The sequence below is a fragment of the Streptomyces sp. NPDC094448 genome (assembly GCF_044763775.1).
GTDB lineage: Bacteria > Actinomycetota > Actinomycetes > Streptomycetales > Streptomycetaceae > Streptomyces.
The window spans coordinates 110532-334143 of sequence record NZ_JBIWGU010000005.1 but is presented as its reverse complement, the minus strand read 5'-3'; the positions used below and the strand labels follow the sequence as shown (position 1 = coordinate 334143).

General features: G+C 72.2%; 207 protein-coding genes, 1 tRNA gene, 4 pseudogenes, 1 CRISPR repeat array and 1 riboswitch (1 of these 214 running past the window's edge). Of the genes and pseudogenes, 112 read left to right on the top strand and 100 right to left on the bottom strand.

Annotation, left to right across the window (positions count from 1 at the left end):
- The 3 genes from ACIQ9E_RS12490 to ACIQ9E_RS12480 form a co-directional block, all read left to right on the top strand.
- Positions 1–1141: the 3' portion of a lipid-transfer protein gene (locus tag ACIQ9E_RS12490; RefSeq protein WP_403706031.1), read on the top strand. The gene continues 8 nt to the left of window position 1, outside the view; the window shows 1141 of its 1149 coding nt (coding positions 9–1149); its start codon lies off the left edge, out of view; its stop codon occupies positions 1139–1141.
- 3 nt (positions 1142–1144) lie between these two features.
- Entirely contained in the window at positions 1145–1582 is a 438-nt protein-coding gene (locus ACIQ9E_RS12485; RefSeq protein WP_403706028.1) for a Zn-ribbon domain-containing OB-fold protein, read from the top strand.
- A gap of 68 nt (positions 1583–1650) precedes the next feature.
- Positions 1651–2445 carry an enoyl-CoA hydratase/isomerase family protein gene (locus ACIQ9E_RS12480; protein ID WP_403706243.1) on the top strand — a complete coding sequence of 265 codons (795 nt, stop codon included), beginning with the start codon at positions 1651–1653 and terminating at the stop codon, positions 2443–2445.
- A gap of 21 nt (positions 2446–2466) precedes the next feature.
- On the opposite strand, the gene ACIQ9E_RS12475 is transcribed toward ACIQ9E_RS12480, so the two are convergent.
- Positions 2467–3690 carry a serine hydrolase domain-containing protein gene (locus ACIQ9E_RS12475; protein ID WP_403706025.1) on the bottom strand — a complete coding sequence of 408 codons (1224 nt, stop codon included), beginning with the start codon at positions 3688–3690 and terminating at the stop codon, positions 2467–2469.
- Positions 3691–4123: 433 nt separating this feature from the next.
- Positions 4124–6571, bottom strand: a complete 2448-nt coding sequence (locus ACIQ9E_RS12470; protein ID WP_403706023.1) for a PQQ-binding-like beta-propeller repeat protein — start codon at positions 6569–6571, stop codon at positions 4124–4126.
- Between the two features lie 599 nt (positions 6572–7170).
- Between ACIQ9E_RS12470 and ACIQ9E_RS12465 the strand changes: the two genes are divergently transcribed.
- Positions 7171–7818 (top strand): TetR family transcriptional regulator, encoded by a 648-nt coding sequence (locus tag ACIQ9E_RS12465; RefSeq protein ID WP_366255924.1) that lies wholly within the window; start codon positions 7171–7173, stop codon positions 7816–7818.
- Between the two features lie 437 nt (positions 7819–8255).
- On the opposite strand, the gene ACIQ9E_RS12460 is transcribed toward ACIQ9E_RS12465, so the two are convergent.
- Together ACIQ9E_RS12460 and ACIQ9E_RS12455 are read right to left on the bottom strand one after the other, a co-directional pair.
- A complete protein-coding gene (locus ACIQ9E_RS12460) occupies positions 8256–8993 on the bottom strand; it encodes a L,D-transpeptidase (protein ID WP_403706018.1) in 738 nt (245 codons plus the stop codon).
- Between the two features lie 281 nt (positions 8994–9274).
- A complete protein-coding gene (locus tag ACIQ9E_RS12455) occupies positions 9275–13570 on the bottom strand; it encodes a SpaA isopeptide-forming pilin-related protein (RefSeq protein WP_403706015.1) in 4296 nt (1431 codons plus the stop codon).
- Positions 13571–14040: 470 nt separating this feature from the next.
- On the opposite strand from ACIQ9E_RS12455, the gene ACIQ9E_RS12450 reads away from it, so the two are divergent.
- Both ACIQ9E_RS12450 and ACIQ9E_RS12445 read left to right on the top strand, forming a co-directional pair.
- Positions 14041–15045 carry a phosphotransferase family protein gene (locus ACIQ9E_RS12450; protein WP_403706012.1) on the top strand — a complete coding sequence of 335 codons (1005 nt, stop codon included), beginning with the start codon at positions 14041–14043 and terminating at the stop codon, positions 15043–15045.
- A 125-nt stretch (positions 15046–15170) separates the two neighbouring features.
- Complete coding sequence (locus tag ACIQ9E_RS12445) at positions 15171–15512, top strand: DUF5713 family protein (protein ID WP_403706009.1); 342 nt, start codon at positions 15171–15173, stop codon at positions 15510–15512.
- Between the two features lie 37 nt (positions 15513–15549).
- On the opposite strand, the gene ACIQ9E_RS12440 is transcribed toward ACIQ9E_RS12445, so the two are convergent.
- On the bottom strand, positions 15550–16947 hold the full coding sequence (locus tag ACIQ9E_RS12440; RefSeq protein ID WP_403706006.1) for an acyl-CoA dehydrogenase family protein: 1398 nt from the start codon (positions 16945–16947) through the stop codon (positions 15550–15552).
- A 127-nt stretch (positions 16948–17074) separates the two neighbouring features.
- Here ACIQ9E_RS12440 and ACIQ9E_RS12435 point away from each other — a divergent pair, with 127 nt between their 5' ends.
- Positions 17075–18331: a thiolase C-terminal domain-containing protein gene (locus ACIQ9E_RS12435; protein ID WP_403706003.1), complete on the top strand. Its 1257-nt coding sequence runs from the start codon at positions 17075–17077 to the stop codon at positions 18329–18331.
- A 112-nt stretch (positions 18332–18443) separates the two neighbouring features.
- Positions 18444–19151 carry a pyridoxal 5'-phosphate synthase gene (locus ACIQ9E_RS12430; RefSeq protein WP_403706000.1) on the top strand — a complete coding sequence of 236 codons (708 nt, stop codon included), beginning with the start codon at positions 18444–18446 and terminating at the stop codon, positions 19149–19151.
- Between the two features lie 150 nt (positions 19152–19301).
- Here the strand turns inward: ACIQ9E_RS12430 and ACIQ9E_RS12425 are convergent, their stop codons facing one another.
- Positions 19302–19727, bottom strand: coding sequence for a Zn-ribbon domain-containing OB-fold protein (locus ACIQ9E_RS12425; RefSeq protein WP_403705997.1), 426 nt, complete (start codon positions 19725–19727; stop codon positions 19302–19304).
- Positions 19728–19900: 173 nt separating this feature from the next.
- Between ACIQ9E_RS12425 and ACIQ9E_RS12420 the strand changes: the two genes are divergently transcribed.
- Positions 19901–21181 (top strand): flavin-containing monooxygenase, encoded by a 1281-nt coding sequence (locus tag ACIQ9E_RS12420; protein ID WP_403705994.1) that lies wholly within the window; start codon positions 19901–19903, stop codon positions 21179–21181.
- A gap of 130 nt (positions 21182–21311) precedes the next feature.
- On the opposite strand, the gene ACIQ9E_RS12415 is transcribed toward ACIQ9E_RS12420, so the two are convergent.
- On the bottom strand, positions 21312–21443 hold the full coding sequence (locus tag ACIQ9E_RS12415; protein ID WP_403705991.1) for a hypothetical protein: 132 nt from the start codon (positions 21441–21443) through the stop codon (positions 21312–21314).
- Between the two features lie 662 nt (positions 21444–22105).
- Between ACIQ9E_RS12415 and ACIQ9E_RS12410 the strand changes: the two genes are divergently transcribed.
- The 6 genes from ACIQ9E_RS12410 to ACIQ9E_RS12385 all read left to right on the top strand — a co-directional run bounded on the left by ACIQ9E_RS12410 (position 22106) and on the right by ACIQ9E_RS12385 (position 27478).
- Complete coding sequence (locus ACIQ9E_RS12410) at positions 22106–24346, top strand: acetate--CoA ligase family protein (RefSeq protein WP_403705988.1); 2241 nt, start codon at positions 22106–22108, stop codon at positions 24344–24346.
- Positions 24343–25134, top strand: coding sequence for an enoyl-CoA hydratase/isomerase family protein (locus tag ACIQ9E_RS12405; protein WP_403705985.1), 792 nt, complete (start codon positions 24343–24345; stop codon positions 25132–25134). Before ACIQ9E_RS12410 ends, ACIQ9E_RS12405 begins: the two co-directional genes overlap by 4 nt.
- Before the next feature lie 70 nt (positions 25135–25204).
- Positions 25205–25444, top strand: a complete 240-nt coding sequence (locus ACIQ9E_RS12400; RefSeq protein ID WP_403705982.1) for a CopG family transcriptional regulator — start codon at positions 25205–25207, stop codon at positions 25442–25444.
- A 233-nt stretch (positions 25445–25677) separates the two neighbouring features.
- Positions 25678–26139: a hypothetical protein gene (locus ACIQ9E_RS12395; RefSeq protein ID WP_403705979.1), complete on the top strand. Its 462-nt coding sequence runs from the start codon at positions 25678–25680 to the stop codon at positions 26137–26139.
- Positions 26140–26260: 121 nt separating this feature from the next.
- Entirely contained in the window at positions 26261–26902 is a 642-nt protein-coding gene (locus ACIQ9E_RS12390; RefSeq protein WP_403705976.1) for a flavin reductase family protein, read from the top strand.
- 57 nt (positions 26903–26959) lie between these two features.
- Complete coding sequence (locus ACIQ9E_RS12385) at positions 26960–27478, top strand: FBP domain-containing protein (protein WP_403705973.1); 519 nt, start codon at positions 26960–26962, stop codon at positions 27476–27478.
- 37 nt (positions 27479–27515) lie between these two features.
- On the opposite strand, the gene ACIQ9E_RS12380 is transcribed toward ACIQ9E_RS12385, so the two are convergent.
- A complete protein-coding gene (locus tag ACIQ9E_RS12380) occupies positions 27516–27908 on the bottom strand; it encodes a RidA family protein (protein ID WP_403705970.1) in 393 nt (130 codons plus the stop codon).
- 221 nt (positions 27909–28129) lie between these two features.
- On the bottom strand, positions 28130–29395 hold the full coding sequence (locus ACIQ9E_RS12375) for an MFS transporter (RefSeq protein ID WP_403705967.1): 1266 nt from the start codon (positions 29393–29395) through the stop codon (positions 28130–28132).
- Between the two features lie 128 nt (positions 29396–29523).
- Between ACIQ9E_RS12375 and ACIQ9E_RS12370 the strand changes: the two genes are divergently transcribed.
- Positions 29524–30513: a GlxA family transcriptional regulator gene (locus ACIQ9E_RS12370; RefSeq protein WP_403705964.1), complete on the top strand. Its 990-nt coding sequence runs from the start codon at positions 29524–29526 to the stop codon at positions 30511–30513.
- A 69-nt stretch (positions 30514–30582) separates the two neighbouring features.
- Here ACIQ9E_RS12370 and ACIQ9E_RS12365 read toward each other — a convergent pair whose 3' ends face one another.
- Genes ACIQ9E_RS12365 through ACIQ9E_RS12350 form a run of 4 tightly spaced genes read right to left on the bottom strand, consistent with a single transcriptional unit; the run spans position 30583 to position 35378 of the window.
- Positions 30583–32121, bottom strand: coding sequence for an oxidoreductase (locus ACIQ9E_RS12365; protein ID WP_403705961.1), 1539 nt, complete (start codon positions 32119–32121; stop codon positions 30583–30585).
- A gap of 60 nt (positions 32122–32181) precedes the next feature.
- Positions 32182–33225, bottom strand: coding sequence for a Zn-dependent alcohol dehydrogenase (locus ACIQ9E_RS12360; RefSeq protein WP_403705958.1), 1044 nt, complete (start codon positions 33223–33225; stop codon positions 32182–32184).
- Between the two features lie 7 nt (positions 33226–33232).
- Positions 33233–34453: an acyl-CoA dehydrogenase family protein gene (locus ACIQ9E_RS12355; RefSeq protein ID WP_403705955.1), complete on the bottom strand. Its 1221-nt coding sequence runs from the start codon at positions 34451–34453 to the stop codon at positions 33233–33235.
- A gap of 19 nt (positions 34454–34472) precedes the next feature.
- Positions 34473–35378 carry an SDR family oxidoreductase gene (locus ACIQ9E_RS12350; protein ID WP_403705952.1) on the bottom strand — a complete coding sequence of 302 codons (906 nt, stop codon included), beginning with the start codon at positions 35376–35378 and terminating at the stop codon, positions 34473–34475.
- 133 nt (positions 35379–35511) lie between these two features.
- Between ACIQ9E_RS12350 and ACIQ9E_RS12345 the strand changes: the two genes are divergently transcribed.
- Positions 35512–36438 carry a cyclase family protein gene (locus ACIQ9E_RS12345; RefSeq protein ID WP_403705949.1) on the top strand — a complete coding sequence of 309 codons (927 nt, stop codon included), beginning with the start codon at positions 35512–35514 and terminating at the stop codon, positions 36436–36438.
- Positions 36439–36823: 385 nt separating this feature from the next.
- On the opposite strand, the pseudogene ACIQ9E_RS12340 reads toward ACIQ9E_RS12345, so the two are convergent.
- The 3 genes and pseudogenes from ACIQ9E_RS12340 to ACIQ9E_RS12330 all read right to left on the bottom strand — a co-directional run.
- Positions 36824–37228 (bottom strand): annotated as a pseudogene (locus tag ACIQ9E_RS12340) (ATP-binding protein); the annotation flags it as partial.
- A gap of 400 nt (positions 37229–37628) precedes the next feature.
- Positions 37629–38702, bottom strand: a complete 1074-nt coding sequence (locus tag ACIQ9E_RS12335; protein WP_403706241.1) for an acyl-CoA dehydrogenase family protein — start codon at positions 38700–38702, stop codon at positions 37629–37631.
- A gap of 1 nt (position 38703) precedes the next feature.
- Positions 38704–39840 (bottom strand): acyl-CoA dehydrogenase family protein, encoded by a 1137-nt coding sequence (locus ACIQ9E_RS12330; protein WP_403705946.1) that lies wholly within the window; start codon positions 39838–39840, stop codon positions 38704–38706.
- A gap of 175 nt (positions 39841–40015) precedes the next feature.
- Between ACIQ9E_RS12330 and ACIQ9E_RS12325 the strand changes: the two genes are divergently transcribed.
- From ACIQ9E_RS12325 to ACIQ9E_RS12315, 3 genes are all read left to right on the top strand, one after another.
- Positions 40016–41551, top strand: a complete 1536-nt coding sequence (locus ACIQ9E_RS12325; protein WP_403705943.1) for a class I adenylate-forming enzyme family protein — start codon at positions 40016–40018, stop codon at positions 41549–41551.
- 161 nt (positions 41552–41712) lie between these two features.
- Positions 41713–42018 carry a hypothetical protein gene (locus tag ACIQ9E_RS12320; RefSeq protein ID WP_403705940.1) on the top strand — a complete coding sequence of 102 codons (306 nt, stop codon included), beginning with the start codon at positions 41713–41715 and terminating at the stop codon, positions 42016–42018.
- Positions 42019–42409: 391 nt separating this feature from the next.
- Positions 42410–43915, top strand: a complete 1506-nt coding sequence (locus ACIQ9E_RS12315) for an MFS transporter (protein ID WP_403705937.1) — start codon at positions 42410–42412, stop codon at positions 43913–43915.
- A gap of 85 nt (positions 43916–44000) precedes the next feature.
- On the opposite strand, the gene ACIQ9E_RS12310 is transcribed toward ACIQ9E_RS12315, so the two are convergent.
- The 4 genes from ACIQ9E_RS12310 to ACIQ9E_RS12295 form a co-directional block, all read right to left on the bottom strand.
- Complete coding sequence (locus ACIQ9E_RS12310) at positions 44001–45176, bottom strand: UDP-N-acetylglucosamine--N-acetylmuramyl-(pentapeptide) pyrophosphoryl-undecaprenol N-acetylglucosamine transferase (RefSeq protein ID WP_403705934.1); 1176 nt, start codon at positions 45174–45176, stop codon at positions 44001–44003.
- Between the two features lie 141 nt (positions 45177–45317).
- Positions 45318–45527, bottom strand: a complete 210-nt coding sequence (locus tag ACIQ9E_RS12305) for a DUF397 domain-containing protein (RefSeq protein ID WP_403705931.1) — start codon at positions 45525–45527, stop codon at positions 45318–45320.
- Positions 45528–45541: 14 nt separating this feature from the next.
- Complete coding sequence (locus tag ACIQ9E_RS12300; protein ID WP_403705928.1) at positions 45542–45757, bottom strand: DUF397 domain-containing protein; 216 nt, start codon at positions 45755–45757, stop codon at positions 45542–45544.
- On the bottom strand, positions 45754–46590 hold the full coding sequence (locus ACIQ9E_RS12295) for a helix-turn-helix domain-containing protein (protein WP_403705918.1): 837 nt from the start codon (positions 46588–46590) through the stop codon (positions 45754–45756). The genes ACIQ9E_RS12300 and ACIQ9E_RS12295 overlap by 4 nt, the downstream gene beginning before the upstream one ends.
- 108 nt (positions 46591–46698) lie before the next feature.
- On the opposite strand from ACIQ9E_RS12295, the gene ACIQ9E_RS12290 reads away from it, so the two are divergent.
- The 4 genes from ACIQ9E_RS12290 (at position 46699) to ACIQ9E_RS12275 (ending at position 47598) form a co-directional block, all read left to right on the top strand.
- Positions 46699–46917 (top strand): hypothetical protein, encoded by a 219-nt coding sequence (locus ACIQ9E_RS12290; RefSeq protein WP_403705913.1) that lies wholly within the window; start codon positions 46699–46701, stop codon positions 46915–46917.
- Positions 46907–47149, top strand: coding sequence for a hypothetical protein (locus ACIQ9E_RS12285; RefSeq protein WP_403705910.1), 243 nt, complete (start codon positions 46907–46909; stop codon positions 47147–47149). Before ACIQ9E_RS12290 ends, ACIQ9E_RS12285 begins: the two co-directional genes overlap by 11 nt.
- Positions 47146–47298, top strand: coding sequence for a hypothetical protein (locus ACIQ9E_RS12280; protein ID WP_366255981.1), 153 nt, complete (start codon positions 47146–47148; stop codon positions 47296–47298). Before ACIQ9E_RS12285 ends, ACIQ9E_RS12280 begins: the two co-directional genes overlap by 4 nt.
- Before the next feature lie 63 nt (positions 47299–47361).
- Positions 47362–47598: a hypothetical protein gene (locus ACIQ9E_RS12275; RefSeq protein WP_366255983.1), complete on the top strand. Its 237-nt coding sequence runs from the start codon at positions 47362–47364 to the stop codon at positions 47596–47598.
- Here ACIQ9E_RS12275 and ACIQ9E_RS12270 read toward each other — a convergent pair.
- Positions 47579–48094, bottom strand: a complete 516-nt coding sequence (locus ACIQ9E_RS12270) for an EF-hand domain-containing protein (protein ID WP_366255984.1) — start codon at positions 48092–48094, stop codon at positions 47579–47581. The two genes, ACIQ9E_RS12275 and ACIQ9E_RS12270, sit on opposite strands and share 20 nt — an antisense overlap.
- Before the next feature lie 313 nt (positions 48095–48407).
- On the opposite strand from ACIQ9E_RS12270, the gene ACIQ9E_RS12265 reads away from it, so the two are divergent.
- Both ACIQ9E_RS12265 and ACIQ9E_RS12260 read left to right on the top strand, forming a co-directional pair.
- Positions 48408–48989, top strand: a complete 582-nt coding sequence (locus tag ACIQ9E_RS12265; protein ID WP_403705906.1) for a sigma-70 family RNA polymerase sigma factor — start codon at positions 48408–48410, stop codon at positions 48987–48989.
- 209 nt (positions 48990–49198) lie between these two features.
- Positions 49199–50356: a maleylpyruvate isomerase N-terminal domain-containing protein gene (locus tag ACIQ9E_RS12260; protein ID WP_403705903.1), complete on the top strand. Its 1158-nt coding sequence runs from the start codon at positions 49199–49201 to the stop codon at positions 50354–50356.
- Positions 50357–50420: 64 nt separating this feature from the next.
- On the opposite strand, the gene purU is transcribed toward ACIQ9E_RS12260, so the two are convergent.
- Together purU and ACIQ9E_RS12250 are read right to left on the bottom strand one after the other, a co-directional pair.
- Positions 50421–51272 (bottom strand): formyltetrahydrofolate deformylase, encoded by an 852-nt coding sequence (gene purU, locus ACIQ9E_RS12255; protein WP_403705900.1) that lies wholly within the window; start codon positions 51270–51272, stop codon positions 50421–50423.
- 336 nt (positions 51273–51608) lie between these two features.
- Positions 51609–52055: a hypothetical protein gene (locus tag ACIQ9E_RS12250; RefSeq protein ID WP_403706239.1), complete on the bottom strand. Its 447-nt coding sequence runs from the start codon at positions 52053–52055 to the stop codon at positions 51609–51611.
- Between the two features lie 180 nt (positions 52056–52235).
- On the opposite strand from ACIQ9E_RS12250, the gene ACIQ9E_RS12245 reads away from it, so the two are divergent.
- Entirely contained in the window at positions 52236–53642 is a 1407-nt protein-coding gene (locus ACIQ9E_RS12245; protein ID WP_403705898.1) for an ABC transporter substrate-binding protein, read from the top strand.
- Between the two features lie 26 nt (positions 53643–53668).
- On the opposite strand, the gene ACIQ9E_RS12240 is transcribed toward ACIQ9E_RS12245, so the two are convergent.
- Complete coding sequence (locus tag ACIQ9E_RS12240; RefSeq protein WP_403705895.1) at positions 53669–54859, bottom strand: hypothetical protein; 1191 nt, start codon at positions 54857–54859, stop codon at positions 53669–53671.
- 481 nt (positions 54860–55340) lie between these two features.
- Positions 55341–56723: a transcriptional regulator gene (locus ACIQ9E_RS12235; RefSeq protein WP_403705892.1), complete on the bottom strand. Its 1383-nt coding sequence runs from the start codon at positions 56721–56723 to the stop codon at positions 55341–55343.
- A 452-nt stretch (positions 56724–57175) separates the two neighbouring features.
- Here ACIQ9E_RS12235 and ACIQ9E_RS12230 point away from each other — a divergent pair, with 452 nt between their 5' ends.
- The 5 genes from ACIQ9E_RS12230 to ACIQ9E_RS12210 all read left to right on the top strand — a co-directional run bounded on the left by ACIQ9E_RS12230 (position 57176) and on the right by ACIQ9E_RS12210 (position 62925).
- On the top strand, positions 57176–57850 hold the full coding sequence (locus ACIQ9E_RS12230; RefSeq protein WP_403705889.1) for a bifunctional DNA primase/polymerase: 675 nt from the start codon (positions 57176–57178) through the stop codon (positions 57848–57850).
- A gap of 379 nt (positions 57851–58229) precedes the next feature.
- Positions 58230–59063 (top strand): ABC transporter ATP-binding protein, encoded by an 834-nt coding sequence (locus tag ACIQ9E_RS12225; protein WP_403705886.1) that lies wholly within the window; start codon positions 58230–58232, stop codon positions 59061–59063.
- Entirely contained in the window at positions 59060–60733 is a 1674-nt protein-coding gene (locus tag ACIQ9E_RS12220; protein ID WP_403705883.1) for a transporter, read from the top strand. The genes ACIQ9E_RS12225 and ACIQ9E_RS12220 overlap by 4 nt, the downstream gene beginning before the upstream one ends.
- Before the next feature lie 229 nt (positions 60734–60962).
- Positions 60963–62075 carry a hypothetical protein gene (locus tag ACIQ9E_RS12215; RefSeq protein WP_403705880.1) on the top strand — a complete coding sequence of 371 codons (1113 nt, stop codon included), beginning with the start codon at positions 60963–60965 and terminating at the stop codon, positions 62073–62075.
- A gap of 406 nt (positions 62076–62481) precedes the next feature.
- On the top strand, positions 62482–62925 hold the full coding sequence (locus ACIQ9E_RS12210) for a subtilase-type protease inhibitor (RefSeq protein WP_403705877.1): 444 nt from the start codon (positions 62482–62484) through the stop codon (positions 62923–62925).
- A 71-nt stretch (positions 62926–62996) separates the two neighbouring features.
- Here ACIQ9E_RS12210 and ACIQ9E_RS12205 read toward each other — a convergent pair whose 3' ends face one another.
- Both ACIQ9E_RS12205 and ACIQ9E_RS12200 read right to left on the bottom strand, forming a co-directional pair.
- Positions 62997–63875, bottom strand: a complete 879-nt coding sequence (locus tag ACIQ9E_RS12205; RefSeq protein WP_403705874.1) for an alpha/beta fold hydrolase — start codon at positions 63873–63875, stop codon at positions 62997–62999.
- A gap of 906 nt (positions 63876–64781) precedes the next feature.
- Positions 64782–65474 carry a metal-dependent transcriptional regulator gene (locus ACIQ9E_RS12200; protein WP_006348597.1) on the bottom strand — a complete coding sequence of 231 codons (693 nt, stop codon included), beginning with the start codon at positions 65472–65474 and terminating at the stop codon, positions 64782–64784.
- A 413-nt stretch (positions 65475–65887) separates the two neighbouring features.
- Between ACIQ9E_RS12200 and ACIQ9E_RS12195 the strand changes: the two genes are divergently transcribed.
- From ACIQ9E_RS12195 to ACIQ9E_RS12185, 3 genes are all read left to right on the top strand, one after another.
- A complete protein-coding gene (locus ACIQ9E_RS12195) occupies positions 65888–66646 on the top strand; it encodes an SIS domain-containing protein (RefSeq protein WP_006348596.1) in 759 nt (252 codons plus the stop codon).
- Positions 66647–66895: 249 nt separating this feature from the next.
- On the top strand, positions 66896–67315 hold the full coding sequence (locus tag ACIQ9E_RS12190) for a hypothetical protein (protein ID WP_403705871.1): 420 nt from the start codon (positions 66896–66898) through the stop codon (positions 67313–67315).
- Positions 67312–67833 carry a winged helix-turn-helix domain-containing protein gene (locus tag ACIQ9E_RS12185; protein ID WP_403705869.1) on the top strand — a complete coding sequence of 174 codons (522 nt, stop codon included), beginning with the start codon at positions 67312–67314 and terminating at the stop codon, positions 67831–67833. Before ACIQ9E_RS12190 ends, ACIQ9E_RS12185 begins: the two co-directional genes overlap by 4 nt.
- A 350-nt stretch (positions 67834–68183) precedes the next feature.
- Here the strand turns inward: ACIQ9E_RS12185 and pdxH are convergent, their stop codons facing one another.
- Positions 68184–68843, bottom strand: coding sequence for a pyridoxamine 5'-phosphate oxidase (gene pdxH / locus ACIQ9E_RS12180; protein ID WP_403706237.1), 660 nt, complete (start codon positions 68841–68843; stop codon positions 68184–68186).
- 352 nt (positions 68844–69195) lie between these two features.
- Here pdxH and ACIQ9E_RS12175 point away from each other — a divergent pair, with 352 nt between their 5' ends.
- The 3 genes from ACIQ9E_RS12175 to ACIQ9E_RS12165 all read left to right on the top strand — a co-directional run bounded on the left by ACIQ9E_RS12175 (position 69196) and on the right by ACIQ9E_RS12165 (position 71003).
- Complete coding sequence (locus ACIQ9E_RS12175; protein ID WP_403705866.1) at positions 69196–70302, top strand: citrate synthase 2; 1107 nt, start codon at positions 69196–69198, stop codon at positions 70300–70302.
- A gap of 66 nt (positions 70303–70368) precedes the next feature.
- Entirely contained in the window at positions 70369–70605 is a 237-nt protein-coding gene (locus ACIQ9E_RS12170) for a FitA-like ribbon-helix-helix domain-containing protein (protein ID WP_366256009.1), read from the top strand.
- 2 nt (positions 70606–70607) lie between these two features.
- Positions 70608–71003, top strand: a complete 396-nt coding sequence (locus ACIQ9E_RS12165) for a type II toxin-antitoxin system VapC family toxin (RefSeq protein ID WP_403706235.1) — start codon at positions 70608–70610, stop codon at positions 71001–71003.
- Positions 71004–71024: 21 nt separating this feature from the next.
- On the opposite strand, the gene ACIQ9E_RS12160 is transcribed toward ACIQ9E_RS12165, so the two are convergent.
- On the bottom strand, positions 71025–72095 hold the full coding sequence (locus ACIQ9E_RS12160; protein WP_403706233.1) for an EamA family transporter: 1071 nt from the start codon (positions 72093–72095) through the stop codon (positions 71025–71027).
- Positions 72096–72268: 173 nt separating this feature from the next.
- On the opposite strand from ACIQ9E_RS12160, the gene ACIQ9E_RS12155 reads away from it, so the two are divergent.
- Positions 72269–73159, top strand: coding sequence for a LysR family transcriptional regulator (locus tag ACIQ9E_RS12155; protein WP_403705863.1), 891 nt, complete (start codon positions 72269–72271; stop codon positions 73157–73159).
- Positions 73160–73244: 85 nt separating this feature from the next.
- Here ACIQ9E_RS12155 and ACIQ9E_RS12150 read toward each other — a convergent pair whose 3' ends face one another.
- Positions 73245–76115, bottom strand: coding sequence for an FAD-binding and (Fe-S)-binding domain-containing protein (locus ACIQ9E_RS12150; protein ID WP_403706231.1), 2871 nt, complete (start codon positions 76113–76115; stop codon positions 73245–73247).
- A gap of 398 nt (positions 76116–76513) precedes the next feature.
- On the opposite strand from ACIQ9E_RS12150, the gene ACIQ9E_RS12145 reads away from it, so the two are divergent.
- Positions 76514–77128, top strand: coding sequence for a GTP-binding protein (locus tag ACIQ9E_RS12145; RefSeq protein WP_403705860.1), 615 nt, complete (start codon positions 76514–76516; stop codon positions 77126–77128).
- 192 nt (positions 77129–77320) lie between these two features.
- Entirely contained in the window at positions 77321–78439 is a 1119-nt protein-coding gene (serC, locus tag ACIQ9E_RS12140; protein ID WP_403705858.1) for a phosphoserine transaminase, read from the top strand.
- Between the two features lie 127 nt (positions 78440–78566).
- Here serC and ACIQ9E_RS12135 read toward each other — a convergent pair whose 3' ends face one another.
- On the bottom strand, positions 78567–79454 hold the full coding sequence (locus tag ACIQ9E_RS12135; protein ID WP_403705855.1) for an ABC transporter permease: 888 nt from the start codon (positions 79452–79454) through the stop codon (positions 78567–78569).
- Positions 79451–80485, bottom strand: coding sequence for an ATP-binding cassette domain-containing protein (locus ACIQ9E_RS12130; RefSeq protein WP_403706230.1), 1035 nt, complete (start codon positions 80483–80485; stop codon positions 79451–79453). The genes ACIQ9E_RS12135 and ACIQ9E_RS12130 overlap by 4 nt, the downstream gene beginning before the upstream one ends.
- Before the next feature lie 227 nt (positions 80486–80712).
- Here ACIQ9E_RS12130 and ACIQ9E_RS12125 point away from each other — a divergent pair, with 227 nt between their 5' ends.
- Positions 80713–81543 (top strand): TetR/AcrR family transcriptional regulator, encoded by an 831-nt coding sequence (locus ACIQ9E_RS12125; RefSeq protein WP_403705852.1) that lies wholly within the window; start codon positions 80713–80715, stop codon positions 81541–81543.
- Between the two features lie 50 nt (positions 81544–81593).
- Here ACIQ9E_RS12125 and ACIQ9E_RS12120 read toward each other — a convergent pair whose 3' ends face one another.
- Both ACIQ9E_RS12120 and ACIQ9E_RS12115 read right to left on the bottom strand, forming a co-directional pair.
- Positions 81594–82682 carry a WD40 repeat domain-containing protein gene (locus tag ACIQ9E_RS12120; RefSeq protein WP_403705849.1) on the bottom strand — a complete coding sequence of 363 codons (1089 nt, stop codon included), beginning with the start codon at positions 82680–82682 and terminating at the stop codon, positions 81594–81596.
- Between the two features lie 85 nt (positions 82683–82767).
- Positions 82768–83646: an N-acyl homoserine lactonase family protein gene (locus ACIQ9E_RS12115; protein ID WP_403705846.1), complete on the bottom strand. Its 879-nt coding sequence runs from the start codon at positions 83644–83646 to the stop codon at positions 82768–82770.
- 30 nt (positions 83647–83676) lie between these two features.
- Between ACIQ9E_RS12115 and ACIQ9E_RS12110 the strand changes: the two genes are divergently transcribed.
- Positions 83677–84216 (top strand): ATP-binding protein, encoded by a 540-nt coding sequence (locus ACIQ9E_RS12110; RefSeq protein ID WP_403705843.1) that lies wholly within the window; start codon positions 83677–83679, stop codon positions 84214–84216.
- 122 nt (positions 84217–84338) lie between these two features.
- Positions 84339–85400 carry an alpha/beta fold hydrolase gene (locus tag ACIQ9E_RS12105; RefSeq protein ID WP_403705840.1) on the top strand — a complete coding sequence of 354 codons (1062 nt, stop codon included), beginning with the start codon at positions 84339–84341 and terminating at the stop codon, positions 85398–85400.
- Positions 85401–85465: 65 nt separating this feature from the next.
- Here ACIQ9E_RS12105 and ACIQ9E_RS12100 read toward each other — a convergent pair whose 3' ends face one another.
- Entirely contained in the window at positions 85466–87007 is a 1542-nt protein-coding gene (locus ACIQ9E_RS12100; RefSeq protein ID WP_403705837.1) for a DUF6056 family protein, read from the bottom strand.
- A gap of 2 nt (positions 87008–87009) precedes the next feature.
- Positions 87010–88038, bottom strand: a complete 1029-nt coding sequence (locus ACIQ9E_RS12095; protein WP_403705834.1) for a glycosyltransferase family 2 protein — start codon at positions 88036–88038, stop codon at positions 87010–87012.
- A 319-nt stretch (positions 88039–88357) separates the two neighbouring features.
- Here ACIQ9E_RS12095 and ACIQ9E_RS12090 point away from each other — a divergent pair, with 319 nt between their 5' ends.
- A complete protein-coding gene (locus tag ACIQ9E_RS12090) occupies positions 88358–89356 on the top strand; it encodes an aldo/keto reductase (protein ID WP_403705831.1) in 999 nt (332 codons plus the stop codon).
- A gap of 174 nt (positions 89357–89530) precedes the next feature.
- Here ACIQ9E_RS12090 and thpR read toward each other — a convergent pair whose 3' ends face one another.
- From thpR to ACIQ9E_RS12075, 3 genes are all read right to left on the bottom strand, one after another.
- On the bottom strand, positions 89531–90109 hold the full coding sequence (thpR, locus tag ACIQ9E_RS12085) for an RNA 2',3'-cyclic phosphodiesterase (protein ID WP_403705828.1): 579 nt from the start codon (positions 90107–90109) through the stop codon (positions 89531–89533).
- A gap of 100 nt (positions 90110–90209) precedes the next feature.
- Complete coding sequence (locus tag ACIQ9E_RS12080) at positions 90210–90467, bottom strand: DUF397 domain-containing protein (protein WP_403705826.1); 258 nt, start codon at positions 90465–90467, stop codon at positions 90210–90212.
- A 4-nt stretch (positions 90468–90471) separates the two neighbouring features.
- Positions 90472–91335 carry a helix-turn-helix domain-containing protein gene (locus ACIQ9E_RS12075; RefSeq protein ID WP_403705823.1) on the bottom strand — a complete coding sequence of 288 codons (864 nt, stop codon included), beginning with the start codon at positions 91333–91335 and terminating at the stop codon, positions 90472–90474.
- A gap of 339 nt (positions 91336–91674) precedes the next feature.
- On the opposite strand from ACIQ9E_RS12075, the gene ACIQ9E_RS12070 reads away from it, so the two are divergent.
- Genes ACIQ9E_RS12070 through ACIQ9E_RS12060 form a run of 3 tightly spaced genes read left to right on the top strand, consistent with a single transcriptional unit; the run spans position 91675 to position 93409 of the window.
- Positions 91675–92121 (top strand): hypothetical protein, encoded by a 447-nt coding sequence (locus tag ACIQ9E_RS12070; protein ID WP_403705820.1) that lies wholly within the window; start codon positions 91675–91677, stop codon positions 92119–92121.
- Complete coding sequence (locus ACIQ9E_RS12065; RefSeq protein WP_366256032.1) at positions 92118–92255, top strand: hypothetical protein; 138 nt, start codon at positions 92118–92120, stop codon at positions 92253–92255. The genes ACIQ9E_RS12070 and ACIQ9E_RS12065 overlap by 4 nt, the downstream gene beginning before the upstream one ends.
- A gap of 35 nt (positions 92256–92290) precedes the next feature.
- Positions 92291–93409 (top strand): hypothetical protein, encoded by a 1119-nt coding sequence (locus tag ACIQ9E_RS12060; protein WP_403705817.1) that lies wholly within the window; start codon positions 92291–92293, stop codon positions 93407–93409.
- A gap of 31 nt (positions 93410–93440) precedes the next feature.
- Here ACIQ9E_RS12060 and ACIQ9E_RS12055 read toward each other — a convergent pair whose 3' ends face one another.
- Together ACIQ9E_RS12055 and ACIQ9E_RS12050 are read right to left on the bottom strand one after the other, a co-directional pair.
- Positions 93441–94781: an MFS transporter gene (locus ACIQ9E_RS12055; RefSeq protein WP_403705814.1), complete on the bottom strand. Its 1341-nt coding sequence runs from the start codon at positions 94779–94781 to the stop codon at positions 93441–93443.
- A gap of 24 nt (positions 94782–94805) precedes the next feature.
- Positions 94806–95270 (bottom strand): MarR family winged helix-turn-helix transcriptional regulator, encoded by a 465-nt coding sequence (locus ACIQ9E_RS12050; protein ID WP_403705811.1) that lies wholly within the window; start codon positions 95268–95270, stop codon positions 94806–94808.
- Between the two features lie 150 nt (positions 95271–95420).
- Here ACIQ9E_RS12050 and ACIQ9E_RS12045 point away from each other — a divergent pair, with 150 nt between their 5' ends.
- The gene (locus ACIQ9E_RS12045) at positions 95421–95612 is read left to right on the top strand and encodes a ribbon-helix-helix protein, CopG family (protein WP_403705808.1); all 192 of its coding nucleotides are present in this window, start codon (positions 95421–95423) and stop codon (positions 95610–95612) included.
- 26 nt (positions 95613–95638) lie between these two features.
- On the opposite strand, the gene ACIQ9E_RS12040 is transcribed toward ACIQ9E_RS12045, so the two are convergent.
- Entirely contained in the window at positions 95639–97336 is a 1698-nt protein-coding gene (locus ACIQ9E_RS12040) for a DEAD/DEAH box helicase (RefSeq protein WP_403705805.1), read from the bottom strand.
- A 363-nt stretch (positions 97337–97699) separates the two neighbouring features.
- Between ACIQ9E_RS12040 and ACIQ9E_RS12035 the strand changes: the two genes are divergently transcribed.
- From ACIQ9E_RS12035 to ACIQ9E_RS12025, 3 genes are read left to right on the top strand one after another with little or no spacing between them, the layout of a single operon-like run.
- Positions 97700–97981 carry a hypothetical protein gene (locus ACIQ9E_RS12035; RefSeq protein ID WP_403705803.1) on the top strand — a complete coding sequence of 94 codons (282 nt, stop codon included), beginning with the start codon at positions 97700–97702 and terminating at the stop codon, positions 97979–97981.
- Positions 97982–98027: 46 nt separating this feature from the next.
- On the top strand, positions 98028–98975 hold the full coding sequence (locus ACIQ9E_RS12030; RefSeq protein WP_403705800.1) for an NAD(P)-dependent oxidoreductase: 948 nt from the start codon (positions 98028–98030) through the stop codon (positions 98973–98975).
- A 60-nt stretch (positions 98976–99035) separates the two neighbouring features.
- Positions 99036–99908 carry a hypothetical protein gene (locus ACIQ9E_RS12025; protein ID WP_403705797.1) on the top strand — a complete coding sequence of 291 codons (873 nt, stop codon included), beginning with the start codon at positions 99036–99038 and terminating at the stop codon, positions 99906–99908.
- Positions 99909–100008: 100 nt separating this feature from the next.
- On the opposite strand, the gene ACIQ9E_RS12020 is transcribed toward ACIQ9E_RS12025, so the two are convergent.
- Entirely contained in the window at positions 100009–101463 is a 1455-nt protein-coding gene (locus ACIQ9E_RS12020; protein WP_403705794.1) for an NCS2 family permease, read from the bottom strand.
- A gap of 286 nt (positions 101464–101749) precedes the next feature.
- On the opposite strand from ACIQ9E_RS12020, the gene ACIQ9E_RS12015 reads away from it, so the two are divergent.
- Both ACIQ9E_RS12015 and ACIQ9E_RS12010 read left to right on the top strand, forming a co-directional pair.
- Positions 101750–102028: a DUF2530 domain-containing protein gene (locus ACIQ9E_RS12015; RefSeq protein WP_403705791.1), complete on the top strand. Its 279-nt coding sequence runs from the start codon at positions 101750–101752 to the stop codon at positions 102026–102028.
- A gap of 231 nt (positions 102029–102259) precedes the next feature.
- Positions 102260–104968 (top strand): cation-translocating P-type ATPase, encoded by a 2709-nt coding sequence (locus ACIQ9E_RS12010; RefSeq protein ID WP_403705788.1) that lies wholly within the window; start codon positions 102260–102262, stop codon positions 104966–104968.
- A gap of 135 nt (positions 104969–105103) precedes the next feature.
- On the opposite strand, the gene ACIQ9E_RS12005 is transcribed toward ACIQ9E_RS12010, so the two are convergent.
- From ACIQ9E_RS12005 to ACIQ9E_RS11995, 3 genes are all read right to left on the bottom strand, one after another.
- Positions 105104–105892, bottom strand: coding sequence for a hypothetical protein (locus ACIQ9E_RS12005; protein WP_403705785.1), 789 nt, complete (start codon positions 105890–105892; stop codon positions 105104–105106).
- A gap of 302 nt (positions 105893–106194) precedes the next feature.
- Positions 106195–109413, bottom strand: a complete 3219-nt coding sequence (locus ACIQ9E_RS12000; RefSeq protein WP_403705782.1) for a sacsin N-terminal ATP-binding-like domain-containing protein — start codon at positions 109411–109413, stop codon at positions 106195–106197.
- 464 nt (positions 109414–109877) lie between these two features.
- The gene (locus ACIQ9E_RS11995) at positions 109878–110786 is read right to left on the bottom strand and encodes a DUF3027 domain-containing protein (protein WP_403705779.1); all 909 of its coding nucleotides are present in this window, start codon (positions 110784–110786) and stop codon (positions 109878–109880) included.
- A 306-nt stretch (positions 110787–111092) separates the two neighbouring features.
- On the opposite strand from ACIQ9E_RS11995, the gene ACIQ9E_RS11990 reads away from it, so the two are divergent.
- The 4 genes from ACIQ9E_RS11990 (at position 111093) to ACIQ9E_RS11975 (ending at position 114627) form a co-directional block, all read left to right on the top strand.
- Positions 111093–112469: an MFS transporter gene (locus tag ACIQ9E_RS11990; RefSeq protein WP_403705776.1), complete on the top strand. Its 1377-nt coding sequence runs from the start codon at positions 111093–111095 to the stop codon at positions 112467–112469.
- 81 nt (positions 112470–112550) lie between these two features.
- Positions 112551–113021 (top strand): DUF2771 family protein, encoded by a 471-nt coding sequence (locus ACIQ9E_RS11985; RefSeq protein ID WP_130585092.1) that lies wholly within the window; start codon positions 112551–112553, stop codon positions 113019–113021.
- Between the two features lie 48 nt (positions 113022–113069).
- Positions 113070–113762, top strand: coding sequence for a futalosine hydrolase (locus ACIQ9E_RS11980; RefSeq protein ID WP_403705773.1), 693 nt, complete (start codon positions 113070–113072; stop codon positions 113760–113762).
- Between the two features lies 1 nt (position 113763).
- Complete coding sequence (locus tag ACIQ9E_RS11975; RefSeq protein ID WP_403705770.1) at positions 113764–114627, top strand: 1,4-dihydroxy-6-naphthoate synthase; 864 nt, start codon at positions 113764–113766, stop codon at positions 114625–114627.
- A 233-nt stretch (positions 114628–114860) separates the two neighbouring features.
- Here the strand turns inward: ACIQ9E_RS11975 and ACIQ9E_RS11970 are convergent, their stop codons facing one another.
- On the bottom strand, positions 114861–115244 hold the full coding sequence (locus tag ACIQ9E_RS11970) for a cold-shock protein (RefSeq protein ID WP_006348560.1): 384 nt from the start codon (positions 115242–115244) through the stop codon (positions 114861–114863).
- Positions 115245–115471: 227 nt separating this feature from the next.
- Between ACIQ9E_RS11970 and ACIQ9E_RS11965 the strand changes: the two genes are divergently transcribed.
- Complete coding sequence (locus ACIQ9E_RS11965) at positions 115472–115711, top strand: hypothetical protein (RefSeq protein ID WP_403705767.1); 240 nt, start codon at positions 115472–115474, stop codon at positions 115709–115711.
- 96 nt (positions 115712–115807) lie between these two features.
- Here the strand turns inward: ACIQ9E_RS11965 and ACIQ9E_RS11960 are convergent, their stop codons facing one another.
- Both ACIQ9E_RS11960 and ACIQ9E_RS11955 read right to left on the bottom strand, forming a co-directional pair.
- Complete coding sequence (locus tag ACIQ9E_RS11960) at positions 115808–116479, bottom strand: HAD family hydrolase (RefSeq protein ID WP_403705764.1); 672 nt, start codon at positions 116477–116479, stop codon at positions 115808–115810.
- Positions 116480–116539: 60 nt separating this feature from the next.
- Complete coding sequence (locus ACIQ9E_RS11955) at positions 116540–117580, bottom strand: hypothetical protein (RefSeq protein WP_403705761.1); 1041 nt, start codon at positions 117578–117580, stop codon at positions 116540–116542.
- A 114-nt stretch (positions 117581–117694) separates the two neighbouring features.
- Between ACIQ9E_RS11955 and ACIQ9E_RS11950 the strand changes: the two genes are divergently transcribed.
- Together ACIQ9E_RS11950 and ACIQ9E_RS11945 are read left to right on the top strand one after the other, a co-directional pair.
- On the top strand, positions 117695–120325 hold the full coding sequence (locus ACIQ9E_RS11950) for a helicase-associated domain-containing protein (RefSeq protein ID WP_403705758.1): 2631 nt from the start codon (positions 117695–117697) through the stop codon (positions 120323–120325).
- A gap of 137 nt (positions 120326–120462) precedes the next feature.
- A complete protein-coding gene (locus tag ACIQ9E_RS11945) occupies positions 120463–122109 on the top strand; it encodes a DNA repair helicase XPB (protein ID WP_403705755.1) in 1647 nt (548 codons plus the stop codon).
- Between the two features lie 228 nt (positions 122110–122337).
- On the opposite strand, the gene ACIQ9E_RS11940 is transcribed toward ACIQ9E_RS11945, so the two are convergent.
- Positions 122338–122532, bottom strand: coding sequence for a hypothetical protein (locus ACIQ9E_RS11940; RefSeq protein ID WP_366256071.1), 195 nt, complete (start codon positions 122530–122532; stop codon positions 122338–122340).
- 573 nt (positions 122533–123105) lie between these two features.
- Between ACIQ9E_RS11940 and ACIQ9E_RS11935 the strand changes: the two genes are divergently transcribed.
- Both ACIQ9E_RS11935 and ACIQ9E_RS11930 read left to right on the top strand, forming a co-directional pair.
- Complete coding sequence (locus ACIQ9E_RS11935) at positions 123106–125139, top strand: HelD family protein (protein ID WP_403706228.1); 2034 nt, start codon at positions 123106–123108, stop codon at positions 125137–125139.
- A gap of 221 nt (positions 125140–125360) precedes the next feature.
- Entirely contained in the window at positions 125361–126200 is an 840-nt protein-coding gene (locus ACIQ9E_RS11930; protein ID WP_403705752.1) for a calcium-binding protein, read from the top strand.
- A gap of 302 nt (positions 126201–126502) precedes the next feature.
- On the opposite strand, the gene ACIQ9E_RS11925 is transcribed toward ACIQ9E_RS11930, so the two are convergent.
- Positions 126503–127201, bottom strand: coding sequence for a copper homeostasis protein CutC (locus tag ACIQ9E_RS11925; RefSeq protein ID WP_403705749.1), 699 nt, complete (start codon positions 127199–127201; stop codon positions 126503–126505).
- 294 nt (positions 127202–127495) lie between these two features.
- Here ACIQ9E_RS11925 and ACIQ9E_RS11920 point away from each other — a divergent pair, with 294 nt between their 5' ends.
- The gene (locus ACIQ9E_RS11920; RefSeq protein WP_403705746.1) at positions 127496–129772 is read left to right on the top strand and encodes a heavy metal translocating P-type ATPase; all 2277 of its coding nucleotides are present in this window, start codon (positions 127496–127498) and stop codon (positions 129770–129772) included.
- A 97-nt stretch (positions 129773–129869) separates the two neighbouring features.
- Here ACIQ9E_RS11920 and ACIQ9E_RS11915 read toward each other — a convergent pair whose 3' ends face one another.
- Both ACIQ9E_RS11915 and ACIQ9E_RS11910 read right to left on the bottom strand, forming a co-directional pair.
- Entirely contained in the window at positions 129870–130187 is a 318-nt protein-coding gene (locus tag ACIQ9E_RS11915) for a DUF6479 family protein (RefSeq protein ID WP_403705743.1), read from the bottom strand.
- Positions 130188–130431: 244 nt separating this feature from the next.
- Positions 130432–131106 carry a maleylpyruvate isomerase family mycothiol-dependent enzyme gene (locus ACIQ9E_RS11910; RefSeq protein WP_403705740.1) on the bottom strand — a complete coding sequence of 225 codons (675 nt, stop codon included), beginning with the start codon at positions 131104–131106 and terminating at the stop codon, positions 130432–130434.
- 68 nt (positions 131107–131174) lie between these two features.
- Between ACIQ9E_RS11910 and ACIQ9E_RS11905 the strand changes: the two genes are divergently transcribed.
- The 3 genes from ACIQ9E_RS11905 (at position 131175) to ACIQ9E_RS11895 (ending at position 134122) form a co-directional block, all read left to right on the top strand.
- Entirely contained in the window at positions 131175–131873 is a 699-nt protein-coding gene (locus ACIQ9E_RS11905; protein ID WP_403705737.1) for a hypothetical protein, read from the top strand.
- A gap of 251 nt (positions 131874–132124) precedes the next feature.
- On the top strand, positions 132125–133354 hold the full coding sequence (locus tag ACIQ9E_RS11900; RefSeq protein WP_403705735.1) for a Cmx/CmrA family chloramphenicol efflux MFS transporter: 1230 nt from the start codon (positions 132125–132127) through the stop codon (positions 133352–133354).
- Positions 133355–133519: 165 nt separating this feature from the next.
- The gene (locus ACIQ9E_RS11895; protein WP_403705732.1) at positions 133520–134122 is read left to right on the top strand and encodes a Uma2 family endonuclease; all 603 of its coding nucleotides are present in this window, start codon (positions 133520–133522) and stop codon (positions 134120–134122) included.
- On the opposite strand, the gene ACIQ9E_RS11890 is transcribed toward ACIQ9E_RS11895, so the two are convergent.
- Positions 134105–134398 (bottom strand): DUF4031 domain-containing protein, encoded by a 294-nt coding sequence (locus tag ACIQ9E_RS11890; RefSeq protein WP_403705729.1) that lies wholly within the window; start codon positions 134396–134398, stop codon positions 134105–134107. The genes ACIQ9E_RS11895 and ACIQ9E_RS11890 overlap by 18 nt on opposite strands.
- A complete protein-coding gene (locus tag ACIQ9E_RS11885) occupies positions 134398–134847 on the bottom strand; it encodes a hypothetical protein (RefSeq protein ID WP_403705726.1) in 450 nt (149 codons plus the stop codon). Before ACIQ9E_RS11885 ends, ACIQ9E_RS11890 begins: the two co-directional genes overlap by 1 nt.
- Positions 134848–135065: 218 nt before the next feature.
- Between ACIQ9E_RS11885 and ACIQ9E_RS11880 the strand changes: the two genes are divergently transcribed.
- From ACIQ9E_RS11880 to ACIQ9E_RS11865, 4 genes are all read left to right on the top strand, one after another.
- Complete coding sequence (locus ACIQ9E_RS11880) at positions 135066–136004, top strand: MurR/RpiR family transcriptional regulator (protein WP_403705723.1); 939 nt, start codon at positions 135066–135068, stop codon at positions 136002–136004.
- 8 nt (positions 136005–136012) lie between these two features.
- Positions 136013–136954, top strand: coding sequence for an N-acetylmuramic acid 6-phosphate etherase (murQ, locus tag ACIQ9E_RS11875; RefSeq protein WP_403705720.1), 942 nt, complete (start codon positions 136013–136015; stop codon positions 136952–136954).
- 209 nt (positions 136955–137163) lie between these two features.
- Entirely contained in the window at positions 137164–137811 is a 648-nt protein-coding gene (locus tag ACIQ9E_RS11870; protein ID WP_403705717.1) for a DUF6000 family protein, read from the top strand.
- A gap of 94 nt (positions 137812–137905) precedes the next feature.
- The gene (locus ACIQ9E_RS11865; RefSeq protein WP_403705714.1) at positions 137906–138064 is read left to right on the top strand and encodes a hypothetical protein; all 159 of its coding nucleotides are present in this window, start codon (positions 137906–137908) and stop codon (positions 138062–138064) included.
- 96 nt (positions 138065–138160) lie between these two features.
- Here ACIQ9E_RS11865 and ACIQ9E_RS11860 read toward each other — a convergent pair whose 3' ends face one another.
- From ACIQ9E_RS11860 to ACIQ9E_RS11825, 8 genes are all read right to left on the bottom strand, one after another.
- Positions 138161–138586 carry a hypothetical protein gene (locus tag ACIQ9E_RS11860; RefSeq protein ID WP_403706226.1) on the bottom strand — a complete coding sequence of 142 codons (426 nt, stop codon included), beginning with the start codon at positions 138584–138586 and terminating at the stop codon, positions 138161–138163.
- A 54-nt stretch (positions 138587–138640) separates the two neighbouring features.
- On the bottom strand, positions 138641–139081 hold the full coding sequence (locus tag ACIQ9E_RS11855) for a hypothetical protein (RefSeq protein WP_403705711.1): 441 nt from the start codon (positions 139079–139081) through the stop codon (positions 138641–138643).
- An 89-nt stretch (positions 139082–139170) separates the two neighbouring features.
- Complete coding sequence (locus tag ACIQ9E_RS11850; protein ID WP_403705708.1) at positions 139171–140019, bottom strand: helix-turn-helix domain-containing protein; 849 nt, start codon at positions 140017–140019, stop codon at positions 139171–139173.
- Positions 140020–140030: 11 nt separating this feature from the next.
- Entirely contained in the window at positions 140031–140543 is a 513-nt protein-coding gene (locus ACIQ9E_RS11845) for a DUF6879 family protein (RefSeq protein WP_403705706.1), read from the bottom strand.
- Entirely contained in the window at positions 140524–140787 is a 264-nt protein-coding gene (locus ACIQ9E_RS11840; protein ID WP_403705703.1) for a hypothetical protein, read from the bottom strand. Before ACIQ9E_RS11840 ends, ACIQ9E_RS11845 begins: the two co-directional genes overlap by 20 nt.
- Positions 140788–140912: 125 nt before the next feature.
- Complete coding sequence (locus tag ACIQ9E_RS11835) at positions 140913–141656, bottom strand: hypothetical protein (protein WP_403705699.1); 744 nt, start codon at positions 141654–141656, stop codon at positions 140913–140915.
- 239 nt (positions 141657–141895) lie between these two features.
- Entirely contained in the window at positions 141896–142189 is a 294-nt protein-coding gene (locus ACIQ9E_RS11830; RefSeq protein ID WP_403705696.1) for a DUF397 domain-containing protein, read from the bottom strand.
- Positions 142165–143013: a helix-turn-helix domain-containing protein gene (locus ACIQ9E_RS11825; RefSeq protein ID WP_403705693.1), complete on the bottom strand. Its 849-nt coding sequence runs from the start codon at positions 143011–143013 to the stop codon at positions 142165–142167. Before ACIQ9E_RS11825 ends, ACIQ9E_RS11830 begins: the two co-directional genes overlap by 25 nt.
- 179 nt (positions 143014–143192) lie before the next feature.
- Here ACIQ9E_RS11825 and ACIQ9E_RS11820 point away from each other — a divergent pair, with 179 nt between their 5' ends.
- The 3 genes from ACIQ9E_RS11820 (at position 143193) to ACIQ9E_RS11810 (ending at position 144061) form a co-directional block, all read left to right on the top strand.
- Positions 143193–143450: a hypothetical protein gene (locus tag ACIQ9E_RS11820; protein WP_403705690.1), complete on the top strand. Its 258-nt coding sequence runs from the start codon at positions 143193–143195 to the stop codon at positions 143448–143450.
- Positions 143447–143698: a hypothetical protein gene (locus ACIQ9E_RS11815; protein WP_403705687.1), complete on the top strand. Its 252-nt coding sequence runs from the start codon at positions 143447–143449 to the stop codon at positions 143696–143698. The genes ACIQ9E_RS11820 and ACIQ9E_RS11815 overlap by 4 nt, the downstream gene beginning before the upstream one ends.
- Positions 143699–143863: 165 nt before the next feature.
- Positions 143864–144061, top strand: coding sequence for a hypothetical protein (locus tag ACIQ9E_RS11810; protein WP_403705684.1), 198 nt, complete (start codon positions 143864–143866; stop codon positions 144059–144061).
- Positions 144062–144064: 3 nt separating this feature from the next.
- On the opposite strand, the gene ACIQ9E_RS11805 is transcribed toward ACIQ9E_RS11810, so the two are convergent.
- Positions 144065–144997, bottom strand: a complete 933-nt coding sequence (locus ACIQ9E_RS11805) for an SIS domain-containing protein (protein WP_403705681.1) — start codon at positions 144995–144997, stop codon at positions 144065–144067.
- Positions 144998–145418: 421 nt separating this feature from the next.
- On the opposite strand from ACIQ9E_RS11805, the gene ACIQ9E_RS11800 reads away from it, so the two are divergent.
- The 3 genes from ACIQ9E_RS11800 to otsB all read left to right on the top strand — a co-directional run bounded on the left by ACIQ9E_RS11800 (position 145419) and on the right by otsB (position 147978).
- Entirely contained in the window at positions 145419–146657 is a 1239-nt protein-coding gene (locus tag ACIQ9E_RS11800; RefSeq protein ID WP_403706224.1) for an ABC transporter substrate-binding protein, read from the top strand.
- A 150-nt stretch (positions 146658–146807) separates the two neighbouring features.
- A complete protein-coding gene (locus ACIQ9E_RS11795; protein WP_403705678.1) occupies positions 146808–147083 on the top strand; it encodes a DUF3263 domain-containing protein in 276 nt (91 codons plus the stop codon).
- Between the two features lie 10 nt (positions 147084–147093).
- Positions 147094–147978, top strand: coding sequence for a trehalose-phosphatase (gene otsB / locus ACIQ9E_RS11790; protein WP_403705675.1), 885 nt, complete (start codon positions 147094–147096; stop codon positions 147976–147978).
- Between the two features lie 25 nt (positions 147979–148003).
- On the opposite strand, the gene ACIQ9E_RS11785 is transcribed toward otsB, so the two are convergent.
- The 3 genes from ACIQ9E_RS11785 to ACIQ9E_RS11775 all read right to left on the bottom strand — a co-directional run bounded on the left by ACIQ9E_RS11785 (position 148004) and on the right by ACIQ9E_RS11775 (position 151089).
- Positions 148004–149458 (bottom strand): trehalose-6-phosphate synthase, encoded by a 1455-nt coding sequence (locus ACIQ9E_RS11785; RefSeq protein ID WP_403705672.1) that lies wholly within the window; start codon positions 149456–149458, stop codon positions 148004–148006.
- Positions 149459–149488: 30 nt separating this feature from the next.
- Complete coding sequence (locus tag ACIQ9E_RS11780; RefSeq protein ID WP_403705669.1) at positions 149489–149932, bottom strand: hypothetical protein; 444 nt, start codon at positions 149930–149932, stop codon at positions 149489–149491.
- 206 nt (positions 149933–150138) lie between these two features.
- Positions 150139–151089 (bottom strand): glucosyl-3-phosphoglycerate synthase, encoded by a 951-nt coding sequence (locus tag ACIQ9E_RS11775; RefSeq protein ID WP_403705666.1) that lies wholly within the window; start codon positions 151087–151089, stop codon positions 150139–150141.
- Between the two features lie 221 nt (positions 151090–151310).
- Positions 151311–151490: riboswitch (SAM riboswitch) on the top strand.
- Between the two features lie 17 nt (positions 151491–151507).
- Here ACIQ9E_RS11775 and thrC point away from each other — a divergent pair.
- From thrC to groL, 4 genes are all read left to right on the top strand, one after another.
- Positions 151508–152821 carry a threonine synthase gene (gene thrC, locus ACIQ9E_RS11770; protein WP_403705662.1) on the top strand — a complete coding sequence of 438 codons (1314 nt, stop codon included), beginning with the start codon at positions 151508–151510 and terminating at the stop codon, positions 152819–152821.
- A gap of 137 nt (positions 152822–152958) precedes the next feature.
- Positions 152959–153234, top strand: a complete 276-nt coding sequence (locus tag ACIQ9E_RS11765; protein ID WP_006348515.1) for a MoaD/ThiS family protein — start codon at positions 152959–152961, stop codon at positions 153232–153234.
- A 469-nt stretch (positions 153235–153703) separates the two neighbouring features.
- Entirely contained in the window at positions 153704–153907 is a 204-nt protein-coding gene (locus ACIQ9E_RS11760; RefSeq protein WP_006348514.1) for a cold-shock protein, read from the top strand.
- A 357-nt stretch (positions 153908–154264) separates the two neighbouring features.
- Complete coding sequence (gene groL / locus ACIQ9E_RS11755; RefSeq protein ID WP_366256124.1) at positions 154265–155887, top strand: chaperonin GroEL; 1623 nt, start codon at positions 154265–154267, stop codon at positions 155885–155887.
- 141 nt (positions 155888–156028) lie between these two features.
- Here groL and ACIQ9E_RS11750 read toward each other — a convergent pair whose 3' ends face one another.
- Positions 156029–157693, bottom strand: a complete 1665-nt coding sequence (locus tag ACIQ9E_RS11750; protein WP_403705656.1) for a hypothetical protein — start codon at positions 157691–157693, stop codon at positions 156029–156031.
- The gene (locus tag ACIQ9E_RS11745; protein WP_403705653.1) at positions 157683–159344 is read right to left on the bottom strand and encodes a hypothetical protein; all 1662 of its coding nucleotides are present in this window, start codon (positions 159342–159344) and stop codon (positions 157683–157685) included. Before ACIQ9E_RS11745 ends, ACIQ9E_RS11750 begins: the two co-directional genes overlap by 11 nt.
- Before the next feature lie 326 nt (positions 159345–159670).
- Between ACIQ9E_RS11745 and ACIQ9E_RS11740 the strand changes: the two genes are divergently transcribed.
- The 6 genes from ACIQ9E_RS11740 to ACIQ9E_RS11715 all read left to right on the top strand — a co-directional run bounded on the left by ACIQ9E_RS11740 (position 159671) and on the right by ACIQ9E_RS11715 (position 167276).
- Positions 159671–161245: an alpha/beta hydrolase gene (locus ACIQ9E_RS11740; RefSeq protein ID WP_403705650.1), complete on the top strand. Its 1575-nt coding sequence runs from the start codon at positions 159671–159673 to the stop codon at positions 161243–161245.
- A gap of 204 nt (positions 161246–161449) precedes the next feature.
- Complete coding sequence (locus tag ACIQ9E_RS11735) at positions 161450–162988, top strand: alpha/beta hydrolase (RefSeq protein WP_403705647.1); 1539 nt, start codon at positions 161450–161452, stop codon at positions 162986–162988.
- Between the two features lie 140 nt (positions 162989–163128).
- Positions 163129–163572: a RidA family protein gene (locus ACIQ9E_RS11730; protein WP_403705645.1), complete on the top strand. Its 444-nt coding sequence runs from the start codon at positions 163129–163131 to the stop codon at positions 163570–163572.
- A gap of 201 nt (positions 163573–163773) precedes the next feature.
- Positions 163774–164847 (top strand): Clp protease N-terminal domain-containing protein, encoded by a 1074-nt coding sequence (locus tag ACIQ9E_RS11725; RefSeq protein WP_403705641.1) that lies wholly within the window; start codon positions 163774–163776, stop codon positions 164845–164847.
- Between the two features lie 25 nt (positions 164848–164872).
- Positions 164873–165505, top strand: coding sequence for a gamma subclass chorismate mutase AroQ (gene aroQ, locus ACIQ9E_RS11720; protein ID WP_403705639.1), 633 nt, complete (start codon positions 164873–164875; stop codon positions 165503–165505).
- Between the two features lie 331 nt (positions 165506–165836).
- Positions 165837–167276, top strand: a complete 1440-nt coding sequence (locus ACIQ9E_RS11715; protein WP_403705637.1) for an aldehyde dehydrogenase family protein — start codon at positions 165837–165839, stop codon at positions 167274–167276.
- 204 nt (positions 167277–167480) lie between these two features.
- Here ACIQ9E_RS11715 and ACIQ9E_RS11710 read toward each other — a convergent pair whose 3' ends face one another.
- From ACIQ9E_RS11710 to ACIQ9E_RS11690, 5 genes are all read right to left on the bottom strand, one after another.
- Positions 167481–168875 carry a PTS transporter subunit EIIC gene (locus ACIQ9E_RS11710; protein WP_403705634.1) on the bottom strand — a complete coding sequence of 465 codons (1395 nt, stop codon included), beginning with the start codon at positions 168873–168875 and terminating at the stop codon, positions 167481–167483.
- Complete coding sequence (locus ACIQ9E_RS11705) at positions 168872–169120, bottom strand: hypothetical protein (RefSeq protein ID WP_403705631.1); 249 nt, start codon at positions 169118–169120, stop codon at positions 168872–168874. The genes ACIQ9E_RS11710 and ACIQ9E_RS11705 overlap by 4 nt, the downstream gene beginning before the upstream one ends.
- A 274-nt stretch (positions 169121–169394) precedes the next feature.
- Entirely contained in the window at positions 169395–169547 is a 153-nt protein-coding gene (locus ACIQ9E_RS11700; protein WP_403705629.1) for a hypothetical protein, read from the bottom strand.
- Positions 169537–169968, bottom strand: a complete 432-nt coding sequence (locus ACIQ9E_RS11695; protein WP_403705627.1) for an ATP-binding protein — start codon at positions 169966–169968, stop codon at positions 169537–169539. Before ACIQ9E_RS11695 ends, ACIQ9E_RS11700 begins: the two co-directional genes overlap by 11 nt.
- 182 nt (positions 169969–170150) lie before the next feature.
- Complete coding sequence (locus ACIQ9E_RS11690) at positions 170151–170879, bottom strand: GntR family transcriptional regulator (protein ID WP_403705624.1); 729 nt, start codon at positions 170877–170879, stop codon at positions 170151–170153.
- Positions 170880–170959: 80 nt separating this feature from the next.
- On the opposite strand from ACIQ9E_RS11690, the gene ACIQ9E_RS11685 reads away from it, so the two are divergent.
- Positions 170960–171793 (top strand): class I SAM-dependent methyltransferase, encoded by an 834-nt coding sequence (locus tag ACIQ9E_RS11685; RefSeq protein WP_403705621.1) that lies wholly within the window; start codon positions 170960–170962, stop codon positions 171791–171793.
- 54 nt (positions 171794–171847) lie between these two features.
- Positions 171848–172405: pseudogene (locus ACIQ9E_RS11680) on the top strand (DUF6879 family protein); the annotation flags it as partial.
- A 120-nt stretch (positions 172406–172525) separates the two neighbouring features.
- Here the strand turns inward: ACIQ9E_RS11680 and ACIQ9E_RS11675 are convergent.
- Positions 172526–173644, bottom strand: coding sequence for a methyltransferase domain-containing protein (locus tag ACIQ9E_RS11675; RefSeq protein WP_403705618.1), 1119 nt, complete (start codon positions 173642–173644; stop codon positions 172526–172528).
- Positions 173645–173991: 347 nt separating this feature from the next.
- Complete coding sequence (locus tag ACIQ9E_RS11670; RefSeq protein ID WP_403705615.1) at positions 173992–174423, bottom strand: GNAT family N-acetyltransferase; 432 nt, start codon at positions 174421–174423, stop codon at positions 173992–173994.
- 314 nt (positions 174424–174737) lie between these two features.
- On the opposite strand from ACIQ9E_RS11670, the gene ACIQ9E_RS11665 reads away from it, so the two are divergent.
- From ACIQ9E_RS11665 to ACIQ9E_RS11650, 4 genes are all read left to right on the top strand, one after another.
- Positions 174738–175676, top strand: a complete 939-nt coding sequence (locus ACIQ9E_RS11665; RefSeq protein WP_403705612.1) for an ROK family protein — start codon at positions 174738–174740, stop codon at positions 175674–175676.
- On the top strand, positions 175676–176872 hold the full coding sequence (gene nagA, locus ACIQ9E_RS11660; RefSeq protein WP_403705609.1) for an N-acetylglucosamine-6-phosphate deacetylase: 1197 nt from the start codon (positions 175676–175678) through the stop codon (positions 176870–176872). The genes ACIQ9E_RS11665 and nagA overlap by 1 nt, the downstream gene beginning before the upstream one ends.
- A gap of 166 nt (positions 176873–177038) precedes the next feature.
- A complete protein-coding gene (locus ACIQ9E_RS11655; RefSeq protein ID WP_403706222.1) occupies positions 177039–177965 on the top strand; it encodes a 1-phosphofructokinase family hexose kinase in 927 nt (308 codons plus the stop codon).
- A 32-nt stretch (positions 177966–177997) separates the two neighbouring features.
- The gene (locus tag ACIQ9E_RS11650) at positions 177998–178852 is read left to right on the top strand and encodes a ketose-bisphosphate aldolase (RefSeq protein WP_403705606.1); all 855 of its coding nucleotides are present in this window, start codon (positions 177998–178000) and stop codon (positions 178850–178852) included.
- Between the two features lie 8 nt (positions 178853–178860).
- On the opposite strand, the gene ACIQ9E_RS11645 is transcribed toward ACIQ9E_RS11650, so the two are convergent.
- Together ACIQ9E_RS11645 and cdgB are read right to left on the bottom strand one after the other, a co-directional pair.
- The gene (locus ACIQ9E_RS11645) at positions 178861–179895 is read right to left on the bottom strand and encodes a CBM35 domain-containing protein (protein WP_403705603.1); all 1035 of its coding nucleotides are present in this window, start codon (positions 179893–179895) and stop codon (positions 178861–178863) included.
- Positions 179896–180254: 359 nt separating this feature from the next.
- Positions 180255–181940 (bottom strand): diguanylate cyclase CdgB, encoded by a 1686-nt coding sequence (gene cdgB, locus ACIQ9E_RS11640; RefSeq protein WP_403705600.1) that lies wholly within the window; start codon positions 181938–181940, stop codon positions 180255–180257.
- A 708-nt stretch (positions 181941–182648) separates the two neighbouring features.
- Between cdgB and ACIQ9E_RS11635 the strand changes: the two genes are divergently transcribed.
- Entirely contained in the window at positions 182649–183227 is a 579-nt protein-coding gene (locus tag ACIQ9E_RS11635; protein WP_403706220.1) for a flavin reductase family protein, read from the top strand.
- Positions 183228–183295: 68 nt separating this feature from the next.
- On the opposite strand, the gene arfB is transcribed toward ACIQ9E_RS11635, so the two are convergent.
- Entirely contained in the window at positions 183296–183724 is a 429-nt protein-coding gene (gene arfB / locus ACIQ9E_RS11630) for an alternative ribosome rescue aminoacyl-tRNA hydrolase ArfB (protein ID WP_403705597.1), read from the bottom strand.
- A gap of 304 nt (positions 183725–184028) precedes the next feature.
- Between arfB and ACIQ9E_RS11625 the strand changes: the two genes are divergently transcribed.
- Complete coding sequence (locus ACIQ9E_RS11625; protein WP_403705595.1) at positions 184029–184604, top strand: TerD family protein; 576 nt, start codon at positions 184029–184031, stop codon at positions 184602–184604.
- A 235-nt stretch (positions 184605–184839) separates the two neighbouring features.
- Here the strand turns inward: ACIQ9E_RS11625 and ACIQ9E_RS11620 are convergent, their stop codons facing one another.
- From ACIQ9E_RS11620 to ACIQ9E_RS11610, 3 genes are all read right to left on the bottom strand, one after another.
- On the bottom strand, positions 184840–186252 hold the full coding sequence (locus ACIQ9E_RS11620; protein ID WP_403705592.1) for a M1 family metallopeptidase: 1413 nt from the start codon (positions 186250–186252) through the stop codon (positions 184840–184842).
- 311 nt (positions 186253–186563) lie between these two features.
- Positions 186564–186794: a type II toxin-antitoxin system VapB family antitoxin gene (locus tag ACIQ9E_RS11615; protein ID WP_403705589.1), complete on the bottom strand. Its 231-nt coding sequence runs from the start codon at positions 186792–186794 to the stop codon at positions 186564–186566.
- A 95-nt stretch (positions 186795–186889) separates the two neighbouring features.
- Positions 186890–187447 carry a heme-binding protein gene (locus tag ACIQ9E_RS11610; RefSeq protein ID WP_403705586.1) on the bottom strand — a complete coding sequence of 186 codons (558 nt, stop codon included), beginning with the start codon at positions 187445–187447 and terminating at the stop codon, positions 186890–186892.
- Positions 187448–187687: 240 nt separating this feature from the next.
- Between ACIQ9E_RS11610 and ACIQ9E_RS11605 the strand changes: the two genes are divergently transcribed.
- Both ACIQ9E_RS11605 and ACIQ9E_RS11600 read left to right on the top strand, forming a co-directional pair.
- Entirely contained in the window at positions 187688–189004 is a 1317-nt protein-coding gene (locus ACIQ9E_RS11605) for a sensor histidine kinase (protein WP_403705583.1), read from the top strand.
- On the top strand, positions 189001–189636 hold the full coding sequence (locus ACIQ9E_RS11600; protein WP_403705580.1) for a response regulator: 636 nt from the start codon (positions 189001–189003) through the stop codon (positions 189634–189636). The genes ACIQ9E_RS11605 and ACIQ9E_RS11600 overlap by 4 nt, the downstream gene beginning before the upstream one ends.
- Positions 189637–189719: 83 nt before the next feature.
- Here ACIQ9E_RS11600 and ACIQ9E_RS11595 read toward each other — a convergent pair whose 3' ends face one another.
- Positions 189720–190193 (bottom strand): carboxymuconolactone decarboxylase family protein, encoded by a 474-nt coding sequence (locus ACIQ9E_RS11595; protein ID WP_403705577.1) that lies wholly within the window; start codon positions 190191–190193, stop codon positions 189720–189722.
- A 148-nt stretch (positions 190194–190341) separates the two neighbouring features.
- Between ACIQ9E_RS11595 and ACIQ9E_RS11590 the strand changes: the two genes are divergently transcribed.
- Complete coding sequence (locus ACIQ9E_RS11590; protein ID WP_403705574.1) at positions 190342–190749, top strand: Rid family hydrolase; 408 nt, start codon at positions 190342–190344, stop codon at positions 190747–190749.
- A 110-nt stretch (positions 190750–190859) separates the two neighbouring features.
- Positions 190860–191468, top strand: coding sequence for a GNAT family N-acetyltransferase (locus tag ACIQ9E_RS11585; RefSeq protein WP_403705571.1), 609 nt, complete (start codon positions 190860–190862; stop codon positions 191466–191468).
- On the opposite strand, the gene ACIQ9E_RS11580 is transcribed toward ACIQ9E_RS11585, so the two are convergent.
- Entirely contained in the window at positions 191363–192892 is a 1530-nt protein-coding gene (locus tag ACIQ9E_RS11580) for an alpha/beta fold hydrolase (RefSeq protein ID WP_403705568.1), read from the bottom strand. The two genes, ACIQ9E_RS11585 and ACIQ9E_RS11580, sit on opposite strands and share 106 nt — an antisense overlap.
- 321 nt (positions 192893–193213) lie before the next feature.
- On the opposite strand from ACIQ9E_RS11580, the gene ACIQ9E_RS11575 reads away from it, so the two are divergent.
- The 3 genes and pseudogenes from ACIQ9E_RS11575 to ACIQ9E_RS11565 all read left to right on the top strand — a co-directional run bounded on the left by ACIQ9E_RS11575 (position 193214) and on the right by ACIQ9E_RS11565 (position 195038).
- Complete coding sequence (locus tag ACIQ9E_RS11575; RefSeq protein WP_403705565.1) at positions 193214–193729, top strand: SRPBCC family protein; 516 nt, start codon at positions 193214–193216, stop codon at positions 193727–193729.
- Between the two features lie 146 nt (positions 193730–193875).
- Positions 193876–194379, top strand: a complete 504-nt coding sequence (locus ACIQ9E_RS11570; protein ID WP_403705562.1) for a hypothetical protein — start codon at positions 193876–193878, stop codon at positions 194377–194379.
- Positions 194380–194496: 117 nt separating this feature from the next.
- Positions 194497–195038, top strand: a pseudogene (locus ACIQ9E_RS11565) (NAD(P)-binding protein).
- A 95-nt stretch (positions 195039–195133) separates the two neighbouring features.
- On the opposite strand, the gene ACIQ9E_RS11560 reads toward ACIQ9E_RS11565, so the two are convergent.
- Together ACIQ9E_RS11560 and ACIQ9E_RS11555 are read right to left on the bottom strand one after the other, a co-directional pair.
- Entirely contained in the window at positions 195134–195613 is a 480-nt protein-coding gene (locus tag ACIQ9E_RS11560; RefSeq protein ID WP_403705560.1) for a GNAT family N-acetyltransferase, read from the bottom strand.
- Positions 195614–195656: 43 nt separating this feature from the next.
- Positions 195657–196595, bottom strand: coding sequence for an aminoglycoside phosphotransferase family protein (locus tag ACIQ9E_RS11555; RefSeq protein ID WP_403705557.1), 939 nt, complete (start codon positions 196593–196595; stop codon positions 195657–195659).
- Positions 196596–196667: 72 nt separating this feature from the next.
- On the opposite strand from ACIQ9E_RS11555, the gene ACIQ9E_RS11550 reads away from it, so the two are divergent.
- The gene (locus ACIQ9E_RS11550; protein ID WP_403705554.1) at positions 196668–198077 is read left to right on the top strand and encodes an NAD(P)/FAD-dependent oxidoreductase; all 1410 of its coding nucleotides are present in this window, start codon (positions 196668–196670) and stop codon (positions 198075–198077) included.
- 178 nt (positions 198078–198255) lie between these two features.
- Here ACIQ9E_RS11550 and ACIQ9E_RS11545 read toward each other — a convergent pair whose 3' ends face one another.
- From ACIQ9E_RS11545 to ACIQ9E_RS11535, 3 genes are all read right to left on the bottom strand, one after another.
- A complete protein-coding gene (locus ACIQ9E_RS11545) occupies positions 198256–198975 on the bottom strand; it encodes an NDP-sugar synthase (RefSeq protein WP_403706218.1) in 720 nt (239 codons plus the stop codon).
- Positions 198976–199051: 76 nt separating this feature from the next.
- The gene (locus tag ACIQ9E_RS11540; RefSeq protein ID WP_403705551.1) at positions 199052–199474 is read right to left on the bottom strand and encodes a hypothetical protein; all 423 of its coding nucleotides are present in this window, start codon (positions 199472–199474) and stop codon (positions 199052–199054) included.
- Between the two features lie 179 nt (positions 199475–199653).
- On the bottom strand, positions 199654–200790 hold the full coding sequence (locus ACIQ9E_RS11535; protein WP_403705548.1) for an ABC transporter ATP-binding protein: 1137 nt from the start codon (positions 200788–200790) through the stop codon (positions 199654–199656).
- A gap of 249 nt (positions 200791–201039) precedes the next feature.
- On the opposite strand from ACIQ9E_RS11535, the gene ACIQ9E_RS11530 reads away from it, so the two are divergent.
- Positions 201040–201113 (top strand) — tRNA-Thr (locus ACIQ9E_RS11530).
- Positions 201114–201176: 63 nt separating this feature from the next.
- Positions 201177–201449: direct repeats of the CRISPR family, unit length 29 nt; unit sequence GGGACCACTCCCGCGTGCGCGGGGACCAC.
- A 162-nt stretch (positions 201450–201611) separates the two neighbouring features.
- Here ACIQ9E_RS11530 and ACIQ9E_RS11525 read toward each other — a convergent pair.
- Positions 201612–201710: pseudogene (locus ACIQ9E_RS11525) on the bottom strand (haloacid dehalogenase); the annotation flags it as partial.
- 96 nt (positions 201711–201806) lie between these two features.
- Here ACIQ9E_RS11525 and ACIQ9E_RS11520 point away from each other — a divergent pair.
- Both ACIQ9E_RS11520 and ACIQ9E_RS11515 read left to right on the top strand, forming a co-directional pair.
- On the top strand, positions 201807–202580 hold the full coding sequence (locus ACIQ9E_RS11520; protein WP_403705545.1) for an XRE family transcriptional regulator: 774 nt from the start codon (positions 201807–201809) through the stop codon (positions 202578–202580).
- Positions 202567–203034: an NUDIX hydrolase gene (locus ACIQ9E_RS11515; protein ID WP_403705543.1), complete on the top strand. Its 468-nt coding sequence runs from the start codon at positions 202567–202569 to the stop codon at positions 203032–203034. Before ACIQ9E_RS11520 ends, ACIQ9E_RS11515 begins: the two co-directional genes overlap by 14 nt.
- Here ACIQ9E_RS11515 and ACIQ9E_RS11510 read toward each other — a convergent pair.
- On the bottom strand, positions 203022–203585 hold the full coding sequence (locus ACIQ9E_RS11510; protein WP_403705541.1) for an HD domain-containing protein: 564 nt from the start codon (positions 203583–203585) through the stop codon (positions 203022–203024). The genes ACIQ9E_RS11515 and ACIQ9E_RS11510 overlap by 13 nt on opposite strands.
- Before the next feature lie 363 nt (positions 203586–203948).
- Between ACIQ9E_RS11510 and ACIQ9E_RS11505 the strand changes: the two genes are divergently transcribed.
- Entirely contained in the window at positions 203949–206714 is a 2766-nt protein-coding gene (locus ACIQ9E_RS11505) for a DUF6923 family protein (RefSeq protein WP_403705539.1), read from the top strand.
- A gap of 157 nt (positions 206715–206871) precedes the next feature.
- Here the strand turns inward: ACIQ9E_RS11505 and ACIQ9E_RS11500 are convergent, their stop codons facing one another.
- Complete coding sequence (locus tag ACIQ9E_RS11500; RefSeq protein WP_403705536.1) at positions 206872–207549, bottom strand: L,D-transpeptidase; 678 nt, start codon at positions 207547–207549, stop codon at positions 206872–206874.
- A 628-nt stretch (positions 207550–208177) separates the two neighbouring features.
- Here ACIQ9E_RS11500 and ACIQ9E_RS11495 point away from each other — a divergent pair.
- The 4 genes from ACIQ9E_RS11495 to ACIQ9E_RS11480 all read left to right on the top strand — a co-directional run bounded on the left by ACIQ9E_RS11495 (position 208178) and on the right by ACIQ9E_RS11480 (position 213077).
- Positions 208178–208906 (top strand): carbonic anhydrase, encoded by a 729-nt coding sequence (locus tag ACIQ9E_RS11495; protein WP_403705534.1) that lies wholly within the window; start codon positions 208178–208180, stop codon positions 208904–208906.
- 303 nt (positions 208907–209209) lie between these two features.
- Positions 209210–209752 carry a SigE family RNA polymerase sigma factor gene (locus ACIQ9E_RS11490; RefSeq protein ID WP_403706216.1) on the top strand — a complete coding sequence of 181 codons (543 nt, stop codon included), beginning with the start codon at positions 209210–209212 and terminating at the stop codon, positions 209750–209752.
- Entirely contained in the window at positions 209736–210671 is a 936-nt protein-coding gene (locus tag ACIQ9E_RS11485) for a hypothetical protein (RefSeq protein WP_403705532.1), read from the top strand. The genes ACIQ9E_RS11490 and ACIQ9E_RS11485 overlap by 17 nt, the downstream gene beginning before the upstream one ends.
- A 138-nt stretch (positions 210672–210809) precedes the next feature.
- Entirely contained in the window at positions 210810–213077 is a 2268-nt protein-coding gene (locus ACIQ9E_RS11480) for a transglycosylase domain-containing protein (RefSeq protein WP_403705529.1), read from the top strand.
- Positions 213078–213198: 121 nt separating this feature from the next.
- Here the strand turns inward: ACIQ9E_RS11480 and ACIQ9E_RS11475 are convergent, their stop codons facing one another.
- Positions 213199–214563: a hypothetical protein gene (locus ACIQ9E_RS11475; RefSeq protein WP_403705526.1), complete on the bottom strand. Its 1365-nt coding sequence runs from the start codon at positions 214561–214563 to the stop codon at positions 213199–213201.
- Positions 214564–214709: 146 nt separating this feature from the next.
- Between ACIQ9E_RS11475 and ACIQ9E_RS11470 the strand changes: the two genes are divergently transcribed.
- A complete protein-coding gene (locus tag ACIQ9E_RS11470) occupies positions 214710–215696 on the top strand; it encodes an NADPH:quinone reductase (protein WP_403705523.1) in 987 nt (328 codons plus the stop codon).
- A 112-nt stretch (positions 215697–215808) separates the two neighbouring features.
- Here the strand turns inward: ACIQ9E_RS11470 and ACIQ9E_RS11465 are convergent, their stop codons facing one another.
- The 7 genes from ACIQ9E_RS11465 to ACIQ9E_RS11435 form a co-directional block, all read right to left on the bottom strand.
- Positions 215809–217449, bottom strand: coding sequence for a DoxX family membrane protein (locus tag ACIQ9E_RS11465; RefSeq protein WP_403705520.1), 1641 nt, complete (start codon positions 217447–217449; stop codon positions 215809–215811).
- Positions 217450–217647: 198 nt separating this feature from the next.
- Complete coding sequence (gene rlmB, locus ACIQ9E_RS11460; RefSeq protein ID WP_403705517.1) at positions 217648–218598, bottom strand: 23S rRNA (guanosine(2251)-2'-O)-methyltransferase RlmB; 951 nt, start codon at positions 218596–218598, stop codon at positions 217648–217650.
- Positions 218599–218698: 100 nt separating this feature from the next.
- Positions 218699–220099: a cysteine--tRNA ligase gene (gene cysS, locus ACIQ9E_RS11455; RefSeq protein ID WP_403705515.1), complete on the bottom strand. Its 1401-nt coding sequence runs from the start codon at positions 220097–220099 to the stop codon at positions 218699–218701.
- A gap of 140 nt (positions 220100–220239) precedes the next feature.
- Positions 220240–220644 carry a PPOX class F420-dependent oxidoreductase gene (locus tag ACIQ9E_RS11450; RefSeq protein WP_403705512.1) on the bottom strand — a complete coding sequence of 135 codons (405 nt, stop codon included), beginning with the start codon at positions 220642–220644 and terminating at the stop codon, positions 220240–220242.
- Positions 220645–220802: 158 nt separating this feature from the next.
- Entirely contained in the window at positions 220803–221390 is a 588-nt protein-coding gene (ispF, locus tag ACIQ9E_RS11445) for a 2-C-methyl-D-erythritol 2,4-cyclodiphosphate synthase (RefSeq protein ID WP_403705510.1), read from the bottom strand.
- Positions 221380–222126, bottom strand: a complete 747-nt coding sequence (gene ispD / locus ACIQ9E_RS11440) for a 2-C-methyl-D-erythritol 4-phosphate cytidylyltransferase (RefSeq protein WP_403705507.1) — start codon at positions 222124–222126, stop codon at positions 221380–221382. The genes ispF and ispD overlap by 11 nt, the downstream gene beginning before the upstream one ends.
- A 391-nt stretch (positions 222127–222517) precedes the next feature.
- Entirely contained in the window at positions 222518–223000 is a 483-nt protein-coding gene (locus ACIQ9E_RS11435; protein WP_003953493.1) for a CarD family transcriptional regulator, read from the bottom strand.
- Positions 223001–223612 lie beyond the last annotated feature (612 nt).

Here is a 223612-nt window from a genome sequence, read left to right as displayed (position 1 = left end):
TCTCAAGGACGCGACGGCGATCGCCGGTATCGGCCGTACCGCCTTCGCGAAGCAGTTGCCCGAGTCCGAGCGGACCCTCGCCTGCCGGGCGATCGTCGCCGCCCTCGACGACGCCGGTATCGCCGCCTCCGAGGTGGACGCCTTCGCCTCGTACACCATGGAGGAGACCGACGAGGTCGAGATCGCCAAGGCGATCGGCGCCGGAGACGCCACCTTCTTCTCCAAGGTCGGCTACGGCGGCGGCGGTTCCTGTGCGACCCTCGCCCATCTCGCCGCGGCCATCGCCACCGGGCAGGCGAGCGTGGGCGTCGCCTGGCGGTCCCGCAAACGCGGCAGCGGCCCCCGCCCCTGGCGGAACACCGCCGTCCAGCTCCCCACCCCCGGCCAGTGGACCCGTCCCTTCGGGCTGCTCCGCCCCGCCGACGAGATCGGTATGCTCGCCCGCCGGTATATGCACGAGTACGGCGCCACCCGCGACCACTTCTTCAACGTCGCCCTCGCCTGCCGCAACCGGGCCAACCAGAACCCCGCCGCGATGATGTACGACCGCCCGCTGACCCGCGATATGTATATGACCTCGCGGTGGATCAGCGAGCCGCTCTGCCTCTTCGACAACTGTCTGGAGACCGACGGCGCCCTCGCCTGCGTCGTGGTCTCCGCCGAACGCGCCCGCGACTGCCGGCAGCAGCCCGTCTATCTCCACTCCGTCGCCCAGGGCCTGCCCGCCCAGCACCACGGGATGGTCAACTACTGGAACGACGACCCGCTCACCGGCCCCGCCTGGACCGCCGCCCGCCAGTTGTGGAAGACCGCCGACTTCGGCCCCGACGACGTCGACGTCGCCCAGATCTACGACGCCTTCACCCCCCTGATCCCGCTCTCCCTGGAGGGCTACGGCTTCTGCGGCCGCGGCGAGGGCGCGGCCTTCACCGAGGGCGGGGCGCTGGAGATCGGCGGCAGGCTGCCGCTCAACACGGCGGGCGGCGGCCTCTCGGAGGCGTACGTCCACGGATTCAACCTGATCACCGAGGGGGTGCGGCAACTGCGCGGCACCTCCACCGCCCAGGTGCCGTCCGCCTCGACCTGCCTGGTCACGGCGGGCGAGGGCGTGCCCACTTCGGCCGTACTGCTGAGGAGCTGACCGATGAGCCTGCTGAGTCCGGTCGTCGACGGCGACGGCGCGCCCTTCTGGGAGTACGCGTCCCGCGGCGAACTGCGGGTCCAGACCTGCGACGGCTGCGCCGAGCCGCGATTCCCGCCCCGGCCCTGCTGCCCGCACTGCCAGTCCTTCGGCTCCGCGTGGCGGCCGGTGAGCGGGCGGGGCCGGATCTGGTCGTACGTCGTACCGCATCCACCGCTGCTGCCCGGCTACGCGGAGTTCGCCCCGTACAACGCCGTCCTCGTCGAACTCGCCGACGCGCCCCGGATCCGGCTCGTGGGCAATGTGGTGGCGGCCGCCGACGCGCCGCTGGACTCCGTCGACCCGGCGAGGCTGCGGATCGGCGCGGGCGTACGGGTGGTGTTCGCGCCCCCGGACGAGCAGGAGCTGCGGCTGCCGCGCTGGCTGCTGGAACGGCCGTGACGGGCCCTCCCGGAGAGACCGCCGGGGCCGGGGGGACGGCCCCTCCCGGAGAAGCGCCCGCGGCCGGGGTGCGGATCGACCGGAGCGCGGTCGCGGCGACCGGGGTCGCGGTCGTCGTCCTCGACCGGCCCGACCGGCTCAACGCCCTCGACCTGCCCGCCGCCGCCGCGCTCGCCGCGGCCTGGCGCGCCTTCCGCCACGACGGTTCCGTCCGGGCCGTCGTCCTCACCGGCTCCGGCACCCGGGCCTTCTGCACCGGGATCGACCGCTCGGTCCGGGTGCCGCAGCCCACGTCCCCGTACAGCATCGACGATCCGCTGCTCACGATCGGCCCCAAGGCCAACGACCTGTGGAAACCGGTCGTCGCCGCCGTCGAGGGCATGGCCTGCGGCGGGGCGTTCTATCTGCTCGGGGAGTGCGAATTCCTGATCGCCTCCCGCGAGGCGTCGTTCTTCGACCCGCATACGGCGTACGGCATGGTCAGCGCGTACGAGTCGGTGCTGCTGGCCCAGCGGATGCCGTACGGGGAGGCGGCCCGGCTGGCGCTGACCGGCACGGCGGAACGGCTGTCGGCGGTCCGGGCGTACGAGACGGGGCTGGTCTCCGAGCTGACGGAGCCCGGCGGGGCGCGGGCCGCCGCGCTGCGGGTCGCGGCGGCCATCGCGGCCCAGCCGCCGCTCGCGGTCCAGGGCACGGTACGGGCGGTCTGGTCCGCCCGGGAGGCCGCGCGGTCCCATGCCCTGGCCCTGGCACCGCATCTCATCGCCCTGGGGAATCTGCCCCCGGAAGAGCAGGCACGGCTCTTCGCGGGGCGGAAGGACGGGCGGCAGGACGGGGCACCCCCGGACCATCGGCTGCGCTGAGGTGCCGGGGCGCGGCCCGGGTCAGCGGCGGGCCGCGTACTCCCAGAAGCCGCGCATCAGCGGGGGTGCGCTCGGGCCGGTCAGCGCGGTGGTGGTGAGCAGTACGGCGAGCGTGCCGGTCGACGGCACGAGATGGGCGGAGGTGCCGGTGCCGCCGATCCACCCGTACCGGCCGGGAATGTTCCACGGCGCGGACGGTTCCACGTCGACCGAACCGCCGAAGCCCCAGCCCTGCCCGTCCAGGAACACCGCCCCGGCCTTGCGCTGGTCGGCGGTCAGATGGTCGGTGGTCATCAGGCCGACGGACTCCGGCGCCAGGATCCGGCGGCCGTCCGGGCCGGCGCCGCGGGCGAGCAGCATGGCCAGGAAGGCGCGCAGGTCTCCGGCGGTGCCGACCAGACCACCGGCGCCGGAGGCGAACGCGGGCTCCCGGCTCCACATCCCGTCGGGGGCGTCCCAGAGGGAGAGCCCGCCGCCCTGCTCCGGTTCGCCGCCGCCCGGAACACCGCCGTCGCCCGTTCCGTCGTCGCCCGGTTCGCCCGGCCGGTAGAGCGCGGTGAAGCGGTCGAGCTTCCCCGCCGGGACGCTGAACGCGGTGTCGGCCATCCCCAGCGGTTCGAAGAGCCGCTCGGCGAGGAACTCCGCGAACGGCTGCCCGGTCACCCGGGCGATCAGCACGCCCTGGATATCGGAGGTGGTGTTGTAGAGGAACTGCTCGCCGGGCTGGTGGAGCAGGGGGATCCGGGCCAGGGCCGCCAGCCAGGTGTCGGGGGCGGGGATGCCCGCCGGTTCGGGCGGGGTCTGCGGCAGCCCGTCGACGAGCGCCCGGACGGCGGGCAGGCCGAAGTCCGCGGGGTATCCCCAGCCCGCGCGGGCGGTGAGCAGATCGCAGACGGTGATGGGCCGGACGGCGGGAAGGACGTCGCCGACGGGCCCGTCCGGGGTCCGTACCACCATCGGCGCGGCCAGTTCGGGCAGCCAGCGGGCCACCGGATCGCGCAGCGCGATCCGCCCCTCGTCGACAAGGAGCATCACGGCGGCGGCGGTGACCGGTTTGGTGAGGGACGCGATCCGGAAGATGCTGTCGGGGGCGATATCGTCCGGCCCGCCGAGGGTGCGGCTGCCCGTGGCGGCGATCTCGGCGGTGTCGCCGCGGGCGACGAGCCCCACGGCCCCGGTCGCCCGCCCCCGGCGCACCCCCTCCGCCAGCAGGGCCCGCAGTCCGGTCTCCGGTGCCTCGGTCATCACGGTCTTCCTCTCGCCGTCGCGGTCGCCGCGGTGGTGGTCGTGGCCGCGGCGGTACGGGAAGGTGGACTCCCGCGGGCGCGGATCCTCATCGGAGGAAGCCTGCAGGGTACGGCACCCGGCCGGGCCGGGCCCGCGCTCGGCACCGTACCGCCGGATCGGGTACGGGCTCACGCGGCGCGGCGGGGACGGCCGTGATCGGCCGGGGCAGGTACCGGAGCGGCCGGGGTGCCGCCACGGTCGCCGACCGCCGCACCCGGTACCGGCTCGCGCCGCGCGCCCCGGCACGGCCGAACGGACAAGGACCCGCACGCCGCCGCACCCCCGGGCGGGCCCGGCACAGCCCCACGCTCCCGGGGAGTGCGGCCACCGCCGCTCGGGCAACCGCTCCGGACGGCACGGGCCGCGGAGAGTCCCGCCCTCCCGGACGCGGTCAGCGGCGGCCCGTCGCCGTGCCCTTCACCGCGTCCAGCGCGTACACGCAGCGGTCCTTGCTGCACGCGTACACGACACCGTCCCTGACCACCGGGGAGCCGGTGATCTCCCCGCCCGTCGCCAGCTTCCACCGCAGCTGGCCGCCCGTCGCGTCGAGCGTGTACAGCACATGGTCCGCGGAGCCGAAGTGGACCCGGCCGTCGGCGGCGACGGGCGCGCCGACGACCTCGCCGCCCGCCGCGAACCGCCACAGCGGGGTCCCGGCGACGGCGTCCAGGGTGTAGAGCGCGCTGCCGCTGCCGACATGGACGTTGCCGCCGGTGACCAGGACCGGTTCGGTGGACTGGCGGGCCTCGGTGGCGATCCGCCAGCGGTCCTTGCCCGTGGTCGCGTCGAGGGCGTACACCGTGCCCAGATAGTCCGCGAGATAGACGCCGCCGCCCGCGACCGCGGGCCCCGCGGCGAAGGCGGGCGGGGAGAGGAAGACCGCGGGTGCCTCGAAGTGCCAGCGGACCCGGCCGGTGGCGATATCGAGGGCGATGACGCGGGTACCGGCGGAGACATAGACGAAGCCGTCGGCCGCCGGGTGGACCCGGACCGGGACATTGCCGCAGGACGCCGCGTCGCCGACGGGATAGGACCAGCGTTCGGTGCCGGTACGGGCCTCCAGCGCCCGCAGCCGCGCCTCCTTCCAGACGTACACCGTGTCCCCGGCGATGACCGGACCGCCCTCGACGGTCTCGAACTCGGACTGCGCGCCGGTCAGCTCCCACAGCTTGTCGCCGCCCGACGCCTCCCAGGCCTGGACGCCGCCGCCACGGGTCCCGGTGAGGACCGTGCCGCGGTCGGCCTGGAGGGAGTAGACCCAGGAATCGGTGGACAGCCGCCACCGCTCCCGGCCGTCCGCGGCGTCGAGGGCATAGAGGCTGGGGCCGTCGGAAGCGTGGATCCGGCCCGCTTCGAGCGCCATCGACCAGGCGACGTCACGGGTCTTGAACTGGCGGCGGCCGGTCCCGGTGTCGAGGGCATGGACCTCGAAGGACGTGACGTAGAGCAGACCGCCGTCGACGATCGGGGTGCCCCAGACGTCGTTGGACATCCGGAACCGCCAGGGCCGCCAGCGGCCGGTGCCGTCGGGCAGCAGGGACGGCGACGAAGGGGCCGGCGGGGCCGGGGGCAGCGCGGGGGCCGGAGCCGTACCGCCCGTCTGTCCGGCCGGACGGCGGACCCAGCCGGTACCGGGCGGCGAGCCGGGGAGCGGACCCATGGCGTCCGCCACCCTGAGGCCGGGGCCGATCGGAGCGGCCACCCCCGGCAGCTGTACGGAGGCGGCGGCAGCGACCGGCGCGGCGCCGCCCGTACGGGGGTCGTCCGACGGTCTGCGGGCCCAGCCCGGATTACCGCGCGGCGGCTGCGCGGGCTGCGGCGGCACCAGTTGCGGACCGGCGTGCCGTCCCCCGTGCCGGGGCCCGCCCTGCGGCCCGTGGCCGGGGGGCGCGGACGGCGGCGGGCCGGGCGGCCGCGGCGGGGCCGCCGCGGGGAGCTGCGCCGTCCGGCCGCCGCGCCGGTCCTCGATCATGGCGACCGTCCGCGGGGGCAGCCACGCGGACGCCGTACCGCTGTCGTCGCCGCCGGAGGCGAAGAGATGGGGTGCGAGCAGGGCCTGGAGATCCTCGGGCGAGGGGCGGCCCGTCGCGTCCATGCCCATACAGGACTCGATGAGGGGCCGCAGCTCGGCGGGCAGACCCTCCAGATCGGGGCCCTCGCGCAGCAGCATGAACACGGTCTCGACCGGGTTGGCGCCGTGGAAGGGCGCATGCCCGGTGGCCGCGAAGACCAGGGTGGAACCCAGCGAGAAGACATCGCTGGCCCCGGTCACGCTGCGGGAGTCCCTGGCCTGTTCGGGCGACATATAGGCGGGCGTGCCGACGGCGACGTTCGTCATGGTCAGCCGGGTGTTGGAGACCCCCGACGCGATCCCGAAGTCGATCACCCGGGGACCGTCCTCGACGACGAGGACGTTCGACGGTTTGAGATCGCGGTGGACGAGCCCGGCGCCGTGGATGGACTGGAGGGCCTCCGCGATGCCCGCGGCCAGCCAGCGCACGCCCCGGGCGGGCAGCGGCCCGCACTCGTTCACTATCTCTTCCAGCGAAGGCGCCGGAACATAGGCCGTGGCCAGCCAGGGCACCGCGGCCCGCGGATCGGCATCGACGACGGCCGCCGTGTAGAAGCCGCTGACGGCCCGCGCGGCCTCCACCTCACGGGTGAAGCGGACCCGGAAGAGCTGGTCCTCGGCGAGTTCGGTACGGACGGTCTTGATGGCCACCCGGCGGCCCGACGCCGACCGGGCGAGATAGACCAGTCCCATGCCACCGGCACCGAGCCGGCCCAGCACCTCGAACGGACCGATCCGTCTCGGGTCGTGCTGAGTAAGCTGCTCCATCCCTGCCACCTCCCCGTACGGGCCCCGGCTCCATCGGGCCCGTCCTCACCAGCCCTGCACGGCGTCTCACCGCCGAGCCCCGCAGCGGTCGCGCACACCGATTCTTCCTGTCGGAGGCGGCGGTGGCGAACCCGGGGGCGGATCGGGGTGTCTCGCCCGGATCAGGGCAGGTCGGGCATGCCGGAACCGCTCCGTCCCGCATCCCCGTACCCCTCCCGGTCCGGCCCGTACCGCTTCCGCCGTGCGATTCCCCGCACTTTCCCCGCCCCACCGCACCCTGATTGTCGGTGAGTACCACGATTCGTCCAGGATATGCATCACACCACCCCGACCGGATCAGTCCGGATCACGCCCCACCGGAACCGGCGGACGGCACGACCGCCCTCCCCCGATCCTTGACGCAGAAATAGGAAAAAGGGATGAGGGGACACCCGGAAGACGGCGGGTCAAAGCTCCCACCAGGGCCGACTTCACTCGAACGCATATTCCCCGGCCGGTCGTCCGCCCGCCCGGCCCCGGCTGCCCGGTCCTCCGGCCGGGCACACCCCATTTGCAGTCGGCCGAATCGCGCGCCGATCACCCGTCGGTAAGCTGACGGCATGACAGGACAAGTACGCACTGTCGACGGCCGAGTGGCCGGACGACGCGGCCAGGCCACGCGGCAGAAGCTGCTCGACTGCCTCGGCGAGATGCTCAGCTCATCGCCGTACCGGGACGTCAAGGTCATCGACGTCGCCCGGAAAGCGGGAACCTCCCCCGCCACCTTCTACCAGTACTTCCCCGACGTCGAGGGCGCCGTCCTCGAAATCGCCGAGGAGATGGCCAAAGAAGGCGCCGCCCTCACCGGCCTCGTCGCCGGACGCTCCTGGGTCGGCAAGGCCGCCTGGCAGACCTCCGAGGAACTCGTCGACGGCTTCCTCGACTTCTGGCGCCGCCACGACGCGATCCTCCGCGTCGTCGACCTCGGGGCCGCGGAAGGCGACAAACGGTTCTACAAGATCCGTATGAAGATCCTCAACTCGGTCACCAACTCCCTCACGGACGCCGTGAAGGAACTCCAGGCCAAGGGCCGCGTCGACAAGGACGTCAACCCCGCGGCGGTCTCCGGCTCCCTGGTGGCCATGCTGGCGGCGGTCGCATCGCACCAGAAGGGCTTCACCACCTGGGGCGTCAAGCAGGCCGAACTCCGCCCGAACCTCGCGCTCCTCGTCCACCTCGGCATCACCGGCAAGAAGCCCCTCAAATAGGGGCTCGGTTCGCCTCCGGGGCGCTTGGGGGCACCGCCCACGCCCCTTGGGGCGCAGGGGGAGGTCTTCTTCGGTCGATCCTGCTCGACCGCTCGTTCCCCGCGGCCTCCGCGCGTTCTCCTCCCGGAATCCCCCTACGCCTTCGGCGTGGGAGGTGCCCCCAGCCACGCTCCTCCGGCTCACCCGCCGGTCCTCGGGGACGGGCGGGCCGTCAGCAGGGGCCGCTTTCGCCCCTCGGGCACAGCCACCGGAACGCCTCCGCTGCGGCACGGCACTGCACTGCACGGCACACCCGACGCCTCCGCACAGCGGGTATCGCGGGCGTCGCGAGGCCCCCGGCCGCTCCCCTCGGCCCCCTTCGCGCCTGCGTCCCGTCGGATCGCGTCGGGAACCCGCCCTGATCGCGTCCGGGTTCCGCCCGGATCGCGTCCGGGTCCTCAGCCCTCGGTGCCCGGCTTCACACCCCATATGTAGAGCGCGTCGTCGATGTCCAGCAGATCCCACAGCTCCGCCGCGTCCGCCAGCTTCAGATTGACGCAGCCCGCCGAGCCCCCGCCGTCGTAGAGGTTGTCGAGCCGGCCGTGCAGCGCCTGCCCTCCGTCGAAGAACTGGGCGTACGGCATGGGCGCGTCGTCGTAGATGGTGGAGACGTGGTCGCGGCTGCGCCAGTAGATCGTGTGCCAGCCGCGCCGGGTCTCCTCGGTGTCCCGGCCGGTGCGGATCGGCACCGGATCGAAGACGACGGTCCGTCCGCGCTGGACCCACAGCAACTGCCGGTCGAGGTCGATGCAGGTCACGCGGTAGTCGCGGACCGGGCAGTTGCCCGCGGCGTTCGGATTGGCCCGCGCCTTGACGGCGACCATCGTGCGGTACGTCATCAGATTCGCGTAGCCGTCGGTGGGAACGATGTCGTTCGCGGCCTGGAAGTTCCGGATGGCCACGCAGTCGCCGGCCGACTGCACGCCGTCCACGGGCCGCTTCAGATACTCCTCCAGAGCCCGCTGGTACGGCCCCGTACCAGCCGTGCAACCCCCGGCCCCGGCGGGTGCCGCAGCCGCCCGCGGGGTGCTGCCGGGCCCTCCCAGGGCGATCGTCCCGGCCAGCAGCGCCACCGCGGCGGCACCGGCTATGCCCGTACGCTTGCCGCCGCGGTCCCCTGTCGTCTTCCGTCGCATGCGGAACTCCGTCCTGGTGCGTTCCCCCTGTGCCCCCAGACCACTGTTATCAGCGGTTGCCCGCCCGCGCCTCGGACGGGCGTCCGAAGAGGTGAGGCGCGGGGCCACGACGCGCTGTGTGCCGCAGCGCCGAGGCGGCGGTCCCGGCCGCACATACGAGGACGCGGACGCCCCGGTGGTGTCCGGTGCGTCCGCGTCCCCGTTCCGCTCGGTCTTCAGTTGTCTGTCTTCAGTTGTCTGTCTTCAGTGGTGTGTCCAGTTGTGTGGTGCGGCGGCGGTGGCTACTTCTTGCCGCCCTTGCCCTTGCCGGGTTCGCCGCGCTTGTTGGCGACCTCGACCTGGACCGGCTGGTCGGCGTTCTCCGCCGTGATGGTGAACGGCCCCTTCACGGGGTTGTCCGGCAGGACGTACCCCTCGGGCACATCCGTCTCCAGCAGGTAGTACGTTCCGAGCGCCAGCTCGTCGAACGTGCAGTTGCCCTCGTTGTCCGTGGCGCAGCCGGGGCCGACCATGGTGTCGGGCGGGGTGCCGTTGAGCGCCCTGGTCTGGAGACCGGCGACGCCGTTGGTCTCCTCCCACAGCTCGAACACCGCGCCCGCGAGGGGCTTGCCGTTCTTGGCGTCGGTCTTGTGGAGGTCGATCTCGCCGGTCACCGGAGGGGTCTTGGTGTTCTCGGCGGTGACCGTGACACCCTCCGGAATCTCACCCTCGGTGAGAACGACCGGGAAGACCGGGTCGGCCGGAAGGTCGTAACCCGCCGGAGCCGCGGTCTCGCGCCAGTAGTACGTACCCGGGACGACATCCCGACTGCACCGCCCATTGGCACCGGTCGTGCAGTCCGGCGCCAGCCGCGTGTCCGGGTTCCCACCCGTGGTCTGGAGACCGGGGATCCCGTTCGTCTCCTGCCAGAACTGGAACACCGCACCCGCCAGCGGGTCACCCGTCTCCGAGTCGACCTTCACCACCGTCACCGGCGCCTCACCGGGCGGAGTCTTCACGTTGGCAGCGGTGACGGTCACACCCTGCGGGGCGTTGCCGGCCGTCAGCGTGAGCGGGAAGACCGGGTTGGCCGGGAGGTCGTAGCCGGGCGGGGCCGCGGTCTCCTGCCAGTAGTACTGGCCGACCTCGACGGTCTCGGTGCACGTACCGTTCGCGGGCGTCGTGCAGGGAGCACCGATCTCGGTGTCCGGGTTCGCACCCGTGGTCTGGAGACCGGGGATTCCGTTGGTCTCCTGCCAGAGCTGGAACACCGCACCCGCCAGCGGATCACCCGTCTCCGAGTCCTCCTTGACCACGGACACATCACCCGTCACCGGAGCTGTCTTGGTGTTCTCGGCCGTGACCGTGACACCCTCCGGAATCTCGCCCTCGGTGAGGACGACCGGGAAGACCGGGTCGGCCGGAAGGTCGTAACCCGCCGGAGCCGCGGTCTCGCGCCAGTAGTACGTACCCGGGACGACATCCCGGCTGCACCGGCCATTGGCACCGGTCGTGCAGTCCGGCGCCAGCCGCGTGTCCGGGTTCCCACCCGTGGTCTGGAGACCGGGGATCCCGTTCGTCTCCTGCCAGAACTGGAACACCGCACCCGCCAGCGGGTCGCCCGTCTCCGAGTCGACCTTCACCACCGTCACCGGCGCCTCACCGGGCGGAGTCTTCACGTTGGCCGCCGTCACCGTCACACCGGCGGGAGCGTTCTGCTCCGTCAGCGTCACCGGGAACACCGGGTCGAGGGGAAGGTCGTAACCCGGCGGAGCCGAAGTCTCCTGCCAGTAGTACTGGCCGACCTCGACCGTCTCCGTGCACGTACCGTTCGCGGGCGTCGTACACGGACCACCGATCTCGGTGTCCGGGTTGATACCGACCGTCTGGAGACCGGGAACCCCGTTCGTCTCCTGCCAGAGCTGGAACACCGCACCGGCCAGCGGATCACCCGTCTCCGAGTCCTCCTTGACCACGGACACATCACCCGTCACCGGAGCCGTCTTGATGTTCTCGGCCGTGACCGTGACACCCTCGGCGGCGTTCTCCTCGGTCAGGACCAGCGGTCCGAAGACCGGGTCGGCGGGGAGGTCGTAGCCGGGCGGGGCCGCGGTCTCCTGCCAGTAGTACTCGCCGACCTCGACCGTCTCGGTGCAGGTGCCGTTCGCGGGCGTCGTGCACGGGCTGCCGACCGTGGTGTCCGGGTTGATGCCGATGGTCTGGAGACCGGGTACCCCGTTCGTCTCCTCCCACAGCTGGAACACCGCGCCCGCCAGCGGAGCGCCGGTCTCGGAGTCCTCCTTGACCACCGAGACGTCACCGCGGGCCGGGGGCACCGGGGTCTTGACGTTCTCCGCCGTCACCGAGACCCCGCCGGGGATGTCGGCGTCGGTGAGGGTGAGCGGGAAGACCGTTTCGGCCGGGAGGTCGTAGCCGGGCGGGGCCGTGATCTCGACCCAGTAGTACGTGCCGGCGACGACGTCACGGCTGCACTGTCCGTCCGTGCCGGTCGTGCAGTCCGGGTCGACCTTGGTGTCCGGGTCGGCGCCCGAGGTCTGGAGACCGGCGATCCCGTTGGTCTCCTGCCAGAACTGGAAGACGGCGCCCGCGAGCGGCGCGTCCGTCTCCGAGTCCACCTTGACGACGGTCACCGGGCCCTCGCCCGGCGGTACCGGGGTCTTGGTGTTGGCGACGGTCACGCTCACGCCGACCTGGGCGTTCTCCTCGGTGAGGACGAGCGGGAAGATGGTCTCGGCGGGCAGGTCGTAGCCCGGGGGCGCGGAGATCTCACGCCAGTAGTAGGTGCCCGTGGGCACGATCCGGGAGCATTCGCCGACCACGTCGGTGGTGCAGTCCGGCGGGAGCTGGGTGTCCGGGTCCGGCCCGCTGACCTGGAGGCCGGTGATGCCGTTGGTCTCCTGCCACAGCTCGAAGATCGCACCGGGCAGTGCGGCCTGCGTCTCGGCGTCGACCTTCTCGACGGCCACCTCGCCCGTGACCGGGGTCTTGCTGTTGTCGGCCGTGACCGTGACACCTGCCGGGATGTCGTCGGCGGTGAGGACGACCGGGAAGACCGGGTCGGCGGGGAGGTCGTAGCCGGGCGGGGCGGCGGTCTCCTGCCAGTAGTACGTACCGGGGTCGACGGTCTCGGAGCACGAGCCGTCGGCGCCGGTCACACAGGGCGAACCGATCTTGGAGTCGGGCGAGGGCCCGGACGTCTGGAGACCGGCGACGCCGTTCGTCTCCTCCCACAGCTGGAAGGTGGCCCCGGCGAGCGGGGCGCCCGTGGTCGCGTCCTGCTTCACGACCTTCACCGGCGCGGTCGGGACCACGACGGAGCAGTCCGGCAGATCCCCGTTGAAGGGGTACGCGTGGAACTCCTGGCCACCGCCCCCGCCGGGGGCACCGTGTGTGATGCTGCCGGTGGCGAAGAAGCGGCCGTTGATACCGGGCAGGGTGACCGTCGTACCCGACGACTGGTTGCCGACCAGGACGCTGCCCTGGAACTGGCCGGTGCCCTTGAGGGTGACCGTGGAGGCGTCGGGGAAGTTCCACAGCAGCCGCTCGCGCAGCTGGTTCAGCGGATCCGTGTCGAACGGGCTGCCGCTGTAGGTGTTGATGGTGCGGTTCGCGCCCAGCACGTTCACCAGGATCGTGGCGTTCGCGGGGATGTTGTTGAAGACGAGCCCCTGCTGCCCGCCGGTCGCGCCCTGCATGTCGAAGTCGACGTTGAAGACCTGGAGCGCGGAGGTCCCGTCACCCGTGAAGGTGGTCTGGCCGCCGCTGTTGACCGCGGTCCCGGTGGCCGGGCGGTTGGCGCCGGTCTCGGTTCGCGCGTAGCACTGGCTGGACGCGGTCAGTTCGTCGCGCAGGGCCGTGTAGGGGGCCGCCGCGTTCGGGTCCTGGATGAGGGTGCCCGTGACCGTGCCGGTCAGGGTGCCCGCGTACCGCACATTGCCGCCGTCGGCGAGCAACCGCTCCCCGGCCGCGACGGTGACATCGGCACCGGTGGTGAGGAAGTCCGTACCGTCGTCCGGGGGGACCCGGGAGCCGACGCCGACGATGCCGACGTTGTAGATCGCGCTGGCGCCGGCGGCCTTGTCCTGGTCGAAGCTGCCGAGGACGACGACCTTGCCCTCGGCCTCCGCCGCGCCGCCGCGGACACTGAAGTTCCCGCCCGCGAAGATGTTGATGTTGTTGTCCCGGCCCGTGATGGGGCCGTTGTTCAGCGGGGGGTAGGGATTCGGGCACGGCGGGGTGCCCGGGATACAGGGGCCGAGCCCCCCGGGGAGCGGGGCGCGCCGGAGCTGGGCCTTGTGGGGCTTGAAGGCGCGGGCCTTGTTCTTCGCGGCCTTGCTCCCGCCCCGACTCCTGTCGTCGGCCTTGCCCCGGCTCCGACTCCTGTCGTCGGGCTTGGTTCCGTCCCGGTCGGGGGCCGCCGTGGCGGCGACGCGCTCCTGCTGGGAGGACGGCGGGGCCGGGGCGGCCCAGACCGTGCCCTGCCCCAGCACAAGCGCGGGTGCGGTCGCCGCGAGGACCGCACAGGCCATGCCTGTCGTCCGGGAGCGTTGTCGCAGCCGCGCGAGAACTGCTCGCATCACATCGACTTCTCTCGTTAGGTGAGGTGATCCCGAGCCGGGAATCCCCGGGCCAGGCTGCTCAGAGGGGTCGTGCGGGCGCGGTAGACACTCCCCGGGCGTCGCCCGGAAAGATCGGACTATCACCCGGGGGTGGTAGCGCGTTTGGACCCCCTGGCCGTAGCGGGGACCGGCCGCGGGAGGCGGGCGGACGGGCCTGGCGGCGGGGGCCGGGGCCGGACGGGCGGACGGGATCTGATCGGGTGCACGGATCGGACCGGGCCGGGCCGCCGAGGCACTGGGCCACTGGGCCGCCGGGCCGGGCCTGACCACCGCGCCGCCGGGCCGCCGGGCCGCCGGGCCGCCGGGCACAACCGAAATGCGCTGGCGCACAGGCGGGTACGAAGGCAGGCTCGCGCGTGGATGCGGTGGCCGTGGAGGTCCCCCGTTCCGCGACCGCCATCCTCCCCCGACCAGGAACGGCACGCCCCATGCACCAGCCCGCGACGCTCGGCGCCGACGCCGTACGCGCTCTGCTCCATCTGGAAGACACCCCCGTCCGGCGGATGGCGGAGGGAGGTGAACACGCGACCTGGTTCATCGGCCAGGACCGGGTGCTGCGGCTCGCGACCGACGAGGACGTGACCCTGCGTCAGCGGCGGGAGGTCGCGTTGCGGGACGCGCTGCGCGGACGGCTTCCGGTGCCGGTGCCGGAGAGCCTGGCGAGCGGCGAATGGGCGCCCGGGCTCTCCTACACCCTGGACCGACGGCTCCCGGGCCGGTCGGCGGAGGAGCGGCAGGTGTCCGGTGCGGGAGAGCTGGACCTCTCGGGGATGCTGGCGGCCCTGCGGTCGTACGGGCACGGGCACCCGGGGCCCGGGGACCCGGACGGTGCGGGGGCGGGGGACGGGGGCGGGTCCGGCGCCGGTGCGGGGGCGGGGGACGGGAACAGGGCCGGGGACGGTACAGCAGCGGCCGGGGGCGAATTCCGAGCCGGTACGGGGCCTGCCGCCCTGCCCCGGGAGCCCGTACGGGACCCGGCCGGACTCCGGGAGGAGGCCCTGCGCGCGGTCGGCCGGGCGACCGTGGATCCGGCCCTGGACCCCGGGCTCGTCCCGCGGCGGCTCGCCGCCCCGCCGCCGCCCGCCGCGCCGGACACGGCCGTACTCCTCCACAACGACCTCAAGGGCGAGCATCTGCTGATCGGGGACGACGGCGGGATCACCGGGGTCCTCGACTGGACGGACGCGGCGCTGGGCGATCCGGCCGAGGACATCGCAGGACTTGCGATCTCCATCGGCGCCCCGGCCGCCGTCCGGGCCGCCGCACTCGCCTCGTACGGGCCCGAGGTCTGTCTCCGCGGACTCTGGCTGGCCCGCTGCGACACCCTGGTCCGGCTGGCCGAACGGGTCCGCGGCTCCGCCGGCGGCAGCCCGCTGCCCCTGCTGCGGACCCAGCGCCGCCGCGCCTGGCAGCTCACCCCACTTGACCTGTAGGAACGTTGCGGTTCAGCTCCGTTGTCAGTGGCGTGATGCACCATCGGAACATCATCGGGAACACCGGCAGGGCGACAGCAGAGCACCAGCAGAGTCACCACCGGGACAGCGAAGGGACGGCAGGCATGGCGATCACGAACGAGAAGGTGGCCGGATACGCCTTCCTGGAGAAGCTCTTCGGCAGCACGTACTACCCGCAGGACCTGATCGCCGAGGGCCGGACGATCCTGCTGGACCTCTGCGAGCGCATCGAGCGGCAGCGCCCGGCGGACCTCGCGGCGCTGTACGCGCTCACGGCGGTGGCCACCGAGCGGTTCAACGAGCTGGACGGGAAGATGCGGGACGCGGGCAGCGAAATCGAGACCGTGGCCCGGGACGAGATAGCCGTGGACTTCCACTTCGTGGCGAAGGCGTACGGCTTCCCCGAGGCCGACATCGAGGAGCTGGTGGCGGAGCGCGACTGGTAGCCGCCCGGCAGTCGGCCGACCGGCCGGAGGGGGCTCCTCAGGGGCTCCTCAGCGGCTGGTCCACCGTATCCGCCGGGCACGCCGCGCCCCTGCCGTCCCCGGGAGAGAACAGGCCCGCCCGTTCCGCCGCACGGGCCCGCAGCCGGTGGACCGGTCCGAACAGCAGCTCGTCGGCCGCCGCCCGTTTGAAGAAGAGGTGAGCGTCGTGTTCCCAGGTGAAGCCGGTCCCGCCGTGCAGTTGTACGGTCTCCGACGCGACCGTGCGCAGCGTCTCCAGCGCCTGTGCGAGCGCCAACCCCGCATCGTCGTCCGCATGGTGTGCGGCCCAGGAGGCGGCCGAGCGGGCCGCGCGGACTTGGACATACAGATCGGCGAGCCGGTGTTTGACCACCTGGAAGGAGCCGATGGGCCGCCCGAACTGCTCCCGCAGCCAGACGTGTTCGACCGTGCGCCGCAGTGCGCTCTCCGCCGCTCCGACGGCCTCGGCGGCGACGATCACGGCCGCCCGGACGCCCGTTGCCGCGAGCGCGGCGGCCACCGGGCCGCCGTCCTCGGCGGTGTCGGGGGCGCCCAGGAGTGCGGCGGGGCAGTCGCGCAGCTCCAGCCGGGCCTGGGGGCGGGTCTCGTCCAGGGTGGTGCGGCGGGTCCGGGTCAGACCCGGTGCGTCCGCCGGGACCAGGAAGAGGAGGGTACGGCTGCGGGGATAGCCGCCGGTGTGCGCGGCGACCAGGAGCAGTCCGGCGCTGTGGCCGTCGAGGACCTGGTCGGCCTCTCCGTAGAGCAGCCAGCCGCCGGGGGCCGATCCCGCGCTCCGGGCCTGTATCCCGCCGGCGCGTCCGCCGCCCGCCCAGCCCGCGGAGGGGGTGCCGGGTCCGGGGTCGGCGACCAGACCGAGGGCAGTGGACAGGGCCCCGCCGGGGACGGCGAGGGCACAGGTCAGTGAGCCGTCGGCGATGTCCGGCAGGAGGGCGGCGCGCTGCCCGGGGGTGCCGAGCGCGGTGACGAGGGGGGCGGCGAGCCCGGCGGTGGCGAGCAGCGGGGACGGCAGCAGGACCCGTCCCGTCTCCTCGGCGGCGAGGGCGAGTTCCGGCAGTCCGCACCCGGCGCCCCCGTACTCCTCTGCGAGGGCGAGGCCCGGCAGCCCGAGCTGCCCGGAGAGTTCGGCCCAGAGCCCGGAGTCGTAGCCTTCGGGGGTTCCGACGGCATCGCGGTTCCGCGGCCCGGTCGCGCGCTTCCCGAGCAGCTCGCGCAGGGTGCGCCGGATCCCGGTGTGCAGGGCGGCGGTCTCGTCCGCGCTATGGACGGAGCCGTCCGTACCGGGGTCGCGCCCCGGGCCCCCGGCGACCGGCGGGACACCCGGCGGTGCGGGAACACAGTCCCCGGCCACCGGCGTACTCGCGCTCTCGGCGCCACCGGCGACTGCATCCCTGTCCATCGAATCCCCCTCATCTGACGGCCCGTCATACTAAGACCGGCCACCGCGGATGGACACCCCCCGAGCCCCTCCCGCGCCGGAATCCGCACCCTCCCCCAGACCCCAAACCTGATGTACCGTCAGATTCATGGTTGCCACGACGACCACGACCACAACCACAATCCCGACCCCGACCCCGACCACAATCGCCACCGGCGCCCGGCCCCGCCAACGGCCGGCCCGGCGGACCGCCGTCGCCGGAGTCGCCCTTGCGGACTGCGGCCGGAGCAGTCCGCACCAGGGCGCCACCCCGTACGCCCTGCACGCCCAGGCCGCTCGCCGGGCGCTCGCCGACTCCGGGCTGGACCGCTCCGTGATCGACGGCTTCGGCTCCGCCGGGCTCGGTACGCTCGCCCCCGTCGAGGTCGCGGAGTATCTGGGCCTGCGGCCGCGCTGGGTGGACTCGACCTCCGTGGGCGGGGCGACCTGGGAGGTGATGGCCGCCCATGCCGCCGACGCCATCGCGGCCGGGCACGCCAACGCCGTTCTCCTGGTCTACGGCTCCACCGCGCGCACCGACATCAGGGCCGGACGCCGGACCGCCGGGCTCGCCTTGGGCAACCGGGGGCCGCTCCAGTTCGAAGCGCCGTACGGGCACACCCTGATCTCCAAGTACGCGATGGCGGCCCGGCGCCATATGCACCACTACGGGACCACGGCGGAACAGTTGGCCGCCGTCGCCGTCCAGGCCAGGGCGCATGCCGCCCGCAACCCTGACGCCATGTTCCGTACCCCCCTCACCGTGGACGACGTCCTCGGCGGGCCGATGATCGCCGATCCGTTCACCAGACTGCACTGCTGCATCCGCAGCGACGGCGGCTGCGCGGTGCTGCTGGTCGCGGAGGAGTACCTGGCCGACAGTGCCAAGGCCCCGGTGTGGATCCTCGGCACGGGCGAGTACGTCTCGCACACCACGATGTCCGAGTGGGAGGACTTCACCGTCTCCCCGGCCGCCGTCTCCGGCCGGCTCGCCTTCGCACGGGCGGGGCTGTCCCCGGCGGAGATGGACCTCGCCGCAATCTACGACGCGTTCACCTATATGACGCTGGTGACCCTGGAGGATCTGGGGTTCTGCGCCAAGGGCGAGGGCGGCGCGTTCGTCGAGAACGGGCGGATCGGCCCGGACGGCGAACTGCCCGTGAACACCGACGGCGGAGGGCTCTCCGCCTGCCATCCGGGGATGCGCGGACTGTTCCTGCTGGTGGAGGCGGTACGCCAACTCCGCGGCGAGGCAGGTCTGCACCAGGCCCGGGGGCGGGACGGCGGCGTCCCGCGCCTGGCGGTGGCGTCCGCGACCGGTGGCTGGTTCTGCTCGTCGGCCACGGTGGTCCTGGGGCGCGACTGACCGGCCGCCGTCCGTCCCCCCGCCCCCCGCCGCCGTGCTCCAACCGGCACCCGCCACGGGCCACGGGCCACCCAACCGGCCCCACCCCATTCCGCCTGGGACGATCACCCCCATGGACATGTCTGCCCAGGACCCCGTACCGACTCCGCAGAATCCTCAGGATGCCTTCCGCGCACTGCTGCACGCCCAGCGCGTCTGGGAGCACCCCCTGCCCGGCTTCGATCCGGAGGCAGCCCCCGGCGAACCGCTGCCGCTGTTCCACCGGTGGTTCGCGGAGGCGGTGGCGGCGGGGCAGCCCGAACCGCACACCATGTCGCTGGCGACCGTCACCGGCGACGGCGGACCGGACGTACGGATCGTGATGCTGCACGACGCCGACCGGCGCGGCTGGCACTTCGCCTCCCACGCCACCAGCGCGAAGGGCCGTCAACTCGCCGCCCGCCCGGAAGCGGCCATCGGCTTCTACTGGCCGGTGCAGGGACGCCAGATCCGGCTGCGCGGCCGGGTCGGCGCGCTGGGCGCCGGGGAGAGCCTGGCCGATCTCCACGCCCGTTCGACGGGCGCCCTGGCCGCGGCCCTCACCGGCCGCCAGAGCGAACCCCTGCCGGACCTCGCCACCCTGGCCGCTGCCTCGGGTGCCGCCTGGGACCGCGCCCGTACGGAACCGGACGCTCCCGTCCCTACCTGGACCCGGTACATCCTGGAACCGGACGAGGCGGAGTTCTTCCAGGGCGCCGCGGACCGCCGCCATATCCGGCTCGTCTACCGCAGGCCCCGGGGCTCGGCGGCGGGCTGGGCCAGGGAGCTGCTCTGGCCGTGAGACCCGTAACAGCGGTACGGGAGCGGACCGGCGCACCCCGGGCGCCGATCCGCCCCGGCGGGACCGCGTCACCTCACGCGAGCCCGCTGTGCCTCAACCCGCGCGGCCCTCGCGGATCGCGCCGAGCGCGGCGAGCGGTGGCGGTACGGCTCAGAGGCCCTGCCCGGCCGGGCGGAAGACCGGCACCGCCACGCCCCCTCCGTCGGGCTCCGCCGCCTCCTCGCGAAACACCACCTCAAGCGGCATCCCGATGCCCAGCCGCTCCTCGGGGCACTCCACCACCTCGGTCATCAGCCGGGGCCCCTCCTCCAGTTCGACGACCGCGGCGGTGTACGGCACCCGGCGGTCGAAGGGCGGAAGGTCGTTGCGGTGGACGACGGACCAGGTGTAGAGGGTGGCGCGGCCGGTGACGGGCTCCCACTCCCCGTCCTCGCTCCAGCAGTACGGGCAGAACTCCCGCGGATAGTGGTGCGCCCGGCCGCAGGCGCGGCAGCGGCGGACGAGGAGGGTGCCCGAGGCGGCCGCGGCCCAGTAGGGGCGCGTGAAGTCGTCGATGTCGGGGGTGGCTGCGGTCACCGGACGCGATCCTTCCTCGTAACGGCTCTGACGATACGTCAGTTCAGCCCGCCCGGCCCGGATGCGCAAGAGGAGTCACCGGCGGCCGCCGCCGGTACCGCGTGATCAATTCGCAATGGATTCCCGTCTGGACCGAGACCCATCCGGTGACCACGCGATTACGCTCACGTGTTATGGACATCGACCGCACCCACGACATGCCCGTCTATGTCATCGGGGGCGGTCCGGCCGGACTGGCGACCGCCGCCGCGCTGCGGGAAGAAGGCGTCCGCGCGGTGGTGCTGGAGAGGGCCCCCGCGGTCGGCGCGTCCTGGCGCGGCCACTACGAGCGGCTCAGACTGCACACCACCCGCCGCAAGTCGGCGCTGCCGGGGCTGCCGATGCCGCGGTCCTTCGGCCGCTGGGTCTCCCGCGACGACGTCGTCCGCTATCTGGAGAAGTACGCGGAGTTCCATGAACTCGACGTGGTGACGGGGGTGGAGGTCACCCGGGTCGAAGCCGTACCGGCCGCCGCCCCCTCCGGCCCCGCGCCGGACACCGGAACTGCACCCGCACCCGCATCCGCATCCGCCTCCGCACGCACACCCACTTCCACATCCGGTTCCACATCCGGTTCCACGAAGAGGCGGAGGCGGCAGCCCGCGCCGGCCGCGTGGCTGCTGCACGCGACCGGCGGACGGCGGCTCACCGGCCGCGCGGTCGTCGTCGCCACCGGCTACAGCCACACCCCCCGGCTGCCCGACTGGCCCGGCAGCCCGTCCTTCACCCGGCCGCTGCTGCACGCCCGCGAATACCGCGACCCCACCCCGTACCAGGGCATGGACGTCCTGATCGTGGGGGTCGGCAACACGGGCGCGGAGATCGCGGTGGATCTTGCCGAAGGCGGTGCGGCGCGGGTACGGCTCGCGGTCCGCACGCCCCCGCACATCGTGCGCCGCAGCACCCTGGGCTGGAGCGCGCAGCACAGCGCGATCGCGGTGCGGCGGCTGCCGGTCTTCCTGGTGGACCGGCTCGCCCGCGCCCAGGCGGCGGTGGCCGTACCGGACCTCTCGGCCTATGGGCTGCCGCGGCCCGCGAAGGGCCTGTACACACGGCTCGGGGAGGGTGCGCTGCCGGTGCAGGACACGGGGCTGGTCCGGGCCGTGCAGCGCGGGGCGGTGGAACCGGTCGCGGCGGTGGAGTCCTTCGACGGGGACACCGTGGTGCTCGCGGACGGCGAGAAGCTGTCGCCGGACGCGGTGATCGCCGCGACGGGGTACGAGCGCGGGCTCGGCGGGATGCTCGGTCATCTCGGCGTGCTCGACGACCGGGGACGGCCGCGCACCCGGGGGCGCCACTGCCCGGCCGGGGCACCCGGCCTGTACTTCACCGGGTTCACCAATCCGCTGACCGGGATGCTGCGGGAGATCTCCCTCGACGCCGGGCGGATCGCGAAGGCGATCGCCCGTCACTGACCCCGGCGCCGGGGTGGGGTGAGAGCGTCCGGCGCCGGCCGCGTCCGGCCCCGGTTCACTTTCACCGTTCTTTACCTTCTTGACTCTTCACGTTTCCGCACCGCTCCAGAGGCGCGGACAACCGCCCCGGTCAGCGGGTGAGACCAGGCTCCCAGTCGGGGTCGAAGGCGATGACGCCCGGCTCCCAGTCGGGGTCCACGACGCCCGTACGGGAGCCGTTCACGCCGATTCCGGCCAGCGCGAACCCTGTCTGTCCCTTCACGATCCTCATAGTGATACCTCCGGATTTCTCGCAGGGGTGTGACCATGCGCCATCCGACGGCCCCCACCCCGTTGTGCCCAGCCAGCGCATCGTACGTGAGTTCGGCTCATCACCTCTCCTTTATTACGTGCAGCTCAGCGCGTCGGTGAGGGCATAGAACGGGGGCGCGCGCCACCGAATTAGACCGGGGCCACCCCGGGTCGCGGCGGCACCCGAACGGGGCACGGCGGACGGTTGCGGGCGGGCCCGGGACGGCGGTACGGGAGGCTAGTTCAGGCCATCTCGTCAGAACCGGACCAATGTTGCGACACGCGTGCGGTACAGGGGCCGAATGGATGGCGGGGCGGCCGTCGGGCCGGACGGAGGAGTCCGAATACCGGCGTCTGAAGCGGAAACGAAAGGGTAAAGAAATGGCAAGGGCCAAGACGGAGCCGTAGCACCGCCCTTTCTTCGCAGACCTGTTTCTGACATGGCGTCAGGTCTGTAAGCTGACTATGTGTCAGCTTTGGGATCGGCAGAGACGAGACGGAAGCAAGCGCGTTCGCACGTCCGGTGGCACCCGCGCCGGGCCGTGAGCGCGCGCACTGGACCCGGCACCCACCGGCGACGAGAGCCGGACCGACGATCGGCCCGATGAAACGAGCAGGGAGCGGAGTTCACCGATGCTTGGATCCACTCACGGCACCCTCACCTCCGGACTCCGTGCGCGCGTCGTCGCCTGCGGGGAGCACCCCTCGCAACGCCCGGCCGGCGTCCACGACGCCGCGTCCGTCGCGGCGTCCGCCGGGGACACGGACGTCAGCGGCCGCCCCCTGTATGCGCCCGTGCCCGACCTCGACCGCTTCTTCCGTCCGTCGTCGGTGGCCGTCGTCGGGGCGTCCGACGCGGAAGGCCGCCCGAACACCGGCATCACCCGGCAGCTCGTGGCCTGGGCCGGGCGGATGGGTGCCCGGCTCCATCCCGTGCACCCCTCGCGTACCGAGGTCTTCGGCATCCCCTGCGTACCGCGGATCGGGGACGTGGCGGAGCCTGTCGACCTCGCGGTCCTGCTGGTCGGTGATCCGCTGCCGCTCGTCGGCGAACTGGCCCGGGCCGAGGTGAAGTTCGCCGTGGCTTTCGCCGCCGGATATGCGGAGACGGGCGAGGACGGCGCGGCGGCTCAGGCACGGCTGACCGCCGCGGTGGAGCGCGCGGGGATCCGGCTGCTGGGGCCGAACACCAATCTCAACGCCTTCGAGGAGTTCCGCGACGACCTCGACGGGCCCGCCATCGCCCTGATCACCCAGTCCGGCCACCAGGGGCGCCCGGTCTTCACCCTTCAGGAGCTGGGGATCCGGCTCTCCCACTGGGCGCCGACGGGCAACGAGGCGGATCTGGAGACGGCGGACTTCATCTCGTACTTCGCGGAGCGGCCCGAGGTGGGCGCGATCGCCTGCTATGTGGAGGGCCTGAAGGACGGCCGGGCGTTCCTCCTCGCGGCCGACCGGGCGGCACGGCGCGGGGTGCCGGTGGTCGCGGTCAAGGTGGGGCGGACGGAGACCGGGGCCCGGACGGCCGCTTCGCATACGGGCAAGCTGACCGGCGCGGACCGGGTCGTCGACTCCGCGATGCGGCAGTACGGGGTGATCAGGGTCGACGGACTCGACGAGTTGCAGGACACATCGGCGCTGCTGGCCCGGGCGCGTCCGCCGCTCGCCGACGGAGTGGTGGTGTATTCGATCTCCGGCGGTACCGGGGCGCACTTCGCGGACCTCGCCGTCGCGGCCGGGCTGACGCTGCCCCGGCTCTCCGCCGTCAAGCAGACCGAGCTGCATCAGTGGATCCCGGACGATCTGAACGTGGCCAATCCTGTGGACAACGGCGGTCATCCGGTGGGCGACTGGCGCGGCCGGAAGATCATCGACGCGATTCTGGCGGATCCCGCGGTCGGGGTGCTGATCTGTCCGATCACGGGCCCGTTCCCGCCGATGAGCGACCGGCTGGCCCGGGATCTGGTGGCTGCGGCGGAGCAGACCGAGAAGCTGGTGTGCGTGGTGTGGGGCTCCCCCGTGGGCACGGAGGCCGCCTATCGGGAGACGCTGCTCGGATCGTCGCGCGTGGCCACCTTCCGTACCTTCGGGAACTGCATCACGGCGGTCCGCGCGTATCTGGACCACCACCGGTTCACCGCCGGATACCTCTCCCCGTTCGACGAGGCGCCCCGCAGCCATTCGCCGTCGTTCCGCAAGGCGCAGGCGCTGCTGAAGCCGGGCACCCGGCTCAGCGAGCACGGCGCCAAACAACTGCTCCGGGCGTACGGGATACGGGTGCCGCGCGAGCAGTTGGTGACCAGCGCGGCGGCGGCCGTCCGGGCGGCCGGACAGGTGGGGTATCCGGTGGTGATGAAGGCTTCCGGAAGCCTGCTCGCCCATAAGACGGAGCTGGGCCTGGTGAAGATCGGGCTGACCTCGGCCAGCCAGGTCAGGGACGCCTACCGGGAGCTGACCGAGATCGCCCGGTGCGAGGGCACGGACCTGGACGGGATCCTGGTCTGCCAGATGGTCGAGCGCGGTGCGGAGATGGTCGTGGGCGTCACCCAGGACGCCCTCTTCGGTCCGACGGTCACCGTGGGTCTCGGCGGGATCCTGGTGGAGGTGCTCCGGGACACCGCGGTCCGCGTCCCGCCGTTCGGCGAGGTCCAGGCCCGCACGATGCTCGACGAACTCCGCGGCCGGGCCCTGCTGGACGGGGTCCGCGGCGGTCCCCCGCTGGATGTGGACGCCCTGGTGGAGGTGATCCTGCGGGTGCAGCGGATGGCGCTGGAGCTGGGCGGCGAACTGTCCGAGCTGGACATCAACCCCTTGGTGGTCCTGCCGCGCGGCCAGGGCGCGGTGGCGCTGGACGCGCTGGCGGTCTGCCGGTGACCGGGGACGAGGTGCGGCACCGGGTGGTGAACGGGGTGTCGTGGCTGACCCTCGACCGGCCCGAGGCGCTGAACGCCCTGACCCCGGGCGGGCGGGAGCGCCTGGTCTCCCTGCTCTCGGAGGCCTCGGCCGATCCGGCGGTCCGTGCGGTCGTGATCACCGCGACGGGCAGCGCGTTCTGCGCGGGCGCGGACCTGCGCGCCGCCCCGGACGGCCGGGAGCGGGTGGCGGGCGATATCGCGCGCCTGATCCGCCGGGGCGCGCAGCGTCTCATCACGTCCGTCCTCGACTGCGAGAAGCCGGTGATCGCCGCGGTCAACGGCACGGCGGCGGGCCTGGGCGTACATCTGGCCCTGGCCTGCGATCTGGTGATCGCCGCGGAGGAGGCCCGCTTCATCGAGGTCTTCACCCGCCGGGGCCTGGTCCCGGACGGCGGCGGCGCCTATCTGCTGCCGCGCCTGATCGGCCCGCAGCGGGCGAAGGAGCTGATGTTCTTCGGCGACGCGCTGTCGGCGCGGGACGCCGAACGATGGGGTCTGGTCAACCGGGTCGTCCCGGCACCGGAGTTGGAGAAGACGGCCCACGCCTGGTCCGCCCGCCTGGCGACCGGCCCGACCCGGGCGCTGTCCCTGACGAAGCACCTGGTGAACGCGGCCCTGGACACGGACCGCACAACGGCGCTCGCCGCGGAGGCGGCGGCGGTGGAGCTGGCGATGACGACGCACGACGCGAACGAGGGGGTGGCAAGCTTCCGGGAGCGCAGAGGCGCGCGCTTCGAGGGCCGTTGACAACCGCCCGAGCGGGGCGGCCCCTCGGTTCCCCACCCCGGCCGGACCGCTCCCGGGCAGGATGGGATGCGTGAATGAACCCACCGCCACGCATCCGATCACCGTGTCACTCGATGCCGCCCGAGCCAGCCGCGGCTCCTCCGAGTTCTCGGCCGCCGGCCGCCGGGCCGAGCGGGAGAGCCTGGATCAACTCATCGAAGCCGCCGAGGCCGAGCACGGGCCCGTCACCGGCGAGGAGGTCCGGTCCCTGCGCGAGCAGCTCGCCGCGGCTCGGGCGCCGGGCCGCGGTCGGCCCCTCAGGAGCCGGTAGCCGAAACCAGGAAGCCCCGGAGCCACGGGGCGAGCCGGGTACGTGAGGCCCCGGCCGGGCCGGAGGACGGGGCGGCCCCGTGATCCGCCTCGCCGTGCACCGGCCCGCCCGGGACCGGCCCGTCACCGGTCGCCGCCCCAGCCGCCACCTGGTCACGGCAGGTCGTCCCGGTGCACCATCGAGGGGCCCGGTTGACCGTTCCTGCGCCACCTCAGACAAACAGGAGTTCTGAGATGCGTTACAGCCGCCGCCGGCTCGTCGCCTCCGAGACCGCCGCCGCCTCGGCCGCCGCCGCGTCCGCCGCCGAAACCGCCGCGCGCCGCGCGGCCGCGCTCGCCGATGCCATCCGTACCGAGTGCGACACCATCGACATTGCCACCACGGACCCCGCCGTCCGCTCCGCGCTCACCCGTATCCGCGGCGCGCTCGACGGCACGCCCACGGACACGCTCGACCTCGCCGCCCACCTCCATGACGGCGGCACCGTCACCCTCGTCTACGACGGCGGCCGGGCCGCCTCCGACGGCCCGGCCGAACCCGGCTACCGCGCCACCGCGACGGCGATCGACGGGAGCACAACGGCCTGGTCCCGCGGTGCCGGCATCGACGAGGCCCTGCTGCAGCTGCGCCGTTATCCGCAGGACTACTGGCCGGACGAGGACTGGGACGGCTTTGTCTCCGACCCGGGCTTCTGACCACGGAATCCGCCGGACCCCCGGAACTCCCGAACCCCGGAACCCCGGAAGCAGCGGGAACCCCGGACCCTGACACCACCAGCCACTTCCTATCTGACGATCCGTCAGCTTGAATGGAGAGATGATGGGACACGCGGGCATGGCCGCCGCAGCCGTCCGGTTTCTGCGGTCCGTGGGAGCGGCGTCCACGAAGCAGCCGCCCGAGGCGTCGGAGCCGTACGACCCACACCCCCGCGCCGAGCTGCGGGCCGTACGCGAGGACGAGCGCGCACCCGTCGAAAGCGGGGAGTTCCGCCGTGTCATGGGGCGGTTCGCCAGCGGGGTGACCGTGATCACCGCACCGGACCCCGACGGGCCGGCAGGGACCGCCGGGCCCGCGGGCTTCGCCTGCCAGTCGTTCTCGTCGTTGTCGCTGGACCCGCCGCTGGTGGTGTTCATGGTCGCGCGGACCTCGACGACCTGGCCCCGGATCGCCCGCGCCGGGGTCTTCTGCGTCAATGTGCTGAGCGAGGGGCAGGGGGAGCTGTGCCGGGGCTTCGCCGTACGCGGGGGCGACAAGTTCGCCGGGGTGCCGCACCGGCCCGCGCCGGTCGGCGGGGCGCCGCTGCTGGAGGGGGTGGCCGCCTGGGTGGACTGCGTGGTGCATGCCGTGCACACGGGCGGTGACCATCTGATCGTCGTCGGCCGGGTCCGGGCGCTCGGCGCGGACGGCGACGGGGATCCGCTGATCTTCCACGAGGGGCAGTTCCGGCGCCTGGAGTAGGACGGACCGGGGGAAATCCGGATGCCCGGCGGGCCGCGGGTCGGTTACCGTCGAAGGATGGACCCGCTCACCGACCAACAGATCCGCGACTCCTTCGTGAACTGCACGAAGGGCGAGGCCAAGCGGCTCCGGCTCCCCACGGACTTCGGCGAGACCCCCTGGCAGGACCTCGACTTCCTGGGATGGATCGACCCGGGCGCGCCGCAGCGGGCATATCTCGTCGCCCCCGGCCGGGACGGCAGCCCGCTCGGGCTGAGCCTGCGCGTCCCGGCGACGGCCAACGGCAGCGCGTTCAAGTCGAGCATCTGCAATATCTGCCTGACCGGGCATGCGTCGTCAGGTGTGTCCCTGCTGGTCGCGCCGCTGGCGGGCCCCCGGGGCCGCGAGGGCAGCACGGTCGGCAGCTACTTCTGCGCCGACCTCGCATGCTCCCTCTACATCCGGGGCAAGCGGCAGCCGAAGCTCCGCACCCGGCAGCACGAGGAGAGCCTGACCCCGGACGAGAAGGCGGCCAGGCTGCTGGGCAATCTCCGCGCCTTCACGGAGAAGGTCACCGCGGACGCCGCGGTCGGCTGACGCGCGGCCGGGCGCGGCTTCCGTGCCGGAGGAAGACCTATTCCGGGATGTACGCCACCGCGTCGATCTCCACGAGCGCGCCCGGGCGGGCGTGCCCCGAGGTGGAGACGACCGTGACGGCTGTGCGGTGGTCGCCCCACACCGTCCGCGACGCCTCGTATCCCACTCGTGCGTCGATCCCGTCGACGAGGTAGATGTTGAGTTTGGCGACGTGCTCGGGGCCGGTGCCCGCGGCCGCGAGCACGGTCAGCACGTTCCGCATGGCCTGAGCGGATTGCGCTTCGATGCCGTCGAGCAGGTTTCCGGCGCTGTCGGTGCCGAGCTGGCCGCCGACATGGACCGTCCGGCCCGCGGGGATGATCACCCCTTGGGTGAAGGCGGGGTTGCTGTGCAGCTCTTCGGGGTCGAGGTGTGTCGTCTTCGCGGTCATGGACTTCTCCCCTGAGGTGCCGGTTCTGATGTGCAGGCAGTCGGGTTCGCCTGCGCCCGTGGACCCACCCTGACACCCGTTGCGGTCAGGATCGGTCCGCAACTCTGCCCGGCGCGGTCCGGTCCGTTCGAGCGCGACAGGCGGTGACGCGCACGGTACGTCGAGCGGGTGCCCGCCGACCGCGTCACCGGGCTGCCCGCCCGAACAGAACCCCGGCCTTGTCACACCGCCGCGGCCTTCGCCGGCGTCCGGCGGATCACCAGCGCCATCAGGGCCGCGACCGCGCACAGCGCGCCCGAAGCGTACCAGACGATGTCGTACGAGCCGAAGGCATCCCGCGCCACTCCCCCCACGAAGGCGACGACGGCCGCGCCCACCTGGTGGGAGGCGAGGACCCAGCCGAAGACGATGGCACTGTCGTCGCCGTAGTACTGGCGGCACAGGGCGATCGTCGGCGGGACGGTGGCCACCCAGTCCAGTCCGTAGAAGACGATGAAGAAGATCATCGGCGGCCGGATATCGGGCGCGAGCAGCATCGGCAGGAACATCAGACTGATGCCCCGCAGCGCGTAGTAGACGGCGAGCAGCCTACGGGTGTCGAAGCGGTCGGTCAGCCAGCCGGAGCAGACCGCACCGATGATGTCGAAGACACCGACGAGCGCGAGCAGGGACGCGGCGGCGGTAACCGCCATGCCGTGGTCGTGGGCGGCCGGGACGAAGTGGGTCTTCATCAGGCCGTTGGTGGTGGCGCCACAGATCGCGAAGGTGCCGACGAGCAGCCAGAAGGGTCCGGTACGGGACGCTTCGAGCAGTACCGTCACGGCCCGCCGGGCGGCGCCCTTCGCCGGGGGCGGCTTGGGGGTGAACTCCTGCGCACCGTAGGCGGCGATTCCGGCGTCGGCCGGGTGGTCGCGCAGGAACAGCCAGACAAAAGGGACGACGGTGAGGGCGGCGAGAGCGACGGTGACCGCGGCGGGCCGCCAGCCGCGCTCCTCCACCAGCCAGGAGAGGAGGGGGAGGAAGACGAGCTGTCCGGAGGCGCCCGCGGCGGTGAGCAGGCCGGTGACGAGTCCGCGGCGGCGGACGAACCAGCGGTCGGTGACGGTGGCGGCGAAGGCGAGGGCCATCGAGCCGGAGCCGAGGCCGACGAGGACGCCCCAGAAGAGGACGAGCTGCCAGGCGGCGGTCATCACGACGGTCAGGGCCGAGCCGAGGGCGATCACGGTCAGGGCGGCGGCGACGACCCGCCGGATGCCGAAGCGGTCCATCAGGGCGGCGGCGAACGGCGCGGTCAGCCCGTACAGCGCGAGATTGACCGAGACGGCGAAGCCGATCGTGCCGCGGGACCAGCCGAACTCGTCGTGCAGCGGGTCGAAGAGCAGGCCGGGCAGAGAGGCGAAGCCCGCGGCGCCGATGATCGTCACAAAGGTGACGGCGGCGACGGACCAGGCGCGGTGCACCCGGCGGCGGCCGGGCGCGGGGGGCACGGCCGGAGGCGGGGCCGGGGCCGGGGAAGGGACGGGTCTACGGCTCACATCGGTCACGGCCACCAGCTTCCGGCCAGTCCGGTTGCCCAGCGAGTGGCCCGAGGGACATGGTTCGCTAGGATCGGGCCATGTCTGCTGACCGGAGCCGTACGCCGCACCGGGTGGTGGTCCTTGCCCTGCCGGACGTCATCCCGTTCGAACTGGGCATCCCGCACCGGATCTTCGGCCGCACCCTCGACGCCTCGGGTGAGGCGCTGTACACGGTCGTGACCTGCACGCCCGTCCCCGGACCTGTCCCGGCCAACGCGGACTTCACCCTCCATGTGGAGCGGGGTCCGGAGGAGTTGGAGCGCGCCGACACGGTGATCGTCCCGGCGGCGTACCACCTTGCGGAGGTCTATGAGCACGGCAGGCTCCCGGACCGGCTGGCGGACGTCTTCGCCCGGATCCGGCCGGGCACCCGGGTCGCGTCCATCTGCACGGGCAGCTACTTCCTGGCCGCCGCGGGGCTCCTCGACGGCCGTCCCGCGACAACGCACTGGGGGTGGACGGACCACTTCCAGCGGCTGTTCCCGACGGTGCGGGTCGACCGGGACGTGCTGTACGTGGACGACGGCGATGTCCTGACCTCGGCCGGGGTCGCGGCGGGCCTGGACCTCTGTCTCCATATGGTCCGCCGGGACCACGGCACGGCCGTCGCCAACGACACCGCACGCCGCAATGTGGTCCCGCCGCACCGCGCCGGCGGCCAGGCGCAGTACGTGACCCGCCCGGTCCCCGACGCCACGGCCCCCACGACGGCGGCGGCCCGCGCCTGGGCCCTGACCCGCCTCCACGAACCGCTCCAACTCCGCGACCTCGCCGAACGCGAGTCGATGAGCGTCCGCACCTTCACCCGCCGCTTCCGCGAGGAGGTCGGCGTCAGCCCGGTCCAGTGGCTGACCGCCCAGCGAGTGGAACGCGCCCGCCAGCTGCTGGAGTCGACGGAACTCTCCATGGACCGGGTGGCACGGGACTCGGGCTTCGCCACGGCCCAGTCGATGCGGGCGCATGTGCAGACGGTGCTGGGCGTCTCCCCGACGGCGTACCGCAGAACATTTCGCGGCCGGACCCCCTGAGGACCGTCCGGGCGCTGCCCTGGCGCCCAGGGCGGCGGTCCCGTTCCACCGGGCGCCGGGCCTCCCGGGTCAGTTCTTCTGGAGCGCGCGGCTCACCCCCGCGATGACGGCCGTCGTCAGCAGCCAGCCGCAGGCGATCAGCGCGTACGCCAGCCCCTGGAGACCGCCGTCCTGCCAGTACCAGGCCGAACGCTGGCCCAGCCCGCCGATCGGGATCAACAGGTCGAGGGTGTAGACGAGCGGCTGGAACGGCGTGCCTTCGCCGCGTTTGGCCGGGGTGGGGGAGTGGGCCCCGAAGACCACAGAGCCCAGCAGGGTCAGCGCGAGCAGCCAGACCCCGGCGAGCCAGGGGCGGTAGCCGTAGCCGACGGTCGCGTCGAGGAGATACCCGCCGGCCCGCGCAAGCGGGGAGAACGTCGAGCGCCGGTGGCGCTGTTTCGCAAGGAGCACCCGGCGGGCGTCGCCGTCGTGCCCGCCCTTGCGGTACCAGCCCGCCAGCTCCTCGTAGGGCTGCGGACGGTATCCCGGGCTGCGCCGTACCCAGGCCACCCGCTGCTGCACCGCCTTCTCGTGGTCCCCCGCCGCGTCCTCCGCCACGGCGCCGTAGGCGAATCCGTCCAGCAGCACCACGTCCGGCCAGCTCCGTTCGCTGTCGCGGAGGTACGAGACCTGGGCGCCCCGCAGGTCGACCGGGGCGGACGGCGGCCTGGCGAGCGTGAAGTCGAAGTCGACGGCCTGCATCCGCTGGGCGACCAGCGACGGTCCCCCGCCTCCGGGCGGCCCGTTCAGGACGGCGTCCTCGAAGGTCAGATCGTCCGAGACCCGGGCACCCCGCAGCCGCACGGTCCCCTCCGCGGTGAAACCGCCCGAGAAGTCGAGCGTGGAGGCCGTGGCGTTGTCCAGGGCCAGCACCACCCCGCGCCGCCCGGCGTCCCCCAGCACGGCACCGCGCATATGCAGCCCGCCCGGCAACTGCGCCCCCATGAGCCGGATCTCCCCGCGCGCGGTGAATCCGTCGAGGCAGTAAAGGCCGCCTTCGGCGACCAGCCCGCCCGCGGAGACCGCCCACTCCCCGGGCGCCGAGATCTCCGCCCCGCCCAGGTTCACCACCCCGCTCACCCGGGCGTTGATCAGCGACAGAGCGGTCACCCTGCGGTGCAGCGCCGAGGCCGCCCCCGCCTCCAGCCGTGAGTGCCGCAGGTCCAGCCGCCCCTCCACACGGATCATCCCGGCCTCCAGACCGGGCATGCGACTGCCCCTGATCGCCAGCGAATGCGTCGACGCGCCGGAGAGGTCCAGCCCCTCGTCGAACCAGCAGTCTTCGAGGATCAGGGCATGCGCGATCTGCGCGCCGCTCAGCAGCACGGGCCCCGATATCCGGGCACCGGCCAGCCTCAGACACGGCACGGCACCGGCCCGCCCGGTGTTCGCGTCCAGCAGCAGCGCCACGATCACCGAGGCCCGGACGGTCCGCTCCCCGCCCCACCCCCCGCCCCCGGCGATCCCGTCGCCCCCGGGCGCCCCCGGGCGCAGGTCCACCGGACGCCCCTCGGGAAACGCGTCCCACACCAGGCGCTCCGGCGGCGTCAACTCGTCGTATGAAAACACCAGTGCAGCGTAGTAATCCCTCCCCCCGGCCCACCCGACGGTCCACCCCGCACCGCCCCCTCAGAACGTCAGCACCACCCTCGCCCCCTCCCCCACGCCCGCCATCGCGTTCGTGAAGTCCTCCACCGGGCGGGTCTCCGAGCCCAGTTCGTCGAGGAGCAGGTCGCCGCTCGCGTACAGGGCCGCGTAGAGCGCGATGTCGTGCTGCGGGCGCGCGGTGCCGTAGCGGCAGCCCAGGATGGACTTGTCCAGGAACATCGCGGCCGGGACGAACGTCGCCTCCGCCGACGGGGGTGTCATGCCCAGCAGGATCGCCTGGCCCCCGCGGTCGAGAAGGTCGACCGCGGTGCGGATCAGAGGTGGGCGGCCCACGCATTCGAAGACGTGGTCCGCGCCCGTCGGGAGGATGTCGCGGACGGCTTCGGCGGACGGCAGGAAGTGGGTGGCGCCGAAGCGCAGCGCCAGGGGTTCCTTCGCCGGGTCGGTGTCGATCGCGACGATCCGGGAGGCGCCCGCCAGGCGCGCGCCCTGGAGGACGTTGAGGCCGATTCCGCCGGTGCCGATGACGACGACCGTGTCCCCGCGGCGCGTCCTCGCCCGGTTCAGTACGGCTCCGACTCCCGTCAGCACCGCGCAGCCCAGGACGGCCGCCGAGGTCAGCGGGAGGTCGCGGGGGATCCGTACGGCCTGGACGGCCGTGACGATCGTGCGCTCGGCGAACGCCGAGTTCGCGGCGAACTGGTACAGCCGCTCGCCCCGGCGCGAGAAGGGCCGGTCCGGGCGGCCGATCGCCGTCCGGCAGAGGGTGGGGCGGCCGCGGTCGCAGTCCGCGCAGGCGCCGCAGTTGCGGAGGGTGGAGAGCGCCACATGGTCCCCGGGGGCCACATGCCGCACCCCTTCCCCGACCGCTTCCACCACGCCCGCGCCCTCGTGGCCGAGGACCACCGGCACCGGGAAGGGGATCGTGCCGTCGATCACCGACAGGTCGCTGTGGCAGAGCCCGGCCGCGGCGATCGCCACCAGGACTTCGCCCGGCCCCGGGTCCCGTACCTCCAGATCGTCCACCGGCTCCGGCCGCCGGCCGTCGAAGACGACTCCCCGCATGGGCAGTTCACCCCTTCGGTTCCTTCGGGAGGCCGAGCACCCGCTCGGCGATGACCGTGCGCTGGATCTCGTCCGAGCCGCCGTAGATCGTGTCGGCCCGGCTGAACAGGAACATCCTCTGGTCGGGGGAGAGTTCGTACGGCGCGTCCGCACACCACTCCCCCGGTCCGGCCGTCGCCGCCGCGCCCCGTACGGCCATCGCCAGCTCGCCCAGCGTGCGATGCCAGTTGCCCCAGAGGAGTTTCGTCACGCTCGGCGCCCCGGGATCGCCCCCCGGCTCCGGTTCCGCGAGGGCGTTCCAGCGCAGGGCCCGCAGCCCCGCCCACTGCCGGACGAGCCGCTCGCGGATGACGGGATCGTCCGCCGCGCCCGTCGCCACCGCGGTACGGACGACCTCCCGCAGCTCCGCTTCGAAGCCGATCTGCTGGGCGAGGACGGCCACCCCCCGCTCGTCGGCCAGGAGGGCCATCGCGACGGTCCAGCCGTTGCCCTCACCCCCGACGACCTGCCCGGCCCCGACCGCCGCCCCGTCGAAGAACACCTCGTTGAACTCGCTGGTGCCGGTGAGCTGCCGGATCGGCCGGACCTCGATCCGGCCCGGCTGGTCCATCGGCACCAGCAGCAGCGAAAGCCCCCGGTGCCGCCGGGAACCCGGCTCGGTGCGGGCGAGGACGAAGCACCAGTCGGCCTCCCGGGCCAGCGACGTCCACACCTTCTGGCCGGTGATCCGGTAGCCGCTGCCGTCCCGGACCGCGCTGGTACGGACGGCCGCGAGGTCCGAGCCCGCGCCGGGTTCGCTGTAGCCCTGGCACCACAGCGCCTCGCCCCGGGCGACCGGCGGCAGAAACCGGTCCTGCTGCTCCCGTGTCCCGTACCGGATCACCGTCGGCGCCAGCAGGTTCTCCCCGATATGCCCGACCCGGCCGGGCGCCCCGGACCGCGCGTACTCCTCCGCCCACACCACCTGGAGATCCCGGCCGACGGACCGGTTGCCCCAGCGCGCTTCGGGCCAGCCCAGCCCGATCCACCCGCCGCTCCCCAGTGCGCGCTCCCACTCCCGGCGTACCGCGACACCTTCGTGCTCCCGCCCGGGGCCGCCGCCCGCGCTCCGGTGGGCCGCGGTGAGGTGCCCGGCCAGCCAGGCCCGTACCTCCGCCCGGAAGACCCCATCGGCGGAGCGTGCAGAGGCTGCCTCGGCCGTCTCGTCTGCCTTGTCTGCCTTGTCCACGCTATGCGCCTCCCCCGGCTCAGGTGTTGGGGCGTTCGCCGGCCTTCGCCGCCCGCGTCATCTCCGTGAGCGCGGCCAGCATCGGCATCGGATCGGTGCCGACCGTGCCGGGCAGGAAACCGGCGATCTTCTCCGGGGTCCAGCCGCCCTCCGCGTATCCGGCGCGCAGCTCACGCGGCTGCGCCCAGACCGCGATCTTGGGTCCGGCGATCGTGTAGACCTGTCCGGTGATCTCCCGGGCCCGGTCGGAGAGCAGATAGACCACCAGGGCGGCGACGTCCTCGGGCTCCCCGATCTCCGTCAGCTCCATCGGCACCCCGGCGGACATCCGGGTCCGGGCGACCGGCGCGACGGCGTTCGCGGTGACGCCGTACCGGTGCAGTCCGAGTGCGGCGCTGCGGACCAGCGAGATGATCCCGCCCTTCGCCGCCGCGTAGTTGGCCTGGGCGACCGAGCCCTGGTGGTTTCCGCTGGTGAAGCCGATAAGAGTGCCGGAACCCTGTTTCCGCAGGACGGCGGAGGCGGCGCGGAAGACGGTGAAGGTGCCCTTGAGGTGGGTGGCGACGACGGGGTCCCACTCCTCCTCCGTCATATTGAAGAGCATGCGTTCGCGGAGGATTCCGGCGACGCAGACGGCGCCGTCGATCCGTCCGTACGCGGCGAGCGCGGTGTCCACGAGCCGCTGTCCGCCCGCCATGGTGGAGATGTCGTCGGCGACGGCGACCGCGCTGCCGCCCGCGGCTTCGATCTCCTTCACCACGGTGTCGGCGACCTCGGAGGCGGGTTCGGCGCCGTCGACGGACACGCCGTAGTCGTTGACGACGACCTTCGCGCCCTCGGCCGCCGCGGTGAGGGCGACCGCCCGGCCGATGCCCCGGCCCGCGCCCGTGACGGCGACGACCTTGCCTGCCAAGAAGTTCCCCACGCCCGGCCCCTTCCCACGGTTTCTGACGGACCGTTAGATTCTAGGCGGGTCCGGACGCCCCGCACAGCCCCTGGACCGCAACCGCGGGCCGGGCTCGCCGGACTGCCGGACGTCCCGAGGAGGTCGGTGCGCGATGCCGCTGCCGCGCGAGTTCCACGAGGTCGCCGAACGCGTGAACAACTGGGGCCGCTGGGGGGACGACGACGAGATCGGCACCCTCAACCTGGTGACCGACGGGGTGGTACGGGCCGCGGCCGGCACCGTCCGCTCCGGCCGGCGCATCGCGCTCGCGCTCCCGCTGCACCGGGACGGCCTCCAGACCGGTCTGGTCCCCGGCCGGACCAACCCCTGCCACACCATGCTCCAGATCAACTACGAGATGTTCGGCCCGGGTACGGTCGCCACCAGCGACGACACCGTGACCATGGCGCTCCAGGCGGCCACCCACTGGGACGCGCTGACCCATGTCTCGCACAGCGGCACGCTCTACAACGGCCGTCCGGCGAGCACGATCACCCCGCACGGCAGATCGCGGTTCAGCGGCATCGACAAGATCCCGTACGTGGTCTCGCGCGGGGTGCTGCTGGACGTGGCCCGCGCCAAGGGGGTCGAGCGGCTCGGCGGCACGCACGCGGTCACGCCCGAGGATCTCGACGAGGCCGCGGAGTTCGGCGGGGTGACCGTCGGCGCGGGTGATGTGGTGCTCGTACGGACCGGCCAGATGCGCCTGTTGGCGGCTGGGGACAAACACGCCTACGGGTTTCCGTCGCCGGGGCTCTCCGTCCGTACGCCGGAGTGGTTCCACGCCCGGGATGTGGCCGCCGTGGCGACGGACACGCTGTCCTTCGAGATCGTCCCGCCGGAGATCGACGATCTGTGGCTGCCGGTGCACGCGCTCCATCTGGTCGAGATGGGCCTGCTCCAGGGCCAGAACTGGGATCTGGAAAAGTTGTCCACAGCCTGTGGAGAAGAACGCCGGTACGCGTTCCTGCTCTCGGCCATGCCGGAACCGTTCGTCGGTGGCACGGGGACACCGGTCGCCCCGGTCGCGGTCTTCTGAACCGCCGCCGGACCGGTCGTGCCGAACGCCGGAGCCGCCGGACCGGGTCCGGTGAACCGCTGGTTCCGGCCTTCAAGGCGGCCGGGCCGCCGGATCCCGCCGCCCCTCAGCGGCGGACGGCCGCCAGTTCGACCGGCGTACCGGTACGGACGGCCCCGCCGCGCGTGCCGTCCCGCGCCCCTCCGGCGCCGGGCCCCGGTTCCCGTACCGCCACCGTCCCCGGCTGCCGGACGGCGACCGTGCCCGGGTTCCGTACCACCACGGTCCCCGTACCGCGGGACGCCTCCCGCGTCCCCGCCGTCGCGCTCTCGCGCGCGGTGCCGCCGATCGGGCCGGAGCAGGTACCGCGGGCGCCGCGCGTGTCGTCCGGATACGCCGCCCCGGCGGGCACGCCCCGGTCGATCTCGCACCAGATCGACTTGCCGTTGCCCTCCTGGGACCAGCCCCAGCGGTCGGCCAGACCGTCGACGAGTTCCAGGCCGCGCCCGTTGGTCTCGTCGTCCTCCGCGGTACGCCGCCGGGGCGGCCGGGCGCAGCGGTCGGCGACCTCGACCCGGACCGTGCCCGCCTCCTCCTTGCCGAAGCCGAAGAGCATCCGCAGTACGGCGGGGCAGCCCGTGTGGACGACCGCGTTGGTCACCAGCTCCGAGATCAGCAGGATCAGCGTGTCCGCCAGCGGCTCGTCGTGCTCTATCCCGGAGCCGACGAGCCGGGACCGCGCCCATCTACGGGCCCGTCCCACCTCCGCGGGATCGGGACCGACCTCCAACTGAACCTGGAGCACCTGCACCGCTCACACCATCCGAACCGGCGGACACAACGCCTCGCGCCTCGACTGGGTCTTTCCCGGCAGGGTCACTGCCTGTGACTCCCGTGCGGGACAGCATGGTTGACGTACAGTCACCGCAACAAGCGCTTCGGGCATATTCCAGCACGAAGGAGTACTCGGGGTGAATGCTGTGCGACACCTGCCGCGGCGAGTCGAACAGGGGCCCGCGGCCCGCTCACCCGTGGTGTGAGCGGCGCGCATTTCCGGGCACGGGGACACCGCAGGGGCGTCACCGCGGCCGTCGTGCCTCGGTACGACTCGCATTTCAGGGAGCGTACCGGAGTGAGCGGCCGACGACGGCCCGTGACGAGTCATCCGAAGGACACAACCCGATATCGACGCAACGTGACACGCCATGGTGCTATAGCGACGGGTGCGCCGCCCGGGCCCCGGCGGACACGGCCAAGGCGCGGGCCGCGGTCTCCTGGGCCTCGGCGGCGAGGGGCCGGGCACGGGCCCGCAGCCAGGCGCGTTTGAGGTGGAGATGGATGTCCGCCTCCCAGGTGAAGCCCATACCGCCGTGGATCTGGACGCAGTCGCGGGCGTTGGCGACGGCTGCGTCGTCGGCGAGGAGTTTGGCCCCGGCGGTCTCGGCCGGATCGCCGGAGACGGCCGCGGCGTAGACGGCGGCCCGGGCGAGTTCGGTACGGACCAGCATGTCCGCGCAGAGGTGTTTGACCGCCTGGAAGGATCCCACCGGACGGCCGAACTGCTCACGCTCCCGGGCGTACCGGACGGCCAGTTCGGTGACGCGGCCCGCCGTGCCGAGCTGCTCGGCGGCGGTGAGGAGGGCGGCCGAAGGGTCCCAGGGGCCGGGGGCGGCCGGTCCGGGGGCGGCCGGTGCCGGGACGCGGTGCAGGGGAGTGAGCGGATCGGCGGACCGCAGGGGTACGGCTCCGGGGAGCCCGGACCGCAGGGGTACGGCTCCGGAGGCCCCGGCGTCCGGGAGTACGGCCCCGCCCCTCACGCCGGGCCCCGCGCCGGGCCCGCCGCCCGCCGTGACCCCGCCCCCCGTCCCGTACCCCTCCACCACACCCGCCTCCACCACATCCGCCTCCACCACATCCGCCTCCGCCAGCCACGCCACCAGCCCGCCGTCCACCCGCGTGACCACCGTCTCCCCCGTCGCCGCGCCCGCGACCCGGCCCGCCGCCAGATGCGTGGCGACCAGCGGCCCGGGGACGAGCGCCCGCCCCAGCTCCTCGAAGACGAGGACGGCCTCCGGCGCCCCGAGGCCCACACCCCCGGCGTCCTCCGGCAGTCGCAGCGCGAACACCCCGGCCTCTGCGAGCGCGGCCCACACCACCCGGTCGAGCCGCGGGGGCTCAGCGCCGTCGGCCATCGCCCGCAGGGCCTTCGGCGGGCAGACCCGGTCGAGGAGTCCACGGGTGGCGGACCGCAGCGCCCGCTGGTCCTCGGTGAGCCGGAACCGCATCTCAGGCACCGCCCTTCGGCAGGCCGAGCAGCCGCTCGGCGATGATGTTCCGCTGGATCTGGGAGGTCCCGGCGGCGATCGTGTACGAGAGGGACGACAGCCGGTCCACCGCCCACTCCCGCCCGAGGTCGAGCGCGTCGGGCCCGAGGACCTCGGCGGCGGTCTCGTACAGCTCCTGCCGGGCTCCCGAGTAGCGGAGCTTGAAGACGGAGCCGCCGGGGCCGGGGGCCGCGCCGCCGGTCCTGGCCTCGCTGACATTCCACTGGACCAGCCGCCACAGCGCGGTGAACTCCGCGTGCAGCCCGCCCAGCCTGCGCCGGAGGACCGGATCGTCCCAGCGGCCGGTCTGCCGGGCCGCGGCGGCGAGGGCGGCGAGGGTACGGCGGCAGGCGACGACCTCCCCGGCGAAGGCGGTGCCGCGTTCGAAGGAGAGGGTGACCATGGTGACCCGCCAGCCGTCGTTCTCGGCGCCGACCCGGTGGGCGGCCGGGACCCGTACCTCGTCGAGGAAGACCTCGGCGAACTCGGCCGTTCCCGCCAGTGTGCGCAGCGGCCGGACGGTGATCCCGGGCGCGTCCATGGGCAGCGCCAGCCAGCTGATGCCCCGGTGCCGGGGGGCGGCGGGGTCGGTGCGGACGAGGAGTTCGCACCAGTCGGCGACCTCGGCGTGCGAGGTCCAGATCTTGGAGCCGGTGACCACGTATGCGTCGCCGTCGCGGACGGCCCGGGTGCGCAGGGCGGCGAGATCGGATCCGGCGCCGGGTTCGCTGAAGCCCTGGCACCAGATCTCGTCGCCGCGCAGGATCGGGCCGAGCCACCGTTCGCGCTGTTCGGGGGTGCCTTCGGCGGCGATGGTGGGCCCGGCGTGGAGGAGGCCGACGAAGTTGGCGCCGACGTAGGGCGCGCCGGCGAGTTCGGTCTCCTCCAGGAAGACCAGCCGGAGGCCGGGGTCCGCGTCCCAGTGGAGCCGGCCGTACCCGGCGTCGTACAGCATGCGCTGCCAGTGGGTGTCGTACGCGCGGCGGCCGGGCCAGTCGTCCGGTGAGGGCTTCGGGGGGAGCCGGGGCAGGGCGGTGGCCAGCCAGCTCCGCAGGGCCGTGCGGAACGCCGCTTCCTCTTCCGTCGGGCCGAAGTCCATGGAGCCCGGTCACCCCGCCTTCGCCGCACCTGATCTGACATGCCATCAGATACTTATCGGCCCCAGGCTAAGCCCCGCCCCCGACCGCCCACAAGCGGTCGCACGCCTACCCCCCTGACCCTATCTGACGTACCGTCAGTTCACTTCTCCCGGCCCCGAACGGAGGCGTACGGCCATGGAGTCCACACGTACGGAACCGGGGCAGCCGGCCGAGGGGAGCACCGCCCACGCGCTCGGCGCCGCCCGCACCCTCTGGGAGCTGATCGACCGCCGCGCCGCGCTCACCCCCGGCCGCCGGGCCCTCCTCCAGGGCGACCGCGTCCTCACCTTCGGCGGGCTGCGGGACGCCGCCGAACGGACCGCGGCCGGACTGCACGGACTGGGGGTCCGCCCCGGCACCGTCGTCGCCTGGCAGCTCCCCACCACGGTCGAGACCGTCGTCCTGACCGCCGCCCTGGCCCGGATCGGCGCCGTACAGTCCCCGGTCATCCCCTTCTACCGGGACCGCGAGGCCGGTTTCGCGCTCCGCGCCTGCCGCGCCGAGTACTTCGCCGTGCCCGGAGAATGGCGTGGTTTCGACCATACGGCGATGGCGGTACGGCTCGGCGCCCGCGGTGTGTTCGAGGCGTACGGAACCCTTCCGCAGGGCGATCCGGCCGTCCTGCCCCCGCCGCCCGCCGACGGCACGGCGGTCCGGTGGATCTACTGGACCTCGGGCACCACCTCCGACCCCAAGGGCGTCCGCCACACCGACCGCTCCCTGATCGCCGCCGGATCCTGTCTCGCCCACGCGCTCCGGCTCACCCCGGACGACATCGGCTCCATCGCCTTCCCCTTCGCCCATATCGGCGGCGCGGACTATCTGGTGATGCTGCTGCTGTACGGGTTCCCCGCCGTCCTCTTCGAGAAGTTCGCGCTGCCCGACGCGCTGCCCGAGTACCGCCGTCACGGCGTCACCACCGCCGGCGGCTCCACCGCCTTCTACGCGATGTTCCTGGCGGAACAGCGGAAGCTGCCGCCCGGCGAGAAGCTGATCCCCACCCTGCGGCTGCTCGCGGGCGGGGGCGCGCCGAAACCGCCCGAGCTGTACCACGCGGTCGTCCGCGAACTGGGCTGCGCGCTCACCCACGGCTACGGCATGACCGAAGTCCCCATGATCACGATGGGGTCCCCGGACGACTCCCCCGAGCATCTGGCGACCACCGAGGGACGGCCGCCGGAGGGCATGGAGATCCGGATCGTCGACGGGGAGGTACGGCTCCGCGGCGAGGCGGTCTGCCGGGGCTATCTCGACCCGGCGCACAGCGCCGAAGCCTTCGACCCCGACGGCTTCCTCCGCACCGGCGACCTCGGACACCTCACCCCCACCGGGCATCTCGTCCTCACCGGCCGCCGCAAGGACATGATCATCCGCAAGGGCGAGAACATCTCGGCGAAGGAGGTGGAGGATCTGCTCCACACCCATCCCGCCGTCGCGGACGCGGCGGTGATCGGACTGCCGGACGAGGAGCGGGGGGAACGGGTCTGCGCGGTCCTGGAACAGCGGCCGGGTACGGCTCCGCCGACCCTGTCCGAGGTGACCGCCTTCCTCACGGGCCTCGGCCTGGCCCCGTACAAAATCCCCGAACAGGTGGAGGTCGTCGACGCGCTGCCGCGGAACGAGACGCTGCGGAAGGTGCTCAAGTACCGGCTGCGGGAGCGGTTCGGCTGAAGGGGGCGCGACCAGGCCCGCGGTCACGCCCGGACGGAATGTCAACATTTCCCGCACGGATCGTCATGTCACCCCGCTGGTCCGCCCGTAGATTCTCCTGATCCGCCCGAGCGTCTCTCCGGAGAGCGAGCCGGCATCCCCGCACACGCAAGGAGACGCACGTGAATCGCAGGAGGTCGCGGGGGATATCGGCCGCCGTGGCGACGCTGGCCGTCCTGGGGCTGGTGGCCGCCGGGACCGGATCGGCCGCCGCGGCCGGTGAGCCGGACGGGACCGCCGTGAGCGCCGTGAGCGCCGTGGACGCTGTGAGTGCCGTGGACGCTGTGAGTGCCGTGGACGCTGTGAGTGCCGTGGACGCCGTGCAGCGTGACGCCGAGACCGTGCCGGACGGGAGCCCGGGAAATTTCGGCTACCCGGACCACGAGATCGGGTACCTGATCCTCCGGCAGGCCCCGAGCCGGGCATGATCCCGGCCGGGTGGCTTCGGCCCACGGGGGCGTCGAAACCACCCGGCCGGTGCACGCCGCCGCGCCCCCGCGGTACCCGTCGGCGGGCACCGCGGTCTCCCGCAGACGGCACCGCCCGCTGCGACCGTCGGCGTCGGCAGCGCGAACGCCCCCACCATCCCGCCCGCGCGCACCGGCCTCGCCGACCGCTCCGACCGCTCCGGCCGCTCCGGCCGCCGCATCGTGGCGCACCGGACGGGAACCGGCCCGGGGCGCCGGACGGAACGGCCTAAAACACTGGGCCTTTCGGGCTACGCACCGCGCCACGCTCTGCTCCCGCCCCGGTCCCGCCGGGCAGTCTGCACCCGTCGGACGGACTCACCGGGACACCGGGGCAGAGGGGCGGAGCAGGGTGGCGGACACGGACAGGGACACGGTCGACGGAGCCGGTCGCGAACCCGGGCGCGGACGGCGGTGGACCATGCTGTCCGTCCTCTGCCTCAGCCTGCTGATGGTGGCGCTGGACGCCACCATCCTCAATGTCGCCCTGCCCTCCCTGATCGACGATCTCGAACCCGACGCCCTCCAGCAGCTGTGGATCATCGACGTCTACGGGCTGATCCTCGGCGGCCTCCTGATCACCACCGCCGGAATCGGGGACCGCTACGGCCGCAAACGCCTCTTCCTCGCGGGCGTCACCCTCTTCGGCCTGGCGTCCGTGCTCGCCGCCACCTCCGACAGCTCGGCCCAGCTCATCGCCGGACGGGTGCTGCTGGCCATCGGCGGCGCGATGGTGATGCCCTCCACGCTCTCCCTGATCCGCAATATCTTCCACGACCCCCGGGAACGCACCCTCGCGATCGGTGTGTGGGCGGCGGTCGCGGGCGCGGGCGCGGCGATCGGGCCGCTGGTCGGCGGGGTGCTGGTGGAGGAGTACGGCTGGTCCGCGGCGTTCTGGGTGAACATCCCGGTGGTCGCGCTGACCCTGGCGGCCGGGATGTGGCTGCTGCCCGAGTTCAAGGATCCGGGGCACGGACGTCTCGACTGGGTGGGCGCGCTGCTGTCGGTCGCCGGGATCATCGCCCTGGCCTGGGGTATCAAGCACCTCGCGAAGAGCGGCTTGGACGTTTCCGGGGTGCTGGTGCTCCTCGCGGGCCTGGGCCTGCTCGCCCTCTTCGCCCGCCGCCAGCTCACGCAGTCCGATCCGCTGCTGGACGTACGGCTGTTCCGCAGCCGCCCCTTCACCGCGGCGGCGGTCGCCACGCTGCTGGCGATGATGGCGATCGGCGCCGCGCTGTTCCTGCTGTCGCTCTGGTTGCAGTACGTCCACGGCTACTCGCCGTCCCAGGCCGGTCTCCGCACCCTGCCCGCGGCCCTCGCCGCCCTCGCCGGTTCCCTCACCGCGCCCTGGATGATGCGGCACGCGGGGGTACGGACGGCGATGGCCACGGGCCTGGCGTTCATGGTGGCGGGCTTCCTGGTGCTGGCGCTCTCCCCGGTGCCGACGCCCTATCCGTACATCGCCGTCGTCTTCGCCGCCCTGGGGATCGGGGACGGCCTCGCCATCACCACAGCCGCGGCGGTCCTGGTCTCCGCGGTCCCCGCCGAACGGGCGGGCCAGGCGGGCGCGGTCTCCGAGACCTCGTACGAACTCGGCGTCGGCCTGGGCGTCGCCCTCCTCGGCTCCGTCCACGCGGCGGTGTACGCGAGCCACATGGCGGGCCGCCCGTCCGCCGCCCGGGAGTCGATCGGCCAGGCGGCGGAGCTGAACGACCCGACCGTCCTCGCCGCCGCCCGCACCGCGTTCGACTCGGCGCTGACGACGACGGCGTGGGTGTCGGTGGGCTTTGTGGCGGCGGGGACGGTGCTGGTGGCATGGCTGGTCCCGAAGGACTTCACCGCGACATCAGCGCATTGAGGCCGGGGCGTTCAACGACTGCGCCGTGGTGATCGAGGCGGGCACCGCCCTGCATCTCGGGAGGCGCCGCACCTGAAGGCGCCGATCAGACGGACGCCGCGGACAGCAGCACGTCCACCAGCCTGTCCGCCGCATCAGGTCGCCCATGCGTCCGGGCCCGCTCGGCCATCCCCGCCCGCAGGGCAGGGTCGGCCAGGAGCGGGCCCACCGCCTCTTGCAGAGACCGGCCGGTGGCCTCGCCGAGCAGAGCCAGCGCGGCCCCCGCGTCGGCGAGGTGCCGGGCGTTGTGGGCCTGCTCGTTCCCGGCCGACGTGGCGAGGGGGACGAACACGGCCGGCTTGCCGAGTGCCGTCAGCTCCGCCAGGGTCCCCGCCCCGCTCCGGGAGATCACGACGTCGGCCAGCGCCAGAACGTCCGGCAGTTCCGCCCCGACGAACCCGGTGACGTGGTATCGGCCGGCGAGCACCGGGTCCAGTGCGCCGACCGCCGCCCGGAGTCCTTCCACGTTCGCAGGGCCGCACTGGTGGACCACGTTCGCATGTGCCAGCAGCCAGGGCAGCGCATCACGAACGACATTGTTGATCTGCTGGGCGCCCTGGGCCCCACCGGTGACGTACACGGTCGGCAGATGCCGGTCGAAGCCGTACAGGCTCAGCGCTTCTACTGCCTTGTCCGCGTGCCCGCCCAGTACTTCCGGCCGTACCGGGTTGCCGGTGACGACCGCACGCTCACGTACCTCGGCGGGCAGCAGTGACAGCGAGGACTCCGAGGACACCGCGATCCGCGTTGCCGAACTCGCGAGCTTCCGGTTGGCCAGCCCGAGCCGGACGGTCTGCTCGTGCAGGACCAGGGGAACACGGCACAGCCGCGCGGCCAGCCCGGCCGGGACCGCGACGTACCCGCCCGTCGCCAGGGCCACATCCGGCTGGAAGTCCGAGACGATCGACCGGGCCTGAGCCACACCGAGCGGCACCCGCGCCATGTCCTTCATGTTCGCGGCGGACAGCATCTTGAGCGGATTCGACGAGCGGCGGATCTTCCCCGTGGCCACCGTCTTGAACGCGATCCCCTCCGCCGGGGCGACACGCCCTTCGAGACCGTCCGCAGTCCCGATCCACAGCACATCCAGCGTGCTGCCCGCATCTGCGAGACGACGTTGCAGGGCACGGATCGCCGTCAAGGCCGGGTAGGTGTGACCGCCGGTGCCTCCGCCCGTCACGAGCAGCCGGAACGAACGCGGGAGCACGGAGGAGGTAGTCACCCCACGCACCCTACTGGCTGCCCAGCCGCTCGCCCCGCCGCCCGGGAGTCGATCGGCCAGGCGGCGGAGCTGGACGACCCGGCCGTCCTGTCGACGGCGCGCACCGCGTTCGACTCGGCGCTGACGACGACGGCGTGGGTGTCAGTGGGTGCCGAACCCGCAGGTCCTGACGCCCGCGACGAGCCCCGCGAAGGCGGATACGGAGACCAGGAGCACGGGGCCATCGGTGTGCTTGCTGTCCCGGAGGGGGACGGTGCCGGTGGCGGACGCGTACTGAGGGGCCCATTCGACGCAGGTGCCGCCGTTGTTGCTGTACGAGGACTTGGTCCAGTCGAGGCAGTCGTACGTCACGGTGGTTCCTCTCGTCAGTTGGTGCCCAGGCCTCCGGCCTTGACGCCCGACACGAAGGCGGCGAATGCGCGTGCCGGGACGCTCAGGACGGGGCCGGTGGGGTTCTTGGAGTCGCGCACGGGAACGACGCCGTGGGATATGGCGAGGTTGGCGGCCACCTCGACGCATGCGCCGCCGTTGTCGCTGTACGAGGACGTGAACCAGCGGGGGGATTCGATCGTCGGGGTCACGGGGAGCCCTTTCGTAGCTCGTGGATCATGGCGACGGATTCCGCCTGGGAGGCGGAGACAGCCTGTAGCTGATGGTAGGCCGTCAACTGCGGTACGACCGATGGGATATGGCGATCGAAGTGCCCCTGGGTCTGGGACTCGGCGTAGGCCATCAGGGACCGGTCGGCCATCGTCAGAAGATAGAGCGGCAGATTGACCGGCCTCCGCTCCCCTATCTCGAAGGGGGCGATCTGGAGGATGGTGTTCGGCTCCTCGGCAAACTCGACCAGACGGTCGAGCTGAGCCCTCATGACCTGCCGTCCTCCTACCCGCCGGCGCACACAGCTCTCGTCCAGTACCGCGATCACCATGGGCGGCCGGGGACGGGCTACGGCGTGCTGGCGCTCGGCCAGGATGGCGACTCGTTCCTCCGCCAGTTCCGGCGTGATGGAGCCTCGCTGCACAGCACTGTCCACCAGCACTCGCGCATACTCGGGCGTCTGCAACAGGCCCGGGATGATGCCCGTTTCGAATACCCGGATCTCCACCGCTTGGGCCTCGTGGCCCACGTACTCTGGAAAACCTTCCAGCAGTACGCCGTTTCGCATCTCTCTCAACGAGCGTTCGAACGATTCGGATGTTCCTTCGAGACCGAAGGCCACATCGAGACCCCGCGAGAACCGGAGAGTCGGTGGCTTACGACCAGTTTCCGTCGCCGAGATGTGTTTGCTGGAGTACTCCGTCCGATCGGCCAGCTCCTCCTGCGTCCAGCCACGAGCCTCCCGCATGCTGCGTAAACGCGCACCGAAGGCCGCCTGAGGACTCCTGCCAGGGTTCAGTTCCTTGCGATTCATAAGGCAACGCACCTGCCCCTTCCTTCATTTGAGGCACGTTGAAGGAGGACCAACTCTAGGCAAACCTGAAGCTCCTTGTAGTGGAAACGCTACAGAAAGGAGCGACCCATGCCCGCTGCCCACGTCGTCACCCCCGCCCCCGCCCCCCAATCCCAACTCGACGCCCTGATCAGAGCGGGCGGGTTCTGGGGGCTGGCGCCCGACTGGGTTCCCCGGGGCGGATACGCCTGCGACCGCGGCACCCTCGTCGCCGCCCTCGCGGCCCTCCGGCGGCTCGCGCAGAACGAGGCGATCCGGCTGCGGAGGGGGCGGGCCCATGTCCACTGAGGCAAGTGCAACGCCCTGGCGGCCGGAGATCGGCGGGACGGCCAGGGACACCGTGCGCAACAAGGTGGGACGGGTCATGGACCGGACGCACACGCGCTACTGGCTGCGGCCCCTCGGCGGCGGCATCGAGTGGGACGTGCCCGCGGCCGATCTGCGGCCCGTGACCGCCTCCGAACTCCTCAGCACCGCCGTCACCGAGGCCAACGAGCGCAGCAAGGGGGCGACGGTGTGACCGCGACCGTCTGCGCGCGCTGCCGCGAGCTGGAGGACGAGGAGCTGGAGGCCAGGGGGACCGGGGACCAGTCCCGCGCGGCCGACTGCCGCGTACTGCGCCGCCGCCACGAGGAAGCCGGCCACCCGACCGCGCCTCCCGAGTCCTGACCCGCCCGGAAACACCAGCACCCGGCGGACCGCCCCAACGGTCCACCGGGCCCGGAGGTGACCATGACACGCGACGCCCTCGTCGCAAAAACGCCGCGGCCCTTCGACGCCGTCTGCGTCCGCTGCAAGGCCGAAACCTGCGCCCCGACCGAGGTCGGTTCGGTGGAGCGGGCGAGCGGTCCGCCGGTGGTCCTCTACGCCTGCCCCCGCTGCGTCATCGGCCACGGCGCGGGCCCCACTCCCGGCGAGGACATCAGCCCACCGAGCGCCCCGGCAGGGGCTACGGGTGCTCCGGAGTGACGTAGTACGCCGCGAACGCCTTCAGCGCGTCGTCCTCGCGGACGCGGCCGTCGCCGTCCGGGTCGAGGGCGCGGGACGCCTCCGCGGCGAGGGCGGGGGATACGCCCAGGACGGTCAGGACCCGCGCCGCCGCGGCGGTCGTCACGCCCTGGCCGTCGGTGTCCGCGACGGCGATGACCGCGTGGAGGAACGGGCGGGCGATCTCCGCGAAGCGCTCCGGGTTGTCCCGGAGGCGCTTGACCGCCCCGGTGACGAACTCCTGGCGGCTGACGCGCTGGTCGCCGTCGACGTCGGCGATTCCGGCCATGCCCTGCCAGAAGGCCTCCGCACCGCTGTAGAGCGCCTGGCCCTTGTCGCAGCGGGGAGTCGTGGAGAACTCGGCGAGCAGCCTCGCGGCCGCCCCGCTGAAGTCCTCACGGTCGATGAAGCCGTTGCCGTCCTGATCGAATGCGGCGAACCGAGACGCGATCTTGCGCTCGTACTCTGCGCTGTCCATGCGGGGAGCGTAAGGCCCCGAGCGGCTGACGCGTGCAACTACCCGCCAATTGACACCGCGCGAACGGAAAACCAACCGCCGGTGACCGGCCGATGAGCCCCCGCCGCTCCCCCGCCACCCGCGGTGACCTGCGGTGACGCTCGCACCTCCACGCTCCCCATACCACCTCGACCCGCCCCTGGGGGCGCACTTGGCGCAAAGGGGCGTACACGACCCGGTGCGCGCATTAGATTCGGGGGAGGGGTAGGCGTAAGCACCACGACGGCGGAACGACACAGAGGGACAGGGCGGACAGGGTTGGGGGCCGGAACCGATGGCTAAGGACACGCAGCTGCGCTGGGACCGCCGGATGCAGCAGCGGCTGGCCCGGGGCGAGGCCGCTGCGCTCGGTGAGCTGTACGACAAGTTCGCCTCCCTCGTGCACAGCCTGGCGCACCGGGTGCTCGACGACGACGAGGCGGCCGACCAGGTCACCCGGGACGTCTTCGGCTATCTCTGGGAGCACCCCGACGCCTACGACCCGCGGCACGGTTCAATGCGCTCCTGGGTCGCCCGGGTCACCAACCGGCACGCCGTGGACCGGCTGCGACGCACCGGAGCCGCCGCGCTGGCCCGCGGCGCCGACGGCACCACGGAGCAGTTGGAGCAGCGGGTGCTGAGGGCCGCCGCCGAGGCCCGCGCCGACTACATACGCACCTCGATGCCGGCCCCGCTGCGCCAGGCGCTGGAGCTGGCCTACTTCGAACGGCGGGACTACCGCCAGACCGCCGCCGACCTCGGGGTGACCGAGGACGAGGCCCGGCGCAGGCTCCGGCTCGGGCTGCAACTGCTGTCGACCGCCCACAGCCGCCCGGTGGACGGCGGCGTACCGCCCGGTCACGGACGCTCCCTGTGAACGGGCCGGCGGCAGGGGAAGGGGACGACGAACCCGAGGAGGTCCGAGGGGCGCCGCGAACGCCCGGCTCACGGCCGGCCGGTACCGGCCACCGGCCCCCGCCGGGGCCGTCCGCGGTGCCCCGCCCGGCGACGAGCCCGGGAGAGAGTCCGAAGCCGTGCGACCCCGCGCACGGCACCCTGCCAGCCGACCATCCGGCCGAGGCCGATATGCCCCGTACACCAGACCGACCGATCCACTCCACGGACGGAGGAGACAACACCGAAGGGCCGTTCACCCACAGCGTCCTGAAGTCCCTGCTCGGCGCCTGGGCGCTGGCCGCCTGCTCCGCCGAGGAGACCGCTGCCGTCGACGCGCACCTGAGCCGATGCGCGCCCTGCGAGGACGAGGCACGGCGGCTGCGCGGCGCGGTCGAGCTGCTGCACACCGAACGGGATCTCGACCTGCCGGCGTCGCTGCGGTTCCGGGTGCTGGAGAACTGCCTGGTCCGCCGGCCGCCCCGGATCCCGGTGCCGGACTGGGCCGCTCCGTACGATGCGGAGACGGCCCGGCTCGACGCCCTGCTCCGGGACATCGGCGGCCGGGACTGGGACGTCCCGGTCCCGCTGCGCTGGTTCGACGGCCGGCGCGCGGTCGAGGAGTGGACGACCGTCAGCCGGGTGATAGGGCATCTGACGAGCGTCGACGGTCTGGTGGCCAGTGCCCTCGGGCTCGACGATCCGATCGGGCGGGAGGCGCCGAGGGGCCCGGCGGAGCGGACGGAGAAGTTCTGGCGGGCCGAATCGGGGCCCCGGGGCCGGTCCGTCCACCCGCCGTGGCGGGAGCAGAGCCACACCCTGATCCGTACGGTCTCCTTCGCCGGTCCCGGCGCCGCCGATCTGTCGGTGTCGTACGGGGACTTCTCCCTCCCGCTGCGGGACTCGCTGATCGACCGGGCCTTCGAATGCTGGATCCACGCCGACGACATCGCGGGCGCGGTGGCCTATCCGTACGATCCGCCGCGCGGCCCGCATCTGAACCGGATGATCGACCTGGCGGCCAGGCTGCTGCCCGCGGCGCTCGCCGGACGGCGGCGGGCCGGTCTGGCCGGGCCCGTACGGCAGCTCGTCATGGCGGGTGCGCCGGGCCGCTCCGTCCATCTGGAGGTGGAGGGCGCGGGCGGCGGCAACTGGTACATCGCGCTGGACTCCCCGGCCGCGCTCGGCTCACCCGACCACACGGTGGCGCAAGTGGCGCTGGACGCGGTGGAGTTCTGCAAACTCGTCGCCGGTCATGTGCCGCCGGAGGATGCAGCGGCGGGCCAGGACGGGGACCGGGAGGCGATCCGGGACCTGCTGTTCGCGGCCGCGTCACTGAGCAGGCTCTGACCTCGCCGCCGCCGGAACGCGACCGGCGGCGGCGAGGTCAGGGCCGAGGCTCAGGACTCAGGACTCAGGCGAAGACGACGGTACGGTGCCCGTTCAGGAGGATCCGGTGCTCGGCGTGCCACTTCACCGCGCGCGCCAGCGCCTGGCACTCCACATCCCGGCCCACCGCGACGAGCTGGTCCGGGGTGACCTCGTGGCCGACCCGCTCCACTTCCTGCTCGATGATCGGGCCCTCGTCGAGATCGGCCGTCACATAGTGCGCGGTCGCGCCGATCAGCTTCACTCCGCGGGCATGCGCCTGGTGGTAGGGCTTGGCGCCCTTGAAACTCGGCAGGAAGGAGTGGTGGATATTGATGATCCGGCCGCTGAGCTGCTTGCACAGATCGTCGGAGAGCACCTGCATATAGCGGGCGAGGACCACCAGCTCGACATCCTGCTCCCGGACCAGCTCCAGCAGCTCGGCCTCGGCCTCGGACTTGTTGTCGCGGGTCACCGGGATATGGCGGAAGGGGACTCCGTACGAGCCGACCAGCTCTTCGAAGTCTCGGTGGTTGGAGACGACCGCGGCGATCTCCACCGGCAGCGCGCCGATCCGCGAGCGGAAGAGGAGGTCATTGAGGCAGTGACCGAATTTGCTGACCATCAGGACGACCCGCATCGGCTCGTCGGCCCGGTGGATCTGCCAGTCCATCTGGAAGGAGTCGCCGACGGCGGTGAAGCTGGCCCGCAGCTTGTCCACGGTCACCGGCTGCTCGGCCGAGAACTGGACCCGCATGAAGAACAGACCGGTGTCCTGGTCACCGAACTGGCGGCTGTCCTCGATATTGCAGCCGGTGATGAAGAGGTAACTCGATACAGCGTGCACAATGCCCTGTTTGTCCGGGCAGGACAGCGTCAGTACGTACTGTTCGGTCATCCTCGTAGGGTGCCACACCGGCACCCCGCGACGCGGGTATCGTCCGCAGAACGGACGCGGGGCACGGGCCCCGGGGGCTAGGTCCTGTCCGGGCGATCTTCGAGGATCAGCCCGCGGCTCCCCCAGCCCTGCGGCTGGGTGGTGCCCCCGGATGCGGTGCATCGCAAGGCGGAGGTCCACGGCTCGTACGCATGGGGGCACCCCCGCGCCCGGAGGGCTGCGGGGGAGTACTTGCGTGGTCCGACAACGCAGCGTGGGGGTACCACCCGGGCCGCCAGGCCCAGGGGGAGTGCCGTAGCTGTCGTCGCGGGCCCGACAAGATCGCCCGGACAGGGCCTAGGCGGACCGGGTCATGATCCGCAGTACGTCCAGCGACCTCGGCGGGGCGTCCGGGTCCTCGGCGTCGTTCTCCGCGAGCCGTACATGCGCCTCGCGCGCCGCCCGTACCGCGTCCGGCCAGCCCGGATGCTCCAGATACGCGGACACCGGAGCATCCGCCCCGACCTGGTGCATGATCCGCAGCACCCGCAGCACCGCGGCATCCACCAGCGCGGCCTCGGCAGCATCCCGGAAGATCGTCCCGATGTACTTCTCGGCGGACCAGTTGTCCAGCCACGTGTCCTCGACCAGCCGGTAGACGGCGTCGGTCACATCGCCGTAGCCCTCCCTCCCCGCAAGCCAGGTCTCCTGGTGGAAGGCGGGGTCGGAGAGCATGTGCAGCGCCGAGCGCACATTGAGGCGCCAACGCCACCAGGGCATGTCAGTGAGCGGCATACCGCCCATGGTGGAGGAGCGGCGTACGCGACGGGAAGGGGGATTCGAGGCGGACTGCACGCCGACGATCGTACGTTCCCGCCTCGCGCACCCCGCCCTCCCCCCGGTGCACGCTGTTCATCCGTCCGCCACCTTCCCGCCGACAACCCACACTCCGCCGTTACCGCGGTGGCGGAAACGTGATGACCCATGACGGACAGCAGGCGCCACTCCCCCGCCGCCGGAGCCACCTCCGATACCGCCCCCGGTACCGCCTCCGGAATCACCGCCGGAACCACCGCCGGTCCGGAAGCCGCCGGGACCGGCTCCCCGGCACCATCGGCCCGCACACGCCGCGCACTCCGCACACCCCGCGCCCGCAGCGGGCCGGCCGCCGCCGCGGCCCTCGCCGGGACCCTGCTCCTCTCCGGCTGCGGCGCCCTCCCCGGCCTCGGAGGCGATCCCGACCGGATCACCGTGATGACCTTCGCCCCCGAGGGCACCGACGCCACGAACATGCCCGGCATGCCCGCCATGGCCGAGGCGTACGCCCGCTGGACCAACGCCACCGGCGGTATCGACGGCCACGAACTGCGGGTCATCACCTGCAACGAGGGCGACACCCGGCGCGGCGCGGCCGACTGCGCCCGGCGGGCGGCCCGCGAGAAGGTCGACGCGGTCGTGGGCTCGTACAGCCAGCACGGCAATGCCTTCCTGGCCCCGCTCCAGGTCGCCTCCATCCCCTACATCGGCGGCTACGGCATCTCCGACGAGGAGTTCTCCTCCGTCGTCTCCTACCCCGTCAACGCCGGACAGGCCGCGCTCCTGGCCGGACAGGGCGTCCAGCTCGCCGACGAATGCCGCCGGGTCGCAATCGTCCGGCCGGACACCGCCGCGGGCGACTCCCTGCCGCAGCTCCTCGGCGCCGGACTCGCCCACGGCGGCCGGCCCGCCCCCAGCGATATCCTCGCCCCCGACAACGCCACCGGCTACGCCCGGGAGGCCGCCCGCGCCCGGGACCGGGCGGGCGCCGGAGCCGAAGGCAGCTCCGACGAGCGGCCCGGCTGTGTCACGGCGGCCCTCGGCGAACGCACCGAGACCTTCGTCGACTCCTACCGCCGGCTTCCCGACGACGGCCGCGAGATCAGGTTCTCTTCCGTGAGCGGCAGCGTCGACCAGCCCCTGATCAACCGCACAGGCGGACGCCAGGGGCCCTACGAGGGCGCGTTCGTCACCGGCTGGTACCCCGGCACGGACGATCCCCGCTGGAACCTCATGAAGAAGGTCATCGACGAACACGCCTTCGGTGACGACCGGATCGACCCGGCCGACGCGGGCGTCCAGACCACGTGGATCGCCTACTCGGTCCTCGCCGCCACCATCCGGGCCGTCAACTCCGACACGGTCGACTCACGGCGCATCATCCAGGCCCTCGACACCGGCACCGAAGTCACCACTGGAGGCCTCACCCCCACCCTGAGCTGGCGCTTCGCCGCCCTGACCGGCTTCTCGGGCTATCCGCGCGCCGCGAACCGCTCGGTCACCTTCCAGGTCGTACGCGCCGGACGCCTCGTCTCCCAGGGCAAGGGCATCGACGACATCGGCAAGATCCTCTAGCCACCGGCTCCCCCGGCTCCCACCGCTCAGAGCTGTTCGGCGCGGCGCTCGGTCAGCTCGTGCTCCTCCGCGATCGCGTTCCACACCCCCGCCGCCTGCCGCTTCGCCGCGGTGGCATCGGCACTGGCCCGGTTCCCCTCCACCGCCCGGCGGGTGGTCCGGGCCCGGCCGTCCCGGCAGCCCCGCTCGCCCTGGACCTGCTCGGCCCAGGACGCGTAGTGGTCGTCCGCGGCCGCCGACGACTGCCACGCCCTGATCAGGGCGGCACTCAGCTCACCGCCGCGCGGCAGCCGGTCGACACCGAGCGACTGGAGCCGGGCCACCAGCGTCCGGCGCTGCTCGGCCGCGCCCCGCAGATCGGTGGCCGCCCGCCCCAGCTCCTGGCACCGCCGGATATTCGCCACCGAACGCACCACGGCGTCCCGGCTGTTGTTGCTGTCGGCCAGCAGCCTGTCCAGCGCCTCCGCCTGGGTACGGGCGGGGCCGTCGGGCCGGTCCTCCTCGTCCTCGGCGGAGGCGCTCGCGCTCGGCTTCGGCGGCGGGGGCGGGAGCGCGGCAGCGGACCGCGTGGGAGCGGAGGTGCCGGGGGCGGCGGCGACGGAGGGCGGCGCGTCGTCGGTGCCCGTATCGTCCCCGCCGTAGATCGCGGCGCTCAGCCCGAGCCCCAGCACCGCACAGGCGACGACCACGGCCCCCATCACCGCGAGCTGCGAGGCCTTCTGCCGCTCCGCCTCCCGCTTCTCCCGGGCGCGCGCCGCCCGGGGGCTCTCGGGGCGGTCGCCGTCCTGCCGGAAGAGACTCTCGAACGGGTCCGGCGCTGCCTCCGGCGGGGGTACGGGCGGGAGCAACCGGGTCTCGTCGTGGTCGCGTTCCCGGGGTACGGGCGGGATGAACCGGGTCGCGTCGTCCGCACCCTCGGGCGGTACGGGCGGGATGAACCGCGTCGCGTCGTCCGCACCCTCCGGCGGCACCGGCGGGATGAACCGCGTCGCGTCGTCCGCACCCTCGGACGGTACGGGCGGGATAAACCGGGTCGCGTCGTCCGCGCCGTCCGGCGGCACCGGCGCGAGATTCATGGTGGCGTCTTCCTGCGGTACGGGCGCCGGGCCCCAGGGGTCGCCCCACGGCTGCCCGGGAGCGGGCGTGTCGGGTATCCAGGAACCACCGGGGCGGCCGCCGCCCTGCCCTTCCCCGTGCCCCTGTCCGCTGTGCGTCACCGGAACCTCCATCCAAAGCGCGCCGCGCTCTCCAACCGCCCCAAACTACCGGGTCGCCTCCCCCTGGGGGTTGCTCCCCGGGGGGACTCGGGGTGCGGCACCTGTGGTGTGCGGGCCCCCGGTGCCTCGGGGTTGCGGAGAGCGCCGTGCCGGACGGGGTCCGTGTCCGGCCGCGGGCCGTGCGTGGCTGATCGCGCAGTTCCTCCCCCTACGCCTGGCGGCGTGGGAGGTACCCCCACCTACGCCCGGCGGCGTGGGAGGTACCCCCACCTACGCCTGGCGGCGTGGGAGGTACCCCCACCTATGCCTTCGGCAATGGAGGGACCCCCAGCGCCCCTGAGTCGCCCCTGCTGAGCGCAGCTCCACGCGGGTTGGATCCTCCTCCCGACGCGCGACTTCACATGGGGCCCCGCGGGAAACGGCACCCCCGGGGCCCCCGGGCCCGAGGAACCCCAGCGGGAGGCGACCCCACGGGAGTCGGCTACGCCGCCTGGAGTTCCAGGCGCGCCCCGAACTCCCGTACCGGCGCCTCGTCCGCGTACGGCTCCAGCCGCTGCTGGAGGTCGTCCAGATACTCCGTGCCCCGGCTGGACCGCAGCGTGCCGAGGAGTTCCAGGGCGCGGGTGCCGCTGTGGCAGGCCTGTTCCACCTCGCGCTGCTGGACCTGCGCGGTGGCGAGGAGGGCGTAGCCGATGGCGCGGCGCCGGGCCCGGGTCTCGGGGTGTCCTTCGAGCGCGCCCGCCGCGTGGTGTGCGGCGGCTTCGGACTGGCCCAGATCGCGGTAGCAGTGGGCGAGTTCGTCGGAGAGGTAGGCCTCGTCGAAGTGGCCGATCCACACGGGGTCGTCACCGCATTCGGGTTCGGCGCGCTCCAGGGCGGCGATCGCCTTGCCCGCGACGGCCTGGCAGGTGCGGGCGTCGCCGAGGAGGGCGTGCCCGCGGGCTTCGGCGGCGTGGAACATGGCCTGGGCGCGGGGGGTGACCTGGCCGCGGGCGCCTTCCTGTGCGGCCCGCGCGAGTTGGGCGATCTCGCGGGGGTTGCCCAGTTGGGCGGCGAGGTGGCTCATGGACGCGGCGAGGACGTATCCGCCGTAGCCGCGGTCGTCGGCGGCCTGGGCGAGGCGGAGGGCCTGGATGTAGTAGCGCTGGGCGAGTCCGGGCTGCCCGGTGTCGACCGCCATGTATCCGGCGAGTTCGGTGAGGCGGGCGACGGCGGCGAAGAGTTCGCGGCCGACGGATTCGCGGTAGGAGCCGGAGAGCAGTCCGGAGACGACGGAGTTGAGGTAGTGGACGACGACGGGCCGGATGTGCCCGCTGCCGAAGCGGTGGTCGAGGTCGGTGAGGGCGTGGGTCATGGCGCGTACGGCTTCGACGTCGGCGCTGCCGACCCGCGCGCCCGCGCTCCGGGCGACCTGTGCGTCGGCGCCGGTGATCAGCCAGTCGCGGCTGGGTTCGACGAGGGCGGACGCGGCGACCGAGGCACCGGAGAGGAAATCGCGGCGGCCGACGTCGCTCCGCCACAGCTCGCAGACCTGCTCGATGGCGCCGAGGACGGTCGGGGAGAACTGGAGTCCGACGCCGGACGCGAGGTTCTTGCCGTTGGCCATACCGATCTCGTCGATCGTGACCGTGCGGCCGAGTTTGCGGCCGAGTGCTTCGGCGATGATCCCGGGTGCCCGTCCGCGCGGCTGCTGGCCGCGCAGCCAGCGCGCCACGGACGTCTTGTCGTAGCGCAGGTCGAGCCCGCGTTCCGCGCCGACCATGTTGACGCGGCGCGCGAGCCCGGCATTGGAGCACCCGGCTTCCTGAATCAGCGCCTGCAGCCGTTCGTTGGGCTGGCGGGCGACAAGTGGCCTGGCTGCCATTGGATGTAACCCCCTGAGGGCCGCGGGTGATCGGACGTGCTGGTCCGCAACGCCTTGATCACTGCCCGGCGGATATACGGAGAATGCAGACTTGGGAGTGCTTATGAGAGTTGGTCGAGTTGGTCGGGTTTCTCCAGATGCTGGAGGCATCTGGAGATCCGTACGTCCAGAATTCCGGAAGTCCCCCCGAAAGATGCCCCCGGCGGTACCGGACCGGACCGGACTGAAGCACTCCGATTTCGCGCGCCCCGACACGGCAACCGGACCTCCCTGCCCGGTGGGACACGCTCTCCCGCACAGCCTTCCCCTTCCATGGTGATACCCGATTCCCTGACCGATGTGTGTACGCGCCCCCGCATGTGCATCCATGCGCCCCATATGCGGGATCATGATCCCGGGGGCGGCCCGTAGGGGGCCCGTAACCCCCGGTGACCACGGGAGTTGAGAGGGTCGTGGAAGAGACCATCGGAGTCGCAGAAGCAGCGCAGATCCCCCAGCAGCGGGGGGAGCAGTTGGTGGACCACGCTGTGCGGTATGCGGAGGAACGGCACTGGGACGTGTTCCCCGGGACCTGGCTGGAGGCGGCCGACGGCAGGGAGTTCTGCTCGTGCGGCGACGCCGCCTGCGCGGTCCCGGGCGCCCATGCCGTACGCGCGGACTGGACGCATCAGGCCACGGGCAGCGCGGCGGGGGCCCGCCGGCTGTGGGGCAAGCATCCCAAGGCGTCCGTCCTGCTGCCCACGGGCCGGACGTTCGACGTCCTCGACGTCCCCGAATCGGCCGGGTTCCTGGCGCTGGCCCGGCTGGAGCGGATGGAGCTGCCGCTGGGCCCGGTCGCTTCCACCCCCGACCGCCGGACGCTCTTCTTCGTCCTGCCGGGCGGTGCGGCCAAGGCGCCCGCGCTGATCCGCGATCTGGGCTGGGCGCCCAGCTCCCTGGACCTCGTCCCGCGCGGCCAGGGTCACTATGTGGCCGCCCCGCCGACCCGGATCGGCGGTATGGGCCCGGTGCAGTGGGTGCGGCGCCCCACCGCGGAGAACCGCTGGCTGCCCGATACGGAGGAGCTGATCAGCCCGCTCGCGTACGCCTGCGGACGTGAAGCCGCGGCTGCCCGCGCCCGCCGGTAGCGCCCGCCGGTAGGGCCGTACCCGCTCCGGAGACCGCCGGTGCGGCCTCCCGCGACCGGCGAGCAGGAACCCGTCCCCCCGGTGCCCCACCGCCGGGGACCGGACCGCTGCCCACTCCCGGCCGCACCCGGTCCCTCCCAGCCGCACCCGGCCGCATCCGCCCCCTCCCGACCGCGGTCGGCCGCACCCGCCTCCGAAACCCACTCCCACCTGCGATGCTTCCCGGTCCATCGCCGACTGTGCCGCGACCCTCCCCCCGAAGAATCGTTTCTTCTGCTGTTTAGGCTGGCCCCGTACCGACGCGGCACCGCGGCCGTCCGGCGTTCCCGCCGCCCGGCCCCGTACGCGTACGACCTCGGGGACCCGAAGGAGCACGACCATGCCGGAGCAGCGGACCACGGCCACGGACCGGCCCGTGGCGGCGGACGAGGGAGCACCGCCCGCCGTGCGGGTGGAAGGACTGTGGAAACGGTTCGGCGAGCAGATCGCCGTCTCCGGTGTCGATCTCGTCCTGCCCGCCGGGCGGTTCATCGGACTGGTCGGCCCCAACGGCGCCGGAAAGACCACGACGCTGTCGATGATGACCGGACTGCTCCGCCCCGACCAGGGCCGGATCGACATCGCGGGCCACGACGTCTGGGCCGATCCGGTCGCCGTGAAATCGCGGATCGGCGTGCTGCCCGAGGGGCTGCGGATGTTCGAGCGGCTGTCGGGGCGCGAACTGCTGGCCTACAGCGGCCGGCTCCGCGGACTCCCCGGCGACCAGGTCGACCGGCGCGCCACGCAACTCCTCGACGTCCTGGGCCTGGCGGGCTCCCAGCACAAGCTGGTCGTCGACTACTCGACCGGTATGCGGAAGAAGATCGGCCTGGCCTCCGCGCTGCTGCACAACCCCGAGGTCCTCTTCCTCGACGAGCCTTTCGAGGGCGTCGACCCGGTCTCCGCTCAGACCATCCGGGGCGTACTGGAGCGGTACACCGCGTCCGGCGCCACCGTCGTCTTCTCCAGCCATGTGATGGAGCTGGTGGAGTCGCTGTGCGACTGGGTCGCGGTGATGGCGCAGGGCCGGATCCGGGCCCAGGGCCCCCTGGCGGAGGTCCGCGGCGACGCCCCGAGCCTCCAGAGCGCCTTCCTGGAGCTGGTCGGCGCGCAGGGCGCGGACGCGGGCGAGTCCCTGGACTGGCTGGGCGGCGGAACCGGGACCGCCCGATGACCGCGGCGGGCACCGCGGCCGGTGCCGCGCCGGTCGCCGGCCGCCCGGCGGGCGGAGCCGTACCGCGCGAACTGTCCACGGGCGCGCTGGCCGCCGTCTTCGTACGGCTGAAGCTGTCGCTGCTCCGCAACGGGCTGCGCCGGTCGGCCGCGCGCAAGACGGTCTTCGTGATCTCGCTGGTGCTGGCGGGGCTGTTCGCCGTACTCCAACTGCTCGGCTTCGTCGCGATGCGCGGCTCCGGGAACGTGGTGATCGCCGGGGTGCTGTACGCGGGCGTGCTGGCGCTGGGCTGGGCGGTGATGCCGCTCTTCTTCCCCAGCGGTGACGAGACCCTCGACCCGACCCGGCTGGTGATGCTGCCGCTGCGGCCCGGTCCGCTGGTGACGGCGCTGACGGCCGCGTCCCTGGTGGGCACCGGGCCGCTGTTCACCTTCTGTGTGCTGCTGGGCGCCGGGATCGCGGTCGCCCAGAGCTGGGCGGCGGCCGCGGTGGCCGTGGTCGCCGTACCGCTGGCGCTGCTGGGCTGCATCGCCCTGGCCCGGTCGGTCGCCGCGGCCAATATCCGGCTGCTGACCTCCCGCAAGGGCCGTGATCTGGCCCTGCTCAGCGGGCTGCTGATCGCGGTCGGCCTCCAGGCGGTCAATCTGGGCTTCCAGGAGCTGAGCCGCTCCGAGGAGGGGCTGGGCGCGCTGGCACCCGTGTCCGACGTCGTCCGCTGGGTGCCGATCGCCTCCGCGATCGCCTCGGTCGACGCCACGAGCGACGGCGCGTACGGTACGGCTGCGGCGCAGCTCGCGCTCTCCGCCGCCGCCCTCGGCGGGTTGCTGTGGTGGTGGCGCCGGATCCTCACCGGGCTGATGACCGCGCCCGACGGCTCCACGATCGCGGCGGCGTCCGAACGCGAAGTGGGTCGCGGGGCCAACGGGCTGAACCGTTTCCTCCCCGAGGGGCGTACGGGTGCCGTGATGCAGCGCGCCCTGCGCTATCTGTGGCGCGATCCGAAGACCAAGGCCGGTCTGGTGTCGGCGCTGGCGATCGGTGCGATCATCCCGCTGGTCAATGTGGTCCAGGGCACCGGCTCGGTGTACTTCGCGGCCTTCGCGACCAGCATGCTCGGCATGCAGATGTACAACCAGTTCGGGCAGGACACCTCGGCGTTCTGGATGGTCCTCCAGACGATGTCCACGACCCGGGACGCCTACGAGGAGCTGCGGGCCCGCGCTCTCGCGCTGCTGCTGATCGCCCTGCCGTACACGGTGCTGGTCACGGTGGGAATCGCGTTCGCGGTCGGCGACCTGGACGGGCTGGTGCCCGCGCTGGGCCTCTCGCTGGCGGTGCTCGGCGCGATGCTGGGCACCGGCGCCTACGGCTCGGCCCGCTATCCGTACTCGATTCCGCAGGACAGCGCGTACAAGAACGTCGGGGCCGGTCAGTCGTCGCTGGCGTGGATGTCGATCGCGGGCGGTGCCATCGTCTCGGCGGTGCTGTGCTCGCCACTGATCGTCGCGGTCGTGATGATGAAGGACTCGGCCGCGCGGGGCGATATGTGGCTGCTGCTGCCCGCGGGGGCGCTGTACGGGGCGCTGCTGGCCTGGGCGGGGCTGAGGCTGGCGGCGCCGCTGACGGCCCGGCGGGGGCCGGAGATCCTGGCGGCGGTCAGCAAGGGCTGAACCGGTCTCCGTACCGCCGCGGGACACCGCGTCACCGCATCCGCCCGGACTCCGGCGGCCCGAACCGGCCGCGGGGCTCCGGGCGGAGCCGTACCCCGGAGCCGTCCCGGGGCGGCGCGGGCACGCCCCGGGACGGCATCCCGGTCGGCGCGGCGCCCGTACCCGCGCCGACCTGCGAAGACAGACATACGGGGCGGGGCCGTCGGTGGGGTGCCGTAAGTTGCTGGGTATGTCAACGCCGCCGCCGCATCCGCAGTCCCCGCAGCACGACCCCCAAGGGGGGTACGGGCAGACCGGTCCCGGACCGTACGGGGATCCGTACGCCCAGCAGCCCGCGCAGCCTCCGTACCACGACCCGTACGGCGGGCAGCAGTATCCGCCGCAGGGACAGCCGGGGTACGGGGCCCCACCGCCGCCCGGATACGGGGCGCCCGATCCCCAGCAGCCCCCGCCCGGCTACGGCGCCGGGCAGCCCTACGGCTATCCGCAGCAGGGACAGCCCGGCGCCGGGCCGGACCAGACCGGTCCCATACCCCCGGCCCCGGCCTTCGGCGGGCCGCCGGGCCACCAGGCACCCGGCGGCTGGGGCGCTCCGCAGCCGCCGCCGGCCCCGAAGGGAAACCGGACGGGCCGGATGATCCTGCTGGCCACCGGCGTCGTCACCGGTCTGCTGGTGCTGTCCTGGCTGGGGAACACCGTCTTCAGCGGCGATGGCGACGGCAAAAAGGACAACAAGGGCTCGGAATCCGCGTCGAGTACGGGCGGTTCCGGTACGGACCCCGACTCGGGTACGGACCCGGGCACCGACGCGGACGGCTTCCCCGAGGCCCGGTACAAGCTGGTGCTGCCGCCCACCCTGGTCGCCCAGAAGTACAAGTTCACCGACGATATGTCCGAACTGGGCGAGAAGGCCGTGCAGGCCCGGGACCCGCTGGTGAAGAACCCCAAGGCGATCGTCGGCCAGTACACCGCGGTCGGCGGTCCGCAGAACGGCGCACTCGTCGTCTCCGGGATGTACGCACAGATCAAGCAGCCGGACATCTCCCGCAAGGCGATGCTGCGGGGCAGCGCCTCCGAGCAGAACTCCCGGCTCGCCGTCCCGCCCAAGGACTTCACACCGGCCGGCTCCGACACCACGATCAGCTGCCAGGTCATCGTGGCCACCAGCGCCGGTACCAAGCTCACGATGCCGGTCTGCGCCTGGGTGGACGGCAACACGGGCGCGACGGTCGGTCTGATCGACGGCAAGTCGGCCGGTATCAAGCCCGAGGCGGTCGATCTGGCGCAGGCCGCCGAGACGACGGCGAAGGTCCGTACGGAGATGCGCCGGCCGATCGGCTGACCCTCACGCCCTTTCCGTCCCGGAGCATTGGGCTTCGGTCCATGGCATACGGGCCGGGACGTGCGGGGCCGGGACGTACGGGCCGGTTCGAACGAGGGCCCGCGGGGGCCGCGCGGCGGCGGTTTCCCGTCGAAGCGGGTTGGCTGAAGGAACGTACCGCCTGAGCATCCACGCAGCTCAGGCGGTTCTTTCCGTGCTGCCCCATGGAGATCGTCCGGATGGTGGAACGTGTCCGCTCGGCGGCCGCACCCCGCGCGAGCTGCCCGAACGACCATTCGGTCACCCCTTTCGGGGGACGCCCGACCGGAAACCGGCGCCGGACATGCGCTCACCCTGCGCTTACGCGAGACTCCCGTCCGCAGTCGCACCACCCTCAATGCGACCTCGAAGCGAAGGAGTTCTCTCCATGCGTCCTCTGTCTCCGCGGACCCTGTTCGTCTCGGCCGCCGCCCTGATGCTGGGCGTCGCCGGAACCGCCATGAGCACGGCGGCCGCCCAGCCGGCCGCCGGGGCGCCCGCCCTGTACGCGCCGTCCGCCCTCGTTCTGACCGTGGGGCAGGGCGAGACCCGGGCCGGAACCACGGCCGAGCGCGCGGTGACCCTGTCCTGCGCCCCGCGCGCCACCGGAACCCACCCGGCGGCGGCCGGCGCCTGCCGCGAACTGCGCTCCGTCGGCGGCGACTTCCGCGCCCTGCCGTCGAAACTGCCGCAGACCCTGTGCACCCGGGAGTGGGCGCCGGTGACGGTCACGGCCGACGGCGTCTGGGAGGGCCGCCGGGTCGCCTGGTCCGGCACGTACAACAACGCCTGCGAGATGGCGGCGACGCTCGGGGTCGTCTTCGAGTTCTGAGCCCGCGCGCACGGGGGTGTACGGCGCACGACGAGGGGCGGCCCGACACCGGGCCGCCCCTTCCCGCGCCGTCACGCCTCCGGCGCGGGGGCGGTCTCCGTCACCTCGGCGAGGAAGGGGGCGATCGCGGCGTACCAGGCGTCGGGGCGGTCGTAGTGGAGGAGGTGGCCCGCGTCGGGCACCTCGGCATAGCGGCCGCGGGGCAGGACGCGGACCATCTCCTGGGCCTCGGCCCGGCCCAGGTCTCCGTCCGGGCCGCGGACGACGAGCGCGGGGCAGCGGACCCGGGCCAGCTCGTCCCAGTGGGCCTCGTGGACGATGGACTCGCGGAGCTTCAGCATCTGCCGCCGGGAGAACACCGGCCGCCAGCCGTCCGCGCGCTCGGCCATCACCTCGGCGTAGAAGTCGCCGCGCGCCGGATGCGGGCGCTCCACCCACGGATCGTCCTCACCGAACCACTTCCGTACGTCCGCGAGGGTGGCGAACGGCACCGGCCAGGCCCGGAGCCAGGCCTCCCAGACCCGCTGGGACGCGGCGCCGGGCGGGGCGGCCCGCATATCGCAGACGATCAGCGCCCGCACCAGATCGGGCCGTTCGGCGGCGAGCTGCCAGGCGGTGAGGGCGCCCGTGGAGTGGCCGATCAGGACCGCGGGGCCCAGGTCCAGCTGTTCGACGGCAGCCGCCGCGTCGACGACGAGGGACTCGGGGGTGAAGGGCCCGGCGGCGGGCTTGTCGCTGCGGCCGTGGCCGCGCTGGTCGAGGGCGACCGCCCGGTACCGGCCGGAGAGCCGGCGCGCGGCGGCCGCCCAGTGGGAGGCGCGGCCCGTCAGACCGTGGAGCAGCAGCACTCCGGGGGCGCGGACGTCGGCCCGGGGCTTGGGCGGGTCCGCGTACTCCCAGGCAGCCAGACGGGCACCCGCAGTTCCGGTCACGTCTATGCGCCGCACCATGGGCCCGGCACCCCCTTCTGTCACCCGTTCGCCGATATGCTCAGCCTATCGAAGGTTTCGAACCTACGTTCGAATACCGGGCCCTGCCCAGCCGGCGGCGGGCAACACCCCACCTTCGAGTGACCGAAGGCCAGGATTGGCCGCGTCCGGCCCGGGGAGATCTTTTGCGGGAGGCGGGCCGCTCGGGGAAGACGGTCCGACGGGAATGACCTTGAGAGCTCGGGGCTCCGGGTCATGACAGGGGAGGAAGGGCCCCGGCATCCGAGGATGCCGGGGCCCGCCGCTTGAACGGCGCGGACGGCCCGGACCCGGCAGACGGCCCGGACTCGAATCACGGCCCGGACCCGACACACCCGGACTCGAATCGCGGCCCGGACCGCGCGGACCGCGCGGACAGCGCGGACAGCGCGAACAGCGCGAACAGCGCGGACTGTCCGGGGCGCCGCAGGAGCGGCACGGGAGTGCCGGCGGAAGCACGGACGGGAGGTGCGGGACGTGCGAGGGGCGCATCGGCCTGATCCCTCCACGGCGACGGGCACGGCGGCGAGTCAGCGGTGGACCACCGCACAGGAGCCACCCGAAGGGCGGCCACCGGACGGTGAGTCATATGCCTCATGCACAGCGTGACATGCGATCCGCCCGGCCGTCGCCGTTCCGGACGAAATCGTCCGCGGGCAGGGGGCGAGGAGGGAGCGGACCCGGCTCCCCCGCTGCGCCGCGGAGGCGGCCCAACGCCGGGAAACCCGAGTACCCGAGTACCCGAGTACCGGAGCACGGGCCGGGCCCCGGGAAATCGGAGCGCGGGCCGGGCTCCGGGGGATCAGAGCACGGACCGGGCCGGGAGAGCCGAGAGAAGGGAGCGCGGGCCGGGCCCCGGGGTAAGAGCACGGACCGGGCCCGGGGAGATCAGCGCTTGGCGACGAAAACGTGGGAGGCGACATCGGAGTCCAGCTCCGCCGCCTCGCCTCCGCTGCCGACCAGGACGCCGCCGGCGGATTCGGTGACGCTCACCACCGAACCGGGCTGCACACCCGCGCGGCGCAGCGTGTACATCAGCTGGGCGTCGGTCTGGATGGGCTCGCCGATCCGGCGGACGACGACGGTCTTGCCGTCCGAGCCCGGGTCCAGCTCGGCGAGGGAGACCATCCCGGCATCCAGGAACGGGTCGGCCTCGGCCTTCTCGCCCAGCTCTTCCAGGCCGGGGATGGGGTTTCCGTACGGCGACTCCGTCGGGTGGCGCAGCAGCTCCAGCACGCGCCGCTCCACGGCTTCGCTCATCACATGCTCCCAGCGGCAGGCCTCGGCGTGGACCTGCTCCCATTCGAGGCCGATCACATCGACGAGCAGACATTCCGCGAGGCGGTGCTTCCGCATCACCCGGGTCGCCAGCCGGCGGCCCTCTTCGGTCAGCTCCAGATGGCGGTCCCCGGCGACCGTCACCAACCCGTCCCGCTCCATCCGGGCGACGGTCTGGCTGACCGTCGGCCCGCTCTGGTCGAGCCGCTCGGCAATACGGGCGCGCATAGGAACCACACCTTCCTCTTCCAGCTCGAGGATGGTGCGGAGGTACATCTCCGTGGTGTCGATCAAACCGGACATACGTGCCCCTCGAAGAATCGTGCGGTGCGGCCCCGGACTCAATTCTTACGCATCCCGCCGACAACCGTGCCGCGCCGGTGAAAGCCGGTGCCGGAACGGGCTCCCGGAGCGTCTCCGCGAGCACCTCGGAAGGTGCCGCGGGATCCGCCCCGGGCGGCCTTCGCCGCGCAAAACCGGGCGAACCCGAAAGCGCGCCCGGAGCACCGACACGAAACCCTCGCGAAAACCGCACACGACCACCGTACGAGTGTCGGGTGACCGTATTGACACGGGAATGGTCCAGACCGCACCGTGATCGGCGGCCCCGGGCATTCCCCGGCGCTTTCCCCGGTGCCGGGACACCCGGACGCGCGGCTGCCGCGCTCCGCCCCCGCCACTGAATTTCCCGGACTTTCTCCCGAAAGGGCTCGGCGATGAGCGAGAGCAAGCTGGCCGGTCGATTCTTCGACGCGGCGATCGAACTACTGGCACGCGTGCGGAACGAGGAGTCGGAGAGCATCGCCGCGGCCGGTGCGGCGATCGCCGACACCGTTGCCGACGGCGGCCGGCTCTTCGCCTTCGGTGCCGGGCATTCCTCCCTCGCCGCCCAGGACGTGGTGTACCGGGCGGGCGGCTTCGCCGTGATGAACCTGCTCGCCGTGCCGGGCGTCGTCGGCGTGGACGTGATCCCCGCGACCCTCGGCTCCGCGCTGGAGCGGGTCGAGGGCCTGGCCGGGGCGGTACTGGACACCAGCCCGGCCCGGTCCGGCGACGTGCTGGTGATCATCTCCCTTTCCGGGCGGAACGCGCTGCCGGTGGAGATGGCGATGAACGCCCGCGCGCTGGGGCTGAAGGTCATCGGGGTCACCTCCGTCGCGTACGCGGAGGAGACCAGGTCCCGGCATGTGTCGGGCACGTTCCTCAAGGACCACTGCGACGTCGTCCTGGACTCGAAGATCGCCATCGGGGACACGGTCCTCACCCACGAGGGCGTGGAGGCCCCGTTCGCCCCCGCGTCCACGGTGGTCACCAGCGCCCTGATGCAGGCGATGATGGCCGCGGCGGCGGAGAACCTCGCCGACCGGGGGGTGGAGCCGCCGCTGCTGCGGTCGGGGAACGTGGACGGCGGCCACGAGTGGAACGGCCGGGTGATGACGGACAACCGGGACCGGATCTTCTACCGCCACGGCTGAGCCGGGCGGCGGCCCCGGGAGGGAGCCGTGGTGTCCGTGGGGCCCGTCGGGTGGTCGTCGGCAGCGACGACCACCCGACGGGCCCTTCCCGTTCCCCGGCTCCGGCCGTGCTCTGTCGGCTCTGTCGGGCCCCGCCGGGCTCTGTCGGGCTCTATCGGGCTCTGTCCACAGGCGAGGAAAGTACTTGCCGGTTTGGAAAGTACGTGCGAACGTGGAAACACGGACGGACGCATGAGGGGGCGGAGCCGTATGAGTACGCATGACGAGGCGCAGGCGGCGTTGGGGCGGGCGGCGCGGGTGGAGACCGCGGCCCTGCGGAACAGCGGTTGGTATGCGCGCTATCTCTGGGTCTTCGCGGCGGGACAGCTCGTCCTGGTCCCGATGTCCCTGCTCTGGCAGGGCACCACCGCCGCGCTGGTCTTCGCTCTGTTCGTGTTCGCCCTGGTGGGCGGGTTGAGTGTGTACGCGGCACGGCAGCGCGTGATCCGCCGGGGTTTCGGCCCGCTGCACGGCGGGGTGATAGGGAGCTGGGGCGCGCTCTTCGCGGTCGCGGTCGGCCTCGGGACGTCTTCGTTCGAGGACAGCGTGCCGTTCGCCGTGGTCGCCGCGCTGGCCTGTGCACTGCCGGCGGCGCTCGCGGCGATAGGCGAGGGAAGGCGGACGGCGTGACGGAGCAGCACCCGCAGCCCCCGCAGCCGGGGAAGCCCGGAGCATCCGAGCAGACCGAGCAGACCGAGCAGACCGGGGAGCCCGGGGAGCCCGGGGAGCCCGGGGCATCCGGGGAGTCCGGGGAGTCCGGGTCGGCCCAGCGGATACCGATACCGGGCGGGCATCCCCGGCATGCGCTGTCGCCGCTGCTGAACGCGCCCGTCCGGCTCTCCGTCGTCGCCGCGCTGGCGCCCGTCCACCGGGCGGAGTTCGGCTTCGTGCGCGATCTCGTGGAAGTGACGGATTCAGCCCTCTCCAAGCAGGTCGCCGGATTGGAGGAGGCGGGTCTGGTTGCGGTCGACAAGGGACGGGTGGGGCGGCGCCCGCGGACCTGGCTGTCGCTGACGGAAGAGGGCCGGGAGGTGTACGGACGCCATCTCGCGGCGCTGCGCGCGATCGCCGACGGCCTCGGGGCGCCCGCCCCGCCCCCGCCCTGGGCCGAAATTAAATCGCTGGACCCGGCCGACGGGGCTTCCTAGTGTGTGGCTCACACGAGAGAGGAGGTGGTTCGGCGAATGTATGCATACCGGACGCGTGAGGTGACTGCGGGCTGACGCCTGCCAGTCGCACTCTGTGCCACTCGGCAGGCCACCTGCCGTAATTCAAGCAGTCACCGACCCGCGGGCTCGCCGGTACGTCCGGCCGGCCCCTCCGCAAGGAGGGACCCGAGCCCGCGGGTTTCTGCGTTGCTCTCCGGCCGGATCCCGCGCTCTCGGGAGCAGGACCGGGCCACGCGCCCCGGCAGGACCGTGCAACGGCGCGCGGCAGGACCGTGCAACGGCGCCGCCCGACAGCTCCGCCTCCTCCCCCGCGAAATCCGCCCGGCCGGTCAGGGGGCGAGGCGTTCGATACGCCAGTGGACCTCGGCGGCGCCGCCCTCCGCGTCCTCGGCGCGCTCCTTCTCGTAGACGTACCGCAGCCGGTCGTGGAGCCGGTTCTCGTGGCCCTGCCAGAATTCGACCGTGTCCGGGACGACCCTGATCCCGCCCCACTCCGGCGGCACGGGCACCTGCTGGCCCTCGGGGTAGCGGGCGGACAGTTCGGCGTAGACGTCGAGCAGTTCCTCCCGTGAGCCGATCACGGACGACTGGGCGCTCGCCCAGGCACCGAGCTGCGAACCGTGCGGGCGGCTGCGGAAGTAGACGGCCGTCTCGTCGCGGCCGATCCGGGCCGCGGTGCCGGTCACGACGATCTGGCGGGCGATGGGATGCCAGGGGAAGAGCAGCGAAACCGAGGGATTGGCGGCGATCTCGCGGCCCTTGCGGGAGCCGTAGTTGGTGAAGAAGACAAAGCCCCGGGCGTCGTACTCCTTCAGCAGTACGGTCCGGGACGACGGCCGGCCGAAGGTACTGGCCGTGCCGACGACCATCGCGTTCGGCTCCTGGAGCCCGGCGACGGCGGCGTCGTGGAACCAGGCGGCGAACTGCTCCATGGGCGTCGGGGCCAGTTCGGACTCCCGCAGCGGCGTCGAGCGGTACTGCTCGCGCATCACGGCGGGATCGGGGGCGGCGGGATCGCGATCGGTCACATGTCCATCCTGCCGCAGCGAGCCGCTCGGGGGACCGGCGGCCGGTACCGCAAAAACTCCCGTGTATGGCCCATGCATACGGGGTGGAGTCTGCCCGGCACCCAGTGCCGCCAATCCTGTTCGCCGGACCGGCGGACTGTGCGAGTCATCACGCTGACCCCGGCCCCGACCTGCGGATATCGTGTCGCCTCCCATCGAACGGGCTTCGCGAGGATGGCGACCCGGCGTACGGGGCATTACCGGAATGAACGACTGATCCCGTCGTACGCGCCGCCTCCGTCATCGGCGCGTCCTGTACGTGAGGAGCCGCCCGATGTCCGACTTCGTACCCGGTCTCGAAGGAGTCGTCGCGTTCGAGACGGAGATCGCCGAACCCGACAAGGAAGGCGGGGCGCTGCGCTACCGCGGTGTCGACATCGAGGACCTCGTCGGACACGTCTCCTTCGGCAAGGTGTGGGGGCTGCTGGTCGACGGTGCGTTCGAGCCGGGGCTGCCGGCCGCCGAACCGTTCCCGATCCCGGTGCACTCCGGGGACATCCGGGTCGACGTCCAGTCCGCGCTGGCGATGCTGGCGCCCGTCTGGGGCCTGCGCCCGCTGCTGGACATCGACGAGCGGCAGGCCCGCGACGATCTCGCGCGGGCCGCCGTGATGGCCCTGTCGTACGTGGCGCAGAGCGCCCGCGGCCAGGGGCTGCCGATGGTTCCGCAGCGCGAGATCGACAAGGCGCGGTCCGTGGTCGAGCGGTTCATGGTCCGCTGGCGCGGGGAGCCGGACCCGCGGCATGTGAAGGCGGTCGACGCGTACTGGACCTCGGCGGCCGAGCACGGCATGAACGCGTCCACATTCACCGCCCGGGTCATCGCCTCCACCGGCGCGGACGTGGCGGCCGCGCTCTCCGGCGCGGTCGGGGCGATGTCCGGCCCGCTGCACGGCGGAGCGCCCTCCCGGGTCCTCGGCATGATCGAGGAGATCGAACGGACCGGCGACGCGACGGCCTATGTGAAGCAGGCACTCGACAAGGGCGAGCGGCTGATGGGCTTCGGCCACCGGGTGTACCGCGCGGAGGACCCGCGCGCGAGGGTCCTGCGCCGTACGGCGAAGGAACTGGCCGCACCGCGCTTCGAGGTCGCGGAGGCCCTGGAGCGGGCGGCCCTGGAAGAGCTGCACAACCGCCGCCCGGACCGGGTGCTGGCGACGAACGTCGAGTTCTGGGCGGCGATCGTCCTGGACTTCGCGGAGGTCCCGGCGCATATGTTCACGTCCATGTTCACCTGCGCCCGCACGGCGGGCTGGTCGGCCCACATCCTGGAACAGAAGCGCACGGGCCGCCTGGTCCGCCCCTCCGCCCGCTACACGGGCCCCACGGCCCGCGCCCCGCAGGCGGTGACGGGGTACGGGGACCTGGCGCCCCCGGAGTAGGCGCCGACGCCCGGGGCCCGACCCACGATGGGACCAGAATGCCAGCATTGGGACTACAATGATGTCATGGCTACGGTTCACATTCGCGATGTACCGGATGACACGCTCACCACGCTGAAGGTTCGTGCGGCCCGGCGGGGTCAGTCGCTCCAGGCCTATCTGCTCGGGCTGATCAGAGATGAGGCCGAGCTGCTGACTCCCGCCGAGGCCGCGGAGGAGGCTCGTGCGATCGCCGCGGGTGGCCGCGTCACGATCGACGACATCGCCGAGGTCATGGCCGAGGTGCGCGAGGCCCGCGCGTGAGCATGCTGGTCCTCGACACGTCTGCCCTCGTCTCGTTCCTGGTCGGTCAGGACGATCCGGCCGACCGGGTCCGACATACCACCGCGGGCCACAGACTCGCCGCTCCGCACGCCGTAGACCTTGAGTGCGCATCCGTCCTCCGCGGGCTGACCCGCGGAAAGAAGCTCTCGGACGCACAGGCCGAGCAGGCCCTGGAGGTGCTGGGCCGGATGGCCCTACGGCGGTACGACCACACACCGCTGCTTCCTCGCATCTGGCAGCTGCGCCACAACATGTGGCCGTACGACGCGTCCTTCATCGCCCTGGCCGAGCAGCTCGGTGCCGACCTCGTCACAGCCGACGCCAAGCTGACGGGTGCTCCCGGCCTCAAGTGCACCATCAGGAATCTCCGCGCCTGACGACCCCACAGCCGTGCGCCGTCATGGAGCCGAGGGCTCCCCTTCGGCAGCGCCCTCCTTCTCTGCGTTCCGGCCGGCGCGCTTCGTCCGCTTCGTCCGTTCTGCTCTGCCCGCCTGGGTCCGGACCGCTCCGACGCTCGCGGCGATCACCAGGGCGATGGCGAGGGCATCGGTCACCGAGAGCGCCTGCCGCAGCACGAGGAACCCGGCGAGGCAGGCCACGGCCGGCTCCAGGCTCATCATCACCGCGAAGGTGGAGGCCGGAAGGCGGCGCAGGGCGAGGAGTTCGAGGGTGTACGGGAGGACCGAGGACATCAGCGCGACGGCCAGCCCCAGCCCGATGACGACGGGGTCGGCGAGCAGGGTGCCCGCGCCCGCGATCCCGAACGGCAGGCTCAGCACGGCCGCGACACCGAAGGCCAGCGCCAGCCCGTCGGCCTGCGGGAAGCGGCGGCCGGTGCGGGCGCTGAAGACGATGTACGCGGCCCACATCGCTCCGGCGCCGAGCGCATACGCGGCACCGACCGGGTCGAGCCCGCCGACCCCGCCGCCGAGCCCCGGGAACATCCCGCTGAGCAGGAGCACCCCGGCGAGCGCGAGCCCGGCCCAGACCAGGTTCACCAGCCGACGGGAGACGATCACGGAGAGGGCGAGCGGTCCGAGGACCTCCAGGGTGACGGCCGGACCCAGCGGGATCCGGTCGACGGCCTGGTAGAAGAGGATGTTCATGCCTCCCATGGCGAGGCCGAAGGCGATGACGGTGCCCCAGTCCGCGCGGGAGTGGCCGCGCAGCCTCGGACGGCAGACGGCGAGCATCACCAGCGCGGCGAGGACCAGCCGGAGGGTGACGACACCCGTCGGCCCCACCTCGTCCATCAGCAGTACGGCGACGGCCGCCCCGAACTGCACGGACAGCGCGCCCGCGACGACGAGCCCGACGGGCCCCAGCTGCCCCCGTCCGGCGCGCCTCGACCGGTGCGCGGCGGACGGCTCCCCGCCCGGACCCGGACCGGTCCCGGGACTCGTCGCCGGACCGGCACCCGTACCGGAATCGGGACCCGGCGCAGGGCCGGCACCCGGACCCGTACCGATACCGGATCCCGCGCCCCTACCGGAATGCGGACCGGCGGCGGTGATGCCCACCCCGGTCCCGGCCCCGGCCCCGCTCCCGCCCGCGCTCTCCACAGCTCTGTCCACGGATCCACGCTAATGGCCGATAGGCATCCCGTGAAATGCCTCATGCGCTGCGGTTATGCTCCGGATGCATGAGCATTGAGCTGCGCCATCTCCGCTGCTTCCTGGCCATCGCCGAGGAGTCGAGCATGACCAGGGCCGCGGCGCGCCTGCGGATCACCCAGCCCGCGGTGTCCCGTTCGCTGGCGACGCTGGAACGGCATCTGGGCGTCCGGCTCGTGGACCGTTCGACGCACCATGTGACGCTGACCCCCGAGGGCCGGGCCTTCCGGGAGCGGGCGGCGTCCGCGGTCGGTGCCTTCGACGACGCGGTCGACTCCGCGGGCCGGCCGGTCCGCCCGCTGCGGCTGGGGCACGCCTGGGCGGCGCTCGGCCCGTACACCACCCCGCTGCTGCGCCGCTGGAAGCGCGAGCAGCCCGAGGTGCCGCTGGAGCTGCTCAGGATCGACGACCGTTCGGCGGGCCTGCTGCGGGGTTCGGTCGATGTGGCGGTGGTACGCGGACCGGTCACCGAACCGGGTCTGGTGGTGACGCCGCTGTTCAGCGAGCCGCGGGTGGCCGCGGTCACCGCCGACGGCCCCCTGGCCGCCCTGGCCCGGCTGACCCTGGCGGATCTGGCGGCGGCGCCGCTGCTGGTGAACTCGGTGTCCGGGGTCACGGTCCCCGAGCTGTGGCCGCCGGACGCCCGCCCCACGACGACCATCACGGTCACCAACACCGACGACTGGCTGGCGTCGATCGCGGCGGGCCGGGGGGTGGGAGTGTCGGTGGCGTCGACGGCGGAGATCCACCCGCATCCGGACGTGGTCTACCGGCCTCTGCCCGAGCTGCCCCCGGTGCCGGTCCATCTCACCCACCACACCCCGCCGTCCCATCCGGCGGTCCCGGCGCTGGTCGCCTTGGCGGTGGCGGTCACGGGCGGCGGAAAGCCGGAAAGCAGAGCCGTAGCAGGGAAGCCGTAGAGCGGGAACCGTCCGGGCCCGCGGCTCAAGGGCCCAAGGGCATCAGGGGGCCCAAGGGCGTCAGGGGCTCAGGTGCGTCAGGGGCTCAGGCGCCGGTTCGGAGGCCGTCCGCCAGCACCTCCGCCAGATGCCGCGCCCTGCGGCCCGTCAGCTGCGCCAGCTGGGTCCGGCAGGAGTAGCCGTCGGCCACCAGCAGGGCATCCGGCGGCGCGGCGGCCACCGAGGGCAGGAGCCGGTCCTCGGCGCAGGCCACCGACACCTCGTAGTGACCCTTCTCGAAGCCGAAGCTGCCCGCGAGCCCGCAGCAGCCGCCCGCGAGTTCGCCGTGGAGCCCGGCGCGGGCGCGCAGGGACCGGTCGGCGGCCGGGTCGAGAACCGCGTGGTGGTGGCAGTGCGTCTGGCCGGCCGCCGGGCGGTCGAGGTGCGGCGGGGCCCAGTCGGGGGCGTACTCGGCCAGGGTGCCCGCGAAGGTGCGGACGGAGGCGGCGAGCCGGGCCGCCCTCGGGTCGTCGGGGAGCAGTTCGGGCAGATCGGTGCTGAGGGCCGCGGCGCAGCTCGGTTCGAGGACGACGAGGGGTGCCGTACCGAGCACCGTATCGAGCAGGGGTTCCATGGTGCCGAGGGTGCGGCGGAGTACGGCGCGGGCCCGGGTGAGCTGTCCGGTGGTCAGGTACGTCAGCCCGCAGCAGACCCGGCCGGGCGGCAGGACGAGTCCGAACCCGGCGGCCTCCAGGACCGTCACGGCGGCCCGGCCGGCCTCCGGTGACAGATATTCGGTGAAGGTGTCGGGCCAGAGCACAGCCGCCGTCTTCGACCCACCGCCGGGCCCGTCCCCGGACCCGTCCCCGGACCCGTCCGCGGCCTCGCCGCCGAGACGGCCGCGCGCCCATCGGGTGAAGGGGACGGGCGCCAGGGCGGGCAGGGCCCGTTCGGGGGTGATTCCGGCGGCCAGTTTCGCCAGGGACGCGAGCGGCGGGATCCGGGCGAGGGCGTTGAGCGCGGGGGCGAGCGGGGCGGCCGCGCGCAGCCATCCGGGGAGCCGGCCCAGGGTGTAGTGGGTACGGGGCCGGATCCGGCCCGTGTAGTGGTGGTGGAGGAACTCGGCCTTGTAGGTGGCCATGTCGACGCCGACGGGGCAGTCGCTGCGGCAGCCCTTGCAGGAGAGGCAGAGGTCGAGCGCGTCCGCGACCTCCCGGGACCGCCAGCCGTCCCGGACGACTTCCCCGGCGAGCATCTCGTGGAGCAGTCGGGCGCGGCCGCGGGTGGAGTGGGCCTCTTCCCCGGTGGCCCGGTAGGAGGGGCACATCACACCGGGCCCGGGGCCGGTGTCGCGGCATTTGGCGACGCCGACGCAGCGGCGGACGGCGGCCCGGAAGTCACCGCCGTCCTCCGGATAGCCGAAGACGACGTCGACGGGTTCGCGGGGCAGGACGGCGAAGCGGAGGTCCTCGTCGAGGGGCGCGGGCCGGACCAGGGTGCCCGGGTTGAGGCCGCCCGCCGGATCCCAGACGTCCTTGAAGCGGGTGAAGAGGCCGACGAGTTCGGGGCCGTACATCTTCGGCAGGAGTTCGGCGCGGGCCCGTCCGTCGCCGTGTTCGCCGGAGAGCGAACCGCCGTGGGCGACGACGAGCGCGGCCAGATCCTCGGAGAAGGCCCGGAAGGCCCGTACCCCCGCAGCGGTGATCAGGTCGAAGGAGATCCGGACATGGACACAGCCCTCGCCGAAGTGGCCGAAGGGCGCGCCGCGCAGCCCGTAGGAGTCGAGCAGGGCGCGGAAGTCGCGCAGATAGGCGCCGAGTGCGGCGGGCGGTACGGCGCAGTCCTCCCAGCCGGGCCAGGCCTCGCCGCCGCCGGGCAGCCGGGTCGCGGTCCCGGCCGCGTCCTCCCGGATCCGCCACAGTGCCCGCATCGCGGCGGGTTCGGAGACGACGGCCGCGTCGAGCGCGCCCGCCGCCCTGACGAGGTGTTCGGCGCGGGCCCCGGCCTCGGCCGGGGTTCCGCCGCCGGTCTCGGCGAACAGCCAGGCCCGGCCGCGCGGCAGCCCGTTCCGCCGGGACGGCGGTACGAGGTCGTCGGCCATGCCCTCGACGGTGAGCGGGTGGTACGGGAGGAGTGCGGGGGCGGCGTCGGCGGCCGCGGTCTCGTCGGCGTACCCGAGGACGGCGAGGGCGCGGGCGGCGGGCTCCTCGACCAGCCCGACCAGGGCTTCGGTGACGATGCCGAGGGTGCCCTCGCTGCCGCAGAAGGCGCGGGCCAGGTCGGCGCCGTTCTCGGGGAGCAGTGCGTCGAGGGCGTATCCGGAGATCCTGCGGGGCAGTCCGGACGGATAGCCGGTACGGAGGAGGGCGAGGTTGCCGTCGATCAGTTCGCGGGCGGCGGTGAGCAGGGGTCCCGGTGGATCGGGCCAGCCGCGGGCGAGCCGGAGGGCCGTACCGCCGTAGGTGAGGACGGCGAGTTCGCGGACATGGTCGGCGGTGGTGCCCCAGGCCACCGAGTGCGCACCGCAGGCGTTGTTGGCGATCATTCCGCCGAGGGTGCAGCGGGCGTGGGTGGAGGGGTCGGGGCCGAAGGTGAGGCCGTGGGGGCGGACGGCGGCGCGGAGGGCGTCGAGTACGGTGCCGGGCTGGACGAGTGCGGTACGCGATCCGGGGTCGACGTCCAGGACGGCGTTCATCCGGCGGGTGAAGTCGAGGACGATCCCGGTGCCGGTGGCCTGTCCGGCGATGGAGGTGCCCGCGCCGCGGGGGACGACCGGGACGCCGTACGCCCGGCAGATCTCCAGGGTGGCGGCGATGTCGTCCGGGTGGCGGGGGGTGACGGTGCCGAGGGGGACGCGGCGGTAGTTGGAGGCGTCCATGGCGGTGAGGGCGCGGGCGGTGGCGGAGAAGTCGGCGGCACCGGGCGGCAGGGCGGCGGCCAGCGCGGACTCCAGATCCGCGAGGTCCGAAGGGTCCATGCGCTCCGAGAGGTCCATGCGCTCCGTGCGCTCCGCAGGGCCGGTGAGATCCGTGGGGTCCGCGGGGTCCTTGCGGCGCCGCTGTGCTTCCGTTCCGGCCGGGGTCTCCGTACCGCCCCGGGGGTCGTTCTCCGGTCCGCCGCCGCCCCCGGTCCGCTGTTCCGCCATGGCTCCAGCATGCCCGCGTCGCGCACGTCACACCGGGGGGAAACCCGGGGAAACGTCCCAGGTGAGGCCATTAGGGTCCTTGGACTCTTGGCAAACCCTTGACTTGGCGCCCAAAGTGATCGCCAACTCTCCTATAGTGACGACCACTTGATCAGGAACCTTCGGCTCCAGTTCTGCCCCCGCCACCCCTCGGAAGGCAAACACTCGATGACCGGCACCGCTCCCCGCCGATGACCCGCGCCCCGCGCACGGTCGCTCCGGAGGACACACCGGCGGACTCCCTGAGGACCGCCGAGAACGCGCTGAAGATCGTCGTCGTCGGCGGCTTCGGAGTCGGCAAGACGACCATGGTCCGCTCCGTCAGCGAGATCCGTCCGCTGCACACGGAGGAGACGATGAGCCCGGCGGGCATGCTCCTGGACGATCCCAGCCGGGTCTCCGCCCGTAAGAGCGCCACGACGGTGGCGTTCGACTTCGGGCGGATCACCATCGACGAACGCGCCGTCCTCTATCTCTTCGGCGCCCCCGGCCAGGAGCGTTTCTGGTTCCTGTGGGAGCGGATGCTCTCGGGGACCATCGGCGCCGTCGTCCTCGTCGACACCCGCCGGCTGCCCGAAGCCTGGTACGCGCTGGACCGGCTGGAGCACCACGGGGTCCCGTTCATCGTCGCGGTCAACGACTTCGGCGGGCCGTTCCACACGGACGCCCAGATCCGGCACGCGCTCACCCTGGACGCGGATGTGCCGATGGTGGAGTTCGACGCCCGGGACCACTCGTCCAGCAAGTTCGTCCTGATCGCCCTCGTAGAACATCTTTACGATCTCGCGCTGCACCGGAAGACCTGACCGGAGCCCCGGGCCGTCCGCGGCCGGACCCCCGCCGGTCCTCAGGCCTGCCCCCGGACCTCCCCGGCCGTCCCCGGTCCTCCCCGGTCGTTCGTCCCCCGGCCGCCCCCGGGGCGTCCGCCCGTCGGGCGGGCCGTCTCAAGCGCCGGACCGGGCCGCGCCCGACCGGCCGTACCCGATACGCTCCGATACGTGGCTGAGATCCAGATTCCCGCTGACATCAAGCCCGCCGACGGCCGTTTCGGCGCGGGCCCGTCCAAAGTGCGGACGGAGGCGCTCGACGCCCTCGCCGCCACCGGCACATCCCTCCTCGGTACCTCCCACCGCCAGGCCCCGGTCAAGAACCTGGTCGGCGAGGTCCGCCGGGGCGTAAGCGACCTCTTCTCGCTCCCCGAGGGCTACGAGGTGATCCTGGGCAACGGCGGGTCCACCGCTTTCTGGGACATCGCGACGCACGGTCTGATCGAGAACAAGTCGCAGCATCTGTCGTTCGGCGAGTTCTCGTCCAAGTTCGCCAAGGCCGCCAAGCTGGCGCCGTGGCTGGCCGAGCCGAGCATCGTCGCCTCCGAGCCGGGCACCCACCCGGAGCCGGTGGCCGAGGCCGGGGTCGACGTCTACGCGCTGACCCACAACGAGACCTCGACCGGTGTCGCCGCTCCGATCCGCCGGGTTCCGGGCGTCGACGAGGGTGCCCTGGTCCTGGTGGACGCCACCTCCGGCGCGGGCGGTCTGCCCGTCGACATCACCGAGTCGGACGTCTACTACTTCGCCCCGCAGAAGTCCTTCGCCGCCGACGGCGGTCTGTGGATCGGCGTCTTCTCCCCGGCCGCCCTGGAGCGCGCGGCCCGGGTGCACGCGTCGGGGCGTCATGTGCCGGAGTTCTTCAGCCTGCCGACCGCGATCGACAATTCGCTCAAGAACCAGACGTACAACACCCCGGCACTGTCCACGCTGTTCCTGCTGAACGAGCAGCTCAAGTGGCTGAACGAGCAGGGCGGTCTGGACTTCGCGACCGGTCGCACCGCGGCCTCCGCGCAGGCGCTGTACGGCTGGGCGGAGGCGTCCAAGTACGCCGACCCGTTCGTCGTCGACCCGGCGAAGCGCTCGCAGGTCATCGGCACGATCGACTTCGCGGACGAGATCGACGCGGCCGCGGTCGCCAAGGTGCTGCGGGCCAACGGGATCGTGGACACCGAGCCGTACCGCAAGCTGGGGCGCAACCAGCTCCGGGTGGCGATGTTCCCGGCGATCGACCCGTCGGACGTCGCGGCGCTGACGGCCTGCGTGGACTATGTGATCGAACGCCTCTGACGGACGGGCTTCACCGGCAGGGCTTCACCGGCAGGGCTTTACGGGTACGGGGAAGGGCCCGGCGGAATCGTCCGCCGGGCCCTTCCCCGTATGCCCGCTTGCCCCTGGTCCCCCGCTTTCCCCGACTTCACCGGCTGAGCTGCTGGAAGCGGCGCACCGCCAGCGGCAGGAAGATCGCCGTCAGGGCCAGTGGCCACACCACCGCCATCAGCAACGCGTTCTCCTGGATCCAGCTCCCGTCGCTGGCGACCGGATTGCCGAACAGCTCACGGGTCGCCCCGGCCGTGGAGGAGATCGGGTTCCAGGCCGCGACCGTACCCAGCCAGCCGGGCATCGACGAGGTGGGGACGAAGATGCTGGAGACCATCGTCAGCGGGAACGCCACGGCGTAGAGACCGCCGGCCGCCTCCGCGTTCGGGACGATGAGCCCGAGCCACACACCGATCCAGATCAGCGAGAACCGCAGCAGGACCAGCAGCCCGAACGCGCCCAGCGTGCCGAGGAAGCCGCCGTCGGAGCGCCAGCCGATGAGCACCGCGGTCGCGGCGAGGATCGCCAGTTCGGCGACGGCGACGAGGATGTCGGTCACCCCGCGGCCGGAGACCACGGCCGACGGCGCCATCGGCATCGAGCGGAACCGGTCGATGACGCCCTTGGTGGAGTCGGCGACCACGGTCATCGCGGTGCCCATGAAGCCGAAGGCCATGGTCATCACGAACATGCCGGGCATCAGATAGTCGCGGTAGTCGCCGCCGGGCGACTTCATCGCGCCGCCGAAGACATAGGCGTACAGCAGGACGGAGAGGATCGGGAAGCCGAGCTGCCAGACGATGTTGATCGGCTGGCGCTGGTAGTGGGTGAGTCCGCGGCGCACCACGTTCCAGCAGTCGGCGACCGCCCAGTAGAGACGGCGTTCACGGCCGTCGGCGTGGACGGTCAGGACCACCGGGCCGGGACCGGCCGGGGCCGGGGTCTGCTCACGGGTGCTCACGTCCCGTACAGCGGTGTCGCTCATGCCGCCACCTCTTCCTTCTGCTTCCGGTCCTGCTTCTCGTTCTGCTGCGGGTCGTCGTCGTTCCGGGCGCTCTCGGTGCGGTGGCCGGTGAGCCGGAGGAACACGTCGTCGAGGCTCGGCCTGCGCAGACCGATGTCCTCGACCGCGACACCCTGATCCTGGAGGGTGCGGGCGACCTCGGTCAGCGCGGCGACCCGGTCGGCGACGACCGCGTGCACCCGCAGTTCGTCGCCGTCCACCTCCGGGGTGCCGGCGGCGACCCGGGCCACGGCCTGCACGGCCGCGTGCAGCTCGCTGCGGTCCGCGACGACGACCTCGACCCGGTCGCCGCCCGCGGTGCTCTTCAGCCCGTCCGGGGTGTCGTCGGCGATCGCCCGGCCGCCGTCGATCACCGTGATCCGGGAGGCGAGCTTGTCGGCCTCCTCCAGATACTGCGTGGTCAGCAGGACGGTGGTGCCCTCCGCGACCAGGCCCCGCACGGTCTCCCACACCTCGCCGCGGCCGCGCGGGTCGAGGCCGGTCGTCGGCTCGTCGAGGAAGAGCACCTCCGGGCGGAGGATCATCGACGCCGCGAGGTCGAGCCTGCGGCGCATTCCGCCGCTGTAGGTCCCCGCGCCCTTGTCGGCGGCCGCCGCGAGGTCGAACTGCTCCAGCAGCTCGGCCGCGCGCAGGCTCGCCCGGCGCCCGCCGAGGTGGAAGAGCCGGCCGAACATCTCCAGGTTCTGGCGGCCGGTCATCACCTCGTCCACGGCCGCGTACTGGCCGGTGAGCCCGATCCGGCGGCGGACACCGCGCGGATCGCGCACCACGTCCACCCCCGCGACCTCGGCATGCCCTGCGTCGAACTTCAGCAGCGTCGCCAGCGACCGGACCGCGGTGGTCTTGCCGGCGCCGTTGGGGCCGAGAACGCCGTGGACGGTGCCCCGGCGCACGGTCAGGTCGAGGCCGTCGAGAGCGCGCTTCTCCCCGTACCTCTTGTGCAGGCCCTCCGCGCGGACCGCGTACTCACCGCGGCCCCCGGATGCGTTCACACTCACGTTTCCTCCATCGCTGTCACCGGACTGCCATCACCGCACTACGGGCCGCAGCGGCTCGCTCCACCACAACCGCGTACAGTGTACCCATAAAAAGGGTACACCGTACGCGGTTTAATTTCGGCGGCCTGCCGCGGTTACCCGGAACCGGGCGGGGACAGGCTTCGGACGGGCTCGGGGCAGGCCCCGGGCAGGGTCCGGAGCTGGAGGAATAAGGTGAGGTCATGACGACCGAGACGACCGGCAGCGGCGATATCGCCCGCACCCTGGAGCTGATGTGGGGCCTGGGCGAACGTCCCACCAGGGGCCCCAAGCCGGGGCTCACGCTCGACGCGATCGTGGACAAGGGGATCGCGGTCGCCGACGCGGAGGGCCTGGCCGCCGTCTCCATGCGCCGGATCGCGAATGAGCTGGGCACCGGCACCATGTCGCTCTACCGGTACGTCCCCGGCAAGGCCGAGCTGCTCGACCTGATGCTGGACAAGGTCAGCGACCCCGGGGACTGGGAGACCGGCCCCGACGAGGAGGAGCCGGGCTGGCGGGAGGCGCTGGAGGAGATGGCCCGCGGCTATCTCACGCTCTACCAGGAGCATCCCTGGCTGCTCCGGATCAACCAGGCGCGGACCGTACTGGGGCCCAGCACCGTCCGGAGTCTCGACGTGGCGCTCTACACCCTGCGGGGCATGCTGCTGACCGACCCCGAGAAGATCTCGGTGATCATCTCCGTGCAGAGCCTGGTGTCGGGCGTCGCCAGAATGATCGCCGACGCGGAGGAGGCGGCCGAGCAGACCGGTCTCAGCCATGCCGACTTCTGGGGCGCCCAGGAGCCGTTCCTCGACGCGGCGATGGAGAGCGGCAGATTTCCGCTGGTCGCCGGGTTGCGTGAGGACACGTTCACCCAGGAGTTCGACCATCTCGCCTTCGGCGTCCGGCATCTGCTGGCCGGTCTGGACGCCCTGATGCGCGAACGCGAGGCCGCGGGCTGGCAGATCCCCGACCCGGCTACCACCCCCCGCCCGCCCTCCGTCCTGGACAAGGGCCAGGGCCAGGGATAGGGATAGGGAACGGGCTGGGGAACGGGCCGGGGGCAGGGGGCTGCGGGACCTCAGGCACCCCGGCGGAACAGGCGCTTCAGCAACAGCAGGGCCGCGAGGGCGCCCGCGCCGACGACCACCGCGGTCGTGAGGTCCACGGAGCTGTCACCGTCTCCCGAAGCCGAACCATCGCCGCCACTGCCGTCCGACGATGCCTTGCCGCCGCCCGGCGCGGGCCCCGCGCCCTGGCCCGCGTCCTTGAGGTCGACCCGCCGCACCTCGGCGCCCGCGCCCTCCGAGCTGAACATCAGCGCTCTGCCGTCCGCGGTGTACGACACGCCTTCCGACTGGCCCTGGATGGGTGCCCTGACCCGGTCGTCGGAGCCGAGCCGCCCCTCCGGCTTCCACTCGAAGCCGCGGGCCGAGAAGTACGAACGGAGCACCAGCCGCTTCCCGTCGGGGGAGAACGCACCGTCCGTCACCCACGGCACCTCCCCGATCCGCCGGAAGACATTGGTGCCGGAGCTGCTCAGCTTCGCCGGGGCTTCGTACAGCCCGCCGCCGTCCTCGTTCTTCGAGGCGATGTAGACCCGGCCGGTCTTCGGGTGGACCATCAGCGCCTCGGCGTCCCGCGGCCCGTCCTCGTACTTCACGGTGTACTGGGTGGCGCGCACGGTGGTGTCCCCCAACTGCGCGGGCTCGGGGAAGCTGTAGATCCACACGTGCTTCCAGGTGCCGTTCCGGTTGTCGCCGATATCGCCGACGTACACCCGTCCGTCGGCGCCGACGGAGATCGCCTCCATATCGCGGGGGGTCCCGACGCCCGTCATGGTCACCGTCGCCACGGTCTTCCCGGTGCGCGAGTCGACGGCGAAGACCCGCGGCCGGTCCTGGTCGTTGTGCGTCCAGTAGATCCCCGGGTGGGCCCGGCTCGCCGCCAGCCCGCTGGACTCGGTGATGCGGTCGTCCTGGAACGAGAAGTTCGAGTCGGGCCCGTCGGCGGCGGCCGGGGCGGCGGCCGCCAGGGCGAGCGCGGGAGCCAGCGCGAGGGCAGCGGCAACGGCGGCACCGGAGACCGCGGAAACGGCGGAAACGGCGGACGTGACGGCGGACGTGACGGCGGAGGAGACGGCGGAGGAGACGTACGGGAACGAACGCATGGCACCAGCCTGCCATCCCGGCCGTAAAGCATCCGTGACCTGTGGACAACTCCCGCCCGACACCCCCCATCTGTGGACAACCCCATCACCCACCGGCGGCGCCGGGCCGGGCCGGTCCCCCGCCGGCACACCGCACCGACGCGTCATGGGCGAAGACCACCCGGCGCGGACCGAACTCCTCGACCCGGTCCAGCCACGCCGGATACGGCGGCAGCGGGGGCGCGGCACCGTCGGCGGCGGCCGTCCGGGCCAGCAGGGCGGCACCGTAATCGGACGCGGTGTCGTACGCCTGCCCGGCCAGCAGCACCGGTCCGTCGTCCGTCTCCACCAGCAGCGACTGATGGCCGTCGGTGTGTCCGGGGGTGGGCAGCACCCGCACCCCGGGCCAGAGCAGGTGCTCGCCGTCGATCTCCTCGTACACCGCCCCCGGGAAGTCGATCAGCGCGCCGACGGTGTAGCCGCCCGCTCGTGCGGCGGCGAGTTCGGTGCGCTGGACGACGACCGGCACCCCGGGGAGGAGCGGATTGCCGCCGCAGTGGTCGAAGTGCAGATGGCAGTTGACGATCAGCGCGAGATCACCGGCCCGGACCCCGGCCGCCGCGAGGGCCCCGGTCAGCGGGCGGCGGCGGGGCCGGTAGTGCGCCTCGGTCTCCGGATCGGCCGCGCCGATGCCGGAGTCGAAGAGCAGCAGTCCGCGGGGGTGGCGGACGAGGTACGCCAGGGCGGGTTCGACCCGGGGGTACGGCAGCCCGGCTTCGGCCGCGGGCCGGATGAAGTACCCGAGGTCGAGCCGGGTGACGGTGATCGCGTCCGCTGCCGTCCCCTCGGCGCCCTCGAACCCCGTTCCGGCCCCGGGTTCCCGCCCGTGGTCGTATGTGCCGTGATGGTCACGGTCAACCCGTTCGTCTGCCGTTCCCTCCCTGGGGGGTGGCGGGGCCTGGCGGTTGCTCGAAGGAGGCTGCATGCCCCCATCCTCCGCACTTAGGCTGCCCGCATGCCTGAGACCGGGATTGAGGCCAAGGTTCCGACTCTGACCGAGATGGCTGATGCGCTGGGCCTGTTGGCGCGTCCGCATGGTCCGGACGGCCGTTTCATCACCTGGGCGTTCAACTGTGGTGCCGATCCCGCGTTCCGGGAGATCCGCCCGTGCCGGAAGATCGCGGCAGAGATCGCCCTCCAGTGGAGGCGGTCCGAAGAGATGGCCCGTGCTGCCGAGTCAATCGTCGCCGAACTGATGGCCAACACGATGCAGCACGTCCCCATGGCCCACGACATCGGCTCCGTTGCCCTCGTGGAGGCGTCCAACGGGTCACTGGTCGTATTGGTCCATGATCGGTCCCGAGCACGCCCCGCCCGGCGTCTGGACGACGACGAGGAGCGCGGGCGGGGAATCGAGCTGGTGCAATCGCTGTGCCGGTCGTTCGGCGGCCGGCTGGAGGTGATCCGGGACATGGACGGGCGCGGAAAGTGCCTGGAGGCGTGGCTCGGCCCGGTCCTGCCCTGGCCGGACCGGGGAAACCTGCCCCGATACTGACGTCTGCCCCCGGACATCGGGGCCGATGCTCCGGGCGAGGCAACCTCTGCCGCCTCCAGCCCCTTCTTGCTGGTATCCCCCACCGTTCGGTGGCGGCTGAAAGCAGCAATTCAGGAGCGCAGTTGAGCAGTCGGAGAAGATTCCTCGGTTCGGTGGCGGCGGGTGCGGGGGCACTCACCGCCGTGGGCGCATCGGGCGCGCACGCCGCCGCCGCGCCGCGGGCCACCGGACCGGACGGGGAGCCCGAGTACGAGGTTCCGCTCGGTATCGCCATGGAGGGCTACCGGACCGCGTGGCCGGTGCGGTTCCTGCCCCTGGTGAACCAGGGCGAGACGGTGAACATGGCGTATCTCGACATCGCCCCGGCCACCGGTTCCGTGCCCACCGGCCGGACCGTGCTCCTGATGCACGGCAAGAACTTCGACGGCGGCGCCTGGGAGCCCACCGCGCGTTCCCTCGCCGCCGCCGGGCACCGGGTCGTCGTTCCGGACCAGGTCGGCTTCGGGCGTTCGTCGAAGCCCGCCCTCGACTACTCCTTCGAGCTGCTGGCCGGGAACACGGTCGCCCTGCTGGACCGGCTCGGCGTGGACCGGGCGGATGTGGTCGGGCACTCCATGGGCGGCATGCTGGGCGTACGGTTCGCCCTGGCGCACCCGGACCGGATCCGGAAGCTGGTGCTGGCAAATCCGGTCGGTCTGGAGGACTACCGGGAGCTGGTCCCGGCGCTGAGCACGGAGCGCCTCTTCGCCGACGAACTGGCGAACACGAACCTCGCCGCGATCCGCGGTTTCTACCGCTCCTACGTCGTCGAGTGGCGCAGGCTCTACGAGCGGAATGTGGAGCTGCGGTACCGCGTCACGCTCGGCGGCGAGTACCCGCGCTGGGCGCTGGCCTCCGCGCGGACGTACCAGATGGCCTACCACCAGCCCGTCGTCCAGGATCTGCCGAAGCTGCGGCTGCCGGTGCTGCTGGTCATCGGACAGGAGGACCGGGCGGCGGTCGGCAAGTCGTACGCGACCCCCGAGAACCGGGCGAAGCTCGGCAACTTCCCCGTCCTGGGGCGGGCCGCCGCCGCAGCGATCCCGGGCTCGCGGCTGCTGGAACTTCCCGGCACCGGGCATCTGCCGCACCTGGAGGCCCGGGGCAGGTTCGAGCGGGAGGTGCTCGGCTTCCTCGCGGAGTGACCGGCCGCGCAGCCGAAAGGGGGCGGGGAGACACTCCCCGCCCCCACCCGTGCAGTCTGTCGGCGTCAGTCGCCCTGGAAGGTCCGCGCGTACGTGACCCGGTCCAGCTTGTAGTAGTCGGCGACGCACTGCGCGGGCCAGGCCCGCTTCCCGTTCTGGCTGTACGGCTCCAGCATCCGGGAGATCTTCGTCGGGGTGTACGGCATCACCTTCTCGCCGCGGGCCGCGCCATCGCGCAGATACGCGTCCTGGCGGTCCCATTTCACCGCCCGCGCCCGCATATCGTCACCGAGCTTCAGCACCCCGGAGCCCAGGGAGCCCACGGTCACCGCGCAGACCGCGGCGGCGAGCGCCACGGCGAGGGTCCCGGTCCGCCGGGGGGCCGTCATGTCCGTCACGGCCGTACTCGCCGTGAACCGCAGGCTCAGCCGGCGGCCCAGGAACGCGCCCGCCGCGACCAGCAGGAACGCCCACAGCAGCAGATAGTCGTTCCAGGTCCGCTCGGTGGTGACGACCTTGGCGCCGAAGACCGGATAGGTGATGACCGTGCAGAGATAGCCGGCGATCAGGAACGCCGCCGCGCCCAGGCCCAGCAGGACCCCGGGGCGGACCGGGCGCAGGACCCGCGGCGCTTCCGGGTCGCGCCGGGCCAGCAGCCCGATCACCACGCCCGCGGCGACCGCCCCGGCGTACTGCCAGGTCGTCACGACGGTGCCGAGGATCTCGGCGAAGCCCTTCGCCGAACCCCACAGCGATTCCGGCGCCAGCATCGACACGTTCTCCGCGCCGAAGCGGCTGCGGCGGTTCCGGGAGCCCGGGGAGGTCACCAGGATGATCGTCCCGATGGCGATACCGCCCATGCCCGCCAGCGCCCAGATCCGCGCCGGGCGGCGGTAGCGTTCGACGAGGAGCAGTCCGGCGAAGAGGACGACGCCGGAGAGCACGACGAGCGCGACGACCGACGCCTCCTCGGAGAGGGTGCCCATGAAGACGCCCGCGAGAACGACTACCACCAGGGCGGCGATCCGCCCGCCGCGGCCGCGCGCCCGCAGCAGCGGGACCGCGGCGGCCGCCGCGAGCACCGGGGCGAGGGTGTGCGAGACGGAGGCGGCGGGCCAGTAGAAGGTCTTGTACGTGTTCGGGGTGGCGAACAGGAAGACCGCGGTGATCATCCCGGCGGCCAGCAGCGGCACCCCGGTCGGCACCCGGGTCCCGGTCCGGCGCAGCAGCGTCGCCACCACGGCCCAGAGCAGCAGGATCATCAGGGCGCCGCTGATCGGCCCGTACCACTGGTGTCCGGCGACGGGGAACTTCGTATAGGCGCCGACGAGGATGCCGTTGGCGACCCGGCCGTTGTCGGTGAAATAGAAGGTGTGGACGAGGCCCCACATTCCGTCCTCGCGGACGTCGGGGATGAAGCACCACTCGTCGGCGCCGGGCCGGACATGGCGTCCGAACCACATGGCGAGCGCGAGCAGCCCGAGGGGCAGCGCGGCGAGGGCGAGCGGCCAGTACTCCGCCCACCCCTTCTTCTTGCCGGGTCCGCCGGGCTCCGGCGCGGGCGTGCCGTCGGGCGGCGGGGCGGGGAGGTCGGTGCTGGTGGCCAAGGTCAGGGCTGCCTCTCGCGCAGCCCGGCGGCGGCCGTGGCCTTGGGGGTGGTGGGCATGGTGGTCTCGTCCGTCTCCCGGATCACGTAATGGGGCCTGCGCTTGGACTCGTGGTAGATCCGTCCCACATACTCGCCGATCACGCCGAGGGTGGCGATCTGGATGCCGCCGAGCCCGGCCATCGCGGCGATCAGGGTGGCGTAGCCGGGGGTGTCGACACCGCTGACGAGGACGTTGACGACGATCCACACGGCGTAGGCGAGGGCGGAGAGCACCAGCCAGAGACCGGTGTGGATGGCGAGGCGCAGCGGGCGGCTGTTGAAGGACAGCAGGCCGTCGATGCCGTAGTTGATCAGTCTGCGCCCGCCCCATTTGGACGATCCGGCGGCGCGTTCGACGTTCTCGTAGGTGAAGGTGACGGTGTCGAAGCCGATCCACGAGAACAGGCCCTTGGAGAAGCGGTTGCTCTCGGGGAGCGTCAGCAGGGCGTTGACGGCCCGGCGGGACAGCAGCCGGAAGTCCCCGGCGCCGTCGATGACTTCGACGTCCATCGCCCGGCGCACCAGCTTGTAGTAGGCCTGGCTGACGGTGGCCCGGATCAACCCTTCGCCGGTGCGGTCGCGTTGGGCGATCACCTGGTCATAACCGTGGCTGTGCAGCTCCAGCATCCGGGGGATCAGCTCCGGCGGGTGCTGGAGGTCGGCGTCCATGATGACGACGGCGTCGCCCCGGGTCATGCGCAGTCCGGCCAGCATCGCGGACTCCTTGCCGAAGTTGCGGCTGAAGGAGGTGTAGCGGGCCCGGACGTCCGTCTCGGCGAGCCTTCTGAGTCGCTCGCGGGTGCCGTCGGTGCTGCCGTCGTCGACGTAGCAGATCTCGTACGCGTCGCGGCCGGCCGCGGTCCCGTCGCCGGGACGCCCGAGGTCCTCGGGGAGGAGAGCGGCGTCCAGTGTTTCGACGAGCGTGGTGTGGAAGGTCTCGATCACCTCGTTCTCGTTGAAACACGGAACGACGATGGAGATCTTGGGCATCGGAAAACGGCTTCTCTCGTCGGCTGTCAGGCAGTCAGAGCGTCTCCGCGGAGTTTCGGTTGGCTCCGGTTTTCTGTGACGCCAGTCACAGTCGTACAGCACGGGCGCTCAGGATCGCGAGATTCGCCCCATTTCGTCAACCCGAGAACCACCCGTGCGTGCAACGGTGGGACGTGATGGCAGGTCACGGCGGCGCGGCCGGGCCGACCGGATCGGTGGACCCCTGCCCCCCGGCGACTGCCCGGGACCGGGCTCCGTATCCCCGTCACCGGGGGATATCCCGGTGTGGAGCGCGCTCCGGCGGACTATGAATGAACCCATGGAGTACACGCAGCTCGGACGCACGGGTCTCAAGGTCAGCAGGATCGTCCTGGGGACGATGAACTTCGGCCCCTACACCCCGGAGGCCGACAGCCATACGATCATGGACGCGGCGCTGGACGCGGGCGTCAACTTCTTCGACACGGCCAACACCTACGGCGGCCCGGGTGACCGGGGCCGGACCGAGACGATCATCGGGAAGTGGCTCGCTCAGGGCGGCGGGCGGCGGGACAAGGTCGTCCTGGCCACCAAGGTGTACGGCGCCGTGCACAACGAGGACGGCCCGGTCTGGCCCAACCACGAAAAGCTCTCCGCCTACGGCATCCGCCGCGCGGTCGAGGCGAGCCTGAAGCGCCTCGGCACCGACCACATCGACCTCTACCAGTTCCACCACATCGACCGCGCCACCCCGGTCGACGAGATCTGGCAGGCCGTCGACACCCTGATCCAGCAGGGCAAGATCCTCTACGCGGGTTCGTCGAACTTCCCCGGCTGGAAGATCGCGCAGATGAACGAGGCTGCGGCCCGCCGCAGCTCGTACGGCCTGGTCAGCGAGCAGTGCCTCTACAACCTCTTCGAGCGGCGTTCGGAGCTGGAGGTGATCCCCGCGGCGCAGGAGTACGGCCTCGGCGTCATCCCGTGGTCCCCGCTCCAGGGCGGGCTCCTCGGCGGACTGCTCCGCAAGGAGCGCGAGGGGCAGCTCTCCGCCCGCTACACCGGCCACGGCGCGTCACTGCTGGCGCGGCCGGGGGTACGGGAGCAGATCGCGGCCTACGAGGACCTGCTCGACAAGCACGGTCTGGAGCCGGGCGAGGTGGCCCTGGCCTGGCTGCTGACCCGCCCGGGGGTCACCGGGCCGATCGTTGGCCCGCGCTCGGGCGAGCAGCTCGAAAGCGCCCTGCGGGCGGTGGAGCTGCGTCTGAGCGACGAGCTGCTGACGGCGCTGGACGAGATCTTCCCGCCGGTGGGCGGGGCGCCGGAGGCGTACGCCTGGTAGCCGCGTGCCGGGACGGGTGCCGTACGCCGTGGGCGGCGGCACCCGTGACACCGTCTCGGTGGCTACCCTCCGACGACGGAAGCCACCGCGATGATCGCGAACATGAACACGAGCGCACCGGCCATGATCCGGTTCCTGGTCTTGGTCTTCACCCCACGAGACTAACCCGGCGTCTCATTTTCCCAGTGGCCAGGTGGCGAGGGTCTCGTACCAGGAGTCCTCGCCCCGGCTCGGCGGATGGCTGCGGACCAGCGAGAACTCCGCCACGCTCCAGGGCGTCCCGGTAAAGCCGTCCAGTCCGGCGGCGTACACCGCGAGCGGGTCGGCGGGCGGGGCGCCGCGCCGGGTCCTGGCCAGGGTCAGGTGGGGCGTGTAGTGCCGCCGCTCCTCCATGGCGACCCCGGCCCGGCGGGCGGCGGCCTCGGCCCGCTCGGCGAGCCGCCGCAGAGCGGCCATGTCGTCGTGTTCCGCGGCGGCCCCGGCCCAGAGGATCCCCTGCCCGAAGTGCCCGCCACCGCTGATCGCCATCCCGAACGGCGTACTGCGGCGGGCACCGCGCCGGAGCCGTTCCCTCAGCTCGGGTACGAGCCCCTCGTCCACCTCCCCGAAGAAGGCGAGGGTGTAGTGCCACCCGGCCGGCCGGGTCCACCGCAGGGCATCGGCCCCGGGATCCGCCGCCCGCAGCCGCGCGACGGCAGCCGACAGCTCTTCGAACTGGAGCGGCGGCGGAACGACGGCGGTGAAGAGTCTCATGGGGCCTGATGCTGCCAAAGGGTCCGGGGTGGGTAAGGACATGCGGGGACCCCGCGCGGCTGTTACGCGCGGGGTCCCCTTGCGGTGCCGGTACGGGCGGCTATGCCTTGGCGTACCCGACGAAGGCGGCCCAGGCGGCGGGGGTGACGGTGAGGGCGGGGCCGTTGGACTGCTTGGAGTCGCGGACACCGACGCGGGTGGCGAGGTCGGCGACCTCGACGCAACTGTTGCCGTTGTTGCCGCTGTAGGAGGACTTGAACCAGGCGACCTCAAGGCAATTGTTGCCATTGCCGCCGCTGTAGGAGGACTTGAACCACGCACCCTCGGGGGCGAGGTCAAGGGACTTGGTGTACGTCATCGTTCTAAATCTCTCGGGATAGTTGGTGCAGAAGGTTCGGCGTCTCCCCGACCGGGAGCGCGCCGTCCCGCAGGGCATCGAACCTGCGGGAAAATGACCAGATCGTGGTGTCCTTGTCGCTGATGCTCGACCCGCCGTCCACGATGTCCATCTGAACCACAGTGGGCAACGGCCCCTCGAACTCCAGCATCGTGAAGTCGTGGAAGCAGCGGTACGTCGTGGCGTGCATCGGCAGGATCTGCACGCTGACGTTGTCCAGTGCGGCGAACCGTGCGATTTCCTCGTACTGTTCGACCATCACGTCACGCCCACCGACCTGTCGCCGGAGTGCTGCCTCATCCATGATGACCCGGATCTCGGCTGGGTTCTCACGCGTCAGCACCTCCTTGCGCTCCATACGGAGCGCTACCCCACGCTCAAGGAATTCCGTCGTCAGTTCATCGACGAGCTTGAAACCCTTGAAGAGCGCGCGGGTGTACGCCTCGGTCTGGAGTAGCCCGAAAACCAAGTCCGGCTGCCACGCCCTTATGGCCTTGGCGCCATCCTCCAGACCTACGTACATGGCCATACCGGACGGCATCGTGCTCCGATACGCCGACCACCAGCCCCGGTTGAGGCTGTCCCGGTGGATGTCCACCAGAAACTCGACATCCTCTTCTTCGATGATGTTGTACCGCTCCAGGAGCAGACGGAGGTCCGACTGCTTGGGAAGTGCCGTCAGCCCCTCTTCCACTCGGTAGAGCTTCGACTCCGAGAACGCGAGCCCTTCCACCGCCTGTGCGCGGGTGTAGCCAGCGTTCTTCCGCAGTTGTCGTAGTTCCCAGCCGAGCTGCATACGGCGCACGGTGGGGCCGGTCTTTGCTGCCACGCTCCTGCCTTCCGGTCGACGGGTCCACCAAATCGCGCCCCGTGCCGACCATCGACATGTTGATGCCCACCAACTCGCGGACCATGCCCAGCGGATCGAAGCGCGTGCCCAGAGTCTGGCATCTCCTGTAGATCATCCACAGGTGTTTCCTCAGACGGTCCACATATGCCAATTCTCTGAAATTTTCACGACTGCTTGCAGTCCAACTCTGGCATGGACGACGCTAGTTACACCACGGAGACGGCGAGAACACGCACCGTCACTCCTGGCGCGAGGCACCCCCCTGTGCGCATCTCCCCCGGAGTGCCCCGCACCCTCCCCTCAGAACGGAGCACGCCCGTGCGCCCCTCCACGCCCAGATCCGCCCGGCCCTACCTCACCGGAACCGCCGCGCTCGTCGCGCAGCACCTCACCCGGCGTCGTACCGCCCTCAACCACGCCGTGTTCCTGCGGCCGCTGTCGACCCGGGTGCCGCGCGTCATCGGCTACGTACGCACCACGCCCGGGACGGACCCGGAACCCGTCTTCGCCCGGCTCCGCGACTACGCGCGGCGGCAGGACTGGCATATGGGGCACGAGCTGTACGACACCACCCGGGACACCCCTCAGGAGTCCATCGGCTGGCTGCGGGCCCGGCGGCTGCTGCACGAGGGGTTCGCGGACGGGGTCGTCGTCGCCGACCGGTCCCATATCAGCGACGACGACCGCGCCTATCTGGACGAGATCGAATTCATCGGGGAGCGCCAGTGCTTCACCGCCCTCCTCGTCCCGGAGGCGGAGCTGTGACGCGGCCGAAGCCCCGGCAGCGGCAACGGCGGCGGCGCGGCGGGCCGGGCTTACGCCACTTCTGCGGCCAGGTCCTCTACGTCGTCTGCGTCGGCGCCCTCATGGCGGCCCTGGCCCTGGCCGGTGGCCGGTGAGCAACACCCGTACCCCCACCGAGGGAGAACGTCCCGTGCACACCCGTATCTCCGCGGCCGGACAGGCCGTGACCGTCACCAGTGTCACCCCGGCAGTCTGCAAGTGGGCGGCCCGCTACTTCGGCGTCTCCTGGGACGCGACCTGCTCCGACGGAACGTCCTGCCTCGGGGCGGCCCACGGGCCCCTCGTCGACGCCGATGTCGACGCGGGAGCCCTCTCCCAGCTCACCCGGTACATCCTCGACCACCCCTACCGGACCGCCGCGCACGCCGGGGCGGCCATGCTCTACCGGTACGACGAGGACGGCACGGTCTCCGCCGCGCAGCCGGGTCTCGACCTCGCCTGCCACTACCAGTCCCACACCCGGCAACTGCATCTGGTCGGCGGGGAGGAGGAGGTCGTGGCGGCGGCCGGCGCGCGGTTCGCGCGGGAGATGGTGCGGGCCGGGCTCCAGCGGGACGGCTGGCAGATCCTGTGCGCGGCCGCCGCCGTACGGGACGGCGAGGCGGTCCTGATCCCCGGGCCGGGCGGGGCGGGCAAAACCGCCTGCGCCCTGCTGCTGGCCGGTGCCGGGTGGCGGCTGCTCGCCCATGACCGGGTGTTCGTACGGGCGGAGGAGGGCCGGGTGCGGCTGCTGCCGTGGCCCGGTGCCGTATCCGTCGGGCTCGGGCTGCTCGACGCGCTGGGGATGTACGAGGGAGTGCGGGCCCGGTTCCTCGGCGGCGGCCGGTTGCACCCCGCCCAGCGTCGGGAGGTGACCGAGGCCCTCAGCCGGGGCTCCCGGGCGCCCGTGCGGTACGGCACCCGGGAGTTGAAGGCGCGGTTCTTCCCCGACCAGCTCCGCTCCTGGCTGGGGGTGGAGACCGCGGTCGAGGGCTGGGCGACGAGCGTCGTGTTCCCGAAAGTCGCGCTGGACGAGGTGCCGGGGGTGCTGGGGGCCGGGCGCGGGCTGTCCCGGGACGATTTCGTCACGGCCCTGACCGAGGACCGCTATCCCGACGTCCTCGGACTGCTCGGCCATGACCCGGACGGCCCGGCCCGCCGGGAGACGCTCCGGAGCGTCCTCGCGGGGCTGCCCTCGTACGACATCCGCCTCGGACCGGGCACCTCGGCCAACACCCGGCTGCTGACGGAGGTGACCGGGACGCCCTGACCGCGATGTCCCGCCCGGTCCGGCGCGCGGGTCACCCCGCCCGGGCCGGGCTCTCCTTCCGTACCGCCGGGCCCTGCTGCTTGGGGACCAGGGCCAGATGCGGGTGGCCCCGGCGCAGGTCGAGCTTGAGGCGTACCCCCGCAGCGCGGGTGAGCATCAGCCCCACACCGATCGCGGCCAGCAGCGACACCGCGCCGCCCGCCGCGAAGCCGATCCGGGGGCCGTAGACATCGGTGATCCAGCCGACGAGCGGCGCGCCCAGCGGCGTACCGCCGACGAAGACCATCATGAACAGGCTCATCACCCGGCCGCGGACGGCGGGGTCGGTGGCCATCTGGATGCTGGAGTTGGCCGTCACGTTCACCGTGAGGCCGAACATGCCGATGGGGACGAGGAGCACCGCGAACAGCCAGAACGACGGGGCGAACGCGGCGACGACTTCCAGGGCGCCGAAGAGGACCGCGGCGCCCACGAGTATGGACAGCTTCGACACCCCGCGGCGGGCCGCGAGCAGCGCGCCCACCAGGGAGCCGACCGCCATCAGGGTGTTGAGCAGGCCGTACGTCTCGGCGCCGGAGTCGTACACGTCGTGGACGAACGCGGTGAGCCAGATCGGGAAGTTGAAGCCGAAGGTGCCGATGAAGCCGACGAGCACGATCGGCCAGATCAGTTCGGGGTGGGAGGAGACATAGCGCAGGCCCTCCCGCAACTGCCCCTTCGCCCGCGGGGTGCGGTGGGACGGGTGCAGTTCGGAGGTGCGCATCAGCAGCAGGCTGGCGATGGTGGCGAGGAAGGACAGGCCGTTGAAGAGGAAGGCGTAGCCGGTGCCGACGGCGGTGATCAGCACACCGGCGACGGCGGGGCCGACGAGCCGGGCGGACTGGAAGTTGGCGCCGTTGAGGCTGACCGCGTTGGCGAGCTGGTCAGGACCGACCATCTCGTTGACGAAGGTCTGCCGGGCCGGATTGTCGACGACGGTGACGAGGCCGAGCAGGAACGCGGTCAGATAGACGTGCCAGACCTGGACCTGTCCGGTGAGGGTGAGGACGGCGAGCCCGAGGCCGGTCGCGGCCATCGCGGACTGGGTGAACAGCAGCAGCGCCCGCTTCGGCAGCCGGTCGGCGAGGACTCCGCCGTACAGACCGAAGAGGAGCATCGGGAGGAACTGGAGCGCGACCGTGATGCCGACGGCGGACGCCGAGCCGGTGAGGGTGAGCACCAGCCAGTCCTGGGCGATGCGCTGCATCCAGGTACCGGTGTTGGAGACGACCTGGCCGATCGCGTAGAGCCGGTAGTTCCGGATCTTCAGCGAGCTGAACATGGTGGTAGGAGCGGGTGCGGGTGCGGAGTCTGCTCCGGGTCCCGTACTCAAAAGGGTTCGCCTCCTCGGCCTCGGTTACAGGTGGGCGAGCTTCTCCAGGACGGGGGCGGCCGCGCGCAGCTTCTGCCACTCGTCTTCGTCGAGACCCTCGGCAAGCTCCGTCAGCCAGGCGTTCCGCTTGCTGCGGCTCTCTTCGAGCATGGCCTCGGCCTGCTCGGTCTGGCTGACGACCTTCTGCCTCCGGTCGTCGGGGTGCGGCTCCAGCCGGACCAGTCCCTTGGCCTCCAGCAGCGCGACGATCCGGGTCATGGACGGCGGCTGTACGTGCTCCCGCCGCGCCAGCTCCCCGGGGGTGGCCGAGCCGCAGCGGGCGAGGGTGCCGAGCACCGACATCTCGGTGGGGCTCAGCGACTCGTCGACTCGCTGGTGCTTGAGCCGTCGGCCCAGCCGCATCACGGCCGAGCGCAGCGCGTTCACCGCGGCCTGGTCGGCGTCGCCGCCGTGCGGGGCCCCGGTGTCACCATGGGACAGGTCTGACATGTTTGTTAGCATAACTCATTACTCTGTCTAAATACCAGTCGGGCGGCAGAGGCACTTGCGGTGGTGCGGGGCAAGCCCTCATCACCCGTACGAGTGATCAGCGCGTGAAAAGTGACGCCGGGGCGGCGGCCGTGGGGCAACCCTGGCGGCATGAACGGTGGGAAATCAGCTGTCCTGAGCCTGCGCATAGACGCGGACCTGCTGGAACGCATCCGCGGGCACGCGGCCAAACGCGGAATGAGCGTCCAGGACTATGTCGTCCGGACGCTCATTCGCGATGACTTCGACGAGCGGTTCAAGGTGGCGGTGGAGGAGACGGAGGAGTTCTACGGGCGGGCCTGAACCCCTCCCCTGCGCCGCCGGGGCCGTCAGCCCGCGGTTCCGCGGCGTCCGCCACCGCCGCGGCGGCGCTCGCCGCCACGGGCGGACGGGGCGCCCGGAGCCGTACCGGAACCGCGCGAGGACCGTCCGGAACCGGAACCGGAACCGGAAGCGGAAGTGGAAGCCGCTCCGGAACCGGAACCGCGGCCACCGCGACCGCCCGCCCCCGAAGCCGTACCCGACCGGCCGGAACCGGAAGCCGTACCGGAACCACGGCCACCGCGGCCGCCCGCGGCGGAGGACGCACCGGAACCGCGCGAGGACCGGCCGGAACCGTCGCCCTCGCCCCCGGCGGCACCCTGCGGGCGCCGGCGCCGCGAACGCTCGCCGGACTCGCCACCGCCGCCCTGACGGCCCCGACGGGCCGCCTTCGGCTGCGTGGGCAGGGGCACCTCTATGGTCACCGCGACACCCGAGGGCTCCCTGGCACCGGTGACGTTGGCCAGTTCGGCGTCGGTGGAGGTGACGGCGGCCGTACGGGGGCGGATGCCCGCGTGCGACATGAGCCGGGTGAACTCGCGCTTCTGCTCGGGCAGCACCAGCGTGACCACCCGGCCGGAGCCACCGGCCCGCGCGGTGCGCCCGCCGCGGTGGAGGTAGTCCTTGTGGTCGGTGGGCGGATCGACGTTCACGACCAGGTCGAGATCGTCGATATGAATGCCGCGGGCCGCGACGTTCGTCGCCACGAGCGCGGTGACCTGGCCGTTCTTGAACTGGTCCAGGGTGCGGGTGCGCTGCGGCTGGGAGCGGCCGCCGTGCAGCGCGGACGCGCGGACACCGACGGACAGCAGCCGCTTGGTGAGCCGGTCGGCGGCCCGCTTGGTGTCGATGAAGAGGATCACCCGGCCGTCACGGGCCGCGATCCGGGCGGTGACGGCCTTCTTGTCGGTCTCGTCCTGGAGGTGGAGGACGTGGTGCTCCATGGTGGTCACGGCGCCCGCCGACGGGTCCACCGAATGCACGACGGGGTCGGTGAGGAACTGCTGCACCAGCTTGTCGATGTTCCGGTCCAGGGTGGCCGAGAACAGCATCCGCTGCCCGTCCGTCCGCACCTTCCGGATCAGCTTGGTGATCTGCGGCAGGAAGCCCATGTCGGTCATCTGGTCGGCCTCGTCGAGGACCGTGATCCGGACATCGCCGAGGACGCAGTCACCGCGCTCGACGAGGTCGTTGAGGCGGCCGGGGGTCGCCACGACGACCTCGGCGCCGCGCCGCAGCGTACCGGCCTGCTTGTTGACGGACAGCCCGCCGACGACGGTCGCCAGCCGGAGGTTCACGGACGTCGCGTACGGCGTGAGGGCGTCCGTCACCTGCTGGGCCAGCTCCCGGGTGGGGACCAGGACCAGCGCGAGGGGCGCCTTGGGCTCGGCGCGCAGCCCGGCCGTACGGGCGAGCAGCGCAAGACCGAACGCCAGGGTCTTCCCGGAGCCGGTCCGCCCCCGGCCCAGCAGGTCACGCCCGGCCAGCGAATTGGGCAGGGTGGCGCCCTGAATGGGGAAGGGCGAGGTGACGCCCTGCGCGGCGAGCGTCTTGAGGAGCGCCTCGGGCATATCGAGAGCGGCGAAGTCGTCGACGGCCGGCAACGGCGGCGTCACCGACTCGGGCAGCTTGAAATCCTTGGGCGCCGCCACGGCGGGCGGGCCCGAAGGGGCACGACGATTCGACTTCTGGGGCCTGCGGGACATGCGGTGTCCGCCTTCCTGCTTCCTGGGCACGATGTCCCGGCACAACGCGGAACGGGGTCCGCACCACGACGGTGCGGACCCCGTTGAGCGGAATACGCGTCCGGTGATCGGACTCAAGAGGCCAAGGCCCCGTCCGGAGCTGCCGGAGACAAGCGAAGCGCCTGAGGAAGATGTGGATCTCGCATTATCTGCCAGGCGCACGGGTTCATGGTTGCTACAACTACAGCCAAGGAACCCTAGCACATCCGCTCCGCACGGACCGGCGGGGGGCGACGGCCCGGACAGCACCTCAATGCGGCAAAAGCGGCCCGGGAGCGACCACAGGCGCCTACCTTGGGGCGCGGGCAGGAGAAGGGCAGGACAGTGCCTGAGGCAAACATCCGTATCCCCGGAGAAGCAGCGGACCGGCTCACCGCGGCGGCCGCGACCGAGGGGCTGTCGCTGCGCGCCTATCTGATCCGCCTCGCGGGGACTCTGCCGCTCCCGGCCGGGCGTGCCGAACCGGCAAAACCGACCGCGCGGAGCGGCAACCGCCTGTCTCCGGCGGAGATACAGGAACTGGACGGCGAGCTGGACCGGCGTCTCGCGCGGGCGACCGCCCCAAGGGGCGATACGACGGGGTGGACGGAGAGTGGTCCGCCATAGCAGAGTTACGCCTGCCACCGCCACGTTCCGTATCCGGGGGATCACTATGACGGCCGTCGGCACATCCGGAACGATTCCGGGCACGGTCTTCGTCGCCCTGCCCGACCTCCCCGGCAACACCGGGGCGTTCGGGCTGCTCCGCGACGCGTTCGCCGAGGTCCGGGTGGCGAGCCGGCGGGACCGGGCGATCACCGAACTGACCGCCCTCGGCCCCGGGGTGTCCGCGGCCGTCGTGGGCGTCAAGGAGCGCATAAGCGCCGGGGTCCTCGATGCGCTCCCGGGGCTGCGGGTGCTGGGCTCGGTGGGCACCGGGACCGATCATCTGGACCTGACCGCGCTGCGGGAGCGCGGAGTCCGGGTGGTGACCACGCCCGGCGCGAACGCGGTCTCCGTGGCCGAGCACACCATGATGATGGTCCTGGCCCTCGCCAAGCGCACGCTGCCCGGGCACCAGGCGGCCCTGACCGGTGAGGACCGGGCCGGGATGCCCGAGCCTCCGGTCGAACTGCGCGGGCGGCGCGCGGGTGTGCTGGGCGCCGGGGCGACGGCCCGGGCGCTGCTGCCCCTGCTGCGGGCCTTCGGCATGGAGCCCCTGGTGTGGACCCGTACCCCCGGCGACCATCCCGATCTGCCGACGGCTCCGCTGGAGGAGGTGTTCCGCCGCAGCGACGTTCTGAGCATCCACCTCCCCCTGGCCGAGGGCACCCGCGGACTCGTCGGCCCCCGGCTGCTCGGGCTGCTCCCGCCGGGGGCCTTGGTCGTCAACACGGCCCGCAAGGAGATCTTCGACCTCGCGGCCCTCCCGGACACCGTCGCCGCCCGTCCCGATCTGCGTTTCGCCGTCGACGACTTCGGACTCGCCGCCGACGGCACGGCCACGGCCCTGGGCGGCTCCGCGCTGCTGAGCCCGCACACCGCGGGAGTCACCGCGGAGTCGCTGGCCGCCATGCAGGAGAGCGCGGTCCGGCAGACGATCGACGTGCTGCGGGGCTGACCGCTCCGAGGACCCGGCCCCTTGGTCCCCGACGACCTCAGACAGCACAGGAGAAGGTGCATGTCCTGGTTAGAAATCGGCAATACGATACTCGGCGCGGTCGGCTTCACCATCACCGTCGTCACGCTGGTGAAGGTGCAGTCGGTGCATCGCGCCCAGACGGAGGAACGGGCTCTGCTCCGCAGGCTGTACGGCACGGAGTCGCTGGCCGACCACCTCAGATCGGCTGCCGGATTCCTCCGGCAGGGCGAGCAGGACGCCCGCAACCTCGCCGAGGAACTGGTGCGGATGTGCGGCCGAATAGAAGGGATCAGCCGGGCCTTGGACTCGATGAACCGCCTGCGCGGGGCTGCTGCCGGAGAGCAACGGATGGTCCGGCTGGTGGAGCGCGGCTACTACACGCCGCCCTTCTACAACCGGGTCGTCAACGACGCCGAGAACAACGCCGACTTCCTCATGTACCGCAATCTCCAGGTCTCCGCCGTCGACCTGCTCCAGTCCATGGAGCGGGCCGCGAAGCGCGGGGTCCACATCCGCATCCTGGCGATCTCCTCGGCCTCCAGCGACAGCGTCCTCGAACAGGCGTCGCTGGTCCTGCCCTGGCCGCAGGTACCGCCGGACACTCTGCGGCGCCAGCTGGCCGAATCGGAGGAGCGGATCCGGACCGTAGTGTCGGGCTGGCCGGTCCGGGTCCGCCGCAACTTCGAGTACCGCGGCTATGTCATCACCCCGAACATGCACTTCGCCCGCATGGACGGCACGGTCCTGCAAGGCTTCGTCGGCACGCTCTCCCCCGCCCAGCCCGATCAGCTGGAGGACCGCGGCTATCTGGAGCTGCCACGGGACCGCGAGCCGGGGGCGACGCTCTCCCGGCACTTCGAGGAACTGTGGGCGCAAAGCGCTGGACAGATCGTGGCCGGCGGCGACACCTGAGCCGGGCCCGTACCCGCACCCGGGCGGCCCAGGGGGTACGCAGACGGCAGGGCCGCCCCGGACGGTCCGGGCGACCCTGCCGTTCTGTTCGTGCTCGTCGCTACTTCGCCAGGCCCAGTGCCGGCATCGCGTAGTAGAAGACGAAGACCGCCGACACCACGTACATCGCGATCGGCACCTCACGGCCGCGGCCCGACGCCAGGCGCAGGACGCTGAAGGCGATGAAGCCGATGCCGATGCCGTTGGTGATGGAGTAGGTGAAGGGCATCATCACCATGGCCAGGAACGCGGGGACGGAGACCGTGAAGTCGCTCCAGTCGATGTCCCGGATGGAGCCCGCCAGGATCAGGAAGCCGACCGCGAGGAGGGCGGGGGTGGCCGCCTGGGAGGGGACCATCGTCGCCAGCGGGGTGAAGAACAGCGCCAGCGTGAACAGACCGCCGGTGACCACCGACGCCAGGCCCGTACGGGCGCCCTCGCCGACGCCCGCCGTGGACTCCACGAAACAGGTCGTGGCCGAGGACGACGTCGCGCCACCGGCGGCGACCGCGATGCCGTCGACGAACAGGACCTTGTTGATACCCGGCAGATTGCCGTCCTTGTCGAGGAGCTTGGCCTCGTCACCGACGCCGAGGATCGTGCCCATGGCGTCGAAGAAGCAGGACAGCAGCACCGTGAAGACGAACAGGGTGCCGGTGAGCAGTCCGACCTTCTCGAAACCGCCGAACAGGCTGACCTCCCCGACCAGGCCGAAGTCGGGGGTGGAGACCGGGCTGCCGGGCCACTTCGGGGTGGTCAGACCCCAGCTCGGGACCTTGGCCACCGCCTCGATGACCATGGCGACGATCGTCATCACGACGATGGAGATCAGGATCGCGCCCGGCACCTTGCGGATGATCAGCACCAGGGTCAGCAGCGCGCCGAGGACGAAGACCAGGACCGGCCAGCCGTCGAGGTGGCCGCCGGTGCCCAGGGTCAGCGGGACGGTCGTCATGGCGGCGTCCGGGATCCGGGAGACGAAGCCCGCGTCCACCAGGCCGATCAGCATGATGAACAGGCCGATACCGATCGCGATGCCCTTGCGCAGACTGCGCGGCACGGCGCTCATCACCCGTTCCCGCAGTCCGGTCGCGACCAGCAGCATCACCACGAAGCCGGCCAGGACGACCATGCCCATCGCGTCGGCCCACGACATCTTGGGCGCGAGCTGGAGCGCGACGACCGTGTTCACGCCGAGACCGGCGGCAAGCGCGATCGGGACATTGCCGATCACACCCATGAGAAGGGTGGAGAAGGCCGCGGTCAGCACGGTGGCGGTGACGAGCTGGCCGCCCTCGAGCTGATGGCCGTACATGTCCTTCGCGCTGCCCAGGATGATCGGGTTAAGCACGATGATGTAGGCCATCGCGAAGAAGGTGGCGAACCCTCCGCGGATCTCGCGGGGCACGGACGAACCGCGCTCGGAGATGCGGAAGTACCGGTCGAGGCCGCTGACGGGCCCCTTCGGCGGGGTGCCGGGGGTTCCGGGGGTGGCGGCGGGAGCCGAGGGGGTCATGCGGTCCTCAACAAGCGGAATCGGGGGAACCAGGGAACCAGGGCGAATCGGGGAATTCACTCCGGTGCGGATCTTCAGCCTGACTGCTTTTGGAGATTCATACGAAGAGAACCGGCCAGAAGCAAACCGTTTCAGTATGAACATATAAGGGCGATAGCGCTATCTCCGCGCGTAGACCGCGTGTGCCGCGAGGCGGCTCGGGGTTCCCGCGGGGGCGGCCACAGGGGCTGCTCGGGGCCGGGCGGGGCCGGGCAGGGCGTCCGGAGGGCGCACCTACACTGATCGCATGGCGAAGTGGACACCCAGGCACGAGGCACCGGAGCCCCTGGAGGGGCCCGTCGTCGCCACCATCACCGGCGGCACGATCATCTGGTTCGTCCTCTTCCTGGTGCAGATCCCCTTCTACAGCTGGTTCGCCGACCGCGATCTGATGTGGTGGGTCTGGACCTGCCTGGCCGGTGGCGGGCTCGGGCTGATCGGCATCTGGTACGTCCGCAGGCGCGATGCCGCACTGAAGCGGGCGGCGGCGGACGCGCAGGACGAGGCTCCGCGCGAAGACGCGTAGCCGCGGGGGCGGGGGCTTCGGGGTCCGTGTGTCCGAGCGGCCCGGCGGCTCCCGGCGGCTCCCGGCGGCTCCCGGCGGCTCCCGGCGGCTCCCGGCAAGCGGACGCCGTAGCCGTCCGGACGGTGCCGTAGAGGCTGTGGGGCGAAGGTTCCGCCGACGGGCGCGACACCCGCGAACGGGGTTATCCACAGCGGGAGGCGGGCCCGCGCCCACGGCCGTACCGTACGAACCATGACCCAGTCGGCGAGGATCGAACCGGACGAGCACGGACCCGACCACGACCACGACCACGGCCCCAGCCGCCCCAGCCGCCCCAGCGGCAGAGACGGCACAGGCGACCGGCGGCCCGCCGACCACCCGGCCATCGACGCCGGATCCGAACTCGACCCCGTGCATCCCGTGCGGCCACCCGCACCCGCGCCCGCCGCCGGGCTCAGCTCCGCTCAGGTCGCGGAGCGCATCGCGCGCGGCGAGGTCAACGACGTCCCGGTCCGGTCCTCCCGCTCCACCGCCGACATCATCCGGGGCAATGTCTTCACCCGGTTCAACGCGATCATCGGTGTGCTCTGGGCGATCATGCTGATCGTCGCGCCCATCCAGGACAGCCTCTTCGGCTTCGTCATCATCGCCAACACCGGCATCGGCATCATCCAGGAGCTGCGGGCCAAGAAGACACTCGACGGGCTCGCCGTGATCGGAGAAGCGAAGCCGACCGTACGCCGCGACGGCAAACCGGCCGAGATCTCCACCTCCGAGATCGTCCTCGGGGACCTCGTCGAACTCGGCCCCGGGGACAAGGTCGTCGTGGACGGCAAGGTCGTCGAGGCCGACAGCCTGGAGATCGACGAGTCGCTGCTCACCGGCGAGGCCGACCCCGTGCTCAAACGCCCCGGCGACCCCGTGATGTCCGGGAGCTTCGTGGTCGCGGGCGGCGGCGCGTTCACCGCGACCAAGGTGGGCCGGGAGGCGTACGCCGCTCAGCTCGCCGAGGAGGCGTCCCGCTTCACCCTGGTCCACTCCGAGCTGCGCAGCGGCATCAGCACCATCCTCAAGTACGTCACCTGGATGATGGTCCCCACCGCGATCGGGCTGATCATCAGCCAGCTCGTCGTCAAGAACGCCGATCTCAAGGACTCCATCGCCCGGACCGTCGGCGGCATCGTGCCGATGATCCCCGAGGGGCTGGTGCTGCTGACCTCCGTCGCCTTCGCCATCGGGGTCATCCGGCTGGGCCGCAAACAGTGCCTGGTGCAGGAGCTGCCCGCCATCGAGGGCCTCGCCCGGGTCGACGTCGTCTGCCTCGACAAGACGGGCACACTGACGGAGGGCGGTATGGACGTCGCGGAGGTACGCCCGCTGGGCGGAGCGGACCCCGCTTACGTGGCCCGGGTGCTGGGCGCGATCGGCACGGCCGACCCCCGGCCCAACGCCTCCCAGAAGGCCATCGCGGAGGCGTACCCGGATGCTCCGGGGTGGCGGATCCTCGACGCGCTGCCCTTCTCCTCGGCACGCAAGTACAGCGGAGCGCGGTTCGCGGAAGGGCCGGTAGGCGCGGAAGGCGCAGAAGGGCCGGGTGGACCGGACGGGTCCGGTGGGTCCGGTGGACCGGACGGGTCCGGTGGGTCCGGTGGACCGGACGGGTCCGGCGGGCCGGGTTCCGAGGGGCCGAGCGGACCGGGAGGCTTGAGCGGACCGGGCGGTCCGGGGGGCGCGGACGGTCCGGGAAGCTCGGGGGGCGCGGACGGTTCCGCCTGGCTGCTGGGTGCGCCCGATGTGCTCCTCACCCCCGGTGACCCCGTCCTCGGCGAGATCGACCAGCTCAACGAGCAGGGGCTGCGGGTGCTGCTGCTCGCCCGTGCCGGCTCCCTGGAGGACCCGGCGGGAGCCCGCGCCACCGCGCTCGTCGTCCTCGAACAGCGGCTCCGGCCCGATGCTTCCGACACCCTCGCCTACTTCGCCGACCAGGACGTCACGGCCAAGGTGATCTCCGGCGACAACGCGGTCTCCGTCGGCGCGGTCGCCGCCAAACTGGGCCTGCCCGGCGCCGAGCACACGGTGGACGCCCGCACCCTGCCGACCGAGCGCAACGCCATGGCCGAGGCGCTGGAGTCGGGCGCCGTCTTCGGCCGGGTCAGCCCGCAGCAGAAGCGCGATATGGTCGGCGCCCTCCAGTCCCGGGGGCATACGGTCGCCATGACCGGCGACGGAGTCAACGACGTCCTCGCCCTCAAGGACGCGGACATCGGCGTCTCCATGGGATCCGGCTCCGAGGCGACCCGCGCGGTCGCCCAGATCGTGCTGCTGAACAACAGCTTCTCGACCCTGCCGTCGGTGGTCGCCGAGGGCCGCCGCGTCATCGGCAACATCACCCGCGTCGCGACCCTCTTCCTCACCAAAACGGTCTACTCGGTGCTGCTGGCGATCCTGGTCGTCATCAGCCAGGTGGAGTACCCCTTCCTCCCCCGCCATCTCACCCTGCTCGCCACCCTCACCATCGGCGTTCCCGCCTTCTTCCTGGCCCTGGCGCCCAACAAGGAGCGGGCGCAGCCGCACTTCGTCCGGCGCGTGATGCGGTACGCGATCCCCTCCGGGATCATCGCGGCGGCAGCCACCTTCACCACCTACCTCCTGGCCCGCTCCTACTACAGCGGTACGGACGCGCTGGACGCGGAGACCAGCGCGGCAACGCTCACGCTGTTCCTCGTCGCGCTCTGGGTGCTGGCGATCGTCGCCCGCCCGTACACCTGGTGGCGGATCGCGCTGGTCGCCACGATGGGGCTGGGGTTCCTGATCGTGCTGGTGGTGCCGTGGCTACAGGAGTTCTTCGCGCTGAGGCTGGTGGGAACGGCCATGCCGTGGACGGCGGTGGGCATCGCGGCCGCCGCGGGGCTGCTGCTGGAGGTGGCCTGGCGGGTGGTGGACCGCAGAGTGCCGGCGTAGGGCCGGGGCCCGGGGGCGGCTTCTGTTGCGGGCCGGGCGGACCGGGGCGGGGGCCGGGCCGGGGTGGGGCGGTGCGGGCCGGGGAGCCGGGGCGGGCCCGCGTCCAGCGGTCGGGCGCGGGCCCGGTCCCCGCGGCTACGCCTCCCCGACCCACCCGCCCCGCAGCAGGGGCAGATCGTCGCCCCACGCGTCGAACACCGGCCCGTGGCCCCAGGCCCGGGCATGCGGTTCGACTCCGGTGACCAGCCGCCGTATCGCCGCCGGACCCTGCGGGCCCAGCACCTCGCCCAGCAGCGGCAGCAGCCGCTCCGCCGACCACTCCGGGCGGCTGAGCGGATGGTGCCGCAGCTCCCAGGCCAGGTATTTGTTGTAGGGCCGCACCCGGTTATGGGCCGCGAAAACATAGCTGAGGAAGTACGGCACGGCCTCGGCCGCGTCCAGCCCGGCCGCCAGCGGCTGGCCGTCCCGGTCCCCTTTCAGGGAGCGGTAGGCACTGCTGAGGAAGGCGTCGAGCTGCTCCGGCGCGAGGGCGGTGCTCTCGTCCGGTCCGAGGGTCCCCTTCGCGGCGACGAGATCACCGATCAGCCCGTCGGCCGTGTCCATCTCGACCCTGGCATGCGCGAACGCGTACCGGTTCCACTCGGTCCCGGAGCCCGGCAGCGCATGCACCCGGAACTCCGCCAGCGGCAGCACCATCACATTGATCAGAACGTCCGGCCGGATCAGCGCGGCGGGCAGCGTGTCGCTTCGCGCGGCATCCTCGACCACGAGATACACGTCATAGCCCGAGTGCGCGGTCGCCAACTCCTCCCGGGTCCGCGACCCGGTGAGAACGAGCCCGAGCACCCGGCGGTCCCTGCGGACCCTGTTGAGCAGCGCGGCGTACTCCTCGGCAGCCGCGGCGGCTGAGGCGAGAGCGGTCACCCGGCCACCCCATCACGCCGGAGCGCGGGTTCCAACCCACCGTCACCCACCAAACACACGTGCGCGTGGCTCGGGGGGTTTCCCGGGGGTTCCCGTCTCCCCTATGGCCCGAGGCCGCCGGGCCCCGGGCCCCGGGGGAGGAGCCGTTGCCCGCAGGGTGCGGGCAGCTCCCTGAAAGGCCCTGCGCAGACCAAGGGCGAAGGGGCCGTGAGGGGGCGCGAGGAACTGCGCGACCAGCCACCCACGGCCTGCGGCCGGACACGCAACCGAAGCCACCAACGGCGCGCCCCGCCCCCGCCCCCTCAAGCGGGAGGCGCCGCTCCGTCGAACCAGCGGTCGCGGGCCAGTTCCTCCGTGCGGGACGAGTCCTCCAGCAGCGCCGCAACCTCGAAGCGGCGCGGCCACTGGCCCGCCGCCCACGCCAGGCCCGCCGCCACGCCCTCCAGTGTCGCCGCGTGGATCACCCCGTCCGGCGTACGCCGCCAGTCCAGTTCCACACCGCCCGCGACCAGCTCCTCGTGCTCGACGTACGTCCGCGGTGTCGCCGGGCCCAGCAGCACCCGTACCGCCTCCGGTACGTCGTGCTCCTCGCCTTCCGTCGTCACCTCGGCGGACAGCGTCTCGCTGAGCCGCCGTACCTGGAACAGTTCCGCCAGCTCCGCGGCGCGCTCCGGGCGCACCGGGAGCAGCGGCAGTCCGCCGGTCAGCGGGATCAGGTCCGGTACGTCCGCGACGACCGCGTCCGCCGCGTCCACGACCCGCACCTCGCCGTCGACGACCGCCCGCAGCTCGTCCGGGAGCGTCACCTGCTCGGGGTCCAGATCGGCCAGCGCGGAGTACAGGCCGTGGAGCTGTGCCGCGCGCACCGGGAGGTCCGGGTCGGCCAGCCGGCCCAGGAGTTCCGCGCCACCGCCGGGCTCGTCGACGAGGGCCGCGACCGAGGTCCGTACCCCGAGGGCGCGCAGCACCTGCGCATCGTCGAAGCCGGTCGCGTCGACCGCCTCGTACAGCCCGGCCAGCAGGGGGTCGCCGCCCGCGGCGCGCAGTCCCGCCGGGCGCCGGCCGTCGAGCACCGGATGGTCGCGGAGCCACCAGGCGGTGTAGGGCCGTACGGTCTCGGTCGTCCCGTCGGGCAGCAGTACCCGGACCGGCTGGGTGAGCGCGTCCCGCAGCGGCGGCCGGGCGAGCAGCGCCAGGGCCTGCGGCCAGCAGTCGTCGTCGACCAGGTCCAGATCGCGTACGGCCACGATCTCGGTGGCCACCGGCGGGACCGGGGTCTCCGGCAGCCGGTCGAGGACGTCCTCGCACCAGACGTCGACGGCGTCCAGCAAACCGGCGTCGTCCGGTTCGGCCCAGTCCCCGTCGCGGGGCTCCAGTTCGTCCGGGTCGAGGACCACGTCCGTGGCCCGTACCAGGGTGAAGTTCGCCAGCACCCCGCAGGCGGCGAGGGGCTGCTCGCCCCACCGGTCGGCGAGTTCGGTGTCGACGCAGGCGAGCGCGTCCTCCCGCATCACGGCCGCGAAGGGGCTGCCGGGGAGCACCAGCTCGCCCGCGGGGGCGGTCTCGCCGTCCTCGTCGGGCAGGGCGAGGGCGCCCAGCCAGGGTTCGTCGCCGGGCTCCAGCTCCGCGTCCCGGACGAGTGCGAGGACGGTGTCGGCGAGTTCGTCGGCGTCGAGGGCGTCCGCCGCGTTGTCGTCCCAGATCTCGCCCGCTTCCAGGGAGCCCGCGACGGCGGCCCGTACCTGCGGGGTGGTCAGTACGGCGCGCGGGGAGGCGGGCAGTGCGCCGAGCTTCTCCAGCAGCGGGTGCGCGGCGTCCGCGTGGGCGACCTTGAGCCCGAGACGGGCGAGGCGGTCCCGGGTGTCGGGGGCGGCGTCCGGGAGGGGGAGGAGCACCTGCCGGGGTCCGATGACGGTACGCCCGTCGGAGAGCGGCACCGGAAGACCCGTCAGCCGGTCGGGGTCGACGCCCGCGAGGCTGTCGTACAGCCGCCACCACCAGCCCGGCTCCCGCTCCAGTCCCGCGAGCCGGTCGATGGCCTCCGTCAGCGGCACCCGGGCCACACCGACGGTCCGCAGCTCCACCCGCCGTTCGAGTCCAGCGGGCAGCAGGGTGGGCAGGACGTCGGACAGTACGCGTACGGTGTCGGCGCCCGCGCCCTCCAGCACCTCGGCCTCCACGGGCCGCAGCGCACCCGGCCGGTCGGTCTCCGGCAGCCCCGTCTCCTCGCCCTCCGGCGCTTCCGGGCGCGGCGCGGCGGGCTCCAGGAACGCGGTACGCGGCAGCAGCTTCAGGATCTCCGCCCGCAGCGAACCGTCCAGCTCGCCCTTGCCGAGCGGGCCGGGCACCAGGTCGATCGTGCCCGTGGACACCGGCTCCCAGGTGCCGAGCAGTTCGGCGTACGCCTGCGCGGCCCGCTCGACGAGGAAGTCCGTCAGCGGTCCGGGCGCGGGGTGGCGGCGGGCGGTGTCCAGCGGCAGGGAGGCGATGAGCAGTGCGGGTACGCCGAGGGGCTCGTCCGTCGGCGTCGGCGCGTGCACCACGGGTTCGGTCGCCGGGCGTACGGGGGCGCCGTCGCCGTCCACCGGTACGGCCCAGGTCACCGACCAGTAGGGGCGCAGCCGCTCCTCGACCGGACGGTCTTTCAGGAGTGCGGGGTCGGTGGCGCCGTGGTGGCTGACGGTCCGCCAGCGGCGGGTGCCGTGTCCGGAGTCCCCGGAGCCACCTGAATGATCCGTGTCCTCGATGCGGACGTACGGCCCGTCGGCGGCGCGGGTCAGGGTCCGTACCCCGTCCGGGGTGTCGATCACGATCTCGGCGAGGCCGGTGAGGGTGAGGAGGAGGGCGTCGTCGACGGTACGGAGGAGCTGCCCGACGAGGTCGGCGGCCGCGCCGTCGCGGAGCGGGAGGACGACGACGGTGTCGTAGCCGTCGGGTGCGGTGCCCTCGGCGGGCAGCGGCAGCCGGAGCGTCGGTACGTGACCGTCGCGGCGCTTCAGCTCTTCGGCGAGGGCGGTATTCCGGTCCGCCGTCTCCTCCGCGAGCGCCCGGGCCTCCGCGAGGGACCAGCGGACACCGCCGTGCCGCCCGAGGACGGCGGGCTCGTCGCTGACCGCGAGCACCGCGGCGAACCCGACGCCGAACCGTCCGACGGTGCCGCTGTCGTGGGCCTCGTCCCGTTTGGCGGAGGCGCGGAGGGTGCTGAGGGATTCGACTCCGGCGGCGTCCAGGGGGGCGCCCGTGTTGGCCGCGGCGAGCGTGTTCTCGCGGAGTGTCAGCCGGAGCCGGCCGGGGGTGCGGGCGCGGGCCGCGGCGTCGGCGGCGTTCTGCGCCAGCTCGACGACGAGGCGGTCGCGGTAGCCGCCGAGGACGAGGTCCTCCTCCGCGTTGGCGTCCTCCCGGAACCGCGCGGGCACGGCGGCCCAGGCGTCGAGGACTCCGCGCCGCAGACGTGCGGTGCCGAAGGGGTCGGGGGTGCCGGGCGCCGCTTCGCTCACGCTGCTCACGGTGTGACTCCGCATCTGTCGTCGGTGCGCCGAAGGTACCGTGGCGCCTCCCGCGCCGGGCCTCGGGCCCCGGGGTCCCGGGGTCCCGGGGTCCCGGGGTCCCGGGGTCCCGTTTCCCGCGCCGGGCCCCGGGCCCCGGGGCGGGGGCGGGATGCGCCGTTGGTGGCTTCGGTAGCGTGTCCGGCCGCGGCCGGCGAGTGGCTTGTCGCGCAGTTCCCCGCGCCCCTTCATGGTGTCCCCGCCCCTGCTTGGTACATCCCCTCCGGTGGTCGAGTCCCGTCACTCCGTGGGGTAGGCGCGGGGTAACCCGGCCCGACCACCGGAGGGGCGGCAGCCCCAAGAAGGGGCGCTGGGGGTCCCCCCATTGCCGAAGGCATAGGGGGCGGAACTGCGCGAAGCCACCCACCGGGCCGCGGCCGGACATGCAGCACAAGCCACCAACGGCGCGCCCCGCCCCCGAGGCCCCACAGCGGGAGGCGTTAGGCGTGGCCCAGGTCCGCGTCCTCCGGCGCCGGCTCCTCGTCGCGCAGCGAGAACACGTCCGGTGCGACGGAGTCCAGCACCGGCGGCGCCGGCTGCGGAGGCTTCGGCATGACCGCGGCCTCGGAGTGGCCCCCGCAGCCGTACGACAGGGACACGACGCGCCCGTCCGCCGGGGAGAACTCGTTCGCGCAGATCCCGAACGCCTGGGACAGGGAGCCCGTGATCGGCACCAGGAACCCGCAGGAGACACAGGACGCGGGGGCCGCCTGGGCCATCGGGGTCTTCGCGCCGAAGGACTCGTCCCAGCGGTCGGCCGCGGTGTGGAGCCCGTAGCGCGACAGGACCCGGGCCCGCCGCATGCCCAGCTCCTCCGCGAGGGAGGCGATCGCGCCGCGCCCGTTGGGGAAGGTGTCGGCGGGGCGCCGGTCGGTCAGCTCGGCGTCCTCGTCCTCGACGCGTTCGGCGAGGTCGGGGGAGGTCCCGGCGAGGACGGAGTTCGGCGGCGGGGCGTCCTCACCGGAGTAGCCGGGCTCCAGCCGCAGATCGTCGGCTTCGGTGGGCAGCAGATCGCCGGGGCCGAGGTCGCCGGGGCGCAGCCGTTCGCTCCAGGGCACCCATTCGGGTGCCAGCAGGGCGTCGGGTCCGGGCAGCAGCACGCTCTCGTCGAGGGTGACGACCTTCGCGCGGGAGGCGCGGGCGACCGTCACGGCCCAGCGCCAGCCCCGGTAGCCGGGCTCCTTGCATTCGAAGAAGTGCGTGACGACCCGGTCCCCGTCGGCGACGAGGGACACGTGCTCGCCCACTACCCCTGGGGCAGCGGTCTCTTCGGCGGCCGCCCTGGCAAGTTCCACCGCCTCGGCGCACAGACGGTCGGGGGTACGGCTTCTCGTCGTCGCAGCACTCACAGGTCTCGTTCTCTCCTACGCCGTCTCACGGGGTGCGCCGGCCGTTGCGCAGGGCGGACACGAGCAGCGGGCGGAGCGGACCAGGGGGCCGCATCGACGTCCGCGCCCGGACCGGTCCGTCACGGGCACACCTCCCGCCATCCATTCTGCGGGATGCCGAAGAGGCGCGCGGCCGAGAACATTCGCCGGTGGCGCGCTACGCACGCTACCTCTTCCGCCGCCGCCCGCCCACCTGCGCGCCCCAACCGGGAGCTAACAACCGCGCATCACCCGCCGTCGGCGACCGCCTTCAGGCAGTATGGCGTGGTGGCCGCAGCCAGTTCGTCGGAGGACGGTTCCGCAGCGCGCAGGGCATTCGGGTCGCTCGGCCGGGCGTGCCGCGCGGTGGCGCGTGCGCTGCATCTGCCGTTCACGGGTACGGCGCGGTCGATCCGCCGGGCGACCCATGCGAACGGGGCGGGCGAGTCGGGCCTCGGCAGGCTGATCGAACTGCACGCGGTCAACGGCGCGGGCGATGTGATGATCACGGTGGCGCTGGCGTCGACGGTGTTCTTCTCGGTGCCGACGGACGAGGCGCGCGGCCGGGTGACGCTCTATCTGGCGATCACTCTGGCGCCGTTCGCGCTGCTGGCGCCGGTGATCGGTCCGCTGCTGGACCGGATTCCGCACGGCCGCCGGGCGGCGATGGCGACGGCGATGCTGACGCGTGCGGTGCTGGCGGTGTCGATGTCGGCGGCGGTGGTGACGGGCTCGCTGGAGCTGTATCCGGCGGCGCTGGGGGTGCTGGTGGCGTCCAAGGCGTACGGGGTGGTCCGCAGCGCGGTCGTACCGCGGCTGCTGCCGTCCGGGTTCTCGCTGGTGAAGGCGAATTCCCGGGTGACGCTCGCCGGGCTCCTCGCGACCGGGATCGCGGCGCCGATCGGGGCGGGGCTGCACCGGATCGGTCCGGCGTGGACGCTGTACGGGGCGTGTGCGCTGTTCCTGCTGGGGACGTTCTGGGCGCTGAGGCTGCCGCCCAAGGTGGACTCCGCGAAGGGTGAGACGAATGTTCGGGTGCTGACCCACGGCGGGAAGCGGCCGAGTCTGCGGTCGGTCGGCCCGGCGGTGATCCACGGCCTCCAGGCGAATGCGTCGCTGCGCTGTCTCTCCGGGTTCCTGATCTTCTTCCTGGCGTTTCTGCTGCGGGAGCATCCGCTGGCGGGCCAGAGCGCGGCGGTTTCGCTGGCGACAGTGGGGATCGCCGCGGGCGTGGGCAATGCGGCGGGTACGGCGGTGGGCGCATGGCTGAAAGCCCGCGGCCCTGAGGTGATCATCGCGACGGTGCTGGGTCTGGTGATCACCGCGGCGGTGCTGGCGGCGGTGTTCTTCGGCGCGGGCGTGGTCGCGGTCCTCGGCGCCACGGCGGGCTTCTGCCAGGCGCTGGCGAAGCTGTCCCTGGACGCGCTGATCCAGCGGGACGTCCCGGAGTCGGTACGGACGTCGGCCTTCGCCCGTTCGGAGACGCTGCTCCAGATGGCGTGGGTGGTCGGTGGCGCGATCGGGATCGTGCTGCCGCTGAACGGGGTGCTGGGGATGGCGGTGGCGGCGGCGATTGTGACGACGGGTGCGACGGCGTCGGTCCGCGGCCTCCTGGCGGCGTCCCGCCGCGGCCCCCATCCGGGCAGCCGCCCGCGCGTGGCCTGAGGGCTGTCCCGAGAAGGCCCGCGACCCGCCCCGGAGGGGGCCCCGCGTGGACGGGAAGGCGGGGACAGATAGCCTTCGGGCATGACCGTTGCGTTCTTGTCCGGGACCCGCCGCCGGGCCACCGCCGCCGTCGCCATCGTCGGCGCCGGGCTCCTGACCCTCTCCGCCTGCGAAAAGCCGACCCCGGTCGCGACCCTGACGATCGGGTCGGAGTCGGTCAACACGGAGGCAGCCTGCTACAACGACGGCAAGCCGCTGGCCAAGGACGTCTACGACGCGTGCATGAAGGAGACCGGTAAGACCCTTGAGGTCGATCCGGATCTGCCGCTGCGCATCGGCGTGGACCCGGCGATCGCCGAGAACGGCTGGGTGCTCGGTGTCGAGGGCTCGCTGTCCAACGAGGCGGAGGAGTCCAAGAAGACGTACCAGTCCGTCAACAGCCGGGCCTTCTTCCCGCCGGGCGGCCAGGACAAGCTGCGTCTCCAGATCGTCGAGGTGAAGGACCAGCAGCCCGTCGGCGTCTGGCAGTTCCAGCTGAAGAAGCAGGGCTGAGGCCGGGGCGCCGCGCGGTGACGGCGGCCGGAACCGGAGGCCGGTGAGGTGCGGGTACTGGTCGTGACCGCGGTCGCGCCGGAGGCGGAGGCCGTCGGCGCGGCGGACAGCGGTGCGGAGGTGCTGGTCGGCGGGGTGGGCCCGGCCGCGGTCGCCGCGCGTACGGCCGTGGCGCTGGCCGCCGGGCCGGACCGGCGCGGCCCGTACGACCTGGTGGTCTCCGCGGGCATCGGCGGCGGTTTCGCCCCGTACGCCCCCATCGGCTCCCTTGTCGTCGCGGAGACGATCGTCGCCGCCGATCTGGGTGCCGGGCTGCCCGACGGCGGCTGGCTGGCCGTCGACGAGCTGGGTTTCGGCCGGGCCGGGCACCGCCCGCCGCCGGAGCTGGCGCAGGCCGCCGCGGAGCTGACGGGCGCGCTGTACGCGCCGGTGCTGACGGTGTCCACGGTGACCGGTTCCGCCGTCCGGACCGCGGAGCTGACCGGACGTCATCCGCGGGCGGGCGCCGAGGCGATGGAGGGCTTCGGGGTCGCCGAGGCCGCGGAGCTGCACGGGCTGCCGGTGCTGGAGATCCGCGCGATCTCGAACGTGGTGGGTCCGCGGGACCGGGACGCCTGGCGGATCAGAGACGCGCTGACGGCGCTGACGGAGGGTTTCCGCAGGCTGCGCCCTCTCTTCGAGCGGCCCGAGCCGCAGCGGCCCGTACCGCGGCCGGCCCTGTCGCCGTCGAAGGAGACCTGAGATGGACATCGCGTACTCCCCCTGCCCGAACGACACTTTCGTCTTCGACGCCTGGGCGCACGGCCGGGTCCCGGGCGCGCCGCCGCTGGATGTCACCTTCGCGGATATCGACATCACCAACGGTATGGCGGAACGCGGCGAGGGCACGGTCCTGAAGGTGTCGTACGCGGTGCTGCCATGGGTGCTGGACGAGTACGCGCTGCTGCCCTGCGGCGGGGCCCTGGGCCGGGGCTGCGGGCCTCTGGTGCTCACCCGCGACACCGCGGGCGGCGGTACGGCGAAGCCGGAGGAGTTGGCGGGGCGCACGGTCGCGGTGCCGTCGGAGCGGTCGACGGCGTATCTGCTGTTCCGGCTCTGGGCGGCGGACCGGGTGCCGGGCGGAGTGGGCGAGGTCGTGGTGCTGCCGTTCCACGAGATCATGCCCGCGGTCCGGGACGGTGCGGTGGACGCGGGTCTGGTGATCCACGAGGCGCGGTTCACCTACCAGGACTACGGGCTGGTGAAGCTGGCCGATATGGGCGAACACTGGGAGGAGACGACCGGGCTGCCGATCCCGCTGGGCGCGATCGTCGCCAAACGGTCGCTGGGCGCGGAGACGCTGGGGCGGCTCGCGGATGCGGCGCGGGCGTCGGTACGGATGGCCTGGGACGATCCGGAGGCGTCCCGCCCCTATGTCCGGGAGCACGCCCAGGAGATGGATCCGTCGGTCGCGGACCGGCATATCGGGCTTTATGTCAACGAGTTCACGGCCGATCTGGGGCCGGACGGCTATGCGGCGGTACGCGGGCTGCTGACCCGCGCGGCGGCGGAGGGGCTCGTACCGCCGATCGCGCCGGGTGCGCTGGACTTCCCCGCGGCCGGGTAGCCGTACGGCCGCACGGCAGGGCCGCCCCGCAGCCGTACGAGTCCGTACGGTCGGCAGCCCGGCAGCCCCGGCACGGCCCGGAGACCGGGGCGCACGGAGGCGTACGGGCGCGAAAAGGCCGAGAGGCTCTGTCACCGCCTCTCGGCCCTGTGCGCCGGGCTCATCCGAACGGGCGAGCGCCCTGCGCCGTACGGCCGCGTGCACCGGGAAGGCCGGGACGCGCCCCGCGCGGCTCAGACGTCGAGCTGGTCCGCCACCGCCCGCAGCATGCCCGCGATCTTGGCGCCGTGCGCCTTCTCCGGGTAGCGGCCGCGCTCCAGCTGCTGGGTGACGTTCTCCAGGAGGGTGGTCAGGTCCTGGACGATCGACGCCAGCTCGTCGGGCTTGCGGCGCTGGGCGGCGGCCACCGAGGGCGTGGGGTCGAGGATCACGACGGAAAGCGCCTGGTCACCGCGTTGACCTGCGACGACGCCGAATTCCACCCGCTGGCCCGGCTTGAGCACATCGACACCGTCGGGCAGCACTGACGAGTGAACGAAGACGTCGCCGCCGTCGTCGCGGGAGAGAAAGCCGAAGCCCTTCTCGCTGTTGAACCATTTGACCTTGCCGGTAGGCACGTCTGTCCTCGTCCTTGTACTCGTCGGGGCGATTCATCGGGCGCTCATGCGCCGGAGAAACTCAGAAACGTCAGAAAGTTCAGAAGATTAACGAAATCAGTGAAAACGGTCCGGATAGCAGTGCGGGCGGGTCCTCCGACCCGCACCACACCCAAGGCTAATGGTCCAGGGGCTGGTGACAAGACGTTGCCGAACGGTTCGTCCCCGAAGGGAACTACCCTGGCCGGATGACTGCTACTCCTTCCGCGCCGGGCGACGGACTGGTCCGGGCCGGCGCGATCGTCTTCGTCGTCGGCGCGGTCGCCACTCTCATCACGTTCGCTCCGCTGTTCCTGGGGACGGATCCGTTTCCGCCGATCGCCTATGCGGTGTGCATGCTGATGGGCGTCGGATTCATGATCTCGGGCGCCGGGGTGCTGCGTTCGATCGCGGCCCAGCGGCGGACGGCCAAAGCCGTGACGCAGTGATGCGGTGAGGCGGTGACGGAAGCCGTGCCGGTGCCCAAGGCATGACGACAGGACGGCGGGAGGGCGTGACGAGGCGATAGCGGCGCCGGAGCGGCGCTATCCGCCCGCGGTCAGGGACGGCGTGGTCCGGCGCAGCCAGGCGGGGAATTCCGTGAGGTCGTCGAGGACCACGTCGGCTCCGGCGGCCCGCAGTTCGGCGGCGTCGCAGGGGCCGGTGGGCACGCTCACGGCCAGCGCCCCGGCGGTGTGCGCTCCCCGGACATCACCGGTGTGATCACCGACGTACACCCCGGCGCCGTACTCCCGCAGCGCCTCCGCCTTTCCTTCGGCCCACAGCCAGCCGATCACCGCGTCCGGGGTGATGCCGAGCCGGTCGAGGTGGAGCCTGGCGTTGGGCTCGTGCTTGGCGGTGACGACGATCGCCCGGCCGCCGCACTCCTGGACGGCGCGCACCGCTTCACGGGCGCCGGGCAGGGCCCGGGTGGGGCCGATCGCGTACTCCGGATAGATCTCGCGGTAGCGGTCGCCCATGGCCTGAATCCGATCATCGGGAAACCAGTGCGCCAGCTCCTGCTCCAGGGGCGGTCCGAGCCGGGTGACGGCGAGATCGGCGTCGATCCACACCCCGGTCTCCTCGGCGAGCCTGCGGTACGTCGCACGGATCCCGGCCCGTGAGTCGATCAGCGTCATATCGAGATCGAATCCGACGGTGAAGGCGGGCTGAGGGGCCACCGGGTCGTTCCCGGGCTCGGCTGCGGGCGCGTTCATGGCCCCATTCTGCCCATGATTGCCCCGTACACGCTTCTCTGTGCGCACAGGTGGCCCCCCTCACACCTGCCGCGCCCGCCAGATCAGATACAGCGCGGACGCCACCGCCGCGCCCCGCAGCACCCAGGGGCCCGTCTCCAGGAAGGCGTCGCGCATCGCCTCGTCCGGGAGGGGGGTGCCCCAGCGGCCCGTGGAGCGGCCCCACAGCCAGGTGCAGCCCGCCGCCACCGCCGCGCCGGGGAGGACGAAGACCGCGACCTTGGTATGGGACGGGCCGAGTTTGCGGGAGGCGTAGGCGATCAGCCAGCCCGCCGCGAACGCGATCCAGGTGCCGAAGACGGCGCCGCCGATCAGCAGCAGGGCGGCCAGCAGCAGGAGCGGGCTGCCGAGACCGGCCGCGACGGCCGTGGCGGCCGCCTTCTCCGGGTCCTTCGCGCGGCGGGCGAGCAGCCGCGGCAGCAGACCGGGCGGCGGGGCGGACTCCTCCCCCGGCTCCTCGTCGGCGTCCTTTCCGGCCCCGGGTTCGTCCTCGTCGTCGCGCGGCGGATGCAGTATTTCGGGGACCTCGACGCCGCCGGTGAATCCGCCGACCCGCTCCCCCGCCCCGTACGGCCGCGGCTGCACGGTCCACCAGTCGCCGTCGCCGCCGATACCGTCGAGGTCGGGGCCCGAACCCCGGGACGAGCCCAGTTCGTCGAGGCCCGCGAGGTGCGGCGGCAGGCCCGGCGGGGACGCGGGCGGCGGGGGGACCGCCGGGGCCGCGCGGTCCTTGCGGGGGCGCGGGATCAGCTTCCTGACCCGTGGCGCGGGGAGCGGCAGCCGGTCCGGAGCCGCGGATTCCAGCGGTACGGGGCGGGGGGCGGCGGGCTCCGGCGACCCGCCCGCCTTCTCGACGAGTTCATCGGGTGTGCCCAGCCGGCCCAGGATCCGCCGAACGGACGCGGGGCTGTCCGACGGCGCCTTGGCCCGCTCCCGTTCGATCCGCCCGCGCACCGAAGCCACCAGCTCCATCCGCTCCCCGGAGGAGAGTTGGCGCTGCTGGGCGAGGTCGCCGACCCGGCTCAGATAGTCGTAGACGAGCTGTTCGCTCTCGATCCCCACGGACGGATTCCCCTCGCACGCTCCCCGGACCCGGACCGCTCCGGACGGCCCCGGTTCCGATCCCGGCAACGACGGTAGCGCGGCGGGGGGACGTCAGCGACTACCGTGGGGCGGATGGGGACGAAGCCCGAGGAACCGCGCGGCGCGCACCAGGACGGACCGAGCGGCACCGAGCCTCAGGGCGCGGGCCGGGAGGAACGGGCGCGCGGCGTGCCGCGCACGCTCGCCGAGGCGTTGCGCGCCGGGGGTGACGAGGAGCTGGCCGCCCTGCTCCGGGCCCGCCCCGATCTGCTGAATCCGGTACCGGGTGATCTCACCCAGCTCGCCACCCGTGCGGGCACCCGGGCCTCCGTCGTCAGGGCCCTGGAGCGGCTGGACCGGTTCGCCCTCCAGACCGCCGAGGCCCTGGCGGTGGCGCCCGATCCGGCGCCGTACGACACCCTGCTCACCCTGCTGACCGGCGACAACGGTGGTGACGACAGCGGTGGGAACGTCGTCGCCGCCGCGCTGCCGGGCGCGGTCGCCGCACTGCGGACCCGGGCCCTGGTGTGGGGCGGGGACGACCGGCTGCGGCTGGTGCGTACCGCGCGCGAACTGCTGGCGCCCTCCCCCGCCCGGCCCTCCCCGACCGGTCTGGGCCCGACCGTCGCGGAGGCCACGGCCGGTATGTCCCCGGGCCGGATCCAGGAGATCGTCGCGGCGGTGGGCCTGCCGTCGACGCACGATCCGGTGTCCGCCGTGGCATCGCTGACCGCCCTGTTCACCGATCGCGACCGGATGGCCGCCCTGCTGGACACGGCACCGCCGGAGGCCTCGGCGGTGCTGGACCGGCTGGTGTGGGGGCCGCCGTACGGGGAGGTCACCGCCGACCCGGCACCACCGGTCCGCTGGCTGCGGGACCGCGGGCTGCTGCTCCCCGCCTCACCGCGCACGGTCGTCCTGCCGCGCGAGGCGGCCCTGCATCTGCGGGCGGGCCGGACCCATCGCGTACCCGAGCCGCAGCCGCCGCGGCTGGAGGCCGCCGCTTCGGTGCTCGCCGCCCGTCCACAGGTTGTGGACGGCGCCGCGGCGGCGCAGGCGCTGACCGCGCTGTCGACCGTCGAGGACCTGCTCCTGGACTGGCACGAGGGCGGCCCGCCGGTGCTGCGCGCGGGCGGTCTGGCCGTACGCGATCTGAAGCGCGCTGCGGTCGCGCTGGACACGGACGAGCCGACGGCCGCGTTCTGGCTGGAGCTGGCGTACGCGGCGGGCCTGCTGGCCGCGGACGGCGAGGCGGACGAGGCGTACGCCCCGACACCCGCGTACGACTCCTGGCTGGAGCTGCCCGCCGCCGAACGCTGGGCCCGGCTCGCGGACGCCTGGCTGACCGCGACCCGGACCGCCGGGCTCGTCGGTTCCCTCGATGCCAAGGGCCGGGCGCTCTCCGCCCTGGGCCCCGGACTCGACCGGTCCGCGGCGCCGGAGGTACGCCGCCGGGTCCTCGCGCTCATGGGCGAACTGCCGCCCGCGACCGCACCCACCCCGGAGAGCCTGCTGGCCCGCCTGCACTGGGAACGCCCGCTGCGGGGGCCCGATGGCGCTTCGTACGGCGCCACCCCGGCGACGGGGTCGTACGGTGCCGCCGCGGCGGGCGGTACGTCCGGGACCCTGGCGACCGATCTGCGGAGCCGGCTCGCCGTCTGGGCCCTCACCGAGGCCGAATCCCTGGGCATCACCGGCCGCGGGGCGCTCTCCGCCCACGGCCGCGTCCTCCTCGGCACGGATACCGCCGCCGCGACGGACCGGACCGGCCGGCTGCGGGCCGCCGCCGACGCCCTCGCGCCGATGCTGCCCGTACCACTCGACCACGTACTCCTCCAGGCCGATCTGACCGCCGTCGCCCCCGGCCCCCTCCAGCGGGAACTCGCCGAAACCCTCGCCGTCCTCGCCGACGTCGAATCGAAGGGCGGGGCGACCGTGTACCGCTTCACCCCCGGATCGGTCCGGCGGGCCCTGGACGCCGGACGGACCGCGGCCGAACTCCACTCCTTCCTCGCCCTGCACTCCCGCACCCCGGTGCCGCAGCCGCTGAGCTATCTCGTCGACGACGTCGCCCGCCGCCACGGGCATCTGCGGGTCGGCGGAGCCTCCTCGTACCTCCGCTGCGACGACGAGGCACTCCTCGACGAGATCACGGCCGACCGCCGGTCGGAAGGGCTCAGGCTCCGCCGGATCGCCCCGACCGTGGTGTCGTCCCTCGCCGATCCGTCGACGCTGCTCGCCGGGCTGCGGTCGATGGGCTACGCCCCGGCCGCCGAATCCGCCGAGGGCGATGTGCTGATCGCCCGCGCCCACGCCCGCCGGACCCCGCCCCGCACTCCCCCGGCCCCGCAGCCCGAAGGCCCGCCGTCGCCGGACGCGACCCTGCTGGGCGCGGCGGTACGGGCGATCCGGGCGGGCGATCTGGCCGCGACGGTCGCCACGAAGCCCGTCCCGGCCGCGGAAGGCACCCGCACTCCGGCCGCCCCCGGCGCCCTCCCGCGCACCACGGCCGCCGAAACCCTGGCCACGGTCCAGGCCGCCGTGATGACCGGCTCCGCCGTGTGGATCGGCTATGTCAACGCGGAGGGCACGGCCAGCCAGCGGGTGATCGCCCCGGTCCGGGTCGAGGGCGGCTTCGTCACCGCCTACGACCACACCGCCGACGAGGTCCGCACCTACCCCCTGCACCGGATCACGGGCGTCGCGGAACTGGCGGACGACTGAGCGGCCGGGCCCGTCCCCGCTCGGGGACGGGCCCGGCCCGCCCGCTGAGCCCCCTCGCCGCCCGCCGATACGGCAGACTGGAAGTTTGGCTGCCCGGATCCGGGGAGCAGCCGTCTGCCGGAAGGGATGCACGCCAGGTGAACGGGCCGCTGATCGTACAAAGCGATAAAACTCTCCTGCTGGAGGTCGACCACGAGCGGGCCGACGCCTGCCGTCGTGCCATCGCGCCCTTCGCCGAGCTGGAGCGGGCGCCCGAGCACATCCACACGTACCGGATCACCCCGCTCGGGCTGTGGAACGCCCGCGCCGCCGGGCACGATGCCGAGCAGGTGGTGGACGCCCTCGTCGAGTACAGCCGGTATCCGGTGCCGCACGCGCTGCTGGTGGACGTGGCCGAGACCATGGCCCGCTACGGGCGGCTGACCCTCAGCAAGCACCCCGTGCACGGGCTGGTGCTCACCAGCACCGACCGGCCGGTGCTGGAGGAGATCCTGCGGTCGAAGAAGGTGCAGCCGCTGGTGGGCGCGCGGATCGACGCGGACACGGTGGCCGTGCACCCCTCCGAGCGGGGCCAGATCAAACAGACCCTGCTGAAGCTGGGCTGGCCGGCCGAGGACCTCGCCGGGTACGTGGACGGCGAGGCGCACCCGATCGACCTCGACGAGTCGGGCTGGGCGCTGCGGCCGTACCAGAAGCAGGCGGTCGAAGGCTTCTGGCACGGCGGGTCGGGCGTCGTGGTGCTGCCGTGCGGTGCGGGCAAGACGCTCGTCGGCGCCGGGGCGATGGCCCGCGCCAAGGCGACCACGCTGATCCTGGTCACCAACACGGTCTCCGCCCGGCAGTGGAAGCACGAGCTGGTGAAGCGGACGTCCCTGACCGAGGACGAGATCGGCGAGTACAGCGGGACGAAGAAGGAGATCCGTCCGGTCACCATCGCCACCTACCAGGTGCTGACGACCAAGCGGAAGGGCATCTACCCGCATCTGGAGCTGTTCGACTCCCGGGACTGGGGGCTGATCCTCTACGACGAGGTGCATCTGCTGCCCGCCCCCGTCTTCAAGTTCACCGCCGATCTCCAGGCCCGGCGGCGGCTCGGGCTGACCGCGACGCTGGTCCGGGAGGACGGCCGGGAGTCGGACGTCTTCTCGCTGATCGGGCCGAAGCGGTTCGACGCCCCCTGGAAGGAGATCGAAGCGCAGGGCTATATCGCCCCGGCGGACTGTGTGGAGGTACGGGTCAATCTGACCGACTCGGAACGGCTCGCCTACGCCACCGCCGAGACCGAGGAGAAGTACCGCTTCTGCGCCACCACCGCGACCAAGCGGAAGGTGACGGAGGCGCTGGTGGCCAAGCACCGCGGGGAACAGACCCTGGTCATCGGGCAGTACATCGACCAGCTCGACGAGCTGGGCGAGCATCTGGACGCGCCCGTCATCAAGGGCGAGACGTCGAACGCCCAGCGCGAGAAGCTCTTCGAGGCCTTCCGGCAGGGCGAGATCTCGGTACTGGTGGTGTCGAAGGTGGCGAACTTCTCCATCGACCTGCCGGAGGCGACCGTCGCCATCCAGGTATCGGGCACCTTCGGCTCCCGTCAGGAGGAGGCCCAGCGGCTGGGGCGGGTGCTGCGGCCCAAGGCGGACGGCCACGAGGCCCGCTTCTACTCGGTCGTCGCCCGCGACACGATCGACCAGGACTTCGCCGCGCACCGGCAGCGGTTCCTGGCCGAGCAGGGGTACGCGTACCGGATCGTGGACGCGGACGAGTTGCTGAGCGGCGAGCGGTAGGCCGTACGGCGCGGTGCGATACGTACCAGGGGCGGTGCGGAACCGCCGCGGTGCGGGCCCGGTTCCGGTGCAGGGCCGTGCGAGAGGTGCGAGAGGCGCCGGTGCGATGGGCGCCGGGTGCCGGGTGCCGGGTGTGGGAGGCGCCGGTGCGAGAGGTGCGGGACGGGTTCCGTGCGGCGTGTGCTGCGGTACGGCTCCGGGGGCTGCGGCTGCGGCTGCGGACGGGCGTCAGCGGCGGCGGACCCCGGCCGCCTCCGCGTCGTAGTCGCCCGTGACCGCGACGCTGAACAGCGCGGAGGCGAACACCTTCACCGCGTGGAACGCGCCGCCGGTGCGGTGCGCGGCATGCGCACCGGCCGTGGCGGACGCCTTGCCGCGGGGGCCGGGGAGCTGGACCGAGGGGGTGAGAGTCGTTGTCGTCATGTGTTCCATGATGTGGTTCCACCCCAGGTCAGCGCATCGGCCGCACGTTGGAACCCGGCCGGCTCCCGCCTACGACTCCAGGCATAAGGGGCCCCTCGGAAGGACAGCACCTGCGGAGGAGAACCAGCTCCCCCGCGTCATACTTCAGTCGATCCCCCTCCTCCTCCAGGAGGGCACCCGGCCCTGAGCCGCCCCTCGGGCCGCGGGCCCGGAGAAAGGGTTCGCCGTCCGCGGGGCCGCGCACTAGACTGCCGCGTCTGCCCGCCTCCGCCCCAGGAGCGCCGCCGCCCGGACGGAAACCGGCCGGTGTCCCGCGTACCCGGCCCGACCAGGCGTCCTCCGCCCGTGACCCGGTGCCCGTACGCCCGTCTGCCCGTCCGTCCGCGGCCTTCCGCCGCGTCCGCCGCAGCCCTGTGGAGGCCTGTCGTGCCCGCGCCCGTCCCCCCTTCCGTACCGGACTCCGCACCCCTGACCGGGCCGGGTGCCGGATCGGGGTCCCCCGCTCCGGCCGGTGACGACGCCCTCGTCCGCGAGAAGGCCCATCTCGCCGCCTCGCGCTCGGCCCTGAGGACGATGCGCGCGGAGGTGGAGGCGCTCGACATCGCGGACGTGACGGCGAACTGGGTCAACAAGCAGGCGCTGGAGGCCCGTACCGAACAGCGGATCAGGGAGCTGGCGGATCTCGCGCACACCCCGCTCTTCTTCGGGCGGCTCGACTACGGCGGCGGTGCCCACGAGGGCCACCACTTCTACATCGGCCGCCGCCATGTGCACGATGCGGTGGGCGAGCCCATGGTCCTGGACTGGCGGGCGCCCGTGTCGCAGCCCTTCTACCAGGCGTCCCGCACCGCCCCGCTCGGCGTCGACCTGCGGCGGCGCTTCGGTTACACGGGCGGTGAGCTGACCGCGTACGAGGACGAGCGGCTGACCGGCCCCACCGGTCCGGACGCGGCGCCGCGCACCAGCCGGCTGCTCCAGGAGGAGATCGAACGGCCGCGCGTGGGCCCGATGCGGGACATCGTCGCCACCATCCAGCCCGAGCAGGACGAGATCGTCCGCTCCGGTCTGGGCGGTACGGTCTGCGTCCAGGGCGGCCCCGGCACCGGGAAAACGGCGGTCGGTCTGCACCGGGTGGCGTATCTGCTGTACGCGCACCGCGAGCGGCTGGCCCGTACCGGCACCCTCGTCATCGGCCCCAACCGCTCCTTCCTCCACTACATCGAGCAGGTACTGCCCGCCCTCGGCGAACTGGAGGTGGCCCAGGCGACGGTGGCCGATCTGGTCGCCCACGTCGAGGTGCGTTCGGTGGACTCGCCGGCCGCGGCGCTGGTGAAGGGCGACGCCAGGATGGCCGAGGTGCTGCGGCGGGCGCTGCGCTCGTACGTCACCCCGCCCACCGGACCCGTGGTCGTCGAGCGCGGCTCGCGGCGCTGGCGGATCCCGGCGTACGAACTGGCCGGGATCGTCACCGAACTACAGGAGCGCGAGATCCGTTACGGGGCCGCGGGCGAGGCCCTGCCGCAGCGCATCGCGCATGCCGTCCTGGTCCGGATGGAGGAGGCGGGCGAGGCCCCCGACGACCGGGTGCAGGACGCGGTGGCCCGGCATCACGCGGTGAAGGCGGCGGTGAAGGCGGTCTGGCCGCGGGTCGATCCGGCGCGGCTGGTGCTGCGGCTGCTGTCCGAACCGGAGTTCCTCGCCACCCATGCCGAGGGGCTGCTCGGGGCGGAGGAGCAGCGGGCGATCGTCTGGGCGAAGCCCGCGCGGGGCGTGAAGTCCGCGAAATGGTCGGCCGCGGACGCCGTGCTCATCGACGAGGCGCAGGACCTGGTGCAGCGTACGCCCTCCCTCGGGCATGTCGTCCTGGACGAGGCGCAGGATCTGTCGCCGATGCAGTACCGGGCGGTGGGGCGGCGCTGTTCGACGGGGTCCGCGACGGTGCTGGGCGATCTGGCGCAGGGGACGACGCCCTGGGCGACGGCGGGCTGGCGGGAGGCGCTGGAGCATCTGGGGAAGCCCGATGCAGTGGTGGAGGAGCTGACGGCCGGTTTCCGGGTGCCGCGCGAGGTGATCTCGTACGCCTCCCGGCTGCTGCCCCATATGTCACCCGGGCTGAGGGAGGTGTCGTCGGTCCGTGAGGCGCCGGGGTCGCTGGAGGTGCACCGGGTTCCGGGCGGGGCGGAGGACGAGACGGGGGGCAGCGCGCAGGGTGCTGCGGAGGGCCCGTTGGACGCGGCGGTGGTCGGCGCCTGCCGTACCGCCCTGTTGTGGGAGGGGTCCATCGGCCTGATCGCCGCGGATGTACGGATCCCGGCGCTGGCCGCGGCGCTGACGGCGGGCGGACTGCCGTTCCTCGACCCCGGCCGCGAGACGACGGCCGAGTCCCGGCTCACGCTGGTGCCCGCGTCGCTGGCGAAGGGTCTGGAGTACGACTACGTGGTCCTCGACGAACCGGCGGCCGTCGTCGACGGCGAGCCGGACGAGCGGACCGGTCTGCGTCGGCTGTACGTGGTGCTGACCCGGGCGGTCTCCGGGCTGACCGTGGTGCACCGGCGGCCGCTGCCCCACCAGTTGACGGCGCCACTGCCCCGGCAAAGCACCCTCTGAGCTGCGCGGAAGCCCTGGCCGCCAACCCTCGGCAGAGCAGTGAAGCCAGCCCGTCGGCCATTGCCGTGTAAAACCTGTTCACAGAGCCCGAGTTGAATGCAACCATTTACATCACTCGGGGGTCCCTACTCTCGGAACACAGACTCGGGCTCCGTGGGGGAGCCGTGTGCGCCGACGCGCGCCCTCGGCCACCACGCCCTGGAATTGAAACTGGGGAACACATGCGCACACGTGCAACCATCGCCGCCGTCACCAGCGCACTGGCACTGGCCGGGCTCGTCACCCCGGCCGCCGTCGCCGACGACGCCCCGCGCCGGGACTCGTCCCGTCCGGTCCTGGAGAAGTTCCAGCAGTCCGAGAAGCCCGCCGCCCGCTCCTCGAAGGCGGTCGCCCCGGTCATCAGCAACGTGGTGGTCAACGGCGGCAAGCCGTTCGTCGTCGGCATCGCGGACAAGCCGATCCGCGCGGTCTTCAACGTGAAGTCCCCCGGCGGCATCGGTGACGCGTCCAGCGAGATCTGGCACGGCACCACCTACAACGAGAACACGCCCTACATCCCGATGGACGGCGTCAAGGGCTGCGTGGGCACCTGGGTCAACTGCACCGCCGACTTCCTGGTCATGCCCTCCATCGACCTGAGCAACGCCCGTGCGGGCAAGTGGAACATCGGCGTCACCGTGATCGACGCCGCAGGCGTGAGCTACGCGGTCAACGAGAAGGCCGGCAGCGTCACCATCCTGAGGGAGTCCCGTCTGACCACCGACGCCACGCCCGAGGGTGTGAAGAAGGGCAAGCCCCTGACGGTCAACGGCAGCCTGCGGATCGTCAACTGGAACGCCCAGAACTTCGGCGCCTACGCCAACCACACCGTGCACCTGGAGTTCATGAAGAAGGGCGCGAAGGCCTACAGCCGCGTCAAGACGCTGAAGACCGACAAGTCGGGCAACGTCAAGACGACGGTCACCGCCTCGGCCGACGGCTACTGGCGCTACGTCTACCCGGGTGTCGCCTCGGTGATCGCCCCGAAGACGTCCGTCGCGGACTTCATCGACGTCCGCTGACGCCAGTCGGCGCTCCGCCGCGTCGCGGCCGCTTTCCGGTGGTACGCCACCGGGAGGCGGCCGTTCGCACGCCCGCCGCCCGCCGCCCGCCGCCCGCCGCCACAACCTAAGGGCTGTCATCACCGGCCGGCCGGTCCCGCCGGTCCCACTGATCCCCCTGCGCGGGCGCCACACGACGACCGGCCCCACCGATCCCCCTGCGGGGCGACACTCGACGACCGGTCCGCCGGAGCCCCCTGCGCGGGCCGGCCGCGCAGGGGGCCGACCCGCAGCGGGCCGAGCCTGCCGGGGTCGGGGGCCGGTCAGGAGTCGACGGCCGTGCGCCACTCCCGTACCGCATCCGCACTGACCGGTCCCGTCCAGCCGTGCGGACGGGCCGCGCCGCCGATATGGAAGGCGTCGAGCCCCGCGGCGCGCAGCGCGGGCACATGGTCGAGGCGGAGACCGCCGCCGACCAGGAGGTGCTGTTCGTACCCCGGCTCGGTCCGGCGACCGGCCTCGGCGATCAGGGTGTCCAGCCCCGCGTCGACGCCCGCGGCGGAACCCGCGGTCAGATAGGTGTCAAGGCCGGGCAGGTCCGCGAGCTGCTTCCGCAGCGCGTCCCGGTCCGCCGCCCGGTCGATCGCCCGGTGGAAGGTCCACGAGCAGCCGGAGATCACGGCCAGCAGCCGCTCCACGGTCACCAGGTCCGGCCGGCCCTCGGCGTCGAGGAAACCGAGGACGAACTCGTCGGCCCCTTCTTCGCGCAGCCCGGCCGCGGCCGCGACCAGCGCCTCCACATCCGCCGGGGTACCGGCCGAGAATCCGTCGGCGTGCCGCAGCATCACCCGTAGCGGAATATCGACCGCGGCCCTGATGGCGGCGAACGTCTCCCGGGGCGGAGTCAGTCCGTCCGCCGCCATATCGGTGACCAGTTCGAGCCGGTCAGCTCCGCCGGACTGGGCTGCGACCGCGTCCGCGGCATCCAGAGCGATCACCTCCAGAAGCGCACGGTTGCTCATGTGACCCCAATCCTCCTGGTAATGGCGGTGACGGCTGGACCCCGAACAGGTCTAGTCCAATAGCTCAGCCTAGTCCGCGGCCCGGCGGGGCGCATCAGCGGGCGGATGAGAGAACGATGTGGGACGTACGGATCAGGACAGTCGGGCGCCAGGGTGCTGTCAGCGGGCGGTGAGGGCGCGGGCGGAGCCGCGATTCCGGGCCGCACCCCTTGCGTTTGATACCCAGGGGGGGTATACATAGAGCCAGAAGGGATACCCTGTAGGGGTATCAAGGTGTCGGACAGGGAGGAAGTCATGGCGCACACGGCCACCCACCCCCAAGAGGTGGAACTCGCGATCGGCGGCATGACCTGCGCCTCCTGCGCGGCGCGCATCGAGAAGAAGCTCAACCGCATGGACGGAGTCGAGGCGACCGTCAACTACGCCACCGAGAAGGCGAAGGTCACCTTCAGCGACGACATCTCGGTCCAGGACCTGATCGGCACGGTCGAGGCGACCGGCTACACCGCCGCCCCGCCCAAGCCGAAGCAGCAGTCCGCCCCCGCGTCCGACGGCGGCACGGGCGGCGGCGCGGGCGCCGAGGAGGAGGACGACCCGGAGCTGAAGACGCTGCGCGAGCGGCTGGTCACAGCCGTCGTCCTGGCCGTGCCGGTGATCGCGATGGCGATGATCCCGGCGCTCCAGTTCCAGTACTGGCAGTGGCTCTCGCTCACGCTCGCCGCCCCGGTCGTCGTCTACGCGGGCTGGCCCTTCCACCGGGCCGCCTGGAAGAACGCCCGCCACGGCGCCGCCACCATGGACACCCTGATCTCGGTCGGCACCATCGCCGCGTTCCTCTGGTCCCTCTACGCGCTCTTCTGGGGCCACGCCGGAATGCCGGGCATGACCCACCCCTTCGAGCTGACCATCGAACGCGGCGACGGCTCCTCCAATATCTATCTGGAGGCCGCGGCCGGAGTCACCGCGTTCATCCTCGCCGGGCGCTACTTCGAGGCCCGTTCCAAGCGCAAGGCAGGCGCCGCGCTGCGGGCCCTGATGGAGCTGGGCGCCAAGGAGGTCACCGTCCTGCGGGACGGCGAGGAGGTCCGCGTACCCACCGCGGAGCTGAAGGTCGGCGACCGCTTCCTGGTCCGCCCCGGCGAGAAGATCGCCACCGACGGAATCGTGGTCGAGGGTTCGTCCGCCGTGGACGCGTCCATGCTGACCGGCGAGTCCGTGCCCGTCGAGGTCGCTCCCGGCGACGGTGTCACCGGGGCCACTCTCAACGCCGGCGGCCGGCTGGTCGTCGAGGCGACCCGGATCGGCTCCGACACCCAGCTCGCCCGGATGGCCAAGCTCGTCGAGGACGCGCAGACCGGCAAGGCGGCGGCCCAGCGGCTCGCCGACCGGATCTCCGGGGTGTTCGTGCCGATCGTGATCCTGCTGGCCATCGGCACCCTGATCACCTGGCTGGCGCTGGGCGAGGGCTGGACGGCGGCGTTCACCGCGGCCGTAGCCGTACTGATCATCGCCTGCCCCTGCGCCCTGGGCCTGGCCACACCGACCGCCCTGATGGTCGGTACGGGCCGCGGCGCCCAGCTCGGCATCCTGATCAAGGGGCCCGAGGTCCTGGAGACCACCCGCAAGGTCGACACCGTCGTCCTGGACAAGACCGGAACCGTCACCACCGGCAAGATGACGCTGCTCGCCGTGCACACCGCGGACTCGACGGACGAGGACGAGGTGCTGAGGCTGGCCGGTGCGCTGGAGAACGCCTCCGAGCACCCGATCGCCCAGGCCGTCGCCACCGGCGCGGTCCAGCAGGTCGGCGCCCTCCCGGCGCTGGAGGACTTCGCCAATATCCCCGGGCTCGGCGTCCAGGGCATCGTCGAGGGACACGCGGTGCTCGTGGGCCGCGAGAAGCTGCTGGCCGAATGGGAGATCCGGCTCCCCGACGAGCTGAAGCGGGCGAAGGACACCGCGGAGGCGTCCGGCCGGACGGCCATCGCGGTCGCCTGGGACGGCGAGGCGAGGGCGGTGCTGGAGGTCGCCGACGCGGTGAAGGAGACCAGCGCCGAGGCCATCACCAAGCTGCGGGCCCTGGGGCTCACCCCGATCCTGCTGACCGGTGACAACGAGGCCGTCGCGAAGGCGGTGGCGGCGGAGGTCGGCATCGACGAGGTCATCGCGGAGGTCATGCCCGAGGACAAGGTCGACGTGGTCAAGCGGCTCCAGGCCGAGGGCCGGAGCGTGGCCATGGTCGGCGACGGGGTCAACGACGCCGCCGCGCTGGCCCAGGCCGATCTGGGCCTGGCGATGGGCACGGGCACGGACGCGGCCATCGAGGCCAGTGACCTGACCCTGGTCCGCGGCGATCTGCGGGCGGCGGCCGACGCGATCCGGCTGGCCCGCCGGACGCTGGGCACGATCCGGTCCAACCTCTTCTGGGCCTTCGCCTACAACGTGGCGGCGCTGCCGCTGGCCGCGCTGGGGCTGCTGAGCCCGATGATCGCGGGCGCGGCGATGGCGTTCTCGTCGGTCTTCGTGGTCGGCAACAGCCTGCGGCTGAGGCGTTTCAAGGCCGCGGCCTGACGGGGCCGCCGAGAGGGAAGGTGGTACGGGAGGGGCCCCGGGCGCATGAAGCGTCCGGGGCCCCTCCCGTACCGGCGCCGGCTGTCCGGGGCGGGGCTCAGCCGCCGAGACCGCCGCTGCCGAAGGATCCGCTGTGGGTGTTCCGCCCGTGCTGGGGCCGGTCCTCCCGCCCCTTGCCCGTGCTGTGGCTGCTGTGGGTCCGCAGGTTGTACGGGAGCAGCCGGCCGCCGTCGTGGGGGAAGGAGTCGGGCCCGTCCTCCTCGCGGATTTCTTCCACGTGCTCTCGGTGCTCGGGCTGCTTCGGCTGCTCGTCGGGGCGCGGTGGAACGAGTGCCGCCCGGCGCCGCCCGTCCCACCACATCGCGGCGCAGAGCATGCCGACGAGTACGAGTCCGAGGATGATCAAACCGGCCATGGGGGCCTCCGTAGGACGTGACGCCCGGTCCGGGTCCGGGGTGTCTGTCTCGCCTTCCAGTGTCACCCCACCGGGGAATTCCGCGCTTCGGGAACTGTATCGGCACAGGTCAGAGGGGTTGCGGCGCAGAATCGGGACGGCCGGAACAACGGAATCGCGGGATCGCGGGATCGCGGGATCGCGGGACGGCAGAGTGTCGCGGAGTCGCGGAGTCGCGGAGTCGCGGAGTCACAAGGTCACGGGATCAGGTGAAGAACGCCAGGTCCGCTTCCTCGGCGCCGGTCAGCTCGTACCGCTCCCCAGCCGTCGAACGCCCGGTGACCAGCCTGATCAGCGTCGCCGCCGGACCGGTGTAGACGCTGATCGGACCGGTCACGGGGCTGTCCGCGCCGAGAACCAGCGGTCCGTCGTGCCCGTCCAGCTCCGCCAGCAGCGGCTCCGTCCGCCGAACCCTGCTGTACGCGGCGAGCAGCGCGAGCGCGTGGGGCAGCCCGTCGCCCTCGTACGCCCCGGGCTCGCCGAGGGCCTCCCGCAGGTCCCCGGCGTGCACCCACTCGCCGAAGGCGATCGCGTCGAGCCGGCCGTGCCCGGCGGCCGCGATCACGGGCCCGGCATCGGTGAGCCCGCGCTCCAGGTCGTCCACGAGTTCCTGGGGGGAGCGGTCGGCGAGGGCGGCGATATCGCGTTCGTTGCACTCGGGCGAGAAGACGTCCTTCTCGTAACGGCTCTCCACGACGCGGTTCAGCACGGCGGCGCAGTGCGCGACGATATGGCGCACGGTCCAGCCGGGACAGCAGGTGGACAGCGCGAAATCGGCCTCGGGCCGGGCCCGGAGGAGCGGGACCAGCGTGTCCCGTTCGGTACGGAGGAGAAGGCCGGGCAGCTCGGGATCGCGTACGGAATCGGTGTCGTTGACCATGCTCCCAGCCAAGCGCACGGGGCGGGTGAGGGCCAGGGGGCGGTCAGGGGCCGGTTTACAGTCGGCGCATGAGCGTTGCGGACGACTCCGACTCCCTTTACGGCCCTGATGCGCCGGGCGGACTGCGGGCCCGGTGGGTGCGGGCGCTGACGGGGGCGGGCCGCAGCACGGCCGCCCCGCCCGGCGCCCCCACGGCCCCGGACCCGCTCCCGTACGCCGAGAATCTGCTCGCCCGCTGGTCGGAGCCGCAGCGGCGGTACCACACCACCGACCATCTGACCGCCGTACTCGACCGGGTCGACCTGCTCGCGGACCGGGCCGACGACCCCGATCTGGTCCGGCTCGCGGCCTGGTTCCACGATGCGGTCTACCGTCCGGACCGCTCCGAGAACGAGGAGCGTTCGGCCGCTCTGGCGGAGCGGGCCCTGCCGGAAGCCGGTCTGAGCGCGGCGGCCACCGCCGAGGTCGCCCGGCTGGTGCGGCTGACCGTCACCCACGCGCCCGAACCCGGCGACGCCAACGGTGCGGTGCTGTGCGACGCGGATCTGGCGATCCTGGCGTCGCCCCCGGAGGCGTACCGCCGCTACGCGCGGGCGGTGCGCGAGGAGTACGCCTTCGTCCCCGACGACGCCTTCCGGCAGGGCCGGGCCGCGGTGCTGCGCCAGTTGCTGGCGCTGCCGAGGCTGTTCCACACCCCGTACGGCGCACGGGAATGGGAGGGTCCGGCCCGGGTGAACATGGCGGCGGAGCTGGCGGAGCTGGGCTGAGGGCGTTCCCCGGCAGGAACCTCTCGGGGCCCACCGCCCATGCGGCCACCGGCGGGCCGGAGCGCCGGTGGCGCGGGGGCTCTGACATGAGCCGAGGTTGCAGCTGTGTGTCGGATCGCCGTGATGGCCGGGTACCGGGAATGCGCTCCGCCGGCGGACGGGTTGCCCCTGTCATGCCCGACTCCGCTCCCATAACGAACCCTGCCCCCGCACCTGCCCCCACCCCCGCACCTGCCTCGTCCCGCCCCCGGATGCCGCTCGCGGTCTATATCCTCGGGCTCTCGGTCTTCGCCCTCGGCACCAGCGAGTTCATGCTCTCCGGTCTGCTGCCGCCCATCGCCGACGATATGGGTGTGTCGATCCCCCAGGCCGGCCTGCTGATTTCCGCCTTCGCGGTCGGCATGGTGGTGGGCGCGCCACTGCTCGCGGTCGCCACCCTCAAGCTCCCCCGCAAGGCCACCCTGACCGCCCTGATCTCCGTCTTCGGCCTGGGCCAGGTGGCGGGCGCGCTCGCCCCGACGTACGAGATCCTCTTCGCCTCCCGGGTGGTCAGCGCCCTCGCCTGCGCCGGTTTCTGGGCGCTCGGCGCGGCCGTGGCGGTCGCGATGGTTCCGGTGAACTCCCGGGCCCGCGCGATGGCCGTGATGATCGGCGGGCTGTCGATCGCCAATGTGCTGGGGGTTCCGGCGGGTGCCTTCCTCGGTGAGCACTTCGGCTGGCGTGCGGCCTTCTGGGCGGTGGCCGCGGCCTCGGCGGTGGCCCTGGCCGGGGTACTGACCCGGATCCCGAGCATTCCGCTGCCTGCCGAGAAGCCGCAGCTCAAGCGGGAGCTGACGATCTACCGCGACCGTCAGGTGTGGCTTGCGGTGGTCTCCACGGCGCTCGCGGGCGGCGGTGTCTTCTGCGCGTTCTCGTATCTCGCCCCGCTGCTGACGGATGTCGCCGGTATCGGCGAGGGCTGGGTGTCGACGGTCCTCGCGCTCTTCGGCATCGGCGCACTGATCGGTACGACGCTGGGCGGCCGGATCGCGGACGCGCACATGTTCGGCGTACTGCTCAGCGGTATCGCGGCCTCCACGGTGTTCCTGGCGGCCCTCGCGGTCTTCGCGACCGTGCCCGCGATGGTGATCACGCTGGCGTTCCTGCTGGGCGTCTCCGCCTTCTACACCGCCCCGGCGCTGAACGCCCGGATCTTCAACGTCGCCGGAGCGGCCCCGACCCTGGCGGCGGCCACCGTGACCGCCGCGTTCAACCTGGGCAACACCGCGGGCCCCTGGCTGGGCGGAAAGGTCATCGACGCGGACTTCGGCTACCAGTCCACCGCCTGGGCGGGTGCGGCGATGCTGGTCGTGGCGCTGGCCGTGGTCGCGGTCTCGATGCGGGCGCAGGGGCGGTCGAAGGTGGTGACGGGTTCGGCGGCGACCATGCATACGGACGAGGACCCGCGGGTACCGTCCCGGGCGGGTGCGGAACGGGCCTGACGCCCGGCGCGGTTCCGGCGGGTGCGTTATGGCCCGGACGACGCGCCCGCCGCCGGCCTTGCCCTGGTCCGTTCACCCGATCGTGGGATGCTGGCACAAGTGGACGACGACCGCCGCGCCACCTACCTACGCTCGCCGCGTTAGGCCATGGGGAAGGGAGTCGCGATGACAGCCGCGATGGCCGAGAGGGTCCAGATGTCGCATGACGAGCCGTGGGACGCGCTTCTGGAGACATGGCGAGGGCTGGACGTGCCCGAGGGGTGGCACGCGGAAATCAGCGAAGGACAGATCCACGTGGTTCCACCACCTCATGCACAGCACAACCGGATCACGGCCAAGCTGCAGCGGGCCCTGCTGACCGTCCTCCCCGACGAGTGGGAGGTCTTCCAGACCCTCGGTATCCAGATCGTGGCCTCCGAGAAGCTCTACATTCCGGATTTGGTCGTCATCCCCGACGACGTAGTCGCTGCCGTCCCGGCGAACGTGAGCACGCCGATCGACGCGGGCGAGGCCCTGCTCGTCGTCGAGGTCACCTCTCCGTTCAACGCGGCCGACGACCGGGGGAAGAAGCGGGGAGCGTATGCCCAGGCCGGGATCCCCGTTTACCTGCTGGTCGACCGCTTCGACCCGCACGGCCCCACCTCGACGCTGTACACCGACCCGCTGAACGGCGCCTACCGGCTGGCCCGCCGGGTTCCCTTTGGGGAGCAGCTCCAGTTGCCCGAGCCCTTCGACCTCAAGATCGACACCTCAGCGTTCCCGATCTGAGTCACCCTTCCGCCCGCCGCCGTTCTTCCTGCGGCGCAGGCCCGCCGCCAGCAGTAGGCGGACGATCTCCCGGCTCCCGACCTCGACCGCGCCCGCAGCGACCGCGTCGGCGTAGCGGTGGGACGGGACGTCGTAGTGGTCCCGGTCGAAGGCGCGCGGCGGGCAGCCGATCCCCGCCGCGAACGCGTGCAGTTCCGCGTAGGAGACGTCGCTGATCAGATGCGACCACTTCCGGCCGTGGCCCGGCCAGTTCGGCGGGTCGATATAGACGGTCATCAGGCGCCCGGCGCCCCGGTCCCGCCCCAGAGTCCACCGCTCGCGCCACCACCCGTACCCTCGTCGGATTCGGGGTCAGCGGTGGGGGCTCCGCCGCCCAGCGCGCCCACCCGGGCCACCACCACCCCCGCTTTGCCGCAGACCCAGTGCGGATCCGTGCCCAGTTCGGGTTCGACGTCGAGGGAGTGCGGATCACCGGCGTCGCAGACGGGGCAGAGCGGCCAGCGGCCGTGCCGTTCCAGCAGGGCGTCCTGGACGTCCTGGGCGACGAGCCCGGTGACGTACGCGACGCCTTCCGGCCACTGCTCCACCCACCAGCGGCGGTGCGTGACGGACTCCTCGACGAGGGAGACCACCCCCGCGTCGGCCACGTCGCGGGCCGCGAGATCGGCGAGGATCAGGGCGCGGGCGGTGTGGAGGGCCTGCTCCAGCGGGTCGGCGTCGTCCATGACAACCATTGTCCCGCATCGCCCATGGGCCCCTGGAGGCCGGCGGAACCTCCGGGGTCCCTCGCGTACCTGTGCACCTACCGGTCGAACATCGGTTCACTCTTCGTCCATACGCCCGCGAGCTGCTGTTTCCTTGCCCGCGCTATACCAACGGGATACCGACGGGATACCGGCCTGGGTCTTGACCGGCCCCATGATGTGAAAATAGCTTTCATACCATGGGTAACCAAGTGAAGGAAATTTTCAACAAGGGGGCTGCCGCCAGCGACACACCGCCCGCCCCCGCTGCCCTCGCCGCGAAGGTGCGCACGCTCGCCCCGTCCATGACCCGTTCGATGCAGCGGGTCGCCGAAGCCGTCGCCGACGACCCGGCGGGCTGTGCCGCGCTCACGGTCACCGGCCTCGCCAACCGCACCGGCACGAGTGAGGCGACCGTCGTCCGCACTGCCCGGCTCCTCGGCTACCCCGGATACCGCGATCTGCGGCTCGCCCTCGCGGGCCTCGCGGCCCACCAGCAGTCCGGCCGCGCGCCCAGCGTCACCGCCGATATCGCCGTCGACGACCCGATCGCGGACGTCGTCTCCAAACTGGCCCACGACGAACAGCAGACCCTCGCGGACACCGCCGCCGGGCTCGATATCTCGCAGCTCTCCGCGGCCGTCGCCGCCGCCGCGACCGCCCGCCGGATCGACATCTACGGGGTCGGGGCCTCGTCCCTGGTCGGTATGGACCTGGCGCAGAAGCTGCTGCGGATCGGGCTCATCGCCCACGCCCATGCCGATCCCCATCTCGCCGTGACCAACGCGGTACAGCTCCGGCCGGGCGATATGGCCGTCGCCATCACGCACTCGGGCTCCACCGGCGACGTCATCGAACCGCTCCGTACCGCCTTCGAACGCGGTGCGACCACCGCTGCCATCACCGGCCGCGCCGACGGGCCGGTTACGCAGTACGCCGACCACGTCCTCACGACGTCGACCGTGCGGGAGAGCGAGCTGCGGCCCGCCGCGATGTCGTCCCGTACCGGGCAGCTCCTCGTCGTGGACTGCCTGTTCATCGGCGTGGCGCAGCGGACGTACGAGACCGCGGCGCCCGCGCTCGCCGCCTCCTACGAGGCCCTCGCCCACCGGCACACCCCCCGGACCCCCCACAGATGAGGACCCCCATGACGCCCGGCTCCCCCGCGTACCGCGAACTCCGCGAGCAGTTGGCGACCCTGACGACCGAGGCGTTCCGGCCGGATCTCGCGGAAATCGACCGGCTGCCGACGGTCGAGATCGCCCGGCTGATGAACGCCGAGGACCGGACCGTGCCGGAAGCCGTCGCCGGGCAGCTCTCCGCGATCGCGTCCGCCGTCGACGCGGCGGCGGAGCGGATGGCCCGCGGCGGCCGGCTGATCTACGCGGGAGCGGGCACGGCGGGCCGGATGGGCACCATGGACGCCAGCGAGTGCCCGCCGACGTTCAACACCGATCCGTCGCGGGTCGTGGGCCTGATCGCGGGCGGTCCCGCCGCCTTCGTCACCGCCGTGGAGGGCGCGGAGGACCGCAAAGATCTGGCGGCGAAGGACCTGGAGGACATCGCGCTGGGCCCCGAGGACACGGTGGTCGGGATCTCCGCCTCCGGCCGTACGCCCTACGCGGTCGGCGCGGTGGAGTACGCCCGCGGCCTCGGCGCCCTGACGATCGGCCTGTCCTGCAACGCGGACAGCCCCCTCGCGGCGGCGGCCGACCACGGCATCGAGGTGGTCGTCGGCCCCGAGCTGCTGAGCGGCTCGACCCGGCTGAAGGCGGGCACCGCGCAGAAGCTGGTCCTGAACATGATCTCGACGATCACGATGATCCGTCTGGGCAAGACGTACGGGAACCTGATGGTCGACCTGCGGGCGTCCAACGACAAGCTGCGGGCGCGCTCACGGCGGATCGTCTCGTACGCGACGGGAGCGCCCGACGAGGCGGTCGAGGCCGCCTTGGAGGCGACGGGCGGCGAGGTGAAGCCCGCGATCCTGACCCTGCTCGCAGACGTGGACGCGAAGACGGCGGCGCGGCTGCTGGAGGAGTCGGGGGGGCATTTGCGGGAGGCGCTGGGGGCGGCGGGCGGCGCCTGAGCACGGGCCCGCCGACGGTACGGGGGCGGTGGCGGGCCGCCCCGGCGGCGACTCGCACCGGCCGCCCGCGCGGCAGGCCGGGGCCGGCGGTCGGTACGGACATCCGGCACCCCGCCCGGACATCGTCCCCGCCGACGAGTCGAACGCCTCAGTCTCCGGAACGGCCGGACCGCTGGTCGGACAGCCGCGTCGGCGGGCAGGATGCCGCCATGCACCACGCCCACGACGAATCCGAGCTGCTCAAGCTGATCCGCCGCTACGTCGCGCCCGGCCAGCGGTACCTCAAACTCGGTGGCAGCCTGCTCGGCATGAGCGACCGCGACCGCGCCACGTTCACGCGGAAGCTGGGCCGGGCCGCCGGCGAGATCAGCTCCCGTGAACTGGACGTCCTGCTCGGCGGAGGATGGCGCGAACGCAAGACGGCGGCCTGGTTCATAGCCGTCAGCGGCAGGACCGAGTTCCGCGAGCGCCTCGGCGAACTTCTGCTCGCCAGCGAGGGCCCCTACGCGGGGCAGGCCTACTGTGTCGCTCTCGCCACCTTCGGCACTTCCGCCGACTCCGCCCTCTTGGCCGCTTATCTCGACCGCTACCTGCGCCGCCCCGATCTCTTCTACGACCAGCAAGCCGCTCTCGGCGCACTCCTGTTGCTCGACAGCCGGCTCGGTGCAGGCCACGCGGACCGGTTCCTCACCCCGGACGGCCTCTGGCAGCAGTGGGTCGACGGACCGCCCGGCAAGGACCGCGACTCCCCCGACGTCTACGCCGGGTTCATCGCCCGGCTCTGCGCGGTCGCCGATGAGAGCGCCGGACACGTCAGGGCGCGGAGGTGGCGACGCCCCACTCTTGGATCAGGCTGACACCTGATCGAAGGCAGCCGCCGGAGGCGGCCAGGGCAGTTCGGTCACCTCGGGTCTGAGTACCGGCTCCGGCAGCCCCCGGCCGTCCGGCGGCGTGGCGGGAGGGGGCCGCGGCGCCAAGGGCAGCGACGGCGGCACGGGCGGTGAGCAGGGCGAGGACCCGGTCCAGCAGCCCAGCCAGGCCGGGGACTCGGGCGGCACCGCGGAGACCGGCCGGAGCGGGACGGGCGGCATAGTCGTCATCGCCTGGTAGCCGCCGCCTGCCGGTGACAATGTCCGGACCCTCGCCGCCCCGGCTCTCCCCTATTGCCTGCGGCGTGGCCTCGGGCCCAAGAAGCACCCGTCTACTTCAGAACCGGTATGTCGCGGGACGCATCGCCACCTGATCGACCGCCATTCCGGAGACGGTAAGGTCGCCGGTCCACAAGCCGTACCTATTGCAGTACGCATCGGCAAACCTGACCCGGTGCCCACCTTGTTCGAGCCGCCAGCCCTGGTCCTCGCAGTGCGCGATCCGGCCGCTGCCGCAGACGAACGCCCGCGTTGCCTGAACCAGGATCCAGCGGCCCAGTTTGTCGCGTGAAGCGTCGACAGCGTTCATGTCCTCCGCCATCTGCCAGAGGAGACGCCATCCGACTCCAGGTGTCAGCGGCCCCACCACTCCGATGTCCCCGAGCCGTCGGTCATCCAGATGGTGAGTGGCGTAGCCGAACACCACCCCGAACATATGGAAGACCGTGACCCGACCGCTTCCGACCAGTCCACCACTATCCATGGTCGTCACAGGACTCCGTGTCGTGGAGTCCCTTGCCCCGGAGGCGGTCCGGGCTCAGCAGCAAGGTCCGTCGCCGCAGCAGGCAGGAGGATTGCACTCCGCTGCAGTACCCCAGAGTGGTTCGTCCACCGCGAATCCAGCGGCCCGGATCCGCTCGGTGACAGTGGCCATCAGATACTGCGTCCGCACCTTCGAGTTCGGAGCGTGGTGAACAAAGAAACCGAACCGCGAGACGCACCACTCCGCGTACTCCTGGGTGTGAAGCATGAAGGTGTGCCAGCCGGGATCCACGAGTCGGCTCGGTGCCAAGTCGTACGCCCGCTCGTTGCCGACGACGTACACAAACGAAAGGGCTTGGTCCATCACTCTGTCGGCCACCAGACGTTCCATGCTGTACTCGTCGGAGCAGAACTCGGCCAGCTGGTGAAACAGTTCCGGACTGATCAGATCTCGGCCATGCCGTAAGACGGCGGTGCTCTCGACCACGGTCGTCACGATCGCCTCCCATCGGGGTTCCTGATGAGATTCACGCTAGGGATGCCGGTGTCCGAGGCTCCAGCGGCTTGCACCTGATTGCGCGGCAATTACCCGAGCGTGTTCCGCGCCGCTGAGATCAGACGGCGGGCTGCTGCACCGTAGACAGCCGCAGACGCCAGTTCCGAAAATCTGGCCGCGTACACGGCGACCTCACCGGACCGGGTGAGCGTGAGATAGCCGGACACCAGCTCCACGTTGACCTGCGCAGCGTCGTAGATCCAGAACCCCTCGACCGGCATACAAGGACGGTCCGCCCTCATGGGCACGACGCCCAAGCTGACCTGTGGCAGGTTCCCGACCTCCAGCAGCCGGTCCAGTTGTGCGGCCATGACACCAGGACCACCCATCCCGTTCCGCAGCACCGACTCCTCCACGAGGAAAGCGAAAGTGCGGCCCCGCTCGTGCAGGATCCGCTGACGGTCCATGCGAACCTGCACGGCACCGTCCACATCGTCGATCGGGACCCTCCGCCGTTGCACGGCACGTAGTACTTCGGTCGTGTAGGCCCGAGTCTGAATCACTCCGGGTACGAGCCACGAGGAGTACGAGCGGAAGCGCCGGGTGCGCTCGAAGAGCGGGAGCACGGACTCCTGGGCCCGGCGCAGCCCCGTGCGCTCCATCCGGCGCCACTCGATGAACATGCCCTCCACGGCATGCAGGGACTCCACGAGATCACTCGCCTGGTCCTCCGCACCCGTGGCGGCACACCACGCCCGGATGTCATCGACCGACGGTAAGGTACGGGCGTTCTCGATGCGTGACGCCTTCGAGGGATGCCAGCCGCAGGCACGGGCGAGCTGCTGCCCTGTGAGCCGCGCATCCCTCCGCAGCTCCCCGAGCCGATCCCCGAGAACTTTCCGGGCAGCCTGAACGCTGGATGATCCCGAACCGGACATCGCCTAAACGATCACTCCGGCTTGTACTCCCCGTGCGGAGTGGCGTGCTCCCAGACGGTGGCGAATGCCGATCTGCACAGACTCACGACCGACGGGTCAGTGGTGATCTCCTTGTCGGTGGGCTCGCCCCGCCCGTTGAAGTGGTTGAAGATCACCGTGGAGTCGTCGAACAACCAGAAGTCGTTGCCAGGAAGGGCCATGGCGGAAGCCGCACGCCGCGGCAACCAGCGCACCTGTTCACCGGCTGACACATTGGCGAAGGTCAAATCATGCTCATAGCGGATGTAATCGGAGACCGGCTCCGAGACGACCCGCACACGGCGCAGAACCACACCCCGCCCCACGACTTCCGTCACAATCTCATGCCACGGCCACCACCACTCCGGGAGTGTCTCCGGTGTGTAGCGCGTCCCGTCGAGCCACTTCAGGAACTCCGCGTCGTCGGGAGTGTAGGAGTCCCGCATCTCCAGATGCACGGCCGAGTGCTGAGCCCGGGCAAGCAACTCACGTACCGGGTACTTCACGGCTGTCGCCTTCCGGACGGGGAATGTACTTGAGCATCACCTGCGGCAGTCTGACGATCGCCTCGTGATCCGGTACATGAGTGGAATGGCCGGGCACCGAACCGACCGACTGGCAGGCTTCGACCTCGCTGTCCGTGGCCTTGTAGGACTGGATGAGCAGGTCCCCTGTCTCCTCATCCACCCAGATCGTGGGCGAGTCGTCCGTAGGGGTGTTGGGGATGATTCCGAGAAAACGAAGCTTCATGTCCTCTCCCCGCGAGTCAGGGCGGTGCTCTACCTGTCACAGGGTGGCGGTTGCCTCCGTTCACGTCCACCGCGCACGGTGGGGCGCTCGGTGCGCAGCCCGGCTCGTGGTGACCGTTCCGTGGCCTAGCCGAAGGGGACGGCGTCCTTCGGGGAAGTGTGCCAGTTGGTGACGATCGGCTTGTCGACCCGGATCGGGCCGGTCTCCAGCTCGGCCGGGTCGGAGTCGCCCTGCTCCGGGGCGACGATGATGGAGTTCAGTTCCTTGTAGTAGTCCGTGTTGGTGGTCTTCGGGTTCACCCCGGCGTACGCGGTCTTGTTCCCGCTGAGCGTGATCGGCTTGCCGACCGCGTGCTCCGCGGGGCTCGCCTCGGTGCCGTCGGAGCCGAACGCCACGACCGGGTACTTCTCCGGCAGGACGCAGGTGATGCCCGGCTTCGCCTTCGCCATGATCAGGATGTAGCCGCCGGCCTGGGTCTCGGCGCGGGTGCTCCAGGAGATGTCGTTGGCGCCGCAGCTCTGCTGGACCGGCACCCGTACCCCGTCGCCCCGGTCGGCGCCGGAGCCGTCCGGGCCCTTGCCCTGGCCCGAGGCGCCGCCCTTGTCGCCCCCGCTGCCGGTGCCCTTGTCGGCGACCTGGCCCCCGGAGGAGCCCTTGCCCGAACCCTCCTCGGAACCCTTGGCGGGGTTCTCGGCCGTCGAGCCGTTCGGGGTTGCCCCGGCCGCGTTGCCCGCCGGAGCGGTAGCCGCCGCATCCTCCGCGGCACCGGTGCCCGCCGCCTTGTCCGAGTCCCCGCATGCCGTCATCAGCAGCGCGCCGCCGACGAGGGCCGCGGAGACGAGAAGAGCCTTACGACGGGTGCCGGACATGAAATCCCCCTGTTGGATGGGTGGCCGGGCCGGAGTTTTCCCGGCCGCTCGGTGCCTGCTCACTCACTATGAGGGGGCCTGAAGACGGGGGGATAGCGACGTCGCCGGGACCGGACGACGTTGTCATGGACCGGTGACATGGTCACGAAGTGTTGTGATGCGGCAACGGATGGAACGCCCGCATGCAGCCGAACGGGCCCGGCGGGAGATCCGCCGGGCCCGGACAGGCGTGCTGTGGGTCAGGAGGGGAGGTTGCCCCTCTTGACCGCCGTGACGAAGGCGGACCAGTCGCCGGCCGGGAAGACCAGGACCGGGCCGTCGGGGGTCTTGCTGTCACGGACCGGGACGACGGCGGGGAGGTTCGCGGCGATCTCGACGCAGGCGCCGCCGTCCTGGTTGCTGTAGCTGCTCTTGAACCAGTCGGGAGAGTTCAGGAAGGAGTCGGAGACCTCCAGGCACTGGCCGCCGTCCGGGTTGCTGTAGCTGCTCTTGCGCCAGGTGACGGCACTCAGGTCGATGACGGGACGTCGCATGGCACTTCCTCCAACATTCGCAGGATGAATGTCCGCGACTGGGCCGGGGACAGCGCCAAGTCGCGTACGGCATCGTATGCGACCTGAAGGCGGTCAACGGCTGTGCATTCTTCGATGAGTTCGCCCCGGTGAGCGTTCTCCGTGTAGGCCACGGACTGGCCGCCGGGAAGCCGCAGGAACATGACGTCGGTGCTGACGAGGCCGTGTCCGCCCGCGCTCTGGAGCAGCACTTGGAGGGTGACCCTCGGGTGGTCCGCCATGGCGAGGAGGTGTTCCAGCTGCGCCCGCCACTCGCGGGGATCGGCCAGGGGAGTACGGAGCACCGTCTCCGACAGGACCGTGCGGAAGTGCGGTATTCCGTCGCCCACCAGCAGCGCCCGTCGACCGGCTCGCGCCTCGACCTGCTGGGCTAATTCCACACCGCTCGCGCCGCCCGTCGACAGTACGGCGGTGGCATAGCCGTCGGTCTGGAGCAGGCCCGGCGGGACGCTCACCGCGAAGTGGCTGAGGCCCGTCGCCTCCGCCTCCAGCTTCATATACCTGCGGTACTGCTCCTTGAACTGCGTCGAGTCCCCCAGCGCCAGCTCCCACAGCGCCAGTAACCCACCCCGCATCCCGTAGTGCTGGTCCAGCGCCAGCGCGACCTCCGGGCCGCCGATCGTCTCGCCCCGCTCCATCTTGCCGAACAGGGACCAGTCCCAGCCCATCCGCTCGGCCAGCTTGCGCAGGCTCTCGCCCGACTCGACCCGTAGTGCGTGCAGTTCCTCGGCGAACCGCTGCCGTGGCGATTGGCTCCGGCCGGTTGTCGCTTTCCTCGGTGGCATGACGCCCCCTTCCAACCCTGTGGAAGTTGCCCCGGACGGTGTGGAAGGAGCATCCGTCTACGTTGTTCGCGCGCAAGGTCCGGGCCCAAGCTCGGTGACGCTCGGGATACGCACCGTAGCCCAACTCCCCTATGACATACAGGTAAACGGGGGAAATATCAGGATTGGAGCGACCACGGATGGCGAAGGACAAGGACCAGCAGCGCATCGCCGCGGCGGAGAAGGTCAGGCTGGCGGAGGAGGCGTGCGACACCCTCGGGGAGGCACTCGCGCGGGCCGGGGTGCGGCTGCCCTCGCTCGGGGTGGACCCCTGCGCCTACGCCGCCATCGACCCCATCCCGCTCGTCGAGCTGGGGCGCTGTATGCCCGATGTCGCGTTCGCCCTCGCGGCCGTCGTCGACCGGGGTGTCGAGCAGCGGCGCGCGGGCCAGGGATGAAGCAGGCGTCCGCCGCGCGCTTCCCCTGGCGGGAGGCGTGGCCCGGCCCCGCCCGTACCGACGACGGCAATGAATGGGTGACCGGCGCCTGTTGGCTCTACTGCCGCCGCGAGGGCGTCCGCGTCCTCTGGGTCGGCTCGGTTCACACGCCCGCCGCCACCGGCGATCTGTACGCCTGCGGGGACTGTGTCGCGGAGATCGCGAGTCTCGTCCGCAATCAGGTTGCCGCACGCGACGCACTCGTCTGAGCAGCAAAAAAGGGCAGACCCCCGCGACGCGCCAACGTCCGGGGGCATGGCCCGCCAACCGTCTCTCACCAAGGAGCCGACGAACGTGATGGACCCTACCCCGGGCGTCTTCGGGCGTTTGTGCGTTTCCCGGATGACGGCCGGATACCGCCGGGAGGTCCGCCCATGACACGGGAGGGACTGACCGAACTCCCGCCGCCCGCGCGGAACGCCATCTGCTGCGACTGCGGGCGGCCGACGTACGCCCCCGTGCCCGTCCGCCATATCGAGCGGGGCAGCGGCCCGGGGTACACGGTGTACGCGTGCCCCCGCTGCGCCCCGGACGTGGCGCCCGGACCGCTCCCCGGCGAAGTCTCCTCCTGACGCTCAGCCCAGGATCACGCTCCGCGTCAGGTTCCGCGGCCGGTCCGGGTCGTACCCCTTCGCCTCCGCCAGGGCTACCGCCAGGCGCTGCGCGCGGATCAGGTCGGCGAGCGGGTCGCAGGGGGCGTTGGCGACCACCGTGCCGCCGACGGCCGAGACGTCCGCCGCAAGGCCCTCGGGGAGCGGGCCGAAGGTCCAGGTGACGCGGCCGGGGGCGGTGATGGAGATGGGGCCGTGGCGGTACTCCATCGCCGGGTACGCCTCGGTCCACGCGCCCGCCGCCTCCCGCATCTTCAGCGCCGCCTCCAGGGCCAGCCCGTAGGTCCAGCCCCGGCCGAGGAACGTCCACTGCTCGGCGGCCACGACCGCCTCCGGCAGCGGTTCGGTCAGGGCCAGTTCGGCGTCGACCGCCGCGTCCGCGACGGGCTTCACGCCGAGTGCGGCGGGGAGTTCGCCGAGTCCGGCCCGGAGGAACGCCAGCGCGGTGGTCGCGAACCGGGTCTGGACCACGGACTCCTCGTCCGCCCAGTCGAGTACGGCGACGGTGTCGGCCGCCTCCATGACGGGCGTCTCCGGGTCGGCGGTGATCGCCAGGGTCGGGATCCGGCCCTTCAGCGCGGTCAGCAGCTCCAGCACCTCCGTCGTCGTACCGGAGCGGGTGATCGCGACGACACGGTCGTACGTCCGGCCCGCCGGGAACTCCGAGGAGGGGAAGGCGTCGGTCTCACCGAGGCCCGCGGCCTCGCGCAGGGCCGCGTAGGCGATGGCCATGAACCAGGACGTACCGCAGCCGGTGACCGCGACCCGCTCACCCGCCCGCGGCAGCCCGTCGAAGCCTTCGGCGGCCCCGGCGGCGCGGCGCCAGGATCCGGGCTGGGTCGCTATTTCGGCGGCGGTGCGGGAGGGGGCGGCGGGCGGCGGGGTCGTACGGGACATGCGTCGGGCTCCTTGCGCATAGATGACCACTCGGCACTCCGTGCATAGCAGCAGGTCGGGCCGGGCGGCAACGGTGTCGCGGGGTGTCCCCGCAGGTCGCCGAATTGGTCTGGACCGGTGGCCCGGACCGGTGACCCACCCGTAGCCGAAAGGAGACCCCGTGGCATAGACCTCTGCATGCTCTTGGTGAACAATCGCACGTCATTCCGGGCGAGTTCGAAGGGGGCCGTGAGGCTCCCGGGAACCGCGTGCCCCCCGGAACAGGAGACCGCGCGAAGCAGCGCGAGCGGCACCTCACCTCGGCCCGCGGCCGTACCCGCGCGGGCTCCGGCAACCAGATGGGGAACCCCCTGTGCGACAGCACCTCTTCCGAAACGGACGGCGGCCAGGATTCCGGTACGGCCGGACGGCTGCCGCGGCCGTGGCCCTGGGGCTGACCGCCGGCCTCACGGGCTGCGGATCCGACGGCCCCTCCCACACCACGCTCACCCTGGTCGCCGCCGACTACGACGTGGACGGCGGCCAGAGCAGCAGGGAGTACTGGGCGAAGCTCACGGCCCGGTTCGAGGAGAAGAACCCGAAGATCGACGTCGATGTGCACATCGAGCCCTGGACGAACGTCGACCGCAAGGTTCAGGACATGGTCAAGGCCGGAGAGGCGCCCGATATCGCACAGATCGGCGCCTATGCGGACTACGCCGCCGCGGGAAAGCTCTACAACGTCGAGCGGATGCTCTCGCTCCAGACCGCGGCGAACTTCCTGCCGCCCCTCGCCAAGGCGGGAGAGCACCGCCGTACGCCGTACGGAATGCCCTTCGTCGCCTCCACCCGGCTGCTCTTCTACAACAAGAAGCTGTTCAGCGAGGCCGGTATCGAGAAGGCACCCGCCACCTGGGACGAACTCCGCGACGCAGCGGAGAAGTTGAAGGAGGAGACGGAGGTCGAATACCCCTTCGCGCTGCCCCTCGGACCGGAGGAGGCCCAGGCCGAGACCATGAACTGGCTGCTCAGCGCGGGTGAGTCGTACACGGTCGGCGGTGGCAGCTACGACATCAACTCCGCGCGGAACGTCGAAACCGTCTCCTGGGTGAAGACGAACCTCGTCGACCGGAAGCTGACCGGGCCCGTCGCCCCGGCCCAACTCAATCGCAAGATGGCCTTCGCGGCGTTCGCGCGCGGTGAGGTGGGGATGCTGAACGGTCATCCGTCGCTGCTGCGGATCGCCCGGAAGGCAGGTGTCGACCTGGGTACGGTGCCGATACCGGGGCCCAAGGGCACTCCGTACAGCGCCATGGGTGTCGCCGACTGGATCATGGCGTTCAAGGAGAACGGCAACCGCGCCGAGGCCGGGAAGTTCCTCGACTTCGTCTTCAGCGACGAGAACGTGCTCGCCTTCGCCGGACAGAACAATCTGCTGCCGGTGACGGTGTCCGCGTCCCAGGCCATGGAAGAGGATCCGAAGTACGCGGATCTGAAGAACTTCCTGGAGCCGCTGCCGAACTCCGTCCTGCCGCCGGTCGGCAAGATGTCGTGGGCGGCCGTCAGCGCCGAGATCAAGCAGTCCATCGGGAAGGCGGTCGCCCCGGGCGGCAGTCCGAAGGCGGTACTGGACGCGATCGACCGGGTGGCGGAGCAGGCTGACATCAAGAGCGGCGAATAGGAGGGGCGGGGAGGGGCGCGTCCCCGCGGGCCGGGGACGCCGCTGACGGGGCGTGTCCGCTCGGGCCGGGAGAAAGTGGGGGCCGGGAGAAAGTGGGGGCCAGGGATGCCCGGATGCCGCGTGTCGGGCCCGGGGCCTATGTTGGATCGTATGAACGACCCCGCCGCCCCTCCCCCGCCGGACTCCGAGGGCCCCCCGGCCCCCGGCCTCCCGGACCGCGACCGGGCCGTCCTCGCCATGGAGCGGCGCTCCTGGAGCGGGCCCGGTGCCAAGGAGCGGGCCGTGCGGGAGCAGCTCGGGATGTCGCCCGTGCGCTACTACCAGTTGCTGAACGCCCTGCTCGACGACCCCCGGGCGCTGGCCCACGACCCGGTGACCGTCAACCGGCTCCGACGTGTCAGAGACGAGAAACGCACACGCCGATAGGGTCTGTCGCATGGGTAGCTCTCCGCACTTCCCGGATGCTTCACCGTCACCCGGCCCCGGCCTGCCGCGGCCGTCGACCCCGGCCGGCCGGGACGGGCTCGCCGCGCTGCTGGCCCGGCCCGAGAAGGCCGTGATCGCCCTCGACTTCGACGGCACCCTCGCCGAGATCGTCCCCGATCCGGAGCAGGCCCGCGCCCATCCGGGCGCCGCGCCCGCGCTGGCCCGGCTGGCGCCCCTGGTCGGCCATGTCGCCGTGGTGACCGGCCGTCCGGCCGGTGTCGCGGTGCGGTACGGCGGCTTCGCCGGAGTCGACGGCCTCGCGCATCTCGTCGTCCTCGGGCACTACGGCTCCGAACGCTGGGACGCCGTCAGCGGCACGGTCAACACCCCGGCCCCGCATCCCGGCGTGGCGGCGGTCCGCGCCGAACTCCCGGGCTTTCTCGACCGGTTCGGCGCCTGGCACGGCACCTGGATCGAGGAGAAGGGGCAGGCGGTCGCGGTCCACACCCGGCGGGCCGAGGACCCCACCGCCGCGTTCGAGGCCCTGCGGGAGCCCCTCGCGACCCTCGCGGCCCGGCACGGACTGGTCCTGGAGCCGGGCCGGATGGTCCTGGAGCTGCGGCCGCCCGGGATGGACAAGGGCGTCGCCCTCGCCGAGTACGTCCACGAGGTCGGCGCGGAGTCCGTGCTGTACGCGGGGGACGACCTCGGCGATCTGCCCGCCTACGCGGCGGTGGAGAAGCTCCGCTCGGACGGGCTCGCCGGTGTGCTGGTGTGCAGCGGGAGTACGGAGGTCACCGAGCTGGCGGACCGCGCCGACCTGCTGCTGGCGGGGCCGGCGGCGGTCGTCTCCTTCCTGGCGTCCCTGGCGGACGCGCTGGGCCCCCGGGACTGAGCCCGGGGGCCGGGCGGCCCCGGAGCTACGCCTCCGGGGCCAGCGCCTCCAGCTGGTCCAGGAACCACCGCTGCGGCGGGAGGGCCGTCGCGGCGGCGGCCAGCCGGGCGGTGCGGTCCGCCCGTACCTGCGGGGGAAGGGTCAGCGCCTCGTGGAGCGCCGACGCCGTCGCGATCACGTCGTACGGGTTCACCACCAGCGCATCCGCGCCCAGTTCCTCGTACGCCCCGGCCTCCCGCGACAGCACCAGCGCGCAGCCCGCGTCCGAGACGACGGGGATCTCCTTCGCGACCAGGTTCATACCGTCGCGGATCGGGTTGACCAGGGCCACGTCCGCGAGCCGGTAGGCGGCCAGCGACCGGGCGAAGTCGTCCTTCACATGGAGCACGACCGGGGTCCAGCCGGCCGTCCCGTACTCGTCGTTGATCGCGTCGGCGAGTCGCTGCACCTCCGCCGTGTAGTCGCGGTAGACGGCGAGGTCCTGGCGGGAGGGGTAGGCGAAGGCGACGTGGACGACCTGTTCGCGCCATTCGGGGCGGGTCGCCAGCAGATGCCGGTAGGCCAGCAGGCCCCGGACGATGTTCTTCGACAGCTCCGTACGGTCCACCCGGACGATCGTCTTCCGGTCGGCGCCGCCGATCTGCTCGCGCAGGGCCGTCATCCGTTCCCCGACGTCGGGCCGGTGGGCCCGCTCGCGCAGGAATCCGGCGTCGGCGCCGAGGCCGTGGACCCCGATCCGGGTGCCCTTGAGCGCGTCGGGGCCCAGCACCTCCGTACAGCAGGCGGTGAAGGCGTCGGCCCAGCGGCGGGTCAGGAAGCAGGTGCGGTCGGCGCCGAGGAGTCCGCGCAGCAACTGCTCCGCGATGTCGTCGGGGAGCAGCCGGAAGTAGTCCGGCGGTGCCCACGGGGTGTGGGAGAAGTGGCCGATGCGCAGATCGGGGCGGAGTTCCCGGAGCATTCCGGGGACCAGTGCGAGGTGGTAGTCCTGGACGAGGACGGCCGCGCCGTCGGCGGCCCGGTCCGCGAGTGCCCGGGCGAAGGCGCGGTTGTACGTCTCGTACGACCGCCACTGGCGTCGGAACGCATCGTCGAAGACGGGTTCCAGCGGGGTCTGGTACAGCAGATGGTGGACGAACCACAGCACCGAGTTGGCGATTCCGTTGTACGCGTCGGAGTGGACGTCCGGGTCGATATCGAGCATCAGGACGCCGTCTTCGCCCCGGCCGATACCCCGCCGGACGGCTTCGCGGTCGCCGTCGCCGAGGGCGCAGCAGACCCAGAGGGCGTCGTCGCGGGCCCCGATGGCGGAGAGCCCGGAGACGACGCCCCCGCCGCCGCGTTTCGCGTCCAGCGTGCCGTCGTCGCGCAGGGTGTACGAGACGGGGCCGCGGTTGGACGCCACGAGCACCCGGGCGGAACCGGGGGCGGGTGAGCGGTCACGGGCAGCGTCGGCCGGGGCGGCGGGGGGCTCGGGGACCATGTCGCAACACCTAGCCTTCCGGGCGGCGGCTCAAACGTCCGTTCGCCCGTCGTGGCGCGGTTCACGCCGTCCGCGCGCCGCGACGACGGCGATCGCCCCGGCCGCGGCGAGGACGGTGGCGAGGCCGCCGAGCAGCCAGATCCGCTCGCCGTCCCGGCTGCGGCCGGTGGGTGCGAGGACCGGCGCCCCGGGGGCGCCGACGGCCGGAACCGGTCCCGCGACGGTGATCCGGGGGACCGGGGTGCCGGCGCGGGGCGCCCGGTGGACCGGGGCGGGTCGTGCGCCAGGGGCGGTCCCGGCGCCGGGGCGGGGCTCGGCGGCGCGGAGCGGCTCCGGGTCCTCCCGGCCGGGCACCCGGTCCGGGAGGACCCGTACCGCTTCGGGACCGGCGGCCGGGCGGGCCGTATCCGCGCGGGCGATCGGGGCCGCCGGAACCACCAGGACCACCAGCGCCAGCAGTCCCGCCAGCTTCACCGCGCGGCCCCTGGTCCGTCCGGGGCCGCGCCGGCCCGGACGCCGTGCGGGCGGTCTGCGGTACGGGGCACGGCCGCGTGGGATATGCGGACGTACGGAGACGGGTGCGGGCGCGGCAGCCGCGGTGGCCGAGGGACGCCGGGGCTGCGCAATACGGGTATAAGTCATACATAAGATATTCAGCCCCTTGGCTGGGAAACCGGTGCTTATGCCGCGCGACGCGCCGCATACTCACCGATCTCGCGCATCGGCGGCCGCTCCTCCGTGTCCACCGCATGGGTCCGCGGTACGAACCCGTCCGCCCCCCGCTCGAACTGCGTCAGCACCGGCCGCACCAACTGACCCCGGGAAAGCCGCAGTTGCGCCGTCCGGTAGATCGCCGCCGCCATCCGGCCCAGCGCCCTGCCGTCCTGGTGCCGGTGCTTGCGGGAACCCACGTCGACCTGGGCCAGCGCGTCCAGGCCCACCGTGTGCAGCGCGTCGACGAGCAGCGCCAGCTCCACTCCGTAACCGACGGGGAAGGGCAGCCGCTCCAGCAGGGAGCGGCGGGCCGCGTACTCGCCGCCGAGCGGCTGGACCACCCCCGCCAGCTGCGGCCAGTGCAGATTGAGCAGCGGACGCGCCACCAGCTCCGTGACCCGACCGCCCTGACCTGCGGCTTCACCGAGCGGCCTGTCATACATCGCCTTGACGAACTGCACCTCGGGGTCGGTCAGCAGCGGGCCGACGATACCGGAGACGAAATCCGCCGAGAAGTCCCGCAGATCGGCGTCGACAAAGCAGACGATGTCACCGCGAGTGACCATCAGGGAGCGCCACAGCACCTCCCCCTTGCCCGGCAGCGCGGGTATCCGCGGCAGGATCGCGTCCCGGTGGACCACCCGCGCCCCGGCCGCCGCCGCGACCTCCGCGGTCCGGTCGGTGGAGCCGGAGTCGATCACCACCAGCTCGTCGACCAGCGGAACCCGCTCCATCAGCTCCCGGCGGATCACGGTGACGATGTCACCGACCGTCGCCTCCTCGTCGAGCGCGGGCAGGACGACACTCACCGTCGGTGAGGGCACGGCCGCCCGTTTGGCCGCGAGCAGCGCCGGAAGCGGGCGGTCCGCCGCCGACCAGGAACGCGTCGCCAGCCAGCGCTCTACCTCTTCGAGCACGTGCTCTACTCCTCAACCGTGGGGATGCCTCCCCTGCCCTGCCGGGAGCGCGGGAAGGGGGGTCCGGATACCTTCCGTGCGCGTCCGGACGCGCCTGTGTGACCCATCTCGCGGTACGGACGACTATCTCAACCGTCCGGACCTTCAGTTACAGTCTTGAACAACGCGGATGACCGTCGCATGTCGGGGTCCGGCGTTCAACTTGCTCAACAATCAAATACCGCTCATCCAGAGGGGCAGAGGGAAACGGCCCGTTGAAGCCCCGGCAACCCTCCAGCCGGTCTCCGTCGTGACAGTGCGATCCGCAGCAGCGGACAGCGCCCGTCCACGCCGCGAGGCTCCCGGCTAGGGAAGGTGCCAAATCCGTCTCATGGCGAGATGCGCCATGAGGAAGATGAGGAGAAAGGGCCTCGCCTCCATGGCTGCGCAGACCGCCGCAAGCACCACCGACACCACCACCGCCCCCGCCGCCCCCTCAGTGGATCTCGGTCCCGCCGTCGCGCTCTCCTGTCGCGAGTGCGGAGAGCGCACCCCGCTCAGCCCGAGCTTCGCCTGTGCCTCCTGTTTCGGTCCCCTGGAAGCCGCCTACGAGCTGCCCACCGGGGACCCGGAGGCGCTGCGCAAGGCCATCGAGGCCGGCCCGGAGAGCATCTGGCGTTACGCGCCCCTGCTGCCCGTCCCCGCCGACGTGGCCGCCAAGCCCAATCTCAACCCCGGTTTCACCCGGCTCGTGAAGGCCGACCGGCTCGCCGCCGAGCTGGGCGTCACCGGTGAGCTGTATGTGAAGGACGATTCCGGCAACCCGACCCACTCCTTCAAGGACCGGGTCGTCGCCATCGCCGTCGAGGCCGCCCGCGCCTTCGGCTTCACCACCCTCTCCTGCTCCTCCACCGGCAACCTCGCGGGCGCCGTCGGTGCCGCCGCCGCCCGCGCCGGGCTGCGGTCCTGTGTCTTCATCCCGCACGACCTGGAGCAGGGCAAGGTCGTCATGGCCGCCGTCTACGGCGGTGACGTCGTGGCCATCGAGGGCACCTATGACGACGTGAACCGTTTCTGCTCCGAGCTGATCGGCGACCCGATCGGCGAGGGCTGGGGCTTCACCAATGTCAATCTCCGGCCGTACTACGCGGAGGGCTCCAAGACCCTGGCGTACGAGATCTGCGAGCAGCTCGGCTGGCGGATCCCGGACCAGATCGTCGTCCCGGTGGCCTCCGGCTCCCAGCTCACCAAGATCGACAAGGGGCTCCAGGAGCTGATCAAGGTCGGTCTGGTCGAGGAGAAGCCGTACCGGATCATCGCCGCGCAGGCCGAAGGCTGCTCCCCCGTCTCCGCCGCCTACAAGGCGGGCCACGACGTGGTCCGCCCGGTGAAGCCGGACACCATCGTCAAGTCGCTCGCCATCGGCAACCCGGCGGACGGGCCCTATGTCCTGGACATCGCCCGGCGCACCGGCGGCGCGGTGGAGGACGTCACGGACGAGCAGGTCGTCGAGGGCATCAAGCTGCTCGCCAGGACCGAGGGGATCTTCGCGGAGACCGCGGGCGGCGTGACGGTCGGAGTGGCGAAGAAGCTGCTGGAGTCGGGGGTGCTGGACCCCGCCGCGACCACCGTCGTCATCAACACGGGCGACGGGCTCAAGACGCTGGACGCGGTCGCCGCGACCAGCGGCCCCACCGCCACCATCCGGCCGAGCCTGGACGCGTTCCGCGCGGCGGGCCTCGCCACCCACTGACCGGCCGCTGTCCCGGCCGCTGCCCCGGCAGCAGTCCCGCCGGGGCCGTCCGGGGCCGTCCGGGACCTCCCGTCACCGCTTCCGACCGCCGAGCCGTCCACCGAGCCCAGGGCCACCGCCCGAGGAAGGCACCACCCATGAGCGTCAACGTCCGCATCCCGACCATCCTGCGCACCTACACCGGCGGACAGGCCGAGGTGGCCGCCGAGGGCGCGACCCTCGCCGAGGTCATCGCCGATCTGGAGAAGAACCACGCGGGGATCTCCGCCCGGGTCCTGGACGACCAGGGCAAGCTGCGCCGCTTCGTCAATGTGTACGTCAACGACGACGACGTCCGGTTCGAGCAGGGGCTGGAGACCGCGACCCCCGACGGCGCCGGAATCTCGATCATCCCGGCGGTCGCCGGCGGCTGACCGTCCGGCCCCGCACACGGGCGTACGCCCCGTCGGCGCGCCCGGGTCCCGCGGTCCGCGGCACTGACCCTCGGTCATCGAAATGGCCCCCTCCGTAAGAGAAACGGAGGGGGCCATTCTGCATGGTTGAACACGCTAGAGTTGGGGAACGCCCGGTGATCACCGGCCAGTGGCCAGGTATGAGAATGCGCCCGGACTCGATAAGAAGCAGCCAATGTGCAGGCACACTCTGCCTCATACATTCCTTTTGTCCGGTCGGACTTGCCCCGGAATTTCCTGAATTCAGGACAATTACCCGATAGTAGCCTTCCGGATTTCCCGCCCGATTGCCCTGTTGCAGAGGGCAGTTGTGCAGATACATTCAGCCGCGGTCGACGCGTTCCGGCGCACACCTGTGAGGTCGGGTGAGCTCAGACCCGGGTCCGCGAGGTGCGGTCCTGTGCAAGGGCCAGTAATAGGGGAGTTAGGCATGGCTCAGGGCACCGTCAAGTGGTTCAACGCGGAGAAGGGGTACGGCTTCATCGCGGTCGACGGTGGTGCGGATGTTTTCGTCCACTACAGCGCGATTCAGATGGACGGCTACCGCACCCTCGAAGAGGGGCAGCGGGTCGAGTTCGAGATCTCACAGGGCCAGAAGGGCCCGCAGGCCGACATGGTCAAGCTCTCGGCCTGACCGACTCTTCCTTCCGCGCGCTTGCGCGTCGACGCACACCAACGCTCGCACGCAGACGCATTCACCAGGGTCCGCACCCCGCTCACCGGGGCGCGGACCCTGCGCGTTTCCCGCCGCCGGAGCCCCGTGCCGCCCGCCGCCGGAGCCGGCCCCCGCCCGAGCGGCCTTGCACTCTCGGGTGCCGAGTGCTAATCATTGGCGTTAGCACTCTCCCAGTGAGAGTGATAACGAAGGGCCGAGTCGGTGAGGCTCGCCGGGTGCGCGGCGCATGGAGCTGCGTGGTCCGGCAGGCCGTCCGTCGCGGGCGCAGGCGCGGTCCGAAGAGCTTCCTACTCCAGTCCGTGGAGGACCCTTCACATGGCAAAGATCATCGCGTTCGACGAGGAGGCACGGCGCGGTCTCGAGCGCGGGATGAACCAGCTCGCCGACGCCGTCAAGGTCACCCTTGGCCCCAAGGGCCGCAACGTCGTCCTCGAGAAGAAGTGGGGCGCCCCCACGATCACCAACGATGGTGTGTCCATCGCCAAGGAGATCGAGCTGGAGGACCCGTACGAGAAGATCGGCGCCGAGCTGGTCAAGGAAGTCGCCAAGAAGACGGACGACGTCGCCGGTGACGGTACGACCACGGCGACCGTGCTGGCCCAGGCGCTGGTCCGCGAGGGCCTGCGCAACGTGGCCGCCGGTGCCAACCCGATGAGCCTGAAGCGCGGTATCGAGAAGGCCGTCGAGGCCGTCTCCGGTGCCCTCCTCGAGCAGGCGAAGGACGTGGAGACCAAGGAGCAGATCGCCTCCACCGCCTCCATCTCCGCCGGCGACACCCAGATCGGCGAGCTGATCGCCGAGGCCATGGACAAGGTCGGCAAGGAAGGCGTCATCACCGTCGAGGAGTCCCAGACCTTCGGTCTGGAGCTGGAGCTCACCGAGGGTATGCGCTTCGACAAGGGCTACATCTCGGCGTACTTCGCCACCGACATGGAGCGTATGGAGGCCGTCCTCGACGACCCGTACATCCTCGTCGTCAACTCCAAGATCTCCTCGGTCAAGGACCTCCTGCCGCTGCTGGAGAAGGTCATGCAGTCCGGCAAGGCGCTGCTGATCATCGCCGAAGACGTCGAGGCCGAGGCCCTGTCGACGCTGATCGTCAACAAGATCCGCGGCACCTTCAAGTCCGTCGCCGTCAAGGCCCCGGGCTTCGGCGACCGCCGCAAGGCGATGCTGAACGACATCGCCATCCTCACCGGCGGCACGGTCATCTCCGAGGAGGTCGGCCTCAAGCTGGAGAACGCGGGCCTCGACCTGCTGGGCCGCGCCCGCAAGGTGGTCATCACCAAGGACGAGACGACCATCGTCGACGGTGCCGGTGACAGCGACCAGGTCGCCGGGCGGGTCAACCAGATCCGCGCCGAGATCGAGAACTCCGACTCGGACTACGACCGCGAGAAGCTCCAGGAGCGCCTGGCGAAGCTGGCCGGCGGCGTGGCCGTCATCAAGGCCGGTGCCGCGACCGAGGTCGAGCTGAAGGAGCGCAAGCACCGCATCGAGGACGCCGTTCGCAACGCGAAGGCGGCCGTCGAGGAGGGCATCGTCGCCGGTGGTGGCGTGGCCCTGCTCCAGGCCTCCTCGGTCTTCGACAAGCTGGAGCTGGACGGCGACGAGGCGACCGGTGCCAACGCCGTGAAGCTCGCGCTGGAGGCCCCGCTGAAGCAGATCGCCGTCAACGCCGGCCTGGAGGGCGGTGTCGTCGTGGAGAAGGTGCGCAACCTGACCCCCGGCCACGGTCTGAACGCCGCGTCCGGCGAGTACGTCGACATGATCGCCGAGGGCATTCTCGACCCGGCGAAGGTCACGCGCTCCGCGCTCCAGAACGCCGCGTCGATCGCCGCGCTGTTCCTGACCACCGAGGCCGTCATCGCCGACAAGCCGGAGAAGGCCGCCGCGGCCGCTCCGGGCGGCATGCCGGGCGGTGACATGGACTTCTGATCCCGGGATCTCCCAGGATCGGCAAGCCCAGCCGTACCTACCGAAGGGCGGTACCCCCACTCCCAGTGGGGGTACCGCCCTTCGGCGTCGGCCCATGACCCGCAGGCCGGTCCGGGCGGTTGCCCGGACCGGCCTGCGGGTTCAGCGGACGTCGACGTAGTCCGAGGCGCCCGCGGCGTCGTAGTGCCGGGAGCTGCCGGTGTAGGTGAAGCGCCAGTAGCCGTCGGCACCTGCGCGGACCTTCATCACGGCCTTGCCCTTGGCGTCCGCCCGGACGTGCCCGGCGATGGACCACCTGGTGCTGCCCTTCGGGAGGAAGGACAGCGTCGCCCAGTGCTGGGCCAGGGGCCGCCAGGTGCTGCCGCTGCGCTCGGTGAGCGTGGCGGCGACGGTGAGGGTCGCGCCCTTCTTCACCGGCTCGGGGGTGGCGTTGGCGGTGGTCAGCCGGGTCGAGATCCGGGACAGCGGCGCCGGGGACGTCGATGTGCCGAGGAACTTCTGGGTGGTCGACGTGGTCAGCCGGTAGTAGCCGTTGCCGCCGCGGGCGGTGAGGCTGAACGCGTTCCAGTTCACCGAGTCGACATAGATCTGGGTGGAGACGAGGGTCTTCCAGGTCCGCTTGTCCCCGGAGTACTCCAGCCGCATCGGCTGCCAGTCGGACGGATGCGCATCGGTGGCGTAGGTGACACGGGCCGTGCCCTTGACCGTCACCGTGCCGTTGCTCGCGAGCGTGATGCTCGGCCGTACGGTGGTCTCCTGCGGCACCTCCAGAGCGCCGGCGGCGTAACCGTCCTCGTACGGGCCTTCCGGCCGGACCGACCAGGACGGGTAGCCGCTGGCTCCCGCCGCCGGGGTGAGTACGGCGGTGAAGCGGCCGTCGGCGTCCGTGGTGACGGTGGTCTTCCTGGCGGCGGCGTCCGCCACCACCGCGAGCCCGGCCACCGGCGCGCCCTGGTGGGTCACCCGGCCGGTGACGGTGAGCTTCTCGCCGGGCAGGATCCGCTTCTTGTCGGCGGTGGCGGCGATGTCGACCCGGCGTGCCGCGGGACTGCCGACATAGTTCTCGGCGTAGAGGGTGTCGTCGACACCGCTCTCCCGCATGGTGTGCCGGAGCTGCACATGGTGCTTGTAACGGCCCACCGCGACAACGGTGCTGAAGGCGCCGTCGGTGCCGGTGGTGACGGTGCCCGCGGCGTCCGGGGCGGGGTCGTTCCAGAACTGCCCCAGGCCCAGGTCGATCGTCCGGCCGGAGAGCGGGACCTGGTCGCCGGAGCCGGGCTGGATGCCGACGAGGGTGCCCTTGACCGTGCTGCCCCGGTTCTCCCAGGTGGGCTGGGCGATCCTCAGCCCCGCGGCCTGGAGCCGCATGGTGAAGTCGAGGGTGCCCGCGTTGGCCCGCGTCACCTGGGTGCCGTTGCTCTCGTCGACGGTGACATCGATGGTGTACCGGCCCAGTTCGGGAATGCTGCCGCCGTCCTCGGTGAGCTTCAGCTTTCCGTCGGCGGGAACCTGGTAGCGGCCGGAGCCCGGGACGGTCTCCGTCAGCTCGGGGACCTCCGCGACGACGGTGCTGCCGCTGCGGACGACCGCCGACACCTTGCTGATGGTGGCCCCGGGGGTGTCCGTCCAGGCGCCGACGGTGAACGAACCGCGCTGCTGCCGGTCGGTGACGGCGATTCCGATACCGGGGCCCCCGGCCGCCTGGGCGGCCAGGGCCGGGGCCGCGCCCGCGGCCAGCGCGAGCGCGGCGGCGGAGGCGACGAGGGAGAGCGCCATGGGCCGGCGCGTGATCGGATCAGCGCGCATCAATGTAGGTGTCCTTGGTCTCGGAGTAGAAGTAGCCGTTCATGGGCTCGGTGACGGCGGCCCAGGTCCCGTCGCTGTAGACCGGCGCCTTCAGGCTGTAGACGCCCTTGCTGTTGGTCTTGCCCTTGACGGACCAGTACCACTGGTCCTGGCCCTTGGGCTTGACGAGGATCATCACCTTGGCGCCGGGGTGCGCGATCCACTTGCCGTTGACCTGGCGCTGGACCGTACCCGAAACCGTCATGCTGCCGTTGATCTTGGGGCGGGAGGTGGAGTACCTGTGCCCCACGAACCGGGTGAGGTAGCGGCTGACGAACTTGGGCGCGGCGGCGGCCGCGACGAACCGGTCGGACTCCGCGTGGTAGAAGCGGTAGTAGCCGCGGATGTAGCCCTCCCTCTGGAGGCTCACCCGGCACTCGTTGGCGCTGTAGGAACCGGCCCTGACACCCGTCATGTTGTACCAGGTCCGCCCGTCGGGCGAGTACTGGAAGGCCACGAGCTCGCCGTCGCAGTCGACGCCGTAGACGCGGGCGCTCGCCGTCACCATGCCGAATGCGTCGATGCTGTACGCGGGCGAGCCCAGGGTGAGCCTCTCGGGTACGGCGATCGGGCTGGAGTCCGCGGTTTCGGGCAGATACACCGACGGCTTGGCGTGGGTGTAGACGGTGCCGGAGACGGTGGCCTTCGCGGTGTACGAGAAGGTGCCGTCGGCGGCGGACTTCCCGCTGCCGAGCGGGGTCTTGAGGTGCGCGTCGTAATAGATGGGCGGAGTCATCGACGACAGCACCGGGGCGTCGGCGTAGGGCTTCCAGCCCTCGTCGGTGAGCTTCTCGATCCGGCCCTTGACCGTGAAGGGCTGGCCCTTGTGGACCCGCCGCTTGTCGTTGACGGCCTGGATCCGGACCTGGGCCTTCTCCGCGGAGACCCAGGGCAGGTTGATGCCCGGAAGGACGGCGGTGTCGGCGGCGCCGGGCTTGAGGAACGCCAGACCGCCGGTGATCCGTCCCTCGGGTGTGACCGGAACGGAGAACTTGCCCTGGGCGTCGACGGTGGCGGCGGCGGTCAGAGTGCGGTACGCCACCGGCCACTCCCGTTCCACCTTGACCTGCACCTGCACCTCGGCGCCCTCCGGGGAGGGGCCGGTGATGCCGGTCGACGGGTCGAAGGTGGTGGCCGTGCCGGACAGCACGGTCGTCAGGTTGTCGATGTCCGTGCTGGTGCGGTCGAAGGCGACCGTGGCGACCTTGGCGCGCTTCAGATAGGCGAAGGTGCCGATGGTCTGCTGCTGGAGCGTTCCGCCGGGCAGGCGGTAGTCCACCCGGACCGGGTAGCTGCCGAAGGCCGTGCCTTCGGGGAGCCGGAGCGCCCGGTCGGTGGTCCAGGTGCCCTGGCCGTCTCCGGTGAGCTGCTCGTCCTCCAGCAGGACGGCCGCGTCGGGCTGGGTGGACGCCAGGACGGACGCCTTCACCCAGATCGCGTTGGACGGCAGTCCGACGGCGAGCTTTCCGTCGACCGTGGTGGTGACGGAGGACACCGCCGCATACGCGGCAGGTGCGGTGACGACGACGGGCACGGCGACGCCCGTCGACAGTGCGATAACGGCTGCCGTGCGCACGAAGGCGCGCGGCAGCTTGCGCGTTGAACGCGACAAGGGACCCCCCACAGGTCAGCAAGAGGCGGCGGGCCGCCGGGGGCCGGCCGCGGGGCGACCGCGCGAGAGTGCTGCGGATCGCTAGGAAGCACGATAGCGGTGTGCTGAAAGTGTTTTACCGGCAAAGGCGCCCCGTTGACCAGCCCTTAAGGCCGGTAATAGGCCCCTGAGACCGGCCGGTTTCCGCTGCGTCCGGAGAATGACGGCCGGTGCGGGGCCGTACGACCGAAGACAGACGCAGCGTCGGCTCTCCGGATGATTCGCTGTCATCACCGCTTCGGGCAGGGTCGTTCGTGTCCCGGAACCCCGGCGGAAGGAACGTTTCCGTGAAGGCAAGACGCCTGGCCCCCGCCGTGGCGGCGGCGACTGCGCTGGTGGCTCTGGCCCCGGCGCCGGCCGTCGCCGCGCCGGGCGGCGCCCGCCCTTCCCCGGCGGCCGCGCCCCGGTCCGTACCGCTGTCGTGGCAGCGCTGCGGCCCCGGCACCGCCGCCGACTTCGAGTGCACCACCGTGCGGGTGCCGCTGGACTACCGGGACCCGGCCGGGAAGCGAATCGGCATCGCGGTCTCCCGGATCCGGGCCGCCGACCCCGAGAAGCGGCGCGGGGTGCTCCTCATCAACCCCGGCGGCCCCGGCGGCGAGGGGTTGCAGATGCCCGTGCAGTTCCGGCGCGCGCTGCCGCGGTCCGTCCTCGACTCCTACGACCTCGTCGGCTTCGACCCGCGGGGTATCGGGCGGAGCGCGCCCGTCGCCTGCGGTCTGACCGAGGAGGAGACCCGGTGGCCCCGCCCGTACGGTGCGAAGACCTTCGCCGCGGACACGGCGCGCTCGCGCGGCACCGCCGGCAAGTGCCGGGCGGGATACGGCGCGGACCTGAAGCACTTCACCACCCGGAACACCGCCCGCGACATGGACGCCGTCCGGTCCGCACTCGGCGAGCGGAAGATCTCGTACCTCGGCTACTCGTACGGCACCTATCTGGGCTCCGTCTACACCCAGCTGTTCCCGCGGCGCGCGGACCGGTTCGTGCTGGACAGCGCGGTCGACCCGAAGCTCGCCTGGCGGGAGAACTTCCGCGGCTGGGGCGCCGAGGCCGGTCCCGCGTTCGAGCGGTGGACCCGGTGGACGGCCGCCCGGGACGGCCGTTACGGGCTCGGCGCCACCCCGAAGGCGGTCTCCCGCACCTTCTGGGACCTCGTCCGCGAGGCCGAGCGGAAGCCGATCAGGATCGGTGACGACCTCTTCGGCGGCGACGCGATACGCGACGAGATGCGTGCCCTGTTCTTCGGTGCCGAGGACGCGGCCGAGACGGTCGTGATGCTGAAGGACGCGGCGGCCGGAGAGCCGGTGCCGCCCCTGCCGCAGGAGCCGCCGCCCTCCGACAACGAGGCGTCCGGCCAGTTCGCGATCCTGTGCGGGGACGCGGCCTGGCCGCGGAGCCCGGGGACGTACGCCCGGGATTCCGTACGCGACGGGAAGCGGTATCCGCTCTACGGGGACTTCGCCTCCAACATCACCCCCTGCGCCTTCTGGGACCGGCCCGTCGAGCCGCCGACGACGGTGGACAACCGGGTCCCGGCGCTGATCCTGCAGAACGAGTGGGATTCCCAGACCCCGCTGAGCGGCGCGCGGGGCCTGCACCGGGCCCTGAAGGGCTCCCGGCTGGTCACCGTCGACGAGGGGGAGGGCCACGGGGTCTATCTCTTCGGCGGGGCGTGCGCGAACGATCTGGCCACGGAGTATCTGACGAGCGGTCGGCTGCCGGCCGCCGATACGACCTGCCGGGCCGACCCGGCACCGCGGCAGCGGTCCGGTACGGACGCGCCACCGGCGCCGGAGGGGCCGTTCGGAGCGACCGCGCCCGGGGGCTTCGGCACCCGTCCCTACCACAGGAGCCTGTGAACCCGCCCATCACCGGGTGATCACCCCGGTCGCCCCTCCGGGACGCCGGGCATCACGCCCGCCGGGCTCACGCAGAGCCGCCGGGCGCGGGCGGAGGGGGTACGGCCCAGGCGTTGCTCCAGTAGCTTCCGTACACCCGTCGTTCGCACAACTGCCTCAACTCCCGTTCAGAGAAACGTTTTTACGCTTCGAGAAAGGACTCCCGTGCAGTCAGCACGACGCTTCGCACCCGTTGCCGCGGTCAGCGCACTGGCGACTCTGGCACCCCTGGTCGCCGTCGCCGCACCCGCCGCTGCCGCCCCCGCCGCACAGCAGTCGCAGTCGCAGTCGGTGCAGCCGACGTGGCAGCGGTGCAGCCCGGACCAGCCCGCCGCGTACGAATGCACCACGCTGAAGGTGCCGCTCGACTACCGCGCCCCCGGCGGCAAGAAGATCGACGTCGCCGTCTCCCGGATCAAGGCGGCCGACCCGCAGCAGCGGCGCGGGGTGCTCCTCTTCAACCCCGGCGGCCCCGGCGGCTCCGGACTCGGCGATCCGCTGGACTGGGGCGGCCGGCTGCCGCAGTCGGTGCTCGACCGCTACGACCTGATCGGCTTCGACCCGCGCGGGGTGGCCAGGAGTACGCCCGTCGAATGCGGCACCGTCCCGGCGGAGCGTACGGTGCTGCGCCCGTACAAGAAGCAGACCTTCGCCTCCGACGTGGCCTGGGCGAAGGGCGTCGCGGACAAGTGCCGGGCCAAGTACGGCGCCGATCTCCAGCACTTCACCACCCGCAACACCGCCCGCGATATGGACGCCATCCGCGCCGCACTCGGCGAGCGGAAGATCAACTACATCGGGGTGTCGTACGGCACCTACCTCGGCGCGGTCTACACCCAGATGTTCCCGCACCGCTCCGACCGGATGATCCTGGACAGCGCCGTCGACCCGAAACTCGCCTGGCGCGGCATGCTCCAGGCCTGGGCGAAGGGCGTCGAGCCGGCGTTCACGCGCTTCACGGACTGGGCGGCGGCGCGGAACGACCAGTACGGGCACGGCGCCACCCCGCAGGCGGTCGCCAAGGGCTTCCGGGACCTCGTCGCCCAGGCCGACCGCAAGCCGGTCAAGGTCGGGGAGACGTACTACGACGGCGCCGCGATCCGCTCGGTGATGCGCCCGCTGTTCTTCTACCGCGCGGAGGGCGCCTACATCCTGGGCGTCTTCAAGGACGCGGCGGCGGGCAAGCCGGTGCCGGACTTCCCGGTCTGGGGTCCTGGCGACAACGACATATCCATGTTCAACGCGGTCGCCTGCGGTGACGGCGGCAACTGGCCGCGGAACCCGCAGCGGTACGCCGTCGAGGCGGCTGTCGACTCCGTACGGCTGCCGCTGTTCGGGGACCACGCGTCGAACATCACCCCGTGCGCCTTCTGGGACCGGCCCGCCGAGCCCGCGACGAACGTCGACAACCGGGTCCCGTCGCTGATCCTCCAGGCGGAGTGGGATTCCCAGACCCCGCTGTTCACCGCGCAGGGCATGCACCGGGCGCTGAAGGGCTCCCGGCTGGTGACCGTGGACGAGGCCGAGACCCACGGCGTCTACCGGTACGGGATCAGCTCCTGCGCCGACGATGTGGCGACCGGCTATCTGGTGACCGGGAAGCTGCCCGCGAAGGACGTGACCTGTGCGGCGGACCGGCCGTCGGGCGAGGCGGCGACGGAGCGGGGCGAGCGGAAGCTGCCGGTGCTCCCGAACCGGTTCTGACCTCGGTAGCAGCCCGAGCTGAGTGCCCTCCCGCCGCTGTCGGCGGGAGGGCACTCCCGGATCCGCGCGCTTGTCCCGGCACACGACTTCCCGGCGAAAACGGAGTGCGTAATTCCCGTCGGAATCGCAGACTCGTTCCCATGACGGACAAGCACGAGACCACGACCGAGACCGAGACCGCAGGCATCGACCGCATCAACCCCGAAGGGCTGCACGCCACCCCCGGCTACCACCACATCACCGTCGTCGAGGCGGGCCGTACGGCCTATCTCTCCGGACAGTGCCCCCTCGACCTCTCCGGCGAGGTCGTCGGCAAGGGCGATCTCGACGCCCAGATCGACCAGGTCGCGGCCAATGCCCTGACCGCTCTGAACGCGGTGGGCGCGGGCCCCGAACACGTCGTCCGCTCCGTGATCTACGTGGTCAGCCCGGACGAGAAGGTACTGGCCCGGGCGTGGGACCGGCTGAACGAATCCGTCATCGTGTCCGCGTTCTCCACCGCCAGCACCCTGATCGGCGTGGCCCGGCTCGGCTACCCCGGACAGCTCGTCGAGGTCGACCTGACGGCCGCGCTCCCGCGCTGACGCCACCGGCCGCCGTCCGGCGGGCGGGTCACGGCCTCCGCCGTCACAGCCTCCGCCCGGTCACGACCTCCGCCGTCACAGCCTCCGCCCGGTCACGACCTTCGTCGTCGCGACCGGCGACGAACGGTGGACGCGCCGCCCGCCCGGCACCGGGAAATCTGTACCCGGAGACGACAGGACACCGGACGACGGGAGACTCCGATGGCACAGGCACAGGTCGACATCGGCTGGAAGGTGATCGGGATCCTGGGCGCCGCCTGGGGAGCCACCGACACGAACGCCATCGGCACCGAACACCTGCTGGCCGCGATCACCGACACCAAGTGCCCGGCCCGGGAGGCGCTCGCCGCCGAGGGCGTCACCCGGACCGCGGCGATGGCGGTCCTGCGGGACCGGCAGATCCGGCCCGACGCGGTGCCGTGGGCCGGTGACGACGGGGTCGCGCACAGCGTCTCGTCGCGGTCCGTCCTCGGCGACGACGGGGACGAGCGGCGGCTGCTGACGGGCAGCGCCCGGCGAGCCTGCGAAGCGGCCCTCCAGCTGGCCGAAGCCGACGCCGGCGGCGAGAAGACGGGCACCGCCCGGCTCCTCCCGGAGCATCTGCTGAGGGGGCTGCTCCGCGAGGAGGGGAACCGCTGCGCCGAACTGCTGGCGATCTGCGGGACGACCGCCGCTGCGGTAGCGGCCCGGCTCGACGGCGAACAGCCGCGGACCGGCGGGGACGGGCCGGACTCACCGGGTACGGGGGTCCCGGAGAGCGTGCTCGACCCGCTGCTGCACCGGACCAGGGACCTGCTGCTGGGCAACCGCCACTACCCGATGGCGTTCTGGAAGCGGTGGCTGGTCAGCGGGGTGAACTGGGCGACACAGCCCGGGTTCTGGGTGTTCCGGGAGACGCCCGAGCAGGCCCGTGAACTCGGCCACCGGCAGCTCCGCACCGAACACATCCTGCTGGCGGTGCTCGCCACGCACGAGGTCGCCATGGCCCACCCCCATCTGGCGCGGGAAGGGCTGTCCGGTGCCGGTGAACGCTTCCGGGGCGGGGAGCGGCTGGCGGCCATGGGTTTGGACTACGCCGGTGTACGGCGGGCCCTGGCGGCCGCCCCGGATCTCGGCACCGATCCCAGTCCCGTTGAGGAGATCTTGACGGCCGCCCGGGGCGACGACGGAACCGGCCCCCTGGTGGAGACCCTCCTGCAGGACGGAACGCGCGCCGGGCGGCTGATCCGGCAGATCCGGGGCGCGGACCCGCGGCAGCCGACCACTGCCGAGTAGACGTCACCTCCCGAGGGGAAGCTCCTTGTCCAGCCACGGCACCGCCCGCCCGCACCCCCGTAACGCCCGGCTCGCACTGACCGCCGCCGTCACCGCCGGGATGCTGGCCGCCGGGGTCGCCCCGGCGACCGCCCACGGCACCTCCGCGCCCCCGGCCGGTGCCCCTTCCTCGTACTCCCAGCTCCTCCCGCTCACCACGCTCTCCGCCGAACGGCTCGCCACGGCCGATCTCGTCGCGGCGGCGAAGTGGGGCACGGACAGCCCGATCGACGATCCCGCGCGGGAGCAGGTCGTCCTCGAATCCGTCCGCCGGCTGGCACTGGAGGCGGGCACCGACCCGAAGACGACCGTCGCGATCTTCCGCGACCAGATCGAAGCGAACAAGCTCGTCCAGCGGGGGCTGCACGCGCTGTGGACCGAGGACCCGTCGAAGGCACCGGCCGAACGCCCGGATCTGACGGAGGTCCGCAAGGAGATCAACCGCATCAACACCGAACTGGTGCGGGCCGTCGCGGGTTCGGAGCGGGCGCGGGCTGCCTGGTCGTGCCGCGGGGTGCTGGCCGTGACCGCCGTGCACGTACGCCACGAGAAGCAGCTCGACCAGCTGCACACGAGGGCGCTGGTGCGGGCGGTCCCGTCGGTGTGCCCGGTCCGCTGACCGGACCAGGGGACGGCACACCGGCTCGGGGGACGGCCGCCGGAGTCCGCGCACGGGGGGCGCGGACTCCGGCGGCCGGTTCCGGTGCCGTCCGGGCCCGCGGCCGGCTCCGGTGCCGTCCGGGCCCGCGGCCGGTTTCGGTGCCGTCCGGGCCCGCGGCCGGTCTCGGTGCCGCCCGGGCCCGCGGCCGGTTTCGTCGGCTGCCGTCCGGGCTCTCGACGGGGGCGGCGCGCCGCTGGATCATCGGAACGATCACCGGGGACGGCCGGGACCTTCTGCGCCCGGCCTCCCCGCCATCACACCGCCGGACCGGACCGAGGAGCGCACCCTCATGACCACCGCACAGCAGCAGTTGTTCATCGCCGGTACGTACACGGACGGCAGCGGGACGGAACGGGCGGAGGTCGTCTCCCCCGCCACCGGCGAACCGGTCGGCTCCTTCCCCCTCCCGGCCGCCGCCGACCTCAACACCGCCGTGACCGCGGCCCATGCCGCCCAGCGCGCGTGGGCGCGGGTCAATGTGTGGGAGCGGGCCGCGCTCTGCCACCGCATCGCCGCCGAACTCGACGCCCGCCGCGCCGAACTGGCCCGCCTCCAGACCCTGGAGCAGGGCAAACCGCTGGCCGAGTCGGTGGCCGACGTCACCGAGGCGGCGCAGCTCTTCCGGCTCCACGCGGAGGACGCGGTACGGCTCAACGGGGAGACGCTGCTGTCCCGCGACAACAGCAAGCGGATGTTCACCTTCCATCGCCCGGTGGGCACCTGGGGGGTCATCACGCCCTGGAACTTCCCGCTGCTGATGTTCGCGGAGTTCGCCGCACCCGGTCTGGCCACCGGAAACGCCCTGGTCGTCAAACCCCCGGCGAACACTCCGCTCACGGTCCTGCGGGCGATGGAGGCGCTGGTGGCGGCCGGACTGCCGGAGGGGCTGGTCAGTGTGCTGCCCGGGGACGGCGGGTTCGGGGATGCGCTGGTACGGCATCCGGGGATCCACGCCATCGGTTTCATCGGCTCCTCCGCGACCGGCGCGAAGATCACCGCGGCGGCCGGGCTGAAGCGCTCCCTGATGGAGTGCTCCGGGAACGGCCCGCTGGTCGTCCTCGCTGACGCGGATGTCGAGGCGGCGGCGCGGGCGGCCGTGGACGGGGCGTACCCCTGTGCGGGCCAGGTGTGCTGCGCCACCGAGCGGGTGGTGGTGCACGCGGAGGTCCACGACGCCTTTGTCGAGGCGGTGCTGCGCGAGTCGGAGCGGGTGGTGCTGGGCGACCCCTTCGACGAGAAGACCCTGCTGGGTCCGCTGAACAACGAGGGCGTGGCGGCCAAGATGGACCGGCATCTGGCGGACGCCCGGGAGCGGGGCGCGCGGGTGCTGCGGGGCGGGCGGCGGCGGCCGGGGATGCCGACGGACCTGTACTACGAGTTCACGGTGGTGGACGGGGTGCCGGAGGACAGTCTGCTGGCGAAGGAGGAGTCCTTCGGCCCGGTGGTGCCGGTCATCACGGGGCGGGACGAGGACGAACTGCTGCGGATCGCGAACGACGACGCGCTGGGCCTCCAGGGCGCGGTGTTCACCCGCAGCATGACGTCGGCATTCCGGTTCATGGAGGAGATGGCGGTCGGTCAGGTGATGGTGAACGAGTCCAACAACTGGTGGGACATCAATATGCCGTTCGGGGGCGCGGGCGGGCGGGGTACGGGCTGGGGCCGGATCGGCGGCAAGTGGACGCTGATGGATATGACGGACACGCGGACGGGCGTCATCAGCCTCTGACACCTCTGCCGTAGGGGCCTGTTGTCAGTGCCCCCGGCTACGGTGGCAACCGCCGAACCGGCCGGACGGAGATCGTGAGGGACTCGCGGCCACGGGGGGTGGGTGTGTCCCCGGCTGCCTGCCCGGGACCGATGGATTCCGTGCCCCGCCCCCCGCTCTCCGTCCTCGGGCGGACGGCCTCTTGCCCCCTCCCCCTGTCTCCCCTCAGGCGACGGCTTCCTGTTCCCTCCCCTCACCGGTCTCCCGGTCCTCCCCCCGGTCGTATTCGGTGAGCATGCTCCGGGTGAAGCCGAACCAGTAGGTGGCGGCGAACCCGGCCGCGTACCCGGTGAGCAGCCCGCCCCCGTAGACGGCGGCCGCGGCGGCGGGCCCCTGGTTGCCGTGGAGCAGGGGGAAGAGGGCCCAGCCGGAGGGTCCGATGGCGGTGGCCCCGACCCGGTCGCCGAGCATCGAGAACAGCCCGACGAAGCCGCCGCCGAAGGCCCCGCCGACGCATGCGGTCACGAACGGCCGCCCCAGCGGCAGCGAGACACCGTAGATGAGCGGCTCGCCGACGCCCAGCAGGCCCGCCGGGAGCGCCGAACGCACCGTCGTGCGGATCGCCGGATTGCGGGGCAGCCGGGCGTAGACGGCCATCGCCGCGCCGACCTGCCCCGCGCCCGCCATCGCGAGCATCGGCAGCAGCACAGTCGCGCCCTGCTGTTCGATGAGGGTGGCGTGGATGGGGATCAGCGCCTGGTGCAGCCCGAGCATCACGAGTGGCAGGAACAGCCCGCCGAGCAGGAAGCCCGCGCCCGCGCCGCCGCTCTCCAGCAGCCGGTCGGCGGCGGTGCCGATGGCGGCGGCGACCTTCCCGGCGGCGTACATCAGCCCGTACAGGGTGACCAGCCCGGCGACGAGGACGGTGACGGCGGGGGTGACGAGGACGTCGAGCGCGGCGGGTACGCGTCCCCGTACCCACCGCTCGGTGTACGTCGCGACGAGCGCGGCGGCGAGTGCCCCGAGGACGCCGCCCTGCCCCGGGTGGAGCGGCTGCCCGAGGACTTCGACGCGCTCGACCCCCGGAAAGACGATCACGGCTGCGACGGCGCCGCCGAGGACGGGCGTACCGCCGAACTCCTTGGCGGTGTTCCAGCCGACGAAGACGGCGATGAGCGCCATGAAGCCGCCCGCGACGGCGGCGAGCGCGGGCGTGACGCCGGGCGCGATCTTCAGATTGGTGAGCACCCCGGCGAGCCCGGCGACGACACCGCAGCCGACGAGGGCGGGAATGAGCGGCACGAACACATTGGCGACGCGCCGCAGGACCCCCTTCACCCCGCCGCCCTCGGGCTGTTCCCGGATCAGCGTCTCGAACTCGGCGGCCACGAGGCTGACCGTGCCGGGCCCGAGGACGATCTGGTACGAGTCCCCTTCCTCGACCACCCCGAGCACGGCGGGATCCGCGCGCAGCTCCTCGTCCCGCACGGCCCCCCGGTCGGCGAGCCGGAGCCGCAGCCGGGTCATGCAGTGCGCGACGTCCCGCACATTCCCGGCACCGCCGACCTGGTCGAGAAGGGCACGGGCGATGGCCCCGGCATCGGTCTTCTGTCCCGTCATGCCCGGATCTGTACCCCCTTCGCGAGCCGACTCCCTTGGACGTCGTTCATCCGGGGGACGGCCTCGTCCTCGTGGGCGACCGGCCCGGGAACGACCGCGGTGGCATGCTCGGGACAGGCGTACAGCGTCGTATCGGGCGGGACGTGCCGGACTTCGACGGGTGCGGTGGTCGGCCGGCCGCAGAGGCAGCAGGCGGCAGTGAGGCAGCCCGGGGGCCGTTCGGCGAGCAGGCTCTCCGGGGTCATGAGGGGATCCGGGGCGGAAGGTGCATCCCATGGCTGATGACATACAGCCGCCTGCCCCGCCTCCGCAGGATGGCCTGCGCCTCTTCCTTGGAGGGACTGGTCCAGGGCCGCGCCCAGGGGTCGACGTCCGCCACCGGACACCGCACGGCAGCGGCCGGAGCCCTGCGGGGAAGCAGCGCGAGAAGGAGTCGTACGAGGTGCTGCATGCGCACTCCAGGGGGCCGGTGCCCCGACCCGCCGCGGGGGTCCGGCGGGCCGGGGCGGTCTCGTGGGGTCAGCTCCGGACGGCGGACCGGCAGCCGGGGTGCGCGTAGAGCGCGGGGCGGGCGCCGGAGGCGGAGAAGCCGTCGAAGACCTCGGTCTCGGGGGTGGCTTCGACGGGGCGGCCGCAGCGGACGCATTCTTCGGTGCGGGACTCATCGTTCATGTCGGGCCTCTGGAGACTCGCAAGCAAGCTCGCCCCACACCTGCTTGCCCCAGCGGTGAATCTCCATCCCCCAGGAACGAGTCAGGGCGTCGATGAGAAGGAGGCCTCTGCCATCGAGACAATCGCCTCCCGAATCAACCCGTACGACCGGAACTACTCGGGACCGGTCCAAAACACCAAGGCGGACCGCTCCTTCCGAGGGGCGGGACACCACGACCCGAATCGAAGGCCGTCTGGCATGACGAGCAGCATTGGACACCAACTCCGTCACGACCAGGGTGGCATCGTCGATCAGGGAGTGGAGCCCCCAGGCACCAAGTGCCGTGCGGACGAGCCGCCGCGCGATGACGGCACTCTCCGGTGCACGGGGAAGGGTTTGCGCATAACCGGGATGCCCGACAGAGGGTGGTTTCGTGGTCACGGTCAGGACCTCAAAGTGTTGGGCGGCAGGGCCTGGTACGGCTCCTGGGCCACGCCTGGAAGCGATTGCGCGGCCACGTAGCTCTCACCACCTCCCGCAAGCAGGCGGCGGCTCGCGCACCATGGGAGTGCGCGAGGACACACCCAACACTGGACCGGTGGACCGGTCCAGTCAAGCCCTCGTCAGACCCCTTGCCCCATCTCATAGTTGTCGACGAGAACCCAGTGGGCCGAAGCTGTGACACCTTCTTCGCAGACCAGCGGCCTGCCATCCCGGTCATAGGCGGTATGCAGCACCACGGCAACGGCAGTCGGACGCTTCACCCTCAAGTGGTCGGCTTCAAGTACGGTCGCCAACCTGACCGTAGTGATGTCCGTTCCACGAACCGGCTCCCGACCCGTCTCTCTCCGGACATAGTGGGTTGTACCTTCGGCGATCGGGCCCGTGGCCGACAGACGCGGGCACAGTTCTGCGATATCGGGCGGAAACCAAGCAACCACGTACGTCAGCGGATTGCCGTCCTCCGCCAGGACCAGACGGCTCCGGTGCAGCGCAGCCGCACCCACTGGAAGGGCCAACTTCTCTGCCACATGCGAGGGCGGCACCAGCATCTCCGGTGTTCCGAGGCGCCGGAACGGGCGTCCGCCCGATGTACGACTCGTACCACTGCGCCTGCCGCCGGCAGGCCGGGCGACCGCGATTTCGACCACGGTGAACCCCCGCCCCTGATGCGGAGTCACCAGCCCGTCGGCGCGCAGCGTCTCCATGGCCTTGATAGCAGTAGCCCGCGAGACACTCCACTGCTCGCACAAGTCCCTGCTCGACGGCAGTATCTCGCCGGGCCCGAACTCGCCATCGGCAATCCTGCGGCGCAAGTCCTCGGCGATGAGTTCATACTTCAGCGGTGGCATGGAGATCCCTTCGAAGGTGACCGGTTGACCGGCCACGCTACGGTCTGGCGATTCACAGGGCCACCCGCCAGACTTCTCTCATGAACGCACCGACTGGCCCCACACCGGTCATCGCGCCGGAGATCCTCGCCTTCTACAGCGAAACCATCGACGAGTCCGTCCGTCTCACCTCGGCGGCAGACGGCGTCCTGGAAATGGTCCGCACACAGGAGCTTCTCCGCCGTCACCTCCCCGAGCCTCCGGCCAGAGTGTTGGACGTGGGCGGCGGGCCCGGCGCCCACGCGGCGTGGCTCGTGAAAGACGGTTACACCGTTCACGTTGTCGATCCCGTGCCACGCCATATCGAGCAGGCCCGCAGGACCGGCGCCACGGCCGAACTCGGCGATGCCCGCGCCCTGACAGCCGATGATGGCAGCTATGACGCCGTTCTCGTCCTAGGGCCGCTCTACCACCTATTGCGTAAGGATGAGCGGCTGCGAGCGCTCACGGAGGCGCGGAGAGTCGTTCGAGCTGGTGGACTGGTTGTTGCCGCCGCCATCGGTCGGTACGCATCGCTGTACGAGCACACCGCCACCACGTGGCTGGGGACCAAGGAACGCGTGCGAGAAGCGGTCGCGGACATCCTCACCACCGGGGTCCACGAGCCCGGCAGAAAGGGTTTCACCGCCGCCTACTTCCACACCGCGGCCGAACTCGTAGAGGAAATGTCCAACGTCGGGCTCGGCGATGTGCGCGTGTACGGGGTCGAAGGACCGGCGTGGGGAGCACTGAAGGCTGCCGAACAGCACTCAGGTGCCCCGCTGCCCCTCGACAGCCCCCTGTTCCTGGCCGCACTGGAGGCAGCCCGACTGGCCGAACCCCACCCCGCACTGCTAGCCGCAGCGTCGCACCTGCTCGCCGTAGCCCAGTCCTGACCGATCTGGAGGCCCTCAATGACCCAAAATCGTCAAAGCCCTGTGACAGCGCCGGAGGGTGTTTCCGAGTTCGTGGACGGGGACGGCTTCCGCCGTCTCTTCGAAACCTTCAAGCACACCGCCTGGCGGCTGGAAACACGGCGCGGCTACGCGTCCGACCGTGAGGACCCCGACTTCCAGGCGTTCCTGGCCACCGGGTCCTCGCCCTGCGATCCCGACGAGCCCTGGTTCATCAATATCAAGGCCCAGACCGAGGCGGGCAAGACGGTCGGCCGGGTGCGCGTCGCGGACAGCCCGCCCACCATTGAGCAACGGTTCCTGCTCGACTACGCCCGGCACAACGCAGCCGTCGGGGAGGACATCCGCTATCTGCGGCGTGAGGACGCCGACCACGCGGCGCTGCCCGCCGAAGACTTTTGGCTCTTCGACTCGCGCTTGGTGGCGCTGCTGCACTTCGACGATGCCGACAACCTCGTCAACATCGAACTGATCACCGAACCGGCCAAGGTCGTCCGCTACTGCATGGTGCGTGACGCTGCGATGCACAATGCATTCTCGTGGGACGAATTCGCCGCGCAGGTAGCCGGGGCGGACCGTGTGCGGGACGGGTGAGCAGCGACTACCAGTAAGCCCGGGCTCCGGGCCCGCACGATCGTGGCCGACGAGATCCGCAGGCCCGCCGCCTTCACCATCACCTGCCTCGGCGGGCTGCTGATCTGCCGCTGTTAGGCGTCAGCCCACCGCCCGATCCTCCCGGTCCAGCCACACCCGCTCGCCGGCCGCCGAGACCGTGAGGCCGAAGCGGGCGCGTTCCGGGGCGCCCCGGCCTTCCCACTGCCGGAAAGCCTCTTCGGCCGTATCCCAGAGCCGCTCGGGGCCGTACTGCTCGACCGGATAGTCCCGTTGGCCGGGCAGGTAGTCGACGGACGCCCAGGACGCGCGGTCGTCGGCGAGCAGCCACAGGGTCGCCTCGCCGCTGCCGTCCTCCGCCCGGACCCAGTGGTACCAGGCGCGGGGCAGCGCCAGGCCCACGGCGAACAGTGCGTCCGGATTCCGCAGGAGGCGGCGGGGGTCGAGGGTCGTCGCCGTCGCCGCGGCCTCGGTGGTGTGGTGGAGGAAGTCCCGGAGCCATCCGCGGTACGGGCGGTCGTTGCGGGTCCGCATGAACGACGGATGGCCGTGGAACCTGCCCCGGCCCACTCCGTCCGCGACGTCCAGCACGGCGAAGCTCGCGTGGAAGAAGCTGCCGCCCCAGGGGGCGACGATCCGGCCGTGCGGGGTCTGTTCGATCCACGCGTACGGGATGCGGGGCACGGTGTAGGTGGCGATCAGCCGGTCGTACGGGGCGTCCTCCGGCCGGCCCCGGTCCGCGTCGCCGCAGACGATCCGGGGGCTCGTTCCGGCCGCGGCGGCATTCCTCGCGGCCTGCTCCACCAGCAGCGGGTCGATATCGACGGAGACGACGTTCCCGCCCCCGAGCCGGTGCGCCAGCCAGGCCGCGTTGTAGCCGGTGCCCGCCCCGGCCTCCAGCACCCGGTGGCCCTCTTCGGCCCGCAGCAGCGACAGCATCTCCAGCATCACCGACGGCATCGAGCTGGAGGAGGTGGGGAGCCGGTAGCCGCCCTCGGGGCCGGGGCGGCCGTCGTCGAGCTGGGTGGTGAGCGCGAGGTCCCCGTAGACGCAGTCCAGCCAGCGGTCCGGCTCGCGGTCCCGGGAGACCGTCCGGCCCCCCGTCTCGAAGCTGTCCGGCAGGAACAGGTCCCGCCGGACAGCGGCGACGGTCTCCTCCCAGCCCGGGGGGATCGCCCCCTTCCGGGTCAGGATCTCGACCAGGCCTTCCGGTGTGCCCACCTCAGTCCTCGTCGGGATCCGCCGGAGGGATCGGCCGGTCCCACTGGCCGTCGGCCTCCCTCGGCGGCTGCTGCTGATCGCCCTCGGCGCCGCCCTTGCCGTCCCCGTGCTTCCCCATGGCCTCCGCCCCTTCCTTCCGGTACGCATGCCGATGCACATGCGGTACGTATGCGGTACGTATGCGCAGTGTGGCGGTCCGGGGACGGGCCTGTGAGGACGTTTTCCGGCCCCCGCCGACCGGTCGATGCACGGCGCCGAAGGCGCGCCCGGGGCGCGCGTTCGTCAGCGGTGACGGGCTCGGGCGCACGGCGACGGTACCCGGCCCGCGCCGACGGGCGGGCGGGGCCTCATACCCGGCCCAGCACCATCCACTTCCCCGGCTCCTCCAGCGGTCCGAAGCCCGCCCTCGCATAGACCTCGTGCGCGTCCGCCGTGGCCAGCATGATCCGGTACACGCCCAAGGCGGCGACCTCGTCGCGGACCGCCGCCACCAGCGCGTTGCCGAGACCGCGGCCGCGCAGCTCCGGAGCCACGTACACATCGCACAGCCACGCGAAGGTGGCCCGGTCCGTCACCACCCGGGCAAAGCCGACCTGGGTGCCGGTCTCCGTCTCGTACACCCCGAAGTTCAGCGAGCCCTCGATGGCCGCCTCCTGCAGCTCCCGGGAGCGGCCCACGGCCCAGTACGCGTCCGTGGACAGCCACCGGTGGATCAGCGCGCGGTCGAGGCGGTCCGGAGAGGTCGAGATCTCGTAGCCCAGCGGGAGCGAAGGTTTCATGCGCGCATCGAACCAGCCGGGGGCGGGGCCGGCCACCGAGTTCCCGGGGAGGAACAGACGGGAGGTGCCGGACCGCGGCCGCGCCCCGGCGCCCCCGCCTACCCGCCTCGCGGGGAAAGCGCTTGCTGGAATCGCACCACCAGTGGCCGGGGCGCGGCCCTCCCGTGATGCTCTCAGGAAGAAACAGGGAGGCGAATCGCCCCGGCGAAGCCGCATATATCCCGGCCAACCACCCCTCCCTAATTTGTATGACTCCGCAACAATTAGATGTAGTGGACTAGACCTATCCCCCGGTCGCCCGCCAAACTGTCGGGGTGAGACACGTCATCGCCCTCGATGTGGGCGGCACCGGCATGAAAGCCGCCCTCGTCGGGGTGGACGGCACGCTCCTTTACGAGGACCGGCGGGCGACGGGGCGCGAGCGCGGAGCCGATGCCGTCGTGCAGTCGATCCTCGACTTCGCGGAGGAGCTTCTGGACTACGGGGTGGCCCAGTTCGGCCGGAGCGCCCTCGCCGCCGGGGTGGCGATCCCCGGGATCGTCGACTCCGAGCAGGGGATCGCGGTCTACGCCGCCAACCTGGGCTGGCGCGACGTCCCCATGCGCGATCTGCTCAGCCGCAGACTGCGCGGGATCCCCGTCGCCCTCGGGCACGACGTCCGCACCGGCGGGCTCGCCGAGGGGCGGATCGGCGCCGGGCGCGGCATCGACCGGTTCCTGTTCGTCCCGCTCGGCACCGGCATCGCGGGCGCCATCGGGATCGGCGGCACCATCGAGGCCGGGGCGCACGGCTACGCGGGCGAGATCGGGCACGTCGTGGTCCGCCCCGACGGACCCGACTGCGGATGCGGTCAGCGCGGGTGTCTGGAGACCCTCGCCTCCGCCTCCGCGGTGACACGTGCCTGGGCGGAGGCCAGCGGCAATCCGTACGCCGACGCCGCCGACTGCGCCAAGGCCGTCGTGTCCGGCGACCCGAAGGCGACCGCCGTCTGGCAGGACGCGGTGGACGCCCTCGCCGCCGGTCTCGTCACGGCGCTCACCCTGCTGGACCCCCGCACGCTGATCATCGGTGGCGGGCTCGCCGAGGCGGGGGAAACGTTGTTCACACCGCTGCGGGCGGCCGTCGAGGAGCGCGTCACGTTCCAGAAACTGCCCGCCATCGTCCCGGCCGCCCTCGGGGACACCGCAGCGTGCCTGGGTGCCGGGCTGCTCGCCTGGGATCTGATCGCCACCGACTCGGAGGTAACCGCCTAATGGCCGCACGCGCCGTACTCGCCCACAGCGCAGCGGGCGCCGCTCGCGCCGACAGCACGATCCTCACCGGAGCCCGGGTCGTCCTGCCGAACGGGGCCGTCGAGAACGGGACGGTCACCGTCGAGGGCACGAAGATCACCGCGGCGGAGGCGGGCCCGGCGCCCGCCGGCGCGCCCGTCCGCGATCTGACCGGGCACTGGATCGTTCCGGGCTTCGTCGATCTCCACAACCACGGCGGCGGCGGCGCCTCCTTCACCAGCGGCACCGCCGACGAGGTGCTCCAGGGCGTCCGTACCCACCGCGCACACGGCACCACGACGCTCGTCGCCTCCCTGGTCACCGCCGACACGGACTTCCTGGCCAGACGGGCCGCCGAACTCGCCGAGATCGTGCAGCAGGGCGACCTCGCGGGCGTCCACTTCGAGGGCCCCTTCATCTCCCCCTGCCGCAAGGGCGCGCACAGCGAGGAGCTGCTGCGCGACCCCGACCCGGCCGAGGTGCGCAAGCTGATCGACGCCGCCCGCGGTACGGCGAAGATGGTCACCCTCGCCACCGAGCTGCCCGGCGGGCTGGACTCCGTACGCCTCCTCGCCGACCACGGCGTGATCGCCGCGATCGGCCATACCGACGCCACGTACGAGCAGACCGCCGAGGCCATCGACGCGGGCGCCACCGTCGCCACCCACCTCTTCAACGCCATGCCGCCGCTGGGCCACCGCGCCCCCGGCCCGATCGTGGCGCTGCTGGAGGACGAGCGGGTCACCGTCGAGCTGATCAACGACGGTACGCACCTCCACCCCGCGGCCCTGGAACTGGCCTTCCACCGGGCGGGTGCGGGCCGGGTCGCCTTCATCACCGACGCGATGGACGCGGCCGGCTTCCGGGACGGCATCTACCAGCTCGGCCCGCTGGCGGTCGATGTCACCGACGGCGTCGCCCGGCTGGTCGAAGGCGGCTCCATCGCCGGTTCGACGCTGACCCTGGACACCGCCTTCCGGCGGGCCGCGACCGTGGACCTGCTCCCCGTCGAGGACATCGTCCAGGCCATCTCGGTGAACCCGGCGAAGCTGCTGGGCCTGTACGACCGGATCGGGTCGCTGGAACCGGGCAAGGACGCGGACCTGGTGATCCTCGACGCCGAGTTCGCGCTCAAGGGCGTGATGCGGCGCGGCGAGTGGGTCGTCGAGCCGAAGTAGCCGTACGAGGTCGTCGTACCGGCGACCGGACCGGGTCCGAACAGGGCGTTTTCCGGCTCGAACAGCGCAGGCGGTTGGCCCGGGGGGTGGGCCAACCGCCCACCTTTTGGCATGATCAGGACCGTACCCGGACGACGACCGAGCCGAAGGGGTGGTGCCCGCCATGGTGATACTGACCGTCACCCTCAACGCCGCCCTCGATATCACCTACCGGGTCCCCGCCCTCGCCCCGCACACCACGCACCGCGTCTCCGACGTCCGCGAGCGCCCCGGCGGCAAGGGCGTCAACGTCGCCCGGGTGCTCGCCGCCCTCGGCCACGAGACCGTGGTCACCGGATTCGCCGGGGGCCCGGCGGGAACGGTTCTGCGCGAGCTGCTCGCACCCCTCGCCCCGCACGACGCGCTGGTGCCCGTCGAAGGTGCCACCCGGCGGACGGTCGCCGTCGTCGACACCGCGAGCGGCAGCACCACCCAGTTCAACGAGCCCGGACCGGCCGTCTCACCCGCCGAGTGGGCCCGTTTCCTCGATGCGTACGACGCCCTGCTCCGGGACGCCCGCGCGGTCGCCCTCTGCGGCAGCCTGCCGCCCGGTATCCATGTCGGCGCCTACGCCGAACTGGTCCGCCGGGCGCGCGCCGCCGGTGTGCCGGTCCTGCTCGACAGCGACGGCGAACCCCTGCGGCGCGGTATCGCCGCCCGCCCCGACCTGGTCAAGCCCAACGCCGACGAGCTGGCCCGGCTGACCGGCGCCCGCGAACCGGTGCGCGCCGTGCTGGGCGCCCGGCGCCGCGGCGCCCGTGCGGTGGCCGCGTCCTTCGGCCCCGACGGGCTGCTCGCCGCCACGCCGGACGGCGTCTGGCAGGCCACCCCGCCCGCGCCGGTCCGGGGCAACCCGACCGGTGCCGGTGACTCCGCGGTCGCCGCGCTGCTGGCGGGGCTCGTCGAAGGGCTGACCTGGCCCGAGCAGCTGGCGCGGGCCGTCGCCCTGTCGGCGGCGACCGTGCTGGCTCCGGCCGCGGGCGAGTTCGACGCGGCCGCTTACGAGCGGCTCCTCCCCGACGTCTCCGTCACCGAACGCACGGAGCACCGCTAGTACAGAAAGCGCACAGAAGCTCAGGGGGACTCATGCCGATCGTCCATACGCGGGAACTCGTCGAGGCGGCCGCCGCGGCCGGGACCGGCGTCGTCGCGTTCAATGTGATCACGCTGGAGCATGCCGAGGCCGTCGCCGCGGGGGCGGAGCGCGCGGGGCGCCCCGCGATCCTCCAGATCTCCGAGAACGCCGTACGGTTCCACGGCGGCCGGCTCTCCCCCATCGCCGCGGCCACCGCCGCCGTCGCCCGCGCGTCCACGGCACCGCTGGGGCTCCATCTGGACCATGTCGTCACCCCCGGGCTGCTGGAGGCGGCGCCCGGCGAGGGCTTCGGCTCCGTGATGTTCGACGCGTCGGTGCTGCCGTACGACGAGAACGTCGCCCTGACCGCCAAGATGACCGCCTACGGGCACCGGCACGGTATCTGGGTGGAGGCGGAGCTGGGCCGGGTCGGCGGGAAGGAGGGCGAGCCGGCGCTGGACGCCCATACCCCCGGGGTACGGACCGATCCGGACGAGGCGACCGGCTATGTCGCGCGGACCGGGGTGGACGCGCTGGCCGTCGCGGTCGGCTCCTCGCACGCGATGACGGAGCGGACGGCGGCCCTGGACCACGGGCTGATCCGGCGGCTGCGGGAAGCGGTCCCGGTGCCGCTGGTGCTGCACGGCTCCTCGGGTGTCCCGGACACCGAGATCCGGGCCGCGATCGCCGCCGGAATGGTGAAGATCAACGTGGGGACGGCGCTGAACACCGCGTTCACGGCGGCGGTACGGGAGTCCCTGGCGGCCCGCCCGGACACGGTCGACCCCAGGAAACACCTCGTCCCGGCTCGCGAGGCGATGGCCGGGACGGTGGCGGACTTCCTGGGGCTGCTGCCGGTGGTGTGAGGCGGGGCTCAGCCGCGGCGGACCTCAAGCCAGTCGAGGGTCACATCGCACTGGTTTCCGGTCTCGCAGGAGATCTTGATTTCGTTCTGGCCCTTCTGGAGCTTCATCTGGGTCCAGGTGGTCTGCCAGTTGTTCTCCAGCGCCGGGTCCGTCGAGCCGCGGAAGTTGTGCAGCCGGATCGCGTTGGAGTTCGGCTTGCCGTTGATCGAGAGGGTGGCGTTGGCATCCTTCATGGGGATCGTGTAGCGGATGTACAGCTTGTACGTGCCCGCTTCCTTGATGCCCGCCTTCCAGGTCACCGAGGCGCCGACCTGGTTGAAGTTGGTGACATAGGCCCCGCCGGTGCCTTCCGCGCCCTTGATTCCGGTGCCGGACTCCGCCGCGCCGCCCAGTTTCAGGGTGACGGCGTCCTGCTTGGGGAGTTTCCCGGAGTCGTCGCCCTCGCCCTCCTTGGGCTCGGTCGGCTTGTCGTCCGGCTCGTCCGCGGAGGGGCTGGGCCCGGTGTTGCCGGAGTTCTGGCTGTTGGTCGTGTTGTCCTTCTTGTCGTTCTCGTTGGAGAGAACGGCGACGGTGATCCCGGCCACCACGACCGCGACCACGGCCAGGGCGCCGATCAGCAGACCCTTGTTGTTGGGGCCGCGGCCCCGGCCCCGGCCGCCGCCCGAGGCGACGGTGTCGGGACCGCTGCCGGGGTGGCCGGGCGCCCCGCCGCCGGGGTAGGTCTCCGGCGCCGCGTACTGCGGGTTCGGCTGGGCGTAGGGCTGCTGCTGGTGCTGGGCGTACTGCTGCTGTCCGTAGCCGGCGTGCGGGGCGCCCTGGTGGTGACCGTACTGGCGCTCTCCGACCGCGCGGACCTGGTTGTACGACGTCCTCGGGACGCCCGGCTGGGCCGGTCCCGGGTAGCCGTAGCCTCCGCGCCCCTGGCCGCCGCCGGGCCGGGTCGCACCCGCGGCCTGCCCGTCCTCGTACAGGTAGCCGAACGGGTCGTCGTCCTCGGGCGTGCTGCCGTTCGGCGCGCTACCGCCGTTGTTCGCGGCCGTCATCCCTGTCACTCCTCACCATGTCGCCGGCGGTACGCCGACGCGGCGAGCCTACCCGGTTCGAATGAACCGATCCGTCGGTGTTGACCGTGATCGTACGGACGGGCGGGCGCCCGGCCGGGGTCCGCTTACCCGCTTCTCCCTCAGAGCGTACGGCTGTTGGATACCGGGTCAATGAGGGGTTGGGCACAGGAGTGATACAGACGCGGCGCAAGTGGCATACGGAGCGCGCCGGATGGTAGGGGCGGGTCCCGGGGCCGGTCCCCGGGGCGGGGCCGTCCGCCCGCCCGGCCCGGTGGGAGCGGCGGCCCGCCGGGCCCGCCCGGTGCGGCTCTCCCCGCCGGTCGCGGCGGCCCGCCGGGTCAGCCCGCACGCCGGTGCACCTTCGAGCGGGACCGCTTCTCCACGTACATCCGCTCGTCCGCCGAGGTCAGCACCGCGTCCACGCTCATTCCGCAGCTCGCCCAGCCGATGCCGAAGCTGGCGCCGACCCGGACCGCGCGGCCGCCCGCCCGGATCGGCAGGATGATCGCGTTCCGCAGGCGCGCGGCGAGGTCGGCCGCGTCCGCGACGCCGAGCCCGTCCGCGAGGACCACGAACTCGTCACCGCCGAGCCGGGCGACGGTGTCGCCCTCGCGGACGCCGGTCGTCAGCCGCCGGGCGACTTCGATCAGCACCTCGTCGCCCGCCTGGTGACCGAACCGGTCGTTGATCGACTTGAAACCGTCGAGGTCGCAGAAGAGGACCGCGAGGCCCTTGGTGCCGTCGTCGTCGCTCTCGGGCGCCACGACATGGACATGGTGGTCGTAGGGGTTGCCGGAGTGGCCGAAGGAGTAGCCCTCGGTGTTGAAGATCGCCTCGGTGTCGGCCTCGTAGTCGTACTCGTAGGAGCCGTCGAATTCGTAGTCGTACGGGCCGGGGCCGGCGCCCGGCGGGGGCCCGGCCGACGGGACCCGGACCGTCCCGGGCCGCTCGCAGAGCTTGGCGCTCAGCCGGGACCGCAGCTCGGCGCTGTTCGGCAGGCCGGTGAGGGCGTCGTGGGAGGCGCGGTGGGCGAGGGCCAGCTCATGGCGCTTGCGGTCCTCGATGTCCTCGACATGGGTGAGGAGGAAGCGCGGGCCGTCGGCGGTGTCGGCGACGACCGAGTTGCGGAGGGAGACCCAGACATAGGTGCTGTCGCGGCGGCCGAGGCGTATCTCGGCCCGGCCGCCCTCGGCCGAGGTGCGCAGCAGGGTTCCGACGTCCTCGGGGTGGACGAGGTCGGCGAAGGAGTAGCGGCGCAGTACGGAGGCGGGGCGGCCGAGGAGGCGGCAGAGGGCGTCGTTGGTGCGGAGCAGCCTGCCGTGCTGGTCGCCGCCCATCTCGGCGATGGCCATACCGCTGGGCGCGTACTCGAAGGCCTGGCGGAAGGACTCCTCGCTGGAGCGGAGCGCCTGCTGTTCGCGTTCCAGCCGGACCAGCGCCCTTTGCATATTTGCTCGGAGCCGGGCGTTGCTGATCGCGATGGCCGCCTGGGAGGCGTACGTCTGGAGGGCTTCCTGGCCCCAGGGGCCGGGGCGGCGGCCGTTGCGGGGACGGTCGACGGAGATCACGCCGAGGAGTTCACGGCCGCCGCCGGAACCGTACATGGGCGCGTAGAGGCGGTCGCGGGGGTGCCATTCGTCCTCGAACCGGGGCTCGGGGCCCTCGGTGTGCCACTGGGGGACGTCGTCCTCGATGAGGACCCAGCCCTCGGTGTGCGGGATGAACCGCAGTTCGCCCCAGGCCTCCCCCATGGAGAGCCGGCGGTCCCAGGAGGCACGGGGGCCGACCCGGCCGGTGATGAGGGCCTCGGCGGCGGCGCTGCCCGCGAAGGCGGCGACGACGAGATCGCCGTCGGAGCGGACGAGGTTGACACAGGCGAGTTCGTAGCCGAGGCCGGTCACCACGCCGTCGGCCACGTTCTGGAGCGTGTCGGCGAGGCTGCCGGCTCCGTTCAGCTCGGCCACCACCTTGTGCAACTGCCGCAAGGTCGCAAGGCGGACGTAGGGCTCCGACTCGGTCTCCATGCTCGCTCTCCCCGAGACCTCGACAGCAGACTCCAGGTATCTCTTCGGCCTTCGTGCATCGGTGTGCGTACGGTCGTCCGCGCCCGGTCCTTGGCACGGTTTCCCGGCCACTGAATCACAGCGAGCTGTCCACCCGGTACACAGGGTCAACAAATACCGCCCTCTGTGACTCAAGTCACATTGTCGGTTGAGAGTATCCGGCTTGTGCGGGGATGTGCTTTTGGCTCTTACCAGCGTTTTCAGAACGCAAATCAGCCAACTGTGCGGAGGGTGAGAAGGGGGTGCGGGAGCGCGCCCGAGGGCGCGGCGGGGGCGCGCGGAACACCCCGTATCGGCGGTGTACCAGCGGTCCTGAGGGGTGCGGGGGCGGTCGGAGGGGCGGTCTCGCGGACCGGCCGGGAGCGGTCGGGCGGCGTACGGTTCCGGACGCCGGGGCGGTGGTCCGGGCGGCCCGGCGGAGGGCCGGGCGCGTGGATCCGATCGGTCCCGGGGGCGGTCCGGGGGCGGCCCGGCGGAGGGCGGCGGAGCGCGGAGACGGTCCGGAGACCCGTCATGGCGGTGTACCGGATGGGGCTGGAGGGCCGGGCGGGTCGGCCGTGACCCCTGGTTCGGGCCGTTGAGCTGCGGCGGGACCTTGGTCCTAGGACCAAGGCAGCCCCCGGGGGCCGATGCGGGGCGCCCGGGTGGCCGGTTAGCGTTCCGTGTGTGCTGCAGACAACCCCCGCGACTGCCGCGGCCTCCGCTTCCGGGCCCGTTCCCGCCCCCGGCATCCCGCATGCTGAGGGGGTGAGCAACGACGACTTCCGCGCCGCCATGGCCAAGCTGGCCGCGGGCGTGGTCCTGGTGACCGCGTTCGACGAGGACGCCGGGCCGCACGGCGAGGACGCCGGGATGACGGCCACCGCGTTCGTCTCGGTGTCGCTGGACCCGCCGCTGGTGATGGTGAGCCTGCGCAACGGCTCCCGGATGGACGATCTGCTGGCCGAACAGCCGCTCTGGGCCGTCTCGGTCCTCGCCGAGAGCCAGCGGCATATCGCGGGCCGGTTCGCCATGAAGGGCCGGCTCAGCGACCGGCTGCTCTTCGAGGACATCCCGTACCGGCGGGGCACCGTCAGCGGCGCCCCGCTGGTCGGCGGCGCCCTGGCGACCCTGGAGTGCCGCACGGAGCAGCGCGTGCCCGCCGGGGACCACACACTGGTGATCGGCCGGGTCCTGGAGGTCGGCGTGCCGAGCGCGGAGGGCGGCCCGCTGATGTACTTCCGGGGCCGCTACCGGCATCTGGGCTGACGCCGCCGGGCCCGGCGGCGTCGCGGGAGCCGTACCACCCGGTCCCGCAGTGGCCGGAGCCCGTACCGTCAGGACCAGTCCCGGCCCGTACGCCCGCGTTTGGTCTCGGCGCGCTGCTTCTTCTCCCGCAGCCGCCGCTCGTTGATACCGCGCGGAATGCGCGAAGCCCGGCGCGGCTTCGGCGGCGGGGCCGTCGCCTCCGCCAGCAGCGACGCCAGCCGCACGGCCGCCGTCTCCCGGTTGCGCCACTGGGACCGGTGCTCCGACGCCCGCACGGAGACCACCCCGCCGACGAGCCGCCCCGCGAGCCGCTCCAGCGCGCGGTCCTTCCAGACCTGCGGCAGCGCGTCCGTGGCCGCCAGATCGAAGCGCAGCTCCACCTGGGAGTCGCTGGTGTTGACGTGCTGGCCGCCGGGCCCCGACGATCTGGAGAAACGCCACATCAGCTCGGCCTCCGGCAGGGAGACCGAACCGCGGATGACATAGGGCCCGGACATGACTCCATGGTCCCCCGCGCACCCGGTCCCCGTCACCCCGGTTTCCGGTACGCGCCCGGTCGCGTACCCCTGCTCCCCTGCTCCCCTGCTCCCCTGCTCCCCTGCTCCCCACGGTCGGTGTCCCGTGTGCCACCGGTTCCGCCTGCGGTCCCGGAAAGCCGGGCGGGCATGGAACCCGGCACCGGTCTCCCGGCGTTATGGGGGTTGGGGATAGCTTCGGCCACGAGGCTCAGCCCGAGCGGCCCGGACCCGGCGGTCCGGGACCCGAGACTCGGCAACGACGCGAAACAAAGGGGATGTCCCAATGGCAGTAAGCCTGACCAAGGGCGGCAACGTCTCGCTCACCAAGGAGGCGCCGGGCCTGACCGCCGTCACCGTCGGCCTCGGCTGGGACGTCCGCACCACCACCGGCACGGACTTCGACCTCGACGCCTCCGCGATCGGGGTCAACGGCGCGGGCAAGGTCGCGTCCGACGCCCACTTCGTCTTCTTCAACAACCGCTCGACGCCGGACCAAACCATCGTCCACACCGGCGACAACCGCACGGGTGAGGGCGGCGGGGACGACGAGCAGATCAGCGTCAACCTCGCGGGCCTGCCCGCCGATGTCGACAAGATCGTCTTCCCGGTCTCCATCTACGACGCCGTCACCCGCGCCCAGAACTTCGGCCAGGTGCGGAACGCCTACATCCGGATCATCAACCAGGCGGGCGGCGCCGAGATCGCCCGGTACGACCTCAGCGAGGACGCCGCCGTGGAGACCGCCATGGTCTTCGGCGAGCTGTACCGCAACGGCGCGGAGTGGAAGTTCCGCGCGGTGGGCCAGGGGTATGCCGCGGGTCTGGAGGGCATCGCCCGCGACTTCGGCGTCAACCTCTGATCCGAGCGGTGCCCGCCGGGGCCGGTCCGGGCTCCGGCTCCGGCTCCGGCTCCGGCTCCGGCTCCGGCTCCGGCTCCGGCTCCGGCTCCGGCTCCGGCTCCGGCTCCGGCTCCGGCTCCGGCTCCGGCGAAACGTTTGGCCCCGGCGGTGGTTCCGGTCCGGTCCCCGGACGGGGGCGGCTGCCGGGGCCGTCCGCTGCCCGGGGCCCGGGGCGGAAAGGGGCAGGGCGGGCGTCTCACGGCCGGGCCGGGCGCTTCTTCCCGTACAGCCAGACGTCCCAGACCGCGTCCAGGTCCTTCCCCGTCACCGCCTCCGCATAGGCGGTGAAGTCGGCGGTCGAGGCGTTGCCGTGCCGGTACTTCTCCGGCCAGCCCCGCAGCAGCGCGAAGAACGCCCGGTCGCCCACCGTCTGCCGCACCTTGTGGAGCACCATCGCACCCCGCCCGTACACCGGGGCGTCCGAGATCCGCGCCGGGCCGGGCGGATCGGCGGGCGGGAAGGCCCAGTTGTCGTCGGAGGCGAAGGCCTCGTCGAAGGCCCGCCCGGCGGGGACCTTCTCCCGGTCCTCCGCCCACAGCCACTCCGCGTAGGTGGCGAAGCCCTCGTTGAGCCATATGTCCCGCCAGGCGGCCGGGGAGACGGAGTTGCCGTACCACTGGTGCGCGAGTTCATGGACGACGGTGGGGACGTCGTACATCCCGGCCGGAACGACCGGGCGGCCCTGCGTCTCCAGGGCGTAGCCCGCGTCCCCGTCCCGTACCGCGATCGTCCCGGCGGACGAGAAGGGGTACGGGCCGAAGCGGCCCACCGCCCAGGCGAGGAACTCCGGGATCCGGTCGGTGACCGCGCGGGTCGGCCCCGCCACGGCCGGATCGGCCGCGGAGACGACGGGCAGTCCGTCAGGGGTGCGGGTGCGGATCAGCTCGTACGGTCCGATCGCGACGGTCGCCAGATAGGACGCCATCGGTTCGGCGGACCGCCAGACGAAGGTGGTCGCGCCGCGGGCGTTCGTGGTCTCCCGGACGAGTTCGCCGTTGGAGACGGCCTTCAGCCCCCGGGGGACGGTGATGGCGAGTTCGTAGCCGGCCTTGTCGGAGGGGTGGTGGTTGCCGGGGAACCAGGCGGCCGAGCCCGCGGGCTCCCCCAGCGCGAGCGCCCCGCCGCGGTTGGGCAGCCAGCCCTCTTCGGAGCCGTCGGCGTCGGTGACGGTGCGCGGGGTGCCGGAGTAGCGGACGGCGGTACGGAAGAGGGCACCCCGGCGGATGCCGTCGCGCGGCCGGATCGTGAGTTCGTCCCCGCTCCGGTTCACGGCGGCGGCCGCCCTGCCGTCGACGGTCACCCCGTCGACCTTGAGGCCGTGCAGGTCGAGGTTGAAGGCGCTCAGCTCCTGCCCGGCGCGGGCGAGGATCTCGGCGGTTCCGGAGAGCCGCCGGGCGGCGGGGTCGTAGTCGAGGGCGAGGGTGTAGTGCCGTACGTCGTATCCGCCGTTGCCGAGCCGCGGAAAAAGGTCGTCCCCCAGCCCGGCGGCCCCGGGCCGACCGGTCCCCTGCGGGGTGCCGGTGCAGGCGGTGAGGGCGAGCGCGCCCGCCACGGCACAGACCAGGGCGGACCGGCAGACGGCGGACACGGGCCGAGGCAACCGGGACATGGGCCGATCCTAGGCCGTGTCTGACAAATAACGTCGTCCGCCCGTAGGGCGGGGCCTGCGGCGTCCGGTGCGTGCAATCGCAAGGCGGAGGGTTTCCCTCGTACTGGACGTACTCGGGAAATCCCGACAACGCAGCGAGTGTGCGTGCCGGGCGTCGCGGGCCAGACGGGATTTGTCAGACACGGCCTAGGCCGTCGCGGCCCAAGCGGGACTCTCCGGTCGCAGCACCGGGGTCCGCGCACCTCACGGCCGAGCCACCGGCCGGGAGCCCGCCGTGTCAGGGCGCTGCACTCGGCCGCGGGGCCGCGGGATCATCTGTTCCGCTTGTCCAACTCGTGCCGACGTTCCGCGTGCTCGACCGCGCCCCGTGTTCGCGCGCGCTCGAAGGGGCAGCGGCTGCCCTTCGCGACTTCCTGTCGGCCGACCTGGTTGATGTAGGCGACCAGGGCGAGATGAACTGCTTCGCTCTCCGTCCTGGCCTTGGACAGGGCCAGGACACGTGCAAGAAGCTCGGTGTCGATCTCGATGCGGGTCACTGTCATGACGCTCACCCTAGGCCGCGTCCGACCGGCGGCAGCAGCATCCGGGCCCGCCCCCGGGGAAGGGCGGGACCGGATGGCGGGCGGCTCGGGGCGCGTCAGCGGCCCAGGGCCGCGATGCCCGCCTTCGCGAACTCCTCGTCCTGGGCGCCGGACGGGGCGCCCGCGACGCCGATGCCCGCGATGGGGGCGCCCTTGGCCTGGACCGGCGCGCCGCCGCCCAGGAAGAGGGTGCCGGGGATGTCCTTCAGGTTCGGGGTGCTCTCCAGCCGCTTGACCAGCTCGGAGGTCGGGGCGTTCCACGAGACGGCGGTGAACGCCTTCTTCTCGGCGGACTCGTAGGACTGCGGGCCCGCGCCGTCGCCGCGGAGGGTGACGACGGTGTTGCCGTTGCGGTCCACGACGGCGACGGTGACCCGCTGCCCGGCGCGCTCGGCCGCGTCCAGCGAGGCCTGCGCGGCCTTGGTCGCGGCGTCGATCGTCAGGTGCGTGGTCTGCTGAAGGTTGCGGTTGTGGGTGTCGGCCTTGACCGCGGCGCGGGATTCGGCGGCGGGGGCCGAGGCGCTCGCGGACACCGCGCCGAACGTCCCGGCGCTGATCGCGACGGCGGCGACGGTACCGGCGACGACACGGGCGCGGATCGACATCTTCTTCATGGTCGTGGCTCCTGGCTGCGGGTGGGGTTCCTGCGGTTCCCGGGTCGGCTCGACCCGTCTGCCTTCGATCCTGGTGCCGGTCACGGGCCGCGACCGTCGGCGTACCGGCTCGTCACCGCGTGCATGATGGATGACGGGAGGGTCGGCCGATCGGCTGATGCGGGACCGGCGCGCGCGGGTCACGATGCGGGGACAGGGACCGGTTCACCTCCGGCACGTACGTAAGGACGACCGAACAGCATGAAGCGCGACGCCGCCGCGGGCCCGGCCCCGCCGACAGCGCCCGGGAGCCGGGACGGCGCGGAGCGCGGGGCGCGCCGGGACGACCGGTGGCTCGACGCCCTGATGAACGTCGCCTTCCTCACCCTCCTCTGCGGCGCCCTCCTCCGCTTCCTGCTCAACCACCCCGACAGCCCGCGGCTGCCCTGGGTGATCGGGCTGAGTGCCGCGCTCGCCGTGCTCCAGCTCGCCGGACCGCGGCTCACCCCCCGGGCGGGCCGTGCCGGGGCGCGCCGGGCCGAGCTGCTGCGGTTCGGGCTGAGCGTCGGCTGCTGGGTGGTCGTGGTCCTGCTGGCGCCCAGTTTCGCCTGGTGCGCCGTACCGCTGATCTACACCGGGCTGCGGGCCCTGCCCGAACGCGGCGCGCTCGCGCTCGTCGCCGTACTGAGCACCCTGGTCGTCTACGCGGAGTGGCAGCTCCGCACCGGCATCGACCCCAATCTGTTTCTGCTGCCGCCGACGGTGGCGGCGCTGGCGACCGGGGTGTTCCTCTATATGCGCCGCCAGGCCGACCGGCTGCGGGCCTTGGTCGACGATCTGATCAGGACCCGGCGCGAGCTGGCCGCGACCGAGCGGCGGGAGGGCACCCTCGCGGAGCGCCAGCGGCTGTCGATGGAGATCCACGACACCCTCGCGCAGGGCCTGTCCAGCCAGCAGATGCTGCTCCAGGCGGCGGAGCGGACCTGGGACAGCGATCCGGCGACCGCGCGCGGCCATGTCCGTACCGCCGAGTCCATCGCGGAGCGCAGCCTCGCCGAGGCCCGCCGCTTCGTCCACGACCTGGCCCCGGCGGATCTGGCGGAGGGCGGCGGTCTCGCGCAGGCCCTGCGGGCGCTCGCGGGGCGCGAGTCCGACGGGGCGCTGCGGGTGCGGGTCCTGGTCGACGGGGCTCCGGCGGCGCCGCTGCCGGCCCGGGTCCAGTCGGAGCTGCTGCGGATCGCGCAGGGCGCGCTGGCGAATGTACGGGAGCATGCGGCGGCGTCCCTGGCCACGATCACCCTGACTCATCTGGGGGATCAGGTGCTTCTGGACGTCGCGGACGACGGCCGCGGCTTTCCGGCGGCGGAACTGCCCACCGCCGCGCCCGGTCCCGCGCCGGGTCCTGCACCCGGTCCCGCGCCCGCCGCCACGGTGCCCGGTGCCGGGCCCCGGCACCGCGGCCACGGCATCGCCGCGATGCGGGCCCGGGCCGGCCGGCTCGGCGGTGTCCTGACCGTCGAATCCACCCCCGGCGAAGGCACCGTCGTGTCCGCCGCGATCCCCCTGGAGCGGACGTGACCCCTGTACGGATCCTGCTGTGCGACGACCACGCCGTGGTCCGCGCCGGACTGCTCGCCCTGCTCGGCAGCGCCCCGGACATCGAGGTCGTCGGGGAGGCGGGCAGCGGCGACGAGGCCGTCGCGATGGCGGCGAAGCTGCTCCCGGACGTCGTCCTGATGGACCTCCAGCTCGGCCCGGGGATCGACGGGGTCGAGGCGACCCGGCGGATCGCGTCCGCGCCGTCGATGCCCGGGGTGCATGTGCTCGTGCTGACGACGTACGACACGGACGCGGACATCACCCGTGCCATCGAGGCGGGCGCGACGGGCTATCTGCTGAAGGCGGAGCGCCCGGAGGAGCTGTTCACCGCGATCCACTCGGCGGCCCGGGGCCGTACGACGCTCTCCGCTCCGGTCGCCACCCGGGTCATGGACCACCTCCGCGGCACGGGCCGCCCCTCGCTGACGGACCGCGAGACGGACATCCTCGGCCAGCTGGCGCGGGGGCTCGGCAACCGGGACATCGCGCGGGCGCTGTTCATCAGCGAGGCGACGGTGAAGACCCATCTGGGCCGGATCTACGCGAAGCTGGGCGTCGACACCCGGGCGGGCGCGGTCGCGGTGGCGAAGGAACGCCGGCTGCTGCCGTAGCGCGCGGGGCGCGCGGGGCGCGCGGCGGCACGGGCCCGGAAGTCCGGCGCTCCGGAGGCGGAGGCGGGGGCGGGGTCGGACCGTCAGCCGAACTGGCCCACCACGTAGCCGCCCGCGGGCTGCCGCGTCATCACCTGTGTCCGGTTCGCCGCGTTGATCATGGCGATCAGCACCACCAGACCGCTGAGCTGCTCCTCGTCGTAGCACTTGGCGGCGTCCGCCCAGACCTCGTCCGGCACCCCGCCGGCCGCGTCGGCGATCCTGGTGCCCTGCTCGGCCAGTTCCAGGGCGGCGCGTTCGGCGTCGCTGTAGACCGTCGCCTCCCGCCAGACCGCGACCAGATGGAGGCGCTGGGCCGTCTCCCCCTCCGCGGTCGCGTCCTTGGTGTGCATGTCGACACAGAAGCCGCAGCCGTTGATCTGACTGGCGCGGATCATCACCAGCGCCTGCACCGCGCGCGGCAGGCCCGAGGCCGAGACCGCCTTCGTGATCGTGCCGAAGGCCTTCGACATCTGGCGGGCGACCGGGCTATCGGCCATGTTCACACGGGGATTCATGGGTGTGTCCTCCGTCTTGGATCCGGCGTTGTGCCCATAGGACGGCGCCCGCTCCTCCGGTGTGACAGCTCCGGTCTGTGACGGCCGTCTCTCCCCCCGTTACCGGGCCGTACGGGTTTCAACGCCACCTCGCACAGGGGATCTTGGAATGATGGGAACTCAGCGGCAGACAGTGCCTTCGGGCTCGCCCTTCGAAGCGGAGATCGGATTCTCGCGGGCGGTCCGCACGGGCGACTACGTCGTCGTGGCCGGTACGGCTCCGATCGCGGCCGACGGGACGACGGCGGCCCCGGGCGACGTGTACGCGCAGACCGTGCGCTGTCTCGACATCGCCCAGGCCGCGCTGGAGGCGGCGGGCGCCTCCGCCGCCGATGTCGTACGGACGCGGATCATGCTCACGGATGTGACGCGCTGGCGGGAGGCCGCGCGGGCGCACGGGGAGCGGTTCTCGGAGATCCGCCCGGCGTGCACCTTCGTGGAGGTGTCGCGGTTCATCGAACCGGACTGGCTGGTCGAGATCGAGGTCGACGCGGTTCTCGACGGAGCCGGGGGCTGACCCGCCCCGGACGCACCGCGCAGGACCCCGCACCCCGGCCGGCCCCGCGCCCCAACTCCCCACCACCACCCCGCCCGAGCTGCGAAAACAGCCGGATGCAGAATGCATCTATGGCAATCGAGCACATGCCGCAGTCGGCCACCGCCGACGACGCGGCGACGATCAGTGTTTCCCTGGCCCGCGCCTTCGGCACCGACCCGATGATGCGCTGGTTCTTCCCCGATGACGCCTCCCGCGAGGAGACCCTCGGCCGCTACTTCAGCACGATCTTCACCCGCCAGTACGCCATGAACGCCGTCTGCGAGCGGACCGCGGACGCCGCCGCCTTCTGGGTGCCGCCGGAGGCGCAGGACAAGGCGGTGCCGGACGGCGAGACCATCCGGCAGCTGACGGAACTGCTCGGCGATCGCGCCGGGCTGTTCAAGGAGGCCGTGGAAACGGCCGCGCGGCACACCCCGCAGGAGCCGCACTGGTATCTGGCGCTGATCGGCGCCGACCCGGCCGCCCAGGGCACCGGTCAGGGCGGCGCGCTGATGCGTTCGGGTCTGGCGAAGGCCGACGCGGCGGGTCTGCCCGCGTATCTGGAGTCGTCGAAGCCCGAGAACCTGCCCGTCTACGAGCACTTCGGCTTCTCCGTCCGCCATGAGCTGGAACTGCCGGGCGGCGGGCCGAAGCTGTGGGCGATGCGGCGCGAGCCGCGGGGCACGTCCGGCGTCTGACCGCCGCGCGGCGCTGCTGGAGGCGGAGTTCCGCCGCCGGTGACCCCGGCGCCGCGGGTCCGTGCCGGTGGGGCTTCCGGCTCCACCGGCACGGCCGTTTCACCGGGCGCGCCCGGTGTGCCGGGTCCGGCTCGCTTCAGTCCGAGCTGCCGCTCGGTCCATGCCGTGGTCTCCGCCTCCGCCTGCGCGACGACCGTCATATGGTCCGCCGCCGGGTACTCGCGGTAGGTCACCTCCGAACCGGCCTTCAGCAGTTGCTTCGCATAGGCCGAGACGACGTGCGCCTGCACGATCTCGTCCTCGGCGCCCTGGCCGATGAAGAGCGGTCGGTCCAGTTCGACGACCGGGATGTCGACATGGTCGCGGAGGGCGTTCATCAGAGCGGGTTCGGTGTCGGGGTGCTTCTTCCACATCGTGCGGTCGTTCAGGCCCGACTGCCGCACCTGGCCGAAGAGGTCCTCAAGGCATCCCGTACGGGCCGTCGGAACGAGCTGCCGGGCCCGGTCCGCGTAGAGATGTGTGAAGTCGAGTTCCGGGTCGAACGCCGACACCCCGTCCATGACGAGGGGGTACAGGGCCGTCCGCATGGACCGCTCCTCCGACGGGGAGTCCGAGCGGTCGGACACCAGTCGCGACATCGTCGTCGGCGGCGCGGTGGCCACGGCGCCCCGGAAGTCCAGTCCGGGCGCATAGCGGGTGGCGTACACCGCCGTGCTGATCGCGGCATGCCCGCCCTGGGAATGCCCCATCACGACCCAGGTCCGTGACAGCCCCGGCTGGGCCTGCCGGGCGGCGTGCACGATGTCGGCGACCCCGTAGGCGGCGCTGCGGGCATGCAGATAGGGGTGCGGACCGGGGCTGCCGAGGCCCTCGTAGTCGGTGGCGACGACCGCGACTCCGCGGTCGAGCCACCCCCGTATCCCCATATCGTCGATGTAGGTCGCCACGTCCACGCGGCTGGGGGCGCACCGGTCCGCGTTGCCCACGGTCCCGTGTGCGAGGGAGATCATCGGCCAGCCGCCCTTCGGGGGCTTCCCGGCCGGGGCGAAGACCAGGCCGCTGACGGTGACCTTGCGGCCGTTCGCACCGGTGGAGGTGTATTCGACGGCCTTGCCGGGGCCGCCGTGCGGACGGGCCGCCGCGGGCAGGTCGACGGCCTTGACGAGCCGTCCGCTGCCGGGCGCGGGGCGGACCCCGGTGTCGCGGCCTTCGGCCGTGGCGGAGATGCCGGTCCCGGTCCCCGCTGCGGCGGAGGTGCGGGCGCCGGTCGTGGCGGTGGTGTTCCGCGGCTGCTCGCGGTCGGCTCCGGCGTCCGTGCAGGCGGTGAGGGTCGCTGTCAGTGCGGTGACGGTCGCTGCGGTGACGGCGGCCGTTGCGGCCCGGCGCGCGGTTCGGCGCGTGCGGACCGGTCGTGCTGTGGTCACGGGGTTCCTTTCGCAAGGAGACGTACGGATTCCCCGGCCGAGGTGCCGCGGGCGGGCTGCGCCCCGGCGGGCGCGGGGAGGGGAGAGGTGGTCATCGCGCGATGTACTGAACGGTAACTGCCCTGTGGTGTACGGCTGAAGGCACCTGGAGGCCGATTCGGAGGGTCGTTCCCGACGATGACGCGGCCCGCTCTTCTCGTCCTTCGGGCGCACAACCGGAACCCCGGGTTTGCCCTCCCCGCGCGTGCCCGTGCGCCGCGCGCAGTAGCCTGCCGCGGGAGCGGGCCGGGACCGCACCGGCCCCGGAGGGAGGGTTGTCCGATGGCCGTACGGAACGTCCACGAACGCCGGATCGCGGCGCCGCCGGAGCGGATCGGCGCACTTCTGGACGGCCTTGCTTCGGAGGACGACCCGCTGTGGCCCGTGGCGGACTGGCCGAGGATGCGGCTGGAGCCCGGGCTCGCGGTCGGTGCCGCGGGTGGGCACGGACCGGTCCGGTACACCGTCATCGCCCATGAGCCGGGCCGTGCGGTGCGGTTCCGGTTCACCGGTCCCTCGGGCTTCGACGGCCACCACGAATTCACCGTCCGTCCGGCGGACGACGGGACGACGCTGCTCCGCCACACCCTGCTGCTGGTCCCGCACGGACCGGCCCGTCTGACCTGGCCGCTGTTCTTCCGCCCGCTCCACGACGCCGTGCTGGAGGACGCCCTCGACCGGGCCGAGCGGGCGGGTACGGGAACGGTCGGGCGGCCCGCCCGGTGGAGCCCGTACGTCCGGCTGCTGCGGACGGCGGTCCGCAAGTCCCGGCGGCGCCCGGCCGGGCACGGCTCCTGACCGGCGGCGGAGGACGTGCGGGAGGTGGTCGGGCCTACGGCGCGGCGAAGGCGGGGTTCAGGGACGGGGACGGGGGACGGGGAGGGGGGCGGGGAGCCCGACGGCTCGGGTCCGCAGGTGCGTACCGTCCATGACACCATCGGCTGGTGCTCGACATCGGCTACTCCCTCTCCCGCCGCTTCCCCGACCCCCCGCAGACGGACTACCGCCGCGCGGAGGTGACGGCCCTGCGCCACGATCTCTTCTGCGGTGACGTCTACCTCGCCGACACCGAGGCCGACCGGGAACTGTCCACAGCCTGGGGATGGGTGCCGGTCCTCGACTTCGCCTGGGCGCTCTGCGATATCGCCGAGCGGCTCGACCGGGACCCGCTGGGCAGCCGGGCCTCCCGGCCCCAGTACGCGGAGCTGGACTTCACCGAGTCGGCGGACCGGATGCTCTTCGAGCGGCGGTTCGGCTGGGTGGACGTGGAGGCGGACTGGATGCCCGGGGACGAGGCACCGCTCACCTTCGCCCACGGCGAGCTGCGGCGCGAGGCCCGGGACTTTCTGCACGATCTGATCGCGGACCTGTGCGAACTGCACGAGCCGCTCGCCGACAACCCGGTGATCTGGGACCTTCAGGCACGTTTCCCCCGCGTCCCCTCCTGACAACCGCGGCCGCCCCGCCTGGAGGGCCGTGTCCCTGTCACAATCCCGGGGGCTGCGCCGTCCTCCTTCCGACGACGCCCCGACCGGGCGCCGCCGGAACCGGGAAGGGACGGAACCATGACGGACAGGGCAGTCGGGCGTACGCAGCAGGGTGACCGCATCACCGTCGTCGGAGGCGGGCTCGCCGGACTCACCGCCGCGATCTCCGCGGCCGAGGCCGGGGCGGAGGTCACGCTCCTCGAAGCCCACAGCACCCTCGGCGGCCGGGGCCGGACGGCCGACGGCCCGTACCGGACCAGCGAGGACCCGTCGCAGGTCCGCTATCCGCTGGGGGGGCTGGGGGCAGGTGCTGGACCTGATGGCGGACCGGGCCCGGGAGCTGGGCGTACGGATCGAGACCTCGGCGCGGGTGGACGAGCTGCCGGCCGGGCGGGGGCCGGTGATCGTCGCCGTCTCCCTCGCGGCGGCGCGGAAGCTGCTCGGGGACGATGTGGCGCGACCGGCCGGCGGTCGACCGGGGCGACGGAGTGTTCCTGGCAGGCGACCAGGTGGCGGCGCCGGGGCTGCTGGGCGAGGTGTCGTTCGCGAGCGCGCTGACGGCGTCGATGCTGGCACTGCGGGCGCTGCGACAGGCTCGAACGGCACGGACGGGAGGCTGAGCCCACCGCGGAGGACGCCCAACGGGGCGGACGCCCGGGGGCTTGCGGCGGGCACAGGCCGCACGGCCCTGCTGTCGTACGGGGCCGGGCCGCCCCTACTCTCCGTACGCCGCGAGCTTCTCCAGCTCCGTGTCCGTCAGCCGGAACACCTTGCTGTCCTCCAGCGGACGGGCGCCCAGGGAGCGGTAGAACGCGATCGTCGGCACCAGTTTGTCCAGGACCGACCACTCCAGGCGCTGGTAGCCGCGTTCGGTGCAGGTCCTGGCGAGTGCGGCGATCAGTGCCTTGCCGTGGCCGCCGCCGCGCCGCGCGGGGTCGACGTACAGGTCCTCCAGATAGATGCCGTGGACCCCGCGCCAGGTCGAGTAGGTGAGGAACCAGAGCGCGAAGCCGGCGAGTGCCCCGTCCTCGTCGACGGCGACGAAGGCGTGGACGGCCGGGGTGTCACCGAACAGGGCCTCGCGCAAATGCTCTTCGGTGGCGCGGACCTCGTGGCGGTAGCCCTGGTGTTCGGCGAGGGCGAGGATCATCCGGTGGACCTCGGGCACGTCGGCGGGCTGTGCGGTACGGATCATGCCGTCAGCATGCGGTCCGCCCGCCCGCCCCCGCCACTCCGTTTCACCTTCCGAGCAGGGCGTTCGCAATCGTCACCGGAACCCCGTCCAGCACCTCCGCACCGTCCTCGACGTCCCAGAGGCAGAACTGGAGCACCCGCCCCAGGGTCCAGGCCCGCGCCCGTTCGCGGTCCCCGTCCCGGCCGATCGCCTCGGTCAGCAGGTCGAAGCGGAGGCGGATCGCGGCCGGGTCCGGGTCGAAGCGGTTGGTGAGCGCGGGCAGCAGCTCGAATCCCGGGTCCCCGGCGAGCGGTTTGGGGTCGATCGCCAGCCACGGTTCCCGCGCGGAGCCGAGGACGTTGCCGTAGTGCAGGTCCCAGTGGAGGAGCCGGTCCCCGGGCTCGTCCGCCACTTCCCGTACCGCGGCCGCGCAGTCGAGCAGGAGCCGCCGCTCACCGTCGCGGGCAAGGCCCGCCGCGGCCCGCGGCGCCCGCTCCAGCAGGCCCGCCGCGAGGTCCCCGAGGCGCCGCAGCCCGGCGGGCGCGGGCCGGGCACCCAGCCGGGCGAGGAGGGTGCCCAGGATCCGTACCGCCTCCGCGGTGTCGGGGACGGCGGAGAGCGGGCGGGCCGCGTCGAGCCGCTCCAGCAGCAGGGTCCCGGTCGCCGGATTGTGGTCGAGGAGGCGGACCGCCCCGTCACCGTCCCAGACCCGCAGCGCATCCGGTTCGCCCGCCGTCTCGTCGTCCACAGGCTGGAGTTTGAGTACGGATTCCGTACCGTCCGGGCCGATCACGGGCAGCACGAGGGCGACGAAGCCGTGCATCGGATCCCCGGCGGGGGTCAGCTCCCAGCGCTCCAGAAACTCCTCGGCACGGGCCGCGACCCCGTCGATGAAGGCCCGGGAGGCCTCCGTCCCGTAGTCGCGGTGGGCGGCGGCCAGCGGCTCCGGAACCGTGATCATGCGGCCGATGGTACGTCCCGGCAGCTCAACGGATTCCCCCATTTCCAGGGCCCCGTCCCCCTGCATACAGTCGTACCGATCGCACCATCCCCGCGGAACGGCACCAGGGACGATATGAGCACGACGAGCAGCACCGGCACGGTCAACGGCGGTATCTCGTTCTGGTACGCGCAGGACGGGCTCGCCGCGCCCCGCGAACCACTGCCGGGCGATGCCACGGCGGACGTCTGCATCGTCGGCGGCGGCTATACCGGGCTGTGGACGGCGTACTACCTGAAGAAGGCGGTCCCGTTCCTCAACATCACCGTCCTGGAGGCCGCGTTCTGCGGTTACGGCGCCTCCGGCCGCAACGGCGGCTGGCTGTACAACGGCATCGCGGGCCGCGACCGCTACGCCCGCCGCCACGGCCACGAGTCCGCCGCCCGCCTCCAGCGGGCCATGAACGAATCCGTCACCGAGGTCATCGACGTCTGCGCCGCCGAGGGTATCGACGCGGACGTCCACCGGGGCGGTGTCCTCGAAGTCGCCCGCTCCCCCGCCCAGGCGGCGCGGCTGCGGGCCTACCACGCGGTGGAGGTCGCGTTCGGCGAGACGGAGCGGGTGCTGCTGGGCGCCCGGGACACCGCGGACCGGATCCGGGTCGCCGGGGCGGTCGGCTCCACCTGGACCCCGCACGGCGCCCGGGTGCACCCGGTGAAGCTGGTGAAGGGCCTGGCGGCGGCCGTGGAGGCGCTCGGTGTGACCGTCCACGAGTCGACGCCGGTCACCGAGATCCGGCCCAAGCACGCGGTCACCCCGTACGGAACGGTCCGCGCGCCCTATGTCCTGCGCTGCACGGAGGGGTTCACCGCGGGCATCAAGGGCCAGCGGCGCACCTGGCTGCCGATGAACTCGTCGATGATCGCGACCGAACCGCTGCCGGAGCGGGTGTGGGAGTCGATCGGCTGGTCGGGCCGGGAGACGCTCGGCGATATGGCGCACGCGTATGTGTACGCGCAGCGGACGGCCGACGACCGGATCGCGATCGGGGGGCGCGGGGTGCCGTACCGCTACGGCTCGCGCACCGACAACGACGGCCGTACGCAGCCCGCGACGATCGCGGCGCTCCACGAGATCCTGCTCCAGTTCTTCCCGCAGGCGGCCCGTGCGCGGATCGACCACGCCTGGTCGGGGGTGCTGGGCGTACCGCGCGACTGGTGCGCGACGGTCACCCTGGACCGGGCCACCGGCCTCGGCTGGGCGGGCGGTTACGTCGGCTCGGGCGTCACGACGGCCAATCTCGCCGCGCGTACGCTGCGGGACCTCGTCCAGCAGGATTCGGGGCAGGGCGGGGCGACGGAGCTGACGTCGCTGCCGTGGGTCGGCCACCGGGTGCGGACCTGGGAGCCGGAGCCGCTGCGGTGGCTGGGGGTGCAGGCGCTGTACGCGGCCTACCGGGGTGCGGACCGGCGCGAGGCGGCGGCGCGGTCGGCGGAGACGGACCGGGTGGCGAAGCTGGCGGACCGGATCTCGGGCCGCCACTGAGAACCGGGTTCGCGGGGGCGCCGCGGCCCTCGGGCCCGGGAGCCGTGCCGGTCCGCTCCGGCATCCGGCGGGGGCGCGCCGGCCTCCCCTTCCGGCGCGCCCCCGTACCGGGTCGTCTCTTCCGGATCCTTCCAGGCTCGGCCCGATCCGGAGAAAGCTCCCTGCCTCGGAAAGCTCCCTACCCCCCTTGCGAGGAGGCGAGTTCCTTCGCGGCCTCCGTCAGGTCCTTCGCGGTGTCGATGGCACGCCAGTACGCGCCCTGCGGCAGCGGGAATCCGGCGAGGCGCCGTTCGCGCGCGAGCCCGGGGAAGGTGGTGCGCTCGTGGTCGCCGATGTCCGGCAGCAGATCGCGGAAGGCGGCGGAGAACACGTACACACCGGCGTTGATGAGGAACGGCGACGGCGGCGACTCGATGAAGTCCGTGATGTGCCCGAAGGCATCGGTCTCGACGGCTCCCCAGGGGATCCGCGGCCGGGCCAGCGCGAGGGTCGCGGTGGCGTCGCGCTCGGTGTGGAACTCCGCCATGTCGCGGAGGGAGAACCGGGTCCAGATATCGCCGTTGGTGGCGTACCAGGGCTGGTCCGGGTGGGGCAGGTGGGCGGCCGCGTACTTCAGTCCGCCGCCGCGGCCCAGCGGTTCGGTCTCCACGACGGTGGTGACGGAGAGCGGCAGATCGGTGCTCTCCAGCCACTTCTGGAGCACCTCGGCGAGATGACCGCAGGAGACGACGACGTCGGTCACGCCCTCGGCGGCCAGCCAGGCCAGCTGATGGCCGATGATCGGGGTCCCGGTACCCGGGATCTCGACCATCGGCTTGGGACGGTCGTCGGTGTACGGGCGCAGCCGCGAGCCCTGGCCACCGGCCAGGATGACGGCCTGCGTCGGATACGTGGGCATATGCATGCCACGCACCCTATGCGGACCGGCGTGCGGCGTACCCCGTGGGGAGCGGTCGGGAGTCGGCTGACCGGATTCAGCTCCCCTGGGAGCGCTGGGCTACGCCGGCGGCGAAGGACGTGTCGCAGACGGGCTTGGAGTACTGCTGGGCGCGCGTGGGGCCGAAGCGGTCGACGGCGGCCCGGCCGAGGGCGCGGGCGATCGACATGCAGTGCTTGCCGAGGGACGGGCGGGCCTCGACCTCGCGCTGGAGCTGGGTGAGGACGGTACCGGGGTTCTTCGCCTTGAGGTCGGCGAGGAGCCGGTCCCGCAGGACGTCCTGCGGGGTACGGGTGACGGCGGGCACCGACACGTTCTGGGAGGAGGCGGTGAGCATGCGCGAGTCGCCGGCCCCGCCCGCCCAGGGGACGCTGGTGACCGCGAGGGTTCCGGAGAGCACCAGGACGACGGGCAGGACGAAGGCGAGGGAGCGGCCGATGCGGCGTACTGAGTGGGTCACGGACGCGAGCGTAGCGGTCAGTGATGATTTGGAGACATTTCGTCACCCCCCCGGGGGAAGCCCGGGAGAAGGTTCTAGGAAGTCTTTCGAATCCGGGGCGGTTCAAACCCCCTTCAGGGTACGGAAAACGGCCCCGGGAATCCCGGGGCCGTCGCCGTCAAAGCGGTGGTGCCGCGGCGTCAGTCGGTGAGGCGCTCGCCCGTCGAGGTGGCGAAGACGTGGATCTCGCCCGGCCGGGGCACGACGTGCAGTTCGGCGCCCTTCTCCGGGGCGGACCGGCCGCCGACGCGGACAACCAGTTCCTTGGCCTCGCCGTCGAGGCGGGCGGAGCCGTAGACGAAGCTGTCGGAGCCCAGCTCCTCGACCACGTTGACGGAGATCGCGAGCCCGGCGGGGGCGTCGGCGCTCTCCTTGGAGAGCGACGTGGCGGCGGTGCCGCCCAGCTCGACGACGTCGAAGTGCTCGGGACGGATGCCCACGGTCACGGTGGTGTCACCGCGGTCGGCGGCGGCGCTCAGGGCCTCGCGGGAGACGGGCACCACGCTGTTGCCGAACTTCACACCGCCGTCGGTGATCGGCACCTGGACGAGGTTCATCGCCGGGGAGCCGATGAAGCCGGCCACGAAGAGGTTCGCCGGACGGTCGTACATATTGCGCGGGGAGTCGACCTGCTGGAGCAGCCCGTCCTTGAGGACGGCGACCCGGTCGCCCATGGTGAGGGCCTCGGTCTGGTCGTGGGTGACGTAGACCGTGGTGATCCCGAGACGGCGCTGGAGGCCCGCGATCTGGGTACGGGTGGAGACCCGGAGCTTGGCGTCGAGGTTCGACAGCGGCTCGTCCATGAGGAACACCTGCGGCTCACGCACGATGGCCCGGCCCATCGCCACACGCTGACGCTGACCACCGGAGAGCGCCTTCGGCTTGCGCTCCAGGTACTCGGTGAGGTCGAGGATCTTCGCGGCTTCCTCGACCTTCGCCCGGATCTCCGCCTTGTTGACCCCGGCGATCTTGAGCGCGAAGCCCATGTTGTCGGCGACGGTCATATGCGGGTAGAGCGCGTAGTTCTGGAACACCATGGCGATGTCCCGGTCCTTCGGCGGCAGATGCGTGACATCGCGGTCACCGATGCGGATCGCGCCGCCGTTGACGTCCTCCAGACCGGCGAGCATCCGCAGCGAGGTGGACTTGCCGCAGCCGGAGGGACCGACGAGAACGAGGAACTCCCCGTCCGCGATCTCGATCTCCAGCTGGTCGACGGCGGGCTTGGTGGACCCCGGGTAGAGCCGGGTGGCCTTGTCGAACGTGACGGACGCCATGGTGCGTCTCCCTCCACCGGCAGGAACGTGCCGGACGATCCGAGTAAAAGGATTGGTGTAGTCCACTCGCGCGAACTGCTGCGACGCTACCTCGCGGCGTCCCCGTCTGTCAGCAGTGGTACCGAACTGATATCCACACCGACAGCCGCATCCCCCCTCCGTGATCTCCGGACCCCGAACCCCGCCCCCGCGCCGGACCCGCTGTGTAGAGTGGAACCTCCGCACGGGGCCCGCCGCCCCGCTGCCGTTGCCTCCTTAGCTCAGATGGCCAGAGCACCGCACTTGTAATGCGTAGGTCGTCGGTTCGAATCCGACAGGGGGCTCTTTTCATGCCCAGGCCAGAAGCTTCCGGCCTGGGCTTTTCCGTGCCTGGGGCGGTGGTTAGGTGAAACAACCCCGCGTGCGCGAGGACCACTAGACGTTCCATCCCTTCTCTGCCTCCGGCCCGGGACCACCCCCGCGTGCGCGGGGACCACATCCACGGCAGATCCGCGTCCAGCGTCATGAGGGGACCACTCCCGCGTGCGCGGGGACCACTCCCAAGGTTCTGCATCCTTCAGCGTCGCCGCGGGACCACTCCCGCGTGCGCGGGGACCACCCCTACCGGGAGGGCAAGCCGCTCCCGGGCGGGGGACCACTCCCGCGTGCGCGGGGACCACAGGCGCCGACCTGGTGTCCTATCGGAGCAGCGGCAGGATTTTACCCACTTTGCCAAACTCCGACCTTGCAGACCTTTCCATACATCTCACCTACCGTTCGAGGTCGCGCGATCAGATTGCCACAACTGACCTAAATCAAATGAGAGTTGACGGTGATCGTGCCCCATGGGCACGGGTGAAGGCCGCCGCGTAGATCTCCTTACTCACCCCGGCGTTGTCGATGAGCGTGTGGTCGATGTCCCACAGAACGATGAGCTGCATATCGCCAGGGTAGGAATCCCTCTCCACCCCCTCGTTCCCAAGAACGTCCCAGAACGTCCTGGTCCGCTCTTGGCCGTCTCGGCTTTGATGAATACCGTGAACGAGCGATTGCACTCCGTACTCGCCCAGCGTGGCGTCTCACCCGAGTCGCTCGCGGAACTCTGCGAGGTGGATCCCAAAACCGTCGGCCGCTGGCTCGGCGGGCGCCTGCCCCACCCTCGGCACCGATTCAGCGTCGCGCAGCACCTGCGAGTGGAGGAGACCTTCCTCTGGCCCGCCCCTCACCCACGCGCCGGCCGACCCGGCACCGGACTCGGTGCCGAGCTCGTCGGCACCTACCAGAACCGGGCCAGCGTTCCCCGGGACACCTGGCTCTCGCTGCTCCGGGAGTCCCGGCAGCAGATCGGGGTCCTTGTCTTCTCCGGCACCTTCTTCGCCCAGTCCAACCCACACGTGGCGAAGATGCTCGCCGAGCGAGCGGCCGGCGGGGTCCGGGTACGGCTGTGCTTCGGCGATCCGACCGGCACGGCGGTCGCCATCCGGGGCCGTGAGGAAGGCATCGGCGACACCCTGGCCGCCAAGATCCGCGCCTCCCTCACCTACTACCGCGCGCTGCTCTCCGAGGCAGGGTGCGAGGTGCGACTGCACAATACGACGCTCTACACCTCCCTGTTCCGCTACGACGACGACATGCTGATCAACCCGCACGTCTGGGGCCGGCCGGCCAGCGCCAACCCGCTTCTCCATCTCAGAAGGGCCGACGCCACTGGGTGGTTCGACAACTACGCTCAGAGTTTCGACGCCGTCTGGGCCGCCGCGCGGCCCTGGACATCCGATCAGGAGGGGACCGGCACACATGGGCAGAACTGAGTACTACAACGAGCCCACCGCCCCGAAGGCAAACACCCTCATCCCCGCCAGCAACCTCCTGGTCGTCGACGACCAGGGCGCCATCCTGCTCCAGCGCCGACGCGACACCGGCCAGTGGGCCCTGCCCGGTGGAGCCCAGGACATCGGTGAAACAGCGGCACAGTGCGCGGTACGGGAATGCCTGGAGGAGACCGGCATCGTCGCCGAGGTCACCGGCTTCCTCGGCGTCTACACCAACCCGCACCACATCGTCGCCTACACCGACGGGGAGATCCGCCAGCAGTACGAGAACACCTACATCGGCCGCCCGGTCGGCGGCGAGCCCACGGTCAACGACGAGGCCGACGGCGTCCGCTTCATCCAGCCGGAGGATCTCGACGCGTATGACATCCACCCGAGCATGCGCCAGCAGATCGGCGACTACCTGGCCGGCACGTACCCCTACCTGGGCTGACTCACCAGGGCCGCTTCCACCCGCGCCACGGCAGCGAAGATCCCAGGGGCCGCCCGACGAATGAACCGCCCGACGAGACTGTCCGGTCCGTAGCGGCTCAGGATCTCCGCTACCCGCTCCTGGGCGGTCGTCTGCTCCCCGTCGGGTGTGGTGGTCATGTCGCAGTGGACCAGTGCGTCCACCAGCAGGGGCTCCTCCAGCAACGGAAACTCCGCCTCCAACGTCTTCCGCAGTCCGCGTTCCTCGGCCTCCAGCAGCGCGAAGGAGTGGTTCGCCACCAACCGGACCAGCCGCTCGTCGGCACCGTGCTCGTCACGGAGGAACCGGGCGCCGTCGAGCGGGTGGAAGCCGGTCACCGCAAGCCTGGGTGCGTACCCGACGTCATGAAGCACGGCAGCTGCCGCCAGCAGATCGGCATCCTTGCCCACGATCCGGCCGACTCTGCCCGCTCGGGCTGCGACTCCCCGGCTATGCGCCCACCGTCGGGAGCGCACCTCACCAAGCTCGGCTTCTGCGATCTGCCCGGCCCAGTCGGCCATCGCCTCTTCCATAACCTTCTATCTGTCCGGAATGGCCGGCCGTCAGTCGCACCGGGTCTTGCCCTTGGCGGGCTCTTCCTCGGCCATCGGCTTCCCCACCCCCACCGTCCGTCCCGGCGGCGCGCGCCACGGCATACGGAGACGGTCTCCCGGCCGCCGGGCCGGGTGTCCGGGCGCATCCGGCCGTCCAGGTGTCGGCCGGTGAGGTGAAGCGGCGGGGTGGAGGCATGGCATCGCCCGCCCGGGGGCCGAAATCTTCTTCCATGGGGCAAAGAGCGCTTATGCCGTGAACGGTCCTGGGGTTGGCCGGGATATCGCCCGACCTCCTGCTGTGGGCCGTTCGCCTGCGTACGAGACCGGGAGACTGTCATCGAAATGCCCAGAAAGCTCTGGTCGAGGGTGGTCGGCGCGACCGTCGCCCTCACCGTCTGTGCCCTCGCCCCACCCGCCCAGGCCCTGTCCACGGCCCCCGCCGAGAAGAGCGGGTCCGCGCCCCGGGCCGTGGCGCCCGCCTCCGGCCAGTCCGCGGCCGGCGCCCGCGCCAGGGCCCCCTTCTCCTGTGCCGGGGACATCCTGCTGGCGGCGGGGGACACCACCACCCAGTTGTACGAGGGGGTGACCGGGCCGGGCGAGATCTCCTTCATGCCGGTGGGCTCCGCCACCGTGCAGTACAACGCGATGGGGGTGAACCCCGACGACGAGTACGTCTACGCAATCCAGCGGGGCGGGACCCCGAACCTGCTGCGGATCGACGACGCCGGGGCGGTGACCACCCTCGGCAGCGTCGGACTGCCCGCCGTCGCGTCCAACTACGCCTCGGGCGCGTTCGACGACGCCGGGAACTACTACGTGGCCTCCGGGTACGACAACCGCCTGTACCGGGTCGACATCACGGCCATGACGTCCACGCTGATCACCCTCGGCCAGACCCTCAACGGGGTCATCGACTTCGCGTACAGCAACGGCTATCTGTGGGGCGCCGATCTCGACGGCGCCGTCGTCCGTATCGACCCCGCGACCGGGACGGTCACCTCCTACCCCGGTGTGCTGCCCAACCCCGACCCGGGCGACGGCTACGGCGGGGCGTTCACCTACGGCAACGGCGACCTGGGCTTCTTCCGGAACAGCGGCACCATCTACCGGGTGCAGTTGTCGGACCCGGCCACACCGGTCTTCAGCATCCTGTCCAGCCAGGCGGCCCCGGCCATGTCGATCGCCGTGGACGCCACCTCCTGCTTCCAGGCGCCCGTCGATCTGGCGGTGGCCAAGACCGGCCCGGCGACGGTGTCCGCGGGCGGCCAGGTGTCGTACACCATCACCGTCACCAACAACGGGCCCAACCCGTCCTCCGGCTGGACCCTGACCGACACCGTCCCCGCCGGTCTCACCGGCGCGGCCACCACCACGAACGGCTGCTCCGTCGCCAACGGCACGCTCTCCTGCACGGGCGGCGCGCTCGCGGTGGGCGCGAGCACCGAGATCACCCTGACCGGAACGGCCGCCGTCGGCACCACTTCCATCGAGAACACCGCCACGGTCTTCGGCAACGACCCCGATCCGGACCCCGGCAACAACGAGGACACCACCACCACGACGGTCAGCCCCTCGGTGGACCTGGCGGTGGCCAAGACCGGCCCCGCCGAGGCGACCGCAGGCGGCGAGGTGGCGTACACCATCACCGTGACGAACAACGGCCCCAGCCCCTCCACGGGCTGGACGGTGACCGACACCATCCCGGCGGATCTCCTGGCAGCGGCCACCACCACCCCGGGCTGCGCCATCGCCGGAAACATCCTCACCTGCACCGGTGGCGCCCTCGCCGTGGGCGACAGCGCGACGATCAGCCTCACCGGTACGGCCGCGACCGGCGCCGACCGGATCGTCAACACCGCCGTCGTCGACGGCAACGAACCGGACCCGGACCCCGGCAACAACAAGGACACCACCACGACCGGACTGGGGCGCCGCGTCGATCTGGCGGTGGCCAAGACCGGTCCGGCCACGGTGACCGAGGGCGATCCGGTCGCGTACACCATCACGGTCACCAACAACGGCCCGTCGGACTCGACCGGCTGGGGTCTCGACGACCCGATCCCGGCCGGGCTGGCCGACGCGGCCACCACGACACCGGGCTGTTCGATCGACGGTGGGGACCTGATCTGCATCGGCGGCCCGCTGGCCGTGGGCGACAGCACGGAGATCAGCCTCACGGGTACGGCCGCGACCGGCGCCGACCGGATCGTCAACACCGCCGTCGTCGAGGGCAACGACCCCGACCCCGACCCCGGCAACAACGAGGACACCACCACGACCACGGTCACTCCCCGGCCCGAACCCGAAGTGGACCTGGCCGTGGGCAAGACCGGCCCGGCGAGCGTGGACCCGGGCGGCCGGATCTCGTACACCATCACCGTCACCAACAACGGGCCCGACGCCTCGTCCGGATGGACCCTGAGCGACCCGATCCCCGCGCAGATCCTGGACCCGGCCACCGACAGCCCCGGCTGCGGTATCACGGCCGGACGCCTGACCTGCGACGGTGGGGCGCTCGCCGTCGGCGACAGCGTCACCGTGACGGTCTCCGGTACGGTCGCGGCCGATGCCACCGGCGATATCGTCAACACCGCGACGGTCGACGGCGAGGAGCCGGACCCGGACCCCGGCAACAACGAGGACACCACCACGACGACCGTGAACGCCACCCCCGGGCTGACCCTCACCAAGAAGCAGAACGGCCCCGCGACCGTGGCGGCCGGACAGGGCGTGGAGTACACGATCACCGTCACCAACACCGGGACCACGACCTACACGGAAGCCGCACCGGCCTCGTTCACCGACGATCTGAGCGAACTGCTGGACGACGCCCGCTACAACGGCGATGCCGAAGCCAACCGGGGCACCGTCGTCTACGACGAGCCCGTCCTCTCCTGGAGCGGAGCCCTCGCACCCGGCGAGAGCGCGACGATCACCTTCTCCATCACCACCAACGCCCGGCCGTTCGGTGACCTCAAGCTCCTCAACACGGTGGTCTCCGACACCCCCGGCAGCAACTGTCCGGCCGGTGGCGACGACACCCGGTGCACCACCAAGGGCAAGGTCGACGCCCGCGACAAGGACAAGGGGGCGGCCCCCGCCGCCTGACCGCGGCCGCTGACCACCACTGGCGGCGCATGGACTGTGCCCGGTGCCCCGAGAGGGTGCCGGGCACAGCCGTTCCACGGCGGAAAGCGGGGAGCCGGGAAGCCGGAAGCCGGAAAGCGGGGAGCCGGGAAGCTGGAAGCAGGCCCCTGATGGGCCCTCAGTCACCGGTCCGCGTCCCCCATACGTACACCGCGTCGCCGATCCGGAGCCCGTTCCACAGGGCCTTGGCGTCCTCGTAGCGGAGATTGACGCAGCCGTGGGAGCCCGGGTCCTCGAAGATCGGCCGGTAACTGGCGTGCAGTGCCTGCCCGCCGCTGAAGAACTGGGCGAACGGCATGGGCCCGTCGTACAGGTCGGACCAGAACTCCTTCTCCCGCTGGTAGATCTCGAACCAGCCGTTACGGGTCGGGTGGCCCGGCATGCCCGTACGCGCCGGAACCGGCCGGAAGATCACCTTCCCCGCCTTCTCCACCCAGAGGATCTGCCGGTTCTTGTCGATGCACACGACGACACCGTCCGTATCGGGGCATCCCGCGATCCCGTCCCCTTCCGCGAGCGCCCGCTCCCACATCACCGCCCGGTAGGTGTACAGACCGGCGTACCCCGCGGCGGGTTCGATCTCGTGCTTCCGCTGGAAGGCGGCGATGGCCTCGCAGTCCGCCGCGGACTGTTCGCCGTCCACGGGCAGGCCCAGATGGGCCTCCACCTGCCGCTGGTACGGCCCCCTTCCGGCATCGCACCCGACCGCGACAGCGCCGCCGCCGGGCAGAACGGCCGCCTCCGCAGCGGGGACGGCACACCCCCAGAGCAGTACGGCCGAGGCCAAGGCGCTCACACCGCCCGCCACGCCCCCGCGGCGTCCTATTCGTACCCTTCTCACACCCGGCCTCCCGCAGACTCGCCCGTCCTCGCAGGTCCCTTCGCCGGGTTCCGCCGCCCGCCGTCACTCCCGGGACCGGACCATCGCATCCCTGACCGGGGACGGCGCGAGTCAAGCTGCCGCGCGGCGGGATTCACCTGCCCGGTGGCACAGAACCACCCCGACGGCGCCCATCGCCCCCTCCTCCGTACCCGGTCGGCGCTCCCGCACCGGCGGCTGCGGAACGCCTTTCGGACCGGAGAAGTCCAGGCCCCATTCCGGCCCCCGTGTTGATCTCCGCACCGGGCGCCGGACCCCGTCCGGCGGCCGGACCGGGGGCGGAAGCGGAACATCCGCTCTCGGTGTAGGTGACACGCGCCTCTGCACGTCGACACGGGGTCTCCCCGGACACCGCCCGGCGGAATGAGAGATACCGGTTATTTCGCGGAATCCCTTTCCGTCGACGCGCGAACCACCCCATGTCCCACATACCACCTTGGCCCATTTGATCGCTTACTTCTGCCAACTCTCCAGCCTAGATTCTCGTTTCATGACAGAAACAGAAAAGAAAAAGCCAATCGGGTTGCAAACCTCAGCAAATTCCTTGGCGAGCAGCCGTCGTGGTCTGCTAAGGGGACTGGCCGCCGGCGGTCTGGTGGCCGGAGCCGGGCTGTCCTTAGGTGCCGGACCCGCGACCGCCGCATCGCGGCGGACCGCCCGGCAGAACCCGTCCTGGACACCACCGAGCACCCCGGCCCAGGCGGAGCAGGAACTCTTCACCCACGGCAACGCGCGCTGGAAGGTGCAGGCCCAGCTCCATCCGCGGGAGTACGACGACACCCGGACCCCGCTGGTCGCCGCCCAGCATCCCTGGGCGATGATCGTGGGCTGTATCGACTCCCGGGTACCGCCGGAGCTGATATTCGACCAGGGTCTCGGCGACCTCTTCGTCAGCCGGACCGCCGGACAGGTCCTGGACGGTGCGGTCCTCGGCAGCACCGCCTACGCCGCCCTGGAGTCGAGCGTGAAGCTCGTCGTCGTCCTCGGGCACCAGAGCTGCGGCGCGGTGAAGGCGGCGATCGACAGGAAGGACAACCCCGGGACTCCCAACTTTCCCCCGCGCCTGGAGTTCCTCACCACTGCCATCAAGGACGCGATCCCTCCCGCCGGCACTCCGAACCGGGAGAACCTGGCGATCAACGAGAACATCCGGCGGATCCGGAACCAGCTTCTCCAGGAGCCCCAGATAGCCCCCCGGGTGGCGGCGGGAACCCTGAATGTCATCGGCGCCCGCTACGAACTGAACACCTGGATCGCCCACAAGATCGTCTGACCTCCCGCCGGGCCGAAGCGCCCGCGGTCCGCGGACCTCCCCGCACAACCGCCCGTCTCCCCACGCCCGGGAGGCGGGCGGTGCCCGTATCCGGCTCCCCGGCGGACCGGGCGAAGGACCGGGCGAAGGACCGGCCTGGGGACCGGGCGCGGGACCGCCGGCGGACCACAGCAGCCGAATCACCGGGCGTACGAAAATTTCCGGTGCCCGCAGGCAACCCAACCGGGCCCCCAACCCATTCCTCCTGTGTGGGACAGCACACGCAAGACGGCGGAGCGGTACGGGAAGGGCATGGTCAGCAGGATGGGGTTGCCCGGCGACGACGCGGGCTTCGAGGCGTTCGTCACCGCCCGGGGCCCCCGGCTGCTGCGCACGGCATGGCTGCTGACCGGAGACGCCCATCTGGCCGAGGACCTGTTGCAGACCACCCTCGCCCGGGTGTGGCCCAAATGGCCGCGGATCGCCGGGGAGCATCCGGAGGCGTACATCCGCAAGACCCTGGTGAACACCTACACCGAGTGGTGGCGCAGACGCTGGCGGGGCGAAGTGCCCCACGCCGTACTGCCGGACGCCCCGGCCGGGCCCGAGGAACGGCCGAACGACCCGTTCGCCCGGGTGGATCTGGAGCAGTCGCTGGCCGCAGCGGTACGGAAACTCCCCCGGCGCCAGCGGGCCGTCGTCGTCCTGCGGTTCTTCGAGGATCTGAGCGTGGCGGAGACGGCCGCCGCCCTGGGCTGCACCGAGGGCACCGTCAAAAGCCAGTCCGCCAAGGCGCTGAAGACCCTGCGGTCGGTGGTCCCGGTCTCCCTCGCGGCAGGGGGTGAGCCCTGTGGCCGAGCCGCCTGACGGACCGCACGCCGACACGGCGCAGGACCGGGAGGACGACACCGCGACGGAGCACGAGCTGCGGGTGCTGCTGGCCCGTACCGTGCCCAATCTGCCGACCCCGCTGGACCGGATGGGACAGGTGAAGGAGCGGGTACGGCGCCGCCGCCGCAGGCAGCGGGCCTGGGGCGGCGCGCTGGCCCTCGCCGTCCTCGCCGGTGGCGGACTGCTGCTGCCGAAGCCCCTGGGCGGGGAGGGCGGGGAGCCCCGGCCGCTCGTGGCCGAGACCGCGGAACGGGACAGCGGGCCGGTGACACCCGCCGCACCGCGCCGGGCCCAGCGGACGGTCTTCCATTCCGGCCTGGCCGGGATGGAACTGTCCGTTCCGGTGGAGTGGCAGGACCTGGCCATGCCCGATGTACCCGCCCACAAGGGGATCATCGGCAACAACACCCTCTATCTGTCCACCCAGCCCCTCACCCGGTTCCCCACCCCGTGCACCGACCCGTCCCGCTGCACCCCCGTGGAACGGCTCCGGTCGGACAGCGTGCTGGTGGAGTTCCAGATGGCTCCCGGCGCCCAGGTACCCGAGAAGACCCGACGGCTCGGACAGCCGCTCATGCGCAACGACGAGATGTACAGGTCCTGCAAGGACATCGGCGGCACTCACGAATACAACGGCGCCATCGGCGGGGTTCCGCACCGGGACAGCCCCGTCTTCGTCTCCGTCTGCGCGGGCCCCGATATGCCGGAGGCCCGGTTGAAGGAGGTCACCGACTTCATGGCGAGGGCGGTCTTCCGCGGCACCGGCAGAACCTCGGCCGCAGAGCGAGACTCCCCTCCCCCGGCCGGTACCGACCCCGACGACCCGGCGGCGCGGACACCCGGCCTGCCGGGGACGCATGCACCCGTCCCGCCGGGAGCACGGAGCACCGAGTGACCGGGGAAGCGGCACGGGCTCCTCTGACCATCCGGGGATTCGGTTACAAGATCGTCGATATTCCGTCACCGGGACCACTCCCGTGATCAGGGACAATTTCCTTCCGGACTCCGGACAGAATCACATTGGATCAACGCCATGCCATTGAAGCGCTCGGGCGGGGGCCGCTCGGCGACCCGCCAGGCCGCCACGTTCCTCGGTATCAGCATGCTCTCCGGAGCGGTCCTGGCGGGCATTGCCCTGCCGGCGGCCGGTGCGCTGGGGCTGGCCGCCAACGGGACGGTCAAGAAGTTCGACGAGATACCCGCCAATCTGAAGACCCCGCCGCTCAGCGAGCGCACGGTGATCCTCGACGCGAAGGGCGGCGCGATCGCGACGGTCTACTCACGTAACCGCACCGTCGTCCCGCTCACCGCGATATCGCCGTTCGTGCAGAAGGCGATCATCGCCATCGAGGACTCGCGCTTCTACGAACACGGCGCGATCGACCTCAAGGGCGTGCTGCGCGCCCTCAACAAGAACGCCCAGGAAGGCGGAGTCTCCCAGGGCGGTTCGACGCTGACCCAGCAGTATGTGAAGAACGTCTTCGTCGAGGAGGCGGGAGACGACGCCGACAAGGTCGCCGCCGCCATCCAGCAGACCCCCGGCCGCAAGATCCGCGAGATGAAGTACGCCATCCAGGTCGAGGAGGAGCTGGGCAAGAAGAAGATCCTGGAGAACTACCTCAACATCACCTTCTTCGGACAGCAGGCCTACGGTATCGAGGCCGCGTCCAAGCGGTACTTCTCCAAATCGGCCAAGGATCTCAAGCTGGAGGAGGCGGCGCTGCTCGCCGGGCTCGTCCAGTCGCCCAGCCGCTACGACCCGTTCAACAACCCCGACGGCGCCACCCAGCGCCGCAATGTGGTGCTGACCCGGATGGCGCAGGTCGGAGCCGTACCGAAGGCGGATGCCGACCGGGCGAAGGCCACCCCGCTCGCCCTGACGTTCAGCAAACCGCAGAACGGCTGCATCACCGCCGACAACGGCGCCGCCTTCTTCTGCGACTACGTCCGAAACGTCTTCCTCCAGGACGAGGCCTTCGGCAAGACCCGCGAGGAGCGGGCCAAGCTGTGGTACCGCGGCGGTCTGACGATCCGCACCACCCTCGACCCGAAGTCGCAGAAGGCGGCGCAGGACTCCATCAAGCGGTACGTCTACAAGGGCGACAAGGTCGCCACCGCGGTGACCATGGTCGAGCCCGGTACGGGCAAGATCCTGGCGATGGGCCAGTCCAAGCCGTACGGCTTCGAGAAGAACGAGACCCAGATCAACTACTCCGTCGACAAGAAGATGGACGGATCGAACTACGGCTTCCCGGTCGGCTCGACGTTCAAGCCGTTCGTGGCAGCGGCCGCGCTGGAGGAGGGCCGCTCTGCCGGTCAGGTGTACTCCTCGCCGTACGAGATGCTCTACCCGGAGCGGATCGCGACCTGCGACGACAAGCCGTGGGTCAATACGTCGAACCAGGATCTGGCCAATGAGATGGAGTCCGAGAAGGGCCCCTATCCCCTGAAGACGGCGATGGAGCTGTCGGTCAACACCTACTTCGTGCAGATGATCGCGGACATCGGGCTCTGCCCGGTGAAGAAGATGACCGACAAGCTCGGTCTGGTCGTCGGCAACGGCGAGAAGCTCCAGATGTCGCCTTCCGGTCTGACCCTGGGCTCCGAGGGCATGTCCCCGCTGACCATGGCGTCGGCCTACGCGACCTTCGCCAACCGGGGCACCTACTGCACCCCGGTCGCCATCGAGACCATCGAGACCACCGACGGCCGGAAGATCACCCCGCCCCGGTCGAAGTGTTCGCGCGCCATGACCGAGAAGACCGCCGACACGATCAACGGGCTGCTCAAGGGCGTCGTCTCCGACCAGGGCACCGGCAGCAACGCCGGTCTGCCGGGGCGGGACAACGCGGGCAAGACCGGTACCACCGACGGCCGGAAGAACGCCTGGTTCGTCGGCTACACCCCGAACCTCTCCGGCGCGGTCTGGGTGGGCAGCCCCTCCCAGCAGGTGGAGATGTTCAACATCCGGATCGGCGGCAAGTTCAAGGCGAAGGTCTTCGGCGGTGAGGTGCCGGGTTCCGTCTGGCGGGACGCGATGCGCGACGCGCTCAAGGGCAAGGACCGCCCGAATTTCGCGCCGGTCACCATCCCCAACCCGAACCTTAAGGCCGGGAACGACGGCGAGGGCGACAGCGGTGAGGAAGGCGAAGGCGGCGACCGCGGTCCCGGAAACGGCAACGGAAACGGCAACGGCGGTGGCCGGCCGGGCGGCGGCGGAAACGGCAACGGAGACGGAAACGGAAACCAGGGCGGTGAGCCGGGCAACGGCGGCGACGGCGGTGGCGGTCGCGAGGACTGACGGCTGACGGCTGACGCACCACCCGTTCCCGTAGCTCCGTATCTCGTACGGCAGGCAGCACGGCAGCACGGCCCGGCCCCCGGAAGGCACCGCCTCCGGGGGCCGGGCCGTTCCCGGTCCCTCACTCCCCCGCGTGCACCACCGTCCGGCCGTCCGCCGCGGTGATCTCGACCCCGGACAGGTCGAGCCGCCGGTCCGCCGCGCCCGCCAGCCGTACCGCGTCGGCACCCCGGCCCTCCGCCCTGATGCCGCCGCCCGCCGTCAGACGGTCGAGCGCGCCGTCCACGTCCACGGTCACCACCCCGTCCCCGCTGCCGGCGATCCGGCCGCCGACCGTCATCCTCCCGATCCGGCCGCCGGGTTTGACGCTGAGCGCGGTCGCCGCCAGGTCGAGCTGCACCCCGCGCACCAGACTGCTGCCGATCCCGCCGGCCGTGACCAGGTCGCCCCGGATGTCGAGATACGGCAGATCCTTGCTGACCTGTACCCCGACCGCGCCGTCCCCGGTGGTGGTGATGGAGTCGAACGCAGCGTGCCGCAGCGTCCCCTCGTACACATTGAAACCGCGCGCCCCGACCCCGTGGGTGGTCAGCGGCGCCCGCACGTCGAGCCGGTCGATATCGCCGAAGTTGACGAACCCGATCCCGCTCGGCCCCTTGGACGTGATGGGAGCCGTGGCCTCCCAGTCGACGACCTGCCCCCAGTTGTCGAGGACCATGTCGTTCTGGCCGTAGGTGGTGACGGAACCGGCGGTGTGCACCTTCTCGACCCGGGCCCCGGAGATCACGAACACCCCGCCGCTGATCAGGTCCGGGGTGCCTTCGGGGATTCCGCCGTCGGTGTGGATCTCGCCCGTGCGCAGCAGTCCGACGCGTACGGTGCCGCCGTCGCCGGTCCCCTCCCAGCTGCCGTGTCCGCCGACGAACACCCCGCTGCCGCGGACCGGTTCCGCGGCGCTGCCCGCCGCGATGTCGAGCAGTTCGGCGGTGATGACGGCGGCGGGGTCGGCATGGAGGTTCCAGAGGGTGAAGGCGCCCTGGAGGGCGTCGACGCCGAAGCCGTGCGGCCGGGCGGCCCGGCCGCGCAGATCCGCCGCCTCGACGGTGAGCCCCTCGACCGCGATATGCCCCGAGCGGACGTCGTCGGCGGCCAGCAGCAGTACCTGCCCGCGGGTGCGGACCCGGCGCAGCGTCAGCGTCCCGAGCCCGGCGGCACCGGCGCCGCCCGTGTTGCCGACGGCGATCTCGTGGTCGGGGCAGTGGACGGTCACGTCCTCCAGCGTGTTGTCGCGGGTGAGCCGCAGGCCCCGGGCGCCGAAGACGAGGGTGCCGCCGCGCAGCCGTACCCCCGGCGCCAGGGTCAGCATCGGCATGCCCCGGAGCGTGCCGTCGACGTGGATCGCCGGGGCCTCGTCCCGGACCGCTTCCATCAGCTCCACGGCCGTCGTCACCCGGGTCCACCGGGTCCCGCCGTCGCCGTCCGTCATCGCCGCCACCTCCCGCTGATCCGCCCCACCAGGCCCTTCCTCACCGTACGGCCGGGTCCGCGGCACCGCACGGTGCCCGGGGCGCGGGCGGGCCCCGGTCCTCGTACCCTCGAAACGGCAGACGTCCCCCGAGCGGGAGGTTCCGGATGCGTGCCGCCTGGTACGAGAAGCAGGGCCCGGCTGCCGATGTGCTGCGGGTGGGCGAGCTGCCCGCGCCGGTGCCGGGGCCCGGGGAGGTACGGGTCCGGATCGCGGTGTCGGGCGTCAATCCGGGCGACACCAAGAAGCGCGGCGGCTGGCTCGGCTCGCGCATGGTGTATCCGAGGGTGATCCCCCACAGCGACGCGGCGGGTGTCGTGGACGCCACGGGCGACGGCGTCGACGCGCGGCGGGTCGGGGAGCGGGTGTGGGTGTACGGGGCACAGTCGTACCGCCCCTTCGGTACGGCCGCCGAGTACACGGTCGTCCCCGCCGAACAGGCCGTACCGCTGCCCGCGCACGTCCCCGACGATCTCGGTGCCTGTCTCGGCATCCCCGGGATCACCGCGCACCGCGCCGTCTTCGCGGACGGCCCGGTCGACGGCCGGACCGTGCTGGTCCACGGTGTCCTGGGCGCGGTCGGCTCGCTGGCGGCGCAGCTCGCCCGCTGGGGCGGGGCGACGGTTCTGGGGACGGTGGTGCGGACCGGGGACCTCCCGGACGTCGATCCGTCCGTCGTGCACGGTGCCGTCGCACTCGACGGGGAGGATCCGGCGGCGGCGCTGCGGGCGTCTGCGCCGGGCGGGGCGGTGCACCGGATCGTGGAGGTGGCGCTCTCCGACAACGGTCCGCTGGACGCGGCGGTCGCGGACAACGACACGGTGATCGCCGCGTACGCGACCCGGGCCGATCCCACTCCCCTGCCGGTCTGGGAGCTGCTGTTCAAGAACGTCACGCTGCGGCTGCTCGGCAGCGACGACTTCCCGCCGGAGGCACGGCGGCAGGCCGCCCGGGACCTCACGTCCGCGGCGGCGTCGGGCGTGCTCGCCGCCCCGGTGCGGGAACGCTTCCCGCTGGATGCGATCGCCCGCGCGCACGACACGGTCGACGCGGGCGGCCGGGGCCGGGTGCTGGTGACGCTTCCGCAGGGCTGACGGGCCGGCGTACGCCCCGTGAACACGGAGCCCGGCCCGGGTGGCGGGTGCGGTGCCACCGCCCGGGCCGGGCGTTCTACCGGGGCCGGGCCGGGCCGGCCCCTGGCCGGGATCAGCCCAGCAGACCGCCGAGGACCCCCTTGGCGCCGCCCGAGTCGCCGCCGCTGCCGCCGCCCGGGTTGCCGGAGGAGCCGCCGGAGCCCGCCGGGGCGCCCGATGAGCCGCCGGAGCCCGAGCCGCCACCCGTCGACGAGGGGCCGGAGGAACCGGAGGGGGCCTTCGCCGGACCCGAGGTGTCCGGAGCCGACCGGCGGCCCGTGGTGCCCTGCGTCTGGCTGGGCCGGTCACCGACCCGGCCCGTCTCGCGGACCGTCTCGCTCGGCGGCGCGGACTTCTTCTCCTCCTCGGGCTTCTCCTGCGCCTTCCGGCTCGCGGACGGCGACGGCTTGCGGTCCTCGCCGCCGCCCGGACCCGCGGACGTCTTGTCGCCGGTGGGCCGGTCCTGCGGAAGCGACGAACCGGGCAGGTAGTTGGTCGGGTCCTGGCCGGGCCGGGGCACGTTGACCACGGTCTGGGAGCGGACCGCCCCGCCGAGCACCGAACCGATCAGCAGCGTCAGACCGATCACAACCGCCGTGATCACCGCACCGCGCCGCAGCACCCGGCGGCGCAGCTCCCACAGTTCCGACCGGGGCCCGAGCCGCCGCCAGGCCTCGCCCGCGAGATGGCCGTCGACCGAGTACACCGGGGCGCCCGCGATGATCAGCGGGGACCAGGCGGCCAGATAGACGATATCGGGGGCGTCGTACGCGGGAACCGTCTTCCAGCTCACGGTCAGGATCAGCGCCGCCGACAGCAGCGCCCCGACGACCGCCGCCACCCGCTGCCAGAGGCCCAGCACCGTCAGCACACCCACGACGACCTGGAGGAAGGCCACCGTGAGACCGGCGCCGACGGGGTGCGAGAGGGCGAAGTCCCGCAGCGGTTCGGCGAGCGCCCACGGGTGGAGGGAGTTGAGCCACTTCACCATGGACCCGCGCTCGCCGCCGTCGAAGTAGACGGGGTCGCAGAGCTTGCCCATGCCCGCGTAGATGGAGATGAAGCCGAGGAAGACCCGGAGCGGCAGCAGCACCACGCCCAGGTTCATCCGGCGGCCCGGGTAGTACGCGTGCCGGACCGCGTCGTTGCCGTGCCGCTGGGGGCGGCCGGTGGTGACGGTCTGGTCGAACTCGTCCTCGTCGTCCGCCCCGTCGTACGCGCCGTCCCGGCTGTCGTACGAAGGGGAGGAGGGGTACGAGTCGTAGGCCCCCACCGCCCGGCGCATGGGCGGCAGCAGCGGGGTGACCGGCACGGGCGCCGTATCGGCGGCGTCGGCGGTGTCGACCCCGACGCGCGGGATGACCTGGGTCGCTCCCGTACCTTCGTAGCCGTCGTAGCCGGGTGCGGGCGCTCCGCGCTCGACGGTGGCCGTCCCGGTGGAGTTCCGCACGGCCTGGAGCAGGCCCGAAGCGGCCGTGTCACCGGGCGCGGAGCGGCCGCTCCAGACGACCGGCGGACGCCGCCGCGCGGCGGCCGGGGGGCGGGCGGCGCCCGCCGTGGATCGTACGGGGCGCGGCCGCGCGCTCGGGGCGAGCTGCACCCGGAAGCTGGCGTGGTTGACGATGACCTGAGCGGGGTCGGAATGAACCTTCACCATGCTCAGCGCAGGCTGATCATCGAACCCGGACCGGGGCGTTCTGGTGTCCACACTCATCTAACCGAGTGACATCGCGTTAGGACACTGCCCCGATCCGCCTTTCCTGTCCGAGGCCCGTCAAGCGCAGGTGAGAGCCCCGGAAGGCGGCCGGAGCGGCGGGCGCAAGCCCGGCGCGCCGGGCGTGTCGCAGCATCACCCGTTCAGTGCGTCCGGGCCGCCGCTCCGGGGGCGTGCCCCGGAGCGGTCCGCCACGGCTCAGGCGCGGCGGCGCGCCGCCTCGTACAGCACCACACCCGCCGCGACACCCGCGTTCAGGGATTCGGCGCCGCCCGGCATCGGGATCCGGACGAGGAAGTCGCAGGTCTCGCCGACCAGCCGGGACAGGCCCTTGCCCTCGCTGCCGACGACGATGACGACCGGGCCGCCGAGCGCCTCCAGGTCGCCGACCTCGTGCTCACCGTCGGCGGCGAGGCCGACGACCGTGAGACCGGCCTTCTGGTACGACTCCAGGGCGCGGGTCAGATTGGTGGCGCGGGCGACGGGGGTACGGGCGGCGGTACCGGCCGAGGTCTTCCAGGCGCCGGCCGTCATGCCTGCGGCACGGCGCTCCGGCACGACCACGCCGTGCCCGCCGAAGGCCGCCACGGAGCGGACGACAGCGCCCAGGTTGCGCGGGTCGGTGACGCCGTCGAGGGCGACGATCAGGGGGTCCTCGCCGTCCTCGGAGGCGGCGGCCGCGAGGTCCTCGGGGTGGGCGTACTCGTACGGCGGGACCTGGAGGACCAGGCCCTGGTGGTTGAGCCCGTTCGTCATCCGGTCCAGCTCGGGCCGGGGGGCTTCCATGATGTTGATGTTGCCGCGGCCGGTGGCGAGCTGGAGGGCCTCGCGGACCCGCTCGTCGTTGTCGATGAACTGCTGGACGTAGAGCGTCGTCGCGGGCACGCCGTCGCGCAGCGCCTCGAAGACCGGGTTGCGGCCGACGACCATCTCGGAGGTGCCCTTGCCGCCGCGGCGGGCGACGGGGCGCCGCTGGGACTGCTTGGCCTTGGCGTTGGCGATGCGGTTCTTCACATGGCCCTTGCGGGCGGACGCGGGCGGGGTCGGGCCCTTGCCTTCGAGGCCGCGGCGTCGCTGGCCACCGCTGCCGACCTGCGCACCCTTCTTGTTGGATGTGCGGCGGTTCCTGCGCTGGCTGTTCCCGGCCATGACACTCTGCTTCCTGCTGTTACTGCTGCGTCTACGTCTCTATGTCAGTGTGCCGCCCGCCGGAGCGGGCGGCATATCACCGGCGGTGCCGGTCAGGGGCTCAGCGGGCGCCGAGCGTCCACCGCGGTCCGTCGGGGCTGTCCTCGATGACCAGCCCGGACTGCTGGAGCTGGTCGCGGATCGCGTCGGCCGTGGCCCAGTCCTTGCGGGCGCGGGCCGCCTCGCGCTGCTGGAGTACCAGCCGGACCAGGCTGTCGACGGCGCCGTGGAGATCGTCGCTGTCGTCGGCCTCGCCCGCCCAGTGCGGGGCGAAGGGGTCGAGCCCGAGGACGCCCAGCATGGCCCGCACCTCGGCGGCGCGGGCGATCGCGGTCTCCTTGTCGTCGGCGGCGAGCGCCGAGTTCCCCTGGCGGACGGTGGTGTGCACGACACCGAGGGCCTGCGGGACACCCAGATCGTCGTCCATGGCCTCGGCGAAGGCGGGCGGCACCTCGACCGCGGGCTCCACCGTCGTACCGGCCTTCTCGCAGACCCGGGTCAGGAAACCGGTGATCCGGGCGAACGCGGAAGCCGCGTCGTCCAGTGCCTCCGGGCTGTACTCGATCATGGAGCGGTAGTGCGGGGTGCCCAGGTAGTAGCGGAGGACGATCGGCTTCCAGCGCTGGACCATCTCCGAGACGAGGACCGAGTTCCCGAGGGACTTCGACATCTTCTCGCCGGACATGGTGACCCAGGCGTTGTGCACCCAGTACTTCGCGAAATCGTCGCCGTACGCCTTGGCCTGCGCGATCTCGTTCTCGTGGTGCGGGAAGATCAGGTCGATCCCGCCGCCGTGGATGTCGAAGGCCGGGCCCAGGTACTTGTGCGCCATGGCGGAGCATTCCAGATGCCAGCCGGGGCGGCCGCGGCCCCAGGGGGTCTCCCAGTCGGGCTCGCCGGGCTTGGTGGCCTTCCACAGGGCGAAGTCCCGCGGGTCGCGCTTGCCGGTCTCGCCCTCGCCCGCGGGCTGGCGCAGCTCGTCGAGGTCCTGGTTGGACAGCTCCAGATAGCCGGGGAACGACTTCACGTCGAAGTAGACGTTGCCGTCGGCGGCGTAGGCGTGGCCGCGCTCGATGAGACCGCGCATCATTTCGATCATCTCGGGCACATGGCCGGTGGCGCGGGGCTCGTAGGTCGGCGGAAGGCAGCCCAGGGCGTCGTAGCCCGCGTTGAACGCGCGCTCGTTCTCGTAGCCGATGGACCACCAGGGGCGGTTCTGCTCCGCCGACTTCCTGATGATCTTGTCGTCGATGTCGGTGACGTTGCGGATGAAGGTGACGTCGTAGCCGCGGTAGGCGAACCAGCGGCGCATGATGTCGAAGTTCAGGCCCGACCTGATGTGCCCGATATGCGGGGCGGCCTGCACGGTCGCGCCACAGAGGTAGATCGAGACACAGCCCGGTGTGAGCGGGACGAAGTCACGGATCTGCCGGGCGCTGGTGTCGTACAGGCGAATAGTCACCCCCCCAGGGTAGTGGGCGTGCGATAGTGCCCCGCTCCTTCCCGGCCACCCGGCCGGCCCACGGGTCCGCCCGCCCCCTTCCGCCCCTCCGGGGGCGCCCCCGGCCACCCGTGACGCGGGCGGCCGGAAGCGGCGGGGGCTCAGATCCGGCCGACGACCTTGCGCGGGGTGATCCGGACGACGACCCGCTGGGCGTCCTGCGCCGCGGTCGGGTTGAACTCGGCGTACGGCTTGCCGACGTACTTGACGGCCAGCTCGTCGATCAGCTCCGGGCCGCCCTCTTCGGTGATCTCCACGGTGCCGCGGATCTCGGCGTAGGTGTACGGGGCGTCGAAGGGCTGGACGACCACCGTGACGCGCGGATCGCGGCGGAGGTTCTTCTCCTTCTGCCGCCCGACCGTGGTCGAGATCAGCAGATCGTCGCCGTCGCGCTTCACCCAGACCGGGGACACCTGGGGGCTGCCGTCGGGCTGGATGGTGGCGATGTTGACGAAGACGGGGGAGTCGAGAAGGGCCTTCAGTTCGTCCGAGAGCTGGGCAGACATGGGTGTTGCCTTCCTGGTCCGGGGGGCCACTGTCGGTGCAGGGCGGGTGTCCGCGCGTCACGGACGCCCGCCCGGTGAACCATGCCACACGGAGAGGTATTTCCGGTCGTTCGTTACACCCGGATGAACGTTACGGCCGGACCCGCTTCCGCGCGGGTTCAGACGGGGGTACGGGCGTCCCCATCCGGATCCGTACCGGCGGATGCCCCCTCGGGCGCTCCCGCGGGCGTTCCCGTACGGAAGACGAGCGCGGTGGCGATCGCGGCCAGCCCCTCCGCCCGGCCGGTCAGCCCCAGTCCGTCGGTCGTCGTCCCGGAGACCGATACGGGCGCCCCGACGGCCGCGCCGAGCGCCTTCTGCGCCTCGTCCCGGCGCTTGCCGACCTTGGGCCGGACCCCGATGACCTGGACGGCGACATTGCCGATCTCGAAGCCCTCGGCGCGGACGATCCTGGCCGCCTCGGCCAGCAGCGTGACACCGGAGGCCCCGGACCACTCGGGCCGGCCGGTGCCGAAGTGCGCGCCGAGGTCGCCGATGCCCGCGGCGGAGAAGAGCGCGTCGCAGGCGGCGTGCGCGGCGACGTCCCCGTCGGAGTGGCCGGCCAGACCTGCGCTCTCGCCCTCCCAGAGCAGCCCGGCGCACCACAGCTCGCGCCCGGGTTCGAAGGCATGGACATCGGTGCCGATGCCGACCAGCGGCAGGGGCACCGCGGGGGTGGGGCGTGCGGCAGTGGGGTCAGAAACCATCGTTGGCCCTCCTGCGGGCGAGTACGGCCTCGGCGAGGACGAGGTCGAGCGGACGGGTCACCTTGAAGGCCTCCTCGTGCCCGGGGACCACGACGACCGGCTCCCCGAGCCGTTCCACCAGGCCCGCGCAGTCGGTCGCGCCTTCGCCGTCGGCGGGGACGGTGTCATGGGCGCGGACCAGGGTGGCCCGGTCGAAGCCCTGCGGGGTCTGGACGGCCCGCAGCCTGGCGCGCTCGGGCGTGGCGACCACCGGTTCCGGCTCGCCGTTCCCGCCGGGTGTCACCTCCTTGACGGTGTCCGCGAGCGGCAGCGCGGGGACGACCGCGGGTGCCCCGTCGCGTACCGCCTCGATGACGGAGTCGACCGTGTCGACCGGTACCAGCGGGCGGGCGGCGTCGTGGACGAGGACGACCGCCACATCGTCGGGGACGGCCGCGAGACCGAGCCGTACGGACTCCTGGCGGGTCTCGCCGCCGGGGACGACGACCACGTCGGTGCGGTCCGGCAGGACGAGGTCGGTGAGGAGGTTGCGGACGCCGGGGGTGTCCTCGGGGGGTGCGACGACCACGACGAGGACGACGGCGTTGGACGCGGCCATGGCGCGTACGGCGTGCACCAGCATGGGTGTCCCGTTGAGCGCCCGGAGCGCCTTGGGCGCGCCGGGGCCGAGCCGTACCCCCCGTCCGGCGGCCGGGATCACCGCTGCGGTGCGGGGTGTGAGCGATCGGTCTGACATCGGTTGCACTCCGGCAGGTTTGTTTCCTCGGCCCTTTTGGGTATGGCCTCAGCGTGCCGGGCGCGACGCCTTGACGGACCCTTCCGTGACGACGGTCTGCGCCAGTCGCCCGGGCCCGGCACACCAGGGCTTGGCCTCCCATCGGGGGCCGGGCCTCCTGGGTGAGGCTATGAGAAGTGTGACAGGAGAACGGCTGCGGCAGCGGGCGGCTGCCGCAGTGGACGTCTGCGACAGCGGATGTCCGTGACAGCGGACAAACGTGCCGCAGTGCCCGGCAACAGATCAGTGATCAAAGGGGATCACATCGTGTCGGCGGGCACCGCGGCAGTTGTGTCTACATTCGGCCGGGCGCCGGTTCCGCTCGGGGCGGGCCGGGCAGCGGCCGGGCGCGTCAGGACGCGAGGACCTCGTCGAGCAGGGCCTCGGCCTTGTCCTCGTTGGTGTTCTCAGCGAGGGCGAGTTCGCTCACCAGGATCTGGCGGGCCTTGGCGAGCATCCGCTTCTCACCGGCGGAGAGTCCGCGCTCCCGCTCACGGCGCCACAGGTCACGCACGACCTCGGCAACCTTGATGACATCACCGGAAGCGAGCTTCTCCAGATTTGCCTTGTAGCGGCGGGACCAGTTCGTCGGCTCCTCGGCATACGGCGCGCGCAGCACCTCGAAGACCCGGTCGAGCCCGTCCTGACCGACCACATCGCGTACGCCCACGAACTCCGCATTGTCCGCCGGCACGCGCACCGTCAGGTCGCCCTGGGCGACCTTGAGCACCAAGTAGGTCTTGTCCACGCCTTTGATCTGGCGAGTTTCGATGGCCTCGATCAGCGCGGCCCCGTGATGGGGATAGACCACGGTGTCGCCAACCTTGAACGTCATGTGACAGGTACCCCTTCCGTGGCTATCCAGGGTAACACGGATACAGCTTCTTCTGAATGGCGTTTTCGCAGGTCAGAGCATATCTCGGGGCTTGACAACAGTGACGGGAACGTGCTGCGGACGGCTTGCGGAACACGGTATTCGCAGGTCGGAGCGGCTCTGCGGACAGGTGGAAACCCGGCCGTCGCACCTGGCCGGAGGCCCGTCACGGCGTCCGAACGTCCCGATTTGCCGGGTTCGCATGGTGAACTTCCCCTACTCCGTTCGGACCTCGGTCACCCGTACGGACGGGCGCACGGAACAATCATGAATTGATCTTCGAATGCCCATCGGTATTCATTACCGTCCCATCCGCACCGGCCGTCCACGACTTCCTCACGACGGCGGCCCGGAATTGATCACACCGCCGATAGCCGATTTATGAACGGCCGGTGAATCCCGGGCCCCCGGAATCGCGGCAACGCAGCAACGCGGCGAGGCGGCAACGCGGCATCGCGGCGGTGAATCCGGACTCCCTCCCCGTGGCAGACCGCGGCCTCCCGCGGGGCCGGCCGGTTCCGGACTCGTCCGGAGCGGGTCCGGGCAGGTCCGGGGCAGATCTCTCCAGCGCGG

Excerpts from the sequence above, each read along its gene's own strand:
- ACIQ9E_RS12485 (WP_403706028.1), top strand. The coding sequence starts at position 1,145 with ATGAGCCTGCTGAGTCCGGTCGTCGACGGCGACGGCGCGCCCTTCTGG.
- ACIQ9E_RS12475 (WP_403706025.1), bottom strand. The coding sequence starts at position 3,690 with ATGACCGAGGCACCGGAGACCGGACTGCGGGCCCTGCTGGCGGAGGGG.
- ACIQ9E_RS12470 (WP_403706023.1), bottom strand. The coding sequence starts at position 6,571 with ATGGAGCAGCTTACTCAGCACGACCCGAGACGGATCGGTCCGTTCGAG.
- ACIQ9E_RS12465 (WP_366255924.1), top strand. The coding sequence starts at position 7,171 with ATGACAGGACAAGTACGCACTGTCGACGGCCGAGTGGCCGGACGACGC.
- ACIQ9E_RS12460 (WP_403706018.1), bottom strand. The coding sequence starts at position 8,993 with ATGCGACGGAAGACGACAGGGGACCGCGGCGGCAAGCGTACGGGCATA.
- ACIQ9E_RS12455 (WP_403706015.1), bottom strand. The coding sequence starts at position 13,570 with ATGCGAGCAGTTCTCGCGCGGCTGCGACAACGCTCCCGGACGACAGGC.
- ACIQ9E_RS12450 (WP_403706012.1), top strand. The coding sequence starts at position 14,041 with ATGCACCAGCCCGCGACGCTCGGCGCCGACGCCGTACGCGCTCTGCTC.
- ACIQ9E_RS12445 (WP_403706009.1), top strand. The coding sequence starts at position 15,171 with ATGGCGATCACGAACGAGAAGGTGGCCGGATACGCCTTCCTGGAGAAG.
- ACIQ9E_RS12440 (WP_403706006.1), bottom strand. The coding sequence starts at position 16,947 with ATGGACAGGGATGCAGTCGCCGGTGGCGCCGAGAGCGCGAGTACGCCG.
- ACIQ9E_RS12435 (WP_403706003.1), top strand. The coding sequence starts at position 17,075 with ATGGTTGCCACGACGACCACGACCACAACCACAATCCCGACCCCGACC.
- ACIQ9E_RS12430 (WP_403706000.1), top strand. The coding sequence starts at position 18,444 with ATGGACATGTCTGCCCAGGACCCCGTACCGACTCCGCAGAATCCTCAG.
- ACIQ9E_RS12420 (WP_403705994.1), top strand. The coding sequence starts at position 19,901 with ATGGACATCGACCGCACCCACGACATGCCCGTCTATGTCATCGGGGGC.
- ACIQ9E_RS12410 (WP_403705988.1), top strand. The coding sequence starts at position 22,106 with ATGCTTGGATCCACTCACGGCACCCTCACCTCCGGACTCCGTGCGCGC.
- ACIQ9E_RS12395 (WP_403705979.1), top strand. The coding sequence starts at position 25,678 with ATGCGTTACAGCCGCCGCCGGCTCGTCGCCTCCGAGACCGCCGCCGCC.
- ACIQ9E_RS12390 (WP_403705976.1), top strand. The coding sequence starts at position 26,261 with ATGATGGGACACGCGGGCATGGCCGCCGCAGCCGTCCGGTTTCTGCGG.
- ACIQ9E_RS12385 (WP_403705973.1), top strand. The coding sequence starts at position 26,960 with ATGGACCCGCTCACCGACCAACAGATCCGCGACTCCTTCGTGAACTGC.
- ACIQ9E_RS12380 (WP_403705970.1), bottom strand. The coding sequence starts at position 27,908 with ATGACCGCGAAGACGACACACCTCGACCCCGAAGAGCTGCACAGCAAC.
- ACIQ9E_RS12370 (WP_403705964.1), top strand. The coding sequence starts at position 29,524 with ATGTCTGCTGACCGGAGCCGTACGCCGCACCGGGTGGTGGTCCTTGCC.
- ACIQ9E_RS12360 (WP_403705958.1), bottom strand. The coding sequence starts at position 33,225 with ATGCGGGGAGTCGTCTTCGACGGCCGGCGGCCGGAGCCGGTGGACGAT.
- ACIQ9E_RS12345 (WP_403705949.1), top strand. The coding sequence starts at position 35,512 with ATGCCGCTGCCGCGCGAGTTCCACGAGGTCGCCGAACGCGTGAACAAC.
- ACIQ9E_RS12335 (WP_403706241.1), bottom strand. The coding sequence starts at position 38,702 with ATGCGGTTCCGGCTCACCGAGGACCAGCGGGCGCTGCGGTCCGCCACC.
- ACIQ9E_RS12330 (WP_403705946.1), bottom strand. The coding sequence starts at position 39,840 with ATGGACTTCGGCCCGACGGAAGAGGAAGCGGCGTTCCGCACGGCCCTG.
- ACIQ9E_RS12325 (WP_403705943.1), top strand. The coding sequence starts at position 40,016 with ATGGAGTCCACACGTACGGAACCGGGGCAGCCGGCCGAGGGGAGCACC.
- ACIQ9E_RS12295 (WP_403705918.1), bottom strand. The coding sequence starts at position 46,590 with ATGAATCGCAAGGAACTGAACCCTGGCAGGAGTCCTCAGGCGGCCTTC.
- ACIQ9E_RS12290 (WP_403705913.1), top strand. The coding sequence starts at position 46,699 with ATGCCCGCTGCCCACGTCGTCACCCCCGCCCCCGCCCCCCAATCCCAA.
- ACIQ9E_RS12285 (WP_403705910.1), top strand. The coding sequence starts at position 46,907 with ATGTCCACTGAGGCAAGTGCAACGCCCTGGCGGCCGGAGATCGGCGGG.
- ACIQ9E_RS12275 (WP_366255983.1), top strand. The coding sequence starts at position 47,362 with ATGACACGCGACGCCCTCGTCGCAAAAACGCCGCGGCCCTTCGACGCC.
- ACIQ9E_RS12270 (WP_366255984.1), bottom strand. The coding sequence starts at position 48,094 with ATGGACAGCGCAGAGTACGAGCGCAAGATCGCGTCTCGGTTCGCCGCA.
- ACIQ9E_RS12265 (WP_403705906.1), top strand. The coding sequence starts at position 48,408 with ATGGCTAAGGACACGCAGCTGCGCTGGGACCGCCGGATGCAGCAGCGG.
- ACIQ9E_RS12260 (WP_403705903.1), top strand. The coding sequence starts at position 49,199 with ATGCCCCGTACACCAGACCGACCGATCCACTCCACGGACGGAGGAGAC.
- purU (WP_403705900.1), bottom strand. The coding sequence starts at position 51,272 with ATGACCGAACAGTACGTACTGACGCTGTCCTGCCCGGACAAACAGGGC.
- ACIQ9E_RS12250 (WP_403706239.1), bottom strand. The coding sequence starts at position 52,055 with ATGGGCGGTATGCCGCTCACTGACATGCCCTGGTGGCGTTGGCGCCTC.
- ACIQ9E_RS12245 (WP_403705898.1), top strand. The coding sequence starts at position 52,236 with ATGACGGACAGCAGGCGCCACTCCCCCGCCGCCGGAGCCACCTCCGAT.
- ACIQ9E_RS12235 (WP_403705892.1), bottom strand. The coding sequence starts at position 56,723 with ATGGCAGCCAGGCCACTTGTCGCCCGCCAGCCCAACGAACGGCTGCAG.
- ACIQ9E_RS12225 (WP_403705886.1), top strand. The coding sequence starts at position 58,230 with ATGCCGGAGCAGCGGACCACGGCCACGGACCGGCCCGTGGCGGCGGAC.
- ACIQ9E_RS12220 (WP_403705883.1), top strand. The coding sequence starts at position 59,060 with ATGACCGCGGCGGGCACCGCGGCCGGTGCCGCGCCGGTCGCCGGCCGC.
- ACIQ9E_RS12215 (WP_403705880.1), top strand. The coding sequence starts at position 60,963 with ATGTCAACGCCGCCGCCGCATCCGCAGTCCCCGCAGCACGACCCCCAA.
- ACIQ9E_RS12210 (WP_403705877.1), top strand. The coding sequence starts at position 62,482 with ATGCGTCCTCTGTCTCCGCGGACCCTGTTCGTCTCGGCCGCCGCCCTG.
- ACIQ9E_RS12205 (WP_403705874.1), bottom strand. The coding sequence starts at position 63,875 with ATGGTGCGGCGCATAGACGTGACCGGAACTGCGGGTGCCCGTCTGGCT.
- ACIQ9E_RS12200 (WP_006348597.1), bottom strand. The coding sequence starts at position 65,474 with ATGTCCGGTTTGATCGACACCACGGAGATGTACCTCCGCACCATCCTC.
- ACIQ9E_RS12195 (WP_006348596.1), top strand. The coding sequence starts at position 65,888 with ATGAGCGAGAGCAAGCTGGCCGGTCGATTCTTCGACGCGGCGATCGAA.
- ACIQ9E_RS12190 (WP_403705871.1), top strand. The coding sequence starts at position 66,896 with ATGAGTACGCATGACGAGGCGCAGGCGGCGTTGGGGCGGGCGGCGCGG.
- pdxH (WP_403706237.1), bottom strand. The coding sequence starts at position 68,843 with ATGCGCGAGCAGTACCGCTCGACGCCGCTGCGGGAGTCCGAACTGGCC.
- ACIQ9E_RS12175 (WP_403705866.1), top strand. The coding sequence starts at position 69,196 with ATGTCCGACTTCGTACCCGGTCTCGAAGGAGTCGTCGCGTTCGAGACG.
- ACIQ9E_RS12170 (WP_366256009.1), top strand. The coding sequence starts at position 70,369 with ATGGCTACGGTTCACATTCGCGATGTACCGGATGACACGCTCACCACG.
- ACIQ9E_RS12165 (WP_403706235.1), top strand. The coding sequence starts at position 70,608 with ATGCTGGTCCTCGACACGTCTGCCCTCGTCTCGTTCCTGGTCGGTCAG.
- ACIQ9E_RS12155 (WP_403705863.1), top strand. The coding sequence starts at position 72,269 with ATGAGCATTGAGCTGCGCCATCTCCGCTGCTTCCTGGCCATCGCCGAG.
- ACIQ9E_RS12150 (WP_403706231.1), bottom strand. The coding sequence starts at position 76,115 with ATGGACCCTTCGGACCTCGCGGATCTGGAGTCCGCGCTGGCCGCCGCC.
- ACIQ9E_RS12145 (WP_403705860.1), top strand. The coding sequence starts at position 76,514 with ATGACCCGCGCCCCGCGCACGGTCGCTCCGGAGGACACACCGGCGGAC.
- ACIQ9E_RS12135 (WP_403705855.1), bottom strand. The coding sequence starts at position 79,454 with ATGAGCGACACCGCTGTACGGGACGTGAGCACCCGTGAGCAGACCCCG.
- ACIQ9E_RS12125 (WP_403705852.1), top strand. The coding sequence starts at position 80,713 with ATGACGACCGAGACGACCGGCAGCGGCGATATCGCCCGCACCCTGGAG.
- ACIQ9E_RS12120 (WP_403705849.1), bottom strand. The coding sequence starts at position 82,682 with ATGCGTTCGTTCCCGTACGTCTCCTCCGCCGTCTCCTCCGCCGTCACG.
- ACIQ9E_RS12115 (WP_403705846.1), bottom strand. The coding sequence starts at position 83,646 with ATGCAGCCTCCTTCGAGCAACCGCCAGGCCCCGCCACCCCCCAGGGAG.
- ACIQ9E_RS12110 (WP_403705843.1), top strand. The coding sequence starts at position 83,677 with ATGCCTGAGACCGGGATTGAGGCCAAGGTTCCGACTCTGACCGAGATG.
- ACIQ9E_RS12095 (WP_403705834.1), bottom strand. The coding sequence starts at position 88,038 with ATGCCCAAGATCTCCATCGTCGTTCCGTGTTTCAACGAGAACGAGGTG.
- ACIQ9E_RS12090 (WP_403705831.1), top strand. The coding sequence starts at position 88,358 with ATGGAGTACACGCAGCTCGGACGCACGGGTCTCAAGGTCAGCAGGATC.
- thpR (WP_403705828.1), bottom strand. The coding sequence starts at position 90,109 with ATGAGACTCTTCACCGCCGTCGTTCCGCCGCCGCTCCAGTTCGAAGAG.
- ACIQ9E_RS12080 (WP_403705826.1), bottom strand. The coding sequence starts at position 90,467 with ATGACGTACACCAAGTCCCTTGACCTCGCCCCCGAGGGTGCGTGGTTC.
- ACIQ9E_RS12050 (WP_403705811.1), bottom strand. The coding sequence starts at position 95,270 with ATGTCAGACCTGTCCCATGGTGACACCGGGGCCCCGCACGGCGGCGAC.
- ACIQ9E_RS12045 (WP_403705808.1), top strand. The coding sequence starts at position 95,421 with ATGAACGGTGGGAAATCAGCTGTCCTGAGCCTGCGCATAGACGCGGAC.
- ACIQ9E_RS12040 (WP_403705805.1), bottom strand. The coding sequence starts at position 97,336 with ATGTCCCGCAGGCCCCAGAAGTCGAATCGTCGTGCCCCTTCGGGCCCG.
- ACIQ9E_RS12030 (WP_403705800.1), top strand. The coding sequence starts at position 98,028 with ATGACGGCCGTCGGCACATCCGGAACGATTCCGGGCACGGTCTTCGTC.
- ACIQ9E_RS12025 (WP_403705797.1), top strand. The coding sequence starts at position 99,036 with ATGTCCTGGTTAGAAATCGGCAATACGATACTCGGCGCGGTCGGCTTC.
- ACIQ9E_RS12020 (WP_403705794.1), bottom strand. The coding sequence starts at position 101,463 with ATGACCCCCTCGGCTCCCGCCGCCACCCCCGGAACCCCCGGCACCCCG.
- ACIQ9E_RS12015 (WP_403705791.1), top strand. The coding sequence starts at position 101,750 with ATGGCGAAGTGGACACCCAGGCACGAGGCACCGGAGCCCCTGGAGGGG.
- ACIQ9E_RS12010 (WP_403705788.1), top strand. The coding sequence starts at position 102,260 with ATGACCCAGTCGGCGAGGATCGAACCGGACGAGCACGGACCCGACCAC.
- ACIQ9E_RS12000 (WP_403705782.1), bottom strand. The coding sequence starts at position 109,413 with ATGCGGAGTCACACCGTGAGCAGCGTGAGCGAAGCGGCGCCCGGCACC.
- ACIQ9E_RS11985 (WP_130585092.1), top strand. The coding sequence starts at position 112,551 with ATGACCGTTGCGTTCTTGTCCGGGACCCGCCGCCGGGCCACCGCCGCC.
- ACIQ9E_RS11975 (WP_403705770.1), top strand. The coding sequence starts at position 113,764 with ATGGACATCGCGTACTCCCCCTGCCCGAACGACACTTTCGTCTTCGAC.
- ACIQ9E_RS11965 (WP_403705767.1), top strand. The coding sequence starts at position 115,472 with ATGACTGCTACTCCTTCCGCGCCGGGCGACGGACTGGTCCGGGCCGGC.
- ACIQ9E_RS11960 (WP_403705764.1), bottom strand. The coding sequence starts at position 116,479 with ATGAACGCGCCCGCAGCCGAGCCCGGGAACGACCCGGTGGCCCCTCAG.
- ACIQ9E_RS11950 (WP_403705758.1), top strand. The coding sequence starts at position 117,695 with ATGGGGACGAAGCCCGAGGAACCGCGCGGCGCGCACCAGGACGGACCG.
- ACIQ9E_RS11940 (WP_366256071.1), bottom strand. The coding sequence starts at position 122,532 with ATGACGACAACGACTCTCACCCCCTCGGTCCAGCTCCCCGGCCCCCGC.
- ACIQ9E_RS11935 (WP_403706228.1), top strand. The coding sequence starts at position 123,106 with ATGCGCGCGGAGGTGGAGGCGCTCGACATCGCGGACGTGACGGCGAAC.
- ACIQ9E_RS11930 (WP_403705752.1), top strand. The coding sequence starts at position 125,361 with ATGCGCACACGTGCAACCATCGCCGCCGTCACCAGCGCACTGGCACTG.
- ACIQ9E_RS11925 (WP_403705749.1), bottom strand. The coding sequence starts at position 127,201 with ATGAGCAACCGTGCGCTTCTGGAGGTGATCGCTCTGGATGCCGCGGAC.
- ACIQ9E_RS11920 (WP_403705746.1), top strand. The coding sequence starts at position 127,496 with ATGGCGCACACGGCCACCCACCCCCAAGAGGTGGAACTCGCGATCGGC.
- ACIQ9E_RS11915 (WP_403705743.1), bottom strand. The coding sequence starts at position 130,187 with ATGGCCGGTTTGATCATCCTCGGACTCGTACTCGTCGGCATGCTCTGC.
- ACIQ9E_RS11910 (WP_403705740.1), bottom strand. The coding sequence starts at position 131,106 with ATGGTCAACGACACCGATTCCGTACGCGATCCCGAGCTGCCCGGCCTT.
- ACIQ9E_RS11905 (WP_403705737.1), top strand. The coding sequence starts at position 131,175 with ATGAGCGTTGCGGACGACTCCGACTCCCTTTACGGCCCTGATGCGCCG.
- ACIQ9E_RS11900 (WP_403705735.1), top strand. The coding sequence starts at position 132,125 with ATGCCGCTCGCGGTCTATATCCTCGGGCTCTCGGTCTTCGCCCTCGGC.
- ACIQ9E_RS11895 (WP_403705732.1), top strand. The coding sequence starts at position 133,520 with ATGACAGCCGCGATGGCCGAGAGGGTCCAGATGTCGCATGACGAGCCG.
- ACIQ9E_RS11890 (WP_403705729.1), bottom strand. The coding sequence starts at position 134,398 with ATGACCGTCTATATCGACCCGCCGAACTGGCCGGGCCACGGCCGGAAG.
- ACIQ9E_RS11885 (WP_403705726.1), bottom strand. The coding sequence starts at position 134,847 with ATGGACGACGCCGACCCGCTGGAGCAGGCCCTCCACACCGCCCGCGCC.
- ACIQ9E_RS11880 (WP_403705723.1), top strand. The coding sequence starts at position 135,066 with ATGGGTAACCAAGTGAAGGAAATTTTCAACAAGGGGGCTGCCGCCAGC.
- murQ (WP_403705720.1), top strand. The coding sequence starts at position 136,013 with ATGACGCCCGGCTCCCCCGCGTACCGCGAACTCCGCGAGCAGTTGGCG.
- ACIQ9E_RS11870 (WP_403705717.1), top strand. The coding sequence starts at position 137,164 with ATGCACCACGCCCACGACGAATCCGAGCTGCTCAAGCTGATCCGCCGC.
- ACIQ9E_RS11860 (WP_403706226.1), bottom strand. The coding sequence starts at position 138,586 with ATGGATAGTGGTGGACTGGTCGGAAGCGGTCGGGTCACGGTCTTCCAT.
- ACIQ9E_RS11850 (WP_403705708.1), bottom strand. The coding sequence starts at position 140,019 with ATGTCCGGTTCGGGATCATCCAGCGTTCAGGCTGCCCGGAAAGTTCTC.
- ACIQ9E_RS11840 (WP_403705703.1), bottom strand. The coding sequence starts at position 140,787 with ATGAAGCTTCGTTTTCTCGGAATCATCCCCAACACCCCTACGGACGAC.
- ACIQ9E_RS11835 (WP_403705699.1), bottom strand. The coding sequence starts at position 141,656 with ATGTCCGGCACCCGTCGTAAGGCTCTTCTCGTCTCCGCGGCCCTCGTC.
- ACIQ9E_RS11830 (WP_403705696.1), bottom strand. The coding sequence starts at position 142,189 with ATGCGACGTCCCGTCATCGACCTGAGTGCCGTCACCTGGCGCAAGAGC.
- ACIQ9E_RS11825 (WP_403705693.1), bottom strand. The coding sequence starts at position 143,013 with ATGCCACCGAGGAAAGCGACAACCGGCCGGAGCCAATCGCCACGGCAG.
- ACIQ9E_RS11820 (WP_403705690.1), top strand. The coding sequence starts at position 143,193 with ATGGCGAAGGACAAGGACCAGCAGCGCATCGCCGCGGCGGAGAAGGTC.
- ACIQ9E_RS11815 (WP_403705687.1), top strand. The coding sequence starts at position 143,447 with ATGAAGCAGGCGTCCGCCGCGCGCTTCCCCTGGCGGGAGGCGTGGCCC.
- ACIQ9E_RS11810 (WP_403705684.1), top strand. The coding sequence starts at position 143,864 with ATGACACGGGAGGGACTGACCGAACTCCCGCCGCCCGCGCGGAACGCC.
- ACIQ9E_RS11805 (WP_403705681.1), bottom strand. The coding sequence starts at position 144,997 with ATGTCCCGTACGACCCCGCCGCCCGCCGCCCCCTCCCGCACCGCCGCC.
- ACIQ9E_RS11795 (WP_403705678.1), top strand. The coding sequence starts at position 146,808 with ATGAACGACCCCGCCGCCCCTCCCCCGCCGGACTCCGAGGGCCCCCCG.
- otsB (WP_403705675.1), top strand. The coding sequence starts at position 147,094 with ATGGGTAGCTCTCCGCACTTCCCGGATGCTTCACCGTCACCCGGCCCC.
- ACIQ9E_RS11785 (WP_403705672.1), bottom strand. The coding sequence starts at position 149,458 with ATGGTCCCCGAGCCCCCCGCCGCCCCGGCCGACGCTGCCCGTGACCGC.
- thrC (WP_403705662.1), top strand. The coding sequence starts at position 151,508 with ATGGCTGCGCAGACCGCCGCAAGCACCACCGACACCACCACCGCCCCC.
- ACIQ9E_RS11765 (WP_006348515.1), top strand. The coding sequence starts at position 152,959 with ATGAGCGTCAACGTCCGCATCCCGACCATCCTGCGCACCTACACCGGC.
- ACIQ9E_RS11760 (WP_006348514.1), top strand. The coding sequence starts at position 153,704 with ATGGCTCAGGGCACCGTCAAGTGGTTCAACGCGGAGAAGGGGTACGGC.
- groL (WP_366256124.1), top strand. The coding sequence starts at position 154,265 with ATGGCAAAGATCATCGCGTTCGACGAGGAGGCACGGCGCGGTCTCGAG.
- ACIQ9E_RS11750 (WP_403705656.1), bottom strand. The coding sequence starts at position 157,693 with ATGCGCGCTGATCCGATCACGCGCCGGCCCATGGCGCTCTCCCTCGTC.
- ACIQ9E_RS11730 (WP_403705645.1), top strand. The coding sequence starts at position 163,129 with ATGACGGACAAGCACGAGACCACGACCGAGACCGAGACCGCAGGCATC.
- ACIQ9E_RS11725 (WP_403705641.1), top strand. The coding sequence starts at position 163,774 with ATGGCACAGGCACAGGTCGACATCGGCTGGAAGGTGATCGGGATCCTG.
- ACIQ9E_RS11715 (WP_403705637.1), top strand. The coding sequence starts at position 165,837 with ATGACCACCGCACAGCAGCAGTTGTTCATCGCCGGTACGTACACGGAC.
- ACIQ9E_RS11710 (WP_403705634.1), bottom strand. The coding sequence starts at position 168,875 with ATGACGGGACAGAAGACCGATGCCGGGGCCATCGCCCGTGCCCTTCTC.
- ACIQ9E_RS11705 (WP_403705631.1), bottom strand. The coding sequence starts at position 169,120 with ATGACCCCGGAGAGCCTGCTCGCCGAACGGCCCCCGGGCTGCCTCACT.
- ACIQ9E_RS11700 (WP_403705629.1), bottom strand. The coding sequence starts at position 169,547 with ATGAACGATGAGTCCCGCACCGAAGAATGCGTCCGCTGCGGCCGCCCC.
- ACIQ9E_RS11690 (WP_403705624.1), bottom strand. The coding sequence starts at position 170,879 with ATGCCACCGCTGAAGTATGAACTCATCGCCGAGGACTTGCGCCGCAGG.
- ACIQ9E_RS11685 (WP_403705621.1), top strand. The coding sequence starts at position 170,960 with ATGAACGCACCGACTGGCCCCACACCGGTCATCGCGCCGGAGATCCTC.
- ACIQ9E_RS11670 (WP_403705615.1), bottom strand. The coding sequence starts at position 174,423 with ATGAAACCTTCGCTCCCGCTGGGCTACGAGATCTCGACCTCTCCGGAC.
- nagA (WP_403705609.1), top strand. The coding sequence starts at position 175,676 with ATGGCCGCACGCGCCGTACTCGCCCACAGCGCAGCGGGCGCCGCTCGC.
- ACIQ9E_RS11650 (WP_403705606.1), top strand. The coding sequence starts at position 177,998 with ATGCCGATCGTCCATACGCGGGAACTCGTCGAGGCGGCCGCCGCGGCC.
- ACIQ9E_RS11645 (WP_403705603.1), bottom strand. The coding sequence starts at position 179,895 with ATGACGGCCGCGAACAACGGCGGTAGCGCGCCGAACGGCAGCACGCCC.
- cdgB (WP_403705600.1), bottom strand. The coding sequence starts at position 181,940 with ATGGAGACCGAGTCGGAGCCCTACGTCCGCCTTGCGACCTTGCGGCAG.
- arfB (WP_403705597.1), bottom strand. The coding sequence starts at position 183,724 with ATGTCCGGGCCCTATGTCATCCGCGGTTCGGTCTCCCTGCCGGAGGCC.
- ACIQ9E_RS11625 (WP_403705595.1), top strand. The coding sequence starts at position 184,029 with ATGGCAGTAAGCCTGACCAAGGGCGGCAACGTCTCGCTCACCAAGGAG.
- ACIQ9E_RS11620 (WP_403705592.1), bottom strand. The coding sequence starts at position 186,252 with ATGTCCCGGTTGCCTCGGCCCGTGTCCGCCGTCTGCCGGTCCGCCCTG.
- ACIQ9E_RS11615 (WP_403705589.1), bottom strand. The coding sequence starts at position 186,794 with ATGACAGTGACCCGCATCGAGATCGACACCGAGCTTCTTGCACGTGTC.
- ACIQ9E_RS11610 (WP_403705586.1), bottom strand. The coding sequence starts at position 187,447 with ATGAAGAAGATGTCGATCCGCGCCCGTGTCGTCGCCGGTACCGTCGCC.
- ACIQ9E_RS11605 (WP_403705583.1), top strand. The coding sequence starts at position 187,688 with ATGAAGCGCGACGCCGCCGCGGGCCCGGCCCCGCCGACAGCGCCCGGG.
- ACIQ9E_RS11595 (WP_403705577.1), bottom strand. The coding sequence starts at position 190,193 with ATGAATCCCCGTGTGAACATGGCCGATAGCCCGGTCGCCCGCCAGATG.
- ACIQ9E_RS11590 (WP_403705574.1), top strand. The coding sequence starts at position 190,342 with ATGATGGGAACTCAGCGGCAGACAGTGCCTTCGGGCTCGCCCTTCGAA.
- ACIQ9E_RS11585 (WP_403705571.1), top strand. The coding sequence starts at position 190,860 with ATGGCAATCGAGCACATGCCGCAGTCGGCCACCGCCGACGACGCGGCG.
- ACIQ9E_RS11575 (WP_403705565.1), top strand. The coding sequence starts at position 193,214 with ATGGCCGTACGGAACGTCCACGAACGCCGGATCGCGGCGCCGCCGGAG.
- ACIQ9E_RS11560 (WP_403705560.1), bottom strand. The coding sequence starts at position 195,613 with ATGATCCGTACCGCACAGCCCGCCGACGTGCCCGAGGTCCACCGGATG.
- ACIQ9E_RS11555 (WP_403705557.1), bottom strand. The coding sequence starts at position 196,595 with ATGGGGGAATCCGTTGAGCTGCCGGGACGTACCATCGGCCGCATGATC.
- ACIQ9E_RS11550 (WP_403705554.1), top strand. The coding sequence starts at position 196,668 with ATGAGCACGACGAGCAGCACCGGCACGGTCAACGGCGGTATCTCGTTC.
- ACIQ9E_RS11545 (WP_403706218.1), bottom strand. The coding sequence starts at position 198,975 with ATGCCCACGTATCCGACGCAGGCCGTCATCCTGGCCGGTGGCCAGGGC.
- ACIQ9E_RS11535 (WP_403705548.1), bottom strand. The coding sequence starts at position 200,790 with ATGGCGTCCGTCACGTTCGACAAGGCCACCCGGCTCTACCCGGGGTCC.
- ACIQ9E_RS11515 (WP_403705543.1), top strand. The coding sequence starts at position 202,567 with ATGGGCAGAACTGAGTACTACAACGAGCCCACCGCCCCGAAGGCAAAC.
- ACIQ9E_RS11510 (WP_403705541.1), bottom strand. The coding sequence starts at position 203,585 with ATGGAAGAGGCGATGGCCGACTGGGCCGGGCAGATCGCAGAAGCCGAG.
- ACIQ9E_RS11505 (WP_403705539.1), top strand. The coding sequence starts at position 203,949 with ATGCCCAGAAAGCTCTGGTCGAGGGTGGTCGGCGCGACCGTCGCCCTC.
- ACIQ9E_RS11490 (WP_403706216.1), top strand. The coding sequence starts at position 209,210 with ATGGGGTTGCCCGGCGACGACGCGGGCTTCGAGGCGTTCGTCACCGCC.
- ACIQ9E_RS11480 (WP_403705529.1), top strand. The coding sequence starts at position 210,810 with ATGCCATTGAAGCGCTCGGGCGGGGGCCGCTCGGCGACCCGCCAGGCC.
- ACIQ9E_RS11475 (WP_403705526.1), bottom strand. The coding sequence starts at position 214,563 with ATGACGGACGGCGACGGCGGGACCCGGTGGACCCGGGTGACGACGGCC.
- ACIQ9E_RS11470 (WP_403705523.1), top strand. The coding sequence starts at position 214,710 with ATGCGTGCCGCCTGGTACGAGAAGCAGGGCCCGGCTGCCGATGTGCTG.
- ACIQ9E_RS11465 (WP_403705520.1), bottom strand. The coding sequence starts at position 217,449 with ATGAGTGTGGACACCAGAACGCCCCGGTCCGGGTTCGATGATCAGCCT.
- rlmB (WP_403705517.1), bottom strand. The coding sequence starts at position 218,598 with ATGGCCGGGAACAGCCAGCGCAGGAACCGCCGCACATCCAACAAGAAG.
- ACIQ9E_RS11450 (WP_403705512.1), bottom strand. The coding sequence starts at position 220,644 with ATGTCTGCCCAGCTCTCGGACGAACTGAAGGCCCTTCTCGACTCCCCC.
- ispF (WP_403705510.1), bottom strand. The coding sequence starts at position 221,390 with ATGGTTTCTGACCCCACTGCCGCACGCCCCACCCCCGCGGTGCCCCTG.
- ispD (WP_403705507.1), bottom strand. The coding sequence starts at position 222,126 with ATGTCAGACCGATCGCTCACACCCCGCACCGCAGCGGTGATCCCGGCC.
- ACIQ9E_RS11435 (WP_003953493.1), bottom strand. The coding sequence starts at position 223,000 with ATGACGTTCAAGGTTGGCGACACCGTGGTCTATCCCCATCACGGGGCC.